Origin of the sequence: Anaerococcus jeddahensis, assembly GCF_001182725.1 — a bacterium.
Classification (GTDB): domain Bacteria; phylum Bacillota; class Clostridia; order Tissierellales; family Peptoniphilaceae; genus Anaerococcus; species Anaerococcus jeddahensis.
Genome location: NZ_CWHU01000004.1, coordinates 230,686 through 393,914, shown reverse-complemented (window position 1 = coordinate 393,914; position 163,229 = coordinate 230,686). Strand labels below are relative to the sequence as shown.

Annotated in this window: 139 protein-coding genes, 1 tRNA gene, 2 rRNA genes, 2 pseudogenes, 2 riboswitches and 1 other annotated feature (1 of these 147 running past the window's edge); of the genes and pseudogenes, 87 read left to right on the top strand and 57 right to left on the bottom strand. The window is 30.7% G+C overall.

The genetic code is table 11. The features are described from left to right. The 6 genes from BN2087_RS02955 to BN2087_RS02930 all read right to left on the bottom strand — a co-directional run. Positions 1-3,190, bottom strand: a 23S ribosomal RNA gene (locus BN2087_RS02955); the annotation flags it as partial. A 62-nt stretch (positions 3,191-3,252) separates the two neighbouring features. Next, positions 3,253-3,328 (bottom strand) — tRNA-Ala (locus BN2087_RS02950). Between the two features lie 100 nt (positions 3,329-3,428). Further along, positions 3,429-4,955: ribosomal RNA gene (locus BN2087_RS02945) — 16S ribosomal RNA — on the bottom strand. A 438-nt stretch (positions 4,956-5,393) separates the two neighbouring features. After that, complete coding sequence (gene pepF, locus BN2087_RS02940; protein ID WP_049690402.1) at positions 5,394-7,178, bottom strand: oligoendopeptidase F; 1,785 nt, start codon at positions 7,176-7,178, stop codon at positions 5,394-5,396. 9 nt (positions 7,179-7,187) lie between these two features. Continuing rightward, entirely contained in the window at positions 7,188-7,853 is a 666-nt protein-coding gene (locus BN2087_RS02935; RefSeq protein WP_049690401.1) for a rhomboid family intramembrane serine protease, read from the bottom strand. A gap of 12 nt (positions 7,854-7,865) precedes the next feature. Continuing rightward, complete coding sequence (locus tag BN2087_RS02930) at positions 7,866-8,978, bottom strand: glycerate kinase family protein (protein ID WP_049690400.1); 1,113 nt, start codon at positions 8,976-8,978, stop codon at positions 7,866-7,868. Positions 8,979-9,336: 358 nt separating this feature from the next. Between BN2087_RS02930 and ahpC the strand changes: the two genes are divergently transcribed. Both ahpC and ahpF read left to right on the top strand, forming a co-directional pair. After that, positions 9,337-9,906 (top strand): alkyl hydroperoxide reductase subunit C, encoded by a 570-nt coding sequence (gene ahpC, locus BN2087_RS02925; RefSeq protein WP_040398323.1) that lies wholly within the window; start codon positions 9,337-9,339, stop codon positions 9,904-9,906. Next, on the top strand, positions 9,906-11,432 hold the full coding sequence (gene ahpF, locus BN2087_RS02920; protein WP_049690399.1) for an alkyl hydroperoxide reductase subunit F: 1,527 nt from the start codon (positions 9,906-9,908) through the stop codon (positions 11,430-11,432). Before ahpC ends, ahpF begins: the two co-directional genes overlap by 1 nt. Positions 11,433-11,815: 383 nt before the next feature. Here ahpF and BN2087_RS09025 read toward each other — a convergent pair whose 3' ends face one another. From BN2087_RS09025 to BN2087_RS02865, 12 genes are all read right to left on the bottom strand, one after another. Then, positions 11,816-12,829 (bottom strand): DUF4234 domain-containing protein, encoded by a 1,014-nt coding sequence (locus BN2087_RS09025; protein WP_053094091.1) that lies wholly within the window; start codon positions 12,827-12,829, stop codon positions 11,816-11,818. Beyond that, on the bottom strand, positions 12,829-13,374 hold the full coding sequence (locus BN2087_RS02910; RefSeq protein WP_049690398.1) for a zinc ribbon domain-containing protein: 546 nt from the start codon (positions 13,372-13,374) through the stop codon (positions 12,829-12,831). Before BN2087_RS02910 ends, BN2087_RS09025 begins: the two co-directional genes overlap by 1 nt. Positions 13,375-13,377: 3 nt before the next feature. Continuing rightward, complete coding sequence (locus tag BN2087_RS02905) at positions 13,378-13,791, bottom strand: DUF2752 domain-containing protein (RefSeq protein WP_049690397.1); 414 nt, start codon at positions 13,789-13,791, stop codon at positions 13,378-13,380. Between the two features lie 858 nt (positions 13,792-14,649). After that, a complete protein-coding gene (locus tag BN2087_RS09390; protein ID WP_245190776.1) occupies positions 14,650-14,850 on the bottom strand; it encodes a hypothetical protein in 201 nt (66 codons plus the stop codon). After that, positions 14,840-15,034: a hypothetical protein gene (locus tag BN2087_RS09385; protein ID WP_245190775.1), complete on the bottom strand. Its 195-nt coding sequence runs from the start codon at positions 15,032-15,034 to the stop codon at positions 14,840-14,842. The genes BN2087_RS09390 and BN2087_RS09385 overlap by 11 nt, the downstream gene beginning before the upstream one ends. 45 nt (positions 15,035-15,079) lie before the next feature. Next, complete coding sequence (locus tag BN2087_RS02895) at positions 15,080-15,325, bottom strand: glutaredoxin family protein (protein ID WP_049690396.1); 246 nt, start codon at positions 15,323-15,325, stop codon at positions 15,080-15,082. 56 nt (positions 15,326-15,381) lie between these two features. Beyond that, complete coding sequence (locus tag BN2087_RS02890) at positions 15,382-15,570, bottom strand: hypothetical protein (protein WP_049690395.1); 189 nt, start codon at positions 15,568-15,570, stop codon at positions 15,382-15,384. After that, positions 15,567-17,183 (bottom strand): oligopeptide/dipeptide ABC transporter ATP-binding protein, encoded by a 1,617-nt coding sequence (locus BN2087_RS02885; RefSeq protein ID WP_049690394.1) that lies wholly within the window; start codon positions 17,181-17,183, stop codon positions 15,567-15,569. The genes BN2087_RS02890 and BN2087_RS02885 overlap by 4 nt, the downstream gene beginning before the upstream one ends. Beyond that, on the bottom strand, positions 17,170-18,174 hold the full coding sequence (locus BN2087_RS02880) for an ABC transporter ATP-binding protein (RefSeq protein ID WP_049690393.1): 1,005 nt from the start codon (positions 18,172-18,174) through the stop codon (positions 17,170-17,172). Before BN2087_RS02880 ends, BN2087_RS02885 begins: the two co-directional genes overlap by 14 nt. An 8-nt stretch (positions 18,175-18,182) precedes the next feature. Further along, entirely contained in the window at positions 18,183-20,072 is a 1,890-nt protein-coding gene (locus tag BN2087_RS02875; protein ID WP_049690392.1) for an ABC transporter permease subunit, read from the bottom strand. A 1-nt stretch (position 20,073) separates the two neighbouring features. Next, positions 20,074-21,036 carry an ABC transporter permease gene (locus BN2087_RS02870; RefSeq protein WP_049690391.1) on the bottom strand — a complete coding sequence of 321 codons (963 nt, stop codon included), beginning with the start codon at positions 21,034-21,036 and terminating at the stop codon, positions 20,074-20,076. Positions 21,037-21,721: 685 nt separating this feature from the next. Further along, positions 21,722-23,845, bottom strand: a complete 2,124-nt coding sequence (locus BN2087_RS02865; protein ID WP_049690390.1) for an ABC transporter substrate-binding protein — start codon at positions 23,843-23,845, stop codon at positions 21,722-21,724. Between the two features lie 362 nt (positions 23,846-24,207). On the opposite strand from BN2087_RS02865, the gene BN2087_RS02860 reads away from it, so the two are divergent. Then, the gene (locus BN2087_RS02860) at positions 24,208-25,173 is read left to right on the top strand and encodes a hypothetical protein (protein ID WP_049690389.1); all 966 of its coding nucleotides are present in this window, start codon (positions 24,208-24,210) and stop codon (positions 25,171-25,173) included. Positions 25,174-25,544: 371 nt separating this feature from the next. Here BN2087_RS02860 and BN2087_RS02855 read toward each other — a convergent pair whose 3' ends face one another. The 9 genes from BN2087_RS02855 to dnaA form a co-directional block, all read right to left on the bottom strand. Next, complete coding sequence (locus BN2087_RS02855) at positions 25,545-26,315, bottom strand: SigB/SigF/SigG family RNA polymerase sigma factor (protein ID WP_049690388.1); 771 nt, start codon at positions 26,313-26,315, stop codon at positions 25,545-25,547. Between the two features lie 2 nt (positions 26,316-26,317). Continuing rightward, positions 26,318-26,650, bottom strand: a complete 333-nt coding sequence (locus BN2087_RS02850; protein ID WP_049690387.1) for an ATP-binding protein — start codon at positions 26,648-26,650, stop codon at positions 26,318-26,320. Beyond that, positions 26,650-26,958 (bottom strand): STAS domain-containing protein, encoded by a 309-nt coding sequence (locus tag BN2087_RS02845; protein ID WP_049690386.1) that lies wholly within the window; start codon positions 26,956-26,958, stop codon positions 26,650-26,652. Before BN2087_RS02845 ends, BN2087_RS02850 begins: the two co-directional genes overlap by 1 nt. 1 nt (position 26,959) lies before the next feature. Then, on the bottom strand, positions 26,960-29,401 hold the full coding sequence (gyrA, locus tag BN2087_RS02840; protein WP_049690385.1) for a DNA gyrase subunit A: 2,442 nt from the start codon (positions 29,399-29,401) through the stop codon (positions 26,960-26,962). Positions 29,402-29,409: 8 nt separating this feature from the next. Further along, entirely contained in the window at positions 29,410-31,314 is a 1,905-nt protein-coding gene (gene gyrB / locus BN2087_RS02835) for a DNA topoisomerase (ATP-hydrolyzing) subunit B (protein ID WP_049690384.1), read from the bottom strand. A 14-nt stretch (positions 31,315-31,328) separates the two neighbouring features. Beyond that, entirely contained in the window at positions 31,329-32,402 is a 1,074-nt protein-coding gene (gene recF, locus BN2087_RS02830) for a DNA replication/repair protein RecF (protein WP_049690383.1), read from the bottom strand. Continuing rightward, positions 32,402-32,611, bottom strand: a complete 210-nt coding sequence (locus BN2087_RS02825; RefSeq protein ID WP_049690382.1) for an RNA-binding S4 domain-containing protein — start codon at positions 32,609-32,611, stop codon at positions 32,402-32,404. Before BN2087_RS02825 ends, recF begins: the two co-directional genes overlap by 1 nt. 8 nt (positions 32,612-32,619) lie before the next feature. Then, the gene (dnaN, locus tag BN2087_RS02820) at positions 32,620-33,732 is read right to left on the bottom strand and encodes a DNA polymerase III subunit beta (RefSeq protein ID WP_049690381.1); all 1,113 of its coding nucleotides are present in this window, start codon (positions 33,730-33,732) and stop codon (positions 32,620-32,622) included. A 232-nt stretch (positions 33,733-33,964) separates the two neighbouring features. Then, complete coding sequence (gene dnaA / locus BN2087_RS02815) at positions 33,965-35,341, bottom strand: chromosomal replication initiator protein DnaA (RefSeq protein WP_049690380.1); 1,377 nt, start codon at positions 35,339-35,341, stop codon at positions 33,965-33,967. Positions 35,342-36,113: 772 nt separating this feature from the next. On the opposite strand from dnaA, the gene rpmH reads away from it, so the two are divergent. From rpmH to BN2087_RS02680, 28 genes and pseudogenes are all read left to right on the top strand, one after another. Beyond that, positions 36,114-36,248 carry a 50S ribosomal protein L34 gene (gene rpmH, locus BN2087_RS02810; RefSeq protein WP_004815746.1) on the top strand — a complete coding sequence of 45 codons (135 nt, stop codon included), beginning with the start codon at positions 36,114-36,116 and terminating at the stop codon, positions 36,246-36,248. Positions 36,249-36,305: 57 nt separating this feature from the next. Then, complete coding sequence (gene rnpA / locus BN2087_RS02805; protein WP_049690379.1) at positions 36,306-36,656, top strand: ribonuclease P protein component; 351 nt, start codon at positions 36,306-36,308, stop codon at positions 36,654-36,656. Further along, on the top strand, positions 36,646-36,858 hold the full coding sequence (gene yidD, locus BN2087_RS02800) for a membrane protein insertion efficiency factor YidD (protein ID WP_049690378.1): 213 nt from the start codon (positions 36,646-36,648) through the stop codon (positions 36,856-36,858). The genes rnpA and yidD overlap by 11 nt, the downstream gene beginning before the upstream one ends. A gap of 41 nt (positions 36,859-36,899) precedes the next feature. Further along, the gene (locus tag BN2087_RS02795) at positions 36,900-37,658 is read left to right on the top strand and encodes a YidC/Oxa1 family membrane protein insertase (protein ID WP_049690377.1); all 759 of its coding nucleotides are present in this window, start codon (positions 36,900-36,902) and stop codon (positions 37,656-37,658) included. Next, positions 37,624-38,508: an RNA-binding cell elongation regulator Jag/EloR gene (gene jag, locus BN2087_RS02790; protein ID WP_049690376.1), complete on the top strand. Its 885-nt coding sequence runs from the start codon at positions 37,624-37,626 to the stop codon at positions 38,506-38,508. Before BN2087_RS02795 ends, jag begins: the two co-directional genes overlap by 35 nt. 109 nt (positions 38,509-38,617) lie before the next feature. Further along, on the top strand, positions 38,618-39,982 hold the full coding sequence (mnmE, locus tag BN2087_RS02785) for a tRNA uridine-5-carboxymethylaminomethyl(34) synthesis GTPase MnmE (protein WP_049690375.1): 1,365 nt from the start codon (positions 38,618-38,620) through the stop codon (positions 39,980-39,982). Continuing rightward, a complete protein-coding gene (gene mnmG / locus BN2087_RS02780; protein ID WP_049690374.1) occupies positions 39,972-41,882 on the top strand; it encodes a tRNA uridine-5-carboxymethylaminomethyl(34) synthesis enzyme MnmG in 1,911 nt (636 codons plus the stop codon). Before mnmE ends, mnmG begins: the two co-directional genes overlap by 11 nt. Beyond that, positions 41,875-42,504: a 16S rRNA (guanine(527)-N(7))-methyltransferase RsmG gene (rsmG, locus tag BN2087_RS02775; RefSeq protein ID WP_049690373.1), complete on the top strand. Its 630-nt coding sequence runs from the start codon at positions 41,875-41,877 to the stop codon at positions 42,502-42,504. Before mnmG ends, rsmG begins: the two co-directional genes overlap by 8 nt. A gap of 74 nt (positions 42,505-42,578) precedes the next feature. Then, entirely contained in the window at positions 42,579-43,793 is a 1,215-nt protein-coding gene (locus BN2087_RS02770; protein ID WP_049690372.1) for a CinA family nicotinamide mononucleotide deamidase-related protein, read from the top strand. Further along, a complete protein-coding gene (locus tag BN2087_RS02765; RefSeq protein ID WP_049690371.1) occupies positions 43,771-44,811 on the top strand; it encodes a ParA family protein in 1,041 nt (346 codons plus the stop codon). Before BN2087_RS02770 ends, BN2087_RS02765 begins: the two co-directional genes overlap by 23 nt. 2 nt (positions 44,812-44,813) lie before the next feature. Next, entirely contained in the window at positions 44,814-45,653 is an 840-nt protein-coding gene (locus tag BN2087_RS02760; RefSeq protein ID WP_049690370.1) for a ParB/RepB/Spo0J family partition protein, read from the top strand. Then, positions 45,640-46,245, top strand: a complete 606-nt coding sequence (locus BN2087_RS02755; RefSeq protein ID WP_049690369.1) for a cyclodeaminase/cyclohydrolase family protein — start codon at positions 45,640-45,642, stop codon at positions 46,243-46,245. The genes BN2087_RS02760 and BN2087_RS02755 overlap by 14 nt, the downstream gene beginning before the upstream one ends. After that, entirely contained in the window at positions 46,233-46,703 is a 471-nt protein-coding gene (locus BN2087_RS02750; protein ID WP_049690368.1) for a DUF4446 family protein, read from the top strand. The genes BN2087_RS02755 and BN2087_RS02750 overlap by 13 nt, the downstream gene beginning before the upstream one ends. Before the next feature lie 64 nt (positions 46,704-46,767). Further along, positions 46,768-47,754: a phosphate acetyltransferase gene (gene pta, locus BN2087_RS02745; RefSeq protein ID WP_049690367.1), complete on the top strand. Its 987-nt coding sequence runs from the start codon at positions 46,768-46,770 to the stop codon at positions 47,752-47,754. 165 nt (positions 47,755-47,919) lie between these two features. Next, positions 47,920-48,731 (top strand): annotated as a pseudogene (locus tag BN2087_RS09375) (DUF1538 domain-containing protein). Next, positions 48,718-49,245 carry a DUF1538 domain-containing protein gene (locus BN2087_RS09370; protein WP_245190772.1) on the top strand — a complete coding sequence of 176 codons (528 nt, stop codon included), beginning with the start codon at positions 48,718-48,720 and terminating at the stop codon, positions 49,243-49,245. The pseudogene BN2087_RS09375 and the gene BN2087_RS09370 overlap by 14 nt, the downstream one beginning before the upstream one ends. After that, positions 49,245-49,841 (top strand): P-II family nitrogen regulator, encoded by a 597-nt coding sequence (locus tag BN2087_RS02735; protein ID WP_049690366.1) that lies wholly within the window; start codon positions 49,245-49,247, stop codon positions 49,839-49,841. The genes BN2087_RS09370 and BN2087_RS02735 overlap by 1 nt, the downstream gene beginning before the upstream one ends. Positions 49,842-49,877: 36 nt before the next feature. Continuing rightward, positions 49,878-50,186, top strand: a complete 309-nt coding sequence (locus tag BN2087_RS02730) for a thioredoxin family protein (protein ID WP_049690365.1) — start codon at positions 49,878-49,880, stop codon at positions 50,184-50,186. Next, a complete protein-coding gene (locus BN2087_RS02725; RefSeq protein ID WP_049690364.1) occupies positions 50,186-51,037 on the top strand; it encodes an NAD(P)/FAD-dependent oxidoreductase in 852 nt (283 codons plus the stop codon). Before BN2087_RS02730 ends, BN2087_RS02725 begins: the two co-directional genes overlap by 1 nt. A gap of 238 nt (positions 51,038-51,275) precedes the next feature. Then, positions 51,276-51,746 (top strand): MarR family winged helix-turn-helix transcriptional regulator, encoded by a 471-nt coding sequence (locus BN2087_RS02720; protein WP_049690363.1) that lies wholly within the window; start codon positions 51,276-51,278, stop codon positions 51,744-51,746. After that, positions 51,747-53,816: an ATP-dependent zinc metalloprotease FtsH gene (gene ftsH, locus BN2087_RS02715; RefSeq protein WP_049690362.1), complete on the top strand. Its 2,070-nt coding sequence runs from the start codon at positions 51,747-51,749 to the stop codon at positions 53,814-53,816. A 40-nt stretch (positions 53,817-53,856) separates the two neighbouring features. Then, on the top strand, positions 53,857-54,165 hold the full coding sequence (locus tag BN2087_RS02710) for a hypothetical protein (protein WP_049690361.1): 309 nt from the start codon (positions 53,857-53,859) through the stop codon (positions 54,163-54,165). A gap of 313 nt (positions 54,166-54,478) precedes the next feature. Further along, a complete protein-coding gene (sppA, locus tag BN2087_RS02705; RefSeq protein ID WP_049690360.1) occupies positions 54,479-55,480 on the top strand; it encodes a signal peptide peptidase SppA in 1,002 nt (333 codons plus the stop codon). 8 nt (positions 55,481-55,488) lie between these two features. Beyond that, positions 55,489-55,983, top strand: coding sequence for an RDD family protein (locus BN2087_RS02700; RefSeq protein WP_049690359.1), 495 nt, complete (start codon positions 55,489-55,491; stop codon positions 55,981-55,983). 219 nt (positions 55,984-56,202) lie between these two features. Then, positions 56,203-58,731 carry a ribonucleoside-diphosphate reductase subunit alpha gene (locus BN2087_RS02695; protein WP_049690358.1) on the top strand — a complete coding sequence of 843 codons (2,529 nt, stop codon included), beginning with the start codon at positions 56,203-56,205 and terminating at the stop codon, positions 58,729-58,731. 359 nt (positions 58,732-59,090) lie between these two features. After that, the gene (locus BN2087_RS02690) at positions 59,091-60,149 is read left to right on the top strand and encodes a ribonucleotide-diphosphate reductase subunit beta (RefSeq protein ID WP_049690357.1); all 1,059 of its coding nucleotides are present in this window, start codon (positions 59,091-59,093) and stop codon (positions 60,147-60,149) included. A 727-nt stretch (positions 60,150-60,876) separates the two neighbouring features. Continuing rightward, the gene (locus BN2087_RS02685) at positions 60,877-65,817 is read left to right on the top strand and encodes an FMN-binding protein (protein ID WP_049690356.1); all 4,941 of its coding nucleotides are present in this window, start codon (positions 60,877-60,879) and stop codon (positions 65,815-65,817) included. 27 nt (positions 65,818-65,844) lie between these two features. After that, the gene (locus BN2087_RS02680; RefSeq protein WP_049690355.1) at positions 65,845-66,531 is read left to right on the top strand and encodes a ferric reductase-like transmembrane domain-containing protein; all 687 of its coding nucleotides are present in this window, start codon (positions 65,845-65,847) and stop codon (positions 66,529-66,531) included. Between the two features lie 63 nt (positions 66,532-66,594). Here BN2087_RS02680 and BN2087_RS02675 read toward each other — a convergent pair whose 3' ends face one another. From BN2087_RS02675 to BN2087_RS02650, 6 genes are all read right to left on the bottom strand, one after another. Next, complete coding sequence (locus tag BN2087_RS02675; protein ID WP_049690354.1) at positions 66,595-67,584, bottom strand: hypothetical protein; 990 nt, start codon at positions 67,582-67,584, stop codon at positions 66,595-66,597. Then, entirely contained in the window at positions 67,581-68,087 is a 507-nt protein-coding gene (locus BN2087_RS02670) for a sigma-70 family RNA polymerase sigma factor (RefSeq protein ID WP_049690353.1), read from the bottom strand. The genes BN2087_RS02675 and BN2087_RS02670 overlap by 4 nt, the downstream gene beginning before the upstream one ends. Positions 68,088-68,214: 127 nt before the next feature. Beyond that, positions 68,215-69,213, bottom strand: a complete 999-nt coding sequence (locus BN2087_RS02665; protein WP_049690352.1) for an ABC transporter substrate-binding protein — start codon at positions 69,211-69,213, stop codon at positions 68,215-68,217. Continuing rightward, entirely contained in the window at positions 69,203-69,889 is a 687-nt protein-coding gene (locus BN2087_RS02660) for an ABC transporter ATP-binding protein (protein ID WP_049690351.1), read from the bottom strand. Before BN2087_RS02660 ends, BN2087_RS02665 begins: the two co-directional genes overlap by 11 nt. Then, positions 69,867-70,652: an ABC transporter permease gene (locus tag BN2087_RS02655; RefSeq protein WP_049690350.1), complete on the bottom strand. Its 786-nt coding sequence runs from the start codon at positions 70,650-70,652 to the stop codon at positions 69,867-69,869. Before BN2087_RS02655 ends, BN2087_RS02660 begins: the two co-directional genes overlap by 23 nt. Before the next feature lie 524 nt (positions 70,653-71,176). Then, the gene (locus BN2087_RS02650) at positions 71,177-72,394 is read right to left on the bottom strand and encodes a hypothetical protein (protein ID WP_049690349.1); all 1,218 of its coding nucleotides are present in this window, start codon (positions 72,392-72,394) and stop codon (positions 71,177-71,179) included. Positions 72,395-72,582: 188 nt separating this feature from the next. Between BN2087_RS02650 and glpX the strand changes: the two genes are divergently transcribed. The 11 genes from glpX to BN2087_RS02590 all read left to right on the top strand — a co-directional run bounded on the left by glpX (position 72,583) and on the right by BN2087_RS02590 (position 83,935). Continuing rightward, positions 72,583-73,545, top strand: a complete 963-nt coding sequence (glpX, locus tag BN2087_RS02645) for a class II fructose-bisphosphatase (protein WP_049690348.1) — start codon at positions 72,583-72,585, stop codon at positions 73,543-73,545. A gap of 531 nt (positions 73,546-74,076) precedes the next feature. Next, entirely contained in the window at positions 74,077-74,400 is a 324-nt protein-coding gene (locus BN2087_RS02635; RefSeq protein WP_049690346.1) for an ATP synthase subunit G, read from the top strand. Then, positions 74,387-76,327 (top strand): V-type ATP synthase subunit I, encoded by a 1,941-nt coding sequence (locus BN2087_RS02630; protein ID WP_049690345.1) that lies wholly within the window; start codon positions 74,387-74,389, stop codon positions 76,325-76,327. The genes BN2087_RS02635 and BN2087_RS02630 overlap by 14 nt, the downstream gene beginning before the upstream one ends. Further along, the gene (locus BN2087_RS02625) at positions 76,320-76,787 is read left to right on the top strand and encodes a V-type ATP synthase subunit K (RefSeq protein ID WP_049690344.1); all 468 of its coding nucleotides are present in this window, start codon (positions 76,320-76,322) and stop codon (positions 76,785-76,787) included. Before BN2087_RS02630 ends, BN2087_RS02625 begins: the two co-directional genes overlap by 8 nt. Positions 76,788-76,796: 9 nt before the next feature. Continuing rightward, complete coding sequence (locus tag BN2087_RS02620; protein WP_049690343.1) at positions 76,797-77,348, top strand: V-type ATP synthase subunit E; 552 nt, start codon at positions 76,797-76,799, stop codon at positions 77,346-77,348. Between the two features lie 10 nt (positions 77,349-77,358). Next, positions 77,359-78,354 (top strand): V-type ATP synthase subunit C, encoded by a 996-nt coding sequence (locus BN2087_RS02615; protein ID WP_049690342.1) that lies wholly within the window; start codon positions 77,359-77,361, stop codon positions 78,352-78,354. Further along, positions 78,347-78,658 carry a V-type ATP synthase subunit F gene (locus tag BN2087_RS02610; protein ID WP_049690341.1) on the top strand — a complete coding sequence of 104 codons (312 nt, stop codon included), beginning with the start codon at positions 78,347-78,349 and terminating at the stop codon, positions 78,656-78,658. Before BN2087_RS02615 ends, BN2087_RS02610 begins: the two co-directional genes overlap by 8 nt. A gap of 13 nt (positions 78,659-78,671) precedes the next feature. Further along, the gene (locus BN2087_RS02605; protein ID WP_049690340.1) at positions 78,672-80,435 is read left to right on the top strand and encodes a V-type ATP synthase subunit A; all 1,764 of its coding nucleotides are present in this window, start codon (positions 78,672-78,674) and stop codon (positions 80,433-80,435) included. Next, positions 80,435-81,826, top strand: a complete 1,392-nt coding sequence (locus tag BN2087_RS02600; RefSeq protein ID WP_049690339.1) for a V-type ATP synthase subunit B — start codon at positions 80,435-80,437, stop codon at positions 81,824-81,826. Before BN2087_RS02605 ends, BN2087_RS02600 begins: the two co-directional genes overlap by 1 nt. A gap of 3 nt (positions 81,827-81,829) precedes the next feature. Next, complete coding sequence (locus BN2087_RS02595) at positions 81,830-82,474, top strand: V-type ATP synthase subunit D (RefSeq protein WP_049690338.1); 645 nt, start codon at positions 81,830-81,832, stop codon at positions 82,472-82,474. Between the two features lie 93 nt (positions 82,475-82,567). Continuing rightward, the gene (locus tag BN2087_RS02590; protein ID WP_049690337.1) at positions 82,568-83,935 is read left to right on the top strand and encodes a hemolysin family protein; all 1,368 of its coding nucleotides are present in this window, start codon (positions 82,568-82,570) and stop codon (positions 83,933-83,935) included. Positions 83,936-83,955: 20 nt separating this feature from the next. Here the strand turns inward: BN2087_RS02590 and BN2087_RS02585 are convergent, their stop codons facing one another. Beyond that, positions 83,956-85,608 (bottom strand): FAD-dependent oxidoreductase, encoded by a 1,653-nt coding sequence (locus tag BN2087_RS02585; protein ID WP_049690336.1) that lies wholly within the window; start codon positions 85,606-85,608, stop codon positions 83,956-83,958. Positions 85,609-85,727: 119 nt separating this feature from the next. On the opposite strand from BN2087_RS02585, the gene galE reads away from it, so the two are divergent. The 3 genes from galE (at position 85,728) to BN2087_RS02570 (ending at position 89,503) form a co-directional block, all read left to right on the top strand. Continuing rightward, positions 85,728-86,750, top strand: coding sequence for a UDP-glucose 4-epimerase GalE (gene galE, locus BN2087_RS02580; protein WP_049690335.1), 1,023 nt, complete (start codon positions 85,728-85,730; stop codon positions 86,748-86,750). Next, entirely contained in the window at positions 86,750-87,670 is a 921-nt protein-coding gene (locus BN2087_RS02575; RefSeq protein WP_049690334.1) for a sugar phosphate nucleotidyltransferase, read from the top strand. The genes galE and BN2087_RS02575 overlap by 1 nt, the downstream gene beginning before the upstream one ends. 1,113 nt (positions 87,671-88,783) lie before the next feature. Further along, the gene (locus BN2087_RS02570) at positions 88,784-89,503 is read left to right on the top strand and encodes a putative ABC transporter permease (protein WP_049690333.1); all 720 of its coding nucleotides are present in this window, start codon (positions 88,784-88,786) and stop codon (positions 89,501-89,503) included. A gap of 164 nt (positions 89,504-89,667) precedes the next feature. On the opposite strand, the gene BN2087_RS09365 is transcribed toward BN2087_RS02570, so the two are convergent. The 6 genes and pseudogenes from BN2087_RS09365 to BN2087_RS09180 all read right to left on the bottom strand — a co-directional run bounded on the left by BN2087_RS09365 (position 89,668) and on the right by BN2087_RS09180 (position 96,049). Next, positions 89,668-91,932, bottom strand: a complete 2,265-nt coding sequence (locus tag BN2087_RS09365) for a hypothetical protein (protein WP_049690332.1) — start codon at positions 91,930-91,932, stop codon at positions 89,668-89,670. Positions 91,933-91,940: 8 nt separating this feature from the next. After that, complete coding sequence (locus BN2087_RS02560; protein ID WP_049690331.1) at positions 91,941-92,732, bottom strand: metal ABC transporter permease; 792 nt, start codon at positions 92,730-92,732, stop codon at positions 91,941-91,943. Continuing rightward, complete coding sequence (locus tag BN2087_RS02555; RefSeq protein WP_049690330.1) at positions 92,725-93,408, bottom strand: metal ABC transporter ATP-binding protein; 684 nt, start codon at positions 93,406-93,408, stop codon at positions 92,725-92,727. Before BN2087_RS02555 ends, BN2087_RS02560 begins: the two co-directional genes overlap by 8 nt. Further along, entirely contained in the window at positions 93,401-94,333 is a 933-nt protein-coding gene (locus BN2087_RS02550; RefSeq protein WP_049690329.1) for a metal ABC transporter substrate-binding protein, read from the bottom strand. Before BN2087_RS02550 ends, BN2087_RS02555 begins: the two co-directional genes overlap by 8 nt. 124 nt (positions 94,334-94,457) lie before the next feature. Continuing rightward, positions 94,458-94,727, bottom strand: a complete 270-nt coding sequence (locus BN2087_RS02545; RefSeq protein ID WP_049690328.1) for a hypothetical protein — start codon at positions 94,725-94,727, stop codon at positions 94,458-94,460. 277 nt (positions 94,728-95,004) lie between these two features. Next, positions 95,005-96,049, bottom strand: a pseudogene (locus BN2087_RS09180) (homoserine O-succinyltransferase). Positions 96,050-96,416: 367 nt separating this feature from the next. Here BN2087_RS09180 and nagA point away from each other — a divergent pair. Next, a complete protein-coding gene (nagA, locus tag BN2087_RS02535) occupies positions 96,417-97,544 on the top strand; it encodes an N-acetylglucosamine-6-phosphate deacetylase (RefSeq protein WP_049690327.1) in 1,128 nt (375 codons plus the stop codon). Between the two features lie 106 nt (positions 97,545-97,650). Here nagA and BN2087_RS02530 read toward each other — a convergent pair whose 3' ends face one another. After that, positions 97,651-98,634, bottom strand: a complete 984-nt coding sequence (locus BN2087_RS02530; protein ID WP_049690326.1) for a LacI family DNA-binding transcriptional regulator — start codon at positions 98,632-98,634, stop codon at positions 97,651-97,653. Positions 98,635-98,873: 239 nt separating this feature from the next. On the opposite strand from BN2087_RS02530, the gene rpe reads away from it, so the two are divergent. From rpe to BN2087_RS02510, 4 genes are all read left to right on the top strand, one after another. Next, positions 98,874-99,527, top strand: coding sequence for a ribulose-phosphate 3-epimerase (gene rpe, locus BN2087_RS02525; protein ID WP_049690325.1), 654 nt, complete (start codon positions 98,874-98,876; stop codon positions 99,525-99,527). 13 nt (positions 99,528-99,540) lie between these two features. Further along, entirely contained in the window at positions 99,541-99,978 is a 438-nt protein-coding gene (gene rpiB / locus BN2087_RS02520; protein ID WP_049690324.1) for a ribose 5-phosphate isomerase B, read from the top strand. A gap of 17 nt (positions 99,979-99,995) precedes the next feature. Continuing rightward, positions 99,996-101,357 (top strand): PTS transporter subunit EIIC, encoded by a 1,362-nt coding sequence (locus BN2087_RS02515; protein ID WP_049690323.1) that lies wholly within the window; start codon positions 99,996-99,998, stop codon positions 101,355-101,357. 234 nt (positions 101,358-101,591) lie between these two features. After that, positions 101,592-102,236, top strand: coding sequence for a PepSY domain-containing protein (locus tag BN2087_RS02510; protein WP_049690322.1), 645 nt, complete (start codon positions 101,592-101,594; stop codon positions 102,234-102,236). Positions 102,237-102,457: 221 nt separating this feature from the next. Here BN2087_RS02510 and BN2087_RS02505 read toward each other — a convergent pair whose 3' ends face one another. From BN2087_RS02505 to BN2087_RS02485, 4 genes are all read right to left on the bottom strand, one after another. After that, positions 102,458-102,667, bottom strand: coding sequence for a hypothetical protein (locus BN2087_RS02505; protein ID WP_049690321.1), 210 nt, complete (start codon positions 102,665-102,667; stop codon positions 102,458-102,460). Positions 102,668-102,676: 9 nt separating this feature from the next. After that, entirely contained in the window at positions 102,677-103,225 is a 549-nt protein-coding gene (locus BN2087_RS02500; protein ID WP_049690320.1) for a folate family ECF transporter S component, read from the bottom strand. A gap of 40 nt (positions 103,226-103,265) precedes the next feature. Next, positions 103,266-103,346: riboswitch (THF riboswitch) on the bottom strand. 498 nt (positions 103,347-103,844) lie between these two features. Beyond that, on the bottom strand, positions 103,845-105,395 hold the full coding sequence (locus BN2087_RS02490) for an AbgT family transporter (RefSeq protein WP_049690319.1): 1,551 nt from the start codon (positions 105,393-105,395) through the stop codon (positions 103,845-103,847). Between the two features lie 234 nt (positions 105,396-105,629). Next, positions 105,630-106,316, bottom strand: coding sequence for a GntR family transcriptional regulator (locus BN2087_RS02485; protein ID WP_049690318.1), 687 nt, complete (start codon positions 106,314-106,316; stop codon positions 105,630-105,632). 214 nt (positions 106,317-106,530) lie between these two features. Then, positions 106,531-106,717, top strand: a binding site (T-box leader). 145 nt (positions 106,718-106,862) lie between these two features. Here BN2087_RS02485 and thrS point away from each other — a divergent pair. The 4 genes from thrS (at position 106,863) to BN2087_RS02465 (ending at position 112,903) form a co-directional block, all read left to right on the top strand. Continuing rightward, a complete protein-coding gene (gene thrS / locus BN2087_RS02480; RefSeq protein ID WP_049690317.1) occupies positions 106,863-108,788 on the top strand; it encodes a threonine--tRNA ligase in 1,926 nt (641 codons plus the stop codon). Positions 108,789-108,992: 204 nt separating this feature from the next. Next, a complete protein-coding gene (locus BN2087_RS02475) occupies positions 108,993-110,213 on the top strand; it encodes a peptidoglycan bridge formation glycyltransferase FemA/FemB family protein (protein ID WP_049690316.1) in 1,221 nt (406 codons plus the stop codon). Positions 110,214-110,236: 23 nt separating this feature from the next. Beyond that, on the top strand, positions 110,237-111,427 hold the full coding sequence (locus BN2087_RS02470; protein ID WP_049690315.1) for a peptidoglycan bridge formation glycyltransferase FemA/FemB family protein: 1,191 nt from the start codon (positions 110,237-110,239) through the stop codon (positions 111,425-111,427). Positions 111,428-111,544: 117 nt separating this feature from the next. Beyond that, positions 111,545-112,903, top strand: coding sequence for an MATE family efflux transporter (locus tag BN2087_RS02465; protein WP_049690314.1), 1,359 nt, complete (start codon positions 111,545-111,547; stop codon positions 112,901-112,903). Positions 112,904-112,913: 10 nt separating this feature from the next. Here BN2087_RS02465 and BN2087_RS02460 read toward each other — a convergent pair whose 3' ends face one another. Then, positions 112,914-113,771, bottom strand: coding sequence for a hypothetical protein (locus BN2087_RS02460; RefSeq protein WP_049690313.1), 858 nt, complete (start codon positions 113,769-113,771; stop codon positions 112,914-112,916). Positions 113,772-113,831: 60 nt separating this feature from the next. Between BN2087_RS02460 and BN2087_RS02455 the strand changes: the two genes are divergently transcribed. Beyond that, positions 113,832-114,488 (top strand): hypothetical protein, encoded by a 657-nt coding sequence (locus tag BN2087_RS02455; RefSeq protein WP_049690312.1) that lies wholly within the window; start codon positions 113,832-113,834, stop codon positions 114,486-114,488. A gap of 67 nt (positions 114,489-114,555) precedes the next feature. Here the strand turns inward: BN2087_RS02455 and BN2087_RS02450 are convergent, their stop codons facing one another. After that, a complete protein-coding gene (locus BN2087_RS02450; protein ID WP_049690311.1) occupies positions 114,556-115,830 on the bottom strand; it encodes a glucose-6-phosphate isomerase in 1,275 nt (424 codons plus the stop codon). A gap of 769 nt (positions 115,831-116,599) precedes the next feature. On the opposite strand from BN2087_RS02450, the gene rbr reads away from it, so the two are divergent. From rbr to nagB, 4 genes are all read left to right on the top strand, one after another. After that, positions 116,600-117,193, top strand: coding sequence for a rubrerythrin (gene rbr, locus BN2087_RS02445; RefSeq protein ID WP_049690310.1), 594 nt, complete (start codon positions 116,600-116,602; stop codon positions 117,191-117,193). 163 nt (positions 117,194-117,356) lie between these two features. Continuing rightward, entirely contained in the window at positions 117,357-117,626 is a 270-nt protein-coding gene (locus BN2087_RS02440) for an ACT domain-containing protein (RefSeq protein WP_049690309.1), read from the top strand. A gap of 1 nt (position 117,627) precedes the next feature. Next, entirely contained in the window at positions 117,628-118,983 is a 1,356-nt protein-coding gene (locus tag BN2087_RS02435; protein ID WP_049690308.1) for a PFL family protein, read from the top strand. Between the two features lie 70 nt (positions 118,984-119,053). Then, positions 119,054-119,776, top strand: coding sequence for a glucosamine-6-phosphate deaminase (gene nagB / locus BN2087_RS02430; RefSeq protein ID WP_049690307.1), 723 nt, complete (start codon positions 119,054-119,056; stop codon positions 119,774-119,776). Between the two features lie 79 nt (positions 119,777-119,855). Here nagB and BN2087_RS02425 read toward each other — a convergent pair whose 3' ends face one another. From BN2087_RS02425 to BN2087_RS02410, 4 genes are all read right to left on the bottom strand, one after another. Continuing rightward, positions 119,856-120,332 (bottom strand): hypothetical protein, encoded by a 477-nt coding sequence (locus tag BN2087_RS02425; RefSeq protein ID WP_049690306.1) that lies wholly within the window; start codon positions 120,330-120,332, stop codon positions 119,856-119,858. A gap of 79 nt (positions 120,333-120,411) precedes the next feature. Continuing rightward, positions 120,412-120,933 carry a sigma-70 family RNA polymerase sigma factor gene (locus BN2087_RS02420; RefSeq protein ID WP_049690305.1) on the bottom strand — a complete coding sequence of 174 codons (522 nt, stop codon included), beginning with the start codon at positions 120,931-120,933 and terminating at the stop codon, positions 120,412-120,414. A gap of 617 nt (positions 120,934-121,550) precedes the next feature. Then, entirely contained in the window at positions 121,551-121,772 is a 222-nt protein-coding gene (locus BN2087_RS02415; RefSeq protein WP_049690304.1) for a DUF2922 domain-containing protein, read from the bottom strand. Positions 121,773-121,787: 15 nt separating this feature from the next. Beyond that, the gene (locus BN2087_RS02410; protein WP_049690303.1) at positions 121,788-121,973 is read right to left on the bottom strand and encodes a DUF1659 domain-containing protein; all 186 of its coding nucleotides are present in this window, start codon (positions 121,971-121,973) and stop codon (positions 121,788-121,790) included. Positions 121,974-122,123: 150 nt separating this feature from the next. On the opposite strand from BN2087_RS02410, the gene BN2087_RS02405 reads away from it, so the two are divergent. From BN2087_RS02405 to BN2087_RS02370, 8 genes are all read left to right on the top strand, one after another. Further along, complete coding sequence (locus BN2087_RS02405) at positions 122,124-123,032, top strand: class C sortase (protein ID WP_049690302.1); 909 nt, start codon at positions 122,124-122,126, stop codon at positions 123,030-123,032. Then, entirely contained in the window at positions 123,016-123,897 is an 882-nt protein-coding gene (locus BN2087_RS02400) for a class C sortase (RefSeq protein WP_049690301.1), read from the top strand. Before BN2087_RS02405 ends, BN2087_RS02400 begins: the two co-directional genes overlap by 17 nt. After that, the gene (locus BN2087_RS02395; protein WP_049690300.1) at positions 123,866-124,702 is read left to right on the top strand and encodes a class C sortase; all 837 of its coding nucleotides are present in this window, start codon (positions 123,866-123,868) and stop codon (positions 124,700-124,702) included. Before BN2087_RS02400 ends, BN2087_RS02395 begins: the two co-directional genes overlap by 32 nt. A 590-nt stretch (positions 124,703-125,292) precedes the next feature. Further along, the gene (locus BN2087_RS09360) at positions 125,293-125,775 is read left to right on the top strand and encodes a prealbumin-like fold domain-containing protein (protein ID WP_049690299.1); all 483 of its coding nucleotides are present in this window, start codon (positions 125,293-125,295) and stop codon (positions 125,773-125,775) included. Between the two features lie 39 nt (positions 125,776-125,814). Beyond that, positions 125,815-126,060, top strand: coding sequence for an LPXTG cell wall anchor domain-containing protein (locus BN2087_RS09355; protein WP_049690298.1), 246 nt, complete (start codon positions 125,815-125,817; stop codon positions 126,058-126,060). A 168-nt stretch (positions 126,061-126,228) separates the two neighbouring features. Beyond that, positions 126,229-128,445, top strand: coding sequence for a pilin N-terminal domain-containing protein (locus BN2087_RS02380; protein WP_049690297.1), 2,217 nt, complete (start codon positions 126,229-126,231; stop codon positions 128,443-128,445). Positions 128,446-128,468: 23 nt separating this feature from the next. Further along, positions 128,469-129,716 carry an MSCRAMM family protein gene (locus BN2087_RS02375; protein WP_049690296.1) on the top strand — a complete coding sequence of 416 codons (1,248 nt, stop codon included), beginning with the start codon at positions 128,469-128,471 and terminating at the stop codon, positions 129,714-129,716. 154 nt (positions 129,717-129,870) lie between these two features. Then, entirely contained in the window at positions 129,871-130,713 is an 843-nt protein-coding gene (locus BN2087_RS02370; RefSeq protein WP_049690295.1) for a hypothetical protein, read from the top strand. A 111-nt stretch (positions 130,714-130,824) separates the two neighbouring features. Here the strand turns inward: BN2087_RS02370 and BN2087_RS02365 are convergent, their stop codons facing one another. Further along, complete coding sequence (locus BN2087_RS02365) at positions 130,825-131,211, bottom strand: type II toxin-antitoxin system PemK/MazF family toxin (protein ID WP_082144167.1); 387 nt, start codon at positions 131,209-131,211, stop codon at positions 130,825-130,827. A gap of 100 nt (positions 131,212-131,311) precedes the next feature. Between BN2087_RS02365 and BN2087_RS02360 the strand changes: the two genes are divergently transcribed. Together BN2087_RS02360 and BN2087_RS02355 are read left to right on the top strand one after the other, a co-directional pair. Continuing rightward, a complete protein-coding gene (locus BN2087_RS02360) occupies positions 131,312-132,595 on the top strand; it encodes an AAA family ATPase (protein ID WP_049690293.1) in 1,284 nt (427 codons plus the stop codon). Then, the gene (locus BN2087_RS02355; RefSeq protein WP_049690292.1) at positions 132,592-133,245 is read left to right on the top strand and encodes a hypothetical protein; all 654 of its coding nucleotides are present in this window, start codon (positions 132,592-132,594) and stop codon (positions 133,243-133,245) included. The genes BN2087_RS02360 and BN2087_RS02355 overlap by 4 nt, the downstream gene beginning before the upstream one ends. 69 nt (positions 133,246-133,314) lie before the next feature. Here BN2087_RS02355 and BN2087_RS02350 read toward each other — a convergent pair whose 3' ends face one another. Further along, the gene (locus BN2087_RS02350; RefSeq protein ID WP_049690291.1) at positions 133,315-134,031 is read right to left on the bottom strand and encodes a TraX family protein; all 717 of its coding nucleotides are present in this window, start codon (positions 134,029-134,031) and stop codon (positions 133,315-133,317) included. A gap of 154 nt (positions 134,032-134,185) precedes the next feature. Between BN2087_RS02350 and BN2087_RS02345 the strand changes: the two genes are divergently transcribed. Beyond that, positions 134,186-135,133: a 2-keto-3-deoxygluconate permease gene (locus BN2087_RS02345; protein WP_049690290.1), complete on the top strand. Its 948-nt coding sequence runs from the start codon at positions 134,186-134,188 to the stop codon at positions 135,131-135,133. Between the two features lie 781 nt (positions 135,134-135,914). Here BN2087_RS02345 and BN2087_RS02340 read toward each other — a convergent pair. Continuing rightward, the gene (locus tag BN2087_RS02340) at positions 135,915-136,574 is read right to left on the bottom strand and encodes a DUF6198 family protein (protein ID WP_049690289.1); all 660 of its coding nucleotides are present in this window, start codon (positions 136,572-136,574) and stop codon (positions 135,915-135,917) included. 1,460 nt (positions 136,575-138,034) lie between these two features. Here BN2087_RS02340 and BN2087_RS02335 point away from each other — a divergent pair. After that, the gene (locus tag BN2087_RS02335) at positions 138,035-138,382 is read left to right on the top strand and encodes a DUF3784 domain-containing protein (protein WP_049690288.1); all 348 of its coding nucleotides are present in this window, start codon (positions 138,035-138,037) and stop codon (positions 138,380-138,382) included. Positions 138,383-138,729: 347 nt separating this feature from the next. Here BN2087_RS02335 and BN2087_RS02330 read toward each other — a convergent pair whose 3' ends face one another. Continuing rightward, entirely contained in the window at positions 138,730-139,968 is a 1,239-nt protein-coding gene (locus BN2087_RS02330; RefSeq protein WP_049690287.1) for an aminopeptidase, read from the bottom strand. Positions 139,969-140,037: 69 nt separating this feature from the next. On the opposite strand from BN2087_RS02330, the gene pepF (BN2087_RS02325) reads away from it, so the two are divergent. Together pepF (BN2087_RS02325) and BN2087_RS02320 are read left to right on the top strand one after the other, a co-directional pair. Then, positions 140,038-141,837 carry an oligoendopeptidase F gene (pepF, locus tag BN2087_RS02325; RefSeq protein WP_049690286.1) on the top strand — a complete coding sequence of 600 codons (1,800 nt, stop codon included), beginning with the start codon at positions 140,038-140,040 and terminating at the stop codon, positions 141,835-141,837. A gap of 732 nt (positions 141,838-142,569) precedes the next feature. Further along, the gene (locus tag BN2087_RS02320; RefSeq protein WP_049690285.1) at positions 142,570-143,247 is read left to right on the top strand and encodes a CPBP family intramembrane glutamic endopeptidase; all 678 of its coding nucleotides are present in this window, start codon (positions 142,570-142,572) and stop codon (positions 143,245-143,247) included. Between the two features lie 51 nt (positions 143,248-143,298). On the opposite strand, the gene BN2087_RS02315 is transcribed toward BN2087_RS02320, so the two are convergent. Beyond that, the gene (locus tag BN2087_RS02315) at positions 143,299-145,284 is read right to left on the bottom strand and encodes a hypothetical protein (RefSeq protein ID WP_049690284.1); all 1,986 of its coding nucleotides are present in this window, start codon (positions 145,282-145,284) and stop codon (positions 143,299-143,301) included. 363 nt (positions 145,285-145,647) lie between these two features. Beyond that, complete coding sequence (locus BN2087_RS02310) at positions 145,648-147,915, bottom strand: DUF5633 domain-containing protein (protein WP_049690283.1); 2,268 nt, start codon at positions 147,913-147,915, stop codon at positions 145,648-145,650. A gap of 177 nt (positions 147,916-148,092) precedes the next feature. Here BN2087_RS02310 and BN2087_RS02305 point away from each other — a divergent pair, with 177 nt between their 5' ends. From BN2087_RS02305 to hemB, 14 genes are all read left to right on the top strand, one after another. Beyond that, the gene (locus tag BN2087_RS02305) at positions 148,093-150,228 is read left to right on the top strand and encodes a restriction endonuclease subunit S domain-containing protein (RefSeq protein WP_049690282.1); all 2,136 of its coding nucleotides are present in this window, start codon (positions 148,093-148,095) and stop codon (positions 150,226-150,228) included. Between the two features lie 150 nt (positions 150,229-150,378). Further along, positions 150,379-151,044: a winged helix-turn-helix domain-containing protein gene (locus BN2087_RS02300; protein ID WP_049690281.1), complete on the top strand. Its 666-nt coding sequence runs from the start codon at positions 150,379-150,381 to the stop codon at positions 151,042-151,044. A gap of 58 nt (positions 151,045-151,102) precedes the next feature. Then, positions 151,103-151,216, top strand: a riboswitch (FMN riboswitch). A 250-nt stretch (positions 151,217-151,466) separates the two neighbouring features. Then, positions 151,467-152,063 (top strand): ECF transporter S component, encoded by a 597-nt coding sequence (locus BN2087_RS02295; protein WP_049690280.1) that lies wholly within the window; start codon positions 151,467-151,469, stop codon positions 152,061-152,063. 652 nt (positions 152,064-152,715) lie between these two features. Continuing rightward, the gene (tsaE, locus tag BN2087_RS02290) at positions 152,716-153,141 is read left to right on the top strand and encodes a tRNA (adenosine(37)-N6)-threonylcarbamoyltransferase complex ATPase subunit type 1 TsaE (RefSeq protein ID WP_049690279.1); all 426 of its coding nucleotides are present in this window, start codon (positions 152,716-152,718) and stop codon (positions 153,139-153,141) included. Between the two features lie 8 nt (positions 153,142-153,149). Further along, a complete protein-coding gene (tsaB, locus tag BN2087_RS02285; protein WP_049690278.1) occupies positions 153,150-153,818 on the top strand; it encodes a tRNA (adenosine(37)-N6)-threonylcarbamoyltransferase complex dimerization subunit type 1 TsaB in 669 nt (222 codons plus the stop codon). Next, complete coding sequence (gene rimI, locus BN2087_RS09350) at positions 153,811-154,248, top strand: ribosomal protein S18-alanine N-acetyltransferase (RefSeq protein ID WP_049690277.1); 438 nt, start codon at positions 153,811-153,813, stop codon at positions 154,246-154,248. Before tsaB ends, rimI begins: the two co-directional genes overlap by 8 nt. Next, entirely contained in the window at positions 154,249-155,259 is a 1,011-nt protein-coding gene (gene tsaD / locus BN2087_RS02275) for a tRNA (adenosine(37)-N6)-threonylcarbamoyltransferase complex transferase subunit TsaD (RefSeq protein WP_049690276.1), read from the top strand. It begins immediately after the preceding gene. Positions 155,260-155,276: 17 nt separating this feature from the next. After that, positions 155,277-155,624: a hypothetical protein gene (locus BN2087_RS02270; protein ID WP_049690275.1), complete on the top strand. Its 348-nt coding sequence runs from the start codon at positions 155,277-155,279 to the stop codon at positions 155,622-155,624. Further along, a complete protein-coding gene (locus BN2087_RS02265) occupies positions 155,608-157,002 on the top strand; it encodes a S41 family peptidase (protein ID WP_049690274.1) in 1,395 nt (464 codons plus the stop codon). The genes BN2087_RS02270 and BN2087_RS02265 overlap by 17 nt, the downstream gene beginning before the upstream one ends. A gap of 9 nt (positions 157,003-157,011) precedes the next feature. Continuing rightward, positions 157,012-157,863: an ROK family protein gene (locus BN2087_RS02260; RefSeq protein ID WP_049690273.1), complete on the top strand. Its 852-nt coding sequence runs from the start codon at positions 157,012-157,014 to the stop codon at positions 157,861-157,863. A gap of 349 nt (positions 157,864-158,212) precedes the next feature. Beyond that, on the top strand, positions 158,213-159,439 hold the full coding sequence (gene hemA, locus BN2087_RS02255) for a glutamyl-tRNA reductase (RefSeq protein WP_049690272.1): 1,227 nt from the start codon (positions 158,213-158,215) through the stop codon (positions 159,437-159,439). Then, positions 159,436-160,029 carry a precorrin-2 dehydrogenase/sirohydrochlorin ferrochelatase family protein gene (locus BN2087_RS02250; RefSeq protein WP_049690271.1) on the top strand — a complete coding sequence of 198 codons (594 nt, stop codon included), beginning with the start codon at positions 159,436-159,438 and terminating at the stop codon, positions 160,027-160,029. Before hemA ends, BN2087_RS02250 begins: the two co-directional genes overlap by 4 nt. Next, positions 160,029-162,368 (top strand): hydroxymethylbilane synthase, encoded by a 2,340-nt coding sequence (gene hemC, locus BN2087_RS02245; protein WP_049690270.1) that lies wholly within the window; start codon positions 160,029-160,031, stop codon positions 162,366-162,368. The genes BN2087_RS02250 and hemC overlap by 1 nt, the downstream gene beginning before the upstream one ends. After that, positions 162,349-163,229 carry the 5' portion of a porphobilinogen synthase gene (gene hemB / locus BN2087_RS02240; RefSeq protein ID WP_209320238.1) on the top strand. Its footprint extends 85 nt past the window's final position, so only the first 881 of its 966 coding nucleotides appear in the window; the start codon lies at positions 162,349-162,351; its stop codon lies off the right edge, out of view. The genes hemC and hemB overlap by 20 nt, the downstream gene beginning before the upstream one ends.

Sequence of the window (163,229 nt, the reverse complement as noted above, 5' to 3'; positions counted from 1 at the left end):
TAAAGTTTAGTATCCATTAGCTTAATACATTACTGCACTTACACCTTGGACCTATCTAAGGTATTTTCTTTACCTACTCTGAGAAATCTTATCTTGAGGGTTGCTTCGTACTTAGATGCTTTCAGTACTTATCAATTCCGCACTTAGCTACCGAGCCATGCTAGTGGCCTAACAACTCGTACACCATTGGTGCGTCCATCCCGGTCCTCTCGTACTAAGGACAGCTCCTCTCAAATTTCTTACGCCCACGCTGGATAGGGACCGAACTGTCTCACGACGTTCTGAACCCAGCTCGCGTGCCTCTTTAATGGGCGAACAGCCCAACCCTTGGGACCTACTCCAGCCCCAGGATGAGACGAGCCGACATCGAGGTGCCAAACCTCCCCGTCGATGTGGACTCTTGGGGGAGATAAGCCTGTTATCCCCGGGGTAGCTTTTATCCGTTGAGCGATGGCCCTTCCATGCGGTACCACCGGATCACTAAGTCCGTCTTTCGACTCTGCTTGAGTTGTAGCTCTCGCAGTTAAGCTCGCTTTTGCCTTTATACTCTACGAATGGTTTCCGTCCATTCTGAGCGAACCTTTGAACGCCTCCGTTACTTTTTAGGAGGCGACCGCCCCAGTCAAACTGCCCAACTGACAATGTCCCATGCCCTGATTCAAGGGCTATGGTTAGAACTTTGATATTAAAAGGTTGGTATCCCACCAGTGACTCCATCTAGATTGGCATCCAGATTTCCAAGTCTCCCAACTATCCTGTACATTTAATCTCAAAATCCAATATCAGCCTACAGTAAAGCTCCACGGGGTCTTTCCGTCCTAGCGTGGGTAAGTCGCATCTTCACGACTACTACAATTTCACCGGATCCTTTGTTGAGACAGTGCCCAAATCGTTACACCTTTCGTGCGGGTCGGAACTTACCCGACAAGGAATTTCGCTACCTTAGGACCGTTATAGTTACGGCCGCCGTTTACTGGGGCTTAAGTTCTAGCCTTCGATTGCTCTAAGCCTTCCCCTTAACCTTCCAGCACCGGGCAGGTGTCAGCTCCTATACTTCATCTTGCGATTTTGCAGAAACTTGTGTTTTTGGTAAACAGTCGCTTGGGCCTGGTTTCTGTGGCCTGATTTCTCAGGCTCCCCTTCTCCCGAAGTTACGGGGACATTTTGCCGAGTTCCTTAACAAAGGTTCTTCCGCGCGTCTTGGTATTCTCTACCTCCCTACCTGTGTCGGTTTTGGTACGGGCGCTTTGGTCTGGATAGTGACTTTTCTTGGCAACATGGAGTCATCAACTTCTCTACTTATGTTTTCGATACCTATCGGCTTTCAGAATTTGTGAAAAGCGGATTTGCCTACTTTTCTTCCTACGGCTTTAGACCATCATCCATCGGATGGCTTTGATTATCCTTTTGCGTCATCACATCTCTCTTAACGACTTCAAGCGGTACAGGAATATAAACCTGTTATCCATCGCCTACGCCTTTCGGCCTTGGCTTAGGTCCCGACTTTCCCTGAGGGGACGAGCCTTGCTCAGGAGTCCTTAGGGTTTCGACGGGGATGATTCTCACATCCCTTCTCGCTACTCATGCCAGCATTCTCTCTTGTATTAAATCCACTTTTGCTTTCGCCTTGGCTTCGTCTCTAATACAATGCTCCTCTACCACTAATAGAGGTATTAAGTTTAGCTATGAGTCCTAGTTTTTTTAACTCTTAACCAGTGATTGTTAGTTCATAATTTCTTATGATACCTACTTTGACTTTAGACTTGTGTTTTTTGAATATCTTATCTTTAATATCCTATCTTTTATGTCTGCGTCTGAAATTTGTATTTCTTTTTTAATCTCTTCTGTTATTGTTTTTGTTAAATATTTCCTAGTCTCATTTGTAAACTTAATCCCTCTATTAATCCGAAGCTTCGGTATTGAATTTAGCCCCGTTCATTTTCGGCGCAAACCCACTTGACCAGTGAGCTATTACGCATTCTTTAAATGCATGGCTGCTTCTAAGCCAACGTCCTGGTTGTCTTAGTAGATTCACATCCTTTTCCACTTAATTCAAATTTTGGGACCTTAGCTGTCGGTCTGGGCTGTTTCCCTTTCGACTTAGAAGCTTATCCCCCTAAGTCTGACTCCCTGACTTGATTTTTTGGTATTCGGAGTTTGATAGGTTTTGGTACGGTAATCCGCCCTAGACCATTCAGTGCTCTACCCCCTAAAATCTTAGGTCAGAGGCTAGCCCTAAAGCTATTTCGAGGAGAACCAGCTATCTCCGGGTTCGTTTGGTTTTTCGCCCCTATCCACAGTTCATCCGATGCGTTTTAAACCGCACCCGGTTCGAGCCTCCATTGAATTTTACTTCAACTTCACTCTGACCATGGATAGATCACCCGGTTTCGGGTCTATTCTAACTTACTTTTGCCCTATTAAGACTCGCTTTCGCTACGGCTTCTGATCTTAAATCATTAACCTCGCAATTTAGAATAACTCGCTGGCCCATTCTACAAAAGGTACGACATCACGTTCTCTCACGCTCTGTCTGCTTGTAGGCACTAGGTTTCAGGTTCTATTTCACTCCCCTTTCGGGGTTCTTTTCACCTTTCCCTCACGGTACTTGTTCACTATCGGTCACATGTTAGTATTTAGCCTTAGGGGATGGGCCCCCTATCTTCACACCGGGTTACTCGTGCCCGGTGATACTTTCCCTCTCGTTTAGTAATGCTTTCGTCTACAAGACTTTCACTTTCTTTGGTTTATCTTTTCAGATAATTTGACTAGCATTACCAAATCGCTATTGAGTTAGGCTCTTTTCCTTTCGCTCGCCGCTACTTAGAAAATCGAATTTTCTTTCTTTTCCTCCTGCTACTTAGATGTTTCAGTTCGCAGGGTGTCGCCTTACTAAGCTATGTATTCACTTAGTAATGATTGTGTCTTCCACAACCGGGTTGCCCCATTCGGAGACCTAGGGGTCAGTGTTNCTTTTCCTCCTGCTACTTAGATGTTTCAGTTCGCAGGGTGTCGCCTTACTAAGCTATGTATTCACTTAGTAATGATTGTGTCTTCCACAACCGGGTTGCCCCATTCGGAGACCTAGGGGTCAGTGCTTTTTGTGAGCTTACCCTAGTTTTCGTTCACTTACGTCCTTTTTCGCCTTCATGTGCCAAGGCATCCACCTTGTGCCCTTTCTTTCTTGACTGGAAATATTTATAGCTATTTAATTTTATTAGGTTCTAGTGAAAAAACCGTCAGGTTTTTTCATGGTGGAGATGAAGAGATTCGAACTCTTGACCCCCTGCGTGCAAGGCAGGTGCTCTCCCAACTGAGCTACACCCCCATGTAACCTTTAAATTTACTACAAAGCTTACTTTGCCCAAACAAAGTTTTTTTATTAATTTTCTTTGGTAAAAGTCAGCGTACCGACTTTTTACTCTTAGAAAGGAGGTGATCCAGCCGCACCTTCCGATACGGCTACCTTGTTACGACTTCACCCCAGTTACTGACCCTACCTTCGACTGCTGCGTCCTAAAAGGTTCGCTCACAGGCTTCGGGTATTGCCAACTCCCATGGTGTGACGGGCGGTGTGTACAAGACCCGGGAACGCATTCACCGCGACATTCTGATTCGCGATTACTAGCAACTCCAACTTCATGTACTCGAGTTGCAGAGTACAATCCGAACTGGGACAGATTTTGTGAGTTTCGCTTCAGATCGCTCTTTCGCTGCCCTCTGTATCTGCCATTGTAGCACGTGTGTAGCCCAAGTCATAAAGGGCATGATGATTTGACGTCGTCCCCACCTTCCTCCGGTTTATCACCGGCAGTATCGCTAGAGTCCCCAACTTAATGATGGTAACTAACGATAGGGGTTGCGCTCGTTATGGGACTTAACCCAACATCTCACGACACGAGCTGACGACAACCATGCACCACCTGTATTTCAGTCGACCGAAGTCGTAAGGAATCATCTCTAATTCCCTCCGAAATATGTCAAGACTTGGTAAGGTTCTTCGCGTTGCGTCGAATTAAACCACATGCTCCGCTGCTTGTGCGGGTCCCCGTCAATTCCTTTGAGTTTCACACTTGCGTGCGTACTCCCCAGGCGGAGTGTTTAATGCGTTAGCTGCGGCTCCCAGATTATTCCAAGAACCTAACACTCATCGTTTACAGCGTGGACTACCAGGGTATCTAATCCTGTTTGCTACCCACGCTTTCGTACCTCAGCGTCAGATGATGACCAGAAAGTCGCCTTCGCCACCGGTATTCTTCCTAATATCTGCGCATTTCACCGCTACACTAGGAATTCCACTTTCCCTTCCATCTCTCAAGCCTAGCAGTTTTAAAAGCTTTATATAGTTGAGCTATATTATTTCACTTCTAACTTACTAGGCCGCCTACGTACCCTTTACGCCCAATGATTCCGGACAACGCTCGGTCCATACGTATTACCGCGGCTGCTGGCACGTATTTAGCCGGACCTTATTCTTACGGTACTGTCATTTTCATCCCGTAAAAAAGATTTTTACAACCCGAAGGCCTTCTAAATCACGCGGCGTCGCTGCATCAGGGTTCCCCCCATTGTGCAAAATTCCCCACTGCTGCCTCCCGTAGGAGTTTGGGCCGTGTCTCAGTCCCAATGTGGCCGTACACTCTCTCAAGCCGGCTACTGATCGTCGCCTTGGTGAGCTTTTATCTCACCAACTAGCTAATCAGACGCAAGTCCATCTTACACCGATAAATCTTTGGTCACTCTATCATGCGATAAATTGACTTTATAGGGTATTATTCTTCGTTTCCAAAGGCTATCCCCTTGTGTAAGGCAGGTTACTCACGTGTTACTCACCCGTTCGCCACTAATCCACTTAAAATCATTCCGAAGAAATCAACTAAGTTTCATCGTTCGACTTGCATGTGTTATGCACGCCGCCAGCGTTTATCCTGAGCCAGGATCAAACTCTCATTTAAAGTTTGATCTTGACTATTGTCATTTTTCGTTTGGTTTACTCAAAGTAATTCACTTTACTTTTTTTGTAGTTTCTATATATTTTTTTGAGGTTCAATGTCGCTATCTCGTAACGACTATTATATAATACCACGTTCATTTTATCTTGTCAAGTATTTTTTTAATTTTTTTATTAAAAACTTACTTTTCAGATTATTTGTATGAAGTAGCATTGAATATATAATACACTATTCTTTTTCGCTTGTCAAATTTTTTTGAAAATTTATTTTTCATATTTGACTTGCTTCTTTAACAGTGCCTTTATATAATACTAGGATTTTTTTGCTTTGTCAAATTTTTTTTGCAATTTTTTTAAATTTTAAAAGAGTCCTGTTTTTCAAGCTTTTTTCTTTTTATTTTTGCTTGTTGGACTCTTTTTTGATTTTATTTTTTAAATTTTTTTATTTTTCTAGTGATTTTTTTAATTCTTCTAGTTTTTCTTTGCAAGCGTCCATGGCTTTTTGGAGTGAATCTTTTTTGGTCATGTCTACTCCAGCTTCTTTTAATACTTCTATTGGGTATTTGCTTTTTCCTGCTTTTAAGAAGTTAAGGTATTTTTCTAAATCTTTTTTGTCTCCATGGAGGATTTTTTCTGATAGGCTTACCGCTGATGAGAAGCCTGTTGCGTATTGGAAGACGTAGTAGAACATATAAAAGTGTGGGATTCTTGCCCATTCTGTTGATATATATTTGTCTACTTCTATATCATCTCCAAAATAATCCACATTTAGATCGTGGTAGATTTGGTTTAATTTTTCTGCTGTTACTGGCATTGAATTTTCTACTAGCTTGTTTGCTTCTAGTTCAAATTCTGCAAACATTGTTTGTCTAAATACGGTTGACTTGAATGAATTTACGTAGTGATTTAATAGGTAGGCTTTTTCTTTTTCGTCTTTTGCATGGTCTATCATGTAATTTAATAGTAATAGCTCGTTTGTTGTTGATGCTATTTCTGCCAAAAATATTGAATAGTCTCCATAGATATATGGTTGGGTTTTTCTTGTGTAATATGAGTGCATGGAATGTCCAAGCTCATGGGCTGTTGTGAAAAGTGAATCTAGGGAATCATTGTAATTTAATAAGATGTATGGTTCTGTATCGTAGGATCCGGATGAATATCCTCCTGATCTTTTTCCTTCGTTTTCCATTACATCAAACCACCTGTCGTCAAATCCTTCTCTTGCTTTTTTAATGTAGTCTTCTCCAAGTGGCTCTAGGGCTTTTAGGATTAATTCTTTCGCCTCGTCGAATGTGTAGGTTTTATTATAGTCTTCTACTAATGGTAGGTAAATATCGTAAAATCCTAAATCATCTAGGCCTAAAACTTTTTTTCTTAGACTGGTGTAGTCTCTGTGAATTTCTATATTATCGTGGATTACTTCTATTAGATTATCGTAAACTTTTTCGTCAAGGTTATTTGCAAACAAGCTCATCTTTCTTGCTGAATCGAATTTTTTGAGTTTTGCTATGGTGTTATTTGCTGTCATTTCTCCATCAAGAAGGGAGGCTGCTGTATTTTCGAATTGTTTGTAAACTGTATAATATTTTTCGTAAACTTCTTTTCTAAAGTCACGATTTGGATCTAGCTCTAGGTTTGTGAAGTTTGCATCTGTGATTTGGATTTCTTCATCGCCCTTTTTTACTTTTGGAAATTTTAGGTCGGCGTTTGAAAAAATCATATAGGTATTTTGTGGGTTTTGGGATAGTTTTGAAAATGAAGCTATAATTTTTTCTTCATTTTCTGCCAAGGTGTGGTCTTTATTTCTAAATAAATCTTCGAAATAATGAGCGTAAATTTTTAGATCTTCTTTTTCTTCTATATATTTTTGTACTTTTTCGTAGTCTTCAGATAAAATTTCTGGTGTTATAAAGGAAAGTTCTTGGGCAAGGCTTGCAAATAAGTTGTCTGCAATTTTTGTCATTTCTTGGTATTTGGCAACTCTTGTATCTTCGTCAGATTTTAATGAGGCATATACTCCAAGTTTTGAAAATTTTCTTTCTAATTTTTCGCTTGTTTTTAAAAAATCGTAAAGACTGTCGGCTGATTGTAAAATCCTTCCTTTATATGTCTTTGTTTTTTCGATTAGATTTTTTACTTCTTCTACGTCTTTGTAGAAATCTTCGTCTGTCTTATAAATTTTTTCTGTGTCCCATTTTAGGGACTTGTCTATATCTTTTCTATCCATTTTTTCTCCTTATAAAGCTTGTGCAACTGATTTATTTCCTATATATATAAAGCCCATAGCTATTAAGCCGAAGGCAATTATTGCAATAATCTTTGTGCTGGTTGGTAGGGTCATATTCATTATTGGGAAATATCCTGCAAGGATAAAGCCTCCCAAAAGTCCACCAATGTGTCCAGTTATTCCAATTCCTGGAACCATAAAAGAATAAATAATATTTATAGCCACTATTCCTATAAAACTTGAGCCAAATTGCCTTAGAAATTCATTGTCCCTGTAATTAAACATAATTCCAAGAGCAAGGCCAAAAAGTCCATAAAGAGATGTGGATGCTCCCGCTGATACACTTGTAATTTCCCCAAAAGCATAGGTAAATAAATTTCCCATTACTCCAGTTAGTAAATAAATAATTAGAAAATTTCTTGACCCGTACAAGGATTCAAAAGTATCACCAACACTATTTAAAAAATACATATTCATCAAAAGATGAAAAACTCCAATGTGGATAAAAATCGGGCAAAATAATCTCCACCACTCGCCCTGATAAACGTGAATTTTGCTCATAGCATTAAATCTCAAAAGATTTTCAATATTTTCGCTGCCGCCTGTGACAGTCATAAAAATAAAAACTATGACATTAATCGCCATTAATATTCTAGTCATTTTTCCCTTCGCCATAACTCCTCTTTCTTAAATTTTTATAGAAAGATTATCAGAAATAAAATTTCTTGCAATAGATTTTATTTCCCTTTTATAATCTCCCCTCTCAAGATTTGCTTTAATTTTAAATTTATAAACTTCATCTATATAAGGATTATCCCTCAAACTTTGATAATCTTCATCTTGCAAGAAAATTATTTTTATATTCTCATTATACCTTTTGGCAAATTTAGAAAGATTAATAGAATTTTCCCCATTAAATTCATCAACATTTTCACTAATAATTAAAAGGTCTTTGTCCTTTACCTCTTTTTCAAAATCAACGAGAGACAAAACAAGTTCCATAGAATTAGAAATTTTAGCCTTAAAAAATATATAAAGAGCCCAAGCTACTCCTCCTCCTGCACCAAGATAAGGAAAATCTATCTCGCTTGCTCCCAAAAAATCAGAAACTTTTTTAGAAAAGTGCCTGCAGGCTTTCTCAAGTTGTAAAATTTCCTCAGGACTTGCACCCTTTCTGATTGGTCTTTTGTCCAAAAAAGAATTTTTTTGAAAAAGAGTAAGAGGAAGACTTGTAGCAATTTCAAAATTTGCATCCAAAACCCTCTTATCAAGACCAGATGTGTCAATAGAATCGACCTTAATCATATTTTTTGCAACCGGATTTAAAGAATTAAGATTTTTATCAAAAAATCTAACTCCCAAAGCATAGAGCATGCCCATGCCCATATCATTTGTGGCCGTATCTCCAATTCCTATAAAAAAATCCTCGCAGCCGTTATTCAAACCATCGACAATCATCTCGCCAAGACCAATTGAAGAAGATTCCATAACATTTAAATTATCCTTATACAAAAGCCTAAGACCACAAGCTTGGGCCATCTCCATAGCACACAAATTTTTTTTGATAATATACCTTGCAGTCGAAGCCTCGCCTATAGGATCATGGACATTTACATAAGAAAAATCTCCACCAATAACTTCCTTAAGACTTTCAACAGTCCCCAGTCCTCCATCCAAAAATGGAAGAATAGAAACCTTGTTATTTTTATTTTCACTTTCTAACTCTTCTTTAAAATAATTTCCAATTTCGATAGAATTTTCAAAATCTTTAATTGAATCTAAAGCTAGTAATATATTCATAATTCACCTCAATTAAATTATACCCAAACTATGTGGACAAATTATTAATTATCTTTTCCAAATAAATCATTAATTATCTTTACCAATTGCAAATTCAATGATATAATTAAGTGGAAAGTTTATAAAATAAACTTTTACTGTTTAACTCATGGAAATCTTTTAAAAAAGATTTCGCCCATCAAAGAGCCACTTAAAAACTTATAAGTGGCTTTTTAAAATGCCTTTCCATAAATTTTGGAAGGCATTTTTTTATTTTGAAAATTTGTGATATTGATTCAAAATTTATAATGAGTATAATTATCATATACTTTGTTTTTTATTTAAAATGAAGTAATTTTTTAAAAATATGGAGGATATTATGTCACTAATAGGAAAAAAATTACCTGAATTTAATTTGGATGCTTATGATCCAAAAACAAATGAATTTGTAAAGATAAGTGATAAGGACCTTGAAGGTGAATGGAAAGTTTTGATGTTTTATCCAGCAGACTTTACCTTTGTATGCCCTACAGAGCTTGAAGATTTGCAAGAAAAATATGGGCAATTAAAAGAGATGGGTGCAGAAGTTTATTCTGTAAGCGTTGATACACATTTTGTACACAAGGCTTGGCATGATGAAAGTGAAGCTATAGGAAAAATCCAATACAAAATGATTGGCGATTCAAACAAAGAACTTACAAAAGCTTTAGATATTTTAACAGAAGATGGAAAAGCTGACAGAGCAACTTTTGTTATAGACCCTGATAATGTTATCCAAGCATTAGAAATAAATGCGGGTGGAATAGGAAGAAAAGCAGAAAATAATATCTACAAAGTTAAAGCTGGTCAATATGTAAGAAAACATCCAGACCAAGTATGTCCTGCTAAATGGAATTCTGAAGAAGATGATACACTAACTCCAGGACTTGACCTTGTTGGAAAAATCTAATGTTAGACAATAAATTAAAAGATCAGCTAAAGGCTTATCTTAAAATGCTAAAGTCCAATGTAACAATTGGACTTTCGCTAAATGAAGATGAAAATTCAAAAAAATTAAAATCTTTTATAGAAGAAGTGGAGTCTTTATCTGATAAGATAAAAATAGAAGAAGAAAATTTAAATTTCACCCCTGCTTTTAGCCTAAATGGAGAATTTGAACACGGAAAAATTGTTTTTGCAGGAATTCCTTTGGGACACGAGTTTGAATCATTTGTTCTTGCACTTTTACAAGTTGGTGGAATCGAACCAAAAATATCCAAGGAGGAAAAAGAAAGAATAAGGTCTATAAAGGAAAAAAGAAATTTTGAAACAATAGTTTCCCTTTCCTGCCACAACTGCCCTGAAGTTGTGCAAGCATTCAATATTATGGCAGTTTTAAACAAAAATATTTCTCACACAATGATTGAAGGTTCAATAAACCAAGATATATGTGATAAAAGAGATGTTATGGCTGTACCAGCAATTTTTGAAAATGGAGAATTTCTTGACGGGGGCAAAAAAACTATGGCAAGTCTTTTAGACCTTGTAGCAGAAAAAGTTCAAAAAGATTTATCCAATTTCAAAAATTACGATATCCTAATAGTCGGAGCAGGACCAAGTAGTGCTACAGCTGCAATTTATGGAGCAAGAAAAGGACTAAAAATTGCAATAGTTGCAGACGAATTTGGTGGACAAGTAAACGAAACTCTCGATATAGAAAATATAACAGGAATCCTAAAAACAGAAGGACCTAAATATATGCTATCAGTCAAAAACCAAGTAGAAAATCTTGGTGTAGACATAATAGAGGGAGTAAGAGCTGTCGATTTCGAAAAAAATGACCATGAATTTAATATTATCCTAGAAGATGGAGCAAAAATAAATAGTAAAAGTCTAATTTTTGCAACAGGAACAAGATGGAGACTTCTTGGAATAGATGGAGAAGAAAAATTCAAAAACAAGGGCGTAGCTTTTTGCACCCATTGCGACGGACCCCTATTTAAAGGAAAAGACGTAGCAGTTATAGGAGGAGGAAATTCAGGAATAGAAGCGGCAATAGACCTTGCATCAATAGCAAAAACCGTTACAGTTCTTGAATTTTTACCAGAATTAAAGGCAGATAAAATATTACAATCAAAATTAGAATCCTTTCAAAACGTAAAAGTTATAACCTCTGCCCAAACAACAAAACTCCTTGGTGATAAAAAACTAACAGGTCTTAAATATATAGATAGAAATACAAAAGAAGAAAAAACAATTGATCTTGCCGGAGTTTTCATCCAAATCGGTCAAATTCCAAATACAGAATGGCTAGAAGGAAAAATAAAACTCACAGATAGAGGCGAAATAGAAGTAGAAAAAGACGGTTCAACAAATATAGAAGGAATATTTGCAGCAGGCGATGCAATAAATTCCCTTTATAAACAAATAATAATAGCAGCAGGCTCAGGAGCAACAGCAGCCCTATCAGCCTTTAACTATTTAATAAGAAAGTAAAAATAAAAAATATGGGAATCTTGCAAAATGAATAATCATCCCAATTTGTTAAAGTAAATTTTATGAAGATTTTGATTCAATTAGAAGAGTGATATTAAAAATCTTCAAAAAAATCTCTAACTATGGAAGATAATTATTCATAATTTTGTAACATTCCCATTATTTTTTTTGCTTAAAATTTTATAAACATCCTAAATTGCTCAACCTTCTTTCTTTTTTATTATCGTAAAAAAATATCTTTTAAAAAAGCTTGCAACTATAGGGCAACTTGTGGTATTTTTTAAAATTTTTAAGTATTTTTATTTATTAATAAAAGCTCTTAATCTTTTTTTATAAAAAAAAGACAGTCAATTTCTTATTTGAAATTAACCGTCTTAAACAAGTTAGAATATAGGGTTTTGTTGATTGTATCCTCTACATATTTTATTTAAATTTTTGATTATTATATTTCTAGCTACAAAATAACCAAGTCCACATACCCACCAACCTAGTATTAACCAAAGTAGGAAGCTTGAACCATTTTCTTGGATAGTGTATCCATATCTTTGTCCGTTAGATGCAAGTCTATTTGCCAAGGCATAATTCCAATATACGCTATAAATTCCACAAGTAAGTATAGATAGGATTATATATTTTAATAATCCACTTGTGTACTCTCCATCTCCTTCACATGCTATATTCACATCTCTTGAAGCAGTGTGAACAAAGTAGAAAGTATAAAATCCACAAGTTATTATATTTAGCAACACGAATAATAATAATGATCTTTTTTCATTTAACATACCTTTAAAATCTCCTGTATCTTCTGTATATTTGTAGGCATCAAGATCCTTAGCTTGATTGTTTTGACTACTTTGATTATATTGATTACTTTGACTATTTTGACTTCTTCGATTATTTTGATTGCTTTGACTATTTTGACTTCTTCGATTATTTTGATTGCTTTGACTCTTTGTAGTATTTGATTCTTTTGAAACTTTAGAGCTAATTTTTTCGAATTGTTTTAAAAATAATCCAAATGCTGACATTACTTCAGCTTTCAAGAAGTTAGTATCTTTTAATTTATCAAAATATCCTTCTTCATATATTGTATCTGATGAAGATTTAGAAATAAAATATACAACAACAGGAACTAAGATTGAAATCAAAATTAAAATAATACTTATAATTGGTCTAAATTCATATACTTCACTAATAGATTTAGCAATAAGATCAAAAATTCTAATTATAATTAAAAAAAGTCCACTTATTACAATCAAATTGAATAAATCTTGGTTATTCCCCTTATTCCATTGTTTTGAAACTGTAAAATAACTGTAAGCCACAAAAACTATAGAAAATAAGCTTAGACCACTGGCTAAAATATTAAATAATGACACAAATAAATATCCAAGCATTAGAATATACCTCCTATTGTATTAAAAATTATACCAAGTAGGTCTATCAAATAAACTATTGCGAAAATCACCATAAGGACTGTCGCTCCTATAGAAAAGAATTTTATTAAATCACTAGGCTTAACTTCTACACTATCAACTTCATTATTATTAAAATTGAAATTTTCTCCGTTTCCACTTACTTCATCATTGCCTAGAAAATTTTGAAAGTCTTTTTTCACTTCTTGAGCTTTTTCTTTTGTACTTTCCTTGAATTGTTCAGTTTCTCTTTTTGCGCTAGAAATGATTTCTTCTTCATCAATTTTGATTTTTTCTTTAACATTTTCCACAGTTTGGTCAATGTTTTTTTCAATTTTTTCTTGGTCTTCTTCTACTTCTTTTTTTACTTCTTCCAGTCTTTCTTGTCCCAAATTATTTTCTTCTTTTAAGTCTTGAGATTCAAAAGAATCATTAGAAGAATCTTGATTTGAATTTACTGGATTGCCACATTTGTAACAAAAATTAGCATTTTGATCTAATTCCGCTCCACATTTAGTGCACTTCATAGATTACCTCTTTCTTACTACTCCATTAATTTCTTTATAGACCATGTAAATTATTGAATCTTTCGGTCTAAAAACAACTATATTATCTTCTGGATCTATCATTCTAACTATATAAACCAGAAAAAACAGGCCAATTACAAGAATTATTCCAATTTTTTTTACCCTTTGAGGTATTCTATCTTCGAATAGATACATCAAAAATATTAAGGCAGGTAATGGAAAAAGTGGATGGTAATAAAATGCCAAGCGAGGATTAAGCTTAAAAATGGAAATATATGCTCTAGTCATCCCACAGCCAGGACAAGAAACACCTGTTAGAGCCTTGATTGGACAAGTATAGCCAAAGAAAAATAATAACCCATAAAATATTACTATAGCTAGCATAAAGTATATTAAATCTTTAAGTTTTTTCCTCATCGAATTCCTTTCTTCCTGTAAATAAATAATATATTATTATTATATCATAGCAATAATTATAATTCCATAAAAACACAAATTTTTTACAAATTTCATATTTTAAAAATATTGAAAGATAATAGAGTTTTTTAAGCTTGAAAAGATGCAATAATAAATTTATTGTTTTCTATATTAGATTTAATAAATTAAATCATAAGCTTAAACGAAACAAAACCCATCTCGAGCTTGTCGAGAAATCTCCTTATTTACTGTTTTATTTGTATTTAATCAATTCATTAGATCTCTCCACTCAGTCGCTTCGCTCATACTAAAACCCGTTTGCTAGGCAAACTTTCTCGTGCTTATGAAAACTCATTTACTTCGTAAATTCTTCCGTGCTCTCGTACTAGTTTTCAGGATTTATAACCGAAATCAACGGTTATAAATCTGCACTCAGTTTTAGGGATGATTGTGCCAAATCAAGGCACAATCATCTGGTCGAGATGGGTTATTATTGGATTGAATTTATTACTGAAGTTATATATTTATAATTTTATTTCTAAATTTTTTTATTTTTAATTTATTAAGACAGGAAAGCTGGCACATATAAATTTCTTACTTTTATTCTATTAAATAAATTAAATTCAAATACCAAAACGAAGTTAAACCCATCTCGAGCTTGTCGAGAGATCTCCTTATTAATTTTAGATATTAATTTATTTTCTCCATTGAATTATCTACGTTTATATTTTTCTAAATACTTATTTTCCTATGAGATTTCTCCACTCCTAAGTACGATAAATCGGGATAAACAATTGAAATTAACGGTTTTTAATCTGGTCGAGATGGAAATTGTGTTTTAAGCTTAATTTATAATTTTTATTTTTCCTCCAATTTTTTCAAGGCAAAAAATACGCTTACTACAAGTCCTTCGTCTTCTGCTACTTCCATTGTGTTATTTTCAAAGTCATAACTTGCTAGAAATTCGTCGTCTTTTATTAGAGAAATTAAATTTTCATGGCTTATTAGTTGCATTTGCCTGTTTATAATTTTCGCCTCGCTTATAGGATCATCTTTCATTTTTTCTATTTTTAGATTTCCTATTACAGCTTGTTTTTTTTCCTCTTAGACTAAATAGGTTTTTTATTTTAAATCTTGCCACCAATTTCCCACTAGGACGCAATACATTGTACTTACCTTCTAGTTTATAGGTCATTCTTTCTATTTCAAAAATTTTTCCTTCTTTATATTGTAATTTTTTCATTTTTTCCTCACAAAAAAACCAGCAGGATTTCCTACTGGCTTTGTTTTAATAATTTTCTTTTAGATATTCGATAATATCGTCAGATTCGTACATTTTTTTATCGCCAAATACCATAAATGGAATTTGATCTTTGCCACCAAGCTCTATTAATTCTTTGGTGTTTTCTTCTCCACTTCTGCCATCTTTTACATTGTAGGATGTGAAATCCAAAATTTTATTTTCGTGCATAAAGTTTAAAACTTTTAGGCAATATGGGCATTCAGGTTTAAAATATAAGTCAAATTTACTCATAATACTTCCTTTCTTTTTCTCTAATAATTTTCTACCCTTAAATTTATTTTTAAAACTTAAAAGAAAAATATTAGGGAGGTAAATATTAAAAGTATTAGTAAAACCGGCGGTAAAAAAACTTTCATAGCTGCCAAAAACATGGCAAATCTGTCGTGTTTTTCTAGATTATCTTCTTCTAAAAGCTCTTCTTTTTCATAGATTTCTTCTTTTGTTTTGTTTTTGAAGGGATCTATTGGTCTTTTCATAGGTTAGCTTCCTTGGCCAACTCGTGTTCTTTTTTGAGTCTTTCTTCTTCGTTTTTTTCGAAAGCTTTCATTTTTGTTTCTTCTGAAACGTCCATCAAGTGGCAAGCTACAAAATGACCATCTTCTACTTCTTTAAGCTCTGGCTCAAATTGTTTGCATATATCCATACAATATTTACATCTTGTGTGGAAACGACAACCCTTTGGTGGTCTTACTGCTGATGGAATATCTCCATCGATTGTTTGTAATTCTTGTCCCTTATCAACGTCTGTTCTTGGTATTGCTTGTAAAAGAGCTTTTGTGTAAGGGTGTTGTGGATTTTTGAAAATCCTATCTGAATCTGAAAGCTCAACCATAACTCCCAAATACATTACTCCAATCCTATCTGAAATATATTTTACAACTGAAAGGTCGTGGGTTATGAAAAGATAGGTTAGGTTCAATTCTGTTTTTAAATCTTGAAGTAGATTTATAATTTGTGATTGGATTGAAACGTCAAGGGCTGAAACTGCCTCATCACAAACTATAAAAGTTGGGTTTAGGGCAAGGGCTCTGGCAATTCCTATTCTTTGTCTTTGTCCGCCGGAAAATTGGTGAGGATATCTGTGAATAAAATATGGAGCTAGTCCACATTGGTTCATTACATCTTGGATATATTCGTTGTAGCCAGCCTCACTTCTTGATTTGAAAAGTCCGTGGCCTAAAACTCCCTCTCCAATTATATTTCCAACTGTCATTTTTGTATCCAAAGAACCATAAGGATCTTGGAAAATTATTTGAAGATCTTTTCTAAGCTCTCTCATTTCTTCGTTTGTAAGTCTTGATAGGTCGATTCCATCATCTACAAAACTTTCAAATTTTTCAAAATCTTCTTTTGATTTTAATTCTTCTTTTTTTGCCTTTATTTTTTCTTCTTTTTCCAAAACTTCTTTATCGAGTTTTTCTTTTTTGCTCAAAAGTTCCTTGTATTTTGGATCATTTAAAATGGCATCTTTTAACTCTTTTTTATCCCTAATTCTTACTTGGTCTTTTTCTTCGATTTTTTTGATATCTAGTAAAACTTTGGATCTTTCTTTGATTTTTTTGTAATAATCATCAAGAATTGAAGAAATTTCTGACAAATTATCGCTTGCAAGAAGTCCTCCCGCTATTCTCATCATATTTTCATATTCTTCTTGGAGAAGTCTTCTTTGATGCATAGCAGCTTCGTTTAGCTCAGCTTTTTTTTCTTCATCTTCAGTTTTTTCTAGCTCATCATAAATTTTTTGAAGTTTTTCTACTTCTGTATCATATGAAGGAAATATTTTTGGAATATCCTTTATATCTTTTCCCATATAAGCTGGAGCAAGCTTATCTAAAGTTGTTCCATAATATAGAGTTGTTCCTTCTGTTTGCTCATAAATTTGTAGGATTGTCCTACCAAAAGTAGATTTTCCACAACCACTTTCTCCAACCAAACCAAAGGTTTCGCCTTCAAATATATCTATTGAAATATTTTCATTGGCGTGGACATATTCATTCGCTCCCCTAGAAAAGATAGATTTTTTCTTGATTGGGAAATATTTTTTGAGATTTCTTATTTTAAATAAGACTTTTTTATTATTGTTCTCCATTTTCCCTCTCCTCTCTATTTGGGTAGTGGCATCTAATTTTTTGATTTTCGTTTACTGCTACAAGCTCTGGCATTTCTTTCCTACATTTTTCAGTAGCATACTTACACCTATCTGCAAATTTACATCCATCAGGAAGGTTAAGTGGATGTGGAACAGAGCCTGGGATTATATCAAGTCTTTCATTTCTATCACTTGTTATTGCTGGAATAGAATTTAAAAGAGCAACTGTGTAAGGATGGTTGTATTTTGTAATATCGTGTTTGAAAATATAATCAACTGGTGATTGTTCAACAATTTGTCCACAATACATTACAGCAACCTCGTCTGCCATTTGATTTATTACTCCCAAATCATGGGTTATAAATAAAATTGAAGTATTTTGTTTCTCCTTTAATTCATTCATTAATTTTAGAATTTGAGCTTGGATTGTAACGTCAAGAGCTGTTGTTGGCTCATCTGCAATTAATAATTTTGGCTCACAAGCAAGGGCCATAGCAATCATAACCCTTTGGTTCATACCACCAGAAAGCTCGAAAGGATATTGTTTGGCAACAACATGAGGGTTTGGAATCTTTACTTGAGCAAGTAGTTCCTCAACTCTTTTTGCTGCCTCTTTTTTGTTCATATTTTTGTGAAGGATTAAAACTTCTGAAATTTGTTTTTCTACTGTAAAAACTGGGTTAAGTGAACTCATAGGCTCTTGGAAAATCATAGAAATATCATTTCCCCTTATTTTTTCCATTTGAGACCTATTAAAGTCAGAAATCTTTTTGCCGTCAAAAATTATTTCTCCGCTATAAATTTTTTGGTTTGGTTCAAAAAGTTGCAAGATGCTCATTGCAGTTTGACTTTTTCCAGAACCACTTTCTCCAACAAGGCCCAAAGTTTTTCCTTCTTCAATTGTGCATGATACTCCATTTACTGCTTTTATAAGACCACGTCTTGTTTCAAAGTAGGTATGGAGTTTTTTTATTTCTAGTAAATTTTTCATTTTTACACCTATCTCTCATTTGATCTTGGGTCGATAGCATCTCTTAGGGCATCTCCAATTAAGTTTACTGAAAATGCTGCCAAAAATACTGCAAGAGCTGGAACTACCCATCTCCACCAGTAAATATTAATTACATCTGATGATTGGGCACTTGTCATCATATTACCCCATGATGGCATTGGCTCTTGGACACCAAATCCTAAAAATGATAAACCTGCTTCTGTAAGGAGGTTTCCTGCAAAACCAAGGGTCGCATTTACAATTATTATTGAAAGAATATTTGGAAGGATGTGTCTTACAAGAATTGAAGAATTTGTAACACCCAAAGCCTTAGCAGCTATTACATAATCTCTTTCTCTTTCAGCCAAAATTTGACCACGAACAAGCCTTGCAATTCCTGTCCATCCAATAACTCCAAGTAAAACCATGATCATCATAAGTCTTGTATTTTGACTGGTATTTACAGGAAGAAGGGCTGATAAAGTTATTATTAAAGGATAAAATGGGAATGATTGAACAATTTCTGTAATTCTCATCAAAACATTGTCAACTTTTCCTCCAGCATAACCTGAAACCATACCAATAATTACACCAAGAACCACTTGGATAATAACTGAGACGAAAGAAATAATTATAGTCATTTTTCCACCGTGAATTAATCTTGTATAAATATCACGACCTTGGTCATCTGATCCAAATCTAAAACCTTTAAGTCCCCAAGTATCAATTTTATTGTCTTTATTTACAGCATAATTGTTAAAATATCCAGAAAATATTTTTTCATATTTTCCACTAGGACTGTCGGCTTCACCATAAACATTATTTCCCCATGAATAAATTTTTCCATCTTCATCAAGGGCAGTAAAGTGATTGGTTCCTGCAACTATATCCTTAACTTTTCCTTTAAATTTCGGAACATTTTCTCCTGATAAATTGTCCCTAGATGGACCCCAAACATAAAGTTTTCCATTTTCATCAAGGGCTGCTGCAGAATTTGAAGTAAGGGCAACTTTTGAAATTTTAAGCTTATCATTTTTAATCTCGTCAGGTGCTCCAACATCAATCTCAGCTCCCCTTACACCAAGAAGCTTTGTAGTTCCGTCTTTTAATACAGCAAGAATATTTGAACCACTTGTATCAAAGTCTACAATTTTTCCTTGAACTTCTTTTGGGATAAGGTCAAGTCTTGAGTTCATTGTTGAACCCCAAACATATATATTATTTTTTTCAGTCAAAACAACAGAATATTGAACTCCACCACCAAGTTTTTTAATGCCTTCTTGTTTTATTTGGCTTTCTTGCATTGGTGGAAGTTTTGTTTGTTGGAAAGAATCATTACCCCAACCATAAACTTCATTATCTTCAGTTGCAACAAGAATATGTCTATCTCCAGCTGCAACATCTTTTATTTTTTTACCCTTAAGTTTTTCCTTTATATCTTCAGGCATTTTCATAACATTATCTTCGTTATTTTTGCCCCAAAAATAGAAATTTTTCTCCTTAGTTAGGCCAACACCAAAAGTATTTCCAACAGAAATTCTTTCAACACCCTCCTTTTCCATTTCAGAAGGGTATTTCATATAGCCTGAACCTGGGGAAACATTTATAAGAGTACCCTCAGATTGGTAAGGATTAAATGGAATTATAGCAGATCCTATAAAAACTACAAGGATAATTCCAAGCATCAAAACAAGGCCCAAAACTCCAAGAGGACTTCTAAAATAATTTTTAACAGCCATTTTTCCAGGAGAAGTAATTGCATCTTCCTTTAAGGCTTCATTTTCATTTTTTGGATTAAGATCTCCCAAATTCTCTTCATTTGCATTAGTTCCAAAAGTAAACAAGGAAAGAACTAATCTACCAAAAGATTTAAATGATTTTTTTAATTCATCTTTCATATTAAGCCTCCAATTTTACTCTAGGATCTACAAGTGCATAGGCAATATCCATAATCAAGTTTCCAAGAAGAGTTAAAATTGCATAAAACATAGTTAGAGCAAGAATAACATTATAATCTTGAGCCAAAACTGATTTTATGAGAATATTTCCAATTCCCCTGTAAGCAAAGATAGTTTCAGTTATAGCAGAACCTGAAAACATTGAAAGAATTGCCCAAGTCATAGCAGTTACAACAGGAATTAGGGCGTTTCTAAAAGCGTGAGAATAAATAACAGTTTTTTCTTTCAAACCCTTGGCCCTTGCAGTTCTAATATAATCCTCATTAAGAGAATCTAGCATAGAGTTTCTAACATATCTAGAAATTGAAGCCATAGAACCAAAAGTTAAAGTTAAAGTAGGTAAAATCAAATACTTAACCCACTCACCAAAAGTATTATTTCTAGGCATACCATTAGCAGGGAACCATCCTAACCTAAAGGCAAATAAGAATATCAAAAATAAACCTATAAAAAATGTAGGCAAGGAAATTCCAACCAAGGTAAATACCTGGAAGAACTTATCAAAAACTCCTCCCTTGTGAACAGCCGACCTTATTCCAATAAGAACCGAAAGTACAAAAGAAACAAGAGTCGAACCGATATTTAATAAAATTGTATTTTTAAGTGGCTCAGAAAGATATTCCTTAACAGGTCTTTTAGCTTGAGTAGATTCACCATAATCTCCCTTCAAACTTCTTCCCATCCACATAAAATATTGTTCTGGTAACGATTTATCATAACCATAACGTTTCTCAAGATTTTTATACATTTGTTCTTGTTGAGCCTTGGTCATTCTTCCGTTCTTAGGCATCATTGCCAAAATAGGATCACCAGGCATAGATTTAGAAAGTGCAAAAACCAATATAGAAATAATTATGGCTACAGGAATCAAATTAATGATTCTTTTTACTATGTATTTTAACATGTCTATCCCTTCCTTGTATTTATTAAGTTTACTCAAAAAATTTCACACTTTAATTAATTAAATATAAATAAAATTAAACTTTGAAAAATAAAAAAAATTCAAAGAAAAAATTTCATATAAAAATAAAAAATAAACATAAAAATTTTTCATAGAGTAAACTTACAATATCATAACCATAATATTAATATAAAAGTTCGAATTTGTCAATGTAAAATTTGTCATAAACTTATAAAGATTGATATTTATTTTTAAAAATTCACAATTTATGAGGATTTTTTTACATTGATGAATATTAATAAAAAATCATATATAGCACATTAAAGCTCTAATGTTTTCATCGATAAAACTAAAAATATAAAGAGAAATTTGAATTTAAAAAATAAATACGATGAATTAATCGAAAATAAATAAAATGATAAGGCTTGCATTAAGTAATAAAAAATAAGCTAAAAAAATAAAAAACACTCCAATGAATTTTATAAATTTTAATTAAGTCCATTAGAAAAATCTAATTTTTTAAAAAACTAAATATTAAAAAAGAATTTAATAAAAGAGATCTCTGTTATTTAGTAATTATATGCATTATATTTGAAAGTTCTTCTTAAAAATAAATTTTTTTCATATATTCAACTTAAAAAGAAGCCAAATTATGGCTTCTTTTTTATAATCTTATTAATTTTTAATCTTATTTAAGACTCATTTGGTTGATTTGGCAAGATGTTGCCCATTCTGGTGTTAAGCCTTCAAATCCTTTAACTCTTGTGGATGCTGATGAGTGGATTTGGTTTGAATAAAGTGGAATTTCTGGTAGGTAGTCATTGTACCATTCTTGGAATTCTTCCCATTTATCTAGGTAAGCTTCTTTATCACCAGGTTTTACTTGTCTTAATTCTTCTGTAATTTTATCAACTTTTGGATCATTTGTCTTTGTTTTGTTGTCATTTCCTTTACTGTTGTATTGGTAGTAAGGATCAAATGGTGTTCCAAATTCAAGTCCCATATTGAATGCTGTATATTCTGCTTTATCTCCTTCTTTTGGATTTTCTCTATAGTTTAGAAGGGTATTAAAGTCACCTGCTTGAACGTTGTATTCAAGTCCTGCTTGTTTAGCATTGTCTGGTAATTGGTTTGAAAGAAGTGTTGTTATTTCAGATTCTTTTGCACCAAATTGGTTGATTTGTAATTTCTTTCCATTTTCATCGTATCTGTAATAATCAAATTTGTCAGCGTTATTTTTGTATTCTTCAGCTGCTTTTTTAGCATCCCAAGCAGTTTTTCCATCTTTTTCAAATTTGTATGGAGATTGGTCTAATCTCTTGTTTGCTTCTTCTACGTTTAATGTATATTTTGTAAGTTTAGCTTCTACGTCAGCTCCTCTTTCTTTATACATCCATTGACTTGAACCGTACATTCCGTTTGTTACTACTGCATATCCACCTGCAAAGTTTTGTACGAAGTCATCTCTGTTCATTAAAAATGCTATAGCTTGTCTAACTTCTTTATATTGAGTTGGACCCCTGTCGTCTAAGAATGTTAAACATCCATAACCATTTCTGTCGAATGCTACATATTGTAATTTCTTTTCATCTGCAGCTTTTCTCATTTGGTCAATTCTTGAACCATTCATTTCATTTTCAAATACATCTATATCCCCATTTTTAACAAGGTCTACAGATATTTCTGGGTTAACTGCTTGGATTATAACATTTGGAATTGTAGCTTTGTGTCCTTCAAAATCTCCAGCATATTGATCATTAAGTTCCATTTTAACCATGTTGTTTTTGAATGAAACAAATTTGTAAGGTCCACATGTAACCTTTGGTGCTTTTCTGTAGTCATTTGCATCAAAAAGCATAGCTTGTTCAACAAGCATTTCTGTTGGATCTATATCTTTTCCGCTTTCAGCAGATTTTTTCTTATCTTCAAGAGTTTTTAGTTTATCTTCGTGCTCTTTTTTAGCATCTGGATCTTCTTCACCTGCTTCTTTTACAGCAGCATCGTAATCAGATTTTTCTGTTTCGATTTGTTTGTCAAGAGATTCAATGAAAGCTTTTTTATCATCGTCAGATAATTTGTAGCCATCTTTTAAAGCAAATTTAGATCCATCAACTGTTAAGTTTGGAGCTATATAGTGAATTGGTCTTGGATTCATTGCTTTTAGAGATTCTTCTTCATAGTATGGTAAGAAATCTTTATCAACTGTAATCTCGAAAGTTTGGTCGTCAATTTTCTTTAGACCAGCAAGTTCATCAGTTTTTCCTTCTCTAAAGTCATTGTATCCTTTTAGGGAATCTCCACCTATTTCAGTAGATCCTGTAATAAGAGAATAATCTTGTGGTGAGTGTAAAAGTGCTGAGAACAAATAATCGTCAGCTGTTACTGGCTTACCATCAGACCATTTAAGATCTTTTTTGATTTTAAAAGTAAATGTTTTTGATCCATCTTCATTTTCTTTTGATTTAGGTTCACCATCAAGGACAGTTTTATTAATTACATATTTTCCACTTCTGTCTTTTACATAAGTGTCATAACCAACAGCACCTTGAATTCCCATAAACTCTCTAGCTCTTACGTCGTTTGCACTGTTATTAAAGCCTTGAATAAATTCTCCACCAAGTGAATCAACACCTACTACAAGTGTATTATCATCGGTTTGTTTTTCAAATTTTTCATTAGCTTGTTCGTTACTAGCATTGTTGTCTCCAGCATTTGATCCGTTGTTATCTTTGTTTCCACCACTACCGCAAGCAGTAAGAGTTAAAACTAAGCCAAGCGCAAAAGCTTGTGAGAAAACTTTTTTTACATTCATCCTTCTCTCCTCTTTTCTTTTATTTTTTCTTTATATGAATTCATTATAGTTTATATTTATGTTTCTGTCAAATTCTTTTTATTACTGATAATTTCAATACTTAAAGAGATTTTGAGAAAAAAATATTTTTTATTTATTTATAAATATACAAAATTTAAGGAGATATTTTAAAATTTTTTACAAGTTTTTTGCAATTTATTAAGGTAAATTGTTGAAATGATAACGTTTAACTATTTTGCATATTAATAGACTAAATTGTAAAATATGAAATTAAAAAAATTAAAATTTAAAAATATATGAAAATAAATTATTAAATATTTAAAATGGGTAAAAATATTTAATAAGAAAAAAATGGAGGAATTATGAAAAAAATATTAATTTTGGCCCTAAGCCTATCTTTAATTTTTACAGGATGTGCAAAAGATAAAAAAAATAAGCAAGAAAACTCTTCAAGTAATCAAAATATTACAGCAAAATCAAACCAAGAAAATAATTTGACAGTAGGAGAAGAAAAAAATTCTGAAAATATATCAAATGAAAAAAATAAAGAAAAAAAATCCAAAAAATTATCAAGCGCTGAAATAAAAAAAGCCATGGTTGATATTGGTGGATTTAACAAAAAATTTGTCGACAATTTTAAAGAAAAAGATATAAAAAAATACGAGAAAAAAGCTGACGAATTAAGAGAAAAAACAGGATTTTGGAATAAATTAACCCTATTTTTTAGCCAAGTTGCCAAAGACAATAAAAATTCCTCAAAAATTTACCCAGATGTTTCAGTAGATGAAGTTGAAACTTGGGTTTATAGCGGAGATGAAAATACAGATAATTACAAAAATGCCAGAAGATATCTAAAACAAAGAGGATTCGATGCAACAAAAGTTCCAAATGGAATTTTAAGAGAAATATTTTTCAAAGTTTACGATGAAAATAAACTTGCAAGCTATGAAGAACAAATTGACAAGGCTTATGAAAAATTAAAAGAAAAATATCCAAATGGATATGTTGAAAATTCATCAAAAAAAGAAACAAGCACAAATGAAAATAAAAATTCACAAAATAATAATCAAAGTAAAGAAAGTGGAAAAATGAAAAAATTTGCAGAAAAAAATGAAGACTACGATGAGTTTAGAAAAGAATTAGTAGACCAATATGGATTTTCTAAAGAATCTGTAGAAAAAATAAGTAATGAAGATATAGACCTTGCAAACTATAGGGCCCAAAAAAAATTAGAAGAAACAGGCTATGGCGATATAGGCTTAGTCATAAATGAAATAGCAAAAATGTATCCAGGCGCATCAACAATGTATCCAGGAGATGACAAGTAAAAAAATACCATCCCATCTTGACTTTACTCGAGATGGGTTGTTTTTGCTTAGTTTGTTAAAATTTTAAAATTTTTTTTAATTATTTTTATACTTAAATATTAAAAAAATTATTTTTCTAATTTTAATTCATAGTCAATTCATTTTATATAAATAAAAAAACTAGCAGAAAACTGCTAGTCAGAGCGTAGACAAAGTCTAATTATAAAAAATTATTAGTAATTAGAATTAAATTAATCTTTGACCCATCTCGACTAAGTGAGTGAAACGAACGCATGGAGAGATCTCATGAGATTTCTCCGCTCGTTGCACTCGGTCGAAATGTACAACTTTTTAGTTTGTCAACAGTATGACTAGCAGAAACCTGCTAGTTCTTATTGCATTTTTTGCATTTCTATTGTGAATTTTTGTAGAATTTTTTTCTCTATTCTTGATACTGTCATTTGGGATATTGATAGTTTGTTTGCTATATCTACTTGGGTTCTTCCCTCGTAGTATCTTAATTCTAGGATTTGTTTTTCTAGATCGTTTAGTCTTTCTGTTGACTTATCTATCAAATCTTTTAATTCTACTGAATCAAAATTTTTGTCGTCTTCTCCTATCATATCGGATAAATCTACTGAATTTTCTCCTTTTTGGACTTGATATTTCATATCCAAACTTTGAGGAGTATAGACCTTGCTTGCCTCTATTGTTTCAAGAATTGTTTCTTCATCTTCTCCAAGATAAGATGCTATGTCCTTGATTGTTGGGGTTCTCTGGAGTTCTTGAGGAAGAATTTTTTTGGCTACATTTATTTTTTTGTAGAGATTTTGAATTCTTCTTGGAACTCTTATTACCCAGCCCTTATCCCTAAAATATCTTTTTAGCTCCCCCATTATAGTTGGGGTCGCAAAGGATGAAAATTCGTATCCTTTTGACGGATCATACCTATCAATGGCATAGATTAGGCCAAGAGATGCCACTTGATAAAGGTCATCTTTTTCGATTCCTTTTCCAACGTATTTGTTGGAAAGTATATCGACTATATACATATGATCTTCTATAAGTTCATTTCTTAGGTCCTTGTCCCTTGTTTTATAAAATTGTTCAAATTTTTCTTTGATCTCTTTTTTTCTTTCAAGAGAAGCTTTTGTGTCTGCCATAATTATTTCTCTTTTGTAAGTATAATCTTATCTTCAACAACTTCTACCTTGTCTGCCAATTGTTCAAGGATAATTTGTTTGATTTTTAGATTTTCCTCTTCAATTTCCCTATCTTTTCCTATTACTTCTACTTTCATTAGATTTTCTTTTATATAGAAATTTATTTTTATATCCCTATCGCTCATTTTATAATTTATTGCCTCTGATACAACAACTCTTATATCTTCGACTTCTTCTATATCAAAGCCCATATCGCTTGCAAGACTTGCTGCCAAAAGCCTCATTGATTTTAGATAGATAGTTTTTGGTGGAATTATTAAACTTATGGTATCCATTATTCCTCCATCTCAAATAAATCACTTATATCGGTAATTTTAAATAATTTTTTGATGTTTTCTTTTGGATTAATTATTTTTACACTTTTATCTTTTTCTTTTTGGTCCTTATAAATATTTATAAACATACCAAGACCTGTTGAATCTATATAGTCCAATTTTTCAAGGTCAATTATAAAATCTGTATTAGTATTTTTTAAAGATTCTTCGCAAAATTTAGAAAAATCTTCTTTTGAATAAACATCCAAATCTCCAACAAGCCCTACCAATATGTGATCATTTTTTTCTTCAATATTTGCTTTAAACATTTTAGTCCTCGCTGTTTTCTTCATAATACTTGGTTACAGAAACAATAAAGTCTTCAGTGTTTTCTAAATTCTTTAATTTTACACCAAGGGTACTTCTTCCTGTGGTTGAAATATCTCTTGCTGATATTCTAATCATATCTCCTTTTAAGGAAACCATCATTATGTCATCATCTAAATTAGCAGGAAGGGTAGCTACCAAATCTCCAGTTTTTTCTGTGATTTTATGGCATCTTACTCCCTTTCCTCCCCTATTTTGGTTGTTAAAATTATTAAAGGATGTTTTTTTACCAAAACCATTTGCAGTAACAACTACCAAATAAACTTCATCCTCAACTATGTTCATTGACACAACCTTATCATCATCTCCAAGTCTAATTCCTCTTACTCCTTGAGCATTTCTTCCCATAGACCTGATATCTGATGAGGCAAATTTTATTGCCATTCCCTTTTTGGTTGTAACAATTATATCACAAGGATGATCTATTTGCCTAATTGAAACAAGCTTGTCTCCATCTTCAAGTGAAATTGCTATAATTCCATTTCTTTGGATATTTGTAAATAATTCTGCATCAGTTTTTTTAATTTTTCCATTTTCAGTTTGGAAAACTAGTTGGCTATTTTCGTTTAAATCTGACAATTCCATAATATCTGTGATTTTCTCATCGCTTGCAAGAGAAATTAAATTTATTATGGCTTGTCCTCTTGATTGCCTGCTTGCTTCTGGAATTTCATAGCATTTTAATGAATAAACTCTTCCAAGATTAGTGAAGCAAAGAAGGGATTCGTGGGTATTGGTTGTAAGAATTTTTTGGATAAAGTCATTTTCTTTTGTATTTCCAGCAGAAATTCCCTTACCACCCCTATTTTGAACCCTATAGGTATTTATAGGAAGTCTTTTTATATAACCATCGTGAGTTAAGGAAATTAATACATCTTCTTTTTCAATCAATTCCTCTATATCAAATTCTCCCTCATCTGGAACAATTTTTGTTCTCCTATCATCGGCAAATTTTTCTTTTATTTCTAAAATTTCTTCTTCAATTACGCCAATTAATTTTTCTTCATCATTTAAAATTGATGTAAAATATTCAATTTTTTCAGCCAAGTCCTTATCTTCAGCTTGCAATTTTTCAATTTCAAGACCTGATAGTCTTTTTAATTGCATATCAAGGATAGCTTGAGATTGAGGATCTGTTAGGCCAAATTTTTCATTAAATATTTTCTTGATTTGGTCATTATCATAAGATGATCTGATTATTTTTATAATTTCATCGATATTGTCAATGGCAATAATCAAACCTTCAACTATATGTTTTCTCTTTTGAGCCTTGTCAAGGTCAAATCTTGTCCTTCTTCTTACTACATCTTTTTGATGTTTAATATAGTATTTAATAAGCTCTTTTAAATCAAGAATTTTTGGAACTCCATCAACAAGGGCAAGATTTATAATTCCGAAAGTTGTTTCAAGTTGAGTTTGTTTGTAGAGATTATTGAGGACTATATTTGCATTAGAATCCCTTTTTACCTCAATTACAATTCTCATTCCCTTTCTGTCGGATTCATCTCTAATATCTGAAATTCCTTCGAGTTTTTTATCTTTAACATATTCAGCAATTTTTTTAATTAAATTTGCCTTGTTTACTTGGTAAGGAATTTCTGTAACAATTATTCTTTCCCTATTTTTTTTGAAAGATTCAATTCTTGCAACTGCACGAAGTTTTAATTTTCCACGTCCAGTCTTGTAGGCTTTTTTGATTCCAGCTTTTCCTAGAATTTGTGCTCCTGTTGGAAAATCTGGTCCCTTTATAATATCTGCCAATTCTTTTACGGAAATTTCCGGATTATTCATATAGGCAATACAAGCATCAATAGAATCTCCCAAATTATGAGGAGCCATATTTGTTGCCATTCCTACTGCTATACCATTTGATCCATTTACCAAAAGATTTGGAAATCTTGATGGAAGAACTGTTGGTTCTTTTTCTTCTTCATCAAAGTTTGGCATGAAGTCAACTGTATCTTTGTTGATATCTCTAAGCATTTCCTTGGCAATCTTACTCATTTTAACTTCTGTATAACGCATAGCCGCTGCGTCATCTCCGTCTATTGAACCAAAGTTTCCTTGGCCGCTTGCCAAAGGATACCTAGTTGAAAAATCTTGAGCAAGTCTTACAAGGGCATCGTAGATTGCAGAGTCTCCATGAGGGTGGAATTTACCCATAACCTCACCGACAACTCTGGCTGATTTTCTGGTAGGCTTACTTGGATCAAGTCCAAGTCCTTCCATTCCGTATAAAATTCTTCTATGAACTGGTTTTAATCCATCACGTACATCAGGTAGGGCCCTAGAAACAATTACAGACATGGAATATTCCAAGTAGGCACTTTTCATTTGATTTTCAAGATCTACCTCTATGACGTTTTTATAATTTTCTTCTGTCATTTATCCTCCTAGACATCTAAGTTTTCAACATATTGGGCGTTTTCTTCGATAAATTCTCTTCTAGGTTCTACCTTCTCACCCATTAGCATTGAAAATGTTGCGTCTGTTGACATTTGTGAATCTTCTTTTTCATATACTTGAAGTAAGACCCTATTTTCTGGATCCATGGTTGTCTCCCACAATTGTTCTGCGTTCATCTCACCAAGACCCTTATATCTAGAAATTTTATAATTGTCAGTTTCCCACGCTTTTATGATTTCATCTAATTCTTTCTCTGTATAGCAATATCTTTCTTTTTTGCCGCTAGATAATTTATAAAGTGGTGGTTGGGCTATATAAATATGACCCCCATCTACAAGTGGTTTCATATACCTATAGAAAAATGTTAAAAGCAAGGTTCTAATATGAGCTCCGTCTACATCGGCATCTGTCATGATAATAATTTTTCCATAGCGAAGTTTACTTATATCAAATTCTGATCCAATTCCTGTACCAAAGGCTGTAATCATTGATTTTATTTCTTCATAATTTAAAATCCTATCAAGATTTGCCTTTTCTACATTCATTATTTTTCCTCTCAAAGGAAGAATTGCTTGAATCCTGTTATCACGTCCACCTTTTGCAGATCCACCAGCTGAATTACCCTCGACTATAAAGATTTCATTTTCTCCAATATCTTGGGATTGGCAATCAGCAAGTTTTCCAGGAAGAGTTGTTGAATCAAGAATTGATCTTTTTCTTGTTAAATCTCTAGCCTTTCTTGCAGCCTCTCTTGCCCTTCTTGAAGCTAGGGCTTTTTGAATTATAGTTTTGGCAATTTTTGGATTTTCTTCCAAGAAATTTCCCATATGTTCTGAGAAAAATGCATCTACAGCTCCTCTTACCTCACTATTTCCAAGTTTTCCCTTTGTTTGTCCTTCAAATTGAGGATTTGAAATTTTTACTGAAATAATTGCAGTAATTCCCTCTCTGGCATCATCACCTTGGAGGTTATCTTCATTTTCTTTTAATAAATTATATTTTCTAGCATAATCATTTACGCTTCTGGTTAAGGCTGACCTAAATCCTGAAAGATGAGTTCCGCCTTCTACTGTGTAAATATTATTTGCAAATGTTAGGATATTTTCACTATAAGAATCTGTGTATTGGAAAGAAACTTCAACTTCTGTAGATTCTTGACTACCTTCAAAATATGGAATTTCTTTAAATAGTGGACTTTTATTCCTGTTTAAATATTTTACAAATTCTTTTATTCCACCATCATATTTAAATTCAACTTCTGACCCATCTCTTTTATCTTCAAAAATAAGTCTTACTCCCTTATTTAAAAAGGCCATTTCCCTAAACCTATTTTCTAAAGTGTGTTTATCATAAACTGTCACATCAAAAATTTCTGGATCCGCCTTGAAAGTTATTTTTGTTCCAGTTTCTTTTGTATCTCCAATAATTTCAAGGTCTGTTGTAGGCTTTCCTCTTTCAAAAACCATCCTGTGAATATGACCTTCTCTTTTTACTTCTGCAATCAAATATTCACTTAGGGCATTTACAACTGAAACTCCTACTCCGTGAAGACCTCCTGAAACCTTGTAGGCCTTATCGTCAAATTTTCCTCCAGCGTGTAAAACTGTAAGAACTGTTTCTAGAGTTGATTTTCCAGTTTGTGGATGTTTTTCAATAGGGATTCCTGACCCATCATCTTCTACTGTTACTATATTATTTTCATCTATACTTATTTTTATGTAGTCACAACGACCTGCAAGAGCTTCATCTACTGAGTTATCTACAACTTCGTAAACTAGGTGGTGAAGTCCCCTTTCACTTGTTGATCCTATATACATACCAGGTCTAAGTCTTACTGGTTCAAGCCCTTTGAGGACCCTAATGTTCGATGCATTATATTCTGTATTTGCCATAAGCTTCCTTTCTATTATTTAATGTGACCATCTTTTATTTTTCTAATTTTACTCCTATCAACTCCATCCAAACTTTTGGTGTTGGTTGCAGTAATAATTGTTTGAAATTTTCCTAAATTTTCCAACAAAAAATTAGATCTTTTTTCATCAAGTTCTGAAAAAACATCGTCAAATAAGATTATTGCCTTATCTTGGCTGGTATTTTCAATTAAATTTACATTGGCAAGCTTGATATTTAAAATTGCAGATCTTTGTTGACCTTGAGATCCAAATTTTTTTGTATCCTTGCCATTTATTATTATATCAATTTCATCTCTTTGGCTGCCTGATGTAGTCCTAAAATATTTTAAATCATCTAAAATATTTTCAGAAAATTTTTCCCCATATTCTTCCACAGAATTTGCCCTTATACTAGGCTTATAAATTATAGTTAAATTTTCCTTATTTTCTGTAAGATTTAAATGATTTTTATTGGCATAGGTATTTATTAGGGAAATATATTTTTCCCTAAACCTATAAATTTTGTAATTTAGCCTAATTATTTGCTGGTCAAAGGCCATCAGTTCGGTTTTAAAATATTTTGATCTTTGATTTTTTAATAATTTATTTCTTTGGCTAAGAATTTTTTCAAAATCTTTTTTCAAAGACTTGTAACTAAAATTAACACTAATTATTATATCATCAATTAAGTCTCTTCTAAAATTTGGCCCATCTTTTATTATATTTAAATCTTCTGGGGTAAACAAAACCAACTTAAAAAGTGATTTTAAATCCTTATTTTTGTCATATTTTATTTCATTTACAAAAATATCTTTTTTATTTTCTTTTACACTTATTTGGACATTTTTGAAAGATTCTCCCTTTCTAATTGTCCCTTCAAGGCCCATTTCTTTTTCATTAAACATGATAAGGTCCTTGTCCCTAAAAGATTTAAAACTTTTTGCATTTGCCAAATAATATATGCTTTCAAGTAAATTTGTTTTTCCTTGGGCATTATCTCCCAAAAATATATTTATATTTTTATTAAATTCTATATTTTGAAAAAGATAATTCCTAAACTTATTAAGTTTTAAATTTTGAATCCACATTATACAAGACTAATTAAAATTTGATGGTCAAATTCTACCTTATCGCCCTTGTAAAGTTTTTTTCCAGCTTGAAAAAATTCTTCTCCATTTACCAAAATTCCATATTCTTTTATAAGATGTTTGGCTTCTCCTCCACTTTGGGCTATGTCTGTTGCCTTTAGAAGGTCTTTAGCTGTAATCATTTCACATTCAAATTCTATTTTTTCCATAAAAACTCCTATTCTGCAAGTCTAACTGGAAGGGCAAGATAAGTAAATTCCTCATCTTCATATTTTGAATCATTCGGATAAATTAGGCATGGATTTAGGGATGATTTTAAGTGCATCCTTATAGTTTGTGTATCACAAGCTTTAACCCCTTCTATTAAATATCTTGCATTAAAGGCAATTTTTACATCATCGCCTTCTTTTTGAATTTGTAAAACTTCTTTCAAATCCCCAATTTCAGAATTTGATTCGATTATACACTTATCATCTTCTATATTTATTTTTATAAGATTTGCCCTTTGGGTGTTATTTAATAATTGGGCTCTTTCCAAAGAATTTATAAGCTCTTGCCTATCAACAAAAAGACTTGTTGTAGAAATATCTGAAATTATATTTGTATAATCAATATAATTTTTATCAATTACCTTGCAATACATTGTAGTGTCGCCGGATTCAAAAATTATATCCTTGTCGTTCTTATAAATTTTTGTGATTTTTTCATCATCAATTATTCTTGTCCATTCAGAAATAGATTTTCTAGGAATAATAAGTCTAGCCTTATCCATTGATGTTGGATAGGATAATTTTAATTTTTTGAGGGCAACTCTATAACCATCTAGGGCTACAAAGTTTAAATAACCGTCTTTTAATTCGAACAAAATTCCTGTAAGGGCAAGTTTTGTTTCGTCTAAACTTGTTGCAAATTCAGTTTGAGAAATTGATCTTTTTAATTTATCATTTTGAATTTCTAAATAATCCACACTTGGTATAGAGAAATTTTTCTTTTCATAATAGTCAAAGGCTAGGATATTAAAGTTTGATCCATTGCATTTTATTTTTATTTTTGAATCACAAAGCTCAATTTTTATCATCTCATCTGGAAGTTTTCTTACAATATTTGCAATTATATTTGCATTTATTGCCATTTCGCCTTCTTCTATAACTTTACAAGCTGATTTTGTGATAATAGAGATTTCTCCATCAGATGATGTAAGAGTTAGGCTATCATTTTTAGCTTCAAAGTATATTAATTCATGAATTTGTATATTGGTTTTTCTCGAAACAGCTTTCATAGCTATGGAGATTTTATTTGATAAATCTTTTTGTTGAATTTCTATTTTCATGTTTGCTCCTAAAATATTATATAAACTTAGTAGTATTAGTATTAGGCAGTGTATATATGTGGATAAGTCTTATAAAGCTTTATTTTAAAATCAAAATCTCAAATGATAAGTTTTGGATAAGTTTTTATAAGTAATCCACTTTTTCACACAATCCACAGACCTAAATTTTATTTTTTTAAAGTTAAGCTTATAAACAAGCTTATCCTCAGACTTATACATAATTTGTGGATAACTAGGATTTTATTTCCTTAATTATCTCTTCAATTTCTTGTCTAAAATCTTGGTCTTCTTCCATCATATCTTTTATTTTATCATGGCCGTGCATAATTGTTGTATGGTCTCTGTTAAATTCATTGGCAAGACTTACCAAAGAAATTGATAAGAGGTCTCTACAAAGATACATGGCAATTTGCCTTGGCATTACTATTTCTTTTTTTCTAGATTTTCCTCTAAGATCAGACAATTTAACATGATATCTTTCAGAAACTTTTTTTTGTATATCTTCAGCATCTATTTTTTTGCTATCCTTGTGAACTCTAGAACTTACACCAAGTCTTGCATCATCAAGACTTACAAAAGATCTATTATTTGATTTTGCACAGGCAATTGAAGTTGCCAAGGCTCCCTCAAGATCTCTAATATTTGTTTCTATATTTTCTGCAATATATTCCAAAATTTTATAATCTACAACAGCACCAAGCTCATCTTGTTTTTTTTGTAAAATTGCAACCCTAGTTTCAAAATCAGGTTTTGAAATATCAACTATAATTCCCCAACCAAATCTTGAAACAAGCCTATCTTCCAAGTGCTTAATTTCCTTTGGAGGCCTATCTGAAGAAATTACAATTTGTTTTCCTTGATTATAGAGGTCCTCGAAAGTATGGAAAAATTCCTCTTGAGTTCCAGTTTTATTGGCAATAAATTGAATATCATCAATCAAAAGCATATCAACCGAACGGTATTTTTTTCTAAATTCTTCATTTGTATTATTTCTAACAGCAGAAATCATTTCATTAGTAAATTTCTCGCTAGAAAGATACATAACATAGCAATCATCCCTTTTTTCAAGAATCTCATGGGCTATTGCCTGCATAAGGTGGGTTTTTCCAAGTCCACTTGCTCCATATATAAAAAGAGGATTATAAACTCTTGAAACCTTATAATTAGCCAAATTTTCTGCAACAGATTGGCTTGCTGCAAGGGCTAGTTGGTTTGATTTTCCCTGAACAAAATTTTCGAAAACATTATTTTTTTCAAGAAGTGGTTTTGGATACTTGTTTACATTATTAAGCCTAAGCTGGCCATTTTCATCAACATTTTTGCCAAGAGTTAAAATTTCATCATAATTTGGTCCGTCTTTAGCAACTATTTCAAGCTTATAAGCCTTGTTTTCTCTTTTATTAATATCATTTAATATTGCTTGGAGTTGCGGAACCCAAATTTGGTCAAAAATAAACTTGGTATCATTTTTAGGAATTTCCAAATAAATAGTATCTTCATACTTATTTAAAGGTTTTAAAATTCCAATCCAAGTTTCATATTGTTGAAGATCTGGAACATTCATTTTCATTTTTTCTTTTAATTCATTAGTTATGTATTCTAGATTCATCTTACAAGCTCTCTTTCATAAAATATTATCCACATAAAACAAAGTTTTAAATTCAAATAAGTTCTCCATATTTTTCGACTTATCCACAAATTTTGGATAAGTTGTGGATAAGTTTAATGTGGATAAGAAAAGTCTTTATTTTTACTAATAATTTCAAAGTAAAAATTTTTAAAAAATAGACTTAAAGAAATTTATCCACAAAATTTTTTTAAAGTCAATAAAAAAATCGACTTATCTTCATCTTTTACACAAGAGATTATACATTAATATAGCCATTTTGTAAAGTTATCCACAAAATGTTGATAAGTTTGGGATAAGATAGAAAAAATTAAATTTAGGAATATTAAAAGCCTGTGGATATTGTGGATATCTTGATAAAATATGTAATCTTGTAAATATTTTTATGCATAAATCATTATTTTAATTGATTTGTTAAAAATACTTTTCAAAAATATAAAAATTTATACACTTAAAAACTTATACAAAGACCATGTGGATAAAATATAATTAAAAATACTTATCCACATGGGAATAAAAATTTAAATTCGATTGATATTTGCATAAGCTTATTTTATTTTTATTTTTTTTAGAATTAATAAATTGATAATTTAAAAAATTTCAAAAACTTACTTTTTATATTTAAAAAAATTTTTCTTATTTTTGCTAAGAAATTCTTATTTAAATTTTTTTGTATTTTTTTCTTTAAAACCTTGACTTTATACCATTATTTAAATATAATAAAAGACAGCGTAAAATAATAGGAGGTGATAATATGAAGAGAACTTATCAACCAAATAGAAGAAAAAGAAAAAAAGACCATGGCTTTAGAAAAAGAATGTCAACTCCCGCTGGAAGAAGAGTTTTAAAATCCAGAAGACAAAAGGGAAGAAAGAAATTATCTGCATAATAAAAAAGCTGCGGCTTTTTTATATTGTAGGTAAATAATAAGTTAGGTTTTATTCTAATGGAAAAACAATTTAGTTTAAGAAAGAATGTAGACTTTGAAAGAGTTTATAAAAAATCTAAGCATTACTACAATAGAGATTTTACCGTTTTTATTAAAAATAACGGTGTAAATAGGCCAAGGTTTGGCTTTTCTATTTCTAAAAAAATAGGTAAGGCCAACCAAAGAAACAAACTTAAAAGAAGACTTAGGGCAATAGTTTATGAAAATTATAAAAATATTAACAATGTTGATATAATTATAATTCCGAAAAAACACACCACAGATTTTACTTATCAAAAACTTAAATCTTCTTTGGGACACGTACTTAGTAAAGCCTTTAAGGACAAGAAAATTAGATATGTTAAATAAACTTTTTCTAATATTAATTAGATTTTATCAATTGTTTATTTCTCCACTATTAGGCTCTGGAAAATGTAAATATTATCCTACTTGTAGCCAATATGCCATTGACTGTTTTAAAAAGTATAATTTTTTAAAAGCCTTTTTTAAGGCTTGTTGGAGAATTCTAAGGTGCAATCCTTTTTCTAAAGGAGGATATGATCCGGCCTAGCAATTGATTTTTTATATTTACACTAGAGATTAGGAGAGATAATGTTAAGTTTTATAGCGCAAATTTTGGGTAGCCTAATGAAACTTATTTATGATTCTTTGGTAAATAATTTTACTGAACCATCTAATATGAGTTTTTATGCTATCTCAATTATTTTAATGACAGTTTTGGTATCATTAATCACAATACCAATGACTATGAACCAACAAAAACAAGCAGCAAAAAGTGGAGAAATTCAACCAAAAGTTGAAGAAATTAAGAAAAAATATGCCTACGATCCTCAAATAATGCAACAAAAAATGCAACAATTATATAAGGAAGAGGGAGTAGGACCAGGAATTTCTTCTTGCTTGGTTATGATTTTTCAACTTTTAATACTTTTATCTTTATATAGGGTAATTCAAAATCCTGATAAATTTATTTTTGCTGGAAAAATGCATGCAATTAGAGATGATTTTTTGTGGGTACCAACCCTTTCTAAGGCAGATCCTTTATTTTATGGTTTGCCACTTTTGACAAGTATAAGCCAATTAGGTGTTCAAATATTTACAATGAAAACTTCACCTCAAGGTCAAGTTCAAAATACTCCAGGTATGGGTTCTATGAATAATATGCTCTTGGCTATGCCAGTTGTTTATTATTTTGTTTTTAGAAATCTTCCTGCAGGTTTGCCACTATATTGGACAACAAGTTCACTTGCAAGACTTATAATTCTTGGAGGGCAATATTTGATTGGCCTAAGAAAAAGAGATAAAGAGGAAGAAGATGAAAAAATCAATAGTAAAAACAGCCAAAACTAAAGATGAAGCTATTAATTTAGCTTTAAAAGAAATTAATAAAAATATCGATGAAGTTGATGTTGAAGTAATAGAAGAAGAATCAAGTGGATTTTTGGGACTAATTGGTCAAAAAAATGCTGTAGTAAGAGTTTCTTATGAAGAAGATATAAAAGAAGGCATTGATTCTTTGATGAAAGAAATCGAAGAAGATAGCAAAAAAGAGCTTGAAGAAGAATTTAATCTTGAAAAATTATCAGAAAAAATTGAAGAAGAAAATTCTTTTGAAATCGACGATAAAGAAGATGATGATTCAAAAGAAGATTTAGATATAGAAGAAATAAATGAACCTTTTGACCAAGATATTGAAGAATTATTAGATGAAACAGAAGATAATGGTCAAAAAGAAGATGAAGTTAGCCTTTACTATAAGGCCAAAGATTTGTTAGAAGAAATTCTAAACGAAATGCACTTTGAAGATATAAAAGTTATTGGAAATCTTGAAGATAATATTATTAAGCTTGATGCAAAAATTGACCCGAAAGACACCGGTATTGTCATAGGCAAAAACGGCAGGACTCTTGATGCGATTGAAACTGTAATAAGAAAAATTATCAAGGCTAGATCTAACAAGGTTAAGCTAAATATTGACATAAATAACTACAAAAAAAGACGCGATGAAAAAATCGTAATGCTAGCTGATAAGGCTTGTAAAAAAGTTTTGAAAACTAGAAAAAGTTGGAATTTAAAATATATGAATTCATATGAAAGAAGACTTGCTCACGAGCAAATTTCAAAATATGACAAGCTTGATTCTCATTCAGAAGGAGAAGAGCCAAAAAGATTCGTTGTAGTTGATTATAAATTAGATTAATCGAAAGGATGTTTCACGTGAAACATCTTTTTTTATTGGTAAAATTAATGTATAATATGGAAAGAATGTTTATGTCAAAGGTAAGCAGTCATTTTAGAAAGGATGAATTATGAGTGAATCTACAATAGCAGCAATTTCTACACCTCAAGGAAGTGGTGGTATATCTATAGTTCGTATGAGTGGCGATAAATCTTTTGACATTATTAAAAAGATTTTTAAGCCAATAAATAATAGGCCTTTAGATATAAAAAAAGACAACAGGATGATGAGATACGGCCATATAGAAAAAGATGGGCGTATTTTTGACGAGGTTATGGTTAATTTTATGAAGGGACCAAATACCTATACTAGAGAAGATATTTGTGAGATAAACTGTCACGGCTCTATGATTTCTGTAAGAGATATTTTAAATTTGCTTTTGGATTTAGGATGTGAGCTTGCAGATAGGGGAGAATTTACCAAAAGAGCTTTTCTTAACGGAAGAATAGACTTATCCCAAGCTGAAGCGGTTCTTGATATTATAAATTCAACAAATGAGCTATCTCAAGAACAAGGTTTAAAACAATTATCTGGATTATTGAGAGAAAAAATTGAAGAAATTAGAAAAATTGAGCTTGAAGCCCTATCAAGAATAGAATATTCTATAAATTTCACAGAAGATGGGGAAGATTTGCCTTTAGCTAATATTGTTGAATATATGGACAAGGCTTATGATGAGATAAAAAAACTTTTATCAACAGCAAACAAGGGAAAACTTGTAAAAGATGGAATTGAAACAACTATAATAGGAAAGCCAAATGTTGGAAAATCTTCTTTATTAAATGTTTTATTAAATGAAAATAGGGCGATTGTTACAGATATTCCAGGAACAACCAGAGACTCTATAACTGAATATATAAATCTTGGAAATTTAACCTTAAAAATAAATGATACAGCAGGAATTAGAGAAACCCACGATGAGGTTGAAAAAATTGGTGTTCAAAGGTCAATAGACTTGGCAAAAGATTCTGATCTTATAATTGCAATTTTCGACAAATCAAGAAATCTTGACGATGAAGATAAGATAATTCTGGATTTATTAAAGGGGAAAAACGCCATAATAATTTTAAATAAGACAGATTTAGTTGGAAAAATTTCAAAAGATGATTTTGATAAATCCTTCAAAATCATAGAAACTTCTATGATTTCACGAGATGGGGTCGATAAGTTGGAAGGGGCGATTTTTGAAATTTTTGATTCAAAGGAATTGAATAAGGAATCATTGATGATTACAAATCTTAGACATGAAAGATTATTAAATTCTTCAATGAAAAATTTGAAATCATCATTAAATGATATAAAAGCATATGTTCCAATTGATTGTGTAGAGGTTGATTTAAGAGCATCCTACGATGATTTGGGACTAATAATTGGAGAAACTGTTTCTGATGAAATAATGGATAAAGTATTTAGGGAGTTTTGTGTTGGAAAATAATAAGTTAGAAAATAGGAAATACATTGATGAAGCCTACGATGTAGTTGTTGTGGGCGCAGGTCATGCAGGTTGCGAGGCATCTCTTGCATCAGCGAGACTTGGTTTTAAAACTTTAGTTCTTACTACAAGTATGGAATCTGTGGGAGATATGCCTTGTAATCCAAATATTGGAGGAACTGGAAAGGGCCATATAGTAAGAGAAATTGACGCTTTGGGTGGAGAAATGGCAATAAATATTGATAAGACCTTTATCCAATCAAGAATGTTAAATACTTCAAAGGGACCTGCAGTTCACTCACTAAGAGTTCAAGCTGATAAGATTAAATATCACCAAGAGATGAAAAAAACTCTTGAAAATCAAGAAAATCTTGATTTATTTGAGCAAGAAGTAGACAAAATAAATATCGAAGATGGAAAAATAAAAAGTGTTGAAACAATCCAAGGGGCAATTTTTCCAACTAAGGCTTGTATAGTTTGCACAGGAACCTATTTGAATGGAAAAATTTTGATGGGAGATTTTCAAAAAACTTCAGGTCCTCACGGACTTTCAGCAGCAACCCATCTTTCAGATAGCCTAGAGGAATTAGGTTTTTCTTTAAGACGTTTTAAAACTGGAACTCCTGCAAGAGTTGATATGAAGAGTCTTGACTTATCAAAAACTGAAATCCAAAAAGGTGATGATAATATAGTAGCTTTTTCCTTCTTAAATGAAGAAAAAGATTTTTCAGATAAAAAACAAGAAGCGTGCTATTTGACCTATACAACAGAAAAAACCAAAGAAATAATTATGAAAAATTTGGAAAGATCTCCTATGTATGGGGGACTTGTTAAAGGAATCGGACCAAGATATTGCCCATCAATTGAAGATAAGATGGTAAGATTTCCAGATAGGGATATACACCAAGTTTTTATAGAACCAGAAAGTTTATCAACAGATGAAATGTATGTTCAAGGCGTTTCATCAACTTTGCCACAAGAAGTTCAAAAAGAATTTTATAAAACCATAGAAGGCCTAGAAAATTGTAAAATCATTAGACCTGCCTATGGAATTGAATATGATTGTTTAGATTCTACAAATTTAAAAAGAAGTTTAGAATCAAAAGAAATTGAAAATCTATTTTTTGCAGGTCAAATTAACGGATCAAGTGGCTATGAAGAGGCAGCAGGACAAGGACTTATTGCAGGAATTAATGCAGCTTTGAAATTAAGGGGACAGGATCCTTTGATTTTGGATAGGTCAGATGCCTATATTGGAGTTTTGATTGATGATTTGGTTACTAAGGGAACAAATGAACCTTACAGAATGATGACTTCAAGGTGCGAATATAGACTTACCATGAGACAAGATAATGCTGACTTTAGGCTTACAGAAAAAGGTCATGAAATTGGTCTTGTAACGGATGAACGTTATGAAAAAATGGTGAGAAAAAGAGAAAACATCAATAAAGAAATAAACAGGCTAAAAAATATAATGATTAGTCCAAATAAGGAAAATAATGAAATTTTGGAAAAAATTGGATCTAGTCCACTAAAAACCGGCTACACTTTGTACGATTTAATAAAAAGACCAGAATTAACCTATAAAAAACTTGAAGTTTTGGATCCACAAAGACCAGAACTACCAAAATTCCAACAAATTCAAGTTCAAACTGAAATAAAATACCAAGGTTATATCAAAAAACAAATGTCAGACATAGGAAAATTCAAAAAACTCGAAAATAAAAAATTAGACCATGACTTAGATTACAGCAAAATAAAGGGACTTAAAAAAGAATCAGCAGAAAAATTAAACAAAATAAAGCCAGATTCAATAGGTCAAGCATCAAGAATTTCTGGTGTATCTCCTGCGGATATAAATGTTTTGCTAATTAGGTTAAAAGCGGGTGAATTGAATGGATAAATTTGAAAAATATCAAGAAATGTTGATTGAAACAAACAAAAAATTTAACCTAACAAGCATCGATGATCCTAAAGAAATTAAAATAAAACACTTCGAGGACTCCCTTACCATAAAAAAATATATAAATAAGGGAATGAAAGTTTTAGATATTGGTTCCGGTGCTGGTTTTCCGGGAATTCCACTAAGAATTGAAAATGATTTTGACTTGACCTTGATTGATTCTGTAAATAAAAAAGTAAACTTTATGAATGAAGTTATAGAAGAGTTAGGGTTAGACAATACAAGGGCAATTCATGTAAGAGCAGAAGATTATGCCAAAGATCACAGAGAAGAATTTGATTTAGTAATTTCAAGAGCCGTTGCTAATTTATCAACTCTTTTGGAATACGGCCTACCATTTTTAAAAGTTGGTGGAATTTTTATAGCTATGAAGGGTCCAAAAGCTGAAGAAGAATATGAAGATGCTCAAAATGCTTTGAAAATTTTGGGTGGAGAACTTATTAATATAGACACCATTGATTTACATGGAAATACTAGAAAAAACATTTTGATTAAAAAAGTAAGATCAACACAAAAAAAATATCCAAGAGGGAAAAATCAAGCGAAAAAAAATCCATTATAATAAAAAGAAAAAATGTTTCACGTGAAACATTTTTTTATTGATTTATGTTATACTATTATAAGAAAAGAGGTTTTATGAAAGCACAAATTTTTTCGGTTGGTACGGAAATATTGTTAGGAAACATCACTGATACCAATTCACAATTCATAGCAAGAAAACTTACAGAATTTGGTATTGACGTTTTTAAAATGGAAACTGTTGGAGATAATTTCGAAAGATTATATGAGGCTTTGAATGAGACTTTAGGAAAAGTTGATTATATATTTGTAACAGGAGGCCTTGGACCAACAGAAGATGATATAAGCAAGGAAGTAGCTATAAAAGTATTAGGAAAAGAAAATCAAGTAGTAATTGATGAAAGATCTAAAAAAAGGCTTGAAGATTATTTTTATAATAAGAATAAGGCCATGAATGTAAATTTAAAGCAAGCAAAATTTCCAAAAGACGCAATAGTTTTAGATAATGATTGTGGGACTGCTCCAGGATGCATAATGGGAGATAAAACAAAAATAATTTTACTTCCAGGACCTCCAAGAGAAATGGAATATATGTTTGAAAATAAGCTTGAAGGTCATTTGAAAAAAGATGCAATAATAAAATCTAAAAACTTGAGAATTGGACTTTTGGGTGAATGGGATATGGCAAATAGGATTGATTTGTCATCTACAAATCCAACTATTTCTCCTTATTTCGATAATGAAGGTGGATTTTTAAGAATAACTGCCAAGGCAAAAAATGAAAAGGAAGCTCAAAAACTATTATATGAAAAAGAAGAAGAAGTAAAAAAAGTCTTTAAAAATCTTTTGATATCTGATGATGGTCTAAAAAAAGAAGAAACTTTAATAAATTTACTTAGAAAAAGAGATCAAAAAGTGTCAACAACAGAATCTGTGACGGGAGGACTAATTGCTTCATCAATAATTGATATTAGTGGAGCAAGTGATGTAATTGAAGAATCCTACATAACTTATTCTGACAGGATTAAAGAAAAGATTTTAAATGTTTCACGTGAAACACTTAATAAATATAGTGCTGTGAGTTTTGAGTGTGCAGATGAAATGGTTGAAGGCTTGTATGAAAAAACAAATTCAGATTTATGTATAGCTTCAACAGGATATGCCCATGAGGGACTTGTTTTTTTGGCTATAAAATATAAGGACCAAAAAATAATTAAGAAATTCCATTTTGCAAAAGACAGGAATAAGGCAAGGTTATTTGCAAAAAACAGGGCCTTGGACCTTGCAATTTTAATGATGAGAGGTGACTATGAAGACAATATCGATATTTAATCAAAAAGGTGGAGTGGGAAAAACTACAAGTGTTGTAAATCTTTCTGTAGCCTTAGCAAAATTTGGAAAAAAAGTTTTGGTTATAGATTTTGATCCTCAAGCAAACACAACTACTGGTCTTGGATTTGATAAAAATAATCAAGAAAAATCAGTTTATAAGATGTTTTATGATGAGGAAGGAAATTATAAGGATTACATAGTAAAAAGTGAAGATGGTCCGTATTTAATTCCTAGTGAAAATTCCCTATCAGGACTTGAAGTTGAACTTGTAAGTCTTGATCAAGAGGAAAGACTTCAAATCCTAGATCAAATTATAAAAGAAATAAAAGATGACTTCGATTTAATTTTAATTGACTGCCCACCATCATTAGGACTTTTGTCTTTAAATGCCCTTGTAGCGAGCGATTCTATAATAATTCCTATTCAAACTGAATATTACGCCCTTGAAGGGGTGAGTGAATTATTAAAAACTTACAATACTATAAAAAGCTCTATAAAAGAAGACTTGGAAATTGAGGGAGTTTTGCTTTGTATGTTTGATAAAAATACAAATCTATCATACGAAGTTGTGGAAGAAGTTAAAAGATTTTTCAAAGAAAAAGTCTTTAGGACTATGATTCCAAGAAATATAAAACTTGCCGAAGCTCCTTCATTTGGAAAATCTGTAATTCTTTATGATGAAAAATCAAAAGGGGCAAGAGCTTATATGGCCTTGGCTAAAGAAATTATAGAAAATATTTTTATGGAAAATGATTTAGAAAAAGACTCAAATGAAAAAACAGAAGAAAAAAAAGAGTCTGAAGAAGGAATTGAAATCTTAGATGAAAATAAAGAAATGATTAAAGAAAGCTCTGATAAATCTATTGATGAAAATTCAGGTGACCATAAGAAAATAGATGAAGGCAAAGAGATAATTGATAAAAAAGATGAAGATAAAAAGTTTGAAGAAGGCATAGTGAAGAAAAATAAATTTTCATTTGACCAAAACAAACTTGTAAATAATGAAAAGAGGGATTAACTATGACAAATAAATCTTTGGGCAGAGGACTTGGATCTCTAATACCTGAAAATAACAAAAAAAATAAGGCCATAGTTAGAATTCCTATGGAAAAAATTTATCCAAGAGAAGATCAACCAAGAAAAAATTTTGATGATAAATCTCTTGAGGGCTTAAGCCAATCTATAGAAAAATACGGTTTATTAAATCCTATAGTTCTTAGAAAAAATGGGATAAGATATGAAATAATTGCAGGTGAACGTAGGTTTAGAGCAAGCAAATTATTGGGCCTTAAAGAAATTGAAGCTATAATAAAAAATGTTGATAACAAGGATATAGATATTCTTTCAATAGTAGAAAATGTTCAAAGAGAGGACTTATCAGGACTCGAAGAGGCTAACGCCTACAATGAACTTTCAAAAAATTATGGTATGACCCAAGATGAGATAGCAAAAACTGTAGGAAAGTCTAGGTCTTATATAGGAAATACTCTAAGGCTTTTAAAACTTGATGAAAATTCAAAAAAAGAACTTGAAGAAGGAAATATTTCACCATCCCAAGCAAGAACTCTTCTTTCTATAAAAGATCAAGAGGATAGGAAAAAAAGTCTTGATGATTTTAAAAATAAAAAAACCAACATTAGAAAAGTTGAAAAAATATCTGCGAATAAAAAAACAATAACTGATAAGGAAGATAAGCTAGATAGGATTTTATTTGAAGATTTTGAGGAAAAATTTATTGATCTTTTGAATTCAAAAGTTGAAATAAAAAAGAACAAGGAAAATTATAGGGTGACTATAGATTGCGTTTCTATTGATGATATAGAAAATTTATATTGGAGAATAAAAAATGGAAAAGAATAGAATGGTTGATTTTTCTGTGGGGGAACTCATAGATAATACTAGAAAAAAAACAGCTAATCCTGGCGGAGGTGCTGTGACAAGCCTTGTAGGAAATCTGGGTTTGAATTTAATTTTAATGATGGCAAAAAAAGATTATGGCGATGAAAGATTAAACAAAAAATCACAAAAACTTGAGAAAAAATTTAATAAATATGCTGAAGAATTAAAAGATTTAATGCAAGAAGATATTGATAAGGTAAATGTTTTGATTAAGGCCTATAAAGATGATCAAATCAATGACTATGATAAGTACATAATTGATGCCAACAAGGCTCCAAAAAGAACTATTGAGCTTATGATTATTGTTTTGCAAGATTGTGATTTTGTTTTAAAACATGGTAATATTGCTGCAATCAGCGATGGGGAAATAGGTCTTAGGCTTGTAAAAGAAGCTATCCATTCTTCCTTTATTAATCTTATTATGAATGAAGAAAATATAAGTGATCCAAATTATAAAAAAACAAATTACAAATCTATTATAAATTTCTGTGATAAATTGTATAAGGATAATATGAAAATCATCAAGGAGAGGGAAAAGAAATGGGACAAATAATAGCTATAGTAGTCTTGTTTATTTTGGTTATATTAGAATATTCTATGATTAAGGCCAATAATAACAAATTAAAAAGACAAAAAAGAAGATATGACCACCTACTTAGGGGCAAGGATCCCGATATAAATCTTGAAGAATTAATTTTACAATTAAATGATCAAATAGAACAATCAAATAGAGAGATAAAGTCACTTGACCAAAGGTCTTCTGATACAAAAAATACAACAATGGGAGCTGTTAGCAAAATGGCTGTTGTTCATTATGATGCCTTTGATAGCCAAAGAGGAAGAAATTCATTTTCTCTTACTCTTTTGGATTCTTACCATAACGGAATAATTTTGACAAATCTTTATTCTCAAGATGGTTCAAACACTTACCTTAAAGAAATTACAAATGGTGAAAGTGAAGTTGAACTTTCTGATAGAGAAAAAGAATGTTTAAAAAATGCAAAATTATAGAGATAAATTGATTAATTAGGGTATAATATATATGCTAATATCGATTTATGATTAGGAGGTAATTATGGCACAAGATGGAGTTATGGAGCTTGCTACTGCAAATATTAAGGGTAAAAACCGCAGAATAGTATTTCCAGAAGGTTGTGACTCAAGAGTCCTAAGAGCAGCTATTAGACATCATAATGATGGACTTGTAGTTCCAATACTTTTGGGAGATAGAGAAGAAATTCAAAAAGTAGCAGACGATGAAGGGGTTAAATTAGGTGATATTGAAATCATAAACCCAAGAGAAAGTGAACTACTTGATGAATTAGTTGATAAATACGTTGAAATCAGAAAAGGCAAAAATACCAGAGAAGATGGTGAATATATACTAAAGAAAGATAACAATTACTTTGGTACAATGTTAGTTCAAACTGGCAAGGCAGACGGAATGGTTTCAGGAGCATCAAATCCTACTGGAGATACAGTAAGACCAGCCCTTCAACTTATCAAAACAAGAAAGGGTGTAAATAGGGTTTCTGGTGTTATGATTATGTTAGGACCTAACGGAGAAAAATTATTATTTGCAGATACAGCAATAAATATTACACTTCAATCAAACGAGCTTGCAGAGGTGGCAGTAGAAGCCGCAAAAACAGCTGAAGAATTTGGAATTGATCCAATAGTTGCTATGCTATCATTCTCAACAAAAGGATCTGCAAAACATGAACTTGCAAGAAAAGTAGAAGAAGCTACAAAGCTTGCAAAAGAAATGGATCCAGAACTTAAAGTTGATGGAGAAATGCAATTTGACGCAGCTATTTCACCACAAGTTGCAAGAAAGAAAATTCCTAATTCAGATGTAGCAGGAAGAGCGAAAGTATTTATTTTCCCAGACCTACAAGCTGCAAATATTGGATATAAAATTGGACAAAGACTTGGTGGTTATGAAGCTTTAGGCCCAATACTTCAAGGATTAAACAAACCAGTAAATGACCTTTCAAGAGGATGTAACGAAGAAGACGTATATAAACTTACAATCCTAACAGCTAACCAAGTTAGAGATTAATAAAATCAAGCAAAAGAGACAGTCTTGTGATTGGCTCTTTTGTTATACCAAAAAATTAGTTATAAAATATATAAATATTTAAAAACAAGAAAAGAGGTGGTAAATATATTTAAAGAAGAAATAAAGCAAAATGCAAAAGCAGTTATACCAATTGCTGTTTTGGTTATGATTTTAAATTTATTTAGGCCGGTAGAAAACGAATTAATTATAAAATTTTTATTTGGTTGTGCAGGAGTTATACTTGGTTTATCTATATTTTTAATTGGAGTAGATCTTTCAATTTCAAAAATTGGATCTTATATGGGGATTTTATAGCAAAATCTGAAAATATAATTAAGGTTGTAATATTTGGAATTTTTATGGGATTTACAATATCTATTGCTGAACCAGACCTTTTGATTTTAGCAAATCAAGTAGCAGGCGTTCTTGGAATAAAATCATTTTTGATTGTAGCAATAATTTCAATTGGAGTAGGGATTATGATTGCCCTTGGTCTTTACAGGATTTTTAAGGAAATAAAATTATCAACTTTGATGATGGCAATCTATGGAATTATTTTTATTATTATGTTTATTTCAAATGATTTGGGCCATGCTATTGCTTTTGATGCGTCGGGAGCAACGAAAGGAGCTATGACAACTCCATTCATAATAGCCCTTGGTCTTGGAGTAAGTAAATTAAAGGGAGAGAGTAAGGGTGAAGAGAACTCCTTTGGCCTTGTAGGAATAGCATCTGCAGGACCAATTCTTGCTGGCCTTATTATGTCAATGTCAATAAATTCCACAAATGTTTTTCTAGAAGAAGCAGCTCACCAGTCTGCTTTAATTTCTGGCCTAAAATCTTCGACTTTTGCAATTTTACCCATAAGTTTGGTATTTTTTGTTATGGATAAGTTAGTTTTTAAAATAAAAAATAAAAAAAAATCTATATTTGGGCCTTATTTATACTTATATAGGTTTAATTTTGTTTTTAAGTAGTGTTGAAGGCGGATTTATGGAGCTTGCAAGAGTTATGGGAGAAAACTATTCTGCCTTTAAATTTGTTCCATTAATCTGTTTTATATTGGGGCTTTTGGTTGTCTTGGCAGAGCCTGCAGTTTTTGTTTTGTCTGAACAAGTCGAAGAAGTTACAGGAGGATCAATCCATAAGTCATCAATCATGAAGGCCCTATCAATTGGTGTTGCCTTTGCAGTAATGCTTGCTATGTTCAGGATAAAGATAGATGGGTTTAAATTGTGGCTGGTAATAGGACCAGGATTTTTGCTTGCCCTAATTTTATCAAGAAATGTTTCACAACTTTTTGTAGGAATTGCCTTTGACTCGGGAGGATTTGCATCAGGACCGATGACAGCTACCTTTATTTTAGGATTTCGTCAGGGGGTTGCTGGAAATATTTCAGATGGATTTGGAGTTATAGCTTTTGTAGCTCTAATGCCAGTAATTACTATAATGATAATGGGATCTTTTTATAAGGAGGCTATTGAAGGATAATGAAATATTTAAGAATAATAACACCAAGGTCTAACGGATCAAAAATCATGAATCAATTAAATAAAAAAGGTGCTAAGTCCATAAATTGCCTTTTAGCAGAAGGTTCAGCTAATGCTCATATACTCGAAGTTTTGGGAATTGAAAAGCAAAAAAAGGAAATAGTTTCAGCCCTAGTTAACGATGATTTGGTAGATGATTTGTTGGATTTTTTGAAAGATAAATTAGATAAAAAAAATACATCAATAATGTTTACAACATCAGTAGATTATAAAGGAGAAGTCAATATGGAATATGAAGCTTTGTATGTAATAGTTGACAAGGCTAATGCAGATAAGGTTATAGAAATTTCCCAAAAAGAAGGGGCAAAGGGAGCAACGGTTGTTCACGGAAGAGGATCTGGAATTCAAAAAAAATCAGTATTTTTGAATATGACAATTGAGCCTGAAAAAGATATTGTCCTAATGCTTATAAAAAAAGAAATATCTGAAAAGATAAAATCAGCAATTTATGAGGCCATGAATTTGGATGAAAATTCAAAGGGAATCATGTTTTCTCTTCCAGTTTCAGACGTTCGAGGACTTGTTGACCAAAATTAAGACGGTATAATTATTAACATATAAACGGAGGATATTATGAAAGAAATAAATACAAGTGAGTTTGATACACACGTTTTAGAAAATGACGGCATTGTTTTAGTAGATTTTTCAGCAACTTGGTGTGGACCTTGCAAAATGCAAAAACCAGTTCTTGAAGAGATGGAAAGCGAAGTTGATTTTGATATATATTCAGTTGATGTAGACGAAAGTCCAGAGCTTGCAGGAAGATATAATGTAAATGCAGTTCCATCAATGATGCTTTTTAAAGGTGGAGTTTTAAAAAATACTCTAGTAGGCTTCCAAGCAAAAGAAGTTATTCTCTCTGAAGTAGAAAAACTTAAATAATGGATTACGATATAATTATAGTTGGATTTGGACCTGCAGGAATTTCTGCAGGTCTTAATGCCAGTATAAGAAGAAAAAAAGTTTTAATAATAGGAAAAAAATCCAAGGCTTTGGAAAAAAGCCCATCAATAAAAAATTATTTGGGCTTTAATGATATAAAAGGTTCTGATTTATACAATAATTTCACCAACCACATCAAAAATTATCCTGTAGAAATTTTAGATAAAAAAATAAAGGCAGTTTATGCTATGGGAGAGTATTTTTCTGTTGATTTGGGAGAGAAGATGCTTACTTCAAAGGCTTGTATAATTGCTGCAGGAGTTGATATGGGAAAATCCATTGAGGGAGAAGATAAATTTTTTGCCAAGGGGATTTCTTATTGTGCAACTTGTGATGCAAGTCTTTATAAAGGAAAAAAAGTTGTTTTAGTTGGAATGAATGATGAGGCAATCGAAGAAGCTAATTTCATTAATAAAATGACAAGTCAAACTATTTTTGTAAATCTCAATAAAAAAGATGTAAAACTTGACGATGGTATAGAAATTATAAATAAAAAACCTGAGAAATTTACAGGAAAGTTAAAGGCGGAAAGTTTGATTTTGGAAGACGGACAAGAGTTAAAGGCTGATGGTTTTTTTATAATAAAAAACTCATCAAAACCAGAAAGCCTTGTTCCATCGGTAGAAATTGAAGATGGTCATATCAAAGTAAATTATGATATGACTACAAATATAAAAGGACTTTTTGCTTGTGGAGATATTACAGGAAGACCATATCAAATAAATAAGGCTGCAGGTCAAGGACAAATTGCAGGCTTAAATGCTGCAAGTTTTATAAGTAAAAATAGATAATGTTTCACGTGAAACAAAAAATGTCATACCATTTGGTGTGGCATTAATTTTTTGAAATTAATATATAAAAAAATAATTTGAAAAGATAATTTGCAAAGAACACAATTAATACATAATTAAAATTAATTATCAAAAATATTCTTTCTTTTTACTTGAAAATTATCTTATTATATGTAGAATAATATCTAAGTAGATTTTTCTATTTAGACTAAAGTCTATAAATTTTAAGGAGGTTTATATGACAAAAAGACACATAGATTTTTTTGAATTTAATAACTCTATATTTTCCATGATTAGGGAAATATCACATAAGATAGATTTGCTTTTACAAGAGACAGCTCAAGAGTTGGGAGTAACTACTCTTCAACTTAAGATGATTATGACTTTATCAGCAGCTGATGAGTCAGTTTCTATAGGAAACCTTGGTAAGTCAATTGGAGTAAATGGCGGAAATATTTCTAATATTTGCAAAAAATTGGAAAAACAAGGATTTGTTGATAGAAATAGATCAGATGAAGATGAAAGAGTTGTTAATGTAAAATTAACAAAAAAAGGATTTGATGCTGCTGAAAAAGTTAGCAAATATTTTGACAAGATTAAGCCAGAAGTTGAAGAAAAATCCATTAATTCTAATTTAAAAACTATAATTAATGAACTAGGTTCACTTGATGATTTATTAGATGATTATATTGTTAGGAGTGGTTTATAGATGCCATCAATAAAAAAAGGCAAAAGACCTCTGGTCTATTACTGGATTATTGCTATAGTAGCCTTTTTGGTTATTCAACAAATTTTACAACCAATTAGGGCAGAAGGAAAACCAAAGGAAATAACTTATTCACAATTTGTCTCAATGATAGATAATGGACAAGTTAGAGAAGTAACAAAAGACGATTACAATTACACTTTTACAGCCGTAGTTGATGGTGACAAACAAAATTTCATCACAGGCTTGTGGCCAGATACTGACCTTACTGAAAGACTTCTTGAAGCTAGTAAAAAACACAAAAATTTAACTTTTACAAAAGATGTTGAAACAAAGATGAGCCCATGGCTTACCTTATTTGTAACAAGTATTTTGCCTTTGTTATTTTTGCTTTTGATTTTTTACATGGCAAACAGGTCCCTATCAAAGACCATGGGAGGCCGTGGAGGCGGAGATTTTATGAATTTTGGCAAGTCAAATGCCAAAATTTATATGGAAAATAAAACTGGAAAGACTTTTGCTGATGTTGCAGGTCAAGAAGAGGCAAAAGATAGTTTAAATGAGGTTGTAGATTTTCTACATGGACCTCAAAAATATAAGGAAATTGGTGCAGTTTTACCAAAGGGAGTTTTACTTGTAGGACCTCCAGGAACCGGTAAAACTTTGCTTGCAAAAGCAGTAGCAGGTGAGGCTAATGTTCCATTTTTCTCAATTTCAGGTTCTGAATTTGTAGAAATGTTTGTAGGAATGGGAGCGAGCAAGGTTCGTGATCTTTTCAAACAAGCAAAGGAAAAAGCTCCTTGTATAGTATTTATCGATGAGATAGATGCCATTGGTAAAAAACGTGATGTTTCTGGATATTCTGGAAATGATGAACGTGAGCAAACCTTAAACCAATTGTTAAATGAAATGGACGGATTTGATGCGACTGAGGGGGTAGTTTTATTATCTGCAACCAACAGACCAGAAATCCTAGATCCTGCCCTTACCAGACCTGGACGTTTTGACAGAAGAGTTCAAGTAGAACTTCCAGACTTAAAGGGTCGTGAAGATATATTAAAAGTTCACGCTAAAAAAATTAAACGTGAAGATGAAATTGATTATGAAGAAATAGCAAAAAGAACAGCAGGAACTTCTGGTGCAGACCTTGCAAATATTGTAAATGAAGGAGCTTTAAGAGCTGTTAGGGAAGGACGTAAAAAATTAAGTCAAACAGACCTTGAAGAATCAATCGAAACAGTTATAGCTGGTGCCCAAAAGAAAAATGCAGTTATATCAGATGATCAAAAGAAAATCATTGCTTATCACGAAGTAGGACATGCCCTAGTTGCAGCAATTCAAACACAAAAAACCCCAGTAACCAAAATTACAATTGTACCAAGAACTGGTGGGGCTTTGGGTTATACAATGACTGTCGATAAGGATGAGAAATTTATTATGACCAAACAAGAGTTGTTTGATGAAATAGTAACTTTGGCGGGAGGAAGAAGTTCAGAAGAATTAATTTTTAACGCCAAGACTACTGGAGCAAGCAACGATATAGAAAAAGCCACAGCCATAGCAAGAAATATGGTAACAATTTATGGTATGGATGATGACTTTGACTTTATGCAATTAGAACAAATCCAAGGAAGATATCTTGGAGGTCAAAGATCAATGATAGTTTCAAATGGAACTGGAGATAAGATTGACGAAAAGGTTGGACAAATTATTGCAAAAGCCCACATGAGAGCCATAGAAATTCTTAAAGATAATCTTGAAAAACTTCATGAGATTTCAGATTTCCTTTTAAAAGAAGAAACAATAACAGGTGAGCAATTTATGGAAATATTAAATAGAAAACCTGTAGAAAATATAGAAAATCCTAAAGAAGAAGTTTCAAATGAAAATAAATTAGAAGATAAAGCAATCGAAGATGAAACAAAAACATCAGACGATATAAAAGAAAATTCTAGTGAAAATTCAAATGAAGATTTAGAAGAAAATCAAAAAGAAATAAAAACTGAAGAATCTTCAAATGATAATTCAGATGATTCTATAGTTCTAGGACCAAGTGATCAAGAAGATAAATAATAAAGAGCCCTCGTGGCTCTTTTAGAATTAGGAGTTTTAAATGGTTGAATTTTTGAGAAATTTTTATCAAAATTATAGGCTTATATTTTTAATTTTGGAAGTATTACTTGTTCTTTTGCTCACTTTATTTTTTCAAATTGTATTTGTTGAAAAATTTATTAATTTTAATGAAAATCATCCTTATTTATCAAATTTAGTTTGGGTCTTAATTCCAATTTTATTGGTGGTTTTGATTAATCACTTTATACTGAGGAAAGTCTCTTCAAGCTTTTTTGGAGTTTTTGTAGCCCTTACACTCATGAATTTGAATGAAACAAGAAAAAGACTTGAAAAGAAAAATAAGAAATAAAAATATATAATAATAAAAATTAAATTTGGAGATTTTTTAAAATTAAGAAAAAATTAATTTTTAAAATCTCCAATTTTTTTTGAAAAATTTAAAAAAAATGGACTTTTACCTTTTAAATTTTGGTAAAAATCCTCTATGTAAATAGCCTCAATTAAGAGACTATACAAAAACAATTTCTCTAGTGTTAACGATAATTGTCTTGCTTTTTCATTGTACTCAATTGTAAAAAAAAAGCAAAACTAAATTTTTTCTTGAATCTTTAAATTTAAAATAATATAGTGTAATTATAAAAAAATACACTGAAGGAGTTAATATGAAAAAAAATAATGGCAAAAGATGGATAGCGGTTGCTATAGCCTTACTTTTGTTTGTAGCGTCAACTCTTGTATCAAATAAGAGTGAGAAAATAGAAAATCAACAAGCTGATAAATTAACAAATGAATATTTTAATCAATTTAATCCATTTTCTGCGACCGCAAATAAAAATGTTTTGGAAGAAGGGGACAAGAAAAATAAAATTGCTGTTCTTTCTTATGAAGGAGCAATTGGAGATGGTGATGTTTATGATTCTTTTATGGAACAACTTGATGATATATACAAGGATGATTCTATAAAAGGCGTAATTATGCAAGTAAATTCTCCAGGTGGAGCTGTTTATAATTCTGAGCAAATTGCAAATAAGATAAAAGAAATTCAAAGTGAGAAAAAAATCCCAGTATTTACTGTTATGAAGACCATGGCAGCAAGCGGTGGATATTATATTTCTGCCCCAACTGATAAAATTTATGCATCAAACGAAACCTTAACAGGCTCTATTGGTGTAATTATGTCATCAAGATCTTTCCAAGGTTTGTTTGAAAAATATGGAATTAAAGAACAAAATATAACAACAGGAAAGATGAAAGATGCAGGCTCTATTGGAAAAGATATGACAGATGAGCAAAAAAAATATTTCCAAGAACTTATAAATTCTTCTTTTGATAGGTTTATAAAAGTTGTTTCTCAAGGAAGGTCTATGAAAGAAGACGAAGTCAAAAAACTTGCTGATGGTAGGGTTTATGATGGAGCTCAAGCAAAAAACAACGGGCTTGTAGATAAAATTGGAAATCTTGATAATGCAATTGAAGATATGAAAAAAGATTATAAATTAGATAATCCTGAAGTTTTTGAGTACGAAGGAAGTGATTATTCATTAAAAAAATTCTTCTCAAAGGCTCAAAATATTTTGGATAAGAATTCATCATCTGATCTTGCAATATTAAAAGAATTGATGGAAAAAGATTCTCCGCTACCAATGTATTATTATGGAAAATAGGTGAAATTATGGAAAATATGGAAATAATTGAAAATAATTCTTTGAACAACCAAAAAACAATATCCATACCCAAATTTGCCTATGCTGGATTTTTCCTAAGACTTGTAGCATTTGCTATAGATTCTATAGTTGCTTATTCCTTTTCAAATATTATTATAAAGATTTTTCAAATAAAAACTGACTTGACCTTTATGAATATAGAAATAAATCCTTTGATTGAGATAGGAATTTGTTTATTATATTTTTTCATCCTAACTTATTTGAATAATGGTCAAACTTTAGGAAAAATGGCTATGGGAATTAGAGTTATTTCTCTAAAAGATGAAAAGTTGTCATTTTTTGACTGTTTAGTGAGGGAAATTTTTGCAAGATATATTCAAAATTTTATAAAAATTTTGTATTTATTCATAGGCTTTAGTCCAAATAAACAATCTTTGGCAGATATGTTGGTTGATACTGTAGTTATAAAAGATGATGTGGTAGATTATCTTTTTGAAAATTAAATAAAGATATAAAGATATATTTTGATTTTTCAAGATATATCTTTTTTTGTGGAAAATTTTGGATTTATTTCTTTAAAATATTATTATATTTTCAAAAATTATAAGTGTTTTATACTTTTTAAAATTTCCATATTATGGTATGATTGTTAGGTAGAAATTTTGGAGTAACCACTATATATAGTGGATTAGATATAAAAATAACAATATTTAGGGGTGGATATGGAAGTTAAAAAAAGAGACGGGAAAATTGTTGACTTTGAAAGGGAGAAGATTAATCGTGCAATCTTTAAATCTTTTAGGTCTGTGGATTCTCTTATTAGTGATGAAGATTTGGATAAAATTTCTCTTAATATAGAAAACACAATCAAAGAAAGATATCCCAAAGACCATGTAGTTACTGTTGAAGAAATTCAAGATTTGGTTGAGCTTGAGCTTATTGAAAATAATTATTATAAGGAAGTTAAATCCTACATTCTTTATAGGGCCAAGCACAATATGGACAGGAAGGTCCTAACTGATTTTGAATCTTTTATTGATGATGAATATACTCTTTCTATAATCAAAGATATTAATGATGAGTATGACAACCAAAGATATCCAATCGAGTCTTTGTATTTAAAATTTGAATCTTTTACCAAGAAAAATATGACCAAGGAAGCCTTGTTAAACGCCCTTATCAAGGCTGCAAGTGAGCTTACAAGCAAGGAAGCTCCAGATTGGGAATTTATTGCTGCAAGATTTATGATTCATTTGATTAATTTAAAAATTAGTCTCAGTGAAGAAAAATATGGGATTGTTGATTTTAGGTCAAAAGTTCAATACCTAACTTCAGCTGGTCTTTATGGAAAATATATTTTAAAATCCTATACAAATAAGGACTTGGAAGAGTTGGGAGCATATTTAAAAGAAGAGAGGAATAAATTATTTACCTATTCAGGTTTGGACTTAGTTGCAAAAAGATATTTGATTAAAACATTTGAAGGTGAATATATCGAAAGCGTTCAAGAAATGTTTATGGGAATTTCCATGCACCTTGCAATTGGAGAAAAAGATCAAGTCTCATTTGCCAAAAAATTATATGATATTTTATCCCAACTAAAGGCAACCATGGCAACACCAACCATGACCAATGCGAGAAAGCCATTTAACCAACTTTCTTCATGTTTTATAGATACAGTTCCAGATACCTTGAAGGGAATCTACCGCTCAATTACAAACTTTGCCCAAGTTTCAAAACACGGTGGTGGAATGGGACTTTATTTTGGAAAAGTTAGGGCCCAAGGTTCTGATATTAGGGGAATTAGAAATGTGGCAGGTGGAGTTATAAGATGGATAAAACTTGCCAATGACACAGCGGTAGCCGTTGACCAATTAGGCGTAAGACAAGGAGCTGTGGCTTGTTATTTGGATGTTTGGCACAAGGATGTACCAGAATTTTTATCCCTAAGAACAAATAATGGTGATGATAGGATGAAGGCCCACGATATTTTCCCAGCAGTTTGCATGCCAGATCTTTTCTGGAAAGAATGTAGGGATAATATTGGTGGAGATTGGTACATGTTTGATCCTCACGAAGTTTTGGTAAAATATGGAAAATCAATCGAAGACACTTATGGGGAAGAATTTGAAGAATTTTATAAAAAGCTTGTAAATGACAAGGAAATTTCAAAAAGAGTTATAGCTATAAAAGATTTGATCAGGCTTTTGATAAAATCATGGACAGAAACAGGAACACCTTTTGTTTTCAATAGAGATGCAGTAAACAAGGCAAATCCAAACAAACACAAGGGAATAATATATTCTTCAAATCTTTGTACAGAAATCGCCCAAAATATGAGCCCATCTGAAACAGTAAATGAGGAAATTAAAACTATTGATGGGGAAACTGTAGTTGTAAATACAACCAAACCTGGAGATTTTGTAGAGTGTAATCTCGCAAGTCTTACACTTGGAAATATTGATGTCAACGACAAAGAAGAATTGGAAGAAGTTGTTTCTACAATTGTAAGAGCTCTTGATAACGTAATAGATTTAAATTATTACCCAACTCCATATGCAAAAGTAACCAACAAAAAATACAGGGCAATCGGCCTTGGAACAAGTGGTTACCACCATATGCTGGTAAAAAATGACATAAAATGGTCAGAAGAAGACGCTCATCTTGATTTTGTAGATAAGGTTTATGAAGATATAAATTATTTTGCAATCAAAGCATCAAATGAAATTGCCAAGGAAAAGGGATCATATTCTTGTTTTGAAGGAAGTGATTGGGATAATGGAGATTATTTCAAACAAAGAGGATATGAAAGCGAAAGATGGGAAAAATTAAAAGAAGATGTTCACCAAAATGGACTTAGAAATGGATATTTGTTGGCAGTGGCTCCAACAGGATCAACTTCAATAATTTCAGGAACATCTGCAGGAGTTGACCCAATAATGAACAAGTATTTCCTAGAAGAAAAAAAGGGAGCGATAGTACCAAGAGTTGCCCCAGGACTAAACACAAAAACCTTCTGGCTTTACGAAAACGCCTATACAATAGACCAAAATATTTCCATGAGAGCTTGTGGAGTAAGACAAAGACACATCGACCAAGCTCAATCAGTAAATGTTTATATAACAACAGAATACACAATGAGACAAATTTTAAATATTTACCTAACAGCATGGGAAGCAGGAGTAAAATCCCTATATTATGTAAGAGGAAAATCTCTTGAAGTTGAAGATTGTGATTCTTGTGCGTCATAAATTTATTTTAAAAATAATATAAAATTAATGACTTCGGATTTGGGGGAAGAAAGGGGGAGTTTCGATTCTCCCCTTTTACCACGCTAACTTACTTTTTAAAATTAAAAAAATCTTAAATCAAAATTCAATTTAAAATTAAAACTACGAATAAAGTCCGCGGTATAATTATTGAAATTGTACCACTGGCACAATTTCAAGCTAATTATATCCCCAAGCCCCTACTTTATTAACCCCCTGCAATCGATCATTGCGCGGGTTGATTTTGTAAGAAGCTTCGCTTCTTTCAACTTAGTATTTAAGATTTTATAGAAAAAATTGGGTAAATAAGAACTAGGACTTATTTTAATAAAGGAGATAACATGGAAAAAAAATATAATAAAGAAGTTTCTAAAAGAGGAATTTTTAATGAAGATGGAGATATTGATCTTTCTAAAAGAAGAATTATCGATGGAAATACAACCAATCTTAATGATTTTAACAATGTAAAATATACATGGACAAGCGATTGGTATCGCCAAGCTATGAATAACTTTTGGATTCCTGAAGAAATTAATTTAAACCAAGATATAAAAGATTATAGAAATTTATCCAAGGCTGAAAAAAAGGCTTATGATAGGATTTTGTCATTTTTGACCTATCTTGATTCAATTCAAACTGCAAATTTGCCAAATCTTCAAACCTATATAACAGCAAATGAGATAAATCTTTGCCTTGCTATTCAAACCTACCAAGAGGCAATCCATTCTCAATCTTATTCCTACATACTTGATACAATCTGCTCTCCTGATGAGAGGACTAGAATTTTGTATTTGTGGAAGGAAGATGATCATCTTTTAAAAAGAAATAAATTTATTGGCGACCAATACAATGAATTTATCAAAGATGATAGCGAATTTAATTTGATGAGAGTTTTGATTGCAAATTATATTCTTGAAGGAATTTATTTCTATTCAGGTTTTTCATTTTTCTACAATCTTGGAAGAAATGGAAAAATGCCAGGAACTGTCCAAGAAATTAGATATATCAATAGGGATGAAAATACCCACTTGTGGCTATTTAGGTCAATGATTAATGATTTGAAAGCAGAAAGACCGGACCTATTTACAGACGAATTAAAAGAGTTTTATCGCTCATTACTAAAAGAGGGAGTAGAACAAGAAATTGCCTGGGGGAAATATGCCATTGGAGATGAAATCCAAGGACTAAATTCACAAATGATTGAAGATTATATAAAATATTTGGGAAATTTAAGGGCAAAAGGCCTTGGACTTGGAAAGATTTATGAAGGATATGAAGATGAACCTCAATCAATGAAATGGGTAAGCGAATATTCTGATCCAAACCAAGTAAAAACTGACTTTTTTGAAGGAAAAGTTTCTGCTTATTCAAAATCTTCAGTTATTGAAGATGATTTATAAAATAAAATTTAAAAGCTATAAAAAAATAAATTTTTCTATTTAAAACTGACTCAGAAGTTAGGAAAAAAACTAACTTTTGAGTCAGTTTTTTTGTTTGAAATTTCTATGAATTTTATCTTGAAAGTATGGAAAAATACGGATTTGTATAAAAAAATACACTCTAAGAAAAAGTGATAAGAAATATTGTTTTTTTAAAAACTATTTTGTATAATTGAATGGATAGTGATTATCATTATTGAAAGTAAAACTTTTTCACAAAAAGTTTTAGGAAAAAAGAAATTTTTTAGAAAGGAGTAGATGTGAAAAAATAAATAATTGATATAGGATAAAATATAGCTGAAAACGAATAAAATCAATTGCTAAAGATTTATTTATAATAATTTGGATTTGTATTTATTCGGAAAAAACCTTTGATAAGATAAAAATATTTATGCAAAAGACTAATAATAACAAGATCCATTTAGTTATTTTTGAAAATTTGCCATAAAACTAGAAAAGTTATAGTTATTTTTACCAATATCAAATCTTAAAACCGAATTTTTTAGAAGAATTTTTGAAAAACAAAATTCGAAGAATCTCTAAAAATTCATCACTTTTAAAATAGGTTAATGAACTTATTTTAAAGAAAAAGAGTTTATACTCGAAAATTATATTTAAGATTTTTTTATCTAAAAATCAAAAGGAGTAGGTACCTTATAACCTAAATATATTTTTATAAAGAGGAAAGATGAAAAATACATTTTTGAAAAAAGTATTGGCAATTTTTATTGTAGGTGCAGCATCTGTAGCTATTATAAGATCGTCAATGTCTGTATTAGAAAAAAATAATAAGCTCAATGAGGGCAAAAAGGACAAAGATATTCATGAAACTATCCGTGTTTCGAAAGATCTGAAAGACGGAGAATATGAAGCAAGTTCAGAAGGTTACGGTGGCTTGTTGACTGTTAGAATAACCATTGAAAATGGAAAATTAACAGACATTAAAGTAATATCCCAAAATGAAACAGAGGAATATTTCAAGAAAGCCCTAGCAGTAATAGATGAAATTTTAAGAAAAGGAAGCGTAGATGTAGATTCAGTTTCAGGAGCTACCATATCATCAAATGCCATAAAAGATGCTGTAGCAAAAGCTCTACAAAAAGCTGGATCTAAGGAAAAAATAAAAGAAAAAACCAAAAAGAAAGACACCAAAAAAGTAGAAGGCTTAAAAGATGGTGAATATCTTGGTAGTGCAAATGGATATGGTGGAGCATTAACTGTAAAAGTAACCATAAAAAATGGAAAAATAAGTGCAATAAACGTTGTTTCTCAAAATGAAACTCCAGCATACTTTAGAAGAGCCTATGCAGTTATAAATCAAATTCTAAGTACAGGAAGCGTGAATGTAGATTCAGTTTCGGGAGCTACCATATCATCAAATGCATTAAAAATGGCAGTAGCTAACGCAATCCAAAAGGCTGGTTCAAAACAACAAGCCAAGGTGCAAGCTGTAAACAATTCATCAAATGCTAATAATAGAAGAGGAAATGTTGCAGGAAGCGTTACAATAGGAAACAAAGACCTTAAAGACGGAGTATATACGGGTTCAGGTCAAGGATACAATGGCCCTATAAGCGTAAGAGTTACCATAGCAAATGGAGTAATAAAAAATATAGAAATCCTATCTTATAGTGATGATAATCCATACTTTAGTCGAGCAAGAGGTGTTATATCAAGAATCCTAGGCAAACCAGGAAAAAGTGTTGATACAGTATCTGGTGCAACATACTCAAGTAGGGGAATAATTGATGCAGTAAACAATGCAATAGCAAAAGCAGGCTCAAAAAATCAAAAGGTAAAACAAACAAAAACAAAAAAACCTAGCCCTTCAAAAAATAATAAAGCGGGCAAAAATAAGAAAACAGGAAATTCTATTGGAATAGGTAAAAACAATAAAAAGCTAAAAGATGGTATTTACGAAGGAACATCAGAAGGCTTTAACGGACCAATAAAAGTTAGAGTAACCATATCAAAGGGTTCAATAACAAAGGTAGAAATCCTATCCCACAAAGAAGACGGCTCATACTTTGCCAAGGCAAAAGGCGTAATATCAAAAATATTAGGCAAACCAGGAAAGAGCGTAGATACAGTATCAGAAGCAACATTTTCAAGTAGAGGAATAATAAATGCAGTAAACGATGCAGTATCAAAAGCTGGTGGAGAAACTAATCCTTCAAAACCAGATAAAAAACCAGATGTTAAACCGGATGAAAATCCTGACAGAAAACCAGATGATAAACCAGGTAAAAAACCTGAAGAAAATATAGATGATGCACTTAAAAAATATTACAACACCGAACCACTCAAAGATGGAGAATATACAGGTTGGGGCGTTGGTTATATTAATACTAAAAAGACAAGAACATATATAAAAGTTGAAAATGGAGAAATCTCAAATATCAAGGTGGGCTTAAAATCAGAATATGGCGATGATATGGGACCATTTAGACAAAAAGCAGAAAAAGTACTTTCCTTCCTAAAGGGCAAAGAAGGTAGATTAAATATTGCAAAAATGGGACTTTATAGAGAATATTTTGAAACAATTAGAAATAGCAAAAATCCTAAAGAAAAAGTAGCTGAATTATTTGGAAGATCTTATCTAGATCATTTAAGAGGATTTAGAGGAGATAATTCAGAATCAGACTTAACTTTACTTTCAAGAATTGTAAAAGCATATATGTCAAACCGTTACGGTTCAAAAGAATTATTCGATAGCATTTCAGGAGCAACTGTAAGTGCAAGTGGAATTTCAGCAGCAACGAGAGAAGCAGCAGAAAAATCTTCAAATGATTACAAAACAAATACTGACGTAAAAGAAATTTCAATAATAAAGCCTAAAAACAAAAATATAGAAGTAAATAAGGGCGACGGTGTTGATTTTTCTGAGCTTAAATTAAAAGTTACAAAGAAAGATGGAAGCTTCAAAGAAGTAAAATGGAAAGATTTCCAAGCTAACGGAATCAGTATAAAAGATGAAGATGGAAAAACAATTGAAAATGGAGATAATCTAAAAAAATATGGTGATGCTAAAATTATTAAGGCAAAAGTAGTTCACGAAAAATCATTATCTTATGATGACTTCAGAATATTAGTTGGAAACTATAGTGAAGATTATATAATCGGCTTAGAATATAGTGCTGACGGTAAAAAATGGTACAAGTTAGATAAGGTTGATATGGATTATGCAGATAGTCGTAATATAGCAAGCCACCAAACAATTGATGCTCCAAAATCATTTGAATTTGAAAAAGTTAAAATCCGTCTAGTATCAAAGAAGGGTAATCGCTATGAATATACAACAGATAAATTGCCTGTAAATAGAGAACTTCAATATAAATTATTAGAAGGGGATAATCCAAACTTACCAAAGATTGTATATGCAAAATTCGAACTATCTGGAAAAGAATCAGATAAACATTTAGTAGAAGAAAAAGAAAATGGACAAAAAGAAGATGAAAAGCCACAAGTAAAAGAAGAAATAGAAGTTGACCAAAAAGTAATCGATACAAGCCTGATGGAATCAAACGGACAAAAATGGATAGAGGGTCAGCCAATAAGACCGGTTACAGTAACAAGTCTTGATTCGGAAGCAAAAATAGTTGGCAAAATAGAAGGACTACCAAAAGGCCTAACGTTTGATGGTAAAACCATATCAGGAACAATAGAACCGAGCTATAATGGATGGCCAGAAGATGGAAGTGGCTTCAAAACAATCAAACTAAAATTCAAGGCAGAAAAAGGCGACAAGATTTTAGTAAGAACAATTGAATATTGGGTTTACAGAGATAAAGACAGAGATGGCATATCCGACGATGACGATAAAGATCACGGCGAGAAATTTACACCACAAAGAGCTAATGGAAAACCAATAATAGTTAATGGCAAAGCACCAAGCATAGAAGAATATAAAGCAAAATTCTCAAATATACCAAAAGACGGTTCAGTAGAAGTAAGCTTCAAAAAAGAACCAGACTATAGCAAAGTAAGCGAAGTTCCACAAAGAGTAGTCCTACAATTCAAAGCGAAAAATGCAAAAGAAGTAGGAGAAGCTTATGTAATGGTAGTAGTAAAAAAAGCTGCTAAAAATGAAAAACCACAAGCAAAAGAAGAAATAGAAGTAGACCAAAAAGTAATCGACACAAGCTTGATGGAATCAAGTGGACAAAAATGGATAGAAGGTCAAGCAATAAGACCAGCAACAGTAACAAGTCGTTTAGATGGTGCAAATATATTGCCAGAAATAGAAGGCTTGCCAAAAGGTATAACATTTGACGGAAAAACCATATCAGGCACTCCAGAAAGAAGTGACGAAGGATGGCCAGAAGATGGAAGTGGCTTCAAAACAATCAAACTAAAATTCAAGGCAGAAAAAGGCGATAAGATTTTAGTAAGAACAATCAAATATTGGTTGTACAGAGATAAAGACAGAGATGGCATATCCGATGACGAAGAATACGATAAAGGCGAAAAATTCACAGCTACATTCTCAAATAGACAACCAATAATAGTAGAAGGCAAAGCTCCAAGCTTAGAAGAATACAAAGCAAAATTCTCAAATATACCAAAAGACGGTTCAGTAGAAGTAAGCGTTAAAAAAGAACCAGATTACAGCAAAGTAAATGAAAGACCACAAAGAGTAGTCCTACAATTCAAATCAAAATATTCAAAAGAAGTAGGAGAAACTTATTTACTGGTAATAGTAAGGAAAGCTGTTAAAAAAGAAATAGAAGTAGACCAAAAAGTAATCGACACAAGCTTGATGGAATCAAATGGACAACAATGGTTAGAAGGTAGATCAATAAGACCAGCCACAGTAACAAGTCTTTTAGATGGTGCAAATATACTACCAGAAATAGAAGGCTTGCCAAAAGGTATAACATTTGACGGAAAAACCATAAGTGGAACACCAGAAATAGGTGACGAAGAATGGCCAGAAAATGGTGTCAAAACAATCAAACTAAAATTCAAGGCAGAAAAAGGCGACAAGCTTTTAGTAAGAACAATTGAATATTGGGTTTATAGAGATAAAGACAGAGATGGATTAGCAGATGCTGATGAAAATGATAAAGGTGAAAAATTTACACCACAAAGAGCTAACACACAAGCAATAATAGTTAACGGCAAAGCTCCAAGCCTAGAAGAATACAAAGCAAAATTCTCAAATATACCAAAAGACGGTTCAGTAGAAGTAGGCTTCAAAAAAGAACCAGACTATAGCAAAGTAAGCGAAGATCCACAAAGAGTAGTCCTACAATTTAAAACGAAAAATGCAAAAGAAGTAGGAGAAGCTTATGTAATGGTAGTAGTGAAAAAAGCTGTTAAAAAAGAAAATCAAGAAGTTAGGTCTTTGAATCAAAAATCTCAAAAGAAAAAGGAAGAGATCAAGGCAAATTCTGTTAAGAAATTGCAAGAAAAATCTTCTACAAACTCTTCTGTAGAAAATAGGAAAGATGCTAATAAGAATGAATCAAATAAAAACTCTAGCAATAAAGAGTTGGAAAAATCCGAAAAAAAACCTGATTTGAAAAACATTCAAAGCACGCAAAATCCTCAGTTGTCTCCTTTAAAAAATAAAGAAGAGCCAATTGCAGCTGATAAGGCAAAAGATTCTACTAAAAAAGAAGAATAGGCTTTTATATATAGAAAGGAGAAAAATATGAATTTAATTACTGGAATCCTGTTTACTATAATTTTTTATAGTCTAACAGCTAATTTGATTAAGAAATATCCTGTCGCATTTTATGTAGGTATATATGTTTGGACAGGACTTGTAGTTTATTATTATAATATGGGTTTTGATAGAAATTTCCCAGCTTGGTTTAATGAATATTTCATGAAGATATTTTCAAGGGGGATTTTTGCTACAGCGACTTTTATGATAGTAATGTTTTTAGGAACTGTTACAAAGCACAATGATTTTTCAAAAAAATTGATGGCTATTCGTGGGGAAATATCTATAATAGCAAGTATATTGGTTTTCAGCCACAATATAATATTTGGTTTACACTATTTCCCAATCCTATTTACAAATCCTAGTTCTATGCCTACAAGACAATTAATTGCATCAATAATAACAATATTTTTATTGTTGATGCTAATTCCTCTTTTTATAACTTCTTTTAAGGCAGTACGTCGTAAAATGAAGGCTAAAAGTTGGAAAAATTTACAAAAAATGGCGTATCCATTTTTTATAGGCATATATATTCATGTTATGGTACTATATTCTGCTAATGTGAAGGATAATATGTTAGGGATAATTGTATATACTATCATATATGCATCTTATATAGTATTAAGATTGAGAAAAAGAAATATGAAACTTCAAAGGGCATCAGCCAAATAAAATAAAAAATTCCTCTTAATGAATTAATTTCATTTTGAGGAATTTTTTATTTAAAATTAAATTTTATTTTGCACTTAATGTAAATTCTGCAAATTTTTCAAAGTTGCCATCACTTTCTTTGCCAGAATTTTCATTCATTTTTGAACGGCTTAGAGTAAAATTAAAATTTCTTCCGTCTTTTATTTCATCTAGGCTTAGGTCTGAGAAATCTTTGTTGTAGATAAAAGTTGTTGAATTTTCATCTTTGACTCTTTCATCTAAAGAAATTTTATTTCCTTTTTCGTCAACTCCTTTTAGTTCGTAAACATAGGCTTGATCGAGATTTTTTATTGTTGCTGTAAGGGTCATTGGATTTATTTTCATTAATGAAATCGTGGCGTTTGTTCCTTTTATTTTTAAATTTTCAGCGAAAATTTTGTTGTCTTCGTTTATTGTATTCATTGGGGATTCTATTGAAATTATTTGGCTTTTATTTGCATCTGCAAAATATAAATCTACGCTCGTCTTATCTTTTTTTGGAAAAGATTTGTCAAAATTTATCATAAGATTTTCTGATGATGTTTTTTTATCTTCTAACAAACCTTCGCTTCCTGATGAGCCAATAGCTTTATAAGCTTTTCCATCAACTACCACCTTATACAAATTTGAATTGTTTTTTGTATTTTCTTTAAAATTTTCTCCATTTCTTAGGGTATTTATAAAGATTTTATTATCCTCAAAGGCTATATTTCCGATTACAAATGAATCTTCTCCAACTGTTACTGGTTTATTAATTTCTGCCATATATTTGTAGGAATCAGGACTTGCACCAAAGGCTTCCATCATTGTTACTTTTATGTCTGTTGTAAATTTTGAAACTTCGGCTTTTACAATTGGAATATTAAGTCCAGCTACTAGGATTAATGCAGCCGCTATTGGTAAAAATTTTTTTGATTTTTGATTTTTTCTGTAGGATTTTGCAGTTTTTATTAATTTTTCTTTTTCAAAATCGTTTAATTCGATTTTTTCAATTTCAAAATCCATATCATTTATTTTGTCATAGATATTTTTCATAATTTGCTCCTTAAAGTTTTTTTGGCACGGCTAACTTTGTTGTAGAGTCTGTCTTTTGGGATTTTTGTAATTTTTTCTAAATCATCGTAGGAATAGCCTTCTATAAATAATTTTTTGAAAATCTCCCTGTCTTTTTTTGACAACATTTCAAGAATTTTTTCGCTTTCATCATAATTTTCTAAATTTTTATCATAAATAAAACCTGAAATATCATCAAGATCAAGGCAGTCGTGTTTTGCTTCTTTTCTAATGGCATCAATTGCCTTGTATTTGGCAACTCCTGCACACCAATTTTTAAAAGATGACCTATTAGGATCATAAGAATTTATATTATCCCAAATTCCAAGGAGAGCATCATTTAAAATTTCATCTAGAATATTTCTCCTATTTCCTATAGTTTTTACAATAACTCCTTTTAATATAGGCCCATAAAGGTTAATGAATTCAATCAAATATTTTTCATCTTTGTTTTTGATTCCTTTTATTAAATTTCTATCATCCATTATTTCCTCCTTTGCCTATATATTCGTATAAAGTTGAGCAAATCTATCCTTATTTTAAATTATATCTTTAATTTTTTATAAAAAAACCACCTCGATTTTATCGAGATGGTTTGTATGTCTTAAAATTTTATTTAAATAAAAGATTAATATCAAAATCTTTTTCAATCATCTTATTATCTAACATAAATTTCTTGGTTCTTTCGAAACCTTCTTTGTCTTTTTCTGTGATTTTTGTTGAAAAATCATACATTGGAAACATATAATCGTAGGCTTTATCGTCTAGGTCTAGTTCTTTTTTTACAATTTCTTTTGTTTGGTCTTTGTCATCTTCCATAAATTTAGAAATTTCAGCTTGGGCATCGTCAAGGGCTTTGATTACATCAGGATGGTCTTTGGCAAATTTTTCTGAACTTGCTACACAAATTATTGCATCGATAAGATTTTCACCGTTTGTTATCTCATGTAGTCCAGCTTCTTTTGCCTTATAAGCTGCAGGTCCTCCCAAAAGTGCTACGTCCAAATTTCCTGAATCTAGGGCAGCTGCTGCATCAGGAATTGACATATTAGAAAACTCTACATCTTTTTCAGTCAAATTTTCCTTGTCTAAATATGCCAAAAGCTCTTGGTGAAGGTTGGTTCCTGCAGGTCCACCGATTTTTTTGCCCTTTAAATCTTTAGGATTTTTTATTGAATCATCTTTAGAAAAAAGTGAGAAGGCCTTTGGGGCTCTTGAATACATATTTAAAACCTTGATATCTTGTCCGTTTGCCTTGGCAAGAATTGCAGAAGATCCTCCCAAAGCATAAAGCACATCAACATCTCCGCTTGCAAGGGCTGCTGTTTGGTCGGCACCACTTGTGATTTCCTTGTAATTAATTTTTACACCTGGTAGGTGTTTTTTAAAAATTTCCTTATTTTTTTCAATAATTGATGGGACATTTAAGGGCGCTGTTACGTAAGTTATATTTAGTTCATCAACTGATAATTTTTCTTCACTTTGGGAAGGATTATTTGATAAATTATTTGACATTTCGTTTGAATTTTCTTTATTTTCCTTGTTTGAGCAAGCTGTTATTGCAAAAACTAGGGAAAAAATTGATAAAATTTTTAAAAATTTATTTTTCATTTCCTTCTCCTATTATTTTTTTAAATTTATCTCTTAAAATTTCCTTGGAGATTTTTTCATCTTCAAAGTTGAAATCGGAGACGATTTTTCCTTTTTTCATTATTATAAGCCTTTGGCCCAAATTGAGGGCTTCTTCTAGGTCGTGGCTTACAAATAAAAATCCGGAATTTTTAATTTTCATATATGAAAGTAACTCCATTTCTAATCTTTCCTTGCTAATCTCATCTAAAGAAGCAAAGGGTTCATCCAAAAGCATGAAATTATTTGGGAAAATAAGAGCACGGGCAAGGGAAACTCTCGCCTTCATCCCACCAGAAAGCTGAGAAGGATAGGCTTTTTCAAAGCCCTCAAGTCCCATTATTTTTATCCATTTTTGGGAAAGTTTTTGGTCGGGATTTGAAAATAATATATTTTCTTCAAGGTTTAACCAGGGCAAAAGTCTAGGATTTTGAAAAACTAGGGAAGTTTTTATGCCATTATTTAAAATTTTCCCAGAATCTATTTCCAAAAGTCCACCAAGAGCTTTGAGCAGGGTGGATTTTCCACACCCTGAAGGGCCTATAAGTACATTTCTTTTTTGAGGATCTAATTTCAAGTTTATTTTATCAAGTGCCTTAATTTCTTTATCTTCAATTTTATAAGTTTTACAAAGATCAATTAGACTTATACCATTCATTTTTAAGATCTCCCTTCAAAAATAAGCTTACAAATTTTACGAAAATTTTATCGGAGACCATGCCGACAAAACCAATCATAATAATTCCCACAAGAACCTTGTCAGTCCTTGACATTAGCCTTGAAAAATTAATCAAATAACCAAGCCCCTTTGATGCAGCAAGCATTTCAGCAGCAATAATTGACCTATAAGCATAGCCAAGTCCAATTCTTGCACCGACAAAAATATCCACAAGACTTGAAGGAAGGATGATTTTTCTAAAAATTTCCCCGTCCTTGTAAGAAAAAGAGCGTGCCATTTCAATCAAATCTGGATCTGTTACCATAAAGCCCTTTTGGATATTCAAAAAAATGGGGAAAAAAGATGCCATAAAAACTATGGTTATTTTACTAACTTCCCCAATCCCAAGCCATAAAATCAAAAGAGGAATAAGGCCAAGGGGTGGAATATTTTTTAAAAAATCCAAAAGATTAGAAAAATATGGGTAGGTTTTGGGTTTCAAATAAAAGAATAGTGCCAAGAAAAATCCCACAAAAAGGGCCAGAAAATATCCAACAAAAACTCTGGATAAACTTGCCAAAAGATTGGTAAAAATTGTCCCATCAAAAACCATGGCACAAAAAGTCTCAAAAACTTTAAAAGGACCAGGTAAATAAATGGGAGAAAAAATTTTTATTTTATAGAGAATTTCCCAAATAAGTAAAATTATAAAAAATACCAATAGATTTTTCTTTGTCTTAGAAATAAAGTTATTTTTTTTCATAAAAACCCCCTAACATTTTACCAGAAATTGAGAAAGTTTATCAAAAATATTTGCAAAGTTTTTGAGATTAAAAATTAAATCTACACCAGCCCATATCGGTCTAAAGAAAGTAGCAATAGGTTGGAGAAATCTAACGAATCAAGTTTGTATTAATATGAGTAAAATTATGAGATCTCTCGACTACGCTCGAGATGGGTAATGATCTTCCTTTTTATAATTGCTAAAGAAATTAAAAAATTGTTATAAAAATTATAAGCCTTTAGCAATAAAACCAATCTTATAAGCACCCATCTCGACCTTGTGGAGAGATCTCATGAATTATGTTTGAAAATCAATTAAAGTGAATTAGAGAGATTTCTCGGCAAGCTCAAGATGGGTAATTATCTGCTTTTTATAATGGCTAAAGAAAGAAATTAATAAATTAACGAGGTTAATAAATAGATTTCAAATTAAAAAAAGACAGCTACTAAATTTACTGTCTTTTTGTTTTCTATTAAATTTATTTTCACTTTTTTTGTAAAGTATTATTTAAATCTCAATGAATTAATAATATTTTGATTCATAAGTTCTGTATTATTTGTGTTTTTTAATGGACCTGTAAGTATTATATTTACAAAATACTCATCAGTTTCAAAGGCTATTTTGTCGCCTTCTAGGGAAAATTGTTCGGTGTAGATTCTCACTTTTGATTTTAAAAATAGCTTATCACCAACCATTTCTTCCTTTACTTTTCCCATTGGACTAATAAAAGCTGGTGGGATTTGGGTGCCTTGACTTTGGGCGAAGGATTTTTTTAGGTCCATGCCGTCGTCTTTTTTTATTTTTGAAATCAAAATTTGATTTATAGTTTTTCCTGAAAATTGATTTTCAAAAACTGTCAAAGACTCGCTTTTTTGAGTTTTTTTCATATTTTCTGGCAATTTCATAGAAAAATCATCCATATCAACTTCTTTTGTTGCATAAAGATCGATTTTTTTACCAAAAGATTTAAAAGATTTAGCAACCATATCGAAATCTTCGCTTTCCGGATAGGTTGTTGATAATAAATCTGCCATTATATAAGGAGAATATTGGGATTTTTCCTTATCTTCTACAATTTGAAATTCCAAAACATTTGTTGGGGTTGCCATAAAAATATTGGTGTAGGAAAATTTATTGTCTTCTATTATTGAATAAGCAGACTTTTTAGACTCACTTTCAAGAACAATTGGTTTTTGGACCACATTGGCGTTTTCAATATGAGAATTATAAGTTTCCTTGTCGGAAATTTTATAAAGCTCATCTTTTATTTGGTCTTCAGACTTTTCCCCATCCTTAAATAATTTTTTTATATTTATAGATAAATCATAAAAATCAGATTTTGGAAAATCGACCACATACTGGTCATCTTTTGAATAAAGCTTGCACCTATCTGGAATTCTTATATTTAGGGCTGATATGTAAAGATTTTTATTATAATCTAAATTTTTAAGCTCATCAATTTTGTAAGGCTCGTCAGAATCTGTGGAAATATCATCTGGATAATCCCCAAGCATCCTATCAACAAACAAAGAGTCATCTCTTTTGTATCCTTCAATATTATCGTGCTTATATTCTAATCTTTTCTTTTTTTCTTTTTCATTTGAGGATGAAGAAGAAATATTTTGATTTTTTAAATTACTTTGATTTGATTTATTTATATTTTCATTTTTTCCACAAGAAGAAAAAATTAATATAAATAAAAAAATTAAAAATTTTTTCATAAATACTCCAAATTGTTTTATTCATTGATTATATCATAAATTCGTAAAAATAAAATGAATTAAAATTTTTTTATAGGTATTAAAAAATATAAAAAAACTCTTTAAAAAAATCAAACTTCTTGGTATGATTAAACTAGGAAATGGTTTATTTCCGATACACCTTATTAAGGAAATTTAAAGGAGAAAAAATGAATAGAGACTTAGGTATCAACTTATGTAGAGTAACCGAAGCAGCAGCTCTTGCAAGCGCGAAATATTTGGGCAAGGGAAAGAAAAACGATTCTGATAATATTGCAGTAGACCAAATGAGAGCTATGTTTAATTATTTGGGCATAAACGGAAGAGTTGTAATAGGAGAAGGAGAAATCGACGAAGCTCCTATGTTATACATAGGTGAAGAAATTGGAGATGTGAGCCAAGACGATGTTGTAGATATAGCTGTAGATCCAATCGATGGAACAGCATCTCTTGCAAACGGAACAAGCAATTCAATTTCTGTAATAGCAGTAGCACCAGAGGGTTGCCTATTAAACGCTCCAGATGTTTATATGAATAAAATTGCCACAGGAAGTAAAGCAAAGGGCGTTATAGACATAAATAAATCTACAAAAGAAAATATAGAAAATGTAGCAAAGGCTTTAAACAAAAAAGTTTCAGATATCACAGTTTCAGTTTTGCACAGACCAAGACACGAAAAATTAGTTGAAGAAATAAGAGAAGCTGGAGCAAGAATTTCCATGGTAGAAGACGGCGATGTATTAACAGCCATAGCCACAGAATTATCAGGTGGAAAAATTGACCTAATAATGGGAATAGGTGGAGCTCCAGAAGGAGTAATAGCAGCTGCAGCCCTAAAATGTTTGGGAGGAGATTTCCAAGGAGTATTTGCCCCATCAGATTCAAAACAAGTAAAAAGATGCATAAAAATGGGAGTAGATTTTGATAAAGTTTATACCATTGATGACTTGGTAAAGGGCGAAGATGTATTATTTGCAGCAACTGGAATAACTGACGGCACATTTTTAAAAGGCGTATCCTATATCAAAAACAATATGGCAGAAACCCAATCACTTTTATTAAGACTTCCATCAGGAACAATAAGATATATCGACTCAGTCCATAAACTTGATCAAAAATTAGACCAAAAATAAGGACAAAAGAGAAAGGTCTATAAAAATAAAAAGAATGGCTTGTAATATAAAATGAGATTTTTTGGGGATTATGTAAGTTTTATTCAAAAAATATAAAGAAATAATCCCCAAAAAAATAGAAAAAATTTTAGATAAGAAAAAATTTCTCACAAAAACATGATTAAGAGCTGTTAGAAAATATGTAAGTATAAAAAAGGATAAGTAGAAAACTTGTCTTTTATTTTTTATTTTATTAAAAATTTTATTGGATAAATTAAACATAAAAATTTCCTTTCAGATAACGATAACTATTATCAATTCCATTATATAAAATGAGAAATTTTTGTCAACATAATACATAATTAGAATAAAATTTTAAAATAGAATAAAAAAATAGCAGGGGAATTTTAAAAAATAATTTATTAAAAATGGAAAATTTTCGAAAAAGAAAATCTAATTTTCTAAATTCCTATAAATATTATTCAAATTGGGTAATATATATCTATATGGTCAATATGCTATAATAATACTGTATATAGTAGGAGGTGAAGGATGGCAAGCGATGTAATTAACCAAGTTAAAGATGCAGAAATTGCTGCTGACAAACTTGTAGACGATGCCAAAATAAAAGCCAAGGAAATAATTGAATCATCAAAAATCGAGGCTAGTAATTCTTACAAAGAAAAAATCGAAAAGGCAAAAAAAGATGCTGACGATTTAATCGAAAATGCAAAGAAAGAAGCAAGCGAGGAAAAGATTCCACTTATTGACAAGGCAAAAGAAGAAAGCAAGGATATTTTAAACCAAGATAGTGGAAAAATTGATGGGCTTTTAGATCTTTTAACAGAAAGGATTGTAAATAATGGCAATAGTTAAAATGGATAAGTTTAATCTTTTCTCTTTTGAAAATAATAGATCAAACCTTCTAGATATTTTACAAAAGTTTAACTATGTTCATTTTAACGATCTTGCGGTCGACGAAAAGGAAGACTACCTCAAAAAGGTATCAAATCAAGAAAATCTTACAAGAATTGACGAAAAAAGGTCAAAACTTGAATACGCGATTAATTCTATTGAAAAATATTTGGATAAGGATGAATTATCTACAATAGAGAGAAAGGACATGAGCCTTGATATTCTCTACAAAGAAGGCGAAAATTTCAAGTTTGACGAAATTTATCCAAGATTAAAAGAACAAATTGATATAAGGGATAAAAGTCAAGAAAAAATCAAAAATTTAAAGGCATCAAACGAAGAGCTAAAAGCTTTCAAGGATGTGGATTTAGACATAAAATCCATAGAAGATGCTCACAGATTTTACGTAGAAATAGGGACAATTGCAGATCAGTTTTACAAAGATTTTGACCAAGATTTGGTGAAAAAAGATTTTAAAACTGCTATGGTTTTGGATATATCCAAAAAAGAAAGCCTAAATTATGTAATAGCCTTATCAAATCTTGATGAAGCAAAAGATTTTAAAGAATTTTTGAGAGATCACGGTTTTTCAAAAACCAATATCAAGACCAAAAAGAAAGTTAGTGAAAAAATAGCTTTAAACCTAGAAGAAATTGAAAATTTAGAAGAAAAGCTAAGAAAAAGTGAAGAAGAAATAAAGGAGATGAAAAAATACCTCCCAGATTTCTACCTTTACCAAACTTATCTAGAAAATTTAAGAAAAAAAGAAGCAAGTAGCGAATATTTCCTAAAAACAAAAAGAGTAGACTTTATAGAAGGCTACATTCCACACAAGTTAAAAGAAAAATTTAAAAATGACTTGAAGGAAGTTTTGGGAGAAGATTTTGTACTTGATCTTAAAGAGGCAGACAAAGATGATCCAGATGTTCCAATAATCCTTGACAATAACAAGCTTATAGAACCCTATGAATCAGTAGTAGAAACCTACTCTCTACCAAAATATAATGAAGTTGATCCAACCCTTTTGGTTTCAATTTTTTATACAATATTTACAGGTTTCATGCTTGGAGATTTGGGTTATGGATTAATACTTTTTATCGGAACAATTTTACTTAGAAAATACAAAGATTTACCAGAGTCAACTGACAAAATGGTAAGACTTTTTACAAGAGTTGGACTTTCTGGATGTGTATTTGGACTAATATTTGGTTCATTTTTTGGAGGAATTATTCCTCTTCCAGGCCTAATCGATACACAAAAAGATTTCAACACCCTAATGGTTATCTCACTTATAATCGGTGGTATTTCATTATTCACAGCTCTTGGCGTAAAAGGATATATGCTAATTCGTGATGGAGATCCACTCGGAGCCTTGTTCGATGTTATGTTATGGTACATGGCAGTAGGAGGAGCAATAGCCCTTTACTTACTTGATGGGTCAGGTAAAAATATAGCTAAAATAATAATGATAATAGGCATGATAGGCATAGTTCTTACAGGAGGACGTGAAAACAAATCAATTGGAGGAAAGGCCGCAGGAGGTTTATATTCTCTATATGGAATGAGTTCTTGGATTGGAGATTTCGTATCATTTCTAAGACTTATGGCCCTTGTTCTTTCAGGAGGATTTGTTGCTTATTCAGTAAACTTGATTGTAGGAATGTTATGGCCTGCAGGAATTTTAGGCAAGATAGGAGCTATCATAGTTTTTGTAGTATTCCAATTATTTAACCTATTCCTATCAACCCTATCAGCATACGTTCACTCATTAAGACTTGTTTATGTAGAAATGTTTAACAAGTTCTATGAAGGTGGCGGAAAGAAATTTAGACAAATGATAGAAAACAGTAAATTTATAAATATAATCACAGGAGGATACAATGGTTGATTTTTTAGTTGAAAATGGTGGAAACATAATGGGAGCAGTAGCTGTTGCTATAGCAGTATTCCTATCAGGAATGGGATCTGCAAAAGGAACAGGAATGACAGGAGAAGCAGCTGCAGGTTTAACTGTAGAAGAACCACAAAAATTTGGTAAAGCACTTGTACTACAACTTTTACCAGGTACACAAGGACTTTACGGCTTTGTAATTGGATTTATGATTTTAGGAAAATTAGGCGGAGGCCTTAACTTCCAACAAGGACTTTATTATATATTTGCAGCACTTCCAATTGGAGTAGTTGGATATTTCTCAGCAGTAGCCCAAGCAAAAGTAGCCGTATCAGGTATGAACATACTTGCAAAAAACGAAGATAATTTCGTACAAGGTATAGTTTACGCAGTAATGGTTGAGTTATATGCAATCTTAGGATTTGTAATTTCCCTACTTCTAGTAAACAAAATATAAGGCTTTATTATGAACAATCTTGATTTATTATTAGATGGAATAAAAGAAGATGGCAAAAAAGAAGCCGATCACATCCTATCTAATGGTCAAAAAAGAAAAGAAGAAATAATAAAAGAATCAGAAGAAAAAGCCCAAAGACAAGTCTCACAAATTATAGAAAACGCCCAAAAAGAAGCGAAAAGAATAAAAGAAAATTCAAAAGTAACTGCAAATAGAGAGGCTAGAGATATAAAAATTAGAGCAAAAAACCAAGTTGTAGAAGAAGTTTTAGAAAAACTAATTGAAAAATTAGAAAAATTAGGCCCAAATTCTTACAAATCTTTTGTCCTAAATAGACTAAAAGATTCAGGAATAGAAAAAGGCGAAATTCTTTTACAAAAAGACATGAAATTTCATTTTAAAGAAGAAGATTTTGGTGGACTAAAAATATCAAATGAGAGCGTAGATGGAGGATTTGTAGTAAAGAACGGAAAAATTCTTTACGACAATACCTTTAAATCTTTGGTAAATTTTGAAAAAGATTCTTTAGAAAAAATCATAGTTGATGAAATATTTAAGTGAGGTGATTTAGATGGATAGAGAAAATTTTATCCGCGCATCAATTACTACAAGAGTATATGAAAAAAATCTCCTTACTTCAGAAAATTTAAAAAGGCTAATAGATACAGACAATCTTGAAGAGGCTATATCAAGTTTAAATGACACAAAATATGGAGAATATTTACAAAAATTAGATAGGCCGGAAGACTACGAAAAAGCCCTATCCCAAGTTCTTTTAGAATCTTACAAGGATATGATAAAAATAAGTCCAGATGAAAATTTGGTAAAATACTTGGAAGAAAAATATAATTTCCATAATTTAAAAGTTTTATTAAAAGAGCTAATTCAAGACGAAGATTACAAATCAATCTACATTGACATAGGAAAAATTGACCTTGTAAAAATCAAAAGAAATCTAAAAGAAGACTTTCTTGATGATAACAAATACCTATCCTATGCAAAAAAAGCCCTAGACCTTTACGAGGAAAATAAGGATCCCCAAGATATAGACCTATCTTTGGATAAAGATTTTTATGAAAAACTTCTAGAAGATGCAAAAAATCTAGACTATGAAATTTTAATAAATTTCACCAAAGAAAGAATTGACCTTACAAACTTAAAAGCACTTTTAAGAATAAAAGGCCAAGACCAAAGTGTCGATTTATTGGAAAAAGCCCTAATAGATGGTGGAAACATTGACAAAAATCTCTTTAGAGATTCATTAAATGCAGAAAAATCATCATATACAAACCTATTTTTCAAAGAAAAAATTTACCCAAAAGTAAAAGATGCTTTGGAAGAAAATGATTTGTATAAGGCTATGCAAAAAATCGAAAAAATAATTGATAACCACTTGATGGACTTTGCAAAAGAAAGCAAAAAAGTAAGCTATGGTCCAGAGGTTATTATGGGATATCTTATAAGTCGTGAAATGGAAATTAAAAATTTAAGAATTATCCTAACAGCCAAACTAAATTCACTTTCTCGTGAATTTATGGAAGAAAGGTTGCGTGATCTATATGTATAGAGTAGCCGTAATAGGAGATAAAGATTCAGTCCTAATGTTTAAAGCGTTGGGAGTTGATGTATATACAGCAGTAGATGGAGAAGATGCAAAAAAACTTGTAAAAAAACTTGCCCAAGAAAATTTTGGCATAATATTTATTACAGAAGATTTTGCAGCAAAAATCCAAGATACTATAGACAAATACAGAGAAGAAATGACTCCAGCAATTATACTTATACCATCCAACAAGGAAGATCTTGGACTTGGAATGGCAGATATAAATAAGAGTGTAGAAAAAGCTGTTGGAGCTAACATTTTGAACTAAAAGGAGACCAAATTTGAATAAAGGTAAAATCACAAGAGTATCAGGTCCACTTGTAGAAGCAAAGGGATTATCTGATGCTAATATCTATGATGTGGTCGAAGTTTCAAAAGATAAGCTCATCGGAGAAATTATAGAGATGAGAGGGGATGTTGCAAATATTCAAGTTTACGAAGAAACAACTGGAATTGGACCTGGAGATGAAGTAGTCTCAACAGGAGCTCCACTATCAGTTGAACTTGGACCAGGACTACTTGAAAGAATGTATGACGGAATCCAAAGACCACTTGAAAAACTTGAATTATTGGCAGGAGAATTCCTAAAAAGAGGAGTTACAGCCCCACCACTAAATAGAGAAAAATTATGGGAATTTAAAGCGGAAAAAGAAGTTGGAGACCAAGTAATCCCTGGAGATATCCTAGGGACAGTCGATGAAACTTCAGTAATTAACCATAAAATTATGGTTCCAAATGGAATTAAAGGAAAAGTTAAAGAAATAAAAGACGGAGAATTTACAGTAGAAGATACAGTTGCTGTAATTGAAACAGAAAATGGCGATAAGGAATTAAATATGATTCAAAAATGGCCAGTAAGATCTCCAAGACCATTTAACAGAAAACTTGACCCAGACACACCACTTATAACTGGACAAAGAGTTATTGATACATTTTTCCCAGTTGCAAAAGGTGGAGCTGCATCAATTCCAGGACCATTTGGATCAGGAAAAACAGTTATCCAACACCAAATTGCAAAATATGCCGACGCTGACGTTGTAATTTATGTAGGTTGTGGAGAACGTGGAAACGAGATGACTGACGTACTTGACGAATTTCCAGAACTAATAGATCCAAAAACTGGCGAATCAATCATGAAAAGAACTGTACTTATAGCAAACACATCAAATATGCCAGTTGCAGCCAGAGAAGCAAGTGTTTATACAGGAATCACCATGGCAGAATATTACAGAGATATGGGATATTCAGTTGCCCTAATGGCAGATTCTACATCAAGATGGGCAGAGGCCCTTCGTGAGATGAGTGGACGTTTGGAAGAGATGCCAGGAGACGAAGGATTCCCAGCTTATCTTGCAAGCCGTATAGCAGATTTTTACGAAAGAAGTGGAAAAGTTATAGTAAATGGACAAGTAGAAAAAGAAGGATCACTTTCAGTAATAGGAGCAGTTTCTCCTCCAGGTGGAGACTTATCAGAACCTGTAACCCAAGCAACACTTCGTATAGTAAAAGTATTCTGGGGACTTGATTATGATTTGTCTTACCAAAGACACTTCCCAGCTATAAACTGGCTAAATTCTTACTCACTCTACCAAGACAAGATGGATTCATATATAGACAAAACTGTTGATGAAAAATTCTCAAAAAACAGAATGAGAGCAATGAGCCTTCTTCAACAAGAATCATCCTTACAAGAAATTGTAAGACTAATTGGTCGTGATGGATTAAGTGATGATGATAAATTAAAACTTGATGTAACAAAATCACTAAGAGAAGATTTCTTGCAACAAAATGCCTTCCACGAAACAGATGCTTTCTGTCCAATGGAAAAACAAGATTTAATGCTTGATACAATTCTTTATTTCTATGACAAAAGTCTAGAAGCTCTATCTGATGGGGCAAATCTTGATAGACTTGAAGAGCTTGAAGTAAAAGAAAAAATTACAAGATTAAAATTGATAAAAGATGAAAACTTGGAAGAATTCGACCAAGTTAAAGAACAAATCGACAAAGAATGCAAAGAAGCTGTAGCAAAGGGGGATGAATAATGCTAAAAGAATATAAAAGCGTATCAGAAGTAGTTGGACCCCTAATGCTTGTCGAAGATGTTAGTGGAGTTGATTATGAAGAGCTAGTTGATATAGAACTTCAAACAGGAGAAAGAAGAAGAGGAAGGGTAATAGAAATTGACGAAAACAATGCTGTTGTCCAACTTTTTGAAGGATCTTCTGGAATTAACTTAAAATCAACATCAGTAAGATTTTTAGGTAGACCACTAGAACTTGGCGTAAGCGAAGATATGATTGGAAGAACTTTTGATGGATTAGGAAGACCAATCGATGATGGTCCATCAATTATTCCTGAAGAAAAAAGAGATGTAAACGGAGTTGCAATAAATCCTGTAAGCCGTGATTATCCATCAGAATTTATCCAAACAGGTGTATCAACAATCGACGGATTAAACACCCTTGTTCGTGGACAAAAACTTCCAATATTTTCAGGATCAGGACTACCACACAATAAATTTGCAGCTCAAATTGCAAGACAAGCAAAAGTTTTAAATGATAGCGAAGACTTTGCCGTTGTTTTTGCAGCTATAGGAATTACCTTTGAAGAAGCTCAATTTTTTAGACAAGATTTCGAAAAAACAGGAGCTTTAGATAGGTCAGTAATGTTTATAAACCTTGCAGATGACCCTGCAATCGAACGTTTATCAACACCAAAAATGGCCCTTACAGCAGCAGAATATTTGGCATTTGAAAAAGGCATGCAAGTTTTGGTTATAATGACCGATATGACAAACTATGCAGAAGCTCTTCGTGAGGTTTCAGCTGCAAGAAAAGAAGTTCCAGGACGTCGTGGATATCCAGGCTATCTTTATACAGACCTTGCAACTTTATATGAAAGAGCTGGAAAATTAAAAGGAAAACCAGGTACAATCACCCAAATTCCAATTTTAACCATGCCAGAAAATGATATAACTCACCCAATCCCAGATTTGACAGGCTATATCACAGAAGGACAAATTATTTTATCAAACGAATTATATAACCAAGGAGTAAACCCACCAGTTTCAATTCTTCCATCCCTATCAAGGCTTAAAGATAAGGGAATTGGAGAAGGAAAAACTAGAGAAGACCATGCAGATACCATGAACCAAATTTATGCAGCTTATGCATCTGGAGTTGACGCAAGAGAGCTTCAAAAAATCCTTGGAGATTCTGCCCTATCAAAAGCAGATCTTGCCTTTGCAGAATTTGCAAAACAATTTGAAGAAAAATATATAAATCAAGGATTCTACACAAATAGGTCCATTGAAGATACCCTAAATCTTGGTTGGGAATTATTAAAAATAATACCAGAATCTGAACTAAAGAGAATCGATGACGAATTAATCGATAAATATTTGGATAAAGACGAAAACAAAAAGGAGTCTTAGGCTATGACAAGGCTTAATGTAACTCCAACCAGGATGAATTTAAATACCCTAAAGAAAAGACTTGCCACATCCAAAAGAGGATACAAACTTTTAAAAGATAAACAAGATGAGCTAATGAGACAATTTCTTGAAAAAATCAGAGAAAACAAAAGACTTCGTGAAGAAGTTGAAGCTGATTTGAAAGAATCATCAAAAGGATTTTTGATGGCTTCATCTTTTATGAGCCCAGAATTTTTGGAAGAAGCAGTTAGTTTTCCAACACAAAAAATCGGGGTAGATATAAAGGTAAAAAATGTCATGAGTGTAAGAATTCCACAAATGGAATTTAAAATTGATAAGGGAGGAAACGAAAATGCCTCCATGTATCCTTATGGCCTTGCCCAAACATCAGCTGATTTGGACCTTGCCATAAAAGGATTAAACAAGGTTATGGATAAGCTTCTAACCTTGGCAGAACTTGAAAAATCAACTCAACTTATGGCAGATGAAATTGAAGGAACAAGAAGAAGAGTAAACGCCCTAGAATATAGGACAATTCCAGATTTGGAAGAAACAATAAAATATATTAGAGCTAAGCTAGAAGAAAACGAAAGAGCAACTATCTCAAGACTAATGAAAGTTAAGGATATTATTTCCGAAGAAGCCTAAGTCTTGAAAAGAGAAAATTTCATAGTTTAGTAATAAGGATAAAAGGGACGTGTTATGCGTCCTTTTAATACATAAATTTTAAAGGAGAAACGAATGGATACGGAAGGACCCTACGCGAATTTGACAATTTTTTTAATAGTTTTGGCGTTGATTTTATTAAATGCCCTAATAAATATGATATTTTCATCCCTAACGTCCCTAAATCATCAAAAACTAAAAGATATGGTGGAAAATGGGGATAGAAAGGCAAAGGAAGTTTTGCTTTTATCACAAGATCAACAAAGGCTTATGCAAAGTCAAAATTTCCAAGATGCAGTTTTATCAATAATTACAATTGCCTTTCTTTTATTAAATATAAATGATTCTTTGAAAAAATTTTTAAATAGAGAATCTGATTCTATGCAAATGCTAATAATGATTTGTATGGTTGTAGCTTTTGTTGTAATTAAGAGGATTTTTGCAAATATGATTCCTCAAAGAATTGGAATAAGAAATCCCTATACAATTTCCAAAAAAACTACAGGCTTTGCAAAAATTATCTTATTTTTTACCAAACCCTTTGTAGGTTTTGTAAATAAATTTACTAATTTAATTATGAATATTTTTGGCATAGAATCTAAGGCGATTGAGAAAGAAGTTACGTCAGAACAAATTAAATCCATTGTCCAAGTTGGAGAAGACCAAGGAGTTTTAAGGCCCTTGGAATCGAAAATGATTCGCTCAATTATGGAATTTGACGACGTGTGGGCGGAAGAGATAATGACTGCAAGGCCTGAAGTATTTATGATCGATATAAAGGATAGGGAGAGAAAATACTTGGATGAATTTATTAAATTAAAACATTCAAGAATTCCAGTCTACGACGAGGAAGTCGATAATATTTTGGGAATTGTCTATACCAAAGATTATCTTTTGGAGGCAATTGATGTGGGAATTGCAAGTGTTGATATTAGAAAACTAATAAAACCCGCATTTTTTGTTCCAGAAAAAATTGAAACCGATAAATTATTTTCTCAAATGCAAAAAGACCATACTCATATGGCAATTTTAATTGATGAGTATGGTGGATTTTCGGGCATTGTTACCATGGAAGATCTGGTAGAAGAAATTGTCGGAGATATGGACGATACATTTGACAAGGACCTTCCAGATATTAGAACTTCAACCAAGGGATCATATATAGTAAAGGGTTCAACTTCCATTAAGGACTTAAATGATATTTTGGGTCTTGATATTGACGAAGAAAACGACCAATACGATACGGTCGCAGGATTTATGATAGATAGGCTAGGCTTTGTCCCAGACGAAGGTTTTGAAAAAGCTGTAGTTTACAAAAATTATGAATTTAAAATCCTCTATATAGAAGAAACTCGAATTAAAATCGTAAGAATAAAAAAATTAAATAAGGCTCAAGAAGATTTGGGCGAAGAGACAGAAAAAGAAGAAAACACTACTAATTAATACATAGTAGTGTTTTTTCTTTACTCTAAAATATCTACTCCCATAGTTTTTTGGTATTTTTCTAGATAATTTATTGAGCCTTCTAGGTAATAAATATTTTCTAGTCCTTGTTTTTGTAAATTTTTTACTACGGATTTTGCCCTGTTGCCGCTTCGGCAGTAGATTAGGTATTTGTTTTTATTTTTAAAATCTTCAGGGGCTATTTTATTTGTTGGAATATTTATGGCGCCTTTTATGTGGGATTTTTCAAATTCTTCTTTTTCTCTTACGTCAACTATAATAAATTCATCTTTTCTTTCTTGAAGTTTTGGAATTTCTATATTTTTTATTTTTCCTTCAAAAATATCTATAGCCTGACTTGCTAGAGTGTTTAGGGCGTCTTCTGGGGTTGAATAAATTGGTTGGTAGGATATTTCTGTATCGTATAAATCGTAAATATCTGCCCCCATACCAATTAGTCCTGCAACTATATCAACTCTTTTTACCACATCGCCTTCTCCTACCGCTTGGAAGCCGTAAATTTGTCCGGTGTAGGGATCAAAGGAAATTTTCATGTTCATTGGTTTTGAATATGGAAGGATATTTACTGAATCATTGTGGGTTATTAGGGTTGATTTGTAAGGGATTTTTGCACCATCTAATTGTTTTTTACTAAGTCCCGTTGATGCCACGTTCATATCAAATGATCTTAGGGCAAAAGATCCTATAAAAGTTGGGGATTTTTTTGCTTTTCCCATTATGTGATTTGCTACAAATTTTGCTTGTCTATGGGCAGGCCAAGCTAGGTTTAATTTTGCATTGGTTTTTGTAAGCGGGTTATAAACTTCTATTACATCACCTATAGCGTAGATATCTGGATCATTTGTTAATAAATTTCTGTCGGTTTCTATGGCGCCAGATTTTGTAAGTTTTAGACCAGCATTCTCTGCAATTTTTGAATTTGGCTTAACCCCAATGGCATTTATCAAGACATCATAGGAAATTTCTTTTCCGCTTTTTAAAAGTAGACTTTTATCTTTTACTTCAACTATTTCGTCGTTTTTTATTAAATTTATATGCTCAGAAATATTTTCTTCTACAAATCCTGCAAGCTCTTCGTCAATATTTCCCAAAACTCTGCTTCTTACAACAAGTGATACATCAAGATTAAGCTCGTTTAGGTTTTCTGCACTTTCAATTCCAATAAAACCAGCACCGTTTACTATAACTTTTTTTGCCTTGTTTTCTTTTATATATTTTCTAATATTTTCAACATCTACTACATTTTCAACCTTAAAGACATTTTTTCTTTCCTTTTCCAAACCCTTGATTGAATCTGGAATAAAAGGAGAAGCTCCTGTTGCTATTATTAATTTATCGTAAGTTTCCTTGTAAGTTTTTCCTGTTTTTAAATCTTTGATTTCAACATATTTTTCATGGAGATTGATGGCAAGAGCCTCTGTAAAATTTCTTGCATCTATATTATTTTTCTTTTTAAATTCTTCGGGCTTTCTTGCAATCAAATCCTCTTTATCTTCGACCATATAAGAAAGATAATAGGGAATTTCACAATTTTTAAAAGAAGTGTCCCTGCCTTTTTCAATTAAAATTATTTCATTTTCATCAGAAAGTTTTCTAAGGTTAGTTGCACAAGTAGCACCTGCTGCAACCCCTCCAATTATTAATATTTTCATAATTCACCTCTTTATACTTCTACCCAATTCTTGATTGAAGTCTATATTTTATATATAATGATAGCAAGTACAGAAAAATTATTTATAAAAAATAAAATTCTTAAATTTAAGGAGAAAACATGAAAAACATAATGATTACTGGTGGGGCGGGCTTTATTGGCTCTCACATTGCAGTAGAGCTTTTGGATAAGGATTTTAGTGTTATAATTTACGATAACTTATCCAATGCCTCAGTAGAATCTTTAAAAAGAGTTGAAAAAATTACAGGGAAAAAATTGAAATTTTACCAGGCTGACGTTCTTGATGGAGAAAAATTAAGGGAAGTTTTAAAAAATGAAAAAATCGACCTTGTAATTCACTGTGCAGCTTTAAAAGCTGTTGGTGAAAGTGTAAAAAAGCCTTTGGAATATTATCACAACAATATCACAGGAACTTTAAGCCTTCTTTCTGCTATGAAAGATACAAAGGTAAAAAATATAGTATTCTCATCATCTGCTACAGTTTATGGAGATCCAAAATCTTGTCCGATTACGGAAGATTTTCCAAAAGGAGAATGTACAAATCCATACGGCTGGAGTAAGTCTATGATGGAGCAAATTATGACAGACTTGTATGTTTCTGATCATGAATGGAAAATAATTTTACTTAGATATTTTAATCCGATTGGGGCTCACAAATCTGGTCTTATTGGAGAAGATCCAAAAGGCATTCCAAATAATTTGATTCCTTACATTACAGGAGTTGCTATTGGAAAATTCCCTTATCTTCATGTTTTTGGAGATGATTATGATACAGAAGATGGAACAGGAGTTAGGGATTATATTCACGTTGTAGATCTTGCCAAAGGTCATGTTAAGGCTATTGAAGAAATTGATAAATTAGATGGAGTTGAAATTTTTAACCTTGCAACAGGAAGGGGATATTCAGTTTTAGAAATGGTGAAGGCCTTTGAAAAGGCAAGTGGCAAAAAAATTGCCTACAAAATTGAAAAAAGACGTGACGGAGATATAGCAAAATGTTTTGCATCTGCAAAAAAGGCTGAAAAAATTCTTGGTTGGGTTTGTGAAAATGGACTCGATGAGATGTGCGAAGATTCTTGGAGATGGCAAAAAAATAATCCAAATGGATATGAGGGGGAATAATGACAACAAGTTTAGTAATTCTTGCAGCAGGAATTGGCTCAAGATACGGGGCAGGCGTAAAACAACTTGCAAAAATGGACGAATATGGCCATACAATTATGGACTATTCAATTTATGATGCGAAAAAAGCTGGCTTTGACAAGGTGGTTTTTATAATAAGAGAAGAAATTGAAAAAGATTTTAAGGAAATTTTGGGAAAAAGAATTGAAAAAGTAATTGATGTGGAATATGCCTTCCAAAAAAATGAACTTCCTAAAGGATTTACCGTTCCAAAAGAAAGAAAAAAACCATGGGGAACAGTTCCAGCCATACTTTCTGCAAAAGAATTTATAAATGAGCCATTTTTAATAATAAATGCAGATGATTATTATGGGAGAGAAGTTTTTGAATTGATGTATAAATATTTAAATAATCCAGAAAATTTAAATAAAAATGAAATTCAAATCGCCATGGCAGGCTACAAATTAAAAAACACCCTATCAGACAATGGAGCCGTAAACAGGGGAGTTTGCCTTGAAAATGAAAATCATGAGCTTATAAACATAAAAGAAACCCATGCAATCGAAAATAAGGGCGGGAAAATAGTATCAGAAGAAAATCGACCAGCAGATTTTCTAAATTTAGAATCCTTGGTTTCCATGAATGTTTGGGCATCTTTTCCAGAATTTATAGAAATAAGCGAAAAATATTTTGAAAATTACCTAGAAAAAAATAAAGATGATTTGATGAAGGCTGAATATATTTTGGCAGATATGATAGAAGAGTTGTTGGAAGATAAAAAAGCAAAAGTAAAAGTAATCCCAACCGACGATGAGTGGATTGGAATCACCTACAAAGAAGATTTAAAACCAGCCCAAGAAGAATTCAAAAAAATGTTTAAAAAAGGAATCTATTCACCAAATTTGTGGGAAGAAAAGTAGGATTTACTTTAAATTTTTGGACTAAATTTAAAAAATTTGAATAATTTGAGAGATTATTTCTATAATTGTTTAAATTTAAAAAATAAAATTAAAATAAAGAAGAATTTAAAATAAAAGGCAGAACCAAACTAAGATAATCATCACCCATCTCGAGCCTGCCGAGAGATCTCAAGCTTTAAGTTTGCATTAGTGCAAAGAAAATCCAAGAGATCCCTCCACTGCGGTCGGGATGGGTGTTTCTTTGTTTAGGTATCTTATTAGTACTAAGTTTTGGCTAGATTTTATATTTTAATTAATGCTTTATTTCTAGTATAATATTAAAAATTTTTAAAAATATAAGATTATATATAAGAGTATTTTAAAAAACGTAGAATCAAATTAATATAACAATAACCCATCTCGAGCTTGACGAGAGATCTCAAGGTTTAAAGAGTGCATAGCAACAAAGAAAGTCCAAGAGATCCCTCCACTGCGGTCGGGATGGGTGTTTCTTTGTTTAGGTATCTTATTAGTACTAAGTTTTGGCTAGATTTTATATTTTGATTAGTGCTTTATTTTTAGTATAATATTAAAAATTTTTAAAAATATAAAAACTAAAATATAAGGTTAGCTTAAAATAAACGCAGTATTAAATGAATATAACAATCACCCATCTCGAGCGAAGTCGAGAGATCTCAAGCTTTAAATGTGCATCAGTGCAAAGAAAATCAAGAGATCCCTCCACTACGGTCGGGATGGGTATTTCTCTGGTTTAGTTTTCATTTGCGCTGAGATTTTTTGAGATTTCATAGTTTGACTTTATTAGATTAGATTGTTTATATTTTAAATTATAACAAACGTAGAATTAAGCTAAGACAGTCATAACCCATCTCAAGCAGATAAATGTGCCTTGATTTGGCACATTTATCCCTAAAACTAGTGTGAAAACACGAAAAAGTCTACAAAGCAAACAAGTTTTAGTAGTCGAGAGATCTCTTTATTAAATTTTGCTTTTAAAAACATTTAAAAATATAGGTTTATCATATATATTTCAAAACATTTCTTTTATTTTATATTTTCCAAAAATCGCTTATAATATAAATAATAATACGAAAAGAAAGAAACAGGTGGTTTATGGTAATTAATAGGTATATAATTTTTTATTTTTTATTTGCCCTTTTGGGCTGGGTTTGGGAGAGTATTTATTGCACTATTCAAAACCAAAAATGGCAAAATAGGGGCTTTTTGTATGGACCTCTTTGTCCTATTTATGGAGCTGGTTCGATTTTTGCTCTTTTTGCCTATGATTTAATAAATAGGGGAGTTTTGGAAAAACTTTCTGTCCTACAAATTTTTATTGTGGGATTTCTTGTTTCTATGGTATTGGAATATCCAACTTCCTACATTCTTGAAAAATTATTTCATGCAAGATGGTGGGATTATTCGAACCTTCCTTTGAATATAAATGGCAGAACGTCTGTTCCAACATCGGTTGGCTTTGGTCTTGCGGCAATTTTGGTTATGGATTATTTAATTCCAAAGGCTGAAAATTTTTATTCCATTTTGCCAGAAATTTTGGCTATAATTTTGCCTTTTATTTTAATTAGCATTCATTCTTCAGATATAACTCTTACGGTTGTAAACTTGACTAATTTCCAAAAGGAATTGGATGAAATCGAAGAAAATTTCCAAGAAAAAATGACCCAAAGGGTGGATAATTTTTATAAAAGAAAGAAATCTTTCAACCCAAAGGCCCTAAGAAGGGTAGTCTCCTTTAGGATGAGCAAAAAGAGAAATCAAATTGCTGAAAAAATTATAAGGGGAATTGAAAGAATTGAAGATCAAAGAAAATAATATTTTAAATTAAAATCCTGCTTAGGCAGGATTTTAATTTTAGCTAGGTCAACTATTAATGCTTAAAAAAGTATAAGCCTTCTTAACTAGGATGCCTGTGCCTTAATATGGCACAAGTATCCCTAAAGTTTATAAATTTCATAAATTAAGCTAGTTGAGACTGCTTATTTATCTATATTATTTTCTGTTTCAAGCTTATCTTCTTTTTCTTCTTGATTTTGCTTTGTTTGGTCTTTTTTATTTTCTGTATTATTTGTATCGTCTATTTTAGTATTTTCTATTTGATTTTTTTTCTTATTTTCGATTTTTTCTGTCTTTTCTATTTTTTTATCTTCTGAATTATCTTTTATTTCATCTTCTTTGATATTCTCTTCGATATTTTCTTCTTCACTTTCTTCTTTTTTATCTTGGACTACTGGCAATTGTTTTTTATAGGATAGTTTTCCATCTTTCATTTCAAAATCTCTTAGGTAGAAATTTAGGGTTTCTTCTTTTATAAATACTTGGACTAGTGAATCGCCAATGTTTAAGATATCATAAGATTCTACTTGGTAGTGGTTTTTCAAGAATTCTTTTACATCTTCAATATTTACTTCAGGTTTGTATTCAAGTTGTGTTTTTGGATTTTCTATCTTGTATTTTATAGTTTTTACTACATCTTTGGCTGTGAATTTTCCAAATTTATTATCTTTTTCCATTTGAATTATTTGTTTTATAGTTTTGGCATGATAGTGGTTTTGGTGGAACCAATAGAATATATTTTCCCTTACTCCATTTGACCCATAAACTGCATCTTCTTGAGATAGATTTCCATAATTTGTAAATTTGGAAAGATCTCCTTCAAGATATGGGATTACTCCCTTTATTAGCTCAGCCCTTATATCTTGGTAGTTAAAAATTTCATCGTCAGCTACGGCTATATTGTCACTTTCTGATTTTTCCACTATATATTCAGCATCAGGATAAATATTTTTTGGATTTTCTTTTACAACGCCTACTTCTTCATCTCCCTTATATAGGTGCCAGTGGTCTTTGTGGTCTATTATTTTTGTAATTCCACTTGGCCATTTTTCATCTTCTTTAGGATTAACATTAGGTTTTTCATTTTCATCAGGCTTAACTTGAGGCTTTTCATTTTCATTAGGTTTAATTTCAGGTTTTTTATTCTCTTCAGGTTTAACTTGAGGTATTTTATTTTCATCAGGCTTAACTTGAGGCTTTTCATTTTCATCAGGTTTAATTTCAGGTTTTTTATTCTCTTCAGGTTTAACTTGAGGTATTTTATTTTCATCAGGTTTAATTTGAGGCTTTTCATTTTCATTAGGTTTAATTTCATGTTTAGCATGAGGTTTTTTATTCTCATTAGGTTTAATTTCAGGTTTAACATGAGAACTATTATTTTCAGCTACTTCTTTATGGCTCTTATTTCCATATTCACCAAAATATGCATTAGGAAATAAATTTATTGGGTTGGTATAAGTTATAGCTTCTCTGTTGTTTGAATCGTAAATATGATAGTGGTCTTGGTGTACAAGAATTTTCACAATATCAAACCTATTTATCTTTCCTTGTCCTAAAATTGGAATTAATTTTAAGTTTTTAATAGCATTTATTCTTTGATTTTCGTAATTTTCTTTCCTATATATTGGTTTTGTTGTTTGACTATTACCTATTTGTTTATTGTTTTCAAAAACTTGATGGTTTTTCTTATCTGTTTTTACAATATTATTAGAATTGTTTGCTATATTTTGTGAATTTGATCCATGACTTCCTCTATATGTTCCAATCCTTATATTTGGATAGGCAGAGCTTGGGTTTGTATATGAAATAAATTCATTTCCATTTGCTGTATAGATATGCCAGTGGTCTCCATGTCTTAGTATTTTTACAACCCTATCTCCTGAAAGTTTTTGGGAAGAATTTTTACTTAGGGCTGATGAGGTATGTGTAGAATTTGAACCATGACTTCCTGTATATATTCCAACTTTTATATTTGGAAAAAGCCCTGAGGGATTTTCATATGTTAAATATTCGCCCCCGTCTTTTGTATAAACATGCCAGTGGTCTCCGTGTTTTTTTATTGCAACTACATTTTTATCTTTTAACTTGTTCTTATCAACTACATCAACAAGGTCAACTCCTCCATCTTTTCCAAAAGAATTAGGATCTTTGTAGGATATATGCTCCTTACCATCTTTTGTAAAAATATGCCAATGATCCCCGTGTTTAAAGAACTTTACTATATCTTCCTTTTTAATTTCTGAATCTAATAAAACTTCTGTAGTTTTATCTTCTTTAATTTTTTGTTCAGTTTTTACACTTAGCTTTTTTTCCTTTTTATCTATAATATTTTCCTTGTTTTTGCTAAAACATGATGTTAAAACAAAAGAAGTAGCCAAAACTAGGGCGAGTAATTTTTTATTTTTCATATAAGCTCCTATTTTTTTATTAAAAGTACTAAAATCAAACTCAAAACTGCAATCAAAACTATAACTGAACCAGGTCTTAGGTTAAAAATATAAGATAAGAACAAACCCAAAAATACAAATATTAATGAAAATATAATTGAAAGCATGAGTGATTTTTTATAAGATTTACAAATTTCTATAGCCATTATTGAAGGTATGACTAAAAGTGACGAAACGATCAAAGATCCAATAGTTTTTGCAGAAATTGCAACAGCAATTGCCGTCAAAAAACTAATGGTAAAATTTAAAAACTTGACCCTAAGTCCCAAAATTTGAGCGGATGTTGGGTCAAAAAGTAAAAGGTAAAAATCATTGTAATAAGTAAAATAAATTACTAAAAAACAAAGACTCAAAGCAATTAATAAATAAAATTCTTGGTCGGATATGGTAACAATGGAACCAAAAAGATATGAACAAATTGCGTTTGCACTTGCTGATAAGTCAGCCATAATTCCTGCAATTCCAATAGAGGCTGCAAGAATAATTACTGTAGAAACTTCCTGGTAATTTTTTAATTTATTTCTAATAACTTCAATGGAAAAGGCAGCGAAAACACAAAAAAGCATTGCAGAAAGAATTGGACTAATTCCAAAACAAAGTCCAATACTAAGACCTGCCAAAGACGAATGGGAAAGAGTATCGCCAATCATAGAAAGCCTTTTAATCAAAACCAATTGACCGATACAAGGAAGAATTACAGCAATCAAAGCCCCAGCAATAAAGGCTCTTTGCATAAAATCATATTCAAAAATATTAAACATAAAAATCTCCCAACCCCTCTCTTAGCCTTGTCCTATCGATTTTTCTAATCTTCTTGTCAGATAAATGAAAAATCTCGTCAGAAAAAATAGAAGCAAGCTTGTAATCATGACTTATCATCAAAATAGTCTTTCCTTTTTTACTTAAATTTTTCAAATGTTCATAAAAATCCTTAGAAAATTTCATATCTATTGCGGCAGTAGGCTCATCTAAAATCAAAATTTTAGCATCCTTTATAAAGGCCAAAATCAAAGAAAGTCTTTGAATTTGCCCACCCGATAAGTCTGATAAGGCATGGTTTTTTTGCTTAATCAAATCAAAATCTTCCAACAACTTATCAATATCATAAGATTTTTTCAAAAATTTTAAGTGATTTTGTATGACTTCTTTCACATTTGTAGGAAAAAGCTTAAAAGAAGCTACTGAAGCTTGGGAAATATAAGCCAAATCTTGGTAGTGATTAGATTTTTCTATAGGATCAGAAAAAATCTTTATACTTCCTGAATCTTTTTTTAATTGATTTAAAATCAAACGAATAAGAGTTGTCTTTCCAGCTCCATTTTCACCAATAATTAAGGCGAATTTCCCTTCTTCAATCTTCATAGATAGATCTTCTAAAATATTTTCATTTTCATAAGAAAAATATAAATTTTCAATCTCTAAGGCATAATTACTCATCAAAAGACTCTTTCAAGGACTTTAAATTTTCTTCCATAAGTTTCAAATAGCCCATCTTAGCTTCTTCTTTGGTCAAATTTTCCATAGTGTATAAGGTAGAAGTTTTTGTATTTGTAGATTTTGCCAAAGTTTCAGCTACCTTTGGAGTAGCCTTTCCTTCAAAAAATATGGTAGAAATATCATGTTTTTTTACAAAATCAGCAATTGTTTTTAATTGCTTAGCAGAAGGCTCATCTTCAGGAGAAATTCCTGTAACAGCGACTTGTTTTAAATTATAATCATCAGCTAGATAATTAAAAGCTGCATGGGAAACTACAAAATATCTCTTATTTTCATCAACATCCTTAAGCTCGTTTGCAAACTTTTCATCCATTTTTTTAAACATATCAAGGTTTTTATCAAGATTTTTCTTATAAAAATCCTTATTCGAAGGATCTATTTTTGAAACTTTCTCATAAATTTCCTCTAGCTCAACCATGGCATTTTTAATAGAAAGCCAAGTATGGGGATTGACCTTATCCTTAGAAACTTTTCCATCCTTAGCAGATGAAAGAAGGGTCAAATTTTTTGAAAGATCGACGAATTTCTCCTTATCATCAGAAGAATTTTTCAAATCATCGATAAAAGTTTCCATACCTGCTCCATTATAAATAACCAAGTCAGCCTTGATTATATTTTTTATATCTTCAGTTTTTAACTCAAAAGAATGAGGCTCTTGGCTTTTATCTATAATTGATTTCACTTCAAATTTATCACCGACAATTCTTTTGGTAAGCTCTTCTACAGGAAAAAAGCTAGTGTAGATTAATTTTTTATCAGAAGAATTTTCCTTTTTTGAAATATTTTTAGCATTATTAGAACAAGATGCCAAAAATAATCCAAAAATTAGAAAAATTCCTAGAAATATTTTTCTTTTTTCTTTCATAAAATCTCCTTTTGCGAATGATTTGCAATATTGTCTCAATAATTTTACTATAAAAAAATTTTACTTGCAAGTGGTTTGCAATAATTTTAAAAATAATTTAAATTTGTGAGCCCTCTTTCAATTGCTATTTTACATGGTCTTTTTTTATTTTTGTAATTCCTTCAAGGTCTATGTCTTCTTCTTTTATTTCTTTTCTAAATAAAATCGATGCAGCTATCCTAAGTTTTCTCATAGAATCATAGCCTTCTATGTCATCTTTTGGATCAGCTTCTGCAAAGCCTAAGTCTTGGGCTTTTTCTAGGGCGTCTTTAAAACTATAGCCTTCTTCCATTTTTGATAAAATAAAGTTACAAGATCCATTAAAAATCCCACTTATTTCCTCAACTTCATCCAAGATGCTAATGGTATAAAGATTTTCAATTACAGGAATTGCCCCTTGATAAATTGTAGTCTCTTTTTAAGGAATTTTTTAAAATATCCAAGGACTTATCAATTTCTTTTTTAAGACTTATTTTAAGATCCAAGTCATGAATTATTTCATAGAATCTCTCCCTAAGCCTTGATAAAATTTCATCTCTAATATTTTCATTTGCTAAAAGCTCTTTTTCTAGCCTATCAATTTTTTGATTTGAATCGGTAAGAGAGATTGATAAGTCAGTAACCTTAATATCTTAATCATTTCTTTTTCCAGGAGCAGAAACTACAATAAGGTCCCTGTCAGATTTTTTGTTTATAATATCCTTAACCCTTTTAAATTGGCCAGCATCAGAAAGGGAAGAGCCCCCAAATTTTGATACGGACTTACTTTCTATATTTTCAATTTTGAAGGGTGTATTTTGATAAACTGCATAATTTATCCAATTTGAATAAAAAAGACTTGATGCAGATTTCCAGGACACATTAACCTTTGAGCTATTCTCAAAATAATAATTTACAGGCTTTTTGGTACTTTTATCCTTTTTTAAATCTCTCTTATATTCCTTATCAAGATTATATTTTCCGTATTCAAAATGTCCCAGAGAGAATATAAACCTAAGGTCTTTACTTGCAGCAAGGCTTAGGCCAATATGGTCTGATTTTTCCAAAACTTCAAGGTCATCAAAGGGATCTAAAAGGCTAGGATCAACTCCCTTATACCTTGATTGGGGCATATTAAAAACATCATCAAAACCATCAAAAAGTCTACTATTATTTTCTTTTAAAAATGGATATACACCAGAAATTTCTCATCATAAGAAAAAGCATCAATCCCATAATAATAATAATAATTTAAGGCAGCAAGGGGTGCCCAACAAATAAAAATAGTAGAATAAACATTTTTTCTTGCATAATCAAAAATTTTCTTAAGCTCTTGCCAATATTTTATATCATCATAATCTATATTTTCTATGGGAGCTCCTGTAATAATCATCCCATCATATTTTTCATCCTTAATATCATCATAGGACTTGTACAAACTTTCAAGTCTTTTAGAATCAGAGTGTTGTTTTTGTAAGTTACAGTCCTAATAAAATCAACTTCAATTTGTAAAGAATTGGCAGAAATTAATTTTAAAAGGTCAATTTCAGTCACCTCCTTGTTGGGCATCAAATTAACTATGGCAAGCTTTAAGGGCCTAATATCCTGACTTTGAGCCCTTTTTTCATTAATAGTAAAAATATTTTCTTTTTTCAAAACTTCTTCTTTAATAAGCTTATCCGATAAAATAACTGGCATAATATTTCCTTTCTAATTTTCAAATAAAAAAGAGCCTTCATCCAAAGGACGAAGACTCGCATTACCACTTTATTTTTCCATTATTTCACAATAATAGACTTAGTAGGTATCAAACAATACTATCTGCTGTAAGGGGCATAGCCCTAACCTGCTACATATCACAAGTTAAGCTAAAAAGACCATCTTCACCTAAAACAAATCTGCTTTTTTCACCACAACAAAGCTCTCTTTAATCATTATTTAAAGCTACTCTTCTTTTTGTAAGCTTTTAATTTCTTTTGAATAATATCACCACAATAAAAATATTTCGTCAATTTTTTAATTTTATAAAAAAAGGGTATCTTAAAAATAGGAAAAAGGAGATTTTATGATTTATAAAGCAGATTATGTAATATTAGAAGAAAAAATTGAAAAAGATTTATTTGTAGAAGTAGAAAATGGGAAAATAAAGTCCCTTTCAAAAAATGAGCCTGAAAATTTCACTTATTTAGAAGGAATTTTGGCTCCAGGACTTGTTGACACCCACATTCACGGCTACAAAAACGAAGATATAATGAATGCGAAAAAAGGAGCTTTGGATATAATTTCAAAGGGCTTACTTGAAACAGGAGTTACATCATTTTTGCCAACAACTCTAACCGACTCAACAGAAAGGTTAAATGAGGCAGTAAAAGTTGTTGGAGAAGAATACGAAGATGTAAGTGGAGCAAAAGTCAGAGGAATATTTTTGGAAGGCCCATTTTTCACAGAAAAATATAAGGGCGCCCAAAACGAAAAATATATGTCAGATCCTGACATAGAAAAATTAAAAAAATGGAAAGAATTGTCAAAAGGTCTTGTAAATAAAATAGCCATTGCACCAGAAAGAGCTGGGGCAGAAGAATTTATAAAAAAAGCAAACGCCATGGGAGTTTATGTTGCTCTTGGCCATTCCGATGCATCATATGATGAGGCTATGAATGCAGTGGAGTCTGGGGCAAATATTTTTGTTCACACCTATAATGCCATGAGCGGCCTTCACCACAGAAATCCTGGCATGGTTGGAGCTGCCATGAATTCAGATGCAATTTCAGAATTAATTTGCGACGGTCACCATGTAAATCCAGCAGCAGCAGAAGTTTTAATAAACAAAAAAGGCTATGATAAAATCGCCCTAATAACAGATTGCATGATGGCAGGAGGCATGCCAGACGGATCATACAAGTTGGGAGAGTTTCCAGTAAAAGTAGAAAATGGAACAGCAAGGCTAGAATCAGGAAACCTTGCAGGATCAATTTTAAAACTAAAAGAAGCCGTTCAAAATGTGGTTGATTGGGATATAGTAGATGTTTTTGAAGCAGTCCAAATGGCATCCTTAATCCCAGCAAAATCCGTAGGAATAGATGATGTTTGCGGAAAAATAAAAGTAGGCTATGATGCAGATTTTATCCTTTTAGATTACGATTTAAATTTAAAAGCTACTTATTTGAATGGAGAAGAAAAATATAGAGTTTAAAATTTTGGAAAGATTAACAATAGGAACTATAATTAAAAATAAATAATAAACAAGTAAAAAAGATAATGCTAATTTAATGATTGGCATTATCTTTTTAGTTTCAAAATTACAAAATTTTCGTACTATTTCTTAAAACAAGTTCTACATCAATTGTAATTGACTTGCCAGGTTTTTCTTCTTGATTCATAAGCTTAATCAAAGCATCAACAGAATTTCTTGCAATTTCGTCAACATTTTGCCTTATTGTTGATAAAGAAGGATACATATACTTATCATTAATATTATCGTCAAAACCAATAACTTGAACATCATCAGGAACTTTAATTTTGTTTTCATTTAAACTTAACAAAACATCCATAGCAACATTATCATTTATAGCAAAAATAGAATCAACTTTTCCTTTTAAAATTTTTTTCAAATACATATCTATTGATAAAGGATCCGATTTTAATTTTGAATACTTAGAAATTTTTAAATTTTCATCTTTTAAAGCCGCTTCAAATCCAGAAATTCTATTTTTAGAATAAGTTGCCTTATCATTATAATAAACAATACAAGGATTTTTTGATCCTCTTTTTATAAGCTCTTTTGTTGCCATATATCCACCCTTATAATGATTGGAAGATATAAATATGGTTTTTGATTTATCTATAGGTTCCCTATCTATGCAGACATAAGGGATTTCATTTTGTGGAAATGCAAAGTTTTCTGCGCCAGAAATTACTATAAGCCCATCAATTTTTTTGCTTTCAAGAAGTTCAAGATAGGCTTTTTCTTTTTTAATACTTCTATCAGTGTTACAAATAATTGTTGTAAAGTTTTTTTCAAACATAACCTGCTCAACTTTTTCAACTATAGAAAAGAAAAAATAATTACTTATATCAGGAACAATAACGCCGATGGTATAGGACTTATTTGTTCTAAGAGATTTTGCCATATAATTAGTTTTATAACCAGTTTTTTCTATAATATCTAAGACTTTTTTTCTAGTCTCTTCAGAAAATCTTCCGTTATTATTTATTACTCTTGAAACGGTCGCCACCGATACATCAGCAAGCTCCGCTATATCTTTAATGGTTAATGTTTTCATAATTACCCAACTTTCTTGACATCATTTTAAATATAGTATATAATAAAAACGAAAATAAAACAATTTTGCAAAGCTTGAGTAAAGGATTACTCAAAAAGAAATTTTAAATTCCTAGAACTATATTTTGAAGCATATTTTTTAAAATAATAATTTAAAATAAGAAACAGAAATATTTGTCTTGGGAAAATGATTTTTTGATTTGAGTAAAGGATTACTCAAATAATAGGAAGGAGAAATTATTGAAAGAAAAATTATTACTACCCTCAATGATGTGTGCTGATTTTTCAGATTTAGAAAATGAGGTTAAGGATTTAAAAGAAGCAGGTATTGACAGCTTTCATATTGATATTATGGATGGAAGTTTTGTTCCTAATTTTGGGATGGGAATACAAGATTTAGAAATTATAAAGAAATTATCAAATATAAGTGTAGATGTCCATCTTATGATAGAAGATCCATACAAACATATAGATTTATTTACAAAATCTGGAGCAGATATAATTTATGTTCATCCTGAATCAGATAAGCAATTGGGCAGAACCTTATCAAAAATAAAAGAAAATGGTGTAAAGCCTGCTGTAGTAATAAATCCTGCAACATCTATAGAATCTATAAAACCAATTCTTGACATTGTAGATTATGTAATGGTTATGACTGTAAATCCAGGTTTTGCTGGTCAAAAATATTTAGATTATGTTAATAAGAAGATAGATGAATTATTAGAAATAAAAAATTCTTATGACTTTGAAATAATAGTTGACGGGGCAATATCACCAGAAAAAATAAAAATGTTAAGTAATAAGGGTGTGAAAGGATTTGTTTTAGGCACATCATCTTTATTTGGAAAAGGTAAACCTTATAAAGAAATAATTAAAGAGCTAAGAGAATTATAAAAAGGAGGGACAAATGAAAATAGCTATAGGATCAGATCATGTAGGAATTGAATTTAAACCAATAATTATTGATTATCTTAAAGAGTTGGGACATGAAGTTGAAGATTTTGGAGCTTATTCTTCTGAAAGAACAGACTATCCAATATATGGAAAAAAAGTTGCTGAAGAAGTAGTTTCCGGAAATTTTGATTGTGGTATTTTAATCTGTGGAACAGGTGTAGGAATTTCAATTGCTGCAAACAAAGTAAAGGGAATAAGAGCTGTTGTTTGTAGTGAACCATATTCTGCTAAACTATCAAAAGAACACAACAATACAAATATATTAGCTTTTGGATCAAGAGTGATTGGACCAGAACTTGCAAAAATGATAGTAAAAGAATGGCTAGATGCTAAATTCGAAGGCGGAAGGCACGAGAATAGAGTTAAGATGATTGGCCAAATAGAAAAATAATTATAAGTGAGGAAAAAATGAGAGAATTAGCACAATTTATAATTGACAATGTTGGTGGTAAGGATAATATTTATTCTGTATCACATTGTGCAACAAGATTAAGATTCAAATTAAAAGATAATAGTATAGCAAACAAAGACAAATTAAAAGCTAATGAAAAGGTTGTATCAGTACTTGAAAGTGGTGGACAATTACAAGTTGTAATAGGTTCAAATGTTGCAAGTGTTCATGCTGAAGTAGAAAAATTACTAAATGGTGGCAAAGCATCAAATGAAAGTATAGAAAAAGAAGAAAAAACAAAATTTAACTTCTTTACCTTTGTATCTGGTATATTTGCACCAATTTTACCAGCCTTTGCTGGAGCAGGTGTTTTAAGAGGATTAACCCTTTTAGCAATCCAATTTGGTTTATTAAATCCTGATAGCGGAACAGCACAAATTCTTGAAGTGGCTGCTATGTCAGTATTTTATTTCTTGCCAATTATGTTAGCTTACACAACAGCAAGATATTTGAAAGTAAATCCAATTATAGCTATGGTTATAGGAGCAGCTTTGATAAATCCTAAAATCGCAGAAATGATGGGAGATATAGGTAACGGAGCTAGAAGTGAATTTTTTGGAATACCAGTAGTATTAATGGGATATCCTTCAACAGTACTTCCAATAGTTACATCTATTTTTGTTTATTCATATTTAGAAAGATTTTTGAAAAAAGTTATTCCAGAAGGGGGACAATTAGTATTCCTCCCTCTAATAAGTTTTATTATTATGATACCTCTAACATTAATAACAATAGGACCAGCAACAGTATTTATAAGTAATGCAATAGCTGGATTTATCAATGGGTTAATTGAAAAGAATGCTTTATTAGCTGGAGCTTTTGTAGGTGGAGGATGGAACGGATTAGTTTCAGTAGGACTACACTGGGCAGTAAATCCTATAATGATTCAAAATATAGCAGGACAAGGCTATGATTATATAGTTCCATTTACATTTGCAACAAACTTTGCAATGATGGGATCAGCTATAGGAGTATTTTTAAGATCAAAAAACAAGAAATTTAAAAGATATGCACTAACAACAGCGTTGACAATAGCTTTTTCAGGAATAACAGAGCCAGCAATTTACGGTGTAGCTATTCCACTAAAGAAACCTTTTATATCTGCTTTAATAGGAGGAGCTGTTGGAGGAGCTTATATAGGATTTAGCCATGTAAAATCATTCGCCTTTACCTACGGTGGACTAACAACCCTACCATCATTTTCGGGAGGGGAATCAGGTAACATGATTAATGCCTTGATAGGACTTGGAATATGCGTTGTAGTATCAGCAGTTTTAACCTATATATTAGGATTTGATGAGAGTGTAGAAAAAATATAAATATATAAATAGAAAATATTTAATAAACTTTTGAAAAAAACAATAAAAAGATAAAGATGCTATTGCATAATATGAATTATTAATTCGTTGTGAGATAGCATCTTTTTATTTGTAAAGCAATATATTAATAAAATTAAAATTTCTTTTGATAAATATTAATTTTTTTAATAACTTGATTAATTTGTTTAAAGAAGTATATTAGGATAGAAATATTTAATAAATCGGAGGGATTTTATGAAATTAAAAAATTTAAAATACGGAGCATCAGCTCTTGCATTAGCACTTTTACTTTCAGCTTGTTCTGGAGAAAATGCAAATAAGGCAAAGGAAGATGCAAAAGATGCAGCAAGCAATGCTAAAGCTGCAGTTTCTGAGGAAGTTTCTTCAGTAAAAGATAAGGCTGAAGAGAAAAAAGACCAAGCTAAAGAAAAAGTTGACGAAGCTACAACAGGAATTGAAGAAAAAGAATTCAAAGTTTCTCTTGATGATGCTGTTAATAAATTCAAAGAAGCTTTTAAAGTTGATGGTATAGAAGTTTCATCACTTGAATTTGACGAAGATAATGGAAAATATGCTTATGACATCAAAGGTTTCAAAGATAATGAAGAATTTGAAGCAAAAATCGATGCTGAAAGCGGAGAAGTTTTATCAAAAGAACAAGATAAAGATGATGACAAAGAAGACGATAAGGCAATTGACTTTACAAAAGTTAAAGCTCCAAAAGAAGCTATAGCAAAAGCTTTGGAAAATAACAAGGGCTTTGTAAAATCTTATGAATTAGACTTCAATGATCAAGGAAAATTAGTTTATGAAATTGATGTAGTAAACGGAGATGACGTAGAACTTGACGCTGAAACTTTGGATATAATTCAAAAATAAGACCTAAAATTTTTATAATTTTAAATTAAAGGCAGGATTTATTCCTGCTTTTTGTTTTTTATTTTTTTATATATTGATTTTAAATTTTTAGCTTATATAATGATAGTGTAAAGAAACTAATGTATTAGATGCATTAAAAAAGACAGGAGCTGCAACTCCTGTCTTTTTTTCTTATAAATTATTTTTTTTTAGTTTTGTAAAAAAATCATGGTTGAAATTTTCTACAAGACTAAAAATAAAATTATAAAAAATATTCCTAATAATAATTCAATCAACCCTACTTTTTTTGCATACTTTTCATCTTTTAATCCATTTTTATAATCTTTTTCAAAATTGTTTATTAGCTTATATTTTTTCTTAAAATAGATATTGTAGCCAAAAAATATGAAGGCTAGGGCTAAAATTAAGCTTATTATTTTTAATATTTTCATAATTTCCTTCTAATAAGGAGCGTTTTCTGGTTGGGCTCCCAATTTTTTTATTTCTCTTCTTAAAATATTTGCAAGTTTTGGCAAGATTATTATTAAAACTATGGTGTGAAATACAAAGTTTATTGCCATGGTTGGTATTCTCATCGCAAATTGAGCCGCAAATGGATTGCCAGTTAGTTGGCTAGTCCATAGGGTGTTTAGAAATAAACTTGTGACAAGTGAATTTAAAATCGTACAAAATACTATGTTTTTCCTTGTTATTTCTTTTCTATAGAAAAAGAAAGTATAGATTAAGGCTGAGGAGATTTTTGTTGTCACGAAAGGCAAGTAAAATCCTCCAGCTGTTGGGAAAATCAGGTTTGAAACCACATCAATTATGATTGATGCAAGGACTGCAAGAGATGGGTTAAAAAGTGAACACATTGCTGCAGTTATTATAAAACCTAGACCGATTTTTCGACTTACTGTAGTTATAGAAAAAAATCTTGAAACTACGATTGATAATGCTATAAAAAATGAAAGCAAAATCAAAGTTCTGATGTTCTTTAAATTTTTCATTTTTTCCTCCTATTTGGTAGTCTGCCATCATAGGAAATGATGTAGCGGATGCGGACTAAAATCTTTCGTCTAGAAACAACATCCCATTTTCTAGCACTTAACGCCTTAGCCCTACTCTACCTATTAAATTTTCTTTATGATTATAGCATTTTTTTTCATAAAAGCAAATAAAATAAAAACTTTTTTGACAAATTTTAACATAAAGCTTCTTATAAAAAAAGAATTTTCCTAAAAACTTAAGAAAATTCTAATTTTTTCAATTATTTTCAATATCAAGCTTCAATTGGATATTGTATTCATCCTTAATCTTTTCAATTAATCTTTGGGCAATTTCTTCCACGTTTTCATCAGGGAAAATCTCCTCTTTTTCAACTTCCTTATAAGGAAGAAGGACATAAGATATTTTGTTATTTTTTTAAATCACAACTGAACCCTTTTTATCGGCAAGTCTTGCGATTTTTGAAAAATTTTCGTTAGCCTTGGAAATAGAAACTATATTATCACCATTAATTTTCATACAAGCCTCCTATCCTATTTATAGCCATTTTCAAAAAAATTAAAACAAAAAGACCCCGAAGGGTCTGATTGAATTTTAATATAAAATTATATCCATAAAAAATTAGATTAAAAGTGGGGCGCCTGGTCCTAGTGGAAGTCCCAATAAATACCAAACTATCATAAGTCCTGACCAAGAAATCAAAAATGCAAATGAATATGGTAGCATCATTGAAGTCAAGGTTCCAAGGCCAGCGTCCTTGTCATATTTTTGCATGAAAACAACAATCATTGCAAAATAAGACATAAGAGGAGTGATAATATTTGTTGATGAATCGCCAATTCTGTAGGCAACTTGAGTAAGAGCAGGAGAAAGTCCAAGCTCTGCCATCATTGGAACAAAAATTGGGGCCATAATTGCCCATTTTGCTGAAGCAGATCCCATAAATAAATTTAAAAATGCAGTAAGCAAAATAAACATCAACAATAAAGGAAGACCACTTAGGTGAATTGATTTCAAAAATTCCGCACCATTTTTTGCTAAAATCAAAGCTAAATTCGATTTTGAAAAATATTCAACAAATTGAGCCGCAAAAAATGCTAAAACCAAAAATCCACCCATACCAGCCATAGACTTACTCATAGCATCAATCAAATCATGGCTTGTTTTTATAGATCCAACAGTTTTTCCATAAACAAGACCAGGAATTAAAAATAAAAGCATCATAGCAGGAATGAGTCCAGAAGCCAAAAATTCATCCAAATTAACAAGGCCTGTCTTTTCATCAAAACTTTTTAAGGGAGCATTCTTAGGAAACATCAATAAATCCATGATTATTACAAAGATAATCAAAGAAATTAAGGCATTTTTAAGTCCTTTTTTCTCCAAATCAGTCAAAGTCTTGTGGTCAGCTTTGTAATTTCCTGTATATTCACCCAAGTTTTTTTCAACAATTTTTGTTGTAACCAAAGTTCCAACTAAAGTTATTAAAAATGTTGAAATAAATAGAAAATAAATGTTACAAGTTGCAGAAATTCTAAGATCCATTCCTACAGCTTTTAAGGCTTCATTTGTAATATTTGTCAAAAGAGGATCAGTTGTTCCCAAAAGTAAATTTGCAGAAAATCCTCCAGAAACTCCAGCAAAAGCTGCCGCAATTCCTGCCAAGGGATTTCTTCCTGCAGCTGCAAAAATCATAGCGCCCAAAGGAACAACTACAACATAGCCCGCATCAGATGCAATATTTGACATAATTCCTGCAAAAATTACAGCAATAGTCAAAAAAGTTGGAGAAACATCAGAAAGCAAATTTTTCAAAGTTGCATCAAAAAGTCCGCTGTTTTCAGCAACCCCAACCCCAAGCATGGCAACCAAAACAGTTCCGATTGGAGCAAAATTCATAAAATTATCAGTAGCAGAATTGAAAATATATCTTAAACCTTCAAGACTTAGAAGAGAAATAGCTTTTTTTGTAACTTCCTCACCAGCTTTTGCATCAAAATAAGTAACAGAAAGACCAGCTTTGGCTGCAAAATGAGAAATAATCACAACAAAAATACTTAAAAATAAAAATATTATTGCAGGATGAGGCATCTTGTTACCAATTTTTTCAACAGATTTTAAAAATCCGCCAACATCATTGGCATCTCTCATCTTCTTATCTTTTTTAGTCATAAAACCTCCTTAATAAAAAATAAAAATTGCCTTTCAATTCTATCAAAAAAAGAGAATAATTACAAATTTTAATTAAAAAAAATAAAACTAATAAGAAAGATTGCAAATAAAAATTAAAAAAGACCCTAGCAAAAACCTATCACTAAAAAATGATTTAATATCTTTGAATAATGATAAGTTTTGCAAGAGTCCATATAGATTAAAAGAGATTAAAAGAGGTTAAAATTTAAAAATCTAGGAAAAATCTTCAAGATCTTCACTTGGAAAGTCAATATCTTCAAGGCTTGACATGGTATTTGCCCAATTTTTTTCAATAGCAATAAGAGCCTTGTCCAAATTTCTTTCTTTTAAAAACTTGATAATTTCTGCGTGTTCATCAAAAGTGGACATCTTGTGGCAGTCATCTTCAAAAAAATAAATATCAACCCTAGAAACTTTTCTTTTAAGGCCATAAAGAATAGATTCAATCTCTCTATTATCACAAAGATTAATAATTTCCTTGTGAAAAGCCTGATCAAGTTCCAAAATTTTAATATGATTTTTTTTGCTTTGAATTTTTTTAATTTTTTCATTAATATTTTCAAGATTTTTAATCATTTTGTCATCAATATTTGAAAAACCAAGTTTCAAAGCAAGTTGTTCAAGGCTAGAAATAATCGGATAAATATTTAAAGTTTCCTCAACATTTATAGGAGCAACCATAGTCCATCTGTTAGCCTTGGACAAAATAAGCCCCTCATCTTCAAGCTTTAAAATAGCCTCCCTAACAGGAGTACGAGAAATCCCCAAAGCTTCAGACATTTCATTTATTCTAATTCTAGTTTTTGGTTTAAGTTCCCCTGAAATAATTTTTGTAGAAATTAAATCATAAGCTTCATCTTTTATAAATTTCCTTTTAATTGGAGAAGGTGTAAAATCCATAATAAATCCTTTCGCGTTTCTTAATATGTATTATATCACATATTAAAAATTTTTTCCACTTGGAATTTTAAATGAATTGCTTGAATATTTTTAAAAAAATTCTTTGATAAAAAATAATCTTTAATTAAAAAATTAGTCCAATTTAAAAATAAAAAAAAATTTTAAAAAAATTTGCAAAAAAATATTTTGCTAGTAATATAGATTTATAAGAAAAATAGATTAGATGACGGGAAGAGTAAGGATTTTACTTTTTTTACAGAGAAAAAGTGTTTGCTGAGAGCTTTTAATTGAGATTATCCCCAAGACCACCCCTGATATTTTCGGTAATACGAAAGGCATGACCTGCCTTAAAACATCAATGAGTATAAATTAAGGTGGAACCACGACACATCGTCCTTTGGGATGGTGTGTTTTTTTATTGTAAAATAGAAAATTTTCTTAATTTTAAAAAATTTATAGCTAGAAAATTGTGATTCTTAATTTAAAATGTTACGAAATTTTTCTAAATTTTTAGAAAAGTGTGGATAAAATTATAAGGAGAGAAAAATGATAAAAATCAAATTACCAGATGAAAGTGTAAAAGAATACGACAAAGGTGTAAGTGTTGGAGATGTTACAAAAGACATTTCTGAAGGCTTATTCAGATCAGCTTTGGGAGCTGTTGTTAATGGAAAAGTTATGGGTTATGCTGAACCTATAAATGAAGATTCAGATTTTAAAGTTGTAAAATTTGAAGATAAAGAGGGAAAAGAAATTTTCTGGCATACTTCAAGTCACGTTATGGCTACAGCTATTAAGGAAATTTGGCCTGATGCAAAATTTGCAATTGGACCTGCAATTGATGGCGGATTTTATTATGATATAGATCTTGAACACAGATTTGTTCCAGAAGACCTTCCAAAAATCGAAGAAAAAATGAAAGAAATTGTCAAAAAAGATTTGAAAATGGTAAGAAAAGAAATTTCAAGAAATGAAGCTTTGGAATATTTCAAAAAAGAAAATCAAGATTACAAGGTTGAATTAATTGAAGATCTTCCAGAAGATGAAATTATTACTATTTATGAAATGGGTGATAATGTATTTGTTGACCTTTGCAAGGGACCTCACCTTCTTTCAACAAAAGCTATAAAAGCAATCAAATTAAATTCTATAGCTGGTGCTTATTGGAGAGGCGATTCTGACAGAAAAATGCTTCAAAGAATTTATGGTATAAGCTTTGAAAAGAGAAAGCAATTAGATGAATACATTGAACTTCAAGAAGAAGCTAAAAGACGTGACCACAGAAGAATTGGTAAGGAAATGAACCTCTTCTCCTTCCACGAAGAAGCTCCAGGCTTCCCATTTTTTAAAGAAAACGGAATGATTTTAAGACATGAGCTTTTAAATTGGTGGACAGATGTTTTGGCTGAAAATGGTTATGGTGAAATCCAAACTCCACTTATCATGAATGAGGAATTGTGGCATAGATCAGGTCACTGGGATCATTACAAGGAAAATATGTACTTTACAAAAATCGACGGGGAAAATTATGCAGTAAAACCAATGAACTGCCCTGGATCAGTTTTAGTTTACGGTGAAGAGCCACATTCATACAGAGATCTTCCAATTAGACTTGCAGAATACGGCCAAGTTCATAGACACGAATTATCAGGAGCCCTTCACGGACTTTTCAGAGTAAGAACATTTACTCAAGATGATGCTCACGTTTATTGTCTACCAAGCCAAGTAAAAGACGAAGTATTTAAAATGATTGACCTTGCAGACCTTTTATATTCAACATTTGGCTTTAAATATAAAATAGAATTATCAACAAGACCAGATGATTTTATGGGAAAAATTGAAGAATGGGATTTTGCAGAAAAAGCCCTAGAAGATGCTTTAATTGAAAGAGGAATTGATTATACAATAAATCCAAAAGACGGAGCATTCTACGGACCAAAAATTGACTTCCACTTGGAAGATGCAGCAAAAAGAACATGGCAATGTGGAACAATCCAACTAGATTTCCAATTACCACAAAACTTTGACCTAACATATATAGACGAAAACGGCGAAAAGAAAAGACCGGTAATGCTTCACAGAGCTCTTCTTGGATCAATCGAAAGATTTATTGGTTCAGTTACAGAACAATTTGCAGGAAGATTCCCACTTTGGCTAAATCCAAAACAAATTGCAATCATACCAGTATCAGATAAATTTGCAGATTTCGCAGATGATTTAGCAAAAAAAATCAAAAAAGCAGGCTACAGAGTAGATGTTGATCACAGAAGTGAGGGAGTAGGATATAAAATAAGACAAGCTCAACTTATGAGAACAAACTACATGCTAGTAGTAGGCGAAAACGAAGAAAATTCTGGAAAATTAACAGTAAGAAATAGAGACGGAGAAGAAACAAAAGACGTATCTTTCGAAGAATTTATTGAAAAACTAAACCAAGAAAGAGATTCTAAGGCTCTTGAGTCTGTATTTTAATTAAAAAATATTAGATTAAAACTTGTTATAAACTTTATTAAAAGTATAATTATTTGAATATTATAAATAGTAAGATTATTGAATGAATGAGGGCTTCGGCCCTTATTTGTTTGATTAAAATTTTTATTAGCTATTTTAAGATTTTAATCCTTGATGGAATTATTAAATATGATATGATTAGACAGGAAATAAAAGGAAGGTAATATGGAAATTAAAGAAATTTCAAGAGAAGAATTTGATGATTTTTTAAAAAAAATTAGAAATCATTCTTTTTATTCAACCAGTAAAATGGCTAATGTAAAAAGGATAGATTATGCAGATCCAAAACTTCTTGCCTTGGTTGATAATGGGAATATTCTAGCAGTTGGGATGACTCTTATTAGAAAACTTTTTATTAGTGAAAGATTGGATCTTTTTATTGGGGCATACGCTCTTGAAGAAAAATATGAATATATTTTTTATGACAAGTTAAAAGATTACGCCAAAAACATTGGTGCTATAAAATTATTGGTAAAACCTGACAAAATTTACTCTTTTATGGACCAAGAAGGAAATGTTACTTCTTATGCTGACCTTACTTTTGTAGATAAGATGAAAGAGGTTGGCTATATAGAAAATGATGGTTCTGTTATAAATAATTACGGACTTAGTAACTACCAATTTGTAAAAGATATTAGCGAATTTTTGCCAGATGATGAGAAAAAACTTTTAAAATCTTTTAACAACAATGCCAGAAGAAAGATAAAAAAGGCAAAAGAGCATGATATTAGAGTAAGACCTATTAAAAGAGAAGAGTTAGAAGATTTTAAAAAATTAACGGAAGATACAGCAAGAAATCAAGGATTTTCTGATAAGAGTTTAAAATATTATACAAAATTTTTTGATGAATTTAAAGATGATGTCGAGTATTTGACAGCAGAAATAGACTTTGATAGGTCTATAAAAAAATTAAATGATTTAATATCAACTTTAGACCCTAATTCAAAAAAGAATAGTCAAAGAATAAAATCTTTGGAAAAAGACATAAAAGAACTTGAAGAATATAAAAAAGATTCTGATTCTAATATAGTAAATCTTGCAAATATGATTTTGATTTATCAAGAAGATGAGGCCATTTATTTTTATGGGGGATCTATAGAAAAATATCATAAACTTCCAGGAGCTTTTATCCTTCAATATGAGGCAATGCTTAGAACTATGAAAAGAAATTTGCCTATTTATAATTTCTTTGGTGTATTTTTTGAAGGGGAAAGCCACGATATTAATTCTAGTCAGGGAATTTTAAGATTTAAGCAAAACTTTAATGGATATATAATAATGAAATCAGATGCGTTTTTATACTATCCAAATCCTACCAAATATAAGGTATTGATGAAAATAAGATCAATTGGCCATAAAGTTTTAGATAGGTTTATAAAAAAATAAATTTTAGGTAAAGAAAGGTTTATATGATAGTTAAAGAAATATCTAGAAAAGATTACGATGAATTTTTAGAAAAGATAAAATCTTATTCTTTCTTGCAAACAAGTGCAATGAACGAGGTTTTAATAAGTAATAATAGAAAAACAAAACTTTTGGGCCTTGTGGATAATGGAGAAGTTTTGGCAGTAGGTCTTGCTTTTATAAGAAAAATCTATGGTGGAAATAGGATAGATTTAATGGTTGGAGCAAGCGCAGTTGATGAAAATTATGAATATATTTTTTATGATAAGTTGAGAGATTATGTAAAAGAGCTTGACTGTTTGAAATTGGTTATAAAACTTGATAAGGATTATATAATTTATGACCAAGAAGGAAATCCTATTGAACAAAAAGATAGGTCATTTATTGAAAAGATGGAAAAAGCTGGATATAATTCCAATGATAAGTCCATTTTTGTAAATGATGGTTCAGCTGATTATCAATTTGCAAAAGATTTATCCGAATTTTTGCCAGATAAGGAAAAGGACTTATTGAAATCTTTTAATTCAAATGCTAGAAGAAAAATCAAAAAAGCCAAAGACCTTGATATTAATGTTAGACCTCTTAGAAGAGATGAGATTGAAGATTTTAAGGTTTTAACTTTAGAAACTTCAAAAAGACAAGGATTTGGAGATAAGTCGCTAGCATATTATCAAACTTTTTATGATGAGTTTAAAGACAATTCAGAATTTTTGGTTTCAGAAATAGATCTTACCCATTCAATTGAAAAACTTGAAAAAATAGTAGGTGGGATGGATCCTGAGGCGAAAAACAATAAGCAAAGAATTAAATCCTTGCAAAAAGAAATAGATATGTTGAAAGAATTTAGGGAAGATTCTGATGAAGATGTAATTCCCCTAGCAAATATGATTTTAATTTATCTAAAAGACCAAGCGATTTATTTTCTTGGTGGATCTTTGACCAAATATCAAAAATTACCCGGAGCCTTCAAACTTCAATACGAAGCTATGAAAAGAATTTGTAGAAAAAATATTCCTCTATATAATTTTTACGGAATTGATGGAGTATTCGATGGAAGCGACGGAGTTTTGAGATTTAAACAAAATTTCAATGGTTATATTATAAGAAAAGCTGGTGGATTTACCTATTATCCAAACCCAGGCAAATATAAAATACTTGAATTTATCAAAAAGATAAAAAGAAAATTTAAAAAATAAATTACTTTCATTTGATTTTTTAAAAAAAAGAATTAGAATGATTAAGCAAATAGTAGATTAAAAAATAGCGGCTTTTGCCGTTATTTTTCTGTTCTTAAATTAAAGAAAGGAGTTTTGATGGCAGAAGTAAAATCAGAAAAACTTGGGACTATGCCTGAGGGAAAATTGTTGTTTCAAATGAGTCTCCCCATTATAATTTCCATGCTTGTCCAAGCAATTTATAATATTGTTGACTCAATTTTTGTAGCTAGATTATCAGAAACAGCCCTTACGGCTGTAACAATTTCTTTCCCAATTCAAAATATAATTATTGCCTTTAGTGTTGGCTTATCTATTGGTGTTTCGGCACTTTTGTCTAGGTATTTGGGAATGAAAAATGAAAAAAAGGCGAGCATCGTTGCGGTTCACGGTATTATTCTTGCAGGCCTTTTATCCTTGATTTTTGTTTTTATAGCGATATTTTTTGTTGAACCTTTTATAAAAATGCAAACAAATGATCCAAAAATTATTTCATACGGAATTGATTATCTTAAAATAGTTTGTATGCTTTCCTTTGGGGTATTTTTCCAGATATTTTTTGAAAAACTTCTCCAATCAACCGGCCTTACAGTTTATACTATGGTAACCCAAATAATTGGGGCTGTTATAAATATAATTTTAGATCCCATTTTTATTTTTGGACTTTTTGGTTTTCCAAGACTTGAAGTAAAAGGAGCTGCAATTGCAACGGTTACTGGGCAAATTTTGGGGGCTCTTATAGGACTTTTGTTAAATTTAGTAAAAAATAAGGAAGTAAAACTATCTTTCAAAGGATTTTCCATGTCCCATTTGATTTTAAAAGAAATTTTTTCAATTGGACTTCCGGCAGCTTTGATGAATGCAATTACATCCTTTGCAACATTTTTTATAAATACAATTCTTGCAGGCTTTGGCCAATCAGCCATAGCAGTTTATGGGGTAATGTTTAAACTTCAAAGTTTTGAATTTATGCCAGTTTTGGGCATTTCAAATGCAATAGTACCAATAATTTCTTATAATTTTGGGGCGAGAAATAAGGAGAGAATAAAGAAATCAATTAAATTATCAATCACATGGGCAACCTTGATGATAATTTTTGGAATGATAATATTTATGGCCTTTCCAGAGGCGATTTTGAATTTATTTTCAGCCACGCCAAAAATGAAAGAAATAGGAATTCCAATGATTAGAATTGTAGCAATTTCATATTTGCCAGTAGGATTTTCCATAGTCTGTGCCTCAATTTTCCAATCCCTATCAAGTGCAGGCATAGCACTTTTCGAACCTTTTTTAAGGCAATTTATAATATTGTTGCCTTTGATGTATTTTATTGGGCAAAAAACTGGGGATATCGATAAAATCTGGTATTCATTTATAATAGCGGAATTTTTGGCAGGAGCCTATTGTGTATATTTTTTAAGACGAGATTACAAGGAAAAAATAGAAAAAGCAATGTAAAAAAAGGGCATCAGCCCTTTTTTTTGTCTTTATGGATGCCCAAAAATGGGTAATCCAAAAATCCTAATCTTATTTGGAAAAATATTATTGCAAGGAAAAATACCACAAGACCTGTTGCTACATATAAAATTGGTCTTGAAAGATTTAAAAAATCACCCAAAATTATTTTCACAAAAGGGAAGAGGTATAAAAGTCCGCTTAAAAAATATTTTTCAAACTCAACTGGGTATATATTTGTTTTTAAAATTAAATAAATTATCAAAATCACAGAAATGTGAAAGCCGATAAATATTTTGTACTTGTCTATAGCAAGAATTTCTATAAAAAATATTAAAACCGTGATTATATAAAGGTACTTGTTTACTTCTTTTGCAGGTAAAATTCTTGCAAAGGAGAAATAAATAAAAATATAAAAAAGGTAATTTCTATATTCTTTAAGGTCTGGCAAATATTTTGTATTGTAGATTATTAAATAGAGGATTAGACAAATTATCCCAAAGCCCATTGAAAAATAAGACCCAAAAACCTTGGTAGAAAATATTTCTCCTATATATAAGAGAAAAATTCCCACTAAAATTAAATAATTTTTAGAAATTATGGAGATAAAACTATCTTTTACCATATTTATGTTGTAAATATCTACTTTATTTAATAAAATAAGTATAAGGCTTAAAGTTATAAGTGGGATAAAAAAATAAAATACCTTAATATCCTTTTGATTTGAAAATATTACCGCAAAATATGCACACAAATATACAAAATAAAATTCCGTTAAGGTCACTTTATTTATAAATAAGGGTAAATATATTGTAATCAGGGTAAAAATAATTGCTAGTAAATCTGCTATTATTAATTTTTGTTTTTTCATAGTATCACCACTTTGATTATATAATAATATCAGTTTAAAATAAAATTTTTAGGGGAAATTATGGCAAGGAAAAAAAGAAGCGAACGTTTTGCTGAAAAAAATCAAATAGATAAACTTGAAAGAAAAGAAAAGAGGGTCGAAAGAACAAAAAAACCAAAAAAACAAGAAAAAAGAAAAAAAGGAAAGAAAATAAATATCTTTGCTCTTGCCCTTCTTATTCTTATAATCCTAAGTCCTTTATTAATTTATCAAAAATTTATAAACACTCCACAAAGGACCATAAAAAAGGCGGTTGAGTCAATACAAAAATTAGATTACGAGAACCAAGAAAAATACTTTGACAAATTGGTAAAGGTAGAAGATGTATTGAAAGAATCCTATTCAACCGACAAAAAAGAGCAAGAAGAATTTTTAAAGGCAAATTTTTCTAATTTAAAAGTTGATATAATTAGTCAAAAAAAGACCGAAGAAGGCCTAGAAGTAGTAGTTGATGTGACAAATATTTGTTATGTTGATATTTACGATAAATTAGAACACAAAGACGAAGATATACACAAAGAATTTGTAAAAAAATTAAAAAATAAAAATCAAGACAAGCTCACCACAACAGCCAAATTAATCTTGGACAAAAAATTCACCTACTACAAAATCTATGAATCCAGAGATTTTGTAAATGGAATCTTGGGAGGAGCCTTGAAATATTCAGATATTGAATAAAAACAAAAAGCTGTAGTATCCCTACAGCTTTTTTTGTAAAACACATATATATTCTTAAAATTTAATTTTAATATCCAGGCTTACCCAATAATTTAAACATTTGAGATTTATATTCTTCAACTCCAGGTTGGTTGAAAGGATTAACACCTTGCATGTATCCACTTACACCAACAACAATTTCAAAGAAATAGAATAATTCTCCCAAACTTTGGGCAGAAACATCATCAAGACTTAACAAAATATTTGGAACATTTCCCTTAACATGGGCAATAATTGTTCCCTCCATTGCCTTTTCATTAACAAAAGACATTTTTTTGCCAGCAAGATAATTCAAACCATCAAGATTTTCCTCATCTTCTATAATAGTAAGGTCCTTATCAGCATTTTCAACCTTCAAAACAGTTTCAAATAAATTTCTCTTACCATCTTGGATCATTTGGCCCACAGAGTGAAGATCAGTTGTATTATTTACAGAAACAGGGAAAATTCCCTTTCCATCCTTACCTTCACTTTCAGCAAATAATTGCTTCCACCATTCAGAAACATATTTTAATTTTGGCTCATAATTTACCAAAACCTCAATATCTTTTCCATTATCATTTAACATATTTCTAATAGCTGCATATTGAATTGCCACATTTTCATCAAAAGAATCTTTAGTATAATTTTCAATACCCTTTTTAAATCCTTGGACAAATTCATCTATATCAACTCCAGCTACACACAATGGTAAAAGACCAACAGCAGAAATTACAGAAAATCTTCCACCAATATCATCAGGAACAACAAAAGTTTCATAGCCTTCCTTTGTAGCCAAATCTTTTAAAGCTCCCTTTTGTCTATCAGTTGTAACAAATATCCTTTCCCTAGCTTCTTCTTTTCCATATTTTTCTTCTAATAATTCTTTTACAAATCTAAAGGCAATAGCAGGTTCAGTAGTAGTACCAGATTTTGAAATTACATTAATAGAAAATTCCTTTTCCTTTAGATAATCCAAAAGATCGTGCAAATATTCCCCAGAAATTTGATGACCAGCATAAATTAATTCAGTCTTATCATTTTTTGGAAAATATCCTTTCATAGCATAATCTACAGCTTTTGTGCCAAGATAAGATCCTCCAATTCCAATAGTTACCAAACAATCAGAATTGTTTTGGATTTTTTTGCTAGCTTCTTTAATTCTTTCATATTCCTCAACGTCTAGGTTATTAGGCCTATCAATCCAACCCAAAAAGTCATTTCCTTCTCCATCTTTGTTCATCAAAGTAGAAAAAGCATCAAGACTTTTTTCCTTATAAGAGTTAAGATTTGATAAGTCAACATTATTAAAGTTTATTTTCATTACAAATCCTCCTTTTGATAAATTATACCCAAAAAGAAATAATATGGAAATTTAATTTAAAAATTTAGATAAATAATAAAAAAGGAAAAATTTTAAATCAAGAGTAAACACAGGCATAAAAAAGTGTGCAAAAAAATTTTTGTTAGAAGACATGCAAATACACGGTAAAATTCTAATAAAAAGGAAAATGAAAATACATAATTAATGAAGAGATCTCTCGACTCATTACATACGATAAATCGGGATAAACAACCGAAATCAACGGTTGTTTATCCGCTCGAGATGGGTTTAACTTCGCTTATTTATATTGGAAATATAAATTATAAAAATAATAAAATTTCCTTAATAAGAAACCGATAAAAAAACTCTAGCAAAGAACTCAAAACTTTAGCAATTAAAAAAATCCAACCCACACCCATCTCGAGCCGATAAATATGCCTTGATTTGGCATATTTATCCCTAAAATTAGTGCGAGAGCACGGAAAAGTTTGCGAAGCAAACGGGTTTTAGTGTCGAGAGATCTCCAGCAAAAAACAAAATAAACATAAAATATTTTCCTTGAATAAAACTTAAAAAATTAAATCCAAAAATAATAAAACATATGCCTTAAAAATAAGAAAAACTTCTCAAATTGATAATGATAATAAAAATCAATTTTTAGAATGATTAAAACTTTAGAATCATTCTTGACAAATAAAATAAATAGGATATACTAATAATTGTAAAGACGAAACGGTTACATAAAGTTATTAATAGAAAGGACTTACATATGCCAGAATTAAAAGGAACAAAAACAGCTAGCAATTTAATTACATCTTTTGCAGGTGAATCTCAAGCAACAATGAGATACAACATTGCAGCAAAAATTGCTAAAAAAGAAGGATACGTTCAAATTCAAGAAATTTTTGAAGAAACAGCAAGAAACGAACAAGAACACGCTAAAGTATTCTACAAATATTTAAAAGAAGAATTCAAATTAGATGCAATTGAATTAAATCCAGATTATACAGCTTTCCCAGTTGTATACCATGATACATTAACAAACCTTGAAGGTGCAATCGGTGGAGAAAATGAAGAAGCTGAAGATATGTATCCATCATTTGCAAAAGTTGCAAGAGAAGAAGGATTTGAAGAAATAGCAAGAAGTTGGGAACACATTGCTCATGTAGAAGCTGGTCACAGAGATAGATATCAAAAATTACATGACAATATCGAAAATGGCAAAGTATTTGAAAAAGAAGAAAAAATTACTTGGAAATGCCTAAACTGTGGATACCTTTACGAAGGTAAAAAAGCTCCAAAGATTTGTCCAGCTTGTAAACATCCACAAGACTTCTTTGAAGTTGCAAACTTTAACTATTAATAAGTAAACATATACACGAAATAAAAAATAAAAAAATAAAAAATTAGAATCTTTCAAAAAAAATCCTGCTTATGGCGGGATTTTTTTTGTCCAAAATTAGAAAATATTTAAATATTTGCTCTAATGTGCTAAAATACTTATAAGATAACAAAAGGAGATTAGTATGAAAGCTATTTTAACAATAATTGGAAATGACAAACCGGGCATAGTTTATAAGGTGAGCGAATTACTTTATAAATTTAACATGAATATTTTAGATTTTAACCAAACTATAATGGAGAAAAATTTTGTTGGTATTATGAATGTTGACTTGACAAATGCTAACGAATCTTTTGAAACTATAAAAGATGAACTTACAAAGTTGGGTGAAGAAATCGGCCTTGAACTAAGACTTCAAAATGAAGATCTTTTTGATAAGATGGCAAGGATTTAATATGGATACAAAACAAATTATTGAAACTATAAAAATGCTCGACCAAGAACACCTTGATATTAGAACCATAACTATGGGAATTTCTCTTCTTGATTGCGCTGATAGTGATTATAAAAAATCTTGCCAAAAAATTTATGACAAGATGATGAAAGAAACTGAAAATTTCATCAAAACTACTAAACTTGTCCAAGAAATTTATGGTGTTCCTATAATTAATAATAGGATTTCCGTAACACCAATTTCTCTTGTTGCAGCAAGTTCAAAAATTGATGATTATACACCTTATGCAGAAGTTTTGGACAAGGTTGCTAAGGAAGTTGGCGTAGATTTTATAGGAGGATTTTCTGCCCTAGTTCATAAATCTATGACAAAATCCGATAAAATTTTAATAAATTCTATTCCTAATGCTCTTGCTACTACTGATTATGTGTGCTCATCTGTAAATGTTGGTTCAACAAGGTCAGGTATAAACCTTGATGCTGTAAAACTTTTGGGTGAAAAAATCAAAGAATTGGCAAAATTAACCAAGGACCAAGATTCTCTTGGTTGTGCAAAATTTGTTGCCTTTGCAAATGCAGTTGAAGACAATCCTTTTATGGCAGGATCTTTTCTTGGAGTAGGTGAAGGCGATACAGTTATAAACGTTGGAGTTTCAGGACCTGGAGTTGTAAAAGCTGCTATTGAAAAAGATAGGGGAAAACCAATCAACGAAGTTTATGAAACAATCAAAAAAACAGCCTTCAAAATAACAAGAATGGGCGATTTGATCGGACGTGATGTTGCAAAAAGACTTGGAAAAGAATTTGGAATTTTGGATCTTTCCCTTGCCCCAACACCTGCAATTGGTGATAGTGTTGGAAGAATTTTGGAAGAAATTGGAATTGAAAATGTTGGAGGACACGGAACAACAGCTGCCCTTGCCATGTTAAATGATGCAGTAAAAAAAGGAGGCCTTATGGCATCATCATCAGTCGGAGGACTTTCTGGAGCATTTATCCCAGTAAGTGAAGACGAAGGCATGATAAAGGCTGCCCAAGCTGGACATTTGACTTTCGATAAACTTGAAGCCATGACCTCAGTTTGCTCAGTTGGCCTTGATATGATTGCAATTCCTGGCGATACACCAGCTTCAACAATTTCTGCTATGATTTTAGATGAAGCTTCTATTGGAGTTATAAATCAAAAAACTACAGCAGTTAGGGTTATTCCAGTTTATGGCAAGAAAAAAGGAGAGTTTGCAGAATTTGGAGGACTTTTGGGCTATGCACCAATAATGGAAATAAATAATTCAAGTGCAGAAAAACTAGTAAATAGGGGAGGAAGAATTCCAGCTCCAGTTCATTCATTTAAAAATTAACTCAAATCTTTTAAAAAAATAAAAGTCTAGTAAAATACTATTATTAATAAGAAAAGATAAAGGAGAAAAAATGAAAGTAATAGTTTCAGATTCATATGAAGAATTATCAAAAAAGGCAGCTGAGCTTTTTATAAGCATTCTACAAGAAAAACCTCAATCAAAATTGGGCCTTGCAACAGGTTCATCACCAATAGGCCTATATAAAAACCTAATAAAGGCACAAAAAGAAGGAGAAATTTCCTTTCATTGGGCAAAAACAATAAATTTAGATGAGTACGTAGGAATTGATCCAAAAGATGACCAATCCTACCAAACATTTATGAATGAAAATTTATTTGACCACGTAAATATCAAAAAAGAAAACATCCACCTTCCAAAAGCAGATACAAATGATGAAAAATACGCAGAAGAATACAATAAATTATTAGATGATTTTGGAACAAGAGATCTACAAGTTCTAGGCCTTGGACCAAACGGCCACATAGCCTTCAACGAACCAGGAGAATTTTTAAACAAAAGAACCTCAATAATAAAACTTGCAGATGCAACAATCGAAGCAAACTCAAGATTTTTCAAATCAAAAGAAGATGTTCCAAAATACGCCATATCAATGGGAATGGCAGATGCCTTCAATGCAAAAACTCTAATAGTAATTGCAAGCGGAAAAAATAAAAAAGAAGTAGTAAAAAAAATAATAGAAGGAAAAGAAATCTCACCAGATTTCCCAGCCTCCTTCCTATCACTTCACCCAAATTGCTACCTATTTGTAGACAAAGAAGCAATGGGAGAATAAAAAAATGCTCTTGTAGAAAAAATACATCTCTACAAGAGCATTTTTATTTTTAATTTCAACAAATTTCAAAAAGATAAAATCAAAGTGCAATTTCATCAACAAAATCCACAGACTTTCTCATTTTAGACAAATCTCTGGCAAATTTCATATACATAATCTTGCTAGCATTGTTAAAATTATTTTTCAAAGCCCTGTCCCTATTAAGACTTGAAAGAGTCATCCCGTTTTTAAGGATAATTGTAGAATTTTCAATGTTTTTCACATAATAACAATTGACAAAACCACGCCTTAAATCATCATTATCAGTTTGGTTGATTTTAAAAGGAAAAAATACATTAAAAGCATCAATACAATAGGGCAAATTCCTAGAAACCTTGAGAATTTCTCTCATATTTTTGTGCATGAGCTTAATGGAAATTGACCTTTTGCTTGCCAAATGTTTCAAAAAAATCTCACAAGATCTCCTATCAACAAAAACTTTCGAATTTGTATAAATTTCACATCCCACACCAAAACCCTTGATTTCAGTAGGAAGAATAGCTACAATCCTGTCCATAAATCCTCCTTTCCTAAAAGAAGAAAGACTTCTCTAGACATTAAGTGTACAATAAAATACAAATTAAGTCAATAACAGACTAAATCAAATCATGATCAACAAAATATTTTCTCAATTTTCTAACAATATTATAATGATAATTAGTAATAGACTTTGTAGAAAGATTCAAAAGCTTAGCAATTTCCTTGTGAGGCAAATTTTTATCATATTTCAAATACAAAATCTCTCTTTCCTGTTTTTTCAAAGTTTTAATAGCCTTAAAAAGCTCCTCTATTTCAATATTTTTAATAAATTCATCCTCAAGGGAAAAATCATCCTCAATTTTTTCAATAATTTCATTCCCCTTCATATCCCTATCATTTAAAGAGCTTACCCTTTCCTTTTTACACTCATTCAAAAAATAAAAATAAAGTCTATACTTCAAATATCCACCGAAAGATCCCTTATCAGGATCAAAATCCAAAACAATATCAAAAACCATATCCCTCGCCATGATATAAGCCTCATTCTTGTCAAAAATCGGAAACCTATTAGCCATAGAAAGCAAAAGAGGCTGGTATTTTTCAATAATCGCATTCAAATTTTCTATACATATTTTCATAAAATTTTCCTAACTGCGATCGCTTAAATTTGTCGACACCATAATTCTAGTAAAAATTTCAAAAAAAGTTTAATAAGATAAAAGCCAATAAAAAGGAAAAAATAAGGCTAAAAGAGTTTTGCCAAGGTTAAAATTAAAATAGATGGAATATGAGGTGAAAATTTATATATAAAATTACTAAAGAAAAAAATAAATTTAAATACAAAAAAAAACAGGAGATTTCTCGACAAGCTCGAGATGGGTAACTGATTTATGCAATTAGAAACTTAGAATTAACGTAATATTGTATTTATTAATTTAAATTTTAAAATAAAAAATAGCTAATTCAAAAATAAAAACTTTAGCAATAAATTAATATAATAATCACCCATCTCGAGCCTAGTCGAGAGATCTCATTAATTTTGTAAATAAAATATTAAAATTTATTCTTGAATTAAAAATAAAAAATAAATAAAATACAGATACAAAGACTTTAGCAATAAAAAAAATCTAACCCAAACCCATATCGGGCCTAGTCGAGAGATCTCATTAATTTTGTAAATATAATATTAAAATAAATTCCTTGAATTATCTAAAAATATCAATATAAAAAAACCGGGAAGTCCCCGGTTTTTCTTCTAGCCTATGTTAAAATCTTCTCTTGATACGCTTTCCATATAAGCCTTATTTATTGCGCTTATTTTTCCTTCTTTTGTTTGGAGGACTTTTGAATTTACCATTGCCTCCATTTGTGCTTTTACTACTTGGTCGTTTAAATCTGCCTTTGGATGGTCGATACTTACCATCTTTGTTTTTCCTTTTGCATCTTTAAATGATAATTTTAGGGTTTTAATTTGCATATTTTCTCCTTTCTATTATTTGATTTCTTCTTCTATTATTTTTTCAAATCTAGATGATTCAACTTCGCTTAGGGCAATGTATGCATTTGCGAAGTTTTTTAGCTCTTCGTTTGTAAGAGTCTTGTCAAGATTTGAAAAAGTTCTAGATAATTTTTTTAGCTCTTGTCCGTCGTTTACTTCAAATTTAATTCTTAGTTTCATATTATCGCTCCTTTCATATATAGATAAGAAAAATTTGAGAAATGTCCATAAATTTTTATGATTTTTTTCGCTTTTACAAAAAATCCTTTATTTATAAGTATTTTTGGTGTAAGATTAATTCGAGTAAGAAATTTAAATTATGGTGATAAAATGAAAAATAAAAATAAAAAATCGAAAAAATCCAATATTTTGTGGAAATTTATATTTTTGGTGGGAATTCTTGTCCTTTTGTATCCAATAATATCAAGATTTTACTATAGAATTGATTCAAATAACCAAGTTGAGGTTTTTAACCAAGGGAAATCAAAACTTGATAAGGAAGAAATCCAAAGAAGAATTGGTCTTGCCAAAGCCTACAACGATTCTTTGTCAGGCGGACCTACAACTGATCCTTTTACTGAAAAAAGATACAAGGAAGGTAGGAAAGAATATGCAAGGATGCTTGAAGTTGAGGAGATGATTGGCCATGTCGAGATTCCAAAAATAAACCAAGATCTTCCAATTTATGCTGGAACGAGTGAGGATGTTTTGCAAAAAGGCGTGGGCCATTTGGAAGGAACATCTCTACCAATTGGTGGAAATAATACCCACACAGTTTTAACAGCTCACAGAGGCCTTCCAGAAAAAACTCTTTTTACAAACTTAAACGAGCTTGAAGTTGGCGATAAATTTTATATTCACAATATAGAAAAAACTTTGGCCTACCAAGTTGATCAAATTAAAGTTATAGAGCCAAGTAATTTCGAAGATCTTATGATTGCACCGGGCCACGATTATGCGACCCTTTTGACCTGTACTCCTTTTATGATAAATTCTCACAGACTTTTAGTCAGAGGTCACAGGGTAGAATATGTAGAAAGTGTAGATGAAGAATTGATTAAAGAAAACAAAACAAATTGGATATTTAGAATTTTATTCTTCTTAGCCTTGATTATAATTATTATCCTCTTGTGGAGAATTAGAAAATTGAGGAAAGAAAACAAAAAAACATCCAGTAAAATTGATCAAATAAAAGAAAAACTAGATAAGCTAGGTGAAAATAATGAGAAGAAAGACTGATTTAAAGAAAAATCTTCCCTTTATCCTAATATTTTTGCTTGGATTTTTGATTTTTTCCTATCCTTTCATAAGCCAAAAATTTTATGAAATTAAGGCTAATGATGAAATTGTAATTTTTAATAAAGAAAAAGAAAAAATTGATAAAAAAGAATTAGAAAGAAGGATGGAGCTTGCAAGAATTTACAACCAAACTCTTGACCCATCAAAACTTGTAGACCCATATGATAAAAAAGTAAAAGATGCTAGGGCAGAATATGCAAAAATGCTAGAAGTTCACGAAATGTTGGGCCATATAGAAATCCCAAAAATTGCAGTCGACCTTCCAATTTACGCTGGAACAAGCGATGAAGTTTTGGAAAAAGGGGCAGGCCACTTGGAAGGAACTTCCCTTCCAATTGGGGGCGAATCAACCCACACAGTTATAACCGCCCACAGGGGTCTTCCAAATGCACTTTTATTTAGAAATCTAAACCAAATGACAGAAGGCGATATATTTTATATCCACAATATAAAAGAAACTTTGGCATACAAGGTCGATAAAATTCAAGTAGTAGAACCATCAAATTTTGAACCGATTTTGGTTGTAGAAAAAAAAGACTACGCAACCCTTTTGACCTGTACGCCCTATATGATAAATTCCCACAGACTATTGGTAAGAGGATACAGGATTCCTTACACCCAAGCCATAGACGACGGATCAGCCAACACGCCAAGGCTAAAACCAAACTTTTTCCAATTGTTTTTAGTACTTTTGCCAATACTATTATTTACCATAATGGTATATCTAAGAGAAAAGAGAAATTCCAAAATAATGAAAATGGAGGTAATAAAAATTGAAAAGCAAATCAAAGAAAAAGAAATTTAAAATTTTAGGCTTCATTTTGATAATTTTTGGCCTAATAACCCTAGCCTTTCCATTTTCAAGAAGGATTTACTCAAATATAGAAAACAAACAAAATATTCAAAGAGTAATAGAAGCCCAAAAAAAGGACGAAAAATTTGACCAAGTCGAAGAAAAAGCCAAAGAATACAACGAAATAGTAAAAAAATCCGACATATCCATGGTAGATCCCTTTACAAGCAAAAATTTGGGATCGGTAAATATACTTGATAATCAAGATGAAATATTTGCCTACTTGGTCATACCAAAAATAAATGTTAATTTGCCTATATTTTTGGATGCAAGCTATGACCACATGCTAAAAGGAGTTGGCCAAGTCTCAGGAACATCAATTCCAGTCGGAGGAAAATCAACCAGAAGCGTTTTGGCAGGACACAGAGGTTGGTGGACAGATATATTTTTACTCTACGTAAATGACTTAGTAGAAGGAGACAGGTTTTATATAAAAAGAGGAGAAAAAACCCTAACCTATGAGGTTTTTTCAAAAGAAGTAATAAGCCCATACGATTGGGAAAAACTAACAGTAGTAGACGGAGAAGACATAGTAACAATCCTAACCTGTACCCCATATCCAGCCTTCACCCACAGGCTTTTGATAAATGCAAGAAGAGTAGAAGAAAAAGAAGAAGAAGCCACAAATAAAATCGAAACAACACAAATAAGTAAAAACGTAAAAATTACAAATTATCTGTATATAGGATTTTTAATAATAGACTTTATTTTGCTAGTATTCGTAATAATAAAATTAATAAAAACAATATTAAGATAAAATACTAAAAATTAATAAAGAACCCAAAACCCATTCCAAGCGACAAGGAATGGGTTTTATTTTGGAAAATTTTATAAAGGAAAAATAATGAAACTATTATTAGGATAAAAACAAAGAATTTAGAAAATAATCAATCAAACCAAAACCCATCTCGATCAGATAAATATGCTTTGATTTGGCATATTTATCCCTAAAACCAAGTGCGAAAGCGCTGAGAAATCTCGTTGAAAAATTTGGAAAAAAATAAAAGCCAGAGGAGAAATCCAAAGAAAATAAAAAATAAAGATCCAAGTCTACGTAATAGATCTCTCGACTAGGATCGAGATGGGTAATTGATAGATGCACTCTTTATCTTCAAATAGATTTAATCTTCTATTTATTAAATTCAAAATTAGAAATGAAAACTGGAATACAAAATAAAAAATAGCAGATTAAATAAAAAAATTAAAAACAAAACAAAAATAACTGATTAAATAAAAAATGGAAAGAAAAATAAGACAAAAACCATAAAAAAAACAAGCGTATCATAACCCATCTCGACTAAAGGAGCTGATGTCGACGCTGAAAGAGAATATCAATTTATAGTAGATATGCCATACAAAGACGACACTAGAATAGGTGCCAAGGCAACTTATGATGTAGGATTAGTTGATAAAAACACAGGCAAAGTCACATTTGAAACTAAAGAAAGTTCAACAAGCCTAGATAAATATGCAACAAAAGAAAATCTAACAATATCAAATGATAATGTAGATATGAAAGCATACAAAGATGGTGATACAAACAAATATCTAGCCCGTGATATCAACCTAATCACAACCGATATAGGCAACATCAAACAACCATCAATCTACTTCAAAAAGGTAGACGCTAATGATAAAACAGCCCTAAAGGGAGCTGAGTTCAAACTTCAAAAGAAGATTGATAATGCCTATGTTGATATTAATGAAAAGGGCGAACAAGATACTGTCTTAACATCAAAATGGACATCAACCTCTGAAGAGAAGGGTCATTTTGGATTTAGTAATATTCCTGATGGCGAATATCAAATTTTTGAAACAAAAGCTCCGTAAGGATATGCACTTGTTGAAAAAATAGTCTTCAAATTTGTTGTGAAAAATGGTAAAATAGAATATAAGAAAGAAAACGATAATAACATTCCTAAAATTGAAGTGAAACTTGAAAAAGAAAACAAAGAAAATTCAGATTCAAACAGATTTTTAATCACAAACGAAAAGGCACAATATCCTTCAACGGGTGGACCTGGAGTTTGGATTGGATTTACTGTAATAGGACTGTTGGTAATGTTTGTCGCGGTATTGACCTATTGGAAAAGAAGAGATAAACTAAAAGTATAAAAATAGTTAATTAACCTTGGCCCACAGTAAGCCTGTGGGCTCACAGGGTAAATTATAAATGTCGGAACGTTTCTAGTATAAATCTTGAAATACAGTTTATACATAATTGATAGGCGAAAGCCAAAACATATCAAGGCAAATTGACAAAAAAATAAAAAGGAGAAAATTATGAAACACAAAATTTTGTCATTTTTAACAGCATTCGCAATGGTGTTTGGAATAATAGCAGCACCTTTTGTAAATGCTAATGCGGCTGAAACTGATAAAGTAACAAAAACAGTTACCCTTCATAAGCTAATAATGGATAAAGAAACATTAGCAGCTTGGGATTCAAATGCAGTTGAAAAAGGAACAGCCAAAGATGGTGAGAAAAATAACGGTTATAATGGTAGCCAAAATTTAGATCAACTTAATACAATTTTAGAGAGTATTAATAAAAAGAAAGTAAATGAAATTAAAGATGTATACTTCGCTTTGAAATTTGCTTCAGATTTTAAAATTCCAAAAGATAACACAACAATTATAGAAAAAGATGTTAAAGATGGAAAAGCTTATGTTAAAGCAAAAGGTACATCAGTCGCTGATAAGTTAGTTCCAGCTACACCACTTACATCTACTACAGATGTTAAAGAGGCTGTTGGTGGACTTACAATTGAAAATGCTGGTGTTACATTCCAAACATCAGAATTAAAAGGTAAATTTGAAATTGATGAAATTCATTCAATGTCAAAATACGTTGGTCCAAATGGTGAAGCTATAACAGATAACAAAGCTGTTCCAGTAAAAATTACATTACCACTTGTAAATAGTGATGGTGTAGTAGAAAGTGCTCACGTATATCCAAAAAATACTCAAGATAAACCACAAATCGACAAAAACTTCCTAAAGAATAATGAATTAACAGCTGCTGAACAAGAAGCTGCTGACAAATTAAAAGTTGGTGCTGATTATAATAATTACCAAGCAAAAAAAGCAACAGCAAAAGCTGAAATTGGTAAGAATGTTCCATACGAAGTAAAAACTGAAATCCCAGCAAACTCTAATCTAGCAGAAGCTCACTGGGACGATATTATGACTGAAGGTCTAACATACAATAAAGACCTTAAGGTAACAATTGGTGGAAAAGAAATTACTCCAAGCAAAGAAGGGGAAAATGCAGAACTAGTACAAACTGACAAGGGATTCAGCCTAAGGCTACAAGGTAAAAACCTTGCATTGCTAAATGGTAAAGACGCACCTGTAACTGTAGAATTAAAATACTCTGCAACTGTTAACTCAAAAGCTATCGTTGACATCCCAGAATCCAACGACATCACATTCCACTACGGAAATACTCCTTCAAAAGGAAACACACCAAAACCAACAAAGCCAAATGAGAATGGTGAAGTATCAGTTGAAAAAACTTGGGGTGGAAAAGACTCCGATTGGGTAGAAGGTGAATACGCTAAATTCAAACTTGTAGATGCAAATACAGGTGAAGATGTAAAAGCAAGCGATTTAGATTCAGTTGCTGGTTATACTTTTGAATCTGAAGTAACACTTGAAAAAGGTGGAAAAACTTCTTATACATGGAAAGGTCTAAAGAAAGACAAATCATATAAGGTAGTTGAAACAGAGTCAAAAACATTATCTGATGCTGAATATACAAAAGCAGAAAATGGTAAAATTGAAGTAACAAACCACAAATCAACAAATCCAAAACCACTTAACCCAACTGAACCAAAGGTTGTAACTGGTGGAAAGAAATTTGTAAAAACAAACCAAGAAGGAACAGAAAGACTAGCTGGAGCAGTTTTCTACGTTAAAAACTCTGAAGGTAAATATCTAGTAGCAGATAAAAAAGATGCAAATGCAGTAAAAACTGCTAAAAAGGCCCTAGATAAAGCTGTAGAAACATACAACAATCTTGATGCAGATAAACAAACAGATGAAGAAAAAGCAAAAGTTACAACAGCTCAAGAAGCATATAACAAAGCATTTATAGAAAATGCAACAGCTTATAAATGGGAAGCTGGTAATGCCAATGCTATAGAATTAACATCTGATGGTAAAGGTAAATTTGAAATCACAGGCCTTGAATATGGTGACTACAAACTTGAAGAGAAAACACCTCCAAAAGGATTTGCTAAATTAAATGGCGACATTGATTTCAAGGTAGCAAAAGGATCATATGTTAAAGTTGCAGGATATAAACAAGGTGAAAAAGCGCCAGCTCATATAGGATATGACAATGATAAAGATTCTATCAAAGGTCAACAAATCGAGAATAAGAAAGTATCAATCCCACAAACAGGTGGAATTGGTTCTATCATCTTTGTAGTAGCTGGTCTTACAATTATGGGACTTGCAGCTTACAAAATGAAAGCTAACAAAGAACAAGCATAATATTAACTAACAGAGGAGTTACTATGAAAAAATTAAATAAAAACCTAATATTTTCCATAGTTTTTATGGTAATATTACAGCTAGTTACTCCTCTTTTAGCTTTGGCTGAAAGCGGAAATAGCCTAAGAATTAATACAAATTATACTGACGAGGATTCTGGAAAAGAAATTGTCGTTGACTTTGTTGATTATTGGAAAATCCCAGAGGATAAGGCAAAAGATCTTTCTGATCAAAATAAACAAAGAGATTTTGTAAAATCCTACGAGGAAAAGTCCAATGAGGAAATTTCTAATGATTTGGGAGAGATGAAAACTTCTAATAAGTCAGAAAAAAATGGAATGTATTTTGCCATGATTGATGGCTTGGAAAAGGGAGTCTATCTTTTAAGATACAGGTCAGATGATCCATCAAGACCATATATTCCTTTCCTAGCAACGATTGACGAAAACACTGAAAATCCTCTTACAATTTATCCAAAAAAAGCTCCTGATACCCTAACACTTACAAAAAGGGATGGGGATGACCCAGAGAAAAAAGTTCTTCCTGGAGTTGGATTTATTGTAGTAAATGAAAAGGGCGAAACACTTAAATTCAATAAATTTGATGAAAAAAGTGATAAGGCCGAATTCGTATACAATAAGGATGGAAAAATTTCAGAAATTTTCACTGACAAAAAGGGACAAATAAAATTATATGGTTTAACTGAAAAGGTAAAGTTCAAAGAAACTAAACCTTTAAAAGGATACGAATCACAAGTTGGAAAAGAAAGTGAACTGGCTAAAACTGGAAGCATCGAGATTTTAAATAAAAAAGATAACCCAGAAAATTATTTCTCATTCCAAAAAATCGACGGAACCAACAACAACCCACTTGAGGGAGCAGTCTTTAAAGTTCAAGAAAAAACCAAAGATGGTTACAAAGACCTGGACGATAATGGCAAGGTTTATACATTAACAAGTAGCAAAGATGGAGAATTCAAAACAAAAAATCTCCCATACGGCGACTACAGATTAATAGAAACCAAGGCCCCACAAGGCTACATCCCAGAATTGGAATCAATAAATTTCAATATTTCAGAAAATTCACACACAAAAAAAATAAAAGTAAAAAACTACAAACCAACAACCCCAGGTCCAAAAGGAGAAAACAACAGATTAAGCAAAAGAGTAGACGCCATGGCAAAAACCGGCGATGCAGCAATCTATTTAATCCTACTACTTGGCCTAATAATGATTGGATGTGGTGTGAAATTTGTAAGGGCTAAAGAATAAAATAACAAATGAAAACAACAAACTACCTTGCTTGGCAGGGTAGTTTTTTTGAATTAAATATTTTAATTAATAGTTTGAATATATAAGTAATGATGTATAATATTATTAAGTAAAAAGTTTATATTTTTTAAAATATTATATATTGGAGAGAAAAATGGATGGATTAGAAAATTTTATAAAAATTTTAAACTTTATTTTCCTCATTGGTGGTGGTGCTGTTTCTGCTTATAAAAAAGTAAGATCAGCGAAAACTGCTAAGTTCTATGGAATAAGTGAAAAGTATTTTACTAAAATTATTTTAAATAATAAAGAAGATTTTTACTATGTTGTATTTGGAATTATTATAAATATTATTTTAATTTTGTTTTTAAAAAAAGAAGGTGGTAATTTAATTATAAAAGTAATTTTATATTCACTTTTTATATTATCTAATTTTGTAATTATTTTTATAACAGCTAAAAATTTAAAATATTACATTCCTTTAGGTATTTTATTACTGGAAAGTATTATTATTATAAGTAGGTTAGGCTTTAATAATATTATAAAATATTTTGATATAGTTACGTACATATCTACAATAATATTTATTTCTTCTTATATTATTTTATTTTTCTGTCCAAAATTTTATTATGCAGAATATATTTTAGATTACGAAATTATAACGAAAAAAGATAATTGTAGTGAGAGGTTAGTAATCGTTCAAGGTGATAGTAAAACACATATTGCTTGTAGATTTTTAATTAAAGAAATAAATACTACTGACAAAAATACAAAAAATAAGTTTATCAAAAAGTTAAAGGAGAAATCTAAAAATAAGTTTATCAAAAAATTAAGGAAGAAATTTAAAAATAATGAAAATTTCAAAGAAGAGATATTAATCATTGAAAAAAGTAAATATGTTTTTATTGATCCTAAAGATTATTACTTTGAAAATACACATTTTGATAAAGTTGTAGTTCTAGAAAGAAAGGATTTTGAAAAAGAATACTACAGTTGAAAAAAAGAAAATCTAAGTAATATGAAAGAGCTTTACGTATTGAAGATGGAGAGCCTAAATAGATAAAATAAGAAAAGACGAACTTAAAATAAAAGTTCGTCTTTTCTTATATTACAATATATCATCAAAATATTTCTTAACATTATCCTCTATCTCTTTATACAAATCCGGATAGGTTTCTTTAAAATTATCGCATACTTTTGATATTAAATCTTTTTCGTTAATAGTTTGGACTTTATTTGTTCTTATATAGGATATTTCTTTATTTAAATTCAAACTTGGATAGGTATTTTTATTAATTTCTATATCATAGTACAAATTTAGTCTGTTTCTATTTGTAACGCTTGATACTGGAAGGGCTGTAAGGTCTATTGGGTAGGTTGAATTTTCTTCTTTTATAATTAAAAATGTTCGCTTTTTGGTTTTTGTTTTATTTTCTCTTATATCGTAATATCTAAACCTAACTGTAAAATTATAGCCAACCTTATCATTCATCATAGTCCTCAAATTGATTTTAAAGAAATAGCTTCTATTGTATTTTTGTAATTATTAGAATTTGTAATGATAATTTATGATATAATAATCTAAAGGAGTTATTATGAAATTATATTTGGAGAATATTGGAAAGTTATCAAATACTAATATCGATATTGATGGCATTACAGTTATAGCTGGAAAAAATGGTACTGGTAAGTCTACTATTGGAAAAGCTTTATATAGTGTTTTTTCTAGTTTTTACGCTTATAAAGATAATATTAATCAAATAAGAAATTATTTATTATTAAGAGAGCTAACAAAACAATCAAGTGTTTATTTTCTTAGAAGTATTAATGAAGAAAAATTAGATATATTTCTTATGAATTTATATAAAAATAGGGATATTTATAAAGATAATAAGAATAAATTAGAAATGGATATCTTAAATTTTATGAATCAAATGAATCTAGAATTGGAAAAACTTGGTTTTGCTGATAGTTTGGTGCCTAATAATGATATAAATATAGATATAATTGATAATATTATGGATACTTTGTTTACTGATGATGAGACTATGCTTAACTATATTGTAAGTCAAACTTTTAAAAATGAGTTTAACGATCAAGTAAAAAATTTATCCAATTTTGACAATGTTGGCAAGGTTAATCTTAAAATCAAAGATAAGAATTTAAATATTACTTTTGATAAAGATGGAAAATTAAAGATATACAATCCAATTTTAATTTTTAACAAAGTTGTTTATATAGATGACCCTTATATAATTGATAAAATAGACCAATCTACATTTAATGATATTAGTCCAATAGAGTTTCTTGACCATAGAGATGATTTAATTGATTTAATAAAAGAAGAAAAAAGCCCAGAAAGTATTTTAATTGATGAAAGTTTATCCAAAATCAGTAAACATATATCCAAGGCCAGTAATATAGATGTCTATAATAACCATAGAGGATATTATTATATGTCTTCCAATAAAGGAGAAAAAATTGATATTAAAAATGCATCTACAGGACTTAAAACTTTTATTATTATAAAGATGTTATTAGAAAATGGTTCTTTACAAAAAAATGGAACTATAGTTTTAGATGAACCAGAAACACATTTACACCCAGATTGGCAAATTATATTTGCGGAGTTAATTGTTTTATTAAATAAATATTTGGGTATGCACATTCTTATTAATAGCCATAGCCCTTATTTTGTTAGAGCTATTGAGGTTTATTCTTCAAAACATGAGGTTGCTGATAAGAGTAAATATTATTTAGCTTATGATGATGAGAATTCTGGATTAGCAGAAGTTAAAGATGTAAGCGATTCGGTTAGTGAAATTTACTCTACCTTATCTTCTGCTTTTGACATTCTTGAACAAGAGAGTTTATTATGAGAAAATATTTAAAAGATCTTGTTTATGATTTTTTTGATGATGAATTTTGTAAAGATATGGATATTTCTAATCTATTTAGTTATTTTTCTAAAACATCCTACGATGATAATAATAAAGAAATTTTTATAGATTCTAATGATAGATGTATAGACTTTGACAAAGTAAAGGAATATTATTTCGAAAAACATAATACTAAACATCAGATAATCCATGAAAGAAAAAATCATGGTAGTAAATATATTTACATGAGAGAATATTCTTCTAATGATGCAGTCAAAGTTTTTAATGGCATGGATTATTTTATAGAGTTTAAGAATCAAGATAAACCTAAAATGAGTAAAATATATGGAAAAATTAAAGATTCTTTATTGATCTATATGGATATATTTGATGAGAATTTATCTTATACTAGAGAAAATTTAGGTTATATTTTAGTCTATAATCCCAATAAGGATACAAATGATAAAAGTGGTCTTGGGCAATATAAGGAATATGATAAAATTCAAAATAAGATAAAATATTTGGCTAAAGAAAGGGTTGATAAATTTGGTTTGAAATCCAATTTAGAAGAATTTTATTTTAAAGATGTAATAGTATTATCTAAGGATGATTTTGAAAAGAAATTAAGTAAGACATACAATATCCCCTAAATCAAAAGTTATGATTTAGGGGATATTTTTTAATAAAATAATGAAATTAACTTAAATTTAATACAAAAATTATATATTCAACCAAAACCTACAAATCCCAAGTAACAATAAATGGGCTGGGTAGAAGAAATAATTAAATAATTTATTTTGCCTTCCCTTTTCTCCATTATAAAAATTGATTACGGCAAAGCCCAATATTGCATAAACTTCTTTTATTATCACAAGATATGAAAGGATGCTTCCTAAAAATCTTTTATCGTAGAAAAGGTAGAGGATGAAAATTATTATTATGGAATAATAATCGTAGTCGAAGGATAGAAGGGTTGCTACTACCGCATTTATTGCCACTATTAATATTGAAATGCCAAGCCAAGCGTATTTATTTTTGATTTTTTCTTTTAATTTATCGACAATTATTAGGGTCAAAAGTCCAAGGGCAAGCGCCCACATTATATTTTGTGACCTATTATTGATAAAAACTTTTGATTGGAACATATCGTAAGGGATTTCTGAAATTATGGCGAAAATCAAAAGATTTCTCAAATATTTCCCTCTTGATTTTGTTTTGTAAAAGCCTTCTACAATCATAAAGGCAAAAATTGGAAAGGCGATTCTTCCGATTATATCGAAAATGGTTGATATGGTCACGAGAGGTTGTTGATAATTTAGAAGTGGGGTTATTATTGTCTTATTAAAATGGTCAATGAACATTGAAATAAAGGCGATATATTTTAAGCCTGCTCCGTTTATTTGAAATTTTTTTTGTATTTGTTTTAATTTTTCCATTGTTACCTCTTTTCTTTTTCAATATTATACTATATTTTTTTCAAATTTTGATGTATTTGCATGGAAAAATATTTTTATAATCATATTTTATGATTTCGAAATTTTCACGAAATTATTTAAGTAGTATAATAGAAAAATAATAAAAGGAGTGTCTATGTTTAGTCAAATTTTCAAAAAAGTTCCTGCTGGTGGAATTGTTATTCCTATGCTTTTTGCAGGTCTTATTAATTCATTTTTTCCCCAATTTTTCAATCTTGGGCCAACTTCGTCATCAATTGCAAAAATCGACGGTCTAAATGCAATTATTTCCATAACCTTGGTTGCTGTAGGAAGCCAACTTACTTTTTCTAGGCTTAAAAAAGCCCTTCACCGTGGTTTTACCTTATTTATTTTTAAATGGATAGGCTCTATTGTTCTTGGATTTTTATACATTAAAATTTTTGGCAATAAGGGAATTTTTGGCATGACGAGCCTTTGTTTTATCGCTGCGATTTCCAATCAAAATAATTCGATTTTTGTTGGCCTTATAAATGATTATGGGGACGAATATGATATGGCATCAGCCGCCATAACTTCTATAATTTCTGTGCCAATTTTCACATTTTTGACCCTTTCAATCTTAAATGTAGCTAATATTACGCCATCTTCAATCCTAGATTTGGCACTTCCAATTCTTGTTGGAATTTTTCTTGGAAATATTGACAAGGGATTTTGCAAGTTTCTTGGGGAAAGTCAAAAATATATTCTCCCATTTCTCGGTTTTTCCATCGGAGCAGGAATTGATCTTTCTACACTTATAAAAGGAGGCCTGGGAGGAATTGCCCTAAGCCTTATGGCAATTTTGGCAGCATTTTTATTTACATTGCCTGCAGATATTTTTATAAATAAAAGGCCAGGATGGGCAGGTTTATCAATTTCAACCGCCGCAGGAAATTCAATAATTGTTCCAGCCTTGGTTTCAGATCTAGATCCATCATGGCAAAGCACCATGGCAATATCTGAGGCCCAACTTGGCACAGTAGTAATTTTGACATCAATATTGGTTCCAGTTGTTGTAGGTTTGTGGAATAAAAAACATGGGGTTGAGAAAATTTATAGATAAAAAGGAGATAATCCAAGGGAAAAATAAATACAAGAAAATTTTAATCCAGAGATCTCTAGACACTAAAACCCATTTGCTATGCAAATTTTTCCGTGCTTATGAAAACTCATTTACTACGTAAATTCTTCCGTGCTCTCGCACTAGTTTTCAGGATTTATAACCGAAATCAACGGTTATAAATCTGCACTAGTTTTAGGGATAAATATGCCAAATCAAGGCATATTTATCAGCTCGAGATGGGTTAGACTTCGTTTGATTTATTAATATGTAAAAATAATTAATTATATAAGTTAATATGAGGATATAAAGAAATAAGAACTTTAGTAATAAAATAAAGAGAACAATACCCATCTCGACTGAGCATAGCGAATGGAGAGATCTCATAGATATACATATCTAGAGGAAAAGTAAATATTTAAAGAAATATCCTTAGATAATCCAAAGTAAAAATCAAAGCATCATCACAATACAATCCAGAGATCTCTCGGCAAGCTCGAGATGGGTTTTACTTCGTTTTGTTTTTTAAGTTTAAGTAAATATTTCATTTAAAAAGTTAATAATGAGAATATAAATAAAATAAGAACGTCAGTAGCAAAACAAAGATAATAATTACCCATCTCGACCGAGTGGAGCGAGTGGAGAGATCTCATGGAATAAATGTAACTAAAGAAAATGTAAATATTAATAGAAATATACTGAGATAATTCAAGAAAAAATAAAATATTACAAACAAAAAAGGATATTTCAAAATACTTAATACTTTGAAATATCCTTTTTAAATTTAAGATTTTGCATGACTTAATTTTCCTTGGCATACTTGCCAAGCTGGCATTTCCATTTTTAATTCAAATTGTCCAATCAAAAATGATGAGATAATTGTTGTTAAAAATGAATAAATTAAGTGTCCAAATGGAATATAAATTAATGATAAGCCGAGGACCAAATAATCTGTAAACAAGTAGGCTCTTGATATTGGCCATTTTGTTTTTTTGGAAATTGTCATTGCTAAGGCGTCGTCGCCTCCTGCACATCCTCCAGCTGTAACTGCTATTCCGCAGCCACATCCAATAAATATTCCACCCAATATGGCGGCAAGTATTGGCATATCATAAAGACTTGGAATTACTGGTCCAATATAATCAAAAATCCAATAAAATACTGCAAACATTATTGTTGCTATAATTGATTTTTTTAAAAATATTCTTCCAAGCATTGAAAATCCTAAAATATAGCATAGCCCATCCAAAATTGGTGTGGTGTAGGCAAGATTCATATTTAAGGCTTTTCTTAAAAATAAGCCAAGTCCCAAAACTCCACCCTCGGTTATTTGTGCTTGTTCGTGGATGTTTATTACTCCAAAGGACATAATTGCACAACCAAGGGAAATAATCAAAATTTCTTTTTTCGTAACTTCTAAACTTCTCAGAATTTTTCTGAGCATAAATTATCACTCCTAATCTGGCGATTAGCAAAACAAAAAAGACTGCTGTCTTAGTTAACAACTAATCGCGCAATCTTCGGCTGGTGTTGATGCTTTTTTGTTTAGATAATTTTTTCTTGTAAAAACTCTGAGCTCATAGAAGAATTTAAGGCCAAATAAATCCCACATCAGGCACTTATAAGGTGCGTTCAACTTCCACGCATCAGATAAAAACTACCGATAAAAATCGGCAACCACCGTTTTACAACAGTTCTTCATTTATTATAATACCCCCTTTTTGATTATTTGTAAAGTTTTAAGGTTTTTTTTAGAGTTTAAACTGGAATAAGTCCAAAATCATATCGAGAGAAGAAGTTATTTGAGATTTATAAATTAATATGGATTTAATTTATTTTTCCATTATTATTACTATTTTTAAAATTAATATTAGCCTTAAATAATCTATGAGATCTCTCGACAGGCTCGAGATGGGTAAATATGGTATTTATTTAAATGCTGAAGTTTATATTTTTAATTGAAATGGATTATAAACTTTTACTTATTTATAAAAATCAAACTAAAATATAAACGAAGCCAAACCCTTCTCGAGCGAAGTCGAGAGATCTCTTTATTAATTTTGGATTTTAATTAATTTTGAACCCGTGAAATTTCAATTTAACAGTTTATGATTTTCAAAATGATATTATAAACACGATAATTAGCACAATAAAAGACAGGAGTGGCTGCTCCTGTCTTTTTGTTTGGTCATGGATATAACTCGGTACCATGCTCAATATTACTATATAAGTTTTTATTTTATTTTCAATTTAATAGTTTATGATTTTTCGAAATGATATAATTAATATGTTATCGTACCCAAACTGGTAACAGTTGGGAGGTGAGGTTATGAAAAAATTCGACTCTATGATTATATCTATCGTAGCAGGTATAATAGCAAATTATATCAGCAAGCGGCTAGATAGGTATATTAAAAACGATAATTAGCACATAAAAAGACAGGAGCCGTCACTCCTGTCTTTTTAATTGGTCATGGTATATTCGACTCCATGTTTAATATTATTTTACATCTTTTAATTTTAATTTCAATATGTTTTCGTTATATATTTTTGAAACTCTAGGTTTCATATGATTTATTGCATACATTATAAATGAGATCTCTCGACTAGGCTCGAGATGGGTTAATACAGTATTTATTCAAAGATAAAGTTTGTATTTTAGATTGAAATATAGGTTTAATGAATATATTAGTTTGATAAAACCGAATTAGATTATATTAAAGTAATGATAGACAATTAGCCGTTTCATATATTAATGAGAAAACATTTGATAATATCAAAAAAATGATAGTATATGAAAAATATTTAAAGACTTAAAACCTGATGGGTATAATGATTATATAATGATATTTTCTATTTTAAATTGAGACAAAATTTTAACTTTTGGAGGAGGGGTATTTACATATGAATTTAGCAGATCCTAAAGATATTACTGTTAAAATATTTTTGTTGATTCCAATTATTTTATGCTTATTTTCTTCATATATGATAGATAAGACTAATGGAAATATTATAGCAGGATTTAATACTATGGAAGAAGATAAGAAAGAAGAGCTAATAAGAAAAGGATATCTATCTAAAGTCAAAAAAATGACTTTTATAATGAGCATACCTTTAGTTATTGCCTTTTTGTCTAGTTTTTTTGTTAAGAATATTAAGTTTTATAATGATATTCTTATGGGAGCATGGGGGTTATTTGGAATAATTACGATTTTAGGAATTGTAGTTGTTAATTATTCTATAAGAAAATAATGCCTAGAAGCTTTGAAATTTATTGTATATAAGACCTCCTGATTAGTGTAGATAAAAACTAATCAGGAGGAATTTTTACAACCTATATTTTAAAAATAGGTTATTATTTTTTATTTATTTTTAAAAATTAAATTTAAAAACAAACGAAGTCAAACCCATCTCGAGCTGATAAATATGCCTTGATTTGGCATATTTATCCCTAGAACTAGTGCGAAAGCACAGAGAAATTTGCGTAGCAAATGGGTTTTAGTGTCGAGAGATCTCTTTATTAATTTTAGAATATAATTTACTTTTACTTTGACTAATAATTTAAAAATCTATTTACATTAAATCACTTATAAAATATTCTACGCCCAATTTCCATCAACAAATACATCAAATTCTTCCCCGTCTTTGTAGGCTTTTATTGTCAAATCTTTTGCTCCTACCATAAAATCTTCGTGGATTAGGGAATCATTTAAGCCGATTTTGTGAAGGTCCTTGTCTTCTACTTCTGTTCCGCCTTTTACTGTTGTTGGGTAGGCTTTTCCAAGGGCGAAGTGGCAGGATGCGTTTTCGTCAAATAGGGTGTTAAAAAATAAAATATTTGATTTTGAAATTGGAGACTCATATGGAACTAGGGCAATTTCTCCCAAATATTTTGCATTTTCGTCTGATTCTAACATTTCTTTTAATGTGTCGTAGCCTTCTTCTGCCTTGAAATCTACAACTTTTCCATTTTCAAAGGTGAATTCGAAATTATTTATTATAACCCCATTGTAAACGAGCGGTTTTACAGCAACCAGCCTTCCATCAACTCCGTCAAATTGTGGGGAGGTGAAAACTTCTTCTGTTGGAATATTTGGCAAAAATAAATCGCCTTTTTCATTTTTTGATGAAGCTGACATCCAAATGTGATTTTTTGGCAATTTTACTCTTAAATCTGTTCCGTTTTTTGAAGTATAATGAACTTCATCAAATTGGTGAGAATTCAAAAATTCTGCCTTTTCATTCAATAAGTTTATATGGTCATTCCAATTTTTTTTGGTTTTTTCCCAATCTTCATCAACACGGCTGACATCAAAAATTACTTCCCATAATTTGTCTACTGCTTTTTCTTCGGTAAGGTCTGGGAAAATTTTCTTTGCCCATTTTTTTGTTGGATAGGCAATAACAAGCCATGAAACCATATCATTCATGGTATATTTTACAAAATCTTTTAATTTCAAAGAATTTTCTCTGACAGCTTCTGCTATCTTTTTTTGGTCCAAATCTTTTAATAAATCTGGGTCATCGCCGATTATTGAAATCCTATTTGATCTGTGTTTTTCAAGTTGGTAAATATTTTTTTCAATAATATAATCAGGCACCTCGTTTAAAGTTTCTTGGTCCTCGTAGGTATATTTTAATTTTGTAAGCTCTTCGTCTTTCCAATTAATGCTTACAAGTCTTGCGCCTTTTTGGTAGGCATATTTTGCAATTAGTCTTGCAAGAGTAGGATCTTCCAAGGAAGAATTTATCAAAACATCTTCATTTTTTTGTACATTTACACCAAATTCAACTGCAAGTTTTGCATAATTTTCTAATTTATTTTTGTTTACTGTCATATTTCCCTCCGTTTTTTTCATTATACTCTATTGTGATGGTATAATAAAATTTAGAAATGGAGGGAAAAAATGCTAAAAAGAAACGAAGTTGATATAAAAGAAACATGGAAATTGGAAGATTTATTTGAAAATGATGAGAAATTTTATGAAGAACTTGATAAAACAATCAAGAAAAGTGAAAATTTCAAAAAAACTTACAAGCAAGTAGATTCTTCCGATAAATTATATATGGCCCTAAAAGATTTGTCTGAAATTTATGGGGCCATGCACAGGCTTGGATCTTTTGCAGGAATTTCTACAGAAGTTGACGCCAACGATCCACATCCACAAAAAAGATATGCAAATTTTGGTTCAAAGGCGAGTGAAATCTATGCAAATTTAACTTTTTTTGATGGACTTTTGACAAAAATCGATGAAAAAATCATAAATGAAGTGAGAGAAAATCACAAAGATTATGATTATTATCTAAAAAGAGCCTTGGACAAAAAAGATCATATTTTGGATGATGCGGCTGAAGAAGTTATTTCAAAATTGTCTCCAACTTTTGATGCACCATACGGCGAATATGCGTCTTTGCGTTATGGGGATATAAAAGTTGATGATATAGAAATTGATGGGAAAAATATTCCATTAAACCACAATACTTTTGAAGAATATTATGAAACTGATAAAGATACAAAAGTAAGAAGAGAAGCTTTCAAAAATTATCACAAGGCACTTTCTCGCTATGAATCAGGAAACGGGGCAATTTATAATACCCACATAAATAATGAAAAAATCCTTGCAAATTTAAGAGGATATGATTCGGTAATTGATATGCTTTTGTCCTACCAAGATATTCCAAGAGAAATTTACGACAATCATATTAATACGATCATGGAAAAACTTCCAAAACACATGAGAAAATATGCAAATATTTTGAAAAAAGTTTACAAACTTGACGAGATGACTTATGCGGATTTGAAACTTTCAATTGATTCTGGTTTTTCAAAAGAAATTGAAATCGAAGAGGCGAGAGATTATATAGTAGATGGCCTAAAAGTTTTGGGAGATGATTATGTAGAAATGCTCAAAAAAGCCTTCAGTGATAGGTGGATTGATTATGCGCAAAACGAGGGAAAAAGAACTGGAGCATTTTGCGATACACCTTACGGCTGCCATTCTTATATAATGACAACCTACAACAAGGACATGAGCCAAGTAATGACTCTTGCTCACGAATTGGGACACGCTGGACATTTTGAAAATACAAACAAAAATCAAGATGCAATAAATACAGATGTTTCAATGTATTTTGTAGAAAGTCCATCAACAGCAAATGAAATAACTATGGAAAGATATTTACTAAAAAACGCCAAAGACGATAGGGAAAAATTGTGGGTTTTGGATACAATGATTTCAAAAACCTACTACCACAATTTCGTAACCCATTTTCTAGAAGCAGCTTTCCAAAGAGAAGTTTATGAAAGAATTGACAAGGGAGAAAGCCTTACAGCAGGAGATTTCAAAGAAATTTTTGGTGAAAAATTAAAAGAATTTTGGGGAGAAGATGTGAAATTGGTTGAAGGATCAGACTTAACCTGGATGCGCCAACCACATTATTACATGGGACTTTATCCATACACCTATTCAGCAGGACTTACAATAGGAACAAAAGTTTCCGACAAAATAATAAATGGAAATGAAGAAGACATAAAAAATTGGAGAGAAGTTTTAAACCTAGGCTCAACCCTAAGCCCAATGGATCTTTCTAAAAAAGCTGGAGTAGATATGACAAATACAAAAGCCTTAGAAGAAACAATTGAATTTATTGGAGAAATAATAGACCAAATAGATGAGCTTTGCGAGAAGCTTGCTCTTTATGAATAAAAAATATAAATTTAAAATTAGATAAAGAAGACACATAACCCATCTCGAGCAGATAAACAACCGTTGATTTCGGTTATTTATCCCGATTTATCGTGCAAAGCGAGTCGAGAGATCTCATGAATTTAGTAAATCTAGGAAATATTAAATAATTTATAGTAAACTTCAATGGACAAAATAAATTAATTTCTAAAATTAATAAAGAGATCTCTCGACTATCGCTCGAGATGGGTTAATTTTTGATTTACTAAATACTTCGAATCACTTTAAGGAATTCTATAAAAATATAATAAATTCTAATAGCAAAATATATAATTACTGAAAATAAGAATACAAACCCATCTCGAGCGAATGTAATGAGTCGAGAGATCTCTCGATTATAATCCGAGATGGGTTAATTTTGATTTACTAATTTACTTCGAATGATTTTAAAAAAATTTACAATAAATTACTAAGAGAATCATAATTTTATGTTAGATAAATAAAATGTAATATTATTATAAAAAAGAATTTATAATTTCTGGAAATAAATCTAACTTTAGTAATTAAATAGAAGAAAAAATAACCCATCTCGAGCAAATAAATAACCGTTGATTTCGGTTATTTATCCCGATTTATCGTGCAAAGCGAGTCGAGAGATCTCATGAGTTAAATAAATCTGGAAATATGTATTTATTTCAAAAAATTCTCATATTTTGGGTAAAAATATTTATATACCACATTGAAAGGAATTTTATGAAATATTTATCTAAACGATTTAACGGCAAATATGGATTTTTCAAATTTTTATTTTTGTTGCTTTTAATTTTTTTGGGACCTGTGCCTGCAAGTTATAGTATTTTAATTAGGGGCGTGGACAAGTCGGTTTTGTATATTATTACTGCGGCTTATGTCCTTCTTGCTTTTCTATTTTTTCTTATTTTTTATAGGAGATTTAAATTTTCTGGGGGATTTTTTAAGAATTTGAGGGTGGTTATTCTTGCCCTTATTGGAATTTATGCCCTATCTTTTCTTATAGAATTTGCTTTTGGTGAGAATATTACAAATCCTGAAAATCAAGAGACTATTGAATCAATGCTTAGGTTGAATTTTTCTCCAGCTTTGATTGCCCATATAGTCCTTCTTGGACCTCTTGTTGAGGAATATACTTTTAGGGAATATCTTCCTGGAATTTTTAGGAATATTTTCAAAAGACGTGACCAGGATATAAAGGATTTTCTTGCCCTTATTATGGCAAATATTTTGTTTTCCCTTGCCCACATGCCAACTGATATTTATAGCTTTTTGGTTTATTTTTCAATTGGCTTTGTCCTTGTCTTGGTGAGATTTTTTACAAATAATTTGAAATTATCCGCCCTTGTTCATATTTTTTGGAATTTGTTGTCAAGTATACTCTTATATTTTGCCTTGTAATTTTAAAAAATAAATTAAAAGAGGCCTTTGCGCTGCAAAAGCCTCTATTTTTTATTCTAAGTTTATTTCTTTATATCCATCAAATTTTATTTTATTTACTGCATCAGCCTCTTCTATGTCTGAATATAATTGTTGGATATTATAATCTATTGCTCCATTTTTCTCAATAATATTTGAAACTACATAAACTACAAAAGTTTCTTTTGGTTTTGTTTTTTCAACTTCATCTCCATCATCGTTATAATCTTTATTAACTTCATCATAATTTATTTTGTAAATATAGGCAAGAGAGAATGATCCGCCTTGATTATTTTCAAGTTCTTTTTTTGATACTTTCTTTTCATATAAGCCCGCTAATTCTATTTCGAGATTTTTAGTTTTTGTTGAAAAGAAGCTACCGTCAGAAAGGTATTGGTCAGATATTTCTTTTTGAATATCTCCTTCAAATTTTTCAACATTATCTTCACTAATATCATCGTAAGAATTTATAAATTTATCCAAGCCCTTAACCTTAAATTTCTTTTCGATTTTGTCATCGCTAAAGGAAACTTTGTATGGAGGGAGAGCAGTGTATTCAACAGTTGCAGTTATTACGTCTCCGTTTTTGATATTTTTTTCTTTGTCCAAAGTGATTTTTTGATTGTAAGCTTCTTCGATTTCTTCTTTTAAAAATTTATTTTTATATTGACTTAAAATTGGGGAGTCAGTAGTTTCAGCCCAAGCATTGGCATAGCCGCTGTATCCTTCAACATTAATTTTAATATCAACACCAGAAGTATCAAATTCAGCATCTGGTTGTAAAGCATAATAAATAAATCTTCCTGCGAAAAGCAAGATAATTGCAGCCAAGACACCAAGGCCTATAAACAAAAATTTCTTTTGACCTTTCTTGGAAGTACCTATTAGGTTTTGATTATTACCTTGATTAGGATTTTCTTTTCTAACTTCCCTTTCTTGGAAATTCGTATTTACATTATTTTTTTGAGTATTTTCAAAGCCCATATCATTTTTATTTTCTTGATGATTATAAAGATTTATATTTTCCCCAAAAGACTCATTATCTGATAATTTTTCATTTTCCTCAAAAGGCTTATTATTTAAAAAATTCTCGTTTTCAGTTGACTTATCAATATTTTCTTCGATTTTTTCTTCATAGGAATTCTTTTTTAAACCAGAAGAAAAATCATAAGCGCCACGCTTAATTTCTACAGAATCCGAAGAAGGATTTGAACTTTCTTTCCTATCAAGAGATTTCATTATTACTTCATCCCTGTTTAGAATTTTTGTTTTGTCAAAATCTTCATTTCTTTCGATATTATTATTCGCATCAAAAGAATTTTTGTTATTTCCAAAGTCCCTAGGATTTTGATTTCTTAAATTTGGATTTTGATTAGGATTATTTTCCCTTAAATTTCTATTATGTTCTTCATTAAAATTAGAATAATTTTTCTTAGACCTATCAACAGGATTTACTGTATTGTTATTAGTAAGTCTAGACAAAAAATGCAATTGCCTGTTATTTGCTATTGTAATAATTAGTAAGACTATAGAAATAAAAGTAAAAATAATTCCGAGAACTAGAAAAACTCCGGCTATTTTAAGAGGTCCTTCATATTTATCAAGATCAACATTATAAATAGCATTTAATATAGAATCCGTATTTGCATTCATAAGGTCTTTTAATATGGATAAAAAATTGAAAATAATTTTCATAAATTCTATCGAAAAAATCACAAAAAGCACATAAATAGCTGTAGAAATAATATTAAAGATATCATCTAGTTTACTTTCCTTAAACAAACCATAAGATATGGCTGTTAAAATAACATTTATCAATAAAAATACAATTATAAAAATATAAGATATTTTTATACCATTAAGCGAACTTTTAAAAAAATGAAGAACAACTTCAAAAGAATCATAAGTACCAATCTTAGAAAGTTTGTAAGTAAAGTAACAGAAAATAAAAGATGCCAAAATTAGTAGGATTTTTATAACTAATTGACTAATTTTCACATGCCTGTATTTTAAAATCATATAAAACTCCTTATTATTAAATTTTATTATTAAATTTTTTGCAATAAGCATAGCTTATTAATGGAAACGTTACAACAAAAATTATAAATTTGCTAAAAAAAGCAAATTTATAGAAACAAATCAAATAAAGTGACAAAAATTATTCCATAAAAAATAATTAAAAATATTTACAAAAATCTAAAAATAAAAATCCTCCTTTACAAAAAATCCAACAGAAAAATCCACATTTTATACATAATATTATATCATAATCCAATGAATTTTTCTGGTATTTTACCAATAAAATAATTTATCAAAATAAATAAATAAAATTTTAAAAACAAAAATATTCCCCAGCAAAAATGCTAGGGAATAGTATAGAAATTATTTATTTTTTTTAGATAAAATTAAAGCAGCAAGACTTGAAGAAGCTATTGCAACTATGCTTGTAAGACTAGAAACTCCAGTTTCTACATTATTTGATTTAGCAACTCTTTTTGGCTCACTGTTTGTAGTTTGAACTTTTATAGTTTTGACAGGTTGATTATCTTTTTTGCTCAATTCATAATAATAATATTTTCCATCGTCAGTTGTTTTTATTTCGTAATGATTATATTTATTATTGTTTTTAAGAGCTTCTTTTGCTTTTTCAATTGCCTCTTCTTTTGTGGCATAAGCTTTAAATTCTGGATCCTTTTCTAAAGGGCCTGCTCCCATTCCGTTACCTTTATTAGCGGAAGAATCTTTATTTTTGCCATCTTTTTCTTGTCCAGTATTTGTATTGTTATTCTTATTTTCTGTTTTATTATCGTCGTTTTTCTTATCTTCTTTTTTATCTTTTTCTTCTTTGTTATCAGAAATATTTTCTTTATTATCTTTATTTTCTACTTCTGTGTTTTTACCCTTATTATCTTTATTGTCTTTATTATCTTCTGGCTTTACATTCTTGTCTTTGTCATCATTTTCTTTTTCAATATCTTTTTTGCTAAGTTTTTCAGAAGGAGAATTTTTGCTGTCAACTATATTTATTATTATATTTTCAGTCAATTCTTTTTCTCCTTCATTTAGGTCAAAATAAGTAAACTTAACTTTCAATTTTTGTTTGCCCAATTTATTTGTATCAATTGTATCTTGGTCCCAATTATAGTTTAAACGTGAAACATCTTTAAAATCTTTAAAATCCATTAAATCTTTTATATGAGGAAGTTTATTTCCCTTTTCAAGATCTGCATTATAAATTGTAATAAAATCACGATTTGTTAATTTAACTTGCTTATTTACACTTTTATTTTTAAAATCATATTGGGCAAGAAGATTAAGATTATTATCAATAGCATAACAGAAATTTTTATAGAAATTTAAAAAATAAGTTGTATGATCTGCAAAAGGTTGATAATTAATTGCTTTTTTTTCAAATTCCTCTCTTGTTAAGAAATCAAATTCTGATGAAAATTTAGTATAAATTAAATGTCTAATCAAGGCTTGAGATTTTTTGTCGTATTTATACAAATCTCTCAAACCATCTTTCTCATGATTTTCTAAAATTTCGCGAGTTTCATTATAATCTTTATACATCCTATCTATTTCTTCTTTACTATATTGTTGAGGACTATAATCTGGATCATCTTTTGAGTCATTATAAGATAAAGTATAAAAATATTTAGAATTTTCAGGAGATTTTCTTACAGTAAAGTCGTTTAGTCTATTTTCTTTTTTTAGAGCATCCTCTGCAGCTTTAAAAGCCTTATCAAAAGTATCATAGAAAACTCTATCATTTCCATCATCAACAACTTTCACCCTTATAAAATTTTCTACCAAGTGACCTAATCTTATATCAAATCCAGAATGCCTATAAGTATAAGATAGAACGCTTGCTTTTATTTTATATTCTCCTACTTTACTAGGATCAAAGTCTTTTGTATCAAAAGAAATATTAAATCTTCTAAGATTTTTATCAGCAAAATAAGCTTTATCATTTTTATAATTTAATTTTACAAAATCTCTTAGCACAGAAGCTGAATTTTTTGCAATGGTACCATCTGCAAAGCCAATATCTAAATTTTCATCAAATTTTTCTATTCTTTTATTTTCTTCAATATTTATAATATTTTGTACTTTAGAATAAGGTTCAGACCTTTGGTATTCATCGCTTTTTTCATATTCCTTAGCTTTGTCATATTCTTCCTTATTAAAAGTTATATTGTCATTATTATCTCTATATTTGCAATCATTTTCATCGACTCGGCTGTATTGTTTGTTACTTTCATCAGATTTTTCAGACATTTTTTCTAAATTAGAATTTTCTTTAAGATCTGCATTATCATCAGTTTCAAGATTAGCTTCATCACTTGGATTATTTTCTTCATCGCTTAAAATTTGATCATCAGCTTCATCGCTTGGATTATTTTTTTCATCATTTAAAATTTCATCATTAATTTTATTTTCTTCAGGAATTTCTTTGATACTTTCATCATCTTTTTTTCCATTCTTATCAATTAGCTTATTTTTATCTAATGGATTTTCTTTTGTAACTTGTTCTGATTTTTTTTCTACATCTATAGCTTGATCAGCGTAGGATATATTAGTAATAGTACTAACTGATAAAGCTAAAATTAATGCAGAACCTAGCATAATTTTTTTAGAATTTTTCATATTTGCCTCCATAATTTGTTCATATTCTTACAAAGAATATATCATTTACAAATATAAATTTCCGAGTAACTTAACTCCCCAAAAATTTTATAAAAATAATAGAGTGACAATTTACTCTAAATAAAATAAAAAGATATTGTATAATTATATTATAGAAATATTTTGACAGGTGATTTTATGAAATACGAATTATTAAAAAAAGAATTTTCTCATTTATCTTCATTTATGATTTGGGATGATTCTTTTATAAAAAATGCATTGCCAGATTCTTTAGACGATGAAAAATATAGGGATAAGTATTTAAATTCTGAATTCATTTATATAGCTTTAAACCTAATAACTGATAACGGAGATTTTTATAATATTTATAAAAATTTTTCAGGAGATGTTTATAAGGATATTTTTGATAAAACAAATTTAAAGCCTTGGTGGGTTTTTCATAATTTAGAAAAGGGAATTTTTGCTTTTTCGGATCCTGCAATTTCAAAATTAAATAGGACTTTTACCTCTACAAAGCTTGAAGGATCATATATTACAGATTTTCTAAAATCTTCGATAGGAAGTGAGTATTATGATGGTTTTGTAACAAAATCAGCTTACGAAACTAAAAAAATTTTAAAATCTCTAAAAAAAGGAGATTTAGACAAATATTTAAAAATCCAACTAAAGGCCTTAGATAGGGAGATATATTTATTAGAAATTGAAAAGCCAAAATTTATACTTATGTCCAGTGTTTTCGATATTTTCTCTTACGCCTTTAATAATCTTGTAAATGAAAAAGAATTTCCTCACATTTTTAAAGGAGAAATTGTAGATAAACCTACTTCTTATGGTGCTCCTTTAAATAATTCTCAATTTAATTTAACAAGTATATTTTTAAAAAACATTGACCAAAATTCTTATCCGAAATTTATGATAAATTATATAGAAAAAAATTATAAAATAATCGAAAATTTAATTAAGATAAACAACAAAGCCTTTGTAATGACTATTTTATATTCAAGTTTGAATTTATCCTACAACCTTTCAAAAGAAAGTTTTACCTATATAAAAAACGTTGAAACAAAATACAAAACTTTAATAAATAAAATAAAATCATCTTTTTCAAAGGAGATGATAAGAGAAATTATAAAAAATTTACCCTTTTTATTAACAAAAGATAAGTCTTGGATAAATAAGAAAAATATATATTTTTACGAAAAAATCTTTTATCAAAAAAATAGTATGCTAATAAATCTTGATGATAATTTGGATTTATTGATTGATTTATTAAAACTAGAAAGCCTTAGTCAAGCATCTTTTTTAGCTTGTGAAAGAAATAGAATAGATTCATTTGTTTTTTTAAATTTATATAAGAAATCCCTAAAATCTTCGTCAGGAGGAAGAGTTTTAAATACAAGTTTAGACGCTATTAAAAATTTGAAATTTGATACATTTATTTCTAGAATTTGCAAAGAAAATATAAAAAGAGTAGAAAAAATCTTTTCAAACAATAAGTTTGATAAGTCAATCCTATTTATTTCTTATAAAGAATTTAAAAGAGAAAGAAACAAAGAAATATTTAAAAAATTAGGAAAAAAATATAAGCTATATGAAATTATAAACTGTAACAATAGAGAAATTTTTTTAAAGTTAGGAAAAAAATCTGATGATATATCATATAAATTTTATGACAAAGATTTCAAATTGTTTGTAGAAAAAAAATTGCCAGAAAATTTTATAGATGATTTTGAATTTTTGCAATTAAACTTATTAAAAACTGAAAAAATTTATAAATTTGAAGAATTTATTACTTTTATTAGAAGGGGTTACTCCATGACTGATCTTCTAAATTCGGGAGCAAAATATTCAAAAGAAGGTATTTCTTATATCACAAATTCAAATATTTCAAAAGGATTTTTAGATAAATCTCAGGCAAAACTTAGTTTTTTAAAAGGAAATTTCACCTTTGCACAAAAAAACGACCTAGTAATTTCAAAATCACCACCTTACAAAGTAGCCTTAATTGAAGATGATAAAAAATATTTAGCGAATGATAATTTATTTATAATAAAAATAGATAAAAATAAAATAGATCCAGTTTATATATGGGCATATCTTCAATCAAAAAAAGCGCAAAATATTATTATTAAAAATCATCAAGACACAAAGAGTCTATCAATAAAAATGTTAAAAAATATGGAAATAATTATTTATGATAGGGAAAAGATGGAAAAAATAAGTTGTGAATTTTTAAAAAACATAAAAATTTTAAAAAATTCTTACAAAAAAATAGAGGATATTTCGAAAATAAATGAAGAAATTTTTGAGTAAAAAAATAAAATTGAAAAGATTTTAAAATGTAAAATAAATTTCAAAAAATTTTGAATTTTTATCTTGCTATTGGATGAATTTTTCTATATAATAAAATTGAGTGAGTTTGTCACGACTTAAAGTGATAATATTTTAAAGTTAGGAGAAGTTATGAAAATAGCATCTATGGAATATAAAAATGGAATTTCTAACTTGCTCAACTCTAAATTCGATGAAAATGAAGTTGTTGTCAAAAAATATGAAAATTTTGAGGATATAATCCTTGAAGATGACTTATCGGAATTTGATTTAATTCTAGTGGATATGACTCATACAAGGTGTATAGAGCTAATCCAGTACATAAAACAAACTACGAATATTCCGGTAATTTATCTTACCGACAGGTACAAAAAAAGTCCTTACGAGGCAAAAATTGACGATAAGGATTTTGTAATTCATTCATATTCGAGAGATGAATTTGTAAAATATACCCTAAAAAAGGTCGATGAGATTAATAATTCCAAAATTATTTCTTTTGGTTTTTGCTCAATCGAAGTTGACAATGGGATTTTTAGAATTGGAAACGATATTCTAGATCTTACAAAATCAGAGATCAGTCTTTGTACAATTCTTATTAAAAATCTCAACAGGCCAGTTTCTAAAGAAATTATTGTAAAAGAAATGGCAAAAATGGGAATTGAAACAACAGATAGATCAGTTAGAGAACACGTTAGAAAAATCCGTAAAGAATTTAAAAAAGTTAAACTTGAACCAATAAAAACAGAAAGAGGCCAAGGCTACACTTGGGTTTTGGAATCTTGTGATGTTAAAAAATAAATTTGAGCCGGCGAAAGCTGGCTTTTCTTGTACATGAAAATATTTTGTGATATTATATAAATATCTTCAGGGTGAGGTTAGATTCCTAACCGGCAGTTAAAGTCTGCGAGTTTTTACTGAATGGGTGAAATTCCCATACCGACAGTTATAGTCTGGATGAGAGAAGATATTCTTTTTATGAGAAATTATTTAAGCCCTGAAAGGGCACAGACTTTTGACAAACTAAAAAAATTCCCATTTCGACCGAGTGCAACGAGCGGAGAAATCTCATGGGATCTCTCCATGCGTTCGTTTCACTCACTTAGTCGAGAAGGGTTTTAGCGTAATTTTATTTTAAATTAATAATGAATTACTAAACTGACTTTGTCTACGCTTTGAGCCCTGAAAGGGCATTTTTTTATGCCAAATTTTAGGAGGATATTATGAGCCATGATCAAAAAAAATTAAGAAATCTAGTTAAAGTTGGAATTCTTGCAGCCATGAGTTTTATACTTATGTTTTTTCAATTTCCAATTCCAGTTGCACCACCTTTTATGAAAGTTGACCTTGCCGATGTGCCAGCACTTATTGGTGGATTTTCAATGGGACCTGTTTATGGAATTTTAATCCAACTTATTAAAAATATTTTAAATTTAAGCAAGACTAGCACTTATGGAGTCGGAGAAGTTTCAAATTTTGTTGTCGGTGGACTTTTTGTATTTGTTTCTTCAAGCATTTATAAAAGAAAGAAAACCAAAAAAAATGCAACCATAGCTATGGTTTGCGGAGTTTTGGTTATGTCACTTGCAGCAACCTTATCAAATGCCTTTGTAATTTTCCCACTTTACGGAAAAGCAATGGGAGTTGATATGGGAGCTTTTGTAGCAATGGCACAAAAAACAAACGCCTTAGTAAAATCATATTTTACAATGATGATTTTCGCTATCGTTCCATTTAATTTAATAAAAGGATTTATTGAAATTTTGGTGACAAAATTATTGTACAAACACGTTTCAGGAATTTTGCACGAAAGAAAATAAATATTTCAAATAAAAAACAGACTTTTGAGTCTGTTTTTTATTTGAATAATTTTATGAATTTCCAAAAATACAAAACTTCAGCAATTAAATAAGTCATACATCACCCATCTCGACCAGATAAATATGCCTTGATTGGCATGTTTATCCCGATTTATCGTATGGAAGGAGTGGAGAGATCTCGTGCATTAAGTTAATTTAAAAATAAAGTAAGCATATATGAAATAATCTTGAAAATTTCAAAGCGAAAATAAATAACAAGCAAAGATAATAAAAGAGATCTTTCGACTAGGCTCGAGATGGGTTTGTGCTTTATTAGATTTATTAATTGATATGGATGTAATTAAGTAAAAATAAATAATCAAATTAAATAACAGTCACCTATATTAAGAAAAATAAATTGCACTTATATCAATAAAAATCAAGAGAAAAGAGAAAATAAAACTTTAGCGATTAAATAAAGAAAACCTGCACCCATCTCGACCGACTGTAAGGAGTGGAGAGATCTCTTTTTTTATCTCTTTATATTTTCAAATAAAATTTTATAACTTATTTCCCTTAAAATCATTGGATTTTTTTAATTTTAGATTATAATATATCTGACAAAAAACCTTAAAATTGACTTTTGTAGTATAATAGATGATAAGGAGTTTTTATGAGAATTAATTCTTTAAAGGAAATGGAAGATTTTGCTTTTGATTTTTCTAAAAAATTGAAAAAAGGCCAAGTTATAAATTTAATTGGAGAAATGGGTAGTGGGAAGACTACTTTTGTTTCTTTTGTTTGCAAATATTTTGGTATTTCTAATACTTCATCTCCAACTTTTGCCCTTGTAAATATTTATGATGGTAAAAAGAACGGAGAAGATTTTCCGATTTATCACCTTGATCTTTATAGGTTTGAAAATCCTGATGAAATTTTGGATATAGATTATGAAAATTATTTTTATCCTGAAGACGCCATTACATTTTTGGAATGGGCAGATAAGGCGGAGGATTATCTTCCAGATGATATGATTGAAGTTAATATAGAAAAAATTGATGAGAACGCTAGGGAAATTAGCGTGAAATTTTTAGATTAGGAGAAATTATGAGAGTTTTAGGAATTGATACTTCCACAATGATTTCAACTGTAACTGTTGTTGAAGATGAAAAAGTCATTGGGGATTTTAATGTAAATCAAGAAAAAACTCATTCTGAATCGCTTGTTCCAATGATTGAAACTTTGTTGAAACTTTTGGGACTTAAGCTTTCTGATATAGATATTTTTGCCATAAGCCAAGGCCCTGGATCTTTTACGGGTTTAAGAATTGGTATGACCATTGCAAAGACTTTTGCCCAAGTTGGAAATAAAAAATTAATTCCGATTTCAACTTTAAAGGCTCTTGCTTTAAATTCTTCTTCAAATTTAGCGAAAGTAGCTATGCTTGATGCAAGGGGAAAAAGAGTTTATGGAGTAATGTATGATGAGAATATGAATGAAATTGTAAAAGAAGATTTATATAATATTGATGATTTTTCAAAACTTTGCAATGAAAAAAATATAGATTTTGATTTAGTTTCAGAAGTCGGTGAAAAATATAGGGATAAATTTTCTAGGGCTAGAATTTTGGATTTTTCTTATAATTCTTGTATTGGGAAAAATTTGTGTAAACTTGCTCTTTTGAAAAAAGATGAAAATTGTGATCTTTATAAGCTTGTGCCAAATTATTTGAGAAAATCACAAGCGGAAAGGGATAGAGAAAAGAAAAATGATTAGAACTATGACTGTAGGAGATACGGACAAGGTTTATAAAATCGAAGCTAGGTCATTTTTTAGACCTATGCCCAAAAAAGACCTTATTCATGATATTGAAAAAAATAAGCATAAGGATTTTTTTGTATATGAAAAAAACGGAGAGGCTGTTGGATTTTATATAATTTCAAAAATTTTGGATGAGATAGAAATTTATACTATTGCAGTTGATGAATTTTATCGTGGGCAAAATATAGGATCACTTATGCTTGAGCATATGATTAATTTTGCAAGAAATTTAAAAGTTTCCAAAATTTGGCTTGAAGTTTCTACCAAAAATATCCCAGCTATTAATCTCTACCAAAAATTTGGTTTTGAAAAAATCAGACTTAGGGAAAATTATTATGCTAGAACTCATGAAGATGCTTATATAATGTTAAAGGAATTGGATTAGATGAAAGATTTTTATACAATGGGGATTGAAACTTCCTGTGACGATTCTTCAGTTGCTATTTTGAAAAACGACAGGGAAGTTTTGATAAATTTAATATCATCACAAATTGATATACATAAAATTTTTGGAGGAGTTGTGCCAGAAATTGCATCAAGAAAACACCTTGAAGCAATCAATCCTTTGATTGAAAAGGCACTTTTGGATACAAATTTATCTTATGAAGACCTTGATTTAATTTCTGTAACAAAAGGTCCAGGCCTTATTGGTTCACTCTTGGTAGGAATTTCTGCTGCCAAGGCTCTTTCTTTGTCAGCAAATATTCCAATGATTGGAACAAATCACATGCAAGGCCATATTTGCGCAAATTATTTGTCAAACAAAGACCTAGAACCACCTTTTATTTCTTTGGTTGTAAGTGGAGGCCATACTTATCTTGTAAAAGTAAATGGGTATACTGATTACCAAATAATTGGAACAACAAGAGATGATGCGGCTGGAGAATCTTACGATAAAATTGCAAGATCAATCGGTCTTGGATATCCAGGCGGACCAAAAATTGATAAACTTTCTAAAGAAGGAAGAAAGGATGCGATTGATTTTCCAAGAATTATGCTTGAAAAAGATTCTTATGATTTTTCATTTTCAGGACTTAAAACTTCAGTTTTAAATTACATGAATCATCAAAAGCAAAAAAATTTAGAAATAAATAAGGCTGACTTGGCAGCAAGTTTCCAAGAAGCTGTTGTGGATGTTTTGGTTGAAAAATCTATGAGATTAATTGATGAGACCGGTTTAAAAACTTTGGCAGTTTCTGGTGGAGTTGCTGCAAATTCAAGATTAAAAGAAAGATTAAAAGAAGAATGCGAAAAAAGAGGCGTCAAATTTTATTATCCAGATATAATTTTGTGCACCGACAACGCAGCCATGATTGCTATGGCAGGATATTTAAATTACAAGGCAGGAGCAAGGTCTGATAATTATTTAAAAGTTTATCCAAATTTAGGACTTTAATTTGATATAATAAAATTATGAATAGAGAAAATACAAAATTTAAAAAATACAATACAAAAAATAAAATAACTTACATTCTTTACTTTTTGTCTGCAATTTGTGTTTTTGCCTTTGGCCTTTATTATAAAGAAGGATTTGAGCTTGGTGGTGGAATATTTTTATTTTTAAGAGGACTATATTTAATAAAAACCAACAACAAGGAAAAGGGATCAATAATTAGAAATGAAAAAAAGGGCTTAAGTATAAAGCTTTTATTGGTCTTGGCCTTTTCTTTGATAAATCCCATAGGAACTCTTCCTTTTTTATATGAAATTAAAAAAAGAGATTGGATTATAAACGGAGGGCTCGATGAAGAAAAAAAGTAAATTAAGCCTTCTTGTTTTGGCGATAATTATTTTATTTTCCTCTTGTGCCCAAAGGAGAATAGACTATCTTGAGCAAAGAAGAGATATTTTAATTTCAGAAAAAAAGCCAAAAGAAAAAAAGATAGTAAAAATAAATCCAGATAAAATTGACGAATTTAAGACTATTAATGATTATGTAAAATGGTACAACAAACTCGATGGACCTTGCCAGTTGATTTTCGAAGACAAGAAAGAAAAGAAAAATTTAAGCCAAGAAGAAATGGTTGAAGATTTCAATTATCTTTTTAGTGAAATTCGAGATAATTATCCCTTTTTTGGGGTTTTAAAAAGAAAATATGGTATCGATTTTCTTTCCAATTATTCAAAATATTTAAATGAAGTGAAATTTTGCAAAAGCGACGAAGAATTTATAAAAACCATGGAAAAGATAATCGGCGATCTTCATAATGACCACGCAACTATTGCACAAAAGGACTATGTGGAAGAAACCCTCGATTATTATTCACATTTTTGGAAAGATCCTTCTATGTATTATGAATTTTTGGCCATGAACAAGGAAAGTGTAAGAGATAGGTACGGTGTAAAGGGTCTTCAATCAAAAGATTTGAAAAAGAAAAAATCTTTGAAAAAATCTAAGGATACAGAAAATTTAGAAAATTCTGGCGAAAATTTAGAAGTTAAATTGCTTGATAAAAATATCGGTCTTGTAAAAATAAACGAAATGCTTGCAGAATATGAATTAAATTCTGATATGGATAAATTGGACAAATTTTTAGAAGAAAATGAAAATCTCAAGACTCTCATTATAGATATAAGGGGAAATTCTGGAGGAAATATAGAATATTGGCAAGAATATTTGCTTCCAAGATTAATAGAAAAAAAGGTTTCCGTAAATAACCACATGTTTTTTAAAGATGGAATGAGAACAAGGCTTTTACTCAAAAGCGAGGGAATTTCTTGTGAAAATATTTCAAACGTAGATTTAGGAAAAATGGACCTTGAACACAAGGAAGATTTAAAAGATTTTTCATATTATAGCAAGGATAAAATAGAAATCGCCCCAATGAAAGATAATAAATTCAAGGGGAATTTATATTTGCTAGTTGATGAGGGAGTTTATTCAGCAGCAGAAGGCATGGCAAATTTTTGTAAAAATGCAAAAATTGCAAAACTACTTGGACAAAAAACTGGAGGAGACGGAATAACCCTTGGACTAATAAATGATGTTTGTCCAAATTCTGGTCTTGTTTTTACCTACACAAACACCCTTGGATATGGGCAAGATGGCCTTATAAATGAAGAAGAAAAAACAAGCCCTGATATATACACAGAAAGTTTCAACGAGTCGATAGAGGCGATTAAAAATTTGGAAAAATAGGAGAGTGAGATGTACGGATCAATAGAATTTGGCGGAACAAAAATAAAATGTGCAAGCTTTGATGAAAATGGAAAAGTAATAGACGATTGTTGGATAGATACAGGAAAACCAGAAGAAAATTTAGAAAAAATCGGAGAATTTTACAAGAAAAATCCAGTAGAAGCTCTTGGAGTTGGAGCCTTTGGTCCAATAGATTTAAACGAAAATTCAAAAACCTACGGTTTTATCCAAAATACACCAAAAAAACTTTGGGTAAACTATGATTTATTAGGAAATTTAAAAAAACAAGTTTGCCAAAAAATTAAAATTGTAACAGACGTTGGCCTTTCATTAATAGGAGAAGCCAATAAAGGAGCAGGAGAAAATTTAAACTCAAGCTTATATCTTACGATAGGAACAGGAATCGGCGGAGCCTACGTTCAAAACGGAAAATTATTAAATGGATTTTCCCATCCGGAAATGGGACATATAAATATAAAAAGGTTAAAAGATGATGATTTTAAATCAATTTGTACTTACCACGAAGATTGCCTAGAAGGACTTGCCTGTGGACCAAGCGTTCACAAAAGACTTGGAAAAAATCCAAAAGAAGCAGACATAAATGAAAAATCCTTCAAAATCGCTGCAAATTATATAGCTCAAGCAATCTACACCTACACCTTAGTTTTAAGACCAGAAATTGTAATAATCGGCGGCGGCCTTATAAATAAAAAAGGCTTTATCGAAATGATAAGAGAAGAATTTGACAAAATAAAGGGAGATTATCTAGAAATCACTCCAAGCGAAAAATATATAGTAAAACCAAAACTAAAAAACGATTCAGCCCTAGTGGGAGGATACTTGTTGGCAAAATCTTTGTAAAAGAGAAAAAATTTAATGAAAAAGGATTATTATTTTTAAATTTAAAAATTAATAGTCCTTTTAAATTTAAAAATAAAAATTTGAAAAGAAAAAACAAATATTTTATTTTAAAATATTTTTGCTTGTAATAAAAAAATCGTTTTACCTTGCTTTTTTAAACTAATGGGGTAGAATCTTTTACAAGAAGAAGAAATTATTTTTAATTATTAAAAAAATTAAATTTTGTTTAATCCCGGACTTATTATCTATACCAAATACTATTCTTCTTTATTTTCCCAGCCGAGGCTGGGTTTTTTATTTTGTTTTTTTAAATAGTATAATGGTATTAGTAATTGTTAGGAGGGTTTTTTTGTTTTTTTATTCATTTGGTTTAAATCATCACAAGGCAGATATAAATATTCGTGAGAAGGTTCATTTTAAGGATTCAAATATTATTGAAGCTAGCGAAATTTTGGAAAATCATGGCTTCGAAGAAGTTGTGGTTTTATCAACCTGCAACAGGTCTGAAATTTTTGCTGTAGCTGATGAGGATATTTTTTCTGATGGATTTTTTGTTGAATTTTTTGAAAAATTTTTCTCCCTTAGTAATTTGTCTCCTTTTATTTTTGTAAAAAAAGATTTGGATGCTATAAATCATCTTTTTTATTTGACTTCTGGCTTGGATTCTTTGATTGTTGGTGAAGACCAAATTTTAGGTCAGGTGAGTGACGCCTATCAAACCAGCCTTTCTCTAGGATTTTGTAAAAAAATTTTGTCAGAGGCTTTTAAAAGGGCTATAAATCTTTCAAAAAAAATAAAATCCGACTCAAACATCTCCCATATCCCCCTATCTCTTCCCTATATTGCAGTGAAAAAGGCTCAAGAAATATCTTCTCTACCAAATAAAAACGCCCTTGTTATTGGAATTGGAAATATTGGCAAACTTTGCATAGAAAATCTTTTAGAAAGTGGTGCAAAAATTTTTATTTCTAATTGGAAGATGGAAAATTCTATAAAAATTCAAAAAAATTATGGGGATGTGAGTATTATTCCTTTTGAAAAAATAGGAGAAAGTTTGGATACTATGGATTTTATTTTTTCTGCCACAGCTTCTCCTCATTTGATTTTAAAAAAAGAACAATTTTTAAAAATTAAAAAGGAAAAATATATTTTTGACCTTGCCCTTCCAAGAGATTGTGATCCTGAAATTTCTAAAATTTCAAATATAAAGCTTATGGACATTGATTCAATAAAGGATATTTCTAGGAAAAACCTTGATAAAAGGTCTAAGATTTTATCATCTTACAAGGATGAGATTGATGAAAAATCTAGGGAGTTTTTTACTTGGATGAAGGAAGTAAAAATTGACTATATTTTAAAAGATTTAAATGATAGGTGTGATGATTTGGCTGATAAGACCATGGATTATATTTTTAGAAAGACGGATATGACTGCAAGTCAAAAAAAGAAAGTTGATAAAGCTGTAAGAAATGCTATAAAAAAAATCGCCCGTGATCCAGTTTTAAATTTTAAAGAAAACCACGGGAAAGATTTTGATAAGAGTTTAAAAATTTTAACGAAGGTTTACAAAAAATGAGATATTTTCCAATTTCTATAGATTCAAAAGATAAAATTTGTCTTTTTCTTGGCGGAGGAAGGATTTGTAAAAGAAAAATAGAGTCCCTTTTGAAGGGGGATTTTTCTTTTCTTATCTATGGCAAGGAAATTGACAAGGAAGTAATAAAACTTTATAAGGAAAATCCACAAAGAATAAAAATTGTGGAAAAAAATATTGACCAAAATTTTATTTTCCCACCATGTGATTTTTTGTTTTTGGCAACGGGTGATAGGGATTTAAATAAAATTTTAAGAAAAAAAGCGAAAGACCAAGGACTTAGGACTTTGGATTTGTCGGATTCTTTGGGGAGCGATTTCTATTTGAGAAAAAATATTTCAAATGAATTTATTGATATTTCCATATCAAGTAACGGCCAGGTTCCGATTTTTTCTTCTCTTATAGGAGATGATTTGGAAAAATATTTGGAAAGCCTTGATATGGAAAAAATAAAATTAATGGTAAAAATCCGCGATAAATTAAGGGAAAATGGAATTTATAATAAGGCGCTTTTGCTAGATTTGTACAAAGAAGACAAGGAATTTTTGAAAAAATATTTGGAGAAGATTTGATGATAAAAATTGGAAGTAGGGGAAGTAAACTCGCCCTAATTCAGGCTGAATTGGTAAAAGAAATTTTGGAAAAAGAAGGCCTTGATGTAAAAATTATAAAAATTTCTACAAAGGGCGACAGGATTAGGGATAGGAAAATTGATCAGATAGATTCAAAGGGAGTTTTCGTAAAAGAAATTGAAGAGGCTCTTTTGGAGAAAAAAATTGACATAGCCGTTCATTCCCTAAAAGATATGCCATCAAATATTGATGAAAAACTAATTTTTGCGCCGGCTTTAAAGGCTGAAGACCCAAGGGATGTTTTTGTTGGAAAAGAAATTTTCAAAAAAATGGATGATTTGAATAATGCTCTCGTTGGGACTGGATCAAACAGGAGAATTTGCCAGGGGGAAAATTATTTTTCAAATATAAAATTTAGGCCAATCAGGGGAAATGTTGAAACAAGGATTGGGAAAATTGAAAAAGAAAATCTTGATGGGGTGATTCTTGCAAAAGCTGGACTTATAAGGGCAGGACTTGATAAAAAAATAAATTTTGACCTAGACCCTCATGTTTTTACTCCTTCTCCATGTCAGGGGATTTTGGGAATAGAAATAAGAAAAGAAGATGAGAATTTATTTGAAATTTTTAAGAAATATTCTGATAAAAATAGCCAGATAAGAATGGAAGCTGAAAGGGCCTTTCAAAAAGAACTTGGCGCTGATTGTTCAATTCCTATGGGAATTTTTACAGAAATTTCTAATGAAAAAATCACCCTTACAGGTGCCTTTGCCTTTAATAAAAATGACAAAATGATCTATGAAAAAGTTAGTGGAAAAATTTCTGATAGGATAAATCTTGGAAAAAATCTTGCAAAAAAATTAAAAAGAAAATCCTACAAAAAAATTATTTTGGCAGGGGGAGGAATAGGTTCGGCTGATAATATAACTATTGCCGTAAAAAAAGCCTTGGACCAAGCTGATGCCATAATTTATGATAGATTATTAAATCAAGAAATTTTAGAGCCTTATAAAAATAAAGACCTATATTATGTAGGAAAATCAATGGGCGATCATGTTTTAAGTCAAGATGAGATAAACAAATTGATGGTTGATTTGGCAAAGACGGGGAAAAAAGTTGTGAGATTAAAAGGCGGCGATCCCTATGTTTTTGGAAGAGGATCAGAAGAGGCGCTTTTTATAAAAGAAAATGGTTTGGAATTTGAAACTCTTTCCGGCCTTACATCGGGAATAGTTTGCCTAAATACAGGAGGAATTCCACCGACTCACAGGGATATAGCAACATCAATTTCCTTTATTACAGGTCACAGGTCAAAAAATAAAAATGAAGATTTCAAAAAATATGCAAAACTTCCAGGAAGTCTAGTTTTTTATATGGGCCTTAAAAATCTTCCAAATATTATAAAAGATTTAATAGACTGGGGGATGAAAAAAGATAAAAAAATCGCCATTATTTCAAATGGTTCAAGCCCAAAACAAAAAGTTTATACATCTACTGTAGAAAAAGTTTTGCAAGAAATTGATATTGAAAAGATAAAAAGGCCAGCAATAATCGTGATTTCTGACACAATAGGCCTTAGAGAATATTTAAATCATTTTGAAAATAAAAATTTTGGTAGGAAAATCGCACTTACTCGTGATTATGAATCTGGAATAAATGATAAGAAAAAACTTGAAGTCATGGGCTTTGATGTAAAAATTATCCCTACAATAAAAATTGTTGAGAAAAATTTGGATATTTTAGAGGAAAAGTTCAAAGATTTTTCCTATGATTATTTGGTTTTTACATCCAAAAATGCTGTAAAAATATTTTTTGAAAAATTAATAGAAAATCACGATATTAGAGATATTGGGAAAGTGAAAATTGCAGCAATAGGTGAGAGGACAAAAAAAGAAATAGAAAAATATAATTTGAAAGTCGACATAGTGCCAAGAAATTTTGTTGGCGAAAATCTTCTTGATGAAATGGGTAAATTCGTAAAAAAAGATGATAAAATATTTTTCCCTCACTCAAATTTGTCTAGGAAAAAAATTATAGATGGCCTTGATAATATTGGGATTTTGGATGAAATTGAAATTTATGACAATATAAAAGAAGAAAAATTAGACCAAGATTTAGATTTTGACGAAATTATTTTCACCTCATCATCTTGCGTTAATAATTTTGTAGAAATTTATGGAAAAGAAGCACTTTTAAATAAAAAAATTTATTCCATTGGACAAATAACTACAAAAACTATAAAAAATCATGGCCTAGAAGTTTACAAAGAATCAAAAAAGCAAAGCATGGATTCATTGATTGAAAGGATTGGAGAAAATTATGAGGATGAGAAGAATTAGAGAAAATAAAATTTTAAGAGAAATGACAAAAGAAACAAGTCTTGAAATTTCCGATTTTATTTATCCACTTTTTGTGGTTGAAGGTGAAAATATAAAAAAAGAAATTCCTTCAATGCCAGATTGCTATCATTTTTCAATTGATAAATTGGAAGATGAGATAAAAGAAATTGTAGACCTTGGAATAAGGGCAGTAATTTTATTTGGAATCCCAAATAAAAAAGACGACCACGGATCAGAAGCTTATGCGGAAGATGGAATTATTCAAAAAGCTGTAAGAAAAATAAAAAAAATAAATAAAGATTTGCTTGTTATAACCGATGTTTGTATGTGTGAATACACAGACCACGGTCATTGTGGAATTTTGGACCACGAAGGTCATGTTTTAAATGACGAAACCGTTTCATATATTGCAAAAATTGCCCTATCTCACGCAAAGGCAGGCGCAGATATTATCGCACCATCGGATATGATGGATTTTAGGATAAAGGCAATTAGAAAAATTCTCGATGAAAATAATTTTAAAAATATTCCTATAATGGCATATTCTGCAAAATATGCATCAAATTTTTACGGACCATTTAGGGAGGCAGCAGATTCTGCCCCATCATTTGGCGATAGAAAATCTTACCAAATGGATTATCACAATTCAAACGAGGCCATGAGAGAAATTGCCCTCGACCTCGAAGAAGATGCAGATTTTATAATTGTAAAACCAACCCTATCATTTTTGGATATAATTCAAAGAACAAAGGATAATTTTAATACAAATATTGTTGCTTACAATGTTAGTGGGGAATATTCCATGGTAAAAAATGCCATAAAAATGGGACTAGTAAAAGAAGAGATAATTTACGAAATTTT

Coding starts and splice junctions, on each gene's coding strand:
- BN2087_RS02440 (WP_049690309.1), top strand. CDS start 117,357: ATGAAAGCTATTTTAACAATAATTGGAAATGACAAACCGGGCATAGTT.
- BN2087_RS02360 (WP_049690293.1), top strand. CDS start 131,312: ATGAAATTATATTTGGAGAATATTGGAAAGTTATCAAATACTAATATC.
- BN2087_RS02250 (WP_049690271.1), top strand. CDS start 159,436: ATGAGATATTTTCCAATTTCTATAGATTCAAAAGATAAAATTTGTCTT.
- BN2087_RS02435 (WP_049690308.1), top strand. CDS start 117,628: ATGGATACAAAACAAATTATTGAAACTATAAAAATGCTCGACCAAGAA.
- BN2087_RS02880 (WP_049690393.1), bottom strand. CDS start 18,174: ATGAAAAATTTACTAGAAATAAAAAAACTCCATACCTACTTTGAAACA.
- BN2087_RS09365 (WP_049690332.1), bottom strand. CDS start 91,932: ATGAAAAATAAAAAATTACTCGCCCTAGTTTTGGCTACTTCTTTTGTT.
- BN2087_RS02490 (WP_049690319.1), bottom strand. CDS start 105,395: ATGACTAAAAAAGATAAGAAGATGAGAGATGCCAATGATGTTGGCGGA.
- BN2087_RS02635 (WP_049690346.1), top strand. CDS start 74,077: ATGGCAAGCGATGTAATTAACCAAGTTAAAGATGCAGAAATTGCTGCT.
- BN2087_RS09360 (WP_049690299.1), top strand. CDS start 125,293: ATGCCATACAAAGACGACACTAGAATAGGTGCCAAGGCAACTTATGAT.
- BN2087_RS02530 (WP_049690326.1), bottom strand. CDS start 98,634: ATGAAAACATTAACCATTAAAGATATAGCGGAGCTTGCTGATGTATCG.
- BN2087_RS02665 (WP_049690352.1), bottom strand. CDS start 69,213: ATGAAAAATAAATTTTTAAAAATTTTATCAATTTTTTCCCTAGTTTTT.
- pepF (WP_049690402.1), bottom strand. CDS start 7,178: ATGGATAGAAAAGATATAGACAAGTCCCTAAAATGGGACACAGAAAAA.
- gyrB (WP_049690384.1), bottom strand. CDS start 31,314: ATGGCAAATACAGAATATAATGCATCGAACATTAGGGTCCTCAAAGGG.
- BN2087_RS02770 (WP_049690372.1), top strand. CDS start 42,579: ATGAAAGCACAAATTTTTTCGGTTGGTACGGAAATATTGTTAGGAAAC.
- jag (WP_049690376.1), top strand. CDS start 37,624: ATGAAAAAATCAATAGTAAAAACAGCCAAAACTAAAGATGAAGCTATT.
- BN2087_RS02750 (WP_049690368.1), top strand. CDS start 46,233: ATGGGACAAATAATAGCTATAGTAGTCTTGTTTATTTTGGTTATATTA.
- BN2087_RS02350 (WP_049690291.1), bottom strand. CDS start 134,031: ATGGAAAAATTAAAACAAATACAAAAAAAATTTCAAATAAACGGAGCA.
- BN2087_RS02555 (WP_049690330.1), bottom strand. CDS start 93,408: ATGAGTAATTATGCCTTAGAGATTGAAAATTTATATTTTTCTTATGAA.
- BN2087_RS02345 (WP_049690290.1), top strand. CDS start 134,186: ATGTTTAGTCAAATTTTCAAAAAAGTTCCTGCTGGTGGAATTGTTATT.
- BN2087_RS02305 (WP_049690282.1), top strand. CDS start 148,093: ATGAAATACGAATTATTAAAAAAAGAATTTTCTCATTTATCTTCATTT.
- BN2087_RS02505 (WP_049690321.1), bottom strand. CDS start 102,667: ATGAAAATATTAAAAATAATAAGCTTAATTTTAGCCCTAGCCTTCATA.
- BN2087_RS02685 (WP_049690356.1), top strand. CDS start 60,877: ATGAAAAATACATTTTTGAAAAAAGTATTGGCAATTTTTATTGTAGGT.
- BN2087_RS02335 (WP_049690288.1), top strand. CDS start 138,035: ATGAATTTAGCAGATCCTAAAGATATTACTGTTAAAATATTTTTGTTG.
- BN2087_RS02690 (WP_049690357.1), top strand. CDS start 59,091: ATGGAAAAAAAATATAATAAAGAAGTTTCTAAAAGAGGAATTTTTAAT.
- BN2087_RS02935 (WP_049690401.1), bottom strand. CDS start 7,853: ATGGCGAAGGGAAAAATGACTAGAATATTAATGGCGATTAATGTCATA.
- BN2087_RS02875 (WP_049690392.1), bottom strand. CDS start 20,072: ATGAAAGATGAATTAAAAAAATCATTTAAATCTTTTGGTAGATTAGTT.
- nagA (WP_049690327.1), top strand. CDS start 96,417: ATGATTTATAAAGCAGATTATGTAATATTAGAAGAAAAAATTGAAAAA.
- BN2087_RS02510 (WP_049690322.1), top strand. CDS start 101,592: ATGAAATTAAAAAATTTAAAATACGGAGCATCAGCTCTTGCATTAGCA.
- rpmH (WP_004815746.1), top strand. CDS start 36,114: ATGAAGAGAACTTATCAACCAAATAGAAGAAAAAGAAAAAAAGACCAT.
- BN2087_RS02405 (WP_049690302.1), top strand. CDS start 122,124: ATGAAAAATAAAAATAAAAAATCGAAAAAATCCAATATTTTGTGGAAA.
- BN2087_RS02330 (WP_049690287.1), bottom strand. CDS start 139,968: ATGACAGTAAACAAAAATAAATTAGAAAATTATGCAAAACTTGCAGTT.
- BN2087_RS02415 (WP_049690304.1), bottom strand. CDS start 121,772: ATGCAAATTAAAACCCTAAAATTATCATTTAAAGATGCAAAAGGAAAA.
- BN2087_RS02590 (WP_049690337.1), top strand. CDS start 82,568: ATGGATACGGAAGGACCCTACGCGAATTTGACAATTTTTTTAATAGTT.
- BN2087_RS02675 (WP_049690354.1), bottom strand. CDS start 67,584: ATGAAAAATATCTATGACAAAATAAATGATATGGATTTTGAAATTGAA.
- BN2087_RS02760 (WP_049690370.1), top strand. CDS start 44,814: ATGACAAATAAATCTTTGGGCAGAGGACTTGGATCTCTAATACCTGAA.
- nagB (WP_049690307.1), top strand. CDS start 119,054: ATGAAAGTAATAGTTTCAGATTCATATGAAGAATTATCAAAAAAGGCA.
- dnaA (WP_049690380.1), bottom strand. CDS start 35,341: ATGAATCTAGAATACATAACTAATGAATTAAAAGAAAAAATGAAAATG.
- BN2087_RS02550 (WP_049690329.1), bottom strand. CDS start 94,333: ATGAAAGAAAAAAGAAAAATATTTCTAGGAATTTTTCTAATTTTTGGA.
- BN2087_RS02425 (WP_049690306.1), bottom strand. CDS start 120,332: ATGGACAGGATTGTAGCTATTCTTCCTACTGAAATCAAGGGTTTTGGT.
- BN2087_RS09385 (WP_245190775.1), bottom strand. CDS start 15,034: ATGAAAAAATTACAATATAAAGAAGGAAAAATTTTTGAAATAGAAAGA.
- tsaD (WP_049690276.1), top strand. CDS start 154,249: ATGAAAGATTTTTATACAATGGGGATTGAAACTTCCTGTGACGATTCT.
- glpX (WP_049690348.1), top strand. CDS start 72,583: ATGAATAGAGACTTAGGTATCAACTTATGTAGAGTAACCGAAGCAGCA.
- BN2087_RS02295 (WP_049690280.1), top strand. CDS start 151,467: ATGAGCCATGATCAAAAAAAATTAAGAAATCTAGTTAAAGTTGGAATT.
- BN2087_RS02500 (WP_049690320.1), bottom strand. CDS start 103,225: ATGAAAAATTTAAAGAACATCAGAACTTTGATTTTGCTTTCATTTTTT.
- mnmE (WP_049690375.1), top strand. CDS start 38,618: ATGAGTGAATCTACAATAGCAGCAATTTCTACACCTCAAGGAAGTGGT.
- BN2087_RS02655 (WP_049690350.1), bottom strand. CDS start 70,652: ATGAAAAAAAATAACTTTATTTCTAAGACAAAGAAAAATCTATTGGTA.
- ahpF (WP_049690399.1), top strand. CDS start 9,906: ATGTTAGACAATAAATTAAAAGATCAGCTAAAGGCTTATCTTAAAATG.
- BN2087_RS02400 (WP_049690301.1), top strand. CDS start 123,016: ATGAGAAGAAAGACTGATTTAAAGAAAAATCTTCCCTTTATCCTAATA.
- rnpA (WP_049690379.1), top strand. CDS start 36,306: ATGGAAAAACAATTTAGTTTAAGAAAGAATGTAGACTTTGAAAGAGTT.
- tsaE (WP_049690279.1), top strand. CDS start 152,716: ATGAGAATTAATTCTTTAAAGGAAATGGAAGATTTTGCTTTTGATTTT.
- BN2087_RS02355 (WP_049690292.1), top strand. CDS start 132,592: ATGAGAAAATATTTAAAAGATCTTGTTTATGATTTTTTTGATGATGAA.
- tsaB (WP_049690278.1), top strand. CDS start 153,150: ATGAGAGTTTTAGGAATTGATACTTCCACAATGATTTCAACTGTAACT.
- rpiB (WP_049690324.1), top strand. CDS start 99,541: ATGAAAATAGCTATAGGATCAGATCATGTAGGAATTGAATTTAAACCA.
- BN2087_RS02600 (WP_049690339.1), top strand. CDS start 80,435: ATGCTAAAAGAATATAAAAGCGTATCAGAAGTAGTTGGACCCCTAATG.
- BN2087_RS02725 (WP_049690364.1), top strand. CDS start 50,186: ATGGATTACGATATAATTATAGTTGGATTTGGACCTGCAGGAATTTCT.
- BN2087_RS02595 (WP_049690338.1), top strand. CDS start 81,830: ATGACAAGGCTTAATGTAACTCCAACCAGGATGAATTTAAATACCCTA.
- yidD (WP_049690378.1), top strand. CDS start 36,646: ATGTTAAATAAACTTTTTCTAATATTAATTAGATTTTATCAATTGTTT.
- gyrA (WP_049690385.1), bottom strand. CDS start 29,401: ATGACAGAAGAAAATTATAAAAACGTCATAGAGGTAGATCTTGAAAAT.
- BN2087_RS02420 (WP_049690305.1), bottom strand. CDS start 120,933: ATGAAAATATGTATAGAAAATTTGAATGCGATTATTGAAAAATACCAG.
- BN2087_RS02695 (WP_049690358.1), top strand. CDS start 56,203: ATGGAAGTTAAAAAAAGAGACGGGAAAATTGTTGACTTTGAAAGGGAG.
- BN2087_RS02570 (WP_049690333.1), top strand. CDS start 88,784: ATGGTAATTAATAGGTATATAATTTTTTATTTTTTATTTGCCCTTTTG.
- BN2087_RS02455 (WP_049690312.1), top strand. CDS start 113,832: ATGGCAAGGAAAAAAAGAAGCGAACGTTTTGCTGAAAAAAATCAAATA.
- BN2087_RS02450 (WP_049690311.1), bottom strand. CDS start 115,830: ATGAAAATAAACTTTAATAATGTTGACTTATCAAATCTTAACTCTTAT.
- recF (WP_049690383.1), bottom strand. CDS start 32,402: ATGTGGATTCAAAATTTAAAACTTAATAAGTTTAGGAATTATCTTTTT.
- BN2087_RS02910 (WP_049690398.1), bottom strand. CDS start 13,374: ATGAAGTGCACTAAATGTGGAGCGGAATTAGATCAAAATGCTAATTTT.
- BN2087_RS02870 (WP_049690391.1), bottom strand. CDS start 21,036: ATGTTAAAATACATAGTAAAAAGAATCATTAATTTGATTCCTGTAGCC.
- BN2087_RS02710 (WP_049690361.1), top strand. CDS start 53,857: ATGGTTGAATTTTTGAGAAATTTTTATCAAAATTATAGGCTTATATTT.
- BN2087_RS02615 (WP_049690342.1), top strand. CDS start 77,359: ATGGATAGAGAAAATTTTATCCGCGCATCAATTACTACAAGAGTATAT.
- BN2087_RS02575 (WP_049690334.1), top strand. CDS start 86,750: ATGACAACAAGTTTAGTAATTCTTGCAGCAGGAATTGGCTCAAGATAC.
- BN2087_RS02620 (WP_049690343.1), top strand. CDS start 76,797: ATGAACAATCTTGATTTATTATTAGATGGAATAAAAGAAGATGGCAAA.
- BN2087_RS02895 (WP_049690396.1), bottom strand. CDS start 15,325: ATGAGTAAATTTGACTTATATTTTAAACCTGAATGCCCATATTGCCTA.
- pepF (WP_049690286.1), top strand. CDS start 140,038: ATGCTAAAAAGAAACGAAGTTGATATAAAAGAAACATGGAAATTGGAA.
- BN2087_RS02370 (WP_049690295.1), top strand. CDS start 129,871: ATGGATGGATTAGAAAATTTTATAAAAATTTTAAACTTTATTTTCCTC.
- BN2087_RS02465 (WP_049690314.1), top strand. CDS start 111,545: ATGGCAGAAGTAAAATCAGAAAAACTTGGGACTATGCCTGAGGGAAAA.
- BN2087_RS02320 (WP_049690285.1), top strand. CDS start 142,570: ATGAAATATTTATCTAAACGATTTAACGGCAAATATGGATTTTTCAAA.
- BN2087_RS02315 (WP_049690284.1), bottom strand. CDS start 145,284: ATGATTTTAAAATACAGGCATGTGAAAATTAGTCAATTAGTTATAAAA.
- thrS (WP_049690317.1), top strand. CDS start 106,863: ATGATAAAAATCAAATTACCAGATGAAAGTGTAAAAGAATACGACAAA.
- BN2087_RS02755 (WP_049690369.1), top strand. CDS start 45,640: ATGGAAAAGAATAGAATGGTTGATTTTTCTGTGGGGGAACTCATAGAT.
- rimI (WP_049690277.1), top strand. CDS start 153,811: ATGATTAGAACTATGACTGTAGGAGATACGGACAAGGTTTATAAAATC.
- BN2087_RS02890 (WP_049690395.1), bottom strand. CDS start 15,570: ATGAAAAGACCAATAGATCCCTTCAAAAACAAAACAAAAGAAGAAATC.
- BN2087_RS02825 (WP_049690382.1), bottom strand. CDS start 32,611: ATGGAAAAAATAGAATTTGAATGTGAAATGATTACAGCTAAAGACCTT.
- BN2087_RS02660 (WP_049690351.1), bottom strand. CDS start 69,889: ATGAATGGTATAAGTCTAATTGATCTTTGTAAAACTTATAAAATTGAA.
- galE (WP_049690335.1), top strand. CDS start 85,728: ATGAAAAACATAATGATTACTGGTGGGGCGGGCTTTATTGGCTCTCAC.
- BN2087_RS02845 (WP_049690386.1), bottom strand. CDS start 26,958: ATGTTTAAAGCAAATATTGAAGAAAAAAATGATCACATATTGGTAGGG.
- BN2087_RS02560 (WP_049690331.1), bottom strand. CDS start 92,732: ATGTTTAATATTTTTGAATATGATTTTATGCAAAGAGCCTTTATTGCT.
- BN2087_RS02625 (WP_049690344.1), top strand. CDS start 76,320: ATGGTTGATTTTTTAGTTGAAAATGGTGGAAACATAATGGGAGCAGTA.
- BN2087_RS02410 (WP_049690303.1), bottom strand. CDS start 121,973: ATGAAACTAAGAATTAAATTTGAAGTAAACGACGGACAAGAGCTAAAA.
- BN2087_RS02515 (WP_049690323.1), top strand. CDS start 99,996: ATGAGAGAATTAGCACAATTTATAATTGACAATGTTGGTGGTAAGGAT.
- BN2087_RS02585 (WP_049690336.1), bottom strand. CDS start 85,608: ATGAAAATATTAATAATTGGAGGGGTTGCAGCAGGTGCTACTTGTGCA.
- BN2087_RS02270 (WP_049690275.1), top strand. CDS start 155,277: ATGAATAGAGAAAATACAAAATTTAAAAAATACAATACAAAAAATAAA.
- BN2087_RS02610 (WP_049690341.1), top strand. CDS start 78,347: ATGTATAGAGTAGCCGTAATAGGAGATAAAGATTCAGTCCTAATGTTT.
- BN2087_RS02365 (WP_082144167.1), bottom strand. CDS start 131,211: ATGATGAATGATAAGGTTGGCTATAATTTTACAGTTAGGTTTAGATAT.
- BN2087_RS02795 (WP_049690377.1), top strand. CDS start 36,900: ATGTTAAGTTTTATAGCGCAAATTTTGGGTAGCCTAATGAAACTTATT.
- BN2087_RS02905 (WP_049690397.1), bottom strand. CDS start 13,791: ATGAGGAAAAAACTTAAAGATTTAATATACTTTATGCTAGCTATAGTA.
- BN2087_RS02850 (WP_049690387.1), bottom strand. CDS start 26,650: ATGGATACCATAAGTTTAATAATTCCACCAAAAACTATCTATCTAAAA.
- BN2087_RS02670 (WP_049690353.1), bottom strand. CDS start 68,087: ATGGATGATAGAAATTTAATAAAAGGAATCAAAAACAAAGATGAAAAA.
- BN2087_RS02930 (WP_049690400.1), bottom strand. CDS start 8,978: ATGAATATATTACTAGCTTTAGATTCAATTAAAGATTTTGAAAATTCT.
- BN2087_RS02855 (WP_049690388.1), bottom strand. CDS start 26,315: ATGGCAGACACAAAAGCTTCTCTTGAAAGAAAAAAAGAGATCAAAGAA.
- rsmG (WP_049690373.1), top strand. CDS start 41,875: ATGGATAAATTTGAAAAATATCAAGAAATGTTGATTGAAACAAACAAA.
- BN2087_RS02475 (WP_049690316.1), top strand. CDS start 108,993: ATGGAAATTAAAGAAATTTCAAGAGAAGAATTTGATGATTTTTTAAAA.
- BN2087_RS02765 (WP_049690371.1), top strand. CDS start 43,771: ATGAAGACAATATCGATATTTAATCAAAAAGGTGGAGTGGGAAAAACT.
- BN2087_RS02860 (WP_049690389.1), top strand. CDS start 24,208: ATGAAAAAAATATTAATTTTGGCCCTAAGCCTATCTTTAATTTTTACA.
- ftsH (WP_049690362.1), top strand. CDS start 51,747: ATGCCATCAATAAAAAAAGGCAAAAGACCTCTGGTCTATTACTGGATT.
- ahpC (WP_040398323.1), top strand. CDS start 9,337: ATGTCACTAATAGGAAAAAAATTACCTGAATTTAATTTGGATGCTTAT.
- BN2087_RS02300 (WP_049690281.1), top strand. CDS start 150,379: ATGAAAATAGCATCTATGGAATATAAAAATGGAATTTCTAACTTGCTC.
- BN2087_RS09390 (WP_245190776.1), bottom strand. CDS start 14,850: ATGAAAGATGATCCTATAAGCGAGGCGAAAATTATAAACAGGCAAATG.
- BN2087_RS02310 (WP_049690283.1), bottom strand. CDS start 147,915: ATGAAAAATTCTAAAAAAATTATGCTAGGTTCTGCATTAATTTTAGCT.
- hemC (WP_049690270.1), top strand. CDS start 160,029: ATGATAAAAATTGGAAGTAGGGGAAGTAAACTCGCCCTAATTCAGGCT.
- BN2087_RS02630 (WP_049690345.1), top strand. CDS start 74,387: ATGGCAATAGTTAAAATGGATAAGTTTAATCTTTTCTCTTTTGAAAAT.
- BN2087_RS02470 (WP_049690315.1), top strand. CDS start 110,237: ATGATAGTTAAAGAAATATCTAGAAAAGATTACGATGAATTTTTAGAA.
- BN2087_RS02650 (WP_049690349.1), bottom strand. CDS start 72,394: ATGAAAAAATTTTTAATTTTTTTATTTATATTAATTTTTTCTTCTTGT.
- BN2087_RS02865 (WP_049690390.1), bottom strand. CDS start 23,845: ATGAATGTAAAAAAAGTTTTCTCACAAGCTTTTGCGCTTGGCTTAGTT.
- BN2087_RS02730 (WP_049690365.1), top strand. CDS start 49,878: ATGAAAGAAATAAATACAAGTGAGTTTGATACACACGTTTTAGAAAAT.
- dnaN (WP_049690381.1), bottom strand. CDS start 33,732: ATGAAAATAGAAATTCAACAAAAAGATTTATCAAATAAAATCTCCATA.
- BN2087_RS09025 (WP_053094091.1), bottom strand. CDS start 12,829: ATGCTTGGATATTTATTTGTGTCATTATTTAATATTTTAGCCAGTGGT.
- BN2087_RS02460 (WP_049690313.1), bottom strand. CDS start 113,771: ATGAAAAAACAAAAATTAATAATAGCAGATTTACTAGCAATTATTTTT.
- BN2087_RS02700 (WP_049690359.1), top strand. CDS start 55,489: ATGGAAAATATGGAAATAATTGAAAATAATTCTTTGAACAACCAAAAA.
- BN2087_RS02885 (WP_049690394.1), bottom strand. CDS start 17,183: ATGGAGAACAATAATAAAAAAGTCTTATTTAAAATAAGAAATCTCAAA.
- pta (WP_049690367.1), top strand. CDS start 46,768: ATGGCACAAGATGGAGTTATGGAGCTTGCTACTGCAAATATTAAGGGT.
- BN2087_RS02265 (WP_049690274.1), top strand. CDS start 155,608: ATGAAGAAAAAAAGTAAATTAAGCCTTCTTGTTTTGGCGATAATTATT.
- BN2087_RS02485 (WP_049690318.1), bottom strand. CDS start 106,316: ATGGATTTTACACCTTCTCCAATTAAAAGGAAATTTATAAAAGATGAA.
- BN2087_RS02380 (WP_049690297.1), top strand. CDS start 126,229: ATGAAACACAAAATTTTGTCATTTTTAACAGCATTCGCAATGGTGTTT.
- BN2087_RS02375 (WP_049690296.1), top strand. CDS start 128,469: ATGAAAAAATTAAATAAAAACCTAATATTTTCCATAGTTTTTATGGTA.
- BN2087_RS02720 (WP_049690363.1), top strand. CDS start 51,276: ATGACAAAAAGACACATAGATTTTTTTGAATTTAATAACTCTATATTT.
- BN2087_RS02735 (WP_049690366.1), top strand. CDS start 49,245: ATGAAATATTTAAGAATAATAACACCAAGGTCTAACGGATCAAAAATC.
- rbr (WP_049690310.1), top strand. CDS start 116,600: ATGCCAGAATTAAAAGGAACAAAAACAGCTAGCAATTTAATTACATCT.
- BN2087_RS02340 (WP_049690289.1), bottom strand. CDS start 136,574: ATGCTCAGAAAAATTCTGAGAAGTTTAGAAGTTACGAAAAAAGAAATT.
- sppA (WP_049690360.1), top strand. CDS start 54,479: ATGAAAAAAAATAATGGCAAAAGATGGATAGCGGTTGCTATAGCCTTA.
- BN2087_RS02260 (WP_049690273.1), top strand. CDS start 157,012: ATGTACGGATCAATAGAATTTGGCGGAACAAAAATAAAATGTGCAAGC.
- BN2087_RS02680 (WP_049690355.1), top strand. CDS start 65,845: ATGAATTTAATTACTGGAATCCTGTTTACTATAATTTTTTATAGTCTA.